The organism is Psychrobacter sp. TB55-MNA-CIBAN-0194 (assembly GCF_040309505.1).
In the GTDB taxonomy this organism is placed as follows: domain Bacteria; phylum Pseudomonadota; class Gammaproteobacteria; order Pseudomonadales; family Moraxellaceae; genus Psychrobacter; species Psychrobacter fozii.
On record NZ_JBEOOW010000001.1, the window covers coordinates 57672 to 288357 of the forward strand.

Genomic DNA, 230686 nt, shown 5'->3' on the forward strand with positions numbered 1-230686 from the left:
CTTGGTGGAGCTGTTTGCGACTACTTAGATTGAGCTGGGCTTCCTCTGAGGTCCATTGATAGCTACTAACAGCTCCTGTTTTATCTGCTACGACTAACCACGAGCCATCATTTGAGGTTGCTAGCGCTGTTAATGCAGACTCCTTACTTGATGCTGCTATAGAAGACGAATAAGGCTCAATGATGACAGTACTGCTGGCTTGACTGTCCTGATAAGGCCATATCACAATGTGTTTTGGATATAAGATAGCCAACGCATTTTGTAGTGGTGCCATTGCTACAGCACGGCCTATAGCACTGTTGTTATCTTCAGGTGCATCAAGCAAGGATGTAGCACTAGTCTTCTTAACTTTCTTTGCTTGCCAATCCGTTTGATAAAGATGACCATCGTCACCAATCATAACAATAGTGCTGTCATCTATTTTGGTGATGGCTTGCATCGCACAAGGCAGTGCAGTTGTCGATAAGCTAAATTGCTCACCTTGTTGATCAAGGATGTATAAGACCGTATTAGATGCTTGCTGCTGGCGAGTAATAAAAAGACTGCGCCCATCTTGCTTGGTTGTTTTTTGAGTTGCCGCTTGAGTGCTGTTAGCCTTACTGACTAAGCCAATGATTTGACCCCAATAGGGGAGTGTTATTGTTTTCATGGTGTTATCTCAGTTGAGGTGACGTCATATTTTTTTAAGTATCTTTTATCTATATCTGTTTGCAAAAGCCATCAAGCAGATGCCATTGGCTGCATATTTTTAGATAGCTCAGGATAGCGATGCAATAACCGTGTGACAGCAACCAAACACGCATGACGCTCCATCTTGCCTGCCGAGTGCGTAAAGGTGAACAGTGTGGGCATAATGAGCGCCGCAAAGGTGCTGTCAGCCAATGCCACATCACGAAAGGTCTCAATCAATGCCAGTTTGGCACGACTCGCAGATATAGGTTTTAGCGTGATATTGCTATCTGACTCAGTTTGCTCTGATGAGGTTTTATCTGAATAGCGTTGATGTTTTTGCTTACTGCTGTCACTAGCACTTGGCTCTTGCGAACCGCCTAGACGGCCAGGCGGTAGCTCAAAAAGACCACGGCGTAGCAACATTAATAATTGATCAACCTCTGCAGGCAAGCTTGCCAAACGTTTATCTGACTGCTCTGTTATGACTGGTTGTGCGCGGCTGTCTTTGTCACGTACAGCATCTTTATCGGTAGTGTTTGGTTGCCAGTTTGGAGACACGTGACGCGCCTTATAGTGTTTCCATAGCATGGTCACGGCGGCATAGCGTACTTCGCGGTCTGTGCTTTGGGTCAATCGATATAGAGACTGCACATCTTGGAAGTTGGCGTGACGCTGCAGCAAGGTGATGCCGATTTGGCGAGCGACTCGCGCTTTGCTTTCAATCAACGCATTCAGCATGCCAGCATTCAATTGTGCTGACTGAACGTGGTAACGTCGATTGGCAACGGATGGCTTGTCCAATAGTGCACGCTTTAGCAGTTGAGTGATATCCGTATAGGGAGATTCTGCCATCATCAGCCATAGGGCTGGCGTTGGTTGCCACGTCGCCATTTCATACTCACTCAGTAATAAGCCAAATTCTCGCAGCTGGCTATTACGGTGTTGCAATAAAGGAATGACACGTTCCGCATCAAAGAACGAAGAAGGGATAATCGCATCGGGATCGACTGGTCTGTCTGTCAGTGCCATACAGATCTGTTCATGATGATGACTGAGGTAGCTGATCGCAAGCTCACTGATGGGTGCAGTAGCGTCATCTGTTGCCATATGCCACAGGGCGTTGGCACCTGCAAAAGTATCGTCTTCAGACACCTCTCTCGATTGACCGCTTAGCATCTGCAAAAATGCGGTTTCGGAAATAATCTTTAGCGGCGCACCATCGGCGATTAAGCTTTCGGCTTTAACTTGCTTGCTACCTTTACGGCCATTACCGTATAACGGTGAACCATCATCACCGATGACCAAGTAATCTAACTTGCCGTTGACAGCACCACTGATGGCACCATTAGCCGCTTTCACAACTTTTTCGGCCTCGCCACGAGTCATGCTTTGCATCTTGCCTGTGAATAAATAGCGTTGGCCGGTTAAATCTACTTCAGTAGCAGCGTCGCTACTCGAGTCTTTATTGTCAGTGCCATTACTGGAAGCGTTGTCAGTAGAGGCGCCTTCATTACTGTCAAGATATGCGATAAAGTCGACAGGCAAGAATCCTTTGTTAATGCGTTCAATCGCAAATTCGCGGTATACCGCCTGTTCGCTATGGGCTAACTGCATTAACCAGTCAAAACCTAAATCTATCGGCGCAAACCGACGCACATCAGACAGCCAATCCCTCACGTTTTCTGCTAGATATTCATCAAAGGCCAAATGCTTTTGCCAGTTTTTAATAGGGGTGTCAGCAGATTTTAATTGTTCAATATATTCACTCACTTGCCAATCAGGCTCATAGGCAAGTGCATGCCAATAGCTCATATCAAGCGTCGCTGCTGACAGTACATCTTCATCAAACCAATCGGTAATAGTCGCTTGCGATAATGGGTGTAACAATAGTGTTTGCCATACTGCCGCATTTACTTGGCTCAAATCCAAACGTCTGAGCTGGTCCAACGCAAAGTCCATGCAGTCGCTGTCATTACAGTCATTATTATTGTAGTAACTGCCATTATGAGCAGAGAAGTCCTGTTGCTCTGGTATATCTAGCTGCTGGGCAACGCGAATAAAGTATTCAGTCCCTAGCTCTTTGGCGCTATAAAGCTCAGGCAGTTTTTTTATGGCAAATTTTACGCTGTGTGTTCTACCGCTAGTCAATCGTTCAAAAAACCACTCAGGGGTTAAATCGCGCCTTGTAAAGTGTTTGCTAAGTTGTTTGCTCGCGGTTTGATAGTGATGCTCTGTGTCTAACAGCTGACCCCAACCGTTGACACCGATATCAGAAACAGGATCACGACTCAAGATATTGTTGATGGCAAAGCTTCTAATAGGCTCATAATCTGACATTGCCAGTAGCATCAGCTCAGTGAGTGATAAGTTCTGAGCGTAGCTTTTGGCATAGCCAATCGCATACTGATAAGCGGCAGGATAGTGTGAATGGAGTAGTTGTAGCACCACTTGATGCAAGCCCAATGTTTGAAATTTAGACTTTTCAAAATGCGGTGAATTTTCTAATAACCAAACAATCATCTCGTCACGCGCTTTGCTGTGCGCTTGTCCGGCAGATAAATATTGTAGCGTCTCACCACTCACATCACGTAATTGGGTCTTAAAGTCGTGCTTTAGGCTATCGGTTGCAAACTGTCTGACAGCCTCGTTTTTGGCGATAGCCAATAGCTGGATAAGCGGTTCAGGGTCTCGTTGCCACGCTTCAGAAAACGCACGACCTTTTGCATCAAAGAGCTTGCGAGGTGAGCGACTGCTGAATCGATTGACGCCATAATCAAGGCTGTTGTGGAAGCAGATGTGATTGAGCACCCAGCTGCTCGTTTGTTCAGGGCTGCCAGCCGTCATGGTTTCGTCATAGCTGGCGAGTACAGAGACGGCAGCATCAATATAGCCAATTGGCATTTGCTGACCCAACTGCCGCAGATAACGCCATGCTCTGAGGCTCATATAGGTTTTGGTAGCTAGGCTGACCGTAGAATCAGCGGTTTGATTGAAGCGTTGTAAATCAATCTTGGCGGCAATTTGTCCAAATATCTCATAATCTTGAGAAAATTCAGCTTGCTTATAAATGCGCTTCAATCCTTTCCACACACCATAGCTGACCGGCAAAGCTGTAATGGCTTGTTTTAAGATGGTTCTAGAATACGCGCTGCTATCTTCCCAAAGTGCGGTCAATATTAAATGGATTTTGTAACGATCAGGGAGAGGGTAAACGCCTTCGTCTGCCTCAAGCTTGGCAATCATTGCCACACGCTCTACAAACTGTACTTTGGGGTTTTGCTCCCGAAACTGATGACTTAAAATTTTGTCCAAAAATCGCTCAAATGTCAGTTCGTGCTCGGGGATGGGCGACTCAGGAACATCATCAACTTGTGTTGCTAATAAACATGACTTATCAACCAAGCTTGGGTCTTGAGCGTGCCAAGCTTGCTGAATTTGTGCGAAGGACAGACTCATAGAAATTTGCCTTAATTTTTATTTTGTCAGCTTACAATGAATGTTTCGGTAAAATTTTGATTACTATGTAACCGCGTTTTACAAAAAACATCAAGGACTTTTGTCACAAAATAAATAGCTTGCGACACCTACTGTCGCAAGCAAAGAAAGTGGTCAATTATGTATTGACAGTACTAACTGTTATGAGGCACACTTAACGGGTTGTGAGATTTAGCGTTTCACCGTTTACGGTGAGGGGCGACGTTGCGTCGTCCACGAGTCAAGCCATTACATTTTACCCAAGGAAGACTGTTTCAGTCCTGCTAATACCTAGATAAAGGCCCTAGTGTCATTAGCTCGCTGGCGCAATCACGCAATCGTGATTGAGCTAATGCACTAGGGCCTTTATCTAGGTGCAGTCCAGTGAGTCTTCCATGTACCAGGTCATGAGGTAGATTACACAACAATTGAGTGCGACATCATTATGATGGCATTCAAGGCCTTTAAGGCAAAACCGGAGTAGGGCTGTTTATTCAGCGTTACTCCGGTTTTTTATTGCCTGATTATTAGTTGATAATAAAAAAGCCCTTTGCATTAGACAAAGGGCTTTTTTAGTGCAAAAGATATATAAATGGCGTGTTCTTATACTGAGCTATTTATTCCAATAATTATCAGGATACTCAGGTAGCTCAACCAATATATTGCGTAGCGCCTTTGACCACTGCCGACGAATGGTATTGAAATACTCATCATTCTCATCAATACGACGACCTTCAGGTGTCTCTAAACTGTCACTTTTATAAATGACAAAATCTATCGGCATGCCTACTGATAGGTTGGAGTGAATGGTGGAATCAAATGACAGCATTAATGCACGCGCAGCATGCTGAATATCGGTGTCGTATGTGACTGACCGATCCAGAATTGGCTTGCCATATTTACTTTCACCCAGTTGAAAAAAAGGCGTGTCTTTGGTGGCCCTAATACAATTGCCCTCGGGATAAATCATATATAACTCGGGCGGCTGGCCTTTTATTTGTCCACCCAACATAAATGAGCTGGTAAATTGACTACCGTTATCATCATTAGCCACCGTTTTGGCATGGTTCATGACATTACGCATGCATTCACCCACCATTTGTGCGGCATCAAACAGTGTGAGTACAGTATTGAGATTGCTTTCATAACGTTGGTCAATATCATGCTGCAACTTGGTAAATACCGCTTGCGATGTGGCCAGACTACCAGCAGTTTGTAGCACCATCACGCGTTCTCCCTCAATACCATACTGATACAGCTTTCTAAACGTTGAGATATGATCGACACCTGCATTGGTGCGAGTGTCACTAGCGAAAACCATACCATCTTTTAGGCGAATGGCAGCACAATAAGTCATAAAACATCCTTGGTGGTGAACATAAAAGGTATCAGGCTATGATAGACGCGTGACCAGTACCTGACTGTAAAGATTCTCATAGCCGCCGCCCATACGTACACCGCGTACAGGGGCAGTATCTAAGTAGTCTCTACCAATAGCGACGTAGACGTGAGAGCTTGGTTGAAACAGCTGATTTGATATATCAAAGGTATACCAGTAGCCATCTAACCATACTTCTGCCCACGCATGACTAGCCATGTGGTTTTCGGTATCGTCATACAGATAGCCTGATACATAGCGGGCTGGAATATGCTGATCACGTAAGCAGCCTAAAAACACATGAGTATGATCTTGGCACACGCCAGCGCTCGTCGCAAAAGACTCAGCAGCTGTCGTACCTACATGGGTCACGTCCTTTACGAATGGCATTTTCATGATGAGGGCATTGGCCATCGCCTTTAGGCTGTCATGCGTGGGTTTCTTTAGATAAGGCGCTGCAAACTCACGCATCTCTTGTGAACATTTGGTCAATGGCGTTTGTACGGTAAACAGCAGATAGGGGACATGAGCCATATCCTCTAAACGTTGGGTCTCTGTATCAATCTCCACGATACCTGACGCTTGCATTTGCAAATTATTATGCGCCTCATTACGGCTTAGCGTGAGCCAGTCATTACCAAAGCCATCCTTTTGATTGGTCGCCACTTTAGGGAGCATTACCTCCCATTCATGAATAATTTGATGCGGCATCTGCATGGGAGTCATGCGTATATACTGGACACTGCGCTGTGCAAGCTCGCCGTAGTAGTAATTGGTTTGATGGCTGATTTGAAGTTTCATGATAGCTTCCTATTTTTCTGTTTATTTCATATGTATGGTCAATCCCATATAAATCGAATACAGTGTCAGGCTCGCTTAGTTTGCTATTGTTCGTGCCTTTACGTGCCTTCCTTGCTTTCAAACCCTATCGAATTGACTGTATCATTAGCGCTTGTCATCATTTTTCGGCTAGACACCTTGACGCAAAATGATATTAAACTCTTTGCTAATCAGCTCAAAATCACTAAATTTCTTCGATCTAATCATCTGATTGGCCAGACGTGTCAGCTCACGCCAGCGCGTGTTCTCTGGTAGCTCATTGATCCAGTACTTAAATTCAAGACTGACTTCTATTGAGTCCTCTTCCAGTAGCACAGCTCGCTCAAGCTGCTCAAAATGACGCCCTAATTGCCAGAAACAAGTCACTGTCGGGTGCTCTTGTTTCATAGCGGCGTTACATGCATGTAGCTGTAAGGTCGCAGCACGATAAGTACCAGCACTTGAAAGCCGCTTAATCAAATTATATAACTCAGCAGTATCTTTACCAATGACGCCTTTTGCCTCCTGTACATTGTCATCTATCGATTGAACGATGTTCGGTATGATATTTCGTTCCAAATCAGACAGCATCTGCGCTTTCATGGTCTTAAACGATTCATCCGCATCCGCGTCAAAACCTAAATGGCCGATTAAGTGCTTCAGCTGTGATTTTTTGAGATCGTCTTTGACCAGTTTTTTCATGACATCATCATAGTAATACAGGCGCTCACTGTATCGGCCCAGCCATATTAGATAACTGGCAGTGGAGAGTAGCAGAATCATTGGTGCGTCATCTAGCATCTCATAGCCTGCTTCTAGAGGCTGTACACGATCATAATAGTTGGCGTGATCTGAGGTATTGGTCTCTGATGATAAAGGCGAGCATTTGCCAGCTTGACCATTGCAGTTTGGTTTTTTGGTCGAAGACTGCAAGTGACTGTCATCGACGACCCACGTGTCCTTGATACCGCCCCCTTGAGATGAATTGACGACTAAGGAGCCCTCAACCATGGCCACACGAGTCAAACCACCTGGCACAATATCTACCGAGCCATCGCCGTGACTTAGTATAAAGGGACGCAAATCAATGTGGCGCGGTGCAATGCCATCGCTGACAGCAGTAGGATTGGTAGATAGTGAGATAGTCGGCTGAGCAATGAAACCAGCTGGGTTTTCAAGTAGGCGCAGGCGATACTCTTCAATCTCCTTTTTGGTAGAGGTTGGACCAATGAGCATGCCGTAGCCACCTGAGCCTTGGGTCTCTTTTACGACCAGCTTGTCTAAATTATCAAGCACGTATTTGAGCTCGTCAGGCTTACGGCATTGATAGGTTTCTATATTGGGTAGGATAGGCTCTTCATTTAAATAGAATTTAATCATATCTGGTACAAAGGGATATAGGCTCTTATCATCAGCCACGCCTGTACCTGGCGCATTCACGATAACGACATTACCAGCACGATAGGCGCTCATCAGCCCTGAGACACCCAATATCGAGTCAGATTGAAAGGCTAGTGGATCGATATATGGGTCATCAATGCGTCGGTAGATAACATCGACTTGTACCTTGCCACGAATACCCTGCATGTATACCTTACTGTCCTCAACCACCAAATCATAACCATGTACTAGGGGCACATTCATCTCGTGTGCTAAAAAAGCATGTTCATAATAGGCACTATTGAAGCGACCAGGTGTCAAGATGACGATTTGTGGATCGTATTTGGACGTTGAGCTGGCAAGACAGGCTTTGAGACGATTGGGGTAATCGCTGATGCCCATAATAGGAGTGTCAGAAAACATATCAGACAAGAGCGTCTCTGATATTTTACGGCTCTCAAGCATGTATGAGACGCCAGACGGGGTACGCAAATTATCCTCTAATACACAGAACTTACCAGACTCATCACGGATCAGATCGATGCCACTGATGTGTGAGTAGATTGGTTTGTCCAGTTTAATACCCATCATCCAAGGCTCATAGCAGCCGCTGGCATAGACATAGCTGGCAGGCACAATGTCGGCCTTCATAATCGCTTGGTCATGATAGATATCGTGCAAGAATGCATTGAGGGCAGTGATGCGCTGCTTACAACCAGCCTCTATCTGTCGCCACTCACTGGCAGCGATAATTCGGGGGATAATGTCAAACGGTATCATTCGCTCGATGTTTTTGGCATCGCTATAGACGGTAAAGGTGACGCCTTTACGATAAAAGATATTTTCGGCTTGTTCGTTGAGGTAGTTGAGGGCATCCATGTTGATGTTATCAAGCCAGTTGCCAACGGCCTTTGCCACTGGGCGATACTGACCTTTGCTTATCTGTAGCTCGTCGAAGCTTTGTGCTTTATTTTGTGCTTTTTTCTCAGATTTTTCTAAAGTGTCTTTTACTGTTTTTGAAGTAGAGTTTTTGGTATTGGAGTCAGATGCTTTTATGGATTGACTCTGGGTTTGATTTTCAGAGCTTTCTTTGTTTTGGGTGTTATCGGTAGACTGACTTTGAGATGCTGTTTTATTCATAAAAACCTCACGTATTCTTGGTAAAGTTATACTTTATGATGAATACACTGTCTATGCTAAGCCGCGTAGCAATAGTATTGCGCTGAACAGGTAATCTATCTCCTTTATTAACTATACAACGTATACTGATTGATATACAACAAAAGTTAAATAATAGATTTTGAGCAAACTTGACCTATTTATTTAAACAAATTTAGCTCAGTTATTGACAATATAGGAGTGAAACAGATATGAGTCTAAACGGTAGATTTTTAGCGCTGGCAAGCATAGGACTTGCTGCAGCTATTGGCATGACAGGCTGTGATAGTGAACCAATGCAAACGGCTTTACCTACAGGCAGTACGGTGATTGCACTTGGTGACTCGCTGACCTATGGTTATGGAGCAAATACTGAAACAGCATATCCTACGGTACTGGCAGAGCTCAGCAAATGGAGGGTTATCAATGCGGGTGTCAATGGTGACACTTCTGCAGATGTACTGACTCGAGTGAATGAGATCACTGAGCAAAATCCTGATTTGGTACTATTGGGTGTGGGCGGCAATGATGTATTGCAGCGCATTGCACCTGATACGACGCGGGCTAATATCATCGCGACTATTGATACTTTGCAATCTAAAAATATTGATGTTGTCCTAATCGCTGAGCCGCATCTCAGTACCAGCGCCTTGTTTGGAAAAGCCAGTGATAATCCACTGTATTAAGCTATTGCGGAGGCTGAAGGCATACCGCTATATTCTGATGGTTGGTCGACTGTGCTATCAGATGATGCGCTGAAATCTGATAAAATACATGCCAATGCGGCAGGCTACAGACAGTTCGCCGAAGGATTACATGAGTACTTAACAGAGCAAGGCTTGGCACGTTAGAGCCATGAAAGGATAAGTAGAACAGGTATCTGGTTTAAAACCCTACTACACTACGAAAATAAAAAATAGAGCTCTTTTGAACTCTCTTTTTTATTTATTACTAATATCTTGATTCAGCTGATATTAACGATGGTGAGCATGTATCACATAACCACGATCAGACCTTCATCAGCGGCTATTTTGCCCTCGCAAATGTCTTCATAAACCTCCAGTAAGCCATTAACCCCGTCAAGCTCTTGAATTTTTAGCCATGCATTGGTTTTTGCGGTGCTGTTCATGACGTAGCGCATAGAGCGTTTATTAAATTCTTCAGGGCCCCATTCTTTCATGCATTGCTGTACATGGCTGGGCGCAAAAAACTGCTGGCTACGTTCTTGAATGATACCGTCTACATGACGTGGTTCGTCCCAATGCGTGATACCGACATTGCTGGTGTAGCGCATGTTATCGCCTAAGTGTCTATGTAGACGGCTAAGTACATCGGTATTGGCTGACATATCTACGATGACTGTCGGTTTGGTCGCATCAATCTGCTCAAGCGTGTCATAGCTCAGCACACTGTCATAAGCATCGATGGAATTAACAAAATCTATATGACGGTTTGAGGTGAGGCCGATAACGTGCGGTGCGTCCTTATCATCAGTGAGGCCATATGCTAGGCCGGTACTTGTCTTACTAGAGGCACTGATAATCACCACTTGCTCTGCACCAAACCAGTCATTGCGCTTTAATAAATCATGCAAGCAGAATGAGGTTAAGTGCAATACGAACAATAGCATGCGCTGATTGTCATTGGCACGGTCATAACCCGGCTCGTGGTTAACGCGCTGATACATATTGTAGCCAGGCGGCAGCTCGGCACGATGGGCACTACCATCGAGCAAGTTGGTTTGGGTGACTCGCTTAGGGGTAATAATTAATTCGCTGGCAGGCGGAAAATAGCCAAATAGTCGTTCACCGACGGGCAGCGCATCACTATTGGACTCAACAACATCGGCAAAGCCCCAGACTGGAATAATGCCCCATTTTTCGGGTTCATCGCCATTTGGCGGGAAAAACTGCCAATAGCGTAATTGGTCACCCATGACTGCATAAGTAATATTGTTGGCGGTAAAAGCAAAGCGATCAACTTTGACGCGTACTTCGCCATCACCGAGAGTGTGTATAGGCGTCTCTTGTAGGCGAGCTTGGGTTAGGTTTGTCTTGTTGGTCTGAAATTCTTGCATAGTCGCTTCCTTGACAGTTGTTCTTGATAGTTATTATTAAATAGTTATTATTAAATAGTTACTTTTTAGGTATTAGCGGTGGTGGCTTGACGTGCTGCCGTTATTTGCATGATTTCACCCATGAGTTTGGGCATGTTTGCAGCGGCTTTTGGTCCTGCTTCTTTTAAACGCTTAAGGATGGCAAGCTCTTCAGGTGGTGTATCTTCGCTAGCTCGTATCAATTTGGTGAATCCGTCTAAGCGATTGTTAATCATCCATTCACGTAGCGCAGGCTCTTTTGACCAACGCATCTGGTTTTTCATTTGTTTAACGAGCCCAACCAGAAAGTCTGTATCATGATTTGGGATCGGGACCACTTGGCACAACTCATTTTTGACAGTTTCATCATCATAATTGGCTTCAATATGGGCGATGAACGCCGCACTAAATACAGGTTGATAGGTACGTACGGTTTGTACCACCACAGTATTACCTTGGAATACATCATACGTCTCTGTCACTGGTACTGCACGTGCTGAGCAGTCGATGTGCATGGTATTGATGGTAGTAGCAATACTGTCATCACCAAAATAAATCTTGTCAGTATCTAAACGGGTCACACGACCTTTACGCACAATGTTTTTAACACGGCGTAACTGCTTAAGCTCTTCACTGCTAATGGTGGCACCATGGAACATTTGCGGGCGTACATTTGGATCAATACGCATCAATACGCCGCCTTTTTCTAAACGATTAAAAAGGTCTTCGATGTTTTCAGCTTCAGCAATCGCTTCTGCTTGAGTAGCCTGCGCCCCTATAGTGTTCACAAAAAAATCACGAGAAGGCTGGGTGTTCTGACGATCGATCAGCCAAGCGTCTCTTGGCATAATCCATGTAATGTGGTCTGGATCAATTTGATTCTCTAGTAGCCATAAAACTGCATCAATACCTGTTTTACCACCACCTATAATGACGTAACCATCACGAGGTTTGGTTAGACTCGGCAAGTCATTTAATGGACCAAAATTAACACCTTCAGCAATCTCGAAGTTTGGGGTATGGGTTGCTGGTACTGAAGTTTTGAAATAAGTACCATCAATGATTTTTTTATTGACCTTGACCTCATAGCGGGTATCAGACAGTAACGATGAAAACTTACCATCGCCTTGATACTCACACATCGGGAAGTATGTCACACGGCCACTTGGTAAAAACGTATGCTTCATGACTTTATCAAAGTATGCCATGACTTCTGCGCCTGATGCCAGCTCGGACAAGCCTTTGTTTAAACCAATTTTATCAATCATACCGCCGCAAAGCTCACGTGAGCTAACACCATAAAAAGACGAAGGCTGATGCAGTGTGACAAACGAATAGGCATCGTTCCAATGACCACCTGGCTTATGATGCTTATCGACGATAATAATATTAGCATCTGTCTCTGTAAGTAGCACGTCGGCAAAAGCCATACCCACCGCGCCACTACCAATGATTAGATAATCTGTTTCTAGGTGTTGAGTATTCATAGCATCCTTACTCTTAAGTTGAATTTATCCATATAAATCTTATATAACTGTTTGTACATAACAGTGTTATATACTAAAATAACACTGTTATAATTGTCAAGACCTAGTGAGAATCTAATGGATGCCAGAACCAAAATATTAAATGCTGCATCAGCGCTTTTCTTAGAAGGAGGCGGGGATGCCTTAAGCGTGCGTGGTATCTCTAAACGCGCAGGTCTATCCACTATCGGTATATATAGCCACTTTCAAGGCAAGCAGGGCATACTAGACGCGCTGTACATAGAAGGATTTAACTTAGTCCGTGAAGCCATGGATGTGATTCCAGAGGGCAAAGCATGTAAAGAGCAAGTATTAGAAGCGTGCTTGGGTTATCTCAATGTGGGCGAGCACCACGAGGCACACTATCGGCTAATTTTTGGGGAATCTGATGCAGGATATCAGCCCTCTGAAGAAGCCATTGCTGCTAGAGACAGTGCGTTTTCGAAACTGGTACGGGTGGCGGGTTCGTATCTACCAGATGGTGCTACTATTGAGGAGCGCAGACAAATAGCGCTAGATATTTGGGCCATCGTACATGGGTACGTGAGTATCAGTCACCACATGGTGTTTACCGATGATATAAATTTGGACTGGAAATCAATGGCGCTACGAGTGGTAGAAGTACAGTTGGATGCCATTGGTATAACTAAAGCTAAGCATTAGTAAAGCACTCCTAAACGAGCCGATAAATCAGCAGTATGGAGGTGAAAATCAATATCAAACAGCGATCCGTAAGTATTGATTATAGCTATGTAGATAGCGTTTCGATGAGCCACCATTCTGCTTAAAAAGTTAATTAACAAACATAAGTCTTTTATCTTGTAAACTGCATTGCTTTAGGTTATTTTTTAGTATTGATTGCAGTTCTTTAACCAAGGAGAAGCAGTTTGGATACTAACTTATCATCGCTTAAGATTTCAGTGGTTGCGGCGCTGACACTGCTTACAGGCTCGCAAGTATTTGCAGAAGCCAAGTACGGTGATTATGGTACAGAAACGGCGCTGACGCTTGCCCGTGACTATGCTGGTCGTTATACAGGTTCAGATAAAGAAGTCCAAGCTGCTGATTATATGCAGCAGCGTATGACAATCGATAGCAGTAACAACCAAGTCAATCGTCAAACTTTTGATTTTTTAGCGCCTCGTGGTTTATTCAGAGGTCAAACGTTAACGAGTAATAACGTTGTCGTGACTCAAAAAGGCAGTGCTGACAGCAACAGAACGCTATTTGTCGGTGCACATTATGATTCTGCCGTCGCCTATCCAAACTATGCAAATTTAGAGGCACTGGATGATAATGCTTCTGGGTCTGGCGTCTTAACTGAGTTGACCAGAAACCTGACAGGCATTGAGACAGAGTATGATATCCAGTTTGTGGCATTTGGTGCAGAGGAGGGCGGTCTCAATGGTTCAAAGGCGTTTGTTGATCAGCTAACGGACGCAGAAAAATCAACAGCGTTGGGCATGATTAACCTAGACAGTCTGATTACAGGCGACAAAATGTACGCCAATGCAGGGCGAAACGCTTATGACAGTGACGGCAATGAAGTGGCTGCCAATGTGAGTTTGCGTGAAAACGCACTGCGTATTGCTAAAGAGCTTGGTATTACACTAGAAGTCAATCCAGCCATTATTGCACCAGGTGAGACAGCGCCATACGAGCCTTATGGCGTTGGATGCTGTAGCGATCAGGAGTCTTTTGATAGTGTCATGGAGGTCGTCGGATTTGAGGCTACTAACTGGGGCCTTGGGCCTGATTATGATGGTTACACACAAACTGAAAACCCAGATATTCCAGGCGGCTATACGTGGCATAACCCTGCATTAGATAACGAAGAAGTGCTTACTGCGGCCTTTGGTGAAGAACGCATAGCGCAAAGAATGCGTGACTACTCTCGTATCATCAGCAGGTTGATTGTGGAGCAAACCAATGCTGATATCATTGCATCAACCAAAAGTGCGCTCAATCTTCAAAATACGATGGGCTTAGCTTTACAGGACAATGCTACCGACTCGCACTCAGCGGTGCTTGAGCGAGCCAATGCTTTGGCGTTACATACTCTCGATGATGCGGAGCCTTTTGATTCAGATTCGCGTACTCAGGTTTGGGTAGATGGCTCCCAAAGCTACGTGGATGCTAATGAGGTACAAGAGGGCACTCGCGCCAATATTGGTCTATATGGCGAATATATGGTACAGCCAAGCTGGCGTGTTGGCGCAGGTGTGCAAGCGGCCAATCAAAACAATAACACCGTCGAAAACGGTATTAAAAAAGATACGAGTTACGGTGTTCAGGCATATTCTTTATTGGGCGGAAAAGACACGGCTTGGTGGAACACCACATCCCTGAGCTTATCTAAACATGACTTAGACGTTAACAGAACTGTAAAACTGGATGGTAATGACGGCATAAACATCATCAACAATAGCGAACGCAGTGATGCGGATGCTGATGTGTTGAGCGCATACAATGAGCTTGGCTATAATTTTCTTATCAAGAAAAACGTCGCGCATGGTGCATTTTTGGGTCTGAACTACAGTGATACAGACATAGATGGTTATACCAGTGGCAATGCTGATTCTCGCACTGCGCTAAAGGTTGATAGCACTTCTAGCGAGGCATGGGATTCAGAGCTTGGTTATCAGTTGCAGTATGGTTTTGACTTGATGGGTACGCCTGCCAAACTTCAAGGAAAAATCGCTTACGTGCATGTTTTCGAAGATGGTTTAATAGATGGTTTATCGACAACGTCTTTAGCTGATGGTCAAACAAGAGAGGTTAGCATCACCCAAACAGATAAAGATGACGATTATGGACGTTTTGAGTTGAGTGTGAGTAACAAGGTTCATAAAAACGTTTATGCGTATCTGAATGGTGATACCACCTTTGCACGTGACGATAAAGACAGCTCAGTACAACTAGGCTTGCAATATCAATTTTAAATCTTGATGTGTGAATGTAAGTCTGCGCTGCTCAATAATTCATTTATGAGCAGCGTTTTTTACTCATACATGTCAATATATTACTTATAAAGGCATATTGCTGATTACCGATATAATACTCAGATTCAGTAATACCAATGTGTGCGAAATATTAAAAGAATAGGGGTGGCATGTATGTTTGGCATCATAAGAGGCTGGCGCGAGCAGCGCATACTAGATAATAGCGAGTTTAGCCATGCTGATTGGATGCAGGCTGCTAAACGTATTGTGATACTCGACAGATTAAGTGTTGACGAGATGATACATTTATTTGAGCTCGCGACATTGTTTTTGGCTGATAAATCATTTACTGGTGCGCAAGGATTCGAGATTACCAATGCTGTCAGACAGTCTATTGCGTTGCAAGCGTGCCTGCCAATATTAAACCTAAGTCTCGATTGGTATGCTGGCTGGTCATCCATCATCATTTATCCTGGCTCGTACAAGAGCGATAGCACCACGGTAGATGAGTTTGGTATCGTCCACGAAGGCACTCAGCACCGTAGCGGGGAAGCATGGCTGCGAGGACCTGTCATTCTCTCATGGAAAGATGCCAAACATTCAGGTGAGCGTGATGGACACAACGTTGTCATTCATGAGTTTGTCCATAAACTCGATATGATGAATGGCCGTGCCAATGGCTTTCCACCGATGCAGCCTGATATGGATCCTGCAAACTGGACACAGATTATGAGCCGCGATTTTGAGGACTTTCAGATACATCGTAAGTCAGGTCTAGATCGTTATGGAGCGACGAATCCTGCTGAGTTTTTTGCAGTTTTGAGTGAAGTGTTTTTTGAAACACCGCAAAAACTGATAGATGCTTATCCTGATATTTATGAGATTATGGTGAAATTCTTTCGTCAGACGCCGTTATGAGTGATATTTATAGAGGTTGTGACAGTAAACTGTATTCAAAACAGCATATTGGAATTGGGGAAGCTGAGATGAGTAACGCTATAAATGATGATATGGCAAAAGTAGAAATCTATGAAAGTGCTGATGGAAAGGCGCAAGTAGATGTACGTTTTGAGCAAGAAACCGTCTGGTTGTCACAAGCACAAATGACCGAATTATTTGGTCGTGACCAATCAGTGGTTTCTCGTCATATCGCCAATGCCATAAGAGATGAAGAAATCGATGAAAAAAGCAATATGCAAAAAATGCATATTGCAAATTCAGACCGTCCGGTGACTTTTTATGACCTAGATGTGGTTATCTCAGTCGGTTATCGCATAAAATCTCCTCAGGGTGTGCAATTTAGGCGTTGGGCAACGCAGCGCTTACGTGAATACTTGGTACAAGGCTATACGCTCAATCAACAGCGCTTCGATAAAAACTCTATTGAATTGCAACAAGCGCTAAAACTAATCAAAAAAACCGCACAAAGCCCCGAGCTTAAAACCGACGAAGGACGCGGACTGGTTGAGATTATAAGCCGCTATACGCAGACGTTTTTATGGTTGCAGCGCTATGATGAAGGTCTACTGGATAGTCCTACAGGACAAGATGGTGGTATCTTACCCAGTACGGCTGAGGCCCTGGCAGCGCTAACTGATTTGAAAACACAGCTGATAGATAGAGGTGAGGCGACTGAATTATTTGCCAAGCCTCGTGGTGATGGTTTGGATAGTGTATTGGGTAATTTACAACAAACGGTTTTTGGTGAGCCTGCGTATCTGACTATCGAGAGTAAAGCGGCACATCTACTGTACTTTATGGTAAAAAACCATCCTTTTACTGATGGTAATAAACGCAGCGGCGCTTTTTTATTCGTGGATTTTTTACACCGTAATCACCGACTGCTGAATGATAAAGGTGACATGGTCATCAATAATACTGGGCTTGCGGCATTAACCTTATTGGTCGCTGAATCTGACCCTAATCAAAAAGAGACTTTGATTAAATTGATTATGAATATGCTGTCGTTAGAGGGCTAGTAAAAAAGCTTGTCATTAAAAACTATACCAAAAACAAAGTAACATAAGTTGCAAAATATATATCAATATTTGAATATATGGTATTTATAATCAGATGGCGTAGGCTTCCATTTTAAACGCGCCTTACAAAAGTGGTCATTCAATCGTTTCTATAAACTCTAAACCGTCCATTGGTCATTAATAATCGCCACCAGATAACGCTTGCCTTGATACTCATCAAATACTAGGCGTAGAGCGCGCCAGTCCATTCCAGCGTATTTTTCTGTACCTTTATGATAGAACTCTACAACATCTGATTTTTGATATATGTTGTCTATGTTATTAATCATATTGCCATGAGACTTAAGGTCATTGCTGCTAGGCGTAACACTATTAAACTTGTTGGCTGCAACCCAAGCATCTAAATATGTTGGTAGCGGCGTGATTAATAGATCGCCAGTGCCGTCTTTTTCGCCCCAAGTGAAGCGAATTTTGGACTGTTGTAGATACTGCGCATATTGTTCACGACTAAAGACTTTGTCAGTCTCTGGACGCACATAAGCGTACATCGAAAACCGAACGCCGCGTGTTGGATGAATATCATCAATGATAGCAGCATAGTTTTGACTCGCTAATGCTTGCTGAATATGTGTGGCTTGCTGTATCAGCGTCTGTTGGTTGTTTTCCAGTGTAGCGTGGCTTTCAGATGAATGACCGCTGTTATGAATATCAGATGTTGTCGCCAAAGATTGGCAACCAGTGATAAATAATACTGGCGCTAAAATCCCAATAGTGGACAGTTTTGAAAAAGATGCTCTTGTCATAAAAATATCCTTAAATATGTGATCAAGTATGATTAGACGTTAGCATAAAAATACTGGAACAAGTTAGTAAAGAGGATTTTAATGCTGTTCAGAATATTTATTCAAAATCACCTCAAACCGTTGGTTTGTTTTCGCATAATGTATATTATGTTAAATAGACTCTATTGAGCATTAGATTGATGAATCATTCACTACAAAATATTGCATGGCGTTGTGTTGTATGGTCGTGATAAAAAATATACCGTATTACATCATCACAATCACAACCGCTCAACCAACTTGTTAACCAATCTTTTCATCAACCTACTCAGTGGCGTTAAGCCAATTCAAAAATATTTTTTGTGCTGCTGAAGTGATCGCCACTCCATATTTTTTAGCCTCATAGCGAATCTGTTTAATATCGATATTCGTGCTATTCAACTCGTGAGCATGGCCGACGAGCCATTGTTCAATATTATCTGGCCGTGCTTCTATATGAAACTGTAGCGCCAATATATTATTCCCACGTGCAAAAGCTTGATTTGGGCAGATATCCGTTGCTGCCAAAGAGCGACAGCCTTGAGGAATCTCAAACTGATCGCCATGCCAGTGCAATACAGGAATGTCTGACAGCCCTATAAGAGGATTGCCAGTTGAGTGATGAGTTTGCATAGCACCAAACCCAATCTCTTTGCGACCCATAGAGGCGACGTTAGCGCCCAGTAATCGAGCAATGAGCTGTGCGCCTAAACAAATACCCAATAAAGGCTTGTTTGCTTTTAAGCGCTTGTCAATAAATGCCAATTCTGACTTGAGGAATGGGTAAATATCCTCATCGAAAGCACCAATTGGCGCACCAAGAACCACCAATAAATCTGCAGATAGAGGGTCTATCGTATCGAAATCGACAGTAGCAGCATCGATATATTCGATGTGGAAGTTTGAGTTTATGAGTACTTCCTCAAACACGCCAAGGTCTTCAAAATGCACATGTCTAATAGCCAAGACATTTTTCATGTTCAATCCTTTGTCAAATGATTGAGTGAGTTCGAATAAGCAGACCTAATGCATCAAAATTTACGGACTGTTAAAGCATAAATAACTGACACAAAAGATCTGATTTTTCGAGTACTAGGGCATATCTCCCATCTGAACCCTAAACGGTAAATAACCTAAGAAAAACAGCCTAAATCGATTAGCATGCTTTTCAGCTTTTCTTGCTTCAAGGGCGTTAGAGGCAGCAAAGGCTTTCTAGGATGACCGACTTGGATACCTTGTGCAGACATGCCAGCCTTCACTGCAGCAGCCAAACCTGATCGGACAATAAACTCTAAAAACTCGTACTGTTGATAAAACAGTTCTCTAGCTTTTTCGTTATTGCTGTTTTTGATCGCGTCAAACAATTGCTTTGGTTGATCGCCAATCAGGCACGGAGCGATAGTACACCAGCCTACTGCGCCTGCATTGAGTGCCTCTAAAGCCATATGGTTACAGCCGTTAAAGAAAGGCACGCTCCCCTTTGATAATTTATAAATCTTATGCATGCGCTGTATGTCACCGGTGCTTTCTTTAATCCAGCGCGCATTTTCGATGCCATCTACCATTTTTAGCATAAACTGAGGAGACATATCCACACCGCAAGTCGCTGGGTTGTTGTATATCATGATAGGAAGCGGTGTGGCATCTGACACACTTTTATAGTGTAAAAACATCTCATCTTCATTCAATTTATAATAAGAGAAAGGAGACAACATGACGACGTCAGCGCCAATTTTGTGAGCATATTTAGCACGCTTCACGGCTTGTGCAGTCGTCAGTTCAGCGATACCAACCACCACGGGTACTTTGCCTGCGACATAGCTGACAGTATGACTGGCCACACTCTCCCACTCGTCTTCACTCAAATAAGCGGCTTCCCCTGCACTTCCCAAAGCCGCGATTGCATCGACTTTTGCATCAAGTAACGTGTCAATCACTGTTTCGAGTTGCTTAAAATCGACGTTATTATTTTCTGTAAACGGGGTTATCGTATAACCTATAATGCCTGTTAAATTCATTGGTTAATCCTTACATAAAGTCAGTATGGTTTTTGAGTGCTTGTCTTACATAATAGGCGAAGTTCACTTTGTTTCTTCTGTCTGTAGAAACCCAATCGTGCGCTTCTTGTGCCAACTCAGGAGATATTGGTTGAATCTGGCCACTGGCCATTGCCAGTAGTTGTAACTTAGCGGCCCGCTCAATGAGTATTGCTAGGTTGCAAGCCTCTTCTATCGTTTCGCCAGCGACCAGTTGTCCATGATGAGCAAGAAACACGGCACGATTGTTGCCCAGCGCATTCGATATGAGCTGCCCTTCTTCATTTCCCACAGGCACCCCTGGCCACTCAGCGACAAAAGAGCAATCGTTATATAGCGCGCTCGTATCCATGTGAGAGATGATTAACGGCACTTTCAACATGGACAGTGCAGCGATATAAGTAGGATGTGTATGGATAATACAGTTCACTTTTGGATGTTCTTTATATATCCATGTGTGAAAACGGTTGGCAGGATTGGCCATACCCTGTCCATCTAAAGGCTTGAGGTCTTGATCTACTTCTATCAGATTATCAGCACTGATCTCATCAAACCCTAGTCTAAAGCGCTGAGTCAAAAACGTCCCCTGAGCCTCAGAACGGCAAGTGATTTGTCCTGCCAATCCTGCATCATGACCTTTATCAAACAAAATACGGCATGTCGCTGCTAGCTTTTGACGATCGGTCAAACCAATGTCTTGGATAAGCGTTTCCATATCGTGCTGGGCTTTTTTCATGAGTGTGTCTTTAGTCATATTCATTGTCGTCATGTATATCTCCTTTAAGTGATGCGTTGACAATGAACACAGATTAGCGATAATCTGGACTAAAACAAAGAGCCAGATATTAAAAACTTACTGGTCCAGATAAAATCTACCGTATGGTTCTGACAACATATTCCAGAATAGTCCAGAAAAAGGAGCGACAACGTTTATGCTTTGGGATACTCAATTTACCTTAGAAGATGCGTCGGGTAAGACCCTGCACTTGAAGCTACTAAACTATATAACGCAAGGCATTCAAAGTGGCCGTCTGAATGCAGGGAGAAAGCTGCCGGGCTCCCGTTCTTTAGCAAAGCAATTAGGCATAAACCGTAAAACGGTCCAGCAAGTATACGAAGAACTTGAGGTGCAAGGCTGGCTTGAAAGCAAGTTGAGACAAGGGACTTTTGTCTCTCATGTGCTACCAGAGCATCACTTACTAGAGTCAGATAAAAAATTAATCAGCCCTTTAAAGACAACCAAATCATCGTCTAAACTGACGGAAACGCTATATGAAAATGCGATAGTGCTGTCTGATTATTTATCCATAAAAAATGACGGCATACCCGATGCTCGATTGATTCCTTACGAGCTGTTAGCAAGAACCTATCGCCGAGTATGTATTAGCCTTAGTCGGCACTCCAAGCTTGGCTATGGCGACCCTAGAGGAGCGATTGAACTGCGTTGTTCTGTTCAAAAGATGTTGACGAGCGAAAGGTTTATGAATTGTTCTGAACAAGAAATCTGCATTGTCAGAGGCAGTCAAATGGGGATTTATTTAGCATCAAGGATACTTAACCCGCAAGAGGGTGCTATCGTCATGGAAGAATCGTGTTACTTGCCAGCACAGGCGGCATTCGAAGCAAGCGGGTTTACAGTCTTAAAATGTCAGCTGGACGAGCAAGGTTTGGATATCACCCACTTGCGCCACATCCTGTCAAATAATGACGTGGCAGGGGTTTTTGTGACGCCCCATCATCAATATCCCACTACCGTTTGCCTACCGATGCATCGCAGACTCGCTTTGTTAGAGTTATCGAAACTCTATAATTTTGCGGTCATTGAAGATGATTATGATCATGAGTTTCACTATGACACCAACCCTATTCCGCCATTAGCAAGCCTGCACAACTCCGAAAATGTGGTTCACATTGGTTCGATGTCAAAGGTGTTTGCACCAGGGCTAAGATTGGGGTATGTCGTGGCTGATCAGCATTTTATAAAAAGAGCCGCTCAAGAGATCGTGCTTATCGACAGACAAGGCAATACGATTACAGAGCATGTTTTATCTGACTTGATGGAATCTGGAGAAGTAAAAAGGCATATTAGGAAAGTAAGGCAACAATACAAGGAAAGGAGAAATCATGCTGCTAAAGAGTTTCAAAGGATATTTGGTGATCAAATATCCTTTATCTTACCTACGGGAGGATTGGCCATATGGGTAGATATATCGAAAATTTCTAAAGGGAAAAATCTGGCAAATTTTGACAATGATGACTCGACGTTAAATGTTTTTTTTAACAAAACACAAAAAGAGCCATCACATATACGCTTTGGGTTTGGGAGTCTCAATGAATATGAAATCACCCAATCTATTGACAAGCTTTTTCAAACACTAAGCGATGTTGAACCGTAAATCTTGTGAGACACGCCCTAATCTAACGGCTGTAATCACAGGTCACTGAGTTATTTTCTTAAAAACAGCGCCGCTATAACCGCCTAACCAATCTACATAGACTTGTTTGAATGAAGGCTTTAAATCGACAAAGTTCTTATTTTTAAAATACAACGTATCGTAAGCGTAATCAGTTTCAGGTTTAAAGAAAATAACAAGCTTGTCGAGGTCATGGTCGCGGTAGGTCGCATTTTTGAAGTAAACACTATAACGCATACTGCCTTCTTCATCCTGCTCTACCTGAATATCATCAATGGCCTTACGGTACTGCTTGGGTACACTGGACAATGGTTTTAGATAGTATTGGTCTTCAAATGCGGCATTAGAATCATGACCAATAAAAGAAGATTTGAACGCATAAAAGTCTTTTTCACTCGGGCTAGCATCAAAGCCATTATTTTTTGCGCCATCTACAAAACCACAGCTGTCTTCAAAGAATCGCAGAGCTTGAAGCAACTCTTGCTTTGGTTGTTCATGATTACTGATGAGTTGTGTAGGCGCGCTATCGACCTTGGCTGACACAGCTGCACTATTGGCCTTCTGCTGAGTACATCCTGATACGATAAATCCTGCACATAATGTTAGTAATAGTATGTTTTTATTATAAGAAATCAAAATTAATCACCTTAGATAATGTTATGACAGCTGCTTGGCTGATTACGTCCATACGCCATCAGTTAACAGCATTGAGCCGCAAAAAACCAGTGGCATCATACCATCTAACAATAGATAACTGACCAAGTTTACATAAAGGCAATTAAAAATAGACTGCAAATATTCGTTGGCACCCTTGATTAATACTTTGTTGTGGAGGGAATAACGAATTACTCATGTCCAATGGCATAGGAGCAATTCGTTATTCCCTCTAAATAAAATTAAGTAACCTGAATTCTGGATAATAAATCCATCTCAAGCAGCTATTTCAGGTTAATTAACGTGATCAGGGGCATCAAGTGTTGCGCCATGCATTGAACCCGTTACAGCAGCAACATATGCCTTAGCTGTGTCATCTGCCGACAGGCCGCCTTCGGTGTCCATACCCATCATAGCCATTGTTTCCTTTACAAAAATTGGAGACACAACATTAAGTCGAAAGCTGTCAATTTCAATCGCCGCTGCTTTAACAAAGCTTTCCAATGCGCCATTAACCATACTAACGACTGTGCTACCAATCATAGGCTCTCGTGACAATACACCCGAGGTTAACGTTATTGAACCACCGTTGCTAATATAAGCACGTCCCAAGCGTACTAAGTTAACTTGCCCCATTAGCTTGTTGTTAAGTGCTAGTTGATACTCATCATCAGAAAGTTGATCAAAAGATCCAAAGTTTGCAACCCCAGCGGTTGAGATAACCGCATCAACTTGTCCGACTTGTTCAAACATTTTTTTAATTGACTCTGCGCTACCTAAATCCACAATCACATCTGCGTTTGAGTATCCTGCAGCTATAATCTCATCGTTATTTGCTAGGCGTTTAGTTACTGCTTTTCCGATAGTGCCAGAGGCACCTATTAATAAAATTTTCATATTGTTTATTCCAGTCTCTTTAAGGTTGAGTAAAGTATAACAATAGACTTATAATTGAAAAACAATCTAAAAACAAAAACACTATTCATATGAAGAGAAAAATAGATATTGTTCGTGCTATAACAACTTTTCAAGTTGTTCTCGATTTGGGCAGTTTTAGCAAGGCAGCGGACCAACTGGGTATTGTTGTTTCTGCGGTTAGCAAGCAGGTATCTGAGCTAGAAAAGCACTTTGGTTGTCAATTGCTTCATCGCACAACGCGTGCGATGAACCTCACTGCGGAAGGTGAGTATTATTTAGAGCAGTTCAATCTGATTGTTGATGCTTTGGAAAACCTTGAGGGTCGAGCAGACATCAATCAGCACATCATTGCTGGGCACCTTCGAATTAGTGCTCCCCCTAATGCTGAACAACTTGGTATCACTCATTTAATTGGGGAGTTTTTGCATCAACACCCTGCTGTAAAAATCACGCTTATATTACTAAATCGTTATATTAACTTAGTTGAGGAAGGTATTGATCTTGCTATTCGAGTACATGAATTGTCGGATTCTCGGCTTATTGCGAGAAATTTTACTGAATTAAATATGTTGTATGTCGCAAGTCCTGATTACTTAGCAAAATACGGTACACCCCAACATCCTAAAGAACTTACAAAACACAACTGTATACTTGATTCCTCAATTCGTACCCCCTGTCGCTGGCGCTACTTTGAAGGTAACAATGAGCGACATGTTAATGTTACAGGAACGATTGAAGTTAATTACGGAAATATTACGGCTGAATACTCAGCCGCAGGTCATGGTATCGCGTTTTTGCCTGATTTTTTAGTGCAGGACTATATTAATAGTGGCCAACTCGTATCTATTCTTGAACCATTTCATATGCCTGCAACACCTGTTTCATTGGTCTATCCAGCCAATCGCATGCAAAACCCCGTACTGCGTGAAATAGTGCAACATTTACTTAATAACAAACCTAAACGTATTATGTGAATAAACACATACTTTCTAGCAATAGGAACAAATACAGCAGATGCAGGAAAACCAATTAAAAACCCCGCTGCCCAAGCATGCATCCACTTATTTAAAAAATTTGCGGTGAATCCTACATTCATAGAAACCATGACAAAGGACATCACAAAACTCATCCCTAAAGAAATAATAAGGCCTATTAAAGGTCCGGCATATTTTGGATTAATGATCACTTTTTATTCTCCACTTGTATCCCAAAAAATAAAATGAAACGCCTACTCAATAGCGTAATTAACAAATCGGGTTTATGCCCTGTCAATATGTATATTCATAGCATTGGCAATAACTATAAAGTCAGCCTCTTGTACTTCAAATAATCCGCGTCGAAATGAATAACCCCAATACTTTTTATCTTTGATGAAGGTAAGCGACTCAAACGTTACTTAAGTGCATTGAGAATTTAACCATCGAAAAATGAGCTGTTCAGTCAGCTCGATAATATTTGCCTGAGCATTTAGCCGTCTTAGTATTAATTCATTCTGCAATATCACTCTCACTCGCTCGCTATTTAGCTATCTGCAGCCATGCTTCATATTTGCACAGAACAGTACTATGACCCCGATTTAAATATTCTGTGCGAGTACAGGAGCATGTGTTTTATATAAAATCCTCTCAAATGCTTACCTAATGGACTGTCTGTACCAAAATGATGTTTAATCATCTCTCAAAATAACCGGCAAAAATGGTGTGTAGGCCAACAACTACATGGCCTACCCCTTATTTTGACCATTATGCTATAATCATCCCCAAGTGAACCTTGGGGATAATTAGGTATGAATAACCATTATTTAAAAGGTTTTATAGGTTATATTTTCAAATACTAGTGTCCATACCAGTGTCCAATAGTTCTTTATGCTTATAGATAGGACGCTTTTCATAAGTTATAAATCCTAAACCTATCATTCGCCTTACTTATTATATTTATGGATACACATCATGGCTGTCGACAATGCAAATGACATCAACAAACTTGAATGCCGAGATAAAGACTATTCGGTCAGCATCTCAGGTGTGGCAGGTTTGAGTCTTCGTATTTATCCAAATGGTAAAAAGGAATACTACCTGCGATATTCTCATCCGCACATCAATGGTAAGCGACCTAGGATGATGTTGGGTAAAGTTGAAGATATAAGTCTTTATGAAGTTAAGTATAAAGCAGAGACTATACTTAATACGGTCGCAAAAGGCTCTGACCCTAAAGCCATCCATCAAAAAGAGCAAACCAATAAATATGCTCATCTAAAAAACGCACCATTTTCTGAGATTGCAAAAGCGTGGCGAGATCACAAAACATCAGGTCGCCAACAAGGCAAATCTAAAAAACCGTCATTTAGTGAGTCGACCCTTAAGTTTTGGGATTTATGCCTCGGATATATGTGTCGTGAAATTGGCGACTTGAGAATGAACGATATCACCAGCGAGATGATATTAAGCTTGTGTGAGTCGATTCAAAACAATGAAAACCAAGCGACTTTCGTTGGTGCAAGCACTCGGCTATATACTGAAAAGGTGTTTTCATTCGCTGTCGCAAGAGGACTGTGCGATAGAAATGTGGCGATTGATACACGTGGTGAGCTTGCACCTGCCAACTCAGGCAATCATTTGCCAGCTATTACCAAGCCAGATCAATTTGCGACTCTCTTAAAGGATATGTCTGATTTTAGAGGTGCAAGTAAGATTACATTAGAGGCGATGAACTTATTACCTTATGTGTTTGTACGTAGTATCGATTTACGGTCTATGCGTTGGGATGATATAGATTGGGATAATAACTTGTGGTCGTTCTCTCCTATTAAAGGCGAAGGTCGTGATGATATGGTCTCGCATTTAGTCGTACCATTGGCGACACAAGTGATTGCACGTTTGCGACACATTCAGTCAATCACGGGCCACAAAGAACATGTATTTGCCTCGATGCGCGGTTCAAGCAATGCTTATATTAGTAAAGCCACGTTGGTGCAGATATTTCATCGGCTGGGATACAAAGATGTGCAATGTGCGCATGGATTTCGGGCATCGGCTAAAACATTGCTAATGGAACAGCCAGAGTTACGTTATTCGGATATTGTCACAGAATTGCAGCTGGGTCATCGAATCAAAGACACGCATGGTGGTGCTTACAACAGACTCGATGAGATAGATATCAGAGTAGAGATGATGCAGGATTGGGCAAACTATATAGATGAGCTCCGAAATAACTCTAAAAAGTAATGATGTTGTTTCTACGACGTGTAGGTAGCCGTATTACTGACAATCAAAACATAAAAACCCCTTCACGCTAAATTTTCATAGCGTGAAGGGTTTTTATACGTTCTGTTTTTAGTAATCGACGGTATAGCTTAAACCATAGGTGGTGCCTGCTGCTGGTAAGCGGTTCAGGTCTCCGTAAGTGGTTTGATGGTAAACCGTTAAATAGTCTTTATTAAGTAGGTTATAAATACCATAACCTACTCGGCCTACTGGCATTTCTACTTGTCCCAACACATCCAATGTCATGTAACCCGTAACTGGCAATGCACTAGAATCAGGGTCTTTTTGTTGATCTTTAGAGGCTCTATCATCACCGCCAACGGCCAATGCTTGCAGACGTATGTTACTGCCTTCATCAAAGTTATACTGAGCAAATGCAGTACCTTTTAGCGGTGTTAGGCGCACAGCATCTAGCTCCAACCAATCGCCATTATAGTCATATTGACCACGGGTATATGCCACACTACCACCCACTTGCCACTGATCGCTAAGATCATGAGTAAGTGAACCTTCTACGCCATAAACACGCTCATCAGTATCCACAACCTCGACAGTATAGCTGTCTGTAAAGCGTACTACTTTATCTGATTCGTTATAAAAACCGCTCAAGCGTGCTGCTGTATCACCGTGTTTTCCCTGCCAACCAAACTCGTAGTTATTGGTTGCAATCGGTTGAACATTGTCTGAATTAACCACGAAGCCGGCACGCACATCTCGCAGCGCTCGCTGTATATCTGCGGTGTCAAGACCTTGTGAAAAATTGGCAAACAATTGATCTTTCGGTGTTATCTGATAGCTGGTACCAAGATTAAAGAGTACTTTGTCATGGTCGGTACTGCCTGCTTCTACCGTTCCTGCTTCATAATTATTTGTAGGATCGTTAGCGTAATACTCTTCCATCATTTGTTCGTAGACCGGTACAAAGGCATCAGTATCCGATGACAGCTTTTGATAACGCACGCCAGCACTGGTATGCCACTTATCGGTCAAATCCACATCTGCATTGACAAAAGCACCCAGTTTATCAATGGTGGTATCTGGTCCAGCATTATAGGTGAGACCGTTTGTTTTAGCCGTTAAGCCATTGCTAACATAAAATGCCGTAAAGTCTTGTCCATCGTAGGTTTGCTCGCTGTTTTCACGTTCAAAATCAGCGCCGTAGCTAAATAATGTCTTTTTACCAGCAAGTTCAGTTTCTGTTTGCATGGCGGCACGCAGACCCATGACATCAATTTCCGCTTCTGACTGAGTGATAAAATATGGATTACCATTTGCATAATAAACATAATCATCTTGCTCTGTTACAGCTTTAACGGAAGGGTAAAAACGACCTTTTTCGTTTCTGTAGTAACCAGTCAAGCTTAAGCTAGAACCTGAGCCTACAAAATCATCATCACTATAATTTAAATTTACCGAGCTTTTTTCGGTATAAGGCTGGTTTTCTACGTTGGCGCCATCAATGGCTACTAAAGATGGGCTGGCACCATATAACACTGCTAAACCATCACCGTAGTCTGGGCCGTAGTCAGTATCTTGCTTATCTTTATAATAAGTCACTGCGAGATCAAGACGTTGGGTGTCCGTTAGCTCTACACCTAAGCTGCCGTTCACACTTAGTGATTCGGTATCTTGTTGATCCGTTTGGTTGACATCAGGGCTAACTCGGTCGCCTTTGCTATCAAACTTACCACCTTTGGTCTCATAATCAACATCTAGGCGCCCATAAACCCGCTCGCCGCCATATCCTAAAGATTGCCCTACATTATAGCCAAATGAATCTGAATCAAAGTCACGACTGCTACTAACGCCCACTCTGGTTTGTCTAATAGGGCCATAACCCACCAGAGATTTAGTCACAAGGTTAATCAGACCACCTGATGCGCCAGCACCATAGATACTGGTGGCACCCGAAAGCACCTCTACCCGCTCAAGCTGTGACGTATCAATACTGTTGAGCTCACGTGAAAGACTGCGTGAACCGCTTAACGGTACACCATTTAGCAAAAACTGTACTGGGCGGCCATGCATGGTGGTGCCATAGTTGCTGGTCGAACCACTGCTGGTACCTAAGCTCGGAATCAGCTGTGCCAATACGTCACCAGTGGTACGGTTGCCCGTCGCCTGCATCTGAATCTCGCTTTCAGTAATCACTTGCGTGACGGCTGGCATCTCACTAATCTTCTGAGCCAGTGCAGTACCTGTTCTGGCACTAGCAGTGACTTTAATGGTATCTAAAGTCACATTAGGCGTCTCAGTTGATGCTGCACTCGACGCCAGCTCTGCTGAAGTATCTTCGGCCACAGATGCCGTATTATCATTGGTTTGTGCATATAACTGCTGGCTAATACAGAGGGTAAGAACGGATAGAGCAACTTGATGATGGCTTTTCATATTTACTTCACTTAGTTGGGTCGTCAAATAGTGGTATCAGTTATATTTAGCTAATAATACTGTGTGTACTAACTTTGTGAATAGCATTGTAAATGATAATTGTTTTTATTTCCAGATGAATTTTTACCTTGTTGTAAGTAGTAATATATGCCAATTTTAGGTGCGCTTGAGTCGTTCTATTATTAATAACTTCACTGGCTTTCAAACAACTTATCCAACTGATTATTACGGTAAGCCTCAAAAAATATCTGAAACTTCACCTCATCTTCTTTGTGCTTTTTTTGACAATCTGGTAATAACTTCTGCGCTACATCAACAGGCAATATAAACACACCATCGTTATCCATCATAGCGATATCACCTGAACGGATAATCGTTGTCTGCTCACCAAAGCGATAGACAATATCGGATGCTAGCGTGCCTTGTATGTGATCGCTTTTAAAGGTGGTCACAGCACTGACGCCTTTTGCAAATACAGGAAAGCCCAATTGTTGAATCTGTACCGAGTCCGTTGCCTGTCCAATGACAATGACGGCGGATAGCTTCTCATAGATAGCCGCGCAAGTTCGCAGTGCTCCCCAACATGCGGTGACGCCCAATACCTGAGCATCAATACATAACACATCATTAGGCGCTGCTTGAATCAGTGCCTGATTGATCACATCCGTATTGTCCGATGTTAGTTGGACTGTCAACACTCGGCCTACTATGGTAGCCGTGCAGGGATTGAGTGGTTTAATATCTGGTAAATACCCTTCCCCAGTCAGATGACCAATGGTTGAGGTACCTATCTCTTTATAACCGTCTATAAGGTCGTGAATATCAATATCATTCATTATGTTCTCATCATGGTATTTCATAATTTTAACTACTTTTCTTGACACGCGTAAACGGATTGATCGTTTTACTTTCTCCCGCTGGCATACTGCCATGAGGATCAGCGCCACGGGCAATAACGGGCAATAGCAATGTTTTATGCGGATAATGTGAACCGTTCAATAACTCATCACGGATAACCTGACGTTGATCGTCATCAAAATCGATAGTCACCAAGGATTCCTCAATACTTATCATTGCCTCGTGCCACAGAGTCTCTTCATTGATATAATAGTGCTCAACCAATGACTCGATAATCGCCCGAAGATTAACCAGTAACCCTAGCGACTGTAGATAAAATATTAGCGCTTGCGGCGTCTCGCGATATAGACGATTTTTAAAATCTGGCGGGCTTAAATATTCAGGATCTGATATTTTATGGCGTGCCAGCCATGGTACATAGATGCGTACAGAGTCATGGTCACGCAATAACAGACTGGTAAAACGATTGTCTTTTAATACGATAACAATATTTTGCCCGTGCATCTCAGGCGCAAACCCTAGGCGTAGACAGCGCAGCATAGTCCCCAAAAACACATCACAAAGATTCTTAAAGCACGCTATGACAGCGGGTTTTTTATTCTGTTGCGCGCTGTCTTGGCTACCATGCTGGATGCTGTCCTGAACAATCCCATCAAAAACATGATGACTGACACCTTGCTGATATACCAACATACCCAAGCTTGCCATTGGTAACAGTCGAATCCTATCGTCACAAAGATCTGCTGGCAGTTGACGTAGCATCGCGCCTAAATGCGTGGGTTTTTCTTGATAAAAGTAAGGATTGATAGCGCTTTTATCATGCAAATGAGAGGGTGACATATAACCCCACCATAGACGTTCATCCCATAACCGTAGCTGTGCTGATAGTACAGGGTCTAACGTTCTTGCCTGCATCAATATGGCTTGGTTTTTTTCACCATTGATCAGCTTGAGGGCTGGCAAGTAACGCTTTGAGTTTAGTGCGTACACACCTATGGGCAGCTTAATGCTATTTGGCGTATCAGCATCAATCAGCATACTGCGCATGGATGAACTGGCATAAGTGATTAGCTTGTCAAACTTGAGGGAAACAACTGTGCCATTGGCAAGATCGTCGGCATATATGTCATCAACCACATGAGTCATTTGCCAAGGGTGTACGGGCATCGCAATGTGCGTCTGCGTAATACCTTTATCGTCTAGCTCTCGCATCAATTTCTGCTGCTGCGTAGTGTCCAAAAGGTAGGCCGCTGGATTTTGCGTTGTTGTGTCTTGAACATGCTCTGCCACCATGACATGGCTTTTGGCAATGGCGACCCATACCAGCGTAATGGGCTGGTTAAACTCTGCCATATAGCGTTTATATTCTTGTGCAGTAAAGCCCAATTTACCTTTTGCCAATGGATGAAAAGGACGATCCATGAGCGAGGCCCACTGCTCCGCTGCAATCAAGGTTTGATGCCAATGCGTATGCTGACATACTGTAGTCGCGATATTTGCAGTTGCTGATTGTTTCTGAGCTATAAAAGAAGCCTCTAAGCTCTCTTTTAGCTTTAAGACACCGACATCAGACAACGTGGCACTATCCATCATTAATAAAAAGATGTCTAACAAGTGCTGTGCTGAGCTTACTGGCTCGAGCAAAGCGCTATCTACATGATGGCTATTATTAAGGATGCTATTAAGATTGCTGTTCAGACTGGCATTGACGTTATGTATGATAGGCAGACAGAATTTAGATAATCGCCATGGTGAAGCATAAGCAGGTTCGACCAGTAGTAATAACTGTCTCTCTTGGTCGATTCTTATCACCATTAACGGGTTATTTTGATCAAAGAAATCTCGATATTGCTCTGATAGCATTTCTAAAGATTGACGTACATTTTGAACTTGAGTCGTCTGATGATTTGCCAAGTACTCAGTGGTAGTTGTCACTTGAATAAAATGCTCATCCACCCACTGCTCTAATAGGAAGCACTCTACCAAATGACTAATCAGCGACCATTGAATGGCCTCGACATCTGAATCAGGATTTGCATCAAGGTGGCTGTTTTGCGCAGAATCTTGTACAGGAAATAAGGTATGCATCGTCTTACCCCTGACTTTTAAATAATGGGTTATTGATGTATTTAATCGGGAATGCTTTATCTCCGAATAATCGGCGCTTAGCCAATGACTCAATGCGCGTTTGTTCAGCGAATACATCAAACAAGTCAAACCGTACTTGATGCTCTGGATGAGAGGTTTGATAGTCGGTCACGCAGTTAGCAACTTGTTGCCAAAACGTCACTTCAGAATAGTGATAATGCGTCTGCATAAAAATCGCAATGTCTGACAACGCCACAAAAAACAAGCAAGCAACCGTCATATCACGAATACCATCGGTATCTTCGGTCTCGATAAATGAGCCTCTATTTAAGGCAGCATGGGCAGGTGGCAAGCTATAAAAGTCTGGACGCAGATGTTGTTGGGTCAAATGATTAGGTGAATAACGAACCCCGTCATGCAAGTCTTTTAATAAGACTTTTATGGGATAACCATTTTCATGTACCAAAACGATGTTTTGCGCATGGCACTCTAGTGCCACACCATAACCAAATAAGATATGTAGTAAAGGAGTGACAGTGACCTTAATTAACTGCGCAATCCATGTCTCTACACCATATTTATCAAGCCAAGGTGCTATCAGATGCGAGCCATCAGCATTGATATAACTGACACCATTGAGCGGAAATGCTGTTTGACCTTCTGATAAATACTGGTTTACGTTTTCTCGCCAAATCGCAGCCAGCCCGCCATACATATTTGGATGCTGGTAGCCACGTGTGCGTAACGCCTCATGGTCTAAACTAATGCCAACCGTCTCACCCAAAAATGCAATGGGTAATGCTTGGGCAGTTTTGTCATCTGCAATCAGTTGATTCAACCAAGTGGTGACAACAGCAGCATTCATCACGGTATGCTTTGCTAGTATTCGCGTGCTTGAGGTATTAATCAGATGCATACTTAGCTTTAAGTAAGCTTTATTATTACTGGCATCATTATCACCGTTAACATTGTCATCAGCATTACCAAGCATCGTCAATGAGCGAATAGACTGCTGAGCGCGGTACTGATGACCTGCACTACCCAAATAGATAACTTCTTGCGTGGCAAGCAATGGTTGTAATGCTTGAATCAAGGTGTTTTGCCATTGCCAAGGATGTGCAGGTATTAGGCAATAGTCATTAGCCGTCTCATTTGCGATTGCAAGTACTTCTATGAGTTTGGCATTGAGTGCAGAAAATTCATCCGCACCTACATAATCTTTCACCCATTCATTGATATCGATACCAGTAGTGGTATTGCTCACCAGTAGCTGTTTTTTGACCGCCAACCACACTACGTAGATGTTCTGATCAAATTCCGGCCCATAGTTATAGTTGTCTTGTAAATCAAAACCGATACGAGACTTAAAACAAGGATGATAAGGGTGCCCTGCCGTCAAATAGCCTTCGAGTTGCTCATAAGTGAGCGTATCAATAGGCACAGGTATATTAGAAGTCAGTATCTGAGATTGTGCTTCATTCACTAAGGTATGGCGCAGCTCTTTGATAAAGCTGTCTTTGAGTTCTGCACCCTCAATGTTGAGCAAGATATCACTGATTACATGCTCAAGAATAGCGTCTTGAGCAACACCATTAACCACTCGCTGCACATTTAGCTCATTTAAACGAATGATGTCAAAACTATAATGGATATAACCTTGCGCGGTATAACAGACATCACCATCTACTTTGATAATAAAATTCAGCAGAGTCTCACTATCAGCACTGTCATGAGCGTTGTTCGCACTTTCAGATTCAAAATCAATAATATTTTCATATAGTAATGCTTGTAGCAATTGCTTGATCACTCGTTGCTCAGCGCGTGCCATGATTTTAGAATCGACAGATGATTGCCACGGTTTAGTTGCATAAGTGACGTCAGTACTATGATTGCTATTATTGTTTTTGGTAGGGTTTGCTAGATGATTGGACATAGGTATAAGCTTCCTGTCTGAAAATTGAATCAAATAAAAGTATGAAGTTAGATGCATATAAAGCGAATGATAATTATTTACGTTAATAAGTTAAAGTAAACCCCGATACGGGGTATTTGTTTATGGGGATCGTGGTAATTTGCACGCTGAAGGGATTGTGAATAATAAAATCACCGCGATGACCACCAGTATTTCTTGGATCGCGCTTGCCATGCCGTCACTACTACCTGCTGCTAATAACTGCGCACTTCGACTGCCTATATAAAGGGTGGACAGCGTGATAAATATGGTAGAGATGATGCGGCGACTGATGTTATTAAGGGCAGCTCCCTCAGTAACAGAGTCTTTTGGTAAGCTGCTAAACCCAACGGTCGTGGTTGGTAGGTATGCTAGACCCACTCCGACACCTCGCATACTCATAATCAACATTAATAGCCAAAGCGTGGGCTGATACAAGCACCATGCCAGCATCAAGGTAGACAGCGCACTAATCGCAATTCCTACGATGCCAATCCCTCTGGCACCTTGCTTATCTACCATCTTGCCAGCGTAATGCGTGGTGATACTGGCCACGAGGGTCGCGACCATTAGGACAACGCCTGTCCATAAAGCACTCTCGCCCATCACGTCTTGTATCAATACGGGCAATAGTAAGAGACACAGCATCAAACCAACTGTTTGGCTAATACTAATGATATTACTGTGCAAATAGGTTTTATTACGGAACAAGCGCACGTTCAATAACGGATGACGCTGCCGCCGCTCATATGCCCACCAAACCATTGCGGACAGCAAGAATCCGACAGACAACAAACCCAACGTGGCTATCTTTAATAGGCCGTCACTGCTGAGCAATCCACTAGTGAAGTCTATCTTCAGCGTGCTCAGCCAAACCATCATCGCAAGCAGCCAAGTGAGTAAGCTGATAAACCCGATGGTATCGAAAGGGCTTTTTTTGTCATGTGAGCGCATATCAGGTATTAGCCGCCATACCATCGCCATGACCGCCACACTGAGTGGCAAGGTAATGGCAAACAGTGTCCACCACGCAAACTGCTCAACCAAGTAAGCACCGACCAAAGGGCCAAACGCCAACGACATCATAATAACAATGCCCCATAGCGCCATTACTCTGCCGTGCTGCTGCTGCGGATAAATCTGATACAGCATACCAATAGATAGCGGGATAATCAGACCGCCACTCAGTCCTTGTATGGCTCTGGCAATGATGACAAAGCTCATACTAGACGCCAGCATCCCAATGACTGAGCCCAGCATAAATCCAAAAATTGCCGCCAAATAAACATGCTTAAAAGGAAACTTTTTGTTTAAGTATCCACTCAGCATCAGCCCCACACTCATGGCCAAGACATAAGCATTTAGCACCCAGCCGCCCATCACGATATCGACATCAAACACCGACATAAAGACAGGAATCGCTGGATTGAGTGCGCTATTACTAAAGCTGACCACCGTACCGCCGAGCAGTAGTGTCAGCAACACCTGCTGTACCTGTTTGTCGGTAAAGCCATTACCACTACTATTCGAGGCTTCGTTTATAGGCGACTCATTGGTAGATTCCTTATTTATAAGTGCTTTGCTCATTAAGCAGTGGCACCATAAAAGCTGAGATACCCTCTAGATTCTAAAAACTCATCGCGATTGCAAAAATACAAAGCGGCGGTCTTTTCTGGCATCTCAATCAGGCGTTGTACTCTATAGGCAAAGCTATCTGCTAGCCATTGATACACCTCAACCTTGCTATCGGGCTCGCCCACGATTTTTTTGGCCTCAGTATGCTCAAATATAAACTTGCTGATCATCAAACCCGTTGGTTTTAGATAGCCTTTGCCAACCACCGCTGGATCGCCAAGCAAAATATGCCAGCCCATGTCCGTCTCTTTGGCTTTGTAATAATGAGACAACCGGTCACGAGCCGTCTCATAAATCTCTGTATAGCCAATCGGCTTATCATCACAAAGTATGAGGTAGAGACGCTGATGATCATCGGCCAGCATTTTTTCAAAATGGGTTTTTAGTTGCGGCATTGGGAGATGTAGCTGCCACTGATCGACCACATGCTCAGCATGCATCCATTTATACAGCAATGGCATATCATCTGGGTATTTGACAGGTCGCAATGCAAACGTCTTTTGATAAGCTTCAATGCTAAACGTATCGGGTAGGTTTTGGGTGATGGTCGGCATGACTTGCTCCTAGTTATTATTTTGCTATGTGGTTAGGGCGTGTCCTCAATTCAATCGATAGTTATCTAAATGGTAATAAAAATGGCTAAATCTTGCCAAACGGTGTCAAATAGCTGACTAATATCTCGATATTATCTGCGCTATTTTCCTTGTTTGACTGCAACTTATCTAATTTTTATTACCATTTTTAAAATGAGGACACGCCCTAGTGTTTTTTAATATCGTTTCTGTTCAATATAATGCTTATAAAAACTACGCGCCAAATTTTTGAAATACTTTTAAGGCGTCAGTGTCGTAAGTCTGCTCACCTGTTAACTGGTTGATGATGCATCCTGCTCGATAAGCACCCAGCCCCAAGTCTGGTGCCCCAACGCCATGAGTATGGACCTCTTGGTTTTGTACAAAAATCTTGCCATCGGTCGCGATGTCTTTTTGATGCGTTAGCACATATTTCAGTGCATAGTCTCTATCAATGACTGGCTGCTCAAACGCATCATGCGCGATGCTAGGCAGTAGCGTATTTAAACACTTAGGCAGACCGTAACGATAGCCTGTACCAGCAATCACACAATCATACTCAGCAGTAAAATCTTGATTCTGTTGACGCTGTCTACCCACCAGTTTTATGGTGTCTGTCGGCGCTGGCACTTCTAGCATTGTTGTCAGCGTTGCCTCAACCACTTCACAGTTAGACAGCAACGTCGAATACAAATCTTGATTGGTAATACTGCGCTCATAGAGGCGATGATAGATATCACGTATGGTCTCAAAGCCCATGCCTTTATAGAGCAGATCTTGCTTGGCAGTAACTTGAGGTTTGGTTGCTGAGTCTAAATCATAAAAGTAATCTGTATAAGCCGGGCTAAAATGCTCCAAACCTAATGGCGAGTACTCCATGGGGAAAAATCCTGCCGAGCGCGTCATCCAATCTAGCTGAAACTTAGGGTCGTCATTAGTACTATCATCGCCATCAAACTGCTGATCAAACAGCGTTCGATACACCTCTGCTGAGGACTGCCCAGATCCCAACACCAGTATTTTGGTCAGCTTGTTGTCTGTCTTGGTACTATTCAGATCAAGGCTACTAGCATTGAGGCTATCCAAGTCAAAATTGTCTGCAAAATTAGCGGTGTGCATGCAGCGGTTGGGTGCTTGTTTGGCAATATCTTGCAACGATGGTGGTAGCGTCGCCTGTGTTCCTGTGCCTATGACCAGATTTTTAGCACGATAGGTGTTTTGTTTGCCTTGTTCAGAGACTGTCACTACAAACCCATCATTATTGTCGTCAAACGTTACGTCTATCACTGCCGCATCAAAATTCAGACTATCCAGTTGCCCTGCTACCCATTGGCAATAATGATTGTACTCTTTACGATAAATTTTAAACTCTTCTAAAAAGTAAAACTTGAGCAATCGGTGCTGAGTATGCAAATAATTCAAAAAGGAATACGGACTGGTTGGGTCTATCAATGTCACCAAGTCTGCCATAAAAGGCACTTGCAGTGTGGTGTTTGGCAATATCATACCTTTATGCCAATTAAACTCAGCTTTTTGCTCAAAAAACTTGGCAGTTACGTTTGTCTTTGTCAGTAATGCCGCCAAACTTAAATTAAACGGCCCTACGCCAATACCAATAATATCTAACACTGTCGCCCCTTAGTGATTTGGTGGTCACGTTAATTCTGATGCTAGGGCGTGTCCTCATTTTAAAAATGGTGATAAAAATGAGATAAATCGCAGTCAAACAAGGAAAATAGCGCAGATAATATCGAGATATTAGTCAGCTATTTGACGCCATTTGACAAGATTTAGCCATTTTTAACCCATTTAGATAACTATCGATTGAATTGAGGACACGCCCTAATTCTTGTTGAACCCTAACTTCTATCGTGTGCTAATTTTACCGTTCCAATATGACGTGCTACGTCATCATAGGGTTTGGGATGTCGACATAAATAGACTGGGTTTCAACAGGTGCGGTTAGCTCATCGAGCGCATAGAGTCTGGTGAGTAGATTGCCCTTGAACGGTAATGTAGGGCTACGCAATAACAAATCAAATAACGAGCGATGTGGGTATTGTTGCTCTAAAGCCATTAAACACTCTTTAAACGTCGTGATTAATGCATCCTCACTCACAAGCTGAGTGCGAGCAATAGCAGTGATAAGACCAAATATACTGTTACCAACTAGATAGTAGGCAAATCTTGAGTCGGCAAAGTCTTCTGGAATGACGCACTCTCCTTCGCTAATAAGCTCGGGATAAGCGTCAATGAGCGGCGTGGCATACTCCGCAATATAGCCAAACCCTTGATTGTCTCTGGCCCAAAACTTAGTAGGATAGCCGTCTTTTAGCTCGATCAGACTGTTTTGCTGATGTACCTCAAAACCAATACCATGCTGATAATACATATGAACCAGCGGTATAAAACCAACTTGCAAATAAGTGTCAAACCATTGGATAGCCACCTGTTCTAAAGGTTCATCTATCCGTTTATGGATGGACTTAAACAATGTCTCTAAACGATTGGTGAGACGGGTTGGATGGTCTTGGCTTAAGCTGGCAAGATTGGTGACTTGCGTATCCTCTGTAAAAGGGTTGTCACGTAAGATACAAATGGTCTCATCAATGATTTTTCCATCCACACGTAAGGCAATCCAAGCAGGGTCATTCAATACCGCAATCGTAGGATACTCGGTTTTGAGCTGAGTACCATAGTCGCTACGCCATATTCGGCAGGCATGCATACCGCGTTTACATTCTTTGGGCAGGTTAATCCGCACTGAATTGGTAATCGCTACAGACAACGACAGTTTAAACATCCAAGGCGCATCGAAGGCCGCTAGTGTGCGTACTGATGTCGTTGGATGTAGATACCAACCGAGTTCACCCAAGTCAAACAATTGACCTTTTTCTAGCAGTTTTTGATACCACGGCTGCTGCTGCAAAAACCTTGCTTGCCAAGGATGCAATGGTAACAGCTTATAGTCTGGATGCTCATCCACAAGTTGCTGTTGATAGCCACTCATATCAGCTTGTAGCTTTGATTTGAGCGCTGTGGTAATACTGTCGCCATCTACGAATTCTTCTGTAATGCAGCTGGGGTGCACTAGCCAATAATGCAGCTGGGTTTTGCTACTGGTCTCGGGGGCATACTTCGCCCACTCGGCACCATAAAAGCCGGCACGGCCTTTGGGTGTAGGATGCATGGCATGACCGTAAATAAGGTTTTGTTCGGTCTGAATAAAGTCTTGCTGATAGTCAACGATGTCATCAATCTCATCATTGCGATGCTCTAAAATAATCTGTAGCCCTTCATAACTCTCAATCCAGCGCTTTAATACGCCATTAGCATCTAGCGTCGCTTTGTCTTTATAACGATGCACGATGTCTTCAATAATCAAAGACGCTAGGCTCATAGCAGAGGATTTTATCCATCGGCTGTTTTGCAAAGGGTCGTCCAGTTGCGTGTCTAATGTTGAGTCTGATCGTATGCTTACCTGCTTATTCAATGTAAGCGGCGTGCCCGCCAAACGATGCTGACCCAATTGGCTCACTCTGTCGACAGGTACGACCATTACCGTGTTCGAAGGCAATAGCATTAGCACTAATAGAGGCTTATTTTGTGAGGCCTGCTTCTGTATATCATCCTGCTGCTCTACGGCAATAATATCGCCGCGCCCAGTTTCAAAACAATAAGCATTGATTAGATTTTGTAGTGTAAGTCGATCAAGCGTTTTATGCTGCATCATGTTATTTCTTCCCATCAACGTTCAGGTTGTCAGAATTGAGTCGGTTAAAACCAGCAATAGCCATCTGCTCAATGATGTCTGCAATATCATTGATTTGGGTATTGGGATTTAGAATGGTGAATTTAAGGCAAAGGCGCTGCTCAAACTGGGTGGTGGCCACATTGGCAATATTATTGATCAATAACGCTTGTGCAATGTGGCGATTGAGCTGTGCGAGTTGCTCATCAGATAGCGCGGTATCTTTGGGTGTAAAGTAAAACAAAACACTGCTGATAATGGGCTCATGTACGAGTACAAAACTTTCATTTGCATCAATCAGCTGTGCCGCCTGCTTAGCAGTATCCAGACAGCTATCAATCAAGGCTGCATAGCCATCCGTTCCCAGTAAGTCCAGCGCCATCCACAGCTTTAAGGCATCGAAACGGCGTGTGGTCTGTAAAGAGTACGTGACCAAGTTTGGAATGTTTTCCTGTTCGTCATCAGCAGAGTTTAAATACTCACTATGATGGCGAATACTCTCGAAATTTTGATTGTCTCGTAAGAGAAAAGCACCACAGCTAATCGGCAAGAAGAAATGTTTGTGAAAATCTAAGGTGATAGAGTCAGCTTGATTCAGACCCTCAATTAAGTGTCGATAGCGCTGTGATAGTAGCAATGCCCCGCCCCATGCTGCATCGACATGTAGCCATATCTGTGCATCACGGCAAATTTTGCCGATAGACATTAGAGGATCAATAGCACCCAAATCCGTTGTGCCAGCAGTTGCGATGATAGCCATCACATTGTCAGCACCCAGCTGATCTATCTGACGTTGTAAGTCAGACATCAGCATGGCACCTGATGCATCGGTCGCTACTTTAAGGACAGATTTTTGACCCAAACCCAATAGCGCCGCGTTTTTTTCAATAGAAAAGTGCGCTTGGTCTGAGCACAGGATGTTGCCAACAGGCTGACCCATCAGGCCGTCCTTTTGCACATCAACACCCTTAGCCTTATAGAATTGATTGCGTGCCAGCAGTAAACCCATCAAATTACTTTGCGTACCGCCACTGGTAAAGACGCCACCAGCGTTATGACCTGTCTGTTCATCAAAGAGGGCATCAGAGATGTCACCAAACTGACAACGTTGACACAGCCAATGGATTAAGTCTTTTTCGATATAGGTCGCTGCTGGGCTTTGGTTCCACGAGTCCATACTTTGGTTCGTGGCCGCGATAATCATCTCAGCAATCTGACCAATAACCAGTGTGGGTGGATGCAAGTGCGCTAAGCAATTCGCATTGGCCGTCGACACACAACTGGGTAAAAATTTACTTTGAATATCAGTGAGTATCGTGTCGATGTCTCGCCCTTGTTCACGAATGCTAAAGGTATTGGTCGCTTGCACTTGTTGCGGTGTGCCGCCCAAATACACGTTATTGTCGTCTAGCCACTGTTTGATGACAGCGCTGGTTTTTTGCATATGCGTGACATATTGCTCACTGGTTTGCTGATTTAATAAATGCAAGATGTCCTCACTTGTTTATTCCACGATTGTATAAATCGCAAATAAGTGACTTATTATTAGAGTCGTTATCAGAGTTTTTTATAAATGTGTGAATCATGCTAAATCGCTGGCAAGACTATTGATTGTCTTCTAGCGCCATATCAAGCTTCTGCAAGACTTGCTGCAACTCATCTTTGGTTATATTAAGGGGCGGCAATAATCGCAGTACTGTGCCACCGCGCCCACCCTTTTCAATTACCAATCCATGCTTAAAACACGATTGCTGGATTTTGGCAGCCACATCGCTGTCTGCTGGATAGCTACCGTCATTTTTCTTAGGTAGGCTGGGATTGATAATCTCTATGCCAATCATGAGACCTCGTCCTCTGACTTGGCCCATTTTTGGATAGCGCTGTTGGCGTATTTTTAGCTGCGACATGAACCATGCGCCTATTTCTAAAACATAGTCAGCAACGTTGTTGTCTTTTAAGTAATTGAGAGTGGCAAGGCCAGTCGCCATGGCCAATTGATTGCCTCTAAACGTGCCAGAATGATTGCCTGCCTGCCATACATCGTATTGTTTTTTGATACCCAATACTGCAAGTGGCAGACCACCACCGATTGCTTTTGACATCACAATCATATCAGGGTCAATATCGGCATATTGATAAGCGAACCAACGTCCTGTACGGCAAAACCCCGTTTGTACTTCATCGATAATCAGCATGATTCCTAGCTCTTTTGTCACTCGGCGCACATGCTTCAGCCACTCTATTGGTGCAGGGTTGACGCCGCCTTCCCCTTGTATAACTTCTAAAATGACTGCGGCTGGTTTCACCACACCGCTCTCTACATCTTTTAAGAAATTTTCAAAGTAGCGCATATGGGCGTGGATGCTTTGCTCAAAAGGTAAGCCAAATGCGCAGCGATACATATTGGGATAAGGCAAGAACTGTACCGAGCTCATCAGACCTTCGATACCTTGTTTAGGTGCCAAGTTCCCTGTCACAGCCAGAGCACCATGTGTCATGCCATGATAGCCACCGCTAAAACTAACCACACCTGAACGACCTGTGACTTGCTTTGCCAGTTTAATAGCCGCTTCTACCGCATCAGCACCCGTCGGGCCACAAAACTGCAAGCAATACTCATCGCTATTGGTCGCAAGTAACTTGTACATGAACTCGCTAAATTTATCTTTTAACGGTGTGGTGATATCCAATGTATGCATCGGTAAATTGCTATCCAATAGCGCTTTGATGCTTTCTATGACTACGGGATGATTGTGTCCAAGTGCCAGCGTGCCAGCGCCTGATAGGCAGTCGATATACTCATTACCTTCCACATCGGTAATCCATGCGCCTTTGGCTGATTGAATCGCAAAGGGTAGCTTACGTGGATAACTACGAACCTTTGATTCAAATTTTTCTTGACGGTGTAAGTAGCATTCGTTATCAAGTGGTTTGTCTAAAAGGATCGTGTCCATAGCTTTAGCCTTGTTATTGTCAGTCGTCTTGGATAAACATTCAAAAGTAAGTGTTGACGCTTACTTCTTAAAATACTGCTTATTTTTATTGAATAAAAATGTAAATGATAATCATTATTATTAATGAGGCGTAGTATCTACCTCTGATTATTTTCTGTCAACCCCTACTTATTGGTTTTTTCGATATGCTAGGGTTTATCTTCATTTCAAAAATAGAGATAAAAATAAGATAGATGGCCGTCAAACGAGAAAAAATTAGTGCGAATATTGAATTGATAAACGAAAAAAGAGCACAGAAGATATTCTGTGCTCTTTTGTTATACCTGCCTGCTATCTAATGGCTACTAACTACTAACGGATGCAGTAGTCTAACTATTAGACCCAACCTTCTTCCAACAGATGCTCAGTATTACTGGTTTTAAAACCGTTGCATAAGTCATAAAACGTCATCGGATCTTCAACATTATCGAGCAATTCTCTTTTATGCAGCGCCACAAATAACGCTAACGCATACGCCGCACTATGGATGGACTTTTTAGGATTAAAAGTGATATCAGTGAACCCTTGATATTGAATCACTTCCTCATGTAGCTGAGGGTTTTGCTTTAGAGCATTCACGTACAGCCAGTCATAAAACGTCGTTAACGGCTCTACGCCCCACTCCATACCAAAGTAATTATAGCCAATGAGTTCGCCTGAGGTGGTGAGTCGCTCATCTTTGCGGGCTTGTCTTGGCGCTACTGTTAGCAGATCAAGATAAGGACCACCATCTTCAAAGATCATGCTGGCTTGAAAGGCATTTTCGACACTATATGGATTGCCATCATGCTCATCCGTAATCTGTAAGCTGAAGGGGCTTAGCGGAAAACTTAGCTTGTTGCCCGATTTACTAGACAGCTCTAACACTTGCTTAAATCCATACTTTTTGCGAATGACTTGTTGTAGGTCATTGATGGACTTTTTCTTTTGTCTGCTCGCAAATCCCACATGCCGCTCAAACATAACCATATCCGTTTTTACCAAATTGTCACTGTTGACTTTGGGCATGAATACGGGTCTTTGTTCTATCGTATTTGGTGCGTCTTCCATAGTGATGTGCCTTAATATCAATGGTCTTGTATAAAGTGTGCTTTCATAATTAGTCTAGCAAAAATGCTTATGACAGCTGACTCTGTCACTGCTATCAACGTTCTTTATTATTGGGGTTTTGCTTTCTAGTAATAAAATATCGCTGCTCAATCTGAAATGCGATGAACCGAGTCAACGCTCGCGGAGGCAGTTTATCTTATTCTTAGTCATTTATCCTACCCTATTTCAAGGTTATTGATAACCTTACTGAGTTTTTTGCATCAATGCTTTGCATGGTGTAAACATAAGCAGTGTATTTGACCTATATTCGTCTTACTTTATCCTAAATGCATTGAATAACGGCGATAATCTCCGCATAATATGCATTGAATAGCATTATTAATCACCGCATCTATGAGAAAGTTATGAAATATGTGACATACAACCATGAGCGATCAGATTGGACACAGTGGCACTGGTCAGATAAACAGTTGCTGCCATTGGTGAGCCGTGTGCGTATATTACAAGGCCATCTACTCGGGCAGCTATCAACACTAGGGTTTGAGTTAAACGTTGAAGCACAGTTGGATGCGGTGACGCTTGAAGTGGTTAAAACGTCTGAGATTGAAGGTGAGACGCTGAATAATGAGCAGGTACGCTCCTCTGTTGCGCGTCACTTGGGTATAGATACTAGTGACATGCCAGCGGCGACGCGTAAGATTGATGCTATCGTTGAGATGATGCTTGCCGCTACCTATGGCTATCAATCACCGCTGACCCTGACTGACCTGTTGGGATGGCATCACGCTTTGTTTCCAACAGGGTATAGCGGTCTGTACCGTATTAACACAGGAGAAATCCGTGATGACAGTAAAGGCCCTATGCAAGTGGTATCTGGCGGCTATGGGCGCGAACAGGTTCACTTTGTAGCGCCAAGTGCTGAGAGGCTGCCTATAGAGTTAGAACGTTTCTTGTTATGGTTCAATACAGCAGCAGATGCGCAAGACGACTTAGATCTGGTTATTAAAGCCGGTATCGCTCATTTATGGTTTGTCACCTTGCACCCGTTTGATGATGGCAATGGCCGCTTAACTCGTGCCATCACTGAGCGGGTGCTGGCGCAAAGTGATAATAGTCAGCAGCGCTTCTATAGTATGTCGGCTCAAATACTCCAACAGCGTAATGACTACTATAAAATACTAGAGCGCACGCAAAAAGGCGACTCGGATGTGACTGAGTGGCTAACTTGGTTTCTACAGACGCTAGAGCAAGCACTGCTATCTGCCCAGACAACAACCAATAAGATTATCAGCAAAGCAAAATTTTGGCAGACGCACCGTCAACAAGCCCTAAACACAAGACAGGTAACTATGCTCAATACCTTACTAACGAGTTTTTATGGCAAGCTGACCACCAAAAAATGGGCAACGATAACCAAGTGTTCGGCTGATACTGCATTAAGAGACATTAATGATTTGGTAGAAAAAGGCATGTTAAAAAAATCTGATGCCTCAGGACGTAGTACGAGTTATGAAGTTATGTTGTAAATTCAGAATATTAATAAACAATTTTCTAAGGACGCTTCACAATTTGAGAAACGTCCAATTAAGGATTGTTTAGAGTATTAGTGCTCGCGCCATCACTCAAGAAGGCGACAATCTTCATTCAATGGTGGCCAAGTGAATTCTTTATCATCACAGTGCAGTAAGATAGTATCGTTAGTGATTCCATTTATTGTGCCATTTAAATCCTGTAGGCGTATTTTCAAAGAAGTCAGACTACAGTGGGCATTTTGGTAGCTCTCCGCCTCTAGGCTAGCTAACGTTTGCTCTACATACTTATTGATACCATCAATCATCTCGTTGGCATCTTCTTGCCATTCAAAACTGTAATCTGCATCAAGAGAATCTAGATCATCAATTTTTTTTAGATTAATTAAGGCATCCATGAGTTTGCGTAGATTATTAAAGTCTAGGCTCGATATTGTGGTCTGCTTCTTAATGTTTTGCATAGAGAAAACCCCCATGGTTATTAGGATTTTTTAAGTGATTCCATGTTAACAGTCTGCTTTAAGTAGTCTGTTAATAGGTTTGAAGGGTGAAATAGCTGGTTCCCTTGGGGTATAGTCAAAGTTTCTTGCTATATATTTTGATGAGTTGAACCCAAAATATATGCTTTGATTTTGACATAATCAATTAGACAGTGCGGTTAATTTTGAGCTTAACTTGTGAGTTTTTCAAGACGTATAGTCTTTAATTCTATTTTTTTGCATTCAAAAACTATTTCTGTATCACCTAATAAAAATAGTGAATGTATGATATTACTATCAGGCGTTACGTCTACTTCATGTACCATTATGGTGATTGGTAATATACAACAATTGATATTAACATTCACAATATCGGAATAGATGATTTCTATTAAATCTTTGCCTTGTCTTTGCTCGATCTTCAACGAAATTCTATCATTGTCTAAATCATAATAAATCGTCTTGATTATGCCCTTATTAAGCGTCTTCTCTCTATTATCCATTCCGTTTAAATCACTTGATAAAATTGGGCTCAAATCCTCCCTACGTTTAAGGATCTTAGGAACTACTTCATGATAGTAGTACGTAAAATCCCAAGTATGCTCTCCATAAGAATTTACAAAGTGTTTGATATATTTCATTATAACTATCCTTACATCTGACCCTACCGTTAATCTCGTAGGAAGTAACTTGGAAAATTTTCATCATATAGTTTAACTCCTGTATAGCGCACCGAACCAGTGAAAGCACATGATTGGTTCGCCATAAATACACCTCACTTACAGATAGATTATTAAGAAATCGAAATTTCTTGGCAATCATTGAGAAAATCCTCTAAAAATAATTTAAAAGCACTTGCCCTAACGGAAAAATCCAAACCAAAGTCATATCCTGTAATTTTACCGTTTGTATAAACTCCAACAGGCACTCTTAGCTTGATAAACAACAAGTAGTCATTTGATTTAAAGATATCCATAGTGAAGAACATATCAATAGGATAGATAGAAAAGACTAGTTCATCCTCATCTTCAAACTGATCTAAATTATCCAGCTTTGTAAGTTGTTTTTTCAGATAAGTTATATTCTCATATGACATATATCTATTTACTTCATTAGCATTTTTAAAATCCAAGCATATCAGCTCTGTTTTTACTTCCAAGCTGCACATTATGCCAAACTCATTATAAGAAACTGGTGCAAGCTGAATGGATATGTTTTTATCATAATTGACTAAGCTACTCATTTTTATTGCTCTTGAAAATGAATTACGGTGACTACTAGTGTAGTACCTATCAGGCTACCTGCTAAATTATTTAATACAAGTAGCAGTAATGCGATTCAACATCGAAAAGCTCACTACATGTACACAACGAAGTACACAGCCAAGTATTCAAATCCTCACTAGGGTACCGACCTTGTTTCCATGAGATAAGTTATCGGCAATACCCTCCTTTGTTATCTACCACTCCTCTCATTTTAACCTTCCTCACCCTTACTTCATCATCACACCACGGTTCAAGAGTAATGTTTTGAAAGTATTATAGAAATACGCTTGACCTTACCATGATGTCAACCTATATGCTGTCACTATAGATTAAAAATAGAAATAAAAACGACAGAGGTTGTTATGAAAACAAAAAATACTAAAGCACCTATTTATCAAGAAATACTTAGCATTGAAGGCATGAGTTGCGCCTCGTGTGTCGGGCGTATCGAAAAACAATTAAAAAACATTGAGCATGTTGAAAACGCCGAGGTAAACCTTGCCACTGAACAGGCGACTGTTTACTCCTCTCAGCCTGTAGATGTTATCCAGTTAAACAAAGCGGTAGAGCGTGCAGGCTATAAAGTGACTGAAACCAAGCCTATCGAGCTATCCATAGAAGGCATGAGCTGTGCTTCTTGCGTTGGACGAGTAGAAAAATCCTTGGCAAAAGTCGCTGGCGTGCAACAAGCCACGGTAAACCTTGCGACTGAACGTGCTTGGATTAAAGGTGGTGCTCAAATACAAATGAGCGACTTAATTGAGGCCGTTAAAAAAGCGGGCTACGAGGCCAAACTGGTAGAACAAGATCAAAGTGATCGACAAGATAAAAAAGCCTCAGAGCAAAATCAGCTTAAACGAGATTTGGGACTTTCTGCGCTGTTGTCACTGCCTGTATTCATTTTAGCAATGGGCTCGCATATGATTCCCGCCTTTCATATGTGGGTGGTGAATAACCTCGGCACTCAGCAAAGTTGGCTGATACAGTTTGTTTTGACCACATTGGTACTACTCTTTCCAGGCCGACGCTTTTATCAAAAAGGCGTGCCAGCCTTATTGCGTTTTGCGCCAGATATGAATTCGCTGGTAGCTATTGGTACCATCGCAGCGTATGGCTTTTCTCTAATAGCGACCTTTATCCCGCAAGCGTTACCTGAAGGCACGGTGCACGTCTATTACGAAGCCGCTGCTATGATTGTGAGCTTGATATTATTAGGTCGTTATTTTGAAGCAAAAGCCAAAGGTCGTACTTCTGGGGCCATTCAGCATTTAGTAGGCATGCAGGCAAAGACCGCCCGTGTACACCAAGATAGTAAAGTCATTGAAGTCCCTGTAGAGGACGTCACTGCACAAATGATAGTTGAGATTCGTCCAGGCGAGCGTGTGCCTATCGATGGCGAAGTCGTTGACGGTCACAGTTATATTGATGAATCTATGATTACGGGTGAACCTGTCCCTGTGAAAAAACAAGCCGGCGATCAAGTGGTTGGAGGTACTATCAATCAAAACGGCACCGTGAATATTCGAGCCACAGCCATTGGTGAAGATTCGGTATTGGCGCAAATCATTCGTATGGTAGAACAAGCCCAAGGCTCTAAATTACCGATTCAAGCATTGGTGGATAAAGTTACCATGTGGTTTGTACCAGCGGTGATGTTTTTATCAGCATTGACCTTTATAGTTTGGTTGATTTTTGGCCCTGACCCTGCCTTAACCTTCGGCTTAATCAATGCGGTTGCCGTACTCATTGTGGCCTGCCCTTGTGCAATGGGATTGGCCACTCCCACCTCTATTATGGTCGGTACGGGTCGTGGTGCAGAATTGGGTGTGCTATTTCGTAAGGGTGAAGCGCTACAAATGCTTCAGGATGTGAGCGTGGTTGCCGTTGATAAAACAGGCACATTGACTGAAGGCAAACCTACGTTAACAGATTTCCAAGTCCAACAAGGGTTTGAGGAAGAACAAGTCCTACGTGTGGTGGCATCGGTTGAAGCAAAATCTGAACATCCAATTGCCTTAGCCATTGTTCAAGCCGCAGAGCAACAGAATATTCAACTGCTACCTATCACTGACTTTGAAGCGATGACAGGTTTGGGTATTCAAGCAAACGTGGCAGGACAAGTGATTAATATTGGCGCGGATCGTTACATGCAGCAATTGGGGCTTGATGTTGCGCTTTTTGAACAAGATGCGCTACGTTTGGGGCAAGAAGGTAAAACCCCACTTTACGTATCTATTGACCAGCAGTTGGCTGCTATCATTGCCGTTGCCGACCCTATTAAAGAGACGACTCATGCCGCCATCGCCGCACTACATCAGTTGGGCTTAAAAGTGGCCATGATTACAGGCGATAATCGCCATACCGCCCAAGCGATTGCCGCAAAATTAAGTATTGATCAGGTAGTAGCAGAAGTATTACCCGAAGGAAAAGTGGATGCAGTACGCCAGTTGCAAGAACAATATGGTCGAGTGGCATTTGTTGGTGACGGTATCAATGATGCCCCTGCATTGGCTCAATCCGATGTTGGATTGGCCATTGGTACAGGCACAGACGTGGCGATTGAGGCGGCTGAAGTGGTGCTAATGTCAGGTAGTCTGCAAGGTGTGCCTACTGCGATTGCCTTGAGTAAAGCCACCATCAGTAATATCAGACAAAATCTGGCTTGGGCGTTTGTCTATAATGTCGCCTTGATTCCGATTGCCGCTGGTGTCTTTTATCCCGCCTTTGGTATTTTACTATCACCTATTTTTGCGGCAGCCGCAATGGCCCTGTCTTCTGTTTTTGTATTGGGCAATGCATTACGCCTCAAGTACTTTAAAGTACCCGTCATTACAGAGTAAATATAGAATCGTAAAGGATATCCATATAGGGTTTAAATACACAGGTTATTTAAACCCCTTTTTAAGTTGGGGTGTGTCCTCATTTAAAAAATGGTGATTAAAATGAGATAAATTGTAGTCAAATGAGAAAAATAGCGTAGATAATATCGAGATATTGACCAGCTATTTGACGCTATTTGGCAAAATATAGCCATTTTTAGCCCAGTTAGATGACTATCGATTGAATTGAGGACACGCCCTAGGAGGATAAATATGAATATTGGTCAAGCATCAAAGCAATCAGGCATCTCTACCAAAATGATTCGCTACTATGAGCAGATTGGCTTGCTAGAAACCGTAAATCGCTCGAATTCAGGTTATCGCTTGTATTCTAAAGATGATATAGACGACTTATGCTTTTTAAGACATTCTCGTGACTTGGGGTTTTCATCCAAGCAAATGAAAGAGTTACTATATTTGCGCAAAAATGCCAATCGTCAGAGTGCAGATGTTAAGCAATTGACACAAGAGCATATCGAAACGTTAAACCAAAAAATCGCGCAATTGCAAGAGATGGTCAATTCGCTACAGAATTCTTTTGATCATTGCGCAGGCGATGATAATGCAGAGTGCGCTATCTTAGAGGATCTTGGGCAAGCTAAATAGGGCACTTCCCAACTTAGAAGGCGTTATGCTGTTTTGCATAACTAGAATAGTGGTTGGTGGTAACGCAGTCATAAGTTGTGAGTATTATCTGGCTCAAATGTGTAGTGAAGCAGAACCGAGAAAACTGTTAGCAGTTCCGCTTCAAATGCTTGTTATATCCCGTTTTTAATAGACTCTACTTGTGTGTTTAATATATTTCGCATCATTATAAGCGAGAACTTTACGCCATCTTTTTCGGAAAGAATCTCGCTTAAATATATTTTTTTATCATCATATTGTTCTGGAAAATTGATACTTATATATGTCATTTTTTTCTTCTCAGCTTCCCAGAATCTATACTTTATTTCGGTATGACCAGCGTACTTTTGGAGAAAGCGATCAATGGTTAACCCTTCTTTTTGCCAATTTACTAAGCCTTTTGTTAACCAAACCTCATTCCAACTCTCAAACAAGGGAAAGTGAGCAAAAGTATTTCTAATAAATTTAAACAATGGGCCACCAATTTCAGATTCCATTGGAGGTCTTTGTTTCTTAATTGCCTCAAGAACATACTTAAAGGGCTCATAAGCTAGTAACTCTGCATAAACTGAAAATAGGTTAATCACTTTGCTAAAACGATACCAATCATCTTTCTCCCAAAATGAGTCTTCAATTATTTCATCAGCTAGATCATAGAACCTGTTATAAGCAAGACTCAAAAAAACTTCTTCTTGTGATGTAGGTCGCAAATTCATGCAAGAAAACTCCTAGAGATATAACGCCGCGTTGAGCGGATTAAAATTGTTGGTTATAATGGTGAAGCAAAGTGGAACCGAGACAATTGTTACGAATCCAGTTTTAATGTCTTTTTATAAATTTTCTTCACATAATGTGCTTCCGATGAAATAAAAATCGAAATTGCGACATACTCGTTCCAGCTTTTCTGAATCTTTAGATATTGCGATACTAAAACTATGATTATCTTTTAACTTAAGCTTTGAACCTAAATAACCTAACGACGGATTTATATCTTCGATCTTGAACCAGAATGACCCGTAGTGCTTGGTTCTTACAGCATATAGCGTAGATCTAGGATCACCTTCATTAGCTCTTTCCAACTTTAAAGACACTCGTCTACCGTTATCCATTGCATCAAAAGAGAATGAGTATGAATACTCGCCACTTCGATCAGATTCAATGAGAAACAAACCAGGAGAGTAGTAGTTTTTAGGAAGTTCATCAGGGAATAAAAACCCACCACCTTCGCTGAAAAAACTTAGATAATATGCTCGATTGTTCATCTTTTCAGCCTCAGTACCTTGCTACTATTTAAGAAATGTTCTCCGTTTTTTGATTCCCACTTCTGCTGATCTGAATAGACTTTTGGACCACCAACAATTGGCCCCCAAACGACGTCTTTAGAAAACTTATAAGTTCGAGTTTGTCTGCTTTTTCTAATATTTGAACGATATTTAATTGCCTCTATTTCAGTTAGGTCTTGAATATCAAAATTCCAGAAGTCATTATCATCAAACTGAAATTCAACAACTGATTCACTTTTATGCATTTGTACAGCCCAAGCTTTAGCAACATGCAAAGCTGTACCTAAATAGAACCCTTGACCCAATTCTCCTCCGCCTAAAGAGACATCTACTTTTCCTTCGATTAGCTTATCCACGTGAGTTTCAGTGGTTCCATGAAATGTAGAATTTTTATCGAAATTACTCATAACTTCCCTAATGATTTATAGACATAACAACTCCCACACGGTGCTGGCCTCCGCTTTTCGTGGGTTAGTTTGGGTCAAAGCCAGAGCTATAATTAGTTTGTCAATTAACTAAATGGCAGAGGCTAACATAATATACTTTTTATCAGATTTGATACACATAAAGCATTTAATAAAGTGGTCTATATTGAAGAACTGAGCTATAGCACATAAAAAACCCTTTAAGCGATAGATGATGCTTAAAGGGTTTAGATTTTTTCTTAACTAAAACCACGTTAACGGCCTTTAACGACGGGCTAACTCAAAAATAGGCTGTCCGTATTCAACGTTCTGGCCACTTTCAACCAAGACAGCCGTGACAACACCTTCTTTATTGCTAATCACTGGCTGCAAACGGGTCAATTCATCAATGAAGCAAACGGTTTGACCTTTTTGAATATGGTCGCCTTCTTTGATCAAGTTGTCTGTTGCATCGTCTTCACTTAAGTAGACCTGCCCTACGTAAGTGGCACCTACTTGCAATACATCACTACCAGTCTGCTCGGTCTCATGAGTAGGCGTGGCCTCTATAGGATTGGCGCTCACATTATTCTGCACACCTAGATTATTAACGACCGTAATAGACTGCCCATTGTCTGCAATCGTGACTTCGTGCAGCTGACTGCTTTCAACCAGTTTGACCACACGTTCTATTTGCTCTATATCCATAATACATTCCTTATCTTAATTTTTTAACTCATGCCCAGATATTTAGCAATGGTCATGACACTTAGGATGCTCATCACGATGGCGATTAACCAACCAAATACCGCAATCCAAATAGGATGCTTATAATTGCCAACGATATTTTTTCTGTAGGCGGCAATCAAGATGATGACCATGGCGATAGGCAATACCAAACCATTTAACGTACCGACCAATACCAGTACTTGGGCCGGTTTACCGATAGTGGCAAACACCATTGTCGAGATCACGATGAAACCAATAATGAAGTAGCGTTTGTGCTTTTCAATGAATGGATGGAAGTTGGTCATAAAAGACACAGAGGTATAAGCAGCACCAATCACAGAGGTCACAGAAGCCGCCCAAATCACCATACCAAAAATAACTTTACCCGCATTTCCTAAAATGTACTGAAACGGCGACATGGCTGGGTTGGCGGGATCCAATGCAAAGCCTTGAGATACCACGCCTAATACTGCAAGGAATAAAAATACGCGAATCACAGAGGCAATTAAGATACCAGAGACCGAGCTTCTGGTCACTGATTTTAAATTCTCTTCTCCGCTGACACCTGCTTCTAATAAGCGATGCGCACCTGAGAAAGTAATATAACCACCAACCGTACCGCCGACTAGCGTCACGATAGCCACTGCATCAATTTTGTCAGGCATGATCGTTTTGCTGACGGCTTCTGCTAATGGCGGATCAGATTTAAAGACCACATAAATGACCAATACAATCAGGATAAAGCCCATTAACTGAGCGAACTTATCCATCATAGGACCCGTTTCTCGGCCTAAAAATATCGCTACGGCAATCACACCACTGATCAGGGCGCCTGTAATGGGCGACATATTGAACATGGACTGCATGCCAAGTCCGGCACCGCCAATATTCCCAATATTAAAAGCCAGACCACCCGCAATGATTAAGAACGCGAGCAAGTAACCGACACCCGGAAACACCAAGTTGGCGATTTCCTGTGCACGTTTTTTGGAGACAGCGACTACTCGCCAAACGTTAAGCTGGACGCCGATGTCCATAACAATAGATATTAAGATAACAAAGCCGAAACTTGCCATTAGGCTTTCGGTGAATGTGGCCGTTTGGGTCAAAAACCCTGGCCCTACTGCTGATGTAGCCATCAGGAAGGCCGCGCCTAAAATGGCGGTATTGTGTTTTTTTATAGTGCTCATAAACATCCTTGTGCTATATGGGATTATTTAATCAAATGATTAGGGCGTGTCCTCATTTTAAAAATGGTGGTAAAAATGAGATAAATTGCAGTCAAACAAGGAAAATAGCGCAGATAATATCGAGATATTAGTCAGCTATTTGACGCTGTTTGGCAAGATTTAGCCATTTTTAACCCATTTAGATGACCATCGATTGAATTGAGGACATGCCCTAGCGGGAGGATATTTAGTGGGCAGATATAGTGATACCTTTGAGCTCTAGTTGTTTCTTTATTTCTTGTGCAAATAAAATAGCGTGTTCACCATCACCATGTAGGCAGATACTTTGCGCCTCTACGGGTACGGTTTGACCGCAGACACTGGTGACAGTCCCTTCAGTTATCATCTGCAATACATGCTTAACCGCATCATCCGTATCGGTTATTAGCGCATTATCTTTGCTACGAGAGACCAATGAGCCATCTTTTTCATAGTTTCTATCGGCAAACACTTCTGATATTGCCTCTAAGCCATGTTTCTTAGCTGACTTGACCAAATAGCCGCCAGACAAACCCATGACCTTTAGGCTTGGATCAAATCGTTTGATTTCGCTTACTAAAATATCTGATAAATTTTCATCAATAGCGGCTTGGTTGTATAATGCGCCATGCGGTTTTACATAGTCTAATGACACACCAACTAAGTCACAGAGCGCTTTGGTTGCACCCAATTGATATACCAATAAAGCGCGGTAATCGGCTTCACTTAACGGCTGATGAATACGGCCAAAATTCTCTCTATCGTTTAGACCAGGGTGCGCACCTACGCTCACGTTGTTTGCTTTTGCCAATTGCAACGTTGCTAGCATCTCGCCATAAGACCCAGCATGAAGACCGCAGCAGACATTGGCTGAGCTGACTATCGTCATTAACTTATCATCTTGCCCGCAGCCTTCAGCCACATCAGCATTTAAATCAATTTTCATTGGCATACTCCTTTATTTGATCGATGTAATGTTGTCTTTTCTGTTGTTCATGCAGCGCCTGCTCTAACGACACAACGACGAACTGACAGGCTTTGCCAAATCTAATCTGTGCCATCAGACCTATGTCTGCGTTAATAACGGTGGCAATTTTAGGGTAGCCACCCGTCGTTTGCCCATCTGCCATTAACACAATCGGTTGTCCTTGTGGTGGCACCTGAATCATGCCAATATCAACGCCATGTGAGCTCATTTCTACTGGCTTGCTAAATTCAAGCGCTGTAGATCCTTCTAAGCGGTAACCCATACGATTGCTACTGCTTTGTAGTTTCCAAGGCTGATTTTCAAACGCTTGTTGAGACGACTCAGTGAAGCAGTCGTATTCACTGCTTTTTATCACTCGAATAACCTCGGTTGGTGCAAGTCGAGCCACCCCAATCACAGGCAGGTTTGATTCGGTTTTTACCGTTAAGCTGTCATCGGCTTTTAGGTATCTGCCTTCAAATCCGCCAAATCCTGCTTTGAGATTGGTGCTAACTGACTGCAATACTGGCTCGATATCAAAGCCACCGTGCACACATAAATAGGTATACATGCCTTGTAGCGGGCGCAAAAGTTTGAGTGTTTGCCCAGCTGTTGCATTGATACGCCAATAGCAAGGAACACGCTTGTCGTCTAGATAGGCCTCGTATAAAGCGCCTGTTAAGCAAAAGCTGACGCTTTCTTCAAACTGTATGGTTAGCTCACCGAGCGCTATTTCAATAGCGGGTTCGTTGGCTTCGTTTTTCATCAAAGCGTTGCCAGCTTGTAGCGCCCAGCTGTCCATCACGCCATTTCTACCCACGCCCATACTGCGGTAACCCAGTCGTCCCGAATCTTGAATACTGGCAAGGGCACTTGCGGTTAAAATTTTCATTGATACCACCTGTTTATTTGTCTTTTTGATTCATGCATCTTTTATTTATCGCTTATTGATGAATATCAATCGCTTTAAATGTCAAAGTATCGCCTGCGTTAAGCAACGTCGGAGAGGTCTTGGTTAAATCAAATAAAGCAGTATCCGTCTGGCCGAGTAACTGCCAGCCGCCTGGAGACTCAAAAGGGTACACCCCTGTCTGCTCGCCGCCGATACCCACTGAGCCTGCAGGGACTTGAGTTCTAGGGATGGCATGCCTTGGGAAATACAGCGACTCAGACAAGCCGCCAAGATAAGGAAATCCTGGCTGAAAACCGATAAAGTAAACGGTATAAGTGGCTTTGGTATGTAGCTCAACAACAGCTTCAACCGAGAGATTTAGGTCATTCGCCATGGCCGCTAGATCGGGGCCATACTTACCACCGTACTGCACTGGTATCTCGACATGCTTGCCTTGGATGGTTTTTGAAGGGATATCATTGAGCAGATCTGACAGCCTATCTTTAAAGGTAGTAAGCTCAGCCCATGTCAATGGCACGATGAACACACTGAGCGTATTCATACCAATCACCACTTCGATGACTTCTGGCATTTTCTGGATACTGTCTGATAAAGCCCAGCATTTTTGTTGTTTTTCTAAGGTGATCGGTTTAGGGAAAAACAACGCGAGATTGGTTTCACTGCATAGTTGCCATTGTAGTTCCATTAGCACGTACTCCATTATTTTTTATCTGCTATAGTCAAATCCCCTATAAATTGGATACGGTGCCAGGCTCGCTTAGTCTACGACTTGTAGTACTTTCACTCGCCTTCCTGGTATCCAAATTATATTGAACCGACTATATCTTGATTCTGACGCTTCTGACGCTAATGCCAGATTTGGTTTTCACTTTTGCGGGCAAGACATGATTTATATATTGTCTTGTATCCACTGTTCCAGATAATGAATACTCATTTGACCTTCACAAAATATCTCATCTTCAAACAGACGTTGATGCAGCCCAATATTGGTATCAATGCCCGTAATTTGCGCCTCCGATAAGGCCGCTCGCATTTTTTCTATCGCTTTTTCTCTTGAACGATCTTGTACACATATCTTGGCAATCAAACTGTCATAAGATGGCGGCACGGTGTAGTTCGACTCAGCATGGCTATCCACTCTGATACCAAACCCTGCTGGCATGTGGCAGTAGTCTATGCGTCCAGCATTTGGCAAAAATGTCTGCGCGTTTTCGGCATTGATACGGCACTCAAAAGCGTGTCCGGTAATGGCGATATCATTCTGTTTGTATGCTAGCGTGAGCCCTGCAGCCACTCTGATCTGTTCTTGCACAATATCGACACCCGTCACCATCTCAGTAATGCTGTGCTCAACTTGTACACGAGTATTCATCTCGATAAAGAAGAACTCGCCATTTTCGTATAAAAACTCAAACGTGCCTGCGCCTCTATACTGCATTTGCTCGCAAGCTGTGACACAGGCTTGGCCTATTTTCTGACGCTGCGCTTCGGTAATGCCGGGTGCCGGCGCTTCTTCAATGACTTTTTGATGACGGCGCTGCATAGAGCAATCACGCTCGCCTAAATAAATAGCATTGCCGTGGGTATCGGACATGACTTGTACTTCAATATGACGAGGTGCTTGTAAGTATTTTTCAAGATAGACAATAGCGCTACCAAAATTGGCTTTGGCCTCTGTTTGCGTCATAGAAATCGCAGAGAGTAAGTCAGCTTCTTTTTCGACCACGCGCATACCACGACCGCCGCCACCGCTTGCTGCTTTGATGATGACTGGATAACCAACGTCACTGGCAATTTTTATAACTTGCTCTGAATCAGCAGGCAATGCGCCATCAGAACCAGGTACACAGGGTACGCCTGCCATTGTCATTTGTTTTTTGGCTTCAACCTTGTCGCCCATGTTTCTGATATTGTCAGCCGTTGGGCCAATAAACGTGAGACCCGAGTCTTCAATCAAGGCCGCAAAGTCTGCGTTTTCAGACAAAAAGCCATAGCCTGGATGGATGGCTTGTGCGTTGGTGATTTTTGCAGCAGAAACCAGCGCTCTTTGATTGAGGTAGCTGTGTGTGGCATTGGCAGGCCCGATACAGATTTTTTCATCGGCTAGGCGTACAGGCAATGAGTCTTTGTCTGATTCAGAATGGGCAATGACGGATTTAATACCCAATTGCTTACAAGCTCGGATAATACGTAGAGCAATCTCGCCACGATTGGCAATTAAGATTTTTGTGAACATATTTATTCCCTTAAAAATATAGTGTCAAATACAGTGTTTGTGCAGCGTCTATACAATATTGAGTGGCTATTGAGTGGCTTTAACTGTCTGGCGCTATAATAAATAAAGGCTGTGCATATTCTACGACATCACCTTCATCGATCAGAATCTCTTGAATCGTACCGTCAGCTTCTGCTTTTACTTCATGCATCATTTTCATGGCTTCAATGATACATAGGGTCTGCCCTGCTACTACCTGATCGCCCACTTCAAAGAACGCCTCAGCGGTCGGCTCAGAGCGAAGATAAAAAGTGCCGAGCATAGGTGCCAATACTTGAGATGAAGAGGCAGGTGAATTGGCGACCTCAGTAGTCACCGTTTCATCCATAGAACTGTTGTCTGCACTGGTATTATTAGAAGTGTTATTGTGGGAGGTTGCTGTACGTGATTCTGAATGAGCAGTTTTTGAGTGGTGAGTATTACCAATATGATTGCTGCTTTCATTGCCATTAGCCTGACAAATGATAGAGATACGTGCATCACCATCGGTTACTTCTAATGATTGTATGTCAGCGCTTTCGGCGATTTTGATCAGCTTTTCTAGATCTGTAAAGTTAATATTCATATTGTTAGCTATTCCATTAGAGTAGAAGTGAATAATTGTTTTTTATAAAAAATTTGTGCGATGTAACTGATGTAAATAGGGCCCTACTTTTAAACCATACGCTTTTATTTACTAAGAGCTTTGTGGACAAACAAGATTGGATGCCATTACATTTTAAAATGGCGTTTTAAAATGGCGTTGTCACCCAACATTATAGAACTGCCAAGTCTTCATCTTTTGGGTCGCAGATAAACATATGTCCCGGCGCGTGCGTTATCATCAGTTCAGGTTTGCTGGTCATTGCGATGCTTTGAGGCGTCACACCACAAGCCCAAAACACAGGCACTTCACCTTCCTTTATGAGTGATGCATCACCAAAATCGGGAGAGTGAATGTCTGTGATACCGATGACACTAGGGTCTCCGATATGGATAGGCGCGCCATGTACTTGCGGAAACCGAGAGGTGGCTTGTACGGCTCTGGTGATTAATGGATAAGGTATCGGTCGCATGCTGACCACCATTTTTCCATAAAACTGTCCTGCAGGCTCAGTTTCTATATTCGTGATATACATCGGCACATTGTGATTGTCTTCGATGTGTCTGACAGGAATAGACGCATTGAGCATGGCAGACTCAAAGGAAAAACTACATCCTAAAAGAAAGCAGACCAAGTCCTCTCTCCAATAGTCTGTTAAGTCTGACACCTCAGCTACTAGCTCGCCGAACTCGTATATTCGATACTTTGGGACATCAGACTTTAAGTCTGCGCCCTTCGCCATCAGCCGTGGTTCCGAACTACCAACATCTGTTACGTCTAAAATAGGACAAGATTTGGGGTTTCTTTGTGCAAACAATAAAAAATCATAGGCCAATTTCTTGGGTACTATGACTAAGTTTGCTTGTATGTGACCTTTGCACATGCCAGAAGTCGGCTTGTTGATTTCGTTCTTACCAATTAGTGCTCTGACCTCTTGTGGCGTCATATTTGCTAAATCTAACATGATTACAACCTCTTACGTTTTGACATTTCTGGCAGATAAAAAATCATCTAATAAAGACTGTATGAAGTTGGTGCTTTGTAACAGTATTTTATATATAGATAACTATATTATCGTTATGTAACCTAGCAGAACATTTTTAAAATGACAAGACGTAAGCGTTGTAAATAAACGCATGCGATACATAAATGAGAGTAGACAAGGAAGGGTTTATTACAATTATGAGCACTTGTGCAGTGTTTATTGTAGGCATTGACCAACAACTGTTTTTTATTGGTACTTACTGGCATTTATTGACGCTACTTATTTAAAGCAATCGCTGCTGACTTTAGCCAAGTCGCCGCTTTACCCAAAGAGCGCTGCTTGTGCCAAATTAGCTCCAATGCGACTGGCCAATCATGATCGTCAAAATCCAATTTCGGTGCGACCAGATAGCCATTGTCTAAGGCACTAGCAACCACGTGCTCAGGCACAAACGCCCAACCTAGATTACGCTGTACCAATTCAACGATTACCCACTGACTCTCCACCCACCAGACATCAGAAGCGACTCGTAACCGGGCTTTTTCATCGCTGTGATTGCGTGTGGCTACCATTAGCTGTCTGTAGCGTTTTAGCTCTTCCCATGCGACTGGCTGATGTGCCAGCTCATGTTCTGGCGAGCATACCAATGTCAATGATACCCAGCCAAGCGTATGAAAATTCAAGGCTGAAGGAAGGATTTCTTGACGCCACATAATGCCCAAATCCGCTCGATCTTCTAATACCAAGCGACTGACATCCTCCATCAGTGGAAACAGTAGCTCTAGCTCTACACTGGGGAAACGACGAGAGAACTCTTCCATTAGCGTACCCAGTTTCGATTCCGGATACAGCTCATCAACCGCTAATACTAGCCTGCTCTCGACCCCTTCACCCAAACTCTGTGCAACCCCGCGAAAATGCTCACAACGCTCAAGTATCACTCGAGCTTCGACCAGTAACCGCTCTCCAACGGGCGTTAGCGTTGGATAACGGCCACTGCGTACAAACAAACTACTGTCTACGTCGACTTCTAAATTTGAGACAGCCGTGCTGATAACTGACTGCGCCTTACCCAATTGCCGCGCTGCCGCTGAGAAAGACCCTGTTTCTACGGTCGCTACAAAGGCTTTTAGTTGCTCTAATGAAAAGCTCATCTATCTGTATATCCTATAGGTTCCAACTTGGTTATCCGATTTTAACAGATACAATAGCCCGATAAATCACTAATTCAATCGGGAAGTTCGATGCGTACTACTAAAGACCGTATTCGCCATACGCTAGGTTTTGAGATAGTTGGCTTAATCATATTTGTACCGCTAGCAAGCTGGTTATTTGGCTTTGATATTCATGCGATAGGTCTGATTGCGGTGGCTGGATCCATCATTGCAACAGGTTGGAACTATTTTTATAACCTACTGTTTGATCACTCTATGGTGAAGCTGCGTGGGAATGTGCATAAGACGGTGCCAATACGATTGCTACACGCCTTTTTATTTGAAGGGGGCCTACTGTTATTATTCTTACCAATGATTGCATGGTACTTAGGCATCAGCCTATGGCAGGCCTTTATGATGGATATTACGATGGCTACTTTCTATGTGATCTATGCCTTCTTCTATAACTTAAGTTACGACAAGGTATTCCCTATTCCAGAAAACCACCTTGCCACTCAATTTAATCGTTAAACTCTATGGTTGAATCAAGCTAAGTCTATATAACGGTAGTTTTGCTCAGATTGTTTTATGTCTGTTAAATCGATGTCCACTACTGCTATTTCTTGCGTCGAACCAAGTTTTTTTATAATGCTTCCTGTAGGAGAGACGACTAGACTCTCTCCTACAAACTCACCGCCATGACCGACGCCCACACCGTTACAGGTAATCACAAAACATTGGTTCTCTATAGCATGAGCTTGATTCAATACATAGTGGGTATTTGCATAGGGAGACATATTGCCGTTTGGCATAAATATGATCTGTGTGCCTTTTTTTGCCAGTGCTCTCGAACCTTCTGGAAACTCTAACTCAAAACAAATCTGAGCACCGCAAACCACATCATTAATGCTAACCACTGACAAGTCTTTTCCGCTGGTAAATACCCCAACATCATCAAGCCAAAGCTTTGACTTTCGGTGTTTATGAATGATTTTGCCGTTTTTTATAAAAGAACATGCGTTATAGAAAAGTTGATCCTGTTTGTCAATATGCCCAACAATGATGGTTGAATCCGTATGTTTGCTGGCTATTAGTAAGTCTTCAAAATGCGATTGTGATTGGCTGCATAAAGAGTCAATATTATCTGCTGTCGGAAATCCTGTAAAAGCGAGCTCTGGAAAAATCATAAAGCCTTGACAGTCTTTGTGCTCATTGATGGATTTCAATATCAAGGCGGCATTTACCGACACTTGATAATCGGTGATATCAATCTGGTTGATGACGATTTTCATAGAATTTTATTCTCATTCGTGAGGGGTGGTTATAATGAATATTATTCTTTAATAGCAATACTCTTTAATAGCACTGGGATTCCAACCAACGGCTCAATTTAAGAATGTCAGCTTGATTTGACTTTAAATCGTTATAAAAGAAATAGAAGCTGTCGCCAGTGAGTAATTCATGCATTGGGATTCTAACGAGATTTTGCTGATGCGTTTGTTCTAGCATCATATAGTTGTCGATAAGCGTAATACCTAAGTTATAACGCGCGGCCTGTGCTGCAAGCAGTACATGGCTAAATTGATTGATTTTTACATCGCTTGGCAGCTCAAACCCACCTGCTTTGCACCACTTTAGCCAATCATTGGCCGCATTTTCGCTTTTTCCAGCGTATTTTACGGACAGTATGGGATGTTGCCATAATGCTTCAGGCAACGGTTGGTCTTTTATTTCCTCCCACAACCTTTGACCACAGACAGGGAATAGCTTTTCAGCGAATAAAAACGTGCTGACTACGTTACGCTTTGGCGGATGGACGGTTATAAAACAGTCAGAACATTGCTCATTATAATCGTCTTGGTCTGTCACCATGTTTAAGGTGAGCTCAATTTCTGGGTGTTGTGTATGGAAGTCTTCTAATCGAGGAATCAGCCAATTAACAGCCACCGAGCTATACAGTGCTAGACGAATATGGCCAGGCTGGTCATTTCGAATGGCCTGACTGGTATTGGACAGAGCCGTCAGCGATTGATTTACTTCTGTGAAATAACGCGACCCTATTTCTGTCAACGAAAGTGTCCGACCCTGCCTATAAAACAACGCTTCTCCAAGGTACTCCTCAAGCGTTCGAACCTGATGACTCACGGCGCTTTGCGTCACGTTGAGGCTTTCTGCTGCCTTTGAAAAACTATTTAGTCTTGCAACGGATTCAAAGCATTGTATCGCGCGCAATGGCGGTAGTTTCATTATTATCTCAGCTAATACTAAAGGGCTTTATATCATTATACGTCATGTAAATATATGAATATACTGCTTACTCAAGTATTAAATGAACGTCATTTGATGTCAATTTTCAACTATTTCTAGAGTAACGCTGAGGGTTATTATGCCAAAGATGAGTGTTGGGTTTGCCATGATTCTATTGGTTGTGGGAAATATGATTGCCGTCCTATCAGATGCGTTGATCAAAGAATTGCCAGATGGCGCAGCGGTCTATCAATTTGTCCTACTACGTCAGTTGACAGCTGTTTTGATGCTACTGCCCTTTTGCTTTTTGAATAAAAAAACCAAGTTGATTAGTAATATAAAATGGCATTTTGTACGGGGTCATATTTGGTTATTTGGTGCGGTATTTATGGTATTGTCTATTCAAGCGCTGCCGCTGGCAACGGTGAATGCTATTTTTTATACCGCTCCTTTGATGATGTTGCCGTTAGGGTTTTTGTTTTACAAAGACAGACTTACCGCGCCAAGCATCATTGTGGCAATATTGGGTTTTGTCGGCATTCTTGTTATCGTAAAACCAACGCAAATTAATATGGGTGCTATCTTTGCACTGATAGTGGCCTTAACCATGGCGACGAACAACCTACTAGTGCGTAAACTGCCTTCTAATCACACCGTTGCACAAACACTGTTTTTGACCAATTTAGTCGGAATACCATTTGGGCTTAGTTTGGCCATTTGGGAAAATGCCCCTTTGAGTTGGTACGCGCTATGGATAGCAGCCGGTTCAAATCTGTTTATTTTGATTTATGCGGGTATTTGCGTACTGGTCTACCGAGCGGTGGAAGCCCATAAAATATCTAGTGCAGAATATACGGGCCTGTTAGGAGCAGTATTCATCGGCATCGTGTGGTTCCATGAGATACCAGATATCAGCTTATTGATAGGTTCAGCATTGATTATCATCCCTCTCATTTGGCTCGCCACACGAGAGTCTGTCAAATATAAAAGATCGGTTCCGATAGAGTAAGTGGAGATATTGGCAATCGTTTCCTGCATAAAAAATCACATCGAGTTGATGTGTTTTGATAATCAAGAAAATCTTACTGCGCACTTTTTACCTTTCTCCTATCAGCTAAAAAACCTACGGCTTTGATATACTAAGTGCTTAAGGTAGTACGTTAAAAATGCGTGAGTCGGTAGATTAGACAACATTAAAGCGTAGATAACTCTTACGCTTCCTTATTAGTTATTTTTTACGACGCCATCGCATTTCTATATTATGTATTTCATCCAATTTTATAGAGCGAAATACATAATTTCCTTGTAATACCAAACCACCATGAAGTACACGCAAAAGTGAAGTTGAATAAGACAACCTAGTTCTATCTTTACTTTGCATATTTAATGTTATATAACCCTCCCATATACCACCATCAATGCGTAAATTAGTTATTGTTGTTGGGTTATTTAGGTCTTGCCCCTGTAAAATTGTTGCGTCACCTGAAATCATATGTGCTCTTTGAACAATAGTCATTTCAAATTTCGCTTTCTGCCCTGGAGCTGTACTTTCATATTCCCATGTCCCATTTATATCGACACCTTTATATGTAACAGCTTGATACCAAGGAATAAAAAAACTTTTAAATAAAAGACCTACCACATATAAAGCTGCAGTTGTAATTATACCGCTTACAACACCTAAGATTATTGTTGCTACTTCACTCATAAATATCCTTTTCGAATTAGATACCACTCTAGTAGTTTATGACACTCCAGAATAGCTTACATTGCATTGTCTAATGATCCTACTATCTATAGGGAGTATGTTAAGCATTATCTTTCGACCCTGACATAGCGCGCTTGAGATAATACCTTAAAAATATATGGAGCAGTGGCTTAGATGACATTGAGGCATATAGGCATATAGGCAGTTAGTAAATACATCCACATTCCTTATAAAAATATTAAATGTATTCAATACCCTAAACGAACTGACCACTACATTTCTGCTTTAACTACTTTTATTTTCTCAACCAAGAAATCGACGGCGGCTTTTACTTTTGGTACTAGATAGCGCTGCTTTTGATACAGCAAATATACAGCCATATCAGCATGCTGCGTGATTGCTAATGGATGCTCAAATTTAATCTCTTGCAATGCGCCTGACTCAAGATATGAGGATAGTGCCCACCGAGTGGACATCAAAATACCTTCACCATTACAAGCCTTTTTGGCAAGCCATGGCCCGTTATTTGAGATCGCAACTGCTGGCCCCGAGACATCATGCCACTGATCATCCACATGGCATAACCAAGGTGTTGGCCCATTTGGCGCTTTGAAATATAGGCCTTTATGTTCCTTCAACGCCATTACATGATTGGGTGTACCATGCATCTCCAAATAACTGGGAGACGCAACCGGTATAAACCCATTGTCCATTAGCCTAATGGCAATCACGCGCTCATTGGGTGCATAACCACCGCGAATCGCAATGTCTACATCGTCACGGCCCAATGCTGATAGCTCATCGCTGAGACTGACATCCAATACAATCTCTGGGTATAACTTACCAAGTTCGTCTAACAACGGCAGTAGTATTCTTTCACCAAAACCCACCATCGAGCTGATTCGTAAGCGCCCCATTGGCGTGGTCTGGTAACTGCGCACCGTTTCTTTACTTTGTTCTAGTTGGTTCAATATGTGCTGCATATCATTGTAATAAACCTGCCCTACTTCGGTCAGTTTAACGATTCGAGTCGAGCGCTTTAATAATGTCGCGCCTAGACTTTTCTCCAAATCAGACACCCGTCTAGATAGTGAGGATGGCGGTACATTGAACGCACTTGCCGCTTTAGTAAAACTGCCCGTTTCTACGACTTTGCTGAAATACCGTATCGCACGTAATTGATCCAACTGACCTCTCCATTTAAATGAATATTTGAGTATTCTCGCCTTATTATTGTCTTAATAGCAATAGTGATTCACGTTATTCCTTATATATAACCACATTAAAACCAGTAATAATGTGGTTAACTTAAACGTCGCAATGAAAACACGATTAAAAATAACCTTTACGTCAACAATGGAAGAATGACTTATGATTACTTTGCACGGCTTTGCTGCAAGCAACTATTACAACATCGTAAAACACGCTCTTTTATATAAGGGCATTCCGTTCCAAGAAGACCTTTTATACGCTGGTAGTGATGATCTACTAACCGTCAGTCCAGTGGGCAAAGTACCTGCAATCACCATGCCTGACGGTTTTAATCTGTCGGAATCTAGCGTGATTTGTGACTTCCTTGAAGAAACCTATCCTGAAAAGCCGCTATATCCTACCAATGCAACAGAACGCGCGGCTGTACGTCAGATTATGAAAATAGCAGAGCTTTACTTTGAGCTACCATGCCGCCGACTGATTCCTTATGTGTTTTCTGGTACTCAAGCACCTAACGCAATCAAAGATGAAGTACGTCAAGTATTGGGCCGCGGTATTATTGCCATGAATCGCCTATGTAAATTTTCTCCTTGGATTGCAGGCGAACAATTCACCATGGCCGACATCTATGTGCATCACGTCAACACCATTGTCAACGCTTTTGGATCTACTCAGCTTGAGTGGGATGTACTGGCAGAAGTGGAAGGTATGAAAGAATGGAACAAGGCCATGAGTAAAACCGACATTGCACAAAGCGTTCAGGCAGATAGCCAAGCGAATATGCCTGAGTTCATGCAGCATGTGACTGCCCAAATTAAAGCCGCAAACGCTGGCTAGTTCGATGCTGACCCGTTCAATTCTAAAAAGCATTTAACGATAAAACAATCGTTATTCTTACTCACAACTAAACGACCAAAAAATAGGGCCAATGCCATCACGTGATTGGCCAAAAAAATAACTATTTGCAGGAGCAAACCTTATGACTGATAAAAACATCCAACTGACCTCAACCATTAGCGAAGACAATAAACTAACCTTGGCTTTGCAAGAAATTGATATGCCACAACCGGGTGCCGACGAAGTTGTCGTTCGTATTGAAGCCGCACCGTTGAACCCATCTGATTTAGCCGTTCTATTTAGCGTCGCTGACATGTCGACTGCCGCGCAATCAGGCACAGACGAAAACCCAGTCATTACGGCTGATGTGCCAGCTAAATTCATGCCATCTGTCAAAACTCGTGTGGGTAAAAACACGCCAGTCGGTAATGAAGGCGCAGGTACCGTAGTCGCCGCAGGATCATCAGATGCGGCACAAGCATTGATGGGGAAAACCGTTGCTGTGATCGGTGGTGGTACGTACCGTCAGTATCTTCGCGCCAATGTACAGAGCTGCTTAGAGCTAAAAGAAGGCACTACAGCTAAAGAAGGCGCATCTTCTTTTGTGAACCCACTAACAGCCCTAGCCATGGTCGAAACCATGCGCGCTGAAGGCCACAAAGCCATCGTACATGCCGCAGCGGCATCTAGCTTGGGTCAAATGCTAAACCGTATCTGTATGGCAGACGGTGTTGATTTAGTGAATATCGTTCGTAAAGATACGCAAGAAAAGCTATTGCGCGATATGGGCGCAAAATATGTGGTCAACTCAAGCAGCGATACGTTTATTGCTGATTTAACAGCGGCCATTACTGAAACAGGTGCTACGATTTCGTTTGATCCAATCGGCGGCGGTCAGTTAAGCAGTGATATTTTGAACTGCATGGAAGCGGCTATCAATGTTGATGTAGAAGAATACAGCGTTTATGGCTCTAATACGTTCAAACAAGCGTACATCTATGGCGCACTAAACCGTGGCCCTATCACGTTAAATCGTAACTTTGGTTTCTCTTGGGGTGTGAATGGCTTCTTGTTATTCAATGCGCTAGGTAAACTGGGTACTAAAACCGTCGTGAAAATGCGTCAACGTGTGGCAGAAGAAATCACTACCACGTTTGCAAGTAGCTATACGCATGAAGTGTCATTGGCTGAAGTACTACATTTACAGTCCATCGCTGCTTATGGTAAACAAGCAACAGGTGAGAAGTATTTGATTACGCCTCAAGCTTAATAATGTCTAAAAAGCTGTTATAACTTAAGATATAGCAACTTCTTCATAGGCTGATTTTGAATGTATATAAAGGCAGATACTGTTATCAGTATCTGCCTTTTTTGTTGGCTTGGCTTTACATAGATTTAACTACACAATCAAAGCCCTAGTCCTAGCTCTAACGCTTACGTCCTGTAAAACACTTTAACCATACGATACTTTGCGAAAGTTTAAAATCTGTTCTCTGACTGCTTGCTCAATTTGTTGCCAGTCAGCGATGTTATGACGTGAATATTGCACATTGACATATAAAGCCATGTCTGGCTCTAAATCAAAGTTGTGAATACAAGGTGGCCTAGGCACATCTCTATTACTGCACTTTATATAGGTTGTAATTTGGCTATTGTTATCTCTTTGAATAAACACATCTTCTGCATATCTGTCTTCACGATAAGGACGGTCAGTCTTAGGATCTATACCCGGCGGCGCATAAACTTCCAACCCGTATTGATCGTTATTAAGCTGTTCATACGTATAAACAGGGTCTAGGCCACTTGCACTAATTGTTCCATCGCCGATACGGTGAATAGCGCCTACTCCATGATATTTATCGCCAGAGGAGACTCTAACTGATACCCAAGGGTCATTAGGCAAGTGCTGCTCTTTATCATAAGCATGTTTATGACTTTTATTGCTCTTATCGAATATGGTGTTGTCGGTATAACGTAGATCAAAGCCAAAACTATTTATCTCTGATTCATAGCTGCGTGTGGGCTTTTTATCCTCTCGTTTTTTGCCAAATGTAGGGTCACCGTTATACGCAACGAAAGTCACGAGATTTCTTGGCAGGTCAACGGGGAGACCACCTAAATCACCAATATAGTTTGCAGGCGCCCTACCAATACAAGATGTCATGAGAGTAGCGCTCACAGCTATAAGAACAATCTTGCTTAATTTTTTAATAAACATTGAATACCTTGAGAAATGGACATTGCTAAAAAGCATAATATTGCAATTCAAGAGACTAGCTAGAAGCATATATTATATAAGCAAAGATACAGGGGTAAATTTATTAATGTTTATTATTAAAAGGAAACCACACTACATCCGTTTTAAACAACGTATGGCTTTAATACGTTCAAACAAGCCTACATCTATGGCGCACTAAACCGTGGCCCTATCACCCTGAACCGTAACTTTGGTTTTTCTTGGGGTGTAAATGGTTTCCTACTGTTCAATGCGCTAGGCAAACTGGGTACTAAAACAGTCGTGAAAATGCGCCAACGTGTGGCAGAAGAAATCACCACCACGTTTGCAAGCAGCTATACGCATGAAGTGTCATTGGCAGAAGTGTTGCACTTACAGTCAATCGCTGCTTATGGCAAATAAGCAACAGGTGAGAAATACTTAATCACACCTCAAGCTTAATAATGTCTAAAAAGCTGTTATAACTTAAGATATAGCAACTTCTTCATAGGCTGATTTTGAATATATATAAAGGCAGATACTGATAATGGTATCTGCCTTTTTTGTGTTTGATTATCGACCTACTTTATCAGAGAATTTTAACTTGAGATATTTGTACTCCCAACCATCATTGTGGTTATATGGCTTTTTTGACATAATTAACAAATAGCGCTGCTGCAACAGTTGAAGGCAAATACAGTTTTGGTAAAAAGGGCGACAACATGTCTGTATTGACCATCGCCAATGACAACCAAGTCTCTCACGTTAAAAAGGATATGTTATGTCGTTTATCAAAATATGCACATTGGCATTAGTTACCGCCTCGTCTTTAGCGGCGTGTAGCAGTTATAATCAGACAGACTTGAGCAATAAAACGAGTGTCAGTCAAATCACAGACGGCAACTCATTTATGAATACGATAAAACCAAGCAGCGCTCAGGCGATAATTGGTCAAGTGACTGGCATTACCTCACAAGACCGAACGCAGCAAAAAGTCACCATAGTGGCTCAAGATGGTAATTCTTATATAGCATCTATTAGCAAATCTGATTTTGATCAGCAGAATACCTATCAAATGCAAAAGCTGGTCATAGGCGACTATGTAGAGGTAATGGGCGAGCAGTCACAATTAGATGACGAGCTTCAGCTTACTGTACGTGCGATGCCATACGTATTACGAAAAATCATTATCGCTGACCATCAAGTAGATTGTGTGGGCGTTGCTCCGCAGTCTTGCTGGTTGACGAAGCCTGCTGGACTCACCGCCGATAGTCAGGCGAATTGGGAGTATAGATATAGCGGCATAGAAGGCTTTGACTACGAACCTAACTATGAATATACCTTGCTTATCAAGAATACGGCCATTGACAGACCACCTGCTGATGCATCGTCAATTCAAAGCACTCTAATACAAGTACTTGAGAAAAAAAGAACCAAACCTTAATTGGTAAAACATAAATAACCAAAGCTGACAAATAACCACACAATGAAAAAATCAGTGCAAAATACCTTAAATCGAGTCGGACTTACCATTTTAGTTGCAGCCTCATTAATGTCTGGAGCAGCACAAGCAGCGGGCAATAATGAGACTTTGAAAATTGAGGTTGATAAGCAAGCCAAATTATTGATGGAAGAGCATAATATCCCCGGCATGTCCTTTGGCATTATTATCGATGGCGAGTCTTATCTCTATAATTATGGCCTAGCGGACAAACAAGCCCGCATACCTGTCTCAGAAAACACGATTTTTGAATTAGGCTCTATCAGCAAGACATTTGCCGCTACTCTAGCCAGTTATTCTGAACTGAATGGCACGCTATCATTAGAAGATACCGCTGATAAATATATCCCTTATCTAAAAAACAGCGCTATTGGTGATACCAAACTGATTAATCTAGCCACCTATTCGGCAGGTGGTCTACCACTTCAAGTACCTGATGATGTCACCGATAATCCAGCACTGTTCCGCTATTATAAGTCTTGGCAGCCTGTATTCCCTGTCAACTCAAAACGTCTATATTCCAATGCCAGCATCGGGCTGTTTGGCTACATATCCGCCCTAAGTATGGGCTCTGACTACACACAGCTAATGGAAGATGAAATCCTGCCAGCACTCAACATGCCGAATACCTTTGTCAATGTGCCTAGTGACAGAATGGATGATTATGCGTTTGGTTATAATGCTGCTGGCGATGCCATTAGAGTCAATCCCGGTATGTTAGACGCAGAAGCCTACGGGATCAAATCAACCAGTGCAGATATGACTCGATATATGGCTGCGAATATGGGATTAGTATCTCTTGATAAAGAGATTCAGCAATCATTGGAGAATAATAGAAAGGGTTACTATCAGGCGAGCGCCTTTACACAAGGGTTAGCATGGGAGATGTATCCGTTTCCTGCTTCACTGGATACCTTGCTTGAAGGTAATTCAATGGAGGTAGTACTGAACGCCCAAACCATTACCGCAGACAACCGCCCTACACCCGTTTTAAACAACGTATGGGCCAATAAGACAGGTGCTACCAATGGGTTTGGTGGGTATATCGCTTATATCCCTTCCAAAAAATCAGGCATCGTCATTTTAGCGAATAAAAACTATCCTAATGCGGATAGAGTCAAAGCAGCCTATACGATTTTGGAAAGTGCCATGACTCACTGATTTTTTCATTCATTTAATATGAGCCACAAAATGATCGGATGAGATAAAAGCTCGTTTTATGAATAGCTAGGGCGTGTTATCAATTAGCACATTTATGCATTTAGTAATAAAGCTAAAAAAATCTTACTGTATAAAAAACTGAGTAATAGTAGATAATTAAGTCTCAAGTGTTTAACGACTCTCTAAGGATATCTATGCATCACTCTATTCATGACGAGCCTCATCTTAGCAACCGCAACCATTGGTTAAGGGCAGCCGTGTTAGGTGCGAATGATGGGTTAATTTCAACTGCCAGTTTACTGGTTGGCGTGGCATCGGCAAATCCTAGTAGTCAGACAATGCTATTGACCGGACTGGCAGCATTGACAGCAGGTGCATTATCAATGGCGGCTGGCGAGTATATTTCGGTGTCTTCGCAAGCAGATACCGAAAAGGCTGATTTGACCAAAGAGCAGTATGAGCTGACACATAATGCTGATCGTGAGCTCTTTGAATTAACGAAAATTTATGAGACGCGCGGACTTGATCACACATTAGCTCATCAAGTCGCGGTGGCTTTAACGGAACATGATGCCCTTGAAGCCCATGCTCGTGACGAGATTGGTTTGACCGATCTTAGCCAAGCAAAGCCAATTCATGCATCCGTTGCTTCGGGATTATCGTTCATTGCTGGAGCGATATTACCCGTGATTGGTGTCATGGTATTACCAACGCAGACATTGGTCTGGTCACTGGCATCCATTACCTTACTTGGTCTCATTCTGTTAGGTGTGATATCTGCCCGTTTAGGCGGTGCGCCCATCATCCCTGCTATCGTTCGGATCGTTTCGTGGGGAGTGATTGCAATGCTAGCCACATCGATGATTGGACGTTTATTCGGTGTGGCAGTGTAGAGAGGCGTCTATTGAAATGGTGGGTGAAACTTAGTCGTTGGTCTCACGATACAGTGTGCTTTGTGATTCTTGTCTAAACACCTCATAACTGATAGCCGTATCAGCTTGCGACTCATTAGAGGCAGGTTCTGATGCAGCTTCTGATAATGGTGCCTCAGTTGCCTTTGCTCCATTAGGTGTACTGCCTTGACTCTCACTAGTAGCCTCACCTTGTTTCGCAGCTGCTACTGGCATCTCTATAGCGCTTGGGTCAGCCTCAGGTTTACTCTCATCCATGCTTGTTTCTGATTCAATCTCTTCAGCCGGTATATTGTTTGTCGTTACTTCTGTCTCAACTGCCTCAATATTGCTATTGAGAGTTGAGTTTTCACTATCAGGCACAGCGGTATTCGTTGAAGTGGATAGAATCCCAGTGAAAATAAGCACTGTGACGATAACGGCAATTAATAATGAGCCAAAAACGATACCAATAATAAGCGGTTTTTTGCTACTTGCCAGCTTGTTCTGTGCTGTTGCTGCTGGCTCATTAACGACTTCCTGTATCTGCGCCTCTTGAGTGGCCCAGTCATCATTATAGGTAGTCGCTTTGGCGTCAGATTGCCTCTCAGCTTCTGAATTCATGACTTTGTTATGGTCACTATTCAACTGAGTATGAGTATCATCAGATACTATCTTTAATGATTCATCGATATTGAACGTTTCTTCTTCTACAAGTGAGTTTGAATTTGAGAAATCAAAAACAGTATCTGTGTCGGTCGCGGTTATATCTAATGCTTTCTCTCGTGTCTTTATATTGCCAGTAGCACGGCTGTCATCTTCAGTGCTTTGAACACGACTGATGAAGCGATCATAGATATCGTTGTTGGTACGGGTACGCGATTTTTTGTTGGCAATTTTCGCCAACCTCTCTTCAAAATCTGTCTCGATATCCGTTTTTTTGTCGCTCATAGAATAATACCAAACCAGTTTATTCTACTGGTATTAAATGACTGCTAGAATGAGTTGTGATATTTATCACCAAATTGTAACTATAGCGTAAGCAAACAATATAGTTGCTCACCATATTATCTTCAAGCACAATTTATTTGATATTAATAATATTTGTAAAATATATCCAGCATAATATCGTCAATATGCCAATGAATATAAAGACAATATATAAAAATAGGTTTAAGGGTATGGACTTAAAACAGCTTAATGCATTTATCGCTATCGCAGATTTGCGCAGCTTTAGTGCAGCCGCAACCAAAACAGGATTGTCACAACCAAGCCTGAGTCGTCTACTTAAACAGCTCGAAACAGATATGGGCGTAGAGTTGATCGATCGCTATCATCGGCCGCTAGATTTGACTGAAGCAGGCGCGTTTTTTTACGATAAAATCAGTACCATACTGACTGAGATTGATACCGTTACCAGTATGACTCAACGACTGTCTGCACCAAGTAGTATTTTAAACATTGGCTTTGTGCCCTCTGTGCTTTATGGCTTGCTCCCTGAAATAATCGCGATGCTCAAGCAATCCAGCCCCGACATCGAAGTCAATCTAAAAGACATCAGTTCATATCAGCAGATAGAGGCACTCAAATCTGGTGAAATCGATATCGGCTTTGGTCGCTTTGCTCACAAAGACCCTTGGATTCAACAGATATTACTACGGCATGAGCGTTACGTCGTCGCGCTACCAAAAGCACACGCCTTAGCGCATATCCGTGAACAGCGCTTGATAGATTTGGCAAACAACCGCTTGATCCTATACCATCAAACGCATTTACCAATAGCTACAACCGTATCGACATCAAACGCACAGAGCGTAAAGTTGACCGCTCATACAAAAAACAACCGTACAACCAACAAGCAGTCCACACTTAATACACCTATTACCGAGCCATTACTACATTTGTTTGCACAATACGGTATTTCACCATTTATGACCACAACAGTAAGTGACTTACAGGTAGCGCTGGGTTTGGTGGCTGCTGGTGAAGGTATTACCCTCGTACCTGCCAGCCTAAAAACGGTGCGCACTGAGCAAATTAGTTATCAAAGCTTGGTGCATGAGAATGTTACCTCACCTATCTATCTACATACGCTCAAAGACTTCGTTCACCCTAGTATTCCTGACTTACTCAGTGCGATTTATCACGTTTATGAGCAGCGCGGTATTACTTATCGTCAGCAGAAATTTATGTGAGTATTGTCAACCTTGACTGTTAAGTGCTAATCTCGCTATCACGCCCAGTAAAAAACGGTCAATCGTTAACTATCTATTGGTATTGACCGTAAAAATAATCATTATTACGAGCAGTACAAGGTGTGATACAGTCACCGCTTATTTTTTTGTACACATTGCTGTAATGGTTGCTGGCAGTACATCACAGGACGTGATGGCTGGCTATTTAACTATTTCGAGGGACTCATGACCACACAACAACTCAACAATTCCGACATGGCTGGCACTGCCCAAGAAGGCTTTAGCTGGCGCATTTTTGGTCCTGGTATTTTAATGGCGACTGCTGCTATTGGTGGCTCGCATCTTATCTCCTCTACGCAGGCTGGTGCTATCTATGGCTGGCAGTTGGCTATCATGATTATCTTAGCCAATGTATTCAAGTATCCTTTCTTTCGCTTCGGCACTGACTATGTCTATGATACGGGCGAAAGCTTGATCGCAGGTTATGCCAAACGCTCAAAAGCATATTTGTGGATTTACTTTATCTTGTCTATCCTATCTGCGGTGATTAGTACAGGAGCGGTGACTCTGCTTGCTGCGGTGATACTGGGCTTTATGCTACCCGCGTCTCTTGGTCTATCAACGATGGCACTGTCATTGATCATAGTGGGAGTGTCTTGGTTCTTTCTACTTGCTGGACACTATAAACTACTGGATGGTGTGACTAAGTGGATTATGATTGCTTTGGTCTCCGCCACAGTATTGGCAGTACTGATTGCTGCTGGCAAGCCAACGGTGATGACGCCTGATTTTATTCCTACCTCTCCTTGGAATTTAGCAACGCTAGGCTTTATCGTGGCGCTCATGGGTTGGATGCCAGCGCCGCTTGAGTTTGCTGCCATTACCTCAATGTGGACATCTGCGAAGCGAAAAGCTGACAACACCACTCTCAAACAAGGTTTGCTTGATTTTAATGTGGGATTTTTGGTTTCTGCTATTTTAGCGTTGTTCTTTTTATCATTAGGTGTATTCGTTCAGTATGGTTCTGGTCAGGAAATTCAAACCGCAGGCGTCGCTTATATTGATCAGCTCATCAACATGTATACGGCGACCATCGGTGAATGGTCAAGGCTTCTGGTCGCCTTTATCGCCTTTATGTGTATGTTCGGCACGACGATTACCTGTGCTGACGGCTATGGCCGTGCAAATGCTGAGTGCTGGCGTCTACTGAAAGGTGAAAGCGAGATTAATAAAAAACAAGTCGCCTTTTGGACGACTTATGCCATCGGTGGTGGTCTAGTGATTATCACTTTCTTCACCGGACAATTGGGTGCCATGCTGAAGTTCGCCATGATATCAGCGTTTGTGTCTGCGCCTATCTTTGGTTGGTTAAATTATTCATTGGTCAAAAAGCATAAAAAACTATCAGCAGGTATGAATGTTTATTCAATTATAAGCTTACTGTTCCTAGGTGGCGTTGCCTTGTTATTCTTAGCCAATCTTGCTGGTCTCTTTGGTTAGACGCCTACTATAGTACATCTAATACTCTTTAAAGCCCTTTTAGCCTCGCTATTAGGGCTTTTTTCTTTTGTGACGTTTAGAAAATCAAATGAGCATTCGATTTGTCTTTGTAAGTAAATGTAAATATTAAAGGTCAATCAATGAAGTCGTTTTACTAAAATGAATAGTAATGCATATGAACCATTGATTTATGGATACTATTATTTTAAATATGAATATTATTAATTTTGTTTAATATATAATTTAGATTATGTAATTAATAACAGTAAAAACCCCCTTCCCAGTGACTGATAATTGGGTATAATCGATAACAATAAAGAGAATATCATCCCTCCAAGTAAGGATTACAACATGACTTTATCATCTGCTGGCGCGCGCTTCCGTAGTGCCTTAAAACAAAAAAACGATAATAACCAACCATTACAAATTGCTGGTGCTATTAACGCTTATACTGCGATGATGGCAACCCAAGTTGGTCATCAAGCGTTGTATCTCTCTGGTGCTGGCGTGGCCAATGCGTCATTTGGCTTGCCTGATCTGGGTATGACCAGTCTTGATAACGTCCTAGAAGATGCCCGCCGCATTACCGATGCCGTTGATACACCGCTACTGGTTGATATTGATACTGGCTTTGGCGGCGCCTTTAATATTGCTCAGACCATCAGAAAAATGGAAAAGGCCGGCGTGGCAGCGGTACATATCGAAGACCAAGTGGCACAAAAGCGCTGTGGTCATCGCCCTAACAAAGAAATCGTTAGTATCTCAGAAATGGTCGACCGCCTTAAAGCGGCACTAGATGCCAAAACTGATCCTGACTTTGTAGTGATGGCGCGTACAGATGCCTTGTCTGTAGAAGGTCTAGATGCCGCTGTTGAACGTGCTGTCGCGTTTCAAGAGGCTGGCGCAGATATGATTTTTGCAGAAGCGTTAACCGATATCGAGATGTATCGTAAGTTTACCGATGTACTAGACATTCCTGTGCTAGCAAATATGACTGAGTTCGGTCAGACTGATTTATATACTACTGGTCAGCTACATGGCGTTGGAGTCGATATGGTGCTGTATCCGCTATCAGCATTCCGTGCGATGAACAAAGCGGCATTGAATGTCTATCAGCATTTACTGAACGACGGTACGCAAGACAAAGTTGTCGATACCATGCAAACTCGTATGGAATTGTATGATTTCTTGAATTATCATGAATTTGAGCAAACGCTGGACAAGCTATTCGCTGATAATAAATAATCAATGATTGGCAGCTAGTTGCTAGTTAGTTTAATTAGCACCTAGCAATGCCAAAAGACACATTGCTATTGCTGTTATCTTTACGACACTCATCTTCACTTACCTTTAGGTCATTTATGTCATTTTTTACCCCCAGTTCTATCGTTAAATCTTCAATTTTTAGCTGCACGCTCGCCGCGTTGTTGCTTACGACGGGCTGTGATAAAACGCCAGAAACCGCTGACGACACAACCAGTGATGCAAGTACTGCTGAAGTCGTTGCCACAGATAAGGCTGCTGCACCCGCCACTCAAGACGACATAGTAATGACAACAATTACGCTAGACACTGTCAACAAGCTATTATTTGCACCGATTATCAATAGCGGTACACTCAGCGCAGAGCAAGTAAGCTGCCTTGAGTCGCGCGATGAAGACTTAGGTAAAGCAGAAGTTGATAGCTTCTATAAGAGTCAGTTTACCGATGCAGAGCTGCAAGAGCTGGATGACTTTTATACATCAGAGGTGGGGGAAAAGTTGATTGCTTTTGGCAATGAGCAATTGCTCGTCATGAATGGCGAAGAAATCGCAACGCCGATGGCTGAACCTACTCCAGAAGAGATGACGGAAATTCAAACATTCATGGAGTCACCGCTTGGCGTTAAGTATATGAAGATTAATAATGCAGAAGGCGAAGGCAGCGCAATGGAAGTGCTAAACGTGCCTATCGAAGCTGAATTTAAGCGTTGTAATGTCGATTTAGGTGGCCCACAGCCTGAACAACCTGCGTAACGCTCAACTGGCGCTATAGTCAGTCATTAACCGATAAAAGTATTATCGGAAACACCGTTTTTCACCCAAAAAAGCTACCCACAAAAGGAATTTAATCATGGCAGCACAGAAAGAACTTTCAGGCGCAGGTCTACGCGGTCAAGTCGCTGGCAAGACGGCACTATCTACTGTTGGTAAATCAGGCTCAGGTCTGACGTATCGCGGTTATGACGTGTCAGAACTGGCAGACAAATGCATCTTTGAAGAAGTAGCCTACTTGTTACTTTATGGCAACTTGCCAAACCAAACTGAGCTTGATGCTTATCAAACCAAACTAAAAGGCTTGCGTGGTCTGCCACAAGCACTAAAAGACGTATTAGAGCGTATCCCAGCGACCGCACATCCAATGGATGTATTGCGTACTGGTTGCTCTATGCTTGGCAACCTTGAGACAGAAATGGACTTTGCAGAAGAAAACGATCAAACCGATCGCATGCTTGCTGTTTTCCCATCGATTATCAATTACTGGTATCGCTTTACGCATGACAACGTGCGTATCGAAACCGAAACGGATGATGAGACCATTGGTGGTCACTTCTTGCATCTGCTAAAAGGTGAGAAACCAAACGAGCTACATACAAAAGTTATGAACGTGTCTCTTATCTTGTACGCAGAGCATGAGTTCAACGCTTCAACCTTTACCGCTCGCGTTTGTGCTTCTACTTTATCTGACATTCATTCTTGTATCACAGGCGCGATTGGCTCATTACGTGGTCACTTGCATGGCGGTGCTAATGAGGCAGCGATGGATATGATTGAAGGCTTTGGTTCAGCCGATGAAGCTGAGACAGAGATGATGGCCATGCTGGCACGCAAAGACAAGATCATGGGATTTGGTCATGCGATCTATAGCGAGTCAGATCCACGTAATGTTGTGATTAAAGGTTGGGCTGAAAAACTAGCCGCGGATGTCGGTGACGAAGTGCTATACCCTGTATCAGTACGCTGTGAAGAAGTCATGTGGCGCGAGAAAAAACTGTTCTGTAATGCTGATTTCTTCCATGCATCGGCCTATCACTTCATGGGCATCCCTACCAAACTGTTCACACCAATCTTTGTTTGCTCTCGCTTAACAGGCTGGGCATCTCATGTATTTGAGCAACGAGCCAATAACCGTATCATTCGCCCAAGTGCAGAATATACGGGTGAAGAGTTACGTCCAGTACCAGAGATGAGCGCGCGTTAAGATTATTACTTCACACTCACTTCAATTCGTCGAAACTGAAAACGAATTGAGGTGAGATCATATTATATCTCGTGAATTTTAGCTTATGAAAACAACAATATCATTAACTATAGCCTGTTTGTTGTCTTTAACAGCATGCACTAGCACTAAAAACCTACAAGATAGCACTGATTGCATAAATGTTAGTCAGTTTGATGAAACAACGAATAATGGTCTTTATCTTATAGACTCAACCATACATGAGCCAAATGAGGATACAGCCGTTATTGTGGGTGACCCATTAGTTAAATTTGATGATATCGAAAGAGTTGAGTTATACCCTGATGAAGGTAACCAACTAAGTATTTATTTCACTATTGATTTTGAAACGGGCATAAAGCTGAGTGGAATAGCACAGCACCATATTTCTGAATATATGGCCTTAATTGTAGATAATAGGATAGTAAACGTTAGTCAGATCCAAGCCGCTATAGGAGAAAGTTTTATTCTTGGTGGGTTTGATTCTAATCAAGAAGCCAAGCAAATATATTCGAACATTAAGTGCAATATAAAATAATAAAGATTTTTAAGACCGTATTACTAAATTAATGGAAAACTTGCTCTAATATTCCAACCAGCCAACAGCCAAAGGTGACTTATGGACAATGCACTAGTACAACCAATGAATGAACCCTTTAAAAAGCCACTGCCCGATACTGATTTGTATTACTTTGATACCCGTGAGGCTGTCGAAAACATCGAAGCTGGCGCGTATGACAAGCTATCATTCTGCTCAAAAGTATTGTGTGAGAACCTAGTACGTCGTTGCCCACCAGAAGAGTTAACCAATGCCCTAAAGCAGCATATCGAAGGCAAACAAGACCTCGATTTTCCTTGGTACCCTGCCCGCGTGGTATGTCATGACATCTTGGGTCAGACTGCGTTTGTGGATTTGGCTGGCCTACGTGATGCCATCGCGGAACAAGGCGGTGACCCCTCTAAAGTAAACCCAATCGTACCGACTCAGCTCATCGTTGACCATTCATTGGCTGTTGAGCATGCAGGCTTTGAAGTAGATGCATTTGAGAAAAACCGTGCCATTGAAGAGCGCCGTAATGATGACCGTTTTCACTTTATCAACTGGTGTCAGTACGCCTTTGACAATGTGAATGTCGTGCCACCGGGCAATGGCATCATGCATCAGATTAACCTAGAGAAAATGTCACCTGTCGTACAAGTGGTAAAAAACAAAGCGGGTGAAGAAGTCGCTTTTGCCGATACCTTGGTTGGTACGGATAGCCACACCCCAATGGTTGATGCCTTGGGGGTTATCTCCATCGGCGTAGGCGGATTGGAAGCTGAAAGCGTCATGCTGGGCAACCCATCATATATGCGCCTACCAGATTATGTAGGTGTCAAATTAACGGGCAAACTGCAAAAAGGCATTACGGGTACGGATTTGGTACTCGCGATGACTGAGTTTTTGCGTGATGCCGGTGTGGTATCTACTTATATTGAATTCTTCGGTGACGGTGCACGCCAATTAACCGTGGGCGACCGTGCGTCTATCTCCAACATGACACCAGAATATGGTGCCACCGCAGCGATGTTCTATATCGATGAGCAAACCATCGACTATCTACGCCTAACCGGTCGTTCTGAGGCTCAGATCAAATTGGTCGAACAGTATGCCAAGCAAACGGGCCTATGGGCTGACGGCATGGAAAAAGCCGAATACGCACGCGTGCTTGAGTTTGATCTATCAGCAGTCGTACGTAATATGGCAGGCCCTTCGCGTCCGCATGCGCGTGTATCGACCACTGATTTGGTTGCCAAAGGTATCGCTCACGGTGAAGGTGATAAATTACCTGAACCAAAAGATGGCATGATGCCAGATGGCGCGGTTATTATCGCCGCAATTACCAGTTGTACCAATACCTCAAACCCACGCAACATGGTAGCAGCAGGCCTCGTCGCCCGTAACGCTAATGCCAAAGGCTTGTTACGAAAACCTTGGGTAAAATCATCATTAGCACCCGGCTCAAAAACGGTCAAAATGTACCTAGAAGAAGCAGGCCTGATGCCGGAGCTACAAGAGATCGGCTTTGATGTGGTTGGCTTTGCTTGTACGACTTGTAATGGTATGAGTGGCGCACTGGACCCTGATATCGAAAAAGAAATCATCGATAACGACTTATTTACCACGGCAGTGCTATCTGGTAACCGTAATTTTGATGGTCGTATCCATCCATATGCCAAGCAAGCATTCTTGGCATCGCCGCCACTGGTTATCGCTTACGCCATCGCTGGTAACATTCGCTTTGATATCGAAAAAGACTCATTGGGTAAAGATCAGAACGGCAATGATGTCTATCTAAAAGACATTTGGTTTGATGATGATGAGGTTGACGCTATTGTAGCCAAAGCAGTTAAGCCTGAGCAATTCAATGCTGTTTATATCCCTATGTTTGATGAAGCCAAAAAAGACACAGGAAAAGCGTTAAGTCCACTGTATGACTGGCGTGAAATGACGACCTATATTCGCCGCCCACCATACTGGGAAGGAAAAATGGCGAAAAAGAATACGCTAACAGGTTTGCGTCCGTTGGCAGTGTTGGGTGATAACATCACAACCGACCATATGTCACCGTCGAATGCAATTTTGGGTGCATCAGCTGCTGGTGAATATTTAGATACCATGGGCTTGCCTGCCGAGGATTACAACTCATACGCCACCCATCGCGGTGACCATTTAACCGCACAACGTGCTACCTTTGCCAACCCTAAGCTATTGAATGAAATGGTGCGTGATGAAGATGGTGAGGTTATCCAAGGCTCACTGGCGCGTGTTGAGCCAGAAGGTCAAGTCATGCGTATGTGGGAAGCGATTGAGACCTACATGAACCGTGAGCAGCCGCTCATCATCATCGCAGGTGACGGCTATGGTCAAGGCTCAAGCCGCGATTGGGCTGCCAAAGGTGTTCGTCTCGCTGGTGTAGAAGTGGTCGTTGCCGAAGATTTTGAGCGCATTCATCGTCAAAACTTAGTGGGTATGGGTGCATTACCATTACAGTTCGAAGAAGGCGCTACTCGCCATACATTAAATATCGATGGTACGGAGACCTTTGATGTAACGGGCGAAGTCTCTGCTGGCGGGTTAATGACGTTGGTAATCCATCGTGCTGATGGTAGTACCACTGAGACGCCAATTATCTGCCGTTTAGATACTGCTGACGAAGTAAAAATGTACAACGCTGGCGGTATGCTACAACGCTTTGCTAAAGAGTTTATCGAAGGTACGCTCGATATTGTCTAAGGCTATCCTGTAGTTTTTAGTGTGATAAGTAGCAAAGTATAAAAGTCGCCGATGTTGTATAACCTGTTTATATGACATCGGCTTTTATTTGCTAATGTTAAAGCCTTAGTTCAAAAAATGGTTTGCACGCTACACACTGAGCTTTCTTACTTATATCTTAATGTTGAAAAATAGCTAAATGTTGAGTTTGCTTCACCAATAGCGTAATATGTACGATATATTGTACAAGTTATGAAGTATGTCGTGAGAGGAGTAAGCCATGAGAGTCGTTAGTTTTTCAGAAGCCAGAAAGCACCTAAAGTCCGTTCTAGATACGGTAAACGATGATGCCAACGCCACTATCGTAACCCGCCGTGACGCTGATGATGCGGTCGTTATGTCACTAGACTATTACAATAGCCTGATGGAAACCGTCTATCTATTAAAATCTCCTGCCAATGCGGCGCACTTAGCGGACTCTATTGCCCAGTATAAAGCTGGAAAAACGGTTAAGCGTGAACTAATTGACACAGCAGAAGATAATGAGCTTACGGATAGCGACATTGAGAATGCTTAAACTAAAAGACTTCAATAAATCCAAAAGGTCTAATCATGAGTGAGCAACTAGCATGGACAGATGCCGCGTGGAAGGACTACCTATACTGGCAAACCCAAGACAAAAAAACACTCAAACGTATTAATAAACTCATCACCGAATGTAAGCGTAATCCGTTTGAAGGCATTGGTAAACCTGAACCGCTAAAAGAAAACCTATCAGGATTTTGGTCAAGGCGCATCGATGATGCCAATCGGTTGGTATATGCCGTCGATGATAATTATCTTACGATTATCTCTTGTCGTTATCACTACTGAGATCATTAATTTCAACCAAATTTAAAAGGCTTAACTTTTCCAGCATCAACCTCTGTTTGAGCAATTAATAATTGACGTACGAACTCATAAGACAAGTCAGGATTGTCTTTTAAAATATGCTCAATAGTAGCTTTATCTGTACTACTTAAAATCATAATATCCAAACTTTTAAGTGTCATAACATTCTTCTATAAAAACAAACTATAGCATTTTCTATCGCTAATAAATAATTGACAAGTTCAATAGTGATTAAATCAATTAGTGTGAGCTTATGCTTCAACTTAGCTTTATGAAATATTGAATTAGCTAAAAAAATCTACTAGATATTACTAGCGTATATTTATATAGTTTAATGAATAAAAAGGCTTATTACTGTGTCAAGTGACTATGTCAATGAAGGAAACTTATCGCTCATATTAAGAATAGCTGCAAACAACTGCAATTTTCTTACTTTCAGTGCTTGGGAATCAAAAACTATTGCTGATCTTTTATATCGGAGCTTAATAGTTGATGTTTTCAAATATGACGGTGTCCGTTATTTGAATTTAGACCATATTTCTTCTCATTATCAATGGCTCTTTTATTATCATCAACTTGCGAATGCATGTCGAATTATACAAACAATGCCTGAAACCATTGATTTAAGCACTCTAGAATATTTTAGCTCTCAGGGTTGGATGAAAAACGTACAAACTGCTCAGTTAAAAAAAGATGCTAGATTTGTTTTGAAAGAACTAGCCAAGTTAGCAACGTTCCCTAAGCTAGAAGATGAATGGTTAAAATTGTTTGAAGCCATTAAGGATCAAAATATTCGTATCGAAACCCAAAATGCTATGAACCAAACAAGCATAGGACTTAATATGAAAAACAGGTCTTTATTCTACACAGATGCTGAAACTGCAAACTGGTATGATATTTTGTCTGTAACGCTGTACACCGAAAGTATTTCTCCAGATATTGTTAAATCTATTAGTAAATTAAGGATTCAAGAATCCAGTTCATTCGCTGACTATAAACCTACTTTAGTTATATCGTCGTTCGATAAATACGATTTGTGAGCGAAGACCTTATTTAAAATCAATATTTCCATTACAAAATATTTAGAAGGACTTTAAAGTGTCAAATAATAAAAATACATTCGCCCCACAAATCTCAATCCCCGCCACCTATATGCGTGGTGGTACCTCAAAAGGCACGTTCTTTAAACTCTCTGATTTACCCGAACGCTGCCAAGTCGCTGGCGAGTCACGTGATAAGTTCTTGCTACGTGTGATCGGCAGTCCAGATCCTTACGGTAAACAAATTGATGGATTGGGTAATGGTAGCTCTAGCACATCAAAGACGGTCATTTTATCGGCCTCTTCTAGCTCAGATCACGATGTGAATTATCTGTTCGGGCAAGTTAATATCGCCAAACCTATGATTGACTGGGCAGGAAACTGTGGCAACTTAACTGCAGCCGTCGGTGCCTGTGCCATTAATATGGGTCTGGTCGATGCTGACAAGATCAATAACAGTATCAATGACAATGCAGATAGCGGCATTTGTGAAGTGCGTATCTGGCAAGAGAATATTGGAAAAACCATCATTGCACATGTACCTGTTTATTTGGATGCACAAAATAAGATACAAGTTCAAGAAACAGGCGACTTTGAGTTAGACGGCGTAACTTTCCCAGCCGCCGAGGTCAAAATTGAATTTATCGATCCTGTAGATGCCACTAGCGATATGTTCCCTACTGGTAACTTGGTCGATGACTTCGATGTAACTGGCTGTGGCCTAAATGTCGATAGCGTCAAAGCCACCTTTATTAGCGCTGGTATCCCGACCATCTTTATGAAAGCTGAAGATTTGGGCTTTACGGGTACTGAGTTGCAAGGCGACGTTAATAGCGACAGCGAGACACTTGCCAAACTTGAGGTAATTCGCGCCAAAGGCGGTGTGGCGATGGGATTGTTTAAAGACGTGAGCGAGGCGCAGACCAGCCAACATATTCCCAAAGTCGCTTGGGTAGGCGCAGCACAGAGCTATACCGCCTCTAGTGGTAAATCGGTCGATGCAGGTGAGATTGATTTGGTGGTACGCGCCATGAGCATGGGGCAATTGCATCATGCCATGATGGGTACAGCTGCTGTCGCCATTGCAGCAGCGGCAACCACTCAAGGTACATTGGTAAATGAGGCCGCTGGTGGTCAGAAGTTCGATGAAGTGCGTTTTGGTCACCCATCAGGTACGTTGCTAGTCGGTGGAAAAACAGAGCAAGTCGATGGCCGCTGGCAAGCCAAAAAAGTCTCTATGAGCCGCTCTGCCCGCCGTATAATGGTTGGTGAGGTTTTTGTTCCAGCCGATGCGTTTTAAGCATCTAATCTGCATAGTTGTTATTCACCATAGCTTTTTAAGACCGTTTACTTTAACCTAATAAAATGTCGACCACTCCTAAACTTAGCAAACCCCCATTGAACAATCAGCCGCCGCTCAAGAAAACTGAGCGGCGAGCTCTGTTGTGGGATATTCTCAAAAAGCTTGCTATATTTGCAGCGCCTTACAAAGCATTAATTATACTAACGTTGGTGTTGACGGTACTCGGCTCGTTCACCGCGCAAGTCAATGCCTTTGTACTGCGTTATGCTGTCGATACATTGACCGAAATCGCAACGCTTACTGAGCCTTGGGAAGCAGGCCTGCGCATGCTTGGCATTATTAGTGCAGTGCTCTTAACCAAAGAGATACTCTCAATATTTATATCGTTTGGACAGCGATTCTTTGGCGAAAAGATTCGTATCAATCTATCACGTGATTTGTCTCAGCGCATCATCGAGCGTATTCTTACCTATCGTATGGCGTTTTATACCAGTAGCGAAAACGATAGTGGTAAATTGCAAACCCGTATTGACTATGGCGTAAACAGTCTCACAAGCTTGGTACAAAACTTTTTTATCGATATGCTACCGCTGTTTGCCAGTGCTGCCGTATCGCTGATTATTATGTTTTCGACCAACTTTTGGATCGGTCTGGTCGGTCTGATTATCATACCGATTTACTTTTTCATCAGTCAAAAGCAAGCACAACGTTTGCGTGGCTTTCGTCGGCAGATGCGAGATTTTAGAGAGGCCAAAAGCGGTCTCGTTATCTCACTGATTAACTCTATCAGTGTTGTCAAGTCCTTTGTCCGTGAGTCGATTGAGGCTGACAAACATTTCACCATTCAAAAAGACATGACTGACAATCAACTGCGTATCCGTAGTATTGGTTTTATTTATGATGCGATAAAGACTTTCATTGAGCAGATCGGTGTGGTGGTGATTATTCTACTGACCTCCTACTTTGTCTTAAAGGGCGAGATGACCATCGGTATGATTTTGTTTCATGTCATGCTGTTTCAAAATGTCGCCGCCCCTATCCGTCAGCTGCACCGTATCTATGATCAGATTAATAATGCACTGACCTATGCCGAAGGGTTCTTCGACATACTAGAAGACGATGAGCAAGTCGAAAATATCGATGGTATCAAGAGCACTGATTTAAAAGGTCATATCGAACTCAAAAACGTTGATTTCACCTACCCCAATGGCACTCAAGCTTTAAAAGATGTGAGCTTTACCATCAGGCCCAATCGCATTACGGCTTTGGTCGGCCTCTCTGGTGCTGGCAAAAGTACCATTATCAGCCTACTAGTGAAGTTTTATGAGCCGGACGCTGGCAAGATCTATTTGGATGGACATGATTTGGCAGCGTGTAACACTCATGAGCTACGCCAAAACATCGGCTTGGTGCTACAAAGTAATCATATTTTTTCTGGCACTATTAGCGAAAATATTCGCTATGGCAATATGAATGCTAGTAAAGAAGACATCGTGATTGCGGCAAAAAAAGCCTCTATACATGATCAAGTTGTCGCTTTAGCCAAAGGCTATGAGAGCACGGCAAAATCGCTGTCCGGTGGTCAACAGCAACGTATTGCGCTGGCACGTATGTTTTTAAAAGATCCGCCCATCGTGTTTTTGGATGAACCTACTGCTAGCCTAGATGCGATAGCCAGTCAACAAGTCAAAAAGAGCTTAGATCTGATTAAAAAAGACCGAACCGTGATTATGGTCTCGCACAATATCGCTCAAATAATCGATGCCGATGACTTAGTCGTGATAGAAAACGGCCAAGTGGTAGAAACGGGCACGCATGAAGAGCTATATGATAAAGGCGGCAAGTATTTTGAAATCTTTAGTGCGATGTCAGACAGCTTAAACTTGGACAAAATCAGTCAAACCTTAAATGGTTAGGAATGGTTAATACGTACTTAAATCGTTATAATGCGCATTACTTGAAATGTTCCAATATTTAACCACCATTTAATGTTGTACTTAACCTCAATAAACAATTCGCTAAAAGCTGCTTAATTATGACCTGTACCTTTTCTATTAAAACGTTCGATGAGTTAACCTCTGTTGATCTGTATCATATTTTAAAAGCCCGCTCACAAGTGTTTGTGGTCGAACAAAACTGTGCTTATCAAGATATGGATGAGCTGGATTTTGATTGTCTGCATTTGATTGCGCATCAGAACGAGGCATTGGTGGCGTATTGTCGCATTATCCCGCCTGAGTTTAATAAGTTACGGTCTAACTTATCATCATCTGATGCTACGACCAAAGTAAGCGATGCCTCTATGTCCTCTATTGGCAGAGTGCTTGTGTTAGCCGCGCATCGAGGGGACGGTTTAGCACGAGATATGATGAATCATGCCATTGCGCATTGCCGTAAAAAATACGGTAAAAAGCGCCCTATTATCATCTCTGCACAAGCTTACTTAATTAGCTTCTACGAATCTCTAGGGTTTGTACCAGAAGGTGAGCATTATCTCGAAGACAATATCGAGCATGTGAAAATGGTTCTGCACGTTGTCAAAAAAGTTAAAGTAAAAAAGGAAAGTACAGGTGCGTCCTCTACGACGAGTAAAGTACTAAGCTTTTTACTGTTGATTATGGCGGCTTTGTTTGTTTTAGGCTTGTTGTATTTGATGACCTAAATCAATATTGATGCTCTTAACTCTCAATATATAGAGCATCAATACTGTGAAACCATCTTTATAACTACCACGGTATCGACTCTCCAGCCCAATCTACAAAGCTGCCTGATTGAGTAGCGGTCATATTACTCAATACTTCTAACAAGCACTCTGCACTATAGGCTGGCGAGAATAAATGTCCGTCAGCCACATTACTCTGAAAAGGGGCTGAGAGTTGCGTATTGACCGTTCCTGGCTGCATGACAACCACGCATACATCCTTGAGTGACCTTCCCCATTCGATACTCAGATTTTTCATTCCCATATTGAGTGCTGCTTTACTCATCCGGTAGCTATACCAACCGCCTAGCTGATTGTCACTGATACTACCCACGCGCGCTGATATCGTTGCAAAAATGACGGGCGTGTCATTGCTACGTTTAGCTTTCGCCAGTAGTGGTTTGAAGTGCTTGGCAATCAGCAAGCTCGCTAAGGCATTCACTTGCATATTCTGTAAGAAAAAATCAGTCTCCATCTGACGTAGCGCTTTTTCCGGTTGCTGCGTGTCAGTATGCAATAATCCCGCACAGTTAATGACCCAATCGATATGAGTGGTTTGCTGTTTAATGATGTCAGCCGCTTGCTCGATACTGCTCTCATCGCAGACATCCATCGATATCCACTGTAAGTTGGGTGCTTCAAAATCAGGTATATTCTTATGGTGAGTAGCAAAGACAAGTGTGTCATGCATCGTGCTGGCGGTTAGCTGCTCTATCATGGCTTTACCAATGCCACCTGTACCACCGATGATTAGATAAGTTTTATTACTCATGATGATTCCTTTTTTAGATTATTTTTGACCGATTTTTTATTAGTTTATCGTTCATTTTGGCGCACTTTTATAGTCTTTACCATGATGGAAATGTTTAAAGATTCGGCATTTATGAATATAATTTACCAATTATAAGACCGCTATGGTGTCAAAAATAAAATCGTTGATATAAAGGCTATCGTTATTATATATACGCTACAATAATCAATTATGACCATTCTAAATCAACGCTTTTATACGGATGTTATCGCATTATGCTATCACCCCAAGATCAATTGACTGAGTTGGTACGCACGCTTGAGACGCAGCAGCATGTGTTTGCCACTGACCCGCTACTCATCACAGAAAAACTGCAAGGCGAAGATGGCAAACCCATCCAAAAGCTGCAGCGCCGAGCCTCACGTATCGATAGTAACGGCGCGTTGGCACAAGTTTTGGGTAAGATTGACGGCCGTATCAAAGGCATCATGGTCGTGATGAGCGTGGTGTGGTGTATTTCAGGATTTTTAGGGCTGTTTACGCTATTACAGGCCAATGTGGTTAACTTCTTTTATGTGTTGGTTTGTCTATTAGGGTTTCATACTATTATGCTCTTGGGCTGGCTCGCCATGACTTTGGTTAATCAAGGCAAGCAATCTTCTAATTGGTTTGCCAGTTTTGTCAGTCCCAGTTACCTAATACGTGGCAAGGATGATGTGACTAAGGCAGCGGTTAACTTGTACGAACGTCAATTGCAGCATAGTGGTATGCGATGGTATCTTGGTCGATTTAGCCATCAATTGTGGCTAGCAACGTTGACCGGTATGCTATTGGCGATTGTGTTTTTGTTGATTGTGCGCCAGTACAGCTTTAGTTGGGAGTCGACCTTACTGTCTGATCAGGCGCTTATTACTTTGACTCAGATATTGGGCTGGCTACCTAGTATGGTGGGATTTGGGGTGCCGGACAGTATGGCTATCGCACAGAGCAGATTGGTAACAGATGCCATGCCGCTATCTGTTGCACGGCAATGGGCGGGGTTATTGGTTGGTAGCTTGCTGATGTATGGCATCGTACCACGAGCGATTGCTTGGGCGTTTTGTGCTTTGATGTTCCGTCGTAAAAAAATGCGTTTGGATATCAAACTGCCCTACTATCAGAAGATTTTGAATTTTTGGCAACGTCATGTGGTAGACGCCGATGATTTTAATGAAGCACCTGCCCCTGTCGCGCCAAAAGCAACCGTGAGTGCTGGCAAGAAACTGGTTGCGCTACTTGAATATCCAACCGAACAAAATAATTGGTGGCAATCAGGTCTTGATAACACGCTTGAAGGCGATGTGGAAAATTTTGGCATATTAGATGATCGTGATGATATGGCACGGTTAAAGACGTATTTAGACAGTCATCCTGTACAAGTTTTACTTGGTATTCATAATAAAGCGCTGCCTGACCGTGGCACATTGCGTAAGCTTGATCAGATTGCCAGTCATGCAACAGAGGGACTGATTGTAAAACTGCTTAGTGATACTCGCCGGACTGCCAATCACGTGAATAATGAGACTTCAAACATTGCAAATGCTTCGGCATCACAACAAGTGGAAAACCAAGGCGTTCGCTATCAGCAGTGGCAGACAGCGCTTTCTGCTCGAAAAATCGGTTTGGTGGATGCTGAGAGTTAGAGAAAAGCATTTCAAAGCTCGCTGATATAATAAGGATAACTCATAATGGAAAGGAGTCCAGTATGACAGCAGCAGATAACGACCTGATGACGCTAGATCAATATGGTCAGATATTGGATGGTTATAAAGAGGCGCTGAATCAAACGATTTTGACCATTTCTCCTGAGTCATGGCACCCAATGCTAACAAGCATTTTTCCTGCGCACTGGCAAGAGTGGCTATTACCGCTGGCAGGTGGACCATTTTTCTTATTGTTCCTAGCAGAGTGGTTTTATCAATCTAAGCGCGGTAATGGTCAAAGTTTTAGTTGGAGACGTGCGATGACCAACTTTAGCTTGGGTGGCTCTTACTTGGGTTTTGAGCTGGTGGTACAAGCACTTATCGTCGTACCCATCTGTTTATGGTTATATCAATATCGATTGTTTACCATTGAGGTCACTTGGCTGACAGCTATTCCTATATTTATCGCGGTTGAGTTTAGCTATTATTGGTTCCATCGTGCCTCGCACCGGATGAATTGGTTTTGGTCTGCCCATGTATTGCATCATTCTGATGATAATATGAACCTATCCACTGCGATGCGCCAAAGTTTACTGTACTCAGTCACAGGTTGGTGGTTATTCTTTGTGCCATTAATGCTACTTGGTGTGCATCCCGTGTGGGTGTTTTTCTTTTACGCGCTTGATCTTATCTATCAGTTTTTTATCCATACCGAAACCGTTGGCAAATTTCCGAAATGGGTTGAGTATATTTTTGATACACCCTCCAATCACCGTGCTCATCATGGTACCAACGATGAATACATTGACCAAAACTACGGCGGCATGCTTATTGTCTTTGATCGCTGGTTTGGTACTTATGTAGAAGAAGATACGATCAATAATCCCGTGCAATATGGCGCAGTTGGTGAAGCCAGTCACGATAATATTATTGGTTTAATCTTTGGAGTATTTTATCGTATGTGGGAGCGTGTCTTTCGTGCCAAAGGATTTAAGCAGAAGTTAAAAGTATTGTTCAGACCACCCAGTGCCGCATAACGCTTTTGAATACTCATCATTAATATAAGATTCTATTATGAATAACGACGACAATTATGATAATAATAAAAACAGTGACAAACCAGTTGGGCTTTTTGCGGATAAAGGGTATGCAGTAGCGCCTGATGCTGTTACTGCTGATGCCACGATGACTAAGAAAACGGTAGCCAGTGGAGAACCGCTCAAATTGGCGGTCGTCGGTCATACCAACACGGGTAAAACCTCTATTTTGCGTACCTTGTTACGTGACGTTTATTTTGGTGAGGTCAAAAACGAGGCTGCCACCACACGGCATGTCGAGCAGGCGCAACTGACAGATAGCCAGACTGGCGAAGTCTTAGTGGCACTATATGACACCCCTGGTCTAGAAGATGCCTCAGGATTGATGGATTGGTTAGAAGATAATACAGCCAGTCGGCGTGATGGTATTGAGCGCTTACAGCAGTTTTTGGCGTCGGATATTGCTCAAGGTGTAGACCATTCAAACAACTATGACTATAGCCAAGAAGCCAAAGTGATTCGGCAACTGCTGGCAAGCGATATGGCCATCTACGTCGTTGATGCGCGTGAGCCAGTGTTAGGTAAGTATAAAGATGAGCTGGCTATTTTGTCTTGGGCCGCTATTCCTGTGATGCCTGTCTTTAATTTCACAGACAGTCAAGATGCCAATATTGATGAATGGCAGACGATGCTGGCAAGACGAAACTTGCATATATCCACGCGCTTTGATTCGGTTGCTTTTGAGTTCGAAGATGAAATGCACTTATGGCAAAATCTTGCCACCATGCTTACCCACTCTGAGATGCTTGAGCAGCTGATGCAGCGTCGAACGGAAAATTGGGCACAATTGAGTGATGAAGCAAATATTATCATTGCTGACTTTCTAATCAATGTCGCCGCTTTCGTACGTGAGATTAATGACAGCGACGATCCTATGCCAGTGTTGGCACAAATGCAGGAAGCTGTTCGCCAAAGCGAGCGTGCTATGCAGCATAATTTGCTTAATTTATATAAGTTTTATGACAATGCAGTTGCTGCCACACCACTTGAACTACAGGCATATCAGCAAGATCCATTTGACCCTGAGCTGTTGAAGAGCTACGGCATACGCACGACTTCTGGAGCAGCAGCTGGTGCACTATTAGGCTTAGGTGTTGATGCAGCAGCACTAGGCACCACATTGGGTTTAGGTGCAGCGATTGGTGGTATTGCAGGAGGGTTATTGTCTAATACTAGTAGTATTGCTGATAGGATTACTGGGGTAAAACGCTTATACATTGATCCTGCTACGTTGACACTATTAGCCACTCGCTCGATAGATTTACTCACGGCACTACGTCATCGTGGACATGCTGCCACAGATGCGACCCAGCTGATATATAAAGGCGAAAAAAATAACATTGAATCAGAACAAAATGAAGACGACAACTTAGTGACGCCATGGCCAACGCACAAATTACCAAGTGAGTTAAAAAAAGCACGTGGCAAGCCGCAATGGTCATCACTTAGTAGCGGTAAGTCTGAACAAGCTCAGTTGTTACGGGCAGATATGGCGTGGTCGCTTTCAGCTCAATTGCAGTCGTATAATCACGACTAGCCAAACTGATCATAATTAAAAACATAGAAAATAAAGTAACTGCCAGCGTTATTCTCGAATATTTATAGTACTGGTCGCAATAAAGCACTCAGCGCAGCAGTACCACGTACATCCGTTTGCTGTAGGTAAATCGGATATAGTGGGTACTTGGTAAAGCTTTGTTCTATATCTTGCATGAGTTGCTGCTGCCTATCTGCTCGACGCTGCCAAAAATCATCAGACTGAGTTGGTGCTATCAGCTGATTGATGACTATCGCTGCTGGCGTAAGTTTGCTGTCTTCTAACTGTTTGATCGCACGTCTGGTCTCAGCCAATGGCAATACGTCGGCGGTCATGACCAACACAATTGCTGTTTGTGCACGGTCATGAAGTAATACTCCTGCCTGACGAAACAGCTGTTTGCGTTTTTCTAATACGGATACGGCTTGCTCCCAGCGGTCAGATTTTTTTGCTGCAAATGGATTTGCCACATCGTTTTTATCATTTTTTTGATTATGACTGTCCAAGTGGTTTGCCACCGAGCGCAATTTAGACTGTCGGCGCTGCTGTGCCAGTAGCCCATCCGTCCATGCACCCATCATCTCTGGTAATACCAGTAACCGTAGAGTATGCCCTGTTGGTGCCGTATCAAAAATAATGTGATCATAATCTGCATCTGCGGCGTTGACCAAATGCTGACACATAGACTCAAGCATCGCTGCTTCCTGCGCGCCTGGTGCCGATTTTGATAGCTGTAAATGTTCTCGAATCTTGGGCATCATATCTGGATTGGCATAGGCTCTAATCGTACGCTCAACTTGTGCAAAGTGTTCGTCAACGATAGTGTCAGGATTCAGCTCAATAGCATCCAGATAAGGTGATATCACTGTTTTTTCGTTCTTCAGTCGAATATTTAATACATCGCCCAAACTATGTGCTGGATCGGTTGAGACAATTAAGGTTTTTTGCTGCTGGCTTGCATAATAGCTGGCAAGTGCAGCGGCAGTCGTGGTCTTTCCCACACCGCCTTTTCCACCGATAAATATAATCGGTTGTGTTGCCAGCTGCTCTACCAATGCCTGTAAGGAATGTAATGCCATACTTATCTCTCTTTTTTAATCAATATAGCTACCATTAGCAGCAACCAACGTGGTCAAAGGGACATCTATCCATACCCATTCTAGTGTGCCACTCGTGGAAGTTTTCCAAAAATAAAGGCTGTAGCTCTAGCGTATAAAAGCTGGCAGGATTATCAATGCCTAGGCTCTCAGCGAACATGAGTAGCATAAAAAAATCTTCTTCATCACGTGCAGCACGTGCCATCGTCTGACGGTATGGCGCATGATAAAACTCATTTAGCCCAGCGGTAAACCGTTGCCACCATGGTTTAATATCTGGCATGTCGTTCGATATGGTATCGCTTGGCTTGGCATTATCTGACATATTGGTATCGTCCATAACTTTTTCATCTCCTACGTCTTGTTATCTATCATGCCTATTTGATACAAAAAACGCCAGCAATGGCTGCTAGCGTTTTTTGTTTCTTTACAATATATGTACTGGCCTATTAATTAAATACTCGATGGCACTTAAATAATTGACACTTATTAGGTATCAGATATTAGGCATCATCTTCGATTTTGCCTTTACCTCTGTGTAGCGACCATTCTTTGCGCAATACAGATAGACTTTCAAACGTGACTAGAATAGTCGCTATCAAAATGATGATGTCCATAATGATAAGCAGCCAATTTCCGTCCGTGAAAAAAGTTTTAAGCTGAATCAATAGTGCCAATACGGTCATAACCAATAGGAACGACAACGGCGCTAAGGTAAACCAAACAGGCTTGCCTTTGCGTAACAAGATAACCGTTACGATCATTAAGGTCAAAGCAGCCATTAACTGATTGGTTGTACCAAATAGTGGCCAGATAACCATACCACCAGCACCATCAATACCACCAGCACCAAATGCTAATAATAGACAAGTTCCGACTGCTAGTAACGTTGCAACGACACTTTTATTAAGTATGGGTAATTTGTAAATCTCACCAAACTCTTGGAAGATATAACGCTGCAAGCGCACACCAGTATCCATCGTAGTGCCCGCAAACAATGCAGCCATTACTGTAAGCATCGTCTGCGATAGCACCATATCAATACCAACACCAGCATTCAAGATGGTTGCACCACCATCAATAAAGGCACCAATAGAACCGTCGCCGAATTTTTGGTAAACCGCTTCCCAATCGCCAAGCGTCGCAAAACCTGCTGTTGCAGCCAAAACGGCACCCAGTGCGAGCATACCTTCGCCCAATGCACCAAAGTAACCAACGAAACGAACGTCTCCTTCTTTATCAATCTGCTTAGAAGTTGTACCTGTCGCGACCAAACCATGGAACCCTGAAATAGCACCACAAGCAATCGTGACAAACAACAACGGCATCAGTGAAGGTGTGTCCATTGGTAATGATGTATTAATAGCTGGCGCAACAATATCAGGCGTCGCGATAAAAATCGCAGCGTATAATAAAATCAAACCGACGAATAACTGTAAACCATTAATATAATCACGTGGTTGTAATAGCATCCATACAGGCAATAGCGAAGCAACCGCTGCATAGGCAAACAAGATAAGAATCCATACTGCATTATCAGGTAACCCGAAAATAGTCTCAGGCAGTACAATAGGGAACATAGGGCCAAGATAGATAAGTCCGTATAACGCACTTACTCCGATAATTGATACCCAAACCAAATTCATATTGTAGCGATAAATACACTGGCCAATGATAAAGGCAACGACTAGCGCGCCCCAAACTGGCAAGACAGCAGATGGGGTCTTTATCATCATGTTAGCGATAGCAACGCCAAATACGGCATTGACCATCAGCAATAACAAGAAGATGACGATCATCATCAGACTGCGCACACGGGTACCCATAACGGTACCAGCGATAGAACCAATTGACTGGCCTCTATTACGCATACTTGCCCAAATAGCTGACATATCATGTACGCCTGCCATAAAGATCGTGCCGAACACAATCCAAATGATGGCAGGTAACCAACCCCAAATAACAGCGATAGCAGGACCGATAATCGGTGCTGCCCCTGCGACTGAGGTAAAATGATGTCCCCACAATACATATTTATTGGTAGGGACATAATCTATACCATCTTTCATGGTATGAGCTGGCGTGGGACGACTGTCGTCCAGCGCTAAAATTTTTGTGGCGATAAACTTTGAATAAAACACGTAACCGCAGAGCATGGCGGCGACGCCAAATAGTAGTACAATAGCACTATTCATCTTATCTCTCCCTAGACAAGTGGCAGATAGCCTTATGAGTTCAAGCTTTTTAAATCAAAATATTTAAAATATGATAAATTAGTGTGCCGCGAGCAGCCCACCCCGTTGTAGCAGAATAATAGCGATATTTTAATATGATTACTAGCTAAAAAACCCAGGCTATACAATTATAAAAGGTCACAAAATGAGATGTATTGTGATAACTTTTGAATAAATACTCAGTACAGGTTTAGATGAGTATCCTGTAAAAATAGTACTTATTTAATGATAGAGATAAAGATAACATCAGGCAACCATCAAAACAGCGAACAAAGGAAGCATCATGGCGCACTATTTTGGATTCGTACCCTCAGATAAATTAAAAGTATTGGTGAAGGAAGCCGAACAAGTCGTTGCTTCAAATGAGACCGTAGACTACTACCCTTATCGTGATGCACTCACCCATCAAACAGCACGTGATTTGATCGACAATCTATTGGTCGGACTGGTCGAGATTACACCAAATCCTGAACGCAAAGCCTCTATGCAGAAGATAGTGGTTACCGTTGAAAAAACGGCAGACACACTGCTTAATATCTTACTCGGTAAAGAGAATAACGAAGAAGTACTCCCTAGCTTTCATTTTTTGAGAGACAGAGCAACTTTTATTGATAATGATGGGATAACACGAGTAGGTTTTAAGTTATCTGAAGCAGATGGCCAAATTATTAATAAAGGTTTTTCTGCCATCACCCCTGATCATGTAGATGTAAAAGCGTTTAAAACAGCACTTGAAACGATGAATGATCAAACATTGACGCATTTTATTAGTAATTATGCTGAAACTTTAAAGTTGGGTATGATTAAACGCAAATCAGTGCCAGTCGCTAAGGCTGCCATTGATAAAGGTATGAGTATGGCACTGAATAAGCTACTGCCTGACCTACCTGATAGCTCATTAAATCGTTTAGCGAACTACTATCGCCCTTTTATCGTAGAAAAATCAGAATAAGACCCCGTATTAGATTAAATTTGCCCCAAAAGTCATATGCTATTGGGAAATTTCACTAAAATTTGCTAAAATAAGCGGCACTTTTTACCGAAGGCGCATCCGATGACCCAAATCAGTAACCAAGAAATCGAAAAAACATTACGCAACTCAGAGTGCCTTATCAGCAGTATCGAAGTTGCTGCTGCTTACGAACGTCTTGCTGCTCAACTTAACCTGCATTATGCTGGTCTAAACCCAATCGTCATGGTCGTTATGAATGGCGGACTTATTCCAGCAGGTCAATTATTGACTCACCTGACCTTCTACCATCGCATGCATTATATCCATGCGACACGTTATCGCGATAACGAAGGTACTAATGAGTTAGATTGGAAATACAAACCTGATGTTAGCATCGAGGGTGAGCACGTATTACTGATTGATGATATTTTTGACGAAGGTATTACCTTAAAAACAGTCGTCGAAGAATTAAGCAAAGAAAAACCTTTGTCACTTGAATCTTGCGTTTTGCTCAACAAAGAGCACGATCGTAAAGTTGAAGGGTTTGACGTTGATTTTGTTGGTATCAACGTTGCTGACCGTTACGTGTATGGCTGTGGTATGGATTTCCATGGTTACTTGCGTCACTTGCCAGGCATTTATGCTATCAAAGAAGAGAAAGTTTAACTCTTAGTCTTAATTGCTTAAAAACATTTAAGTCCTAAAAAAGCATCCGAATTGGATGCTTTTTTTATTGCTTAGATTTTATAACTCATATAGTCAAAGCACTCTAAAATGGGTGCAAGGCAGCCGACTGTAGATAGTACAAGTAGTACATCTAAGGATGAGGAACGCCGTAGCGGTTTAGTCGTTCACCGACTATACAATATACAATGCCCGTATTTTTTCTGTTGGTAGTACGCCTGTATCCGTAACCGTGAAGAAATAATCGAGTTGCCAAGTCTGAGTCTTTACAGCAGTATTATTGGTTGGCTTATCCCAGCTAGGATAGACCCTTATGCCCATCTTACCTTTTGTAGAATGAGACTGAAGAATATTATGTCTCAGTAAGATATACTTCGGAAAAACAAACTGCCCAAATGTATGATTGTCTTTAAATGTCGTGATTACTAACAAGTCTGGTGACTGATCATATTGGAAAGGTTGATTAATGCCTTTGGCGTCCTTTTCCCAAAAAGTAACGAACTGTCCTACTTTATTCGGTGTTTGCTTAGCCACTCTACCTCTAGCTGTTTTAATAGCCGATCGAGATGATAAGGTAAATAATCCTGCTGCGTATTCAGCGTTTTGTGCCTCCTGTTTAATTGAGGATACAATTAATTGGTGAGGCTCATAAATGATTTTATTGATATGATCTAGCACACTATCAAAGGTATGCAACTTTAATCCCCCTTTTTATATTTTGTACTTTCATGTCCTGTAATACTTATCTATTAAAGCTTAGAAAACTGTAATGCCAAACCTGTATGGCGCTCAGTTGGTGTTTTGACAGCACGTTCGAAAGCCTGCTTGGTACTATAAATGGTCACTTGTTGTTTAGCACGGGTCACTGCTGTATAGATAAGCTCTTTACTCAGTAATCTTGCATGACTATTATCAAAAGTAATCGCTACATGATCAAACTCAGATCCTTGTGATTTATGAATGGTCATCGCATATGCGGTGGCGATTACCTCTTCATTTAGTAAATTAACCGCAATTCCTTGTGTTTTATTCTCAAAAAACACTTCTAGTCGGCTTCTATCATCGCTGGTCTGCAAGCAAAAACCAATATCACCATTAAATAGCCCAAGCTCATAGTTATTTTGTAAAACCATAACAGGTCGACCATGGAACCATGTGTTTTGACCCAATGGTAGTTTTAGCTCAGCCAGATGCCACTGAGTGAGATAATTATTAATATAATGATCGCCCCACTCGCCATTATGACCAGCACTTAAGACTCTAAATTTATTAAATGTCTCCATTAATAGAGATACAGTATTTTTTACTGATTCTGGCATAGATTTTTCTATTGGACTTCCTAGTAAATTTTGAATTTTATTTACGTATGGATGGTAATTTTGGGATATTTTTGAAATAATTTCTTCTTTGCTTAGGCTATTTTTTATCTGATTATCTAATATAAATTCCGCTTGCAACGTGTTTACATACTGAAATTTCAGTGCGTCATCCTGTCTTAATAATTGCCAAATTGCTTGCGTATCTACCTCTACTTTATTAATTTGAGTGGCCAGCTTGCCGATACCTGAATCAGCGCTAAATCGGCGGCTTTCTGTTAGCTCTGCATGAATGGCTTGTAGTAGTGGAATACGACATAGATCAGCCAGTACAGCCCCTGCATCTACCGCTGCTAATTGGTTCGCATCGCCTAATAGTATCAACCTTGCACCTGGTTTTACCGCACTCACAAGATAATTGGCCAACTCAACCCCGAGCATCGATGCTTCATCAACGATAATAATATCTTCACCTAATGGATTATCAGCATTGTAGCGAGGTCTACCTGTTCGGCCGATACCTAGCAGACGATGAATGGTTTTGGCTTCTTGCAACTGTAGTTCTACATTCGCTGCGTCTAGAGCCGCCTGCAGAGACTCTTGCATTCGCTGGGCAGCTTTACCAGTTGGTGCGGCCAATGCCAAACTGGCACTGTCCGTACTGAATCGAATATGCTCAGCCCCATCCCTCCCACTCTCTGTCGCTTGCTGCAGCGCAATGACCAATTGAGCAACAGTGTAGGTTTTACCTGTGCCTGGACCACCAGTAATAATACTAAACGCATTATTATTAGCGACATTGATTGCCTTCACTTGGTTCTCATGAAGGTTTTCAGGTATTGCTATCTGTAAAGGACTTACTTGCTGATTTAAGATATTGTTGATATTTTTTGCTAAATTAAACTCTGCTTGCCAAGCACGGTGTAACCAAAAGGTGAGCGATATTTTTGTCTCGATTTTTTGTATTTGGTATATGATAGGTTTATTTTTACTTAGGCTATTTTTATTATTACTATCAGTATTCGCATCAACATTAGCAAATAAAGTATTCTCATGAATTGACTGAACAAAAGCAACTGAGTCACTATTTTTCAAACGCTGATATAACGTAGCAATCGCATCAAACCGTTTGACTAGCATCTCTTTTTCATGGTTGCTGAGTGCTAGCTGCGCCCATAACTGAGCTCGCTGACCAAACAAAGTATTTAGCAATACAAATAGCGATGTCTCCGTTGTAGCGTCGTCGTTTGGTTGGGTGTCTATCTGAGTATCAATCAGCGCAAGGATGGGTGTTGCCAGTATCTCTAGTAAGTTCTGCTGCCACGCATATAGTGCGACCAATTCACCATTAATTTGACCTTGTAGCGGCGTGTCATGCTCAGCTACCTCAATGGTCAATACGGTATGACCCTCTTCCAAATGAGCTGCTAAAATAACGAATAGAGCAGTGAATAAGTCATTATTTCCCGACTTATTGATTCTTTTGCTCTCATCATTCGTCTTTGCATCTACCGCGTCATATGCTACATGTGTTTGCTGACGGCGCAGCAAAATATAATCACTGAGATTACTTGCCCAGCTCTCTTGTAAGCTAATGGCTGACTTGCTCTTGTTGTTATTATTACTCATCGTGTCCTGGTCTCTTTTTAATCTGATTAAATGTTATAACAATGTTTGCCCATTTGAGTGTTATATAAAGTTTATTAATCCGGCAGGCCAAATAGTGCGTCTAAACCTTTGATAAAGTCGATAGGAATATCCCAAGTAACCAATCCATAGCAGTTATGATTCTCTAAATTGTTACTGCTAGGCTTATTATTATCTTGAGATATAGTGTCAGCGATTTTAGCATTCGGATCATATACGCCGCGTAAAAACACATACTCTACAGCGCCTAAGTACTTATCTTCGTTACCCGTATAATCACTGATTCTCATGGCTAGGAACCGATGTAATGCTACTTGATAGATTGCTGCTTGTAGCCAATACCCTGCTTTGGACATTGCTTTCTTGAGCGTATCTTCATTGTAATCGCTTAGGCTATTTCCTAAAAAGTTACTCTTATAGTCAACCACATAATACTTGCCAGCATGCTCATATACTAGGTCAATCTCACCGCGTAGATAGCGATACAAATGCGCTTTATTTTGTGGCACTAGAGTGACATGTTTATCTGTCTCATCAGGTAAATACTGTTGAAAAAGCTTACTGATATCCTGTGCTTTAAACCTTTCTGACAGCCCCATGTTGAACTCTAACTCAGCAAATCGCTTACCTTTATTAAGAGATATCAAAGGTTGGTTGGAAGATAGTAGCGGTGCATGTAGCACCTCTTCAATCCAATTGATTAATGCCTCATGCTTCGTTGTATCTATTGACTCAAGATCAAATACATCACCATCTCCTCGCTTCCTTCCTTGTGATCTGCGGCTCTGTTGTTCAGCACTGCTATATATCAGCGGTAACTGATAGCTACTAATGGCTCTATCAATAACCTGAGACCACTGGGTTTTATTGGTGAAATCTATTTGTTCAAATATCTCATGCAAAAACGTACCAGCATTGGCGCCTTTTACAAAGGTAAAACGGATATCATCTTCTGACTTGAGACTGAGTTCACCGTCTTGTTCGAGAGACTCTTTACTATTCAGTGAAGAGAGGTCTGAAACAGAAGACTCTGTCATATCAATGTCTATCGCATCATCAATACGCTCATCCATTATCGCCATTGCTTGTGTAGATTCATCTAGCTGACGTGCCAAAGCGGTAAAGCTGGTCTTAGCCCAACCATAAAAATAATTGGTTTTCATCACCTCTGCAAAGGGCGCGTACTCAATAGCCTCTGTCACAGGCTTATAAGCACTTGATTTGGTTGCGGCTAGCTGAACGTTATCATTTACGCCTGCTGAATTAGCATCATTGCTTGCGTAGTTATTGTCATAGAACTCATTAACTTTATGCCCTCTGAGCATGCCTATGGTACCTTTGAGTCTATCAGGTAATTCAAACTTTGCTTCTGACGATTCAAACCAATAGAACACTGGCTTTAGCTCAAACCCTGTCTTGTTACTCGGATCTCGTAGCACAACATAAAGCTGCTCGCTGGCCCGAGTAAATGCCACATAGCCAAGCCGTCTTATCTCATCAAAACCTTCTTGTGTTTCGATATCAGTATAGTAACCCTCAACCGTGGCAGAGCCTTGCAACGGTGAGAAGCGGCGCTGATTACCCGTTGATTGATTATCAGTCGACTGCTGTACTTCTATCGACTGCCGCACTAGCACTGAAGGCGCTTGTTGCGCATTATATAGATATAGCCCATAGTCTTCCTTATTCCCAGACTTCCTACTGGCGTCACCCATTCCCAATACATAGACAATAGGGAACTCAAGCCCTTTTGACTTATGAATGGTCATTAGCTGTACGCCAGACTCTGTCGGTAGCGGATATTGCTTAGCCCAGTCACTGTTGGGCGCTGCATCTATATGCTGCCTGAACCACGCCAGTAGCTCATGCTCACCCATACCTAGACCATACTGCGCCAAGATATCCATCACATGACGCAAGTCCATGATATGACGGTCACCTTCTGGATGAGCAGCTAGGGCTTGCCAAACGCCTTTCGGCTGTACAGGGCTTTTATCTAATAAATAATGTAGCACCGATAAGATGCCAAAGTGCTGCCAACGCTGTGCACCTTCTTTTAGATAGGTAATAAAGTCTTGATAGCTTTTTTTAGTATCAGTAGCTTCATTGGCTGAGAGATTTTTCAAATTAGAACTGTTTGCATGGGCGCTTGGCGTACGGCTACCCTCGGTAATGCCTGACTCATGATCCGTCATCATGGCTTTGATGTTTTTGATACTCAGTCCATATAGGTGACTGGTCAACACCCGATTAATCATGTCATGACGATACGGATATAGCATAGCACTCAACAATGCTGCCACATCTTCTGCCATGATAGTCTCAAAGATGCTGACATCACTGGTCGTCAAGGTCGGCACATTAAGTTTTACCAGCTCATCTTCAACGCGTTTCAGATCTTTTTTGGCACGTGCCAGCACCCCAATATCACTCGGCTGAATCGGCTTACCTTTAAGTGTCTGACCACTATTAAGCAAAGTGGCTATATGGCGAGCTGTTATTTCATGTTCATCGTAATCAAACTCTTTGTCCTTGTCATAAGGCAGGTGCAATAAGCTCACTGGCTGAGCAGAAAGCACCTCTGTCACCAGCACATCATCCAGACTATTTGACGCATTAAACCAAGACAGCTCATATTCTGGTTTTGCCGCTTTGATATGTTGGTAGTGAATACCAGTACCCAATTGCGACAGCTTATTCTCAGCAGTTGTTGCATCAGCCATACCAAACCAGCAGTTCAATGCGTTAATCACACCGGCATTTGAACGGCGATTGATATCAAGCGTCCAAAGAGCACTTTTATCAAACTGGGATTTCATGTAGTTATAGTTGGCCACATCGCCACCACGAAACCCATAAATAGCCTGTTTGGGATCACCAACCAATAGCAGAAATTCATGATTGGCTTTCTTAGTGGTTGATTGCTTGTCACTGTCCGACTGTTTACGCTTATTCTTTGGCAAGTAGATGCTTTCAATCATAATGGCTTGCTCGCCATTGATATCTTGCGACTCGTCAATCAATGCCACAGGATAATGATGACGAATATAACGCGCCAGCTTATCTCCTTGACGACCAGTTAATGCTTGGTTTAAGCGTACCATCTGCAAACTAAAGGTCGTCTCGCCGCGCTCTTCCAAAATGACTGGTAGCCTATTGCGCACAGCCAGCACAATATGACGGTTAAGATTGGCTAATACCAACAAAATATGCTGATTTAAACTATCAAGCATGTCTAAGATAGCCATTAACTTACTAATGGTCTCTAACTCAAAAAGCGTCTGGTGCTCTTTTTCTTTATTCTTATTAAAGTTCTTGATTTTGCCATCTTCATCTGGATATCTGGCATCTTGCAATGATGTCAAAATCTTATTCTCGCTCTCATTTAAATAGCTATTAAATGTCAGCTGATACTCCGATATTTTTTGATGCACTTCAATAATGGCATCAAACTGTTTGGTTAAATTAGAACCACCACGAAACCCTTGAGACTTTCTATAGTCAGGATTTAAGTAAGGCTGGATATCTGCTAAATCTAACTGAGAAAACTCATTGATTAGCTTTTCGTATGCATCAAAATCAAAGCCTTTCTCAATCCTTATCTCATCAATCGGCGCAGAGATAAAATTAAGCGAGCGAGTAACATATTTCTTATGATCGCCAACCGCAGTCAGCTTGCCTTGCTGATCCATTAGCGCATAGAGTTTGGGCTGCTCATAGTATAAGCGGCTCTGAAACTGACGCAGCTCATCATGGATAATACTGTCAGTCACCTGCTCAATACTGCTGTCTTCAATAATCCCCATACCCTGCTGGTGACCCGTCTCGCTGCTGTACTCCGTCAACCATTTTTGCGCCAAGCTATCGAGCGTGCCTACGAACAGTTTATCTAAGGTGGTTAGTACCAATGCTGTACGCCTGATAGCTTCCGCCATGGGGTAACTGTACACGTGATCCAGCAAATAACCGACAAGATGCAAGTTAATAGGATCTTGCATAATGCCATCTAAACGCACATATTTGGCCTGATTAACCAACCAATCTTCGCGGTCTTTTTTTGCTTGTTTACGTTGCTCAGCCGCCGCTTGCTTATCAGCAGCAAGGTCTTGATTTAACTCGTCAATATCTGTTTCAACGTTTGCGTCTACGTCTGAATCACTGCCTGCTTTTGCGTCTTTATTACCCTCAGGCATAACTTGCAGTATGTTGGGATAGAGATTCTCTTTATTGCTAGTATCAGCACTTAGGCTATTGACCCATTGTAATAACTGATAAAAATCTACCAAACGATCGTGGATACGCTGACGCATTTCGGCAGCGGCAGCTCGAGTAAAGGTCGTGGCTATGATTTGCTCTGGCGCACGTCGCGCTTCGATCAGTAGGCGCAGTACAATACCGGTCAACGTCCAAGTTTTGCCAGTACCCGCTGAGGCTTCAATTAGGTGCTTGCCCGTTAGGTCAACATCGACTGCTGGTATGACATCATTTTTACGTTTAGGTATAGCAGACAAACAAGGCAGCTCATCTGAGTATTCATCGAATAAATTCGGTTGTGTAGATAAGTCAATGGTATTAGCTGGGTCGGTAAAGTCTGTCATATGGGCGCATACTTTTAATTATTATTAATTAGAACAAGATAGCAAAAATTAATTAGGGGCTGCTCTAAATAATTGGCTAACCATCTAAGTTAGTTAACGCATTAAACATCGGCTCATACAGTGGTTGGGCTAATGTAGTCAACGCTGCCGATAGCGCTTTGAATGAATCTTGGTCACGTAGTACATATTGCCAAATAGCATGCTGCGAACAAGTATCATATACCGTGTCTGAGTTGTAGTTAGGTCTTAACCAGTCCGAGAAGTCGGCACGTTTTGGCCAATAGCTAACCCCCTTTTCGACTTTTGCGCACTTATCAAGGTAATTAAGTGCATATTCTGGCAGTAATGTAATAGGCACTTGACCCGTTAACTTGCCAAAAAACGCCCATTTTATCAACTCAATCACAGCGTCTTCATAGACAATTGGGCTTAGTTTAAATGCGATTACATCTTTATAGTTACCAACTTGTGAGCTGGCCTTATTGAAGCGCCAAATACTTACGCCATCATTTAATGCCACTTGCTCGGCAGTAGTACGTCTGGCTACTTGCCAATACAAATGTGATAACCAAAACTTGAGCAAATGCCTAGGGCTAGCAGAATTAGGCAGTATATTTAACCATTGCTTAGGCGATTGCTGAGCATAAGGCACACCCGCCTGAATATGAGAGTGACTGTTATACGCATCTGTCGGCACTGATATTGGTGCTAATGTTGGTACTGATCCCTTTATCTTAATGACTTTTGGTAACAGCTTAAACAGTGTTTCTATACCCTCTATATTCGTCTGATTACTTGACTCGTTGTCAGTGCTACTCAGCATATTTTTCAGCTCTATCTGAACAGGATGCTCAGCAGTCGGCGTCAATAGGTGTAAGACTGTAGCGCCATCTGCTCCACCTTCATTAAGCATGCTGCTCTCATCAAAGCCATTAGAAATTAACTGCTCTTTGAACTCTAGACATTGCTGTTGCAGTTTCTTTTGTTGATTGGGTAACGTGGTTTGGCGAGCGACACCAGCGGGCATAATTTTTTGATACATTAGGATTGGAGTGGTGGTCTCAGCCGCTGCATTACTATCGTTTTTCTTATTCTCATCAGTAACCAACTGCTTAATCAAATGATCTTTGATTTCATAGGTGGTTAAACTGTTTAGAAATAGCGGCTCTTGCTGCGACAGCGCTTCTTCACCTTGTACCACATGTACCTTTTGAGACCGTAAGAACGCTTTGGCAGGATGGCGCACTTGGTAAGCCAACACTCCTTCAATATCAATCTCTCCGATGTTAAATACGCTATCAGATAACACTTGGATGAGCGCCTCTGTCATGTTATTGACATCGTTAGCATCAACAGCTGTATCTAGCGCCAATAGTTCGACCAATGCAGACAAGGTTTGATTGTCTACTTTACCTAGTTGTCCCAAGCCTTGACCCAGCACCTTAGCGATTGACTCATACTGTGCTTTTGTAGGTAAGCCGACCAGTTGCATAGGCTCACTAGATACTCGCCCCTTCAATGTATCAAACACCGCTTGCCAAAGCGGCGCAGGCGGAAACTGTTTTTTCTGAGCCAGTTTGGTTTTGCGCATGGCTGTATTTAATAAAGTATCCAGCTCATCAATCATATCAACAGGGCTAGCATCCTGAGCATTGATATTAATATTGGCATTAACGTTGGCATTAGCATCAATATCAGAAGACGCTTGCTCAAAAACATCAGCGCCTTCCATTTCTGTCTCAAACAGACTCTCATGAAAAGGCAATGCAGGATGCTCAGTCACTAGCCACTGCTTAATCAGTTTAGGCAAATAGCGCTTGAGACTCTCGGTGGTGGGATCAATATTCTCAGGTAATGTCTCCAGCGAGTTCACCTGCCATTGCACCTCGCCTTGCAAGAACTGTAATAGCTCACTCACTGGGTTGGCTGGCAGATGCTCATGGGTGTCCGTCAAGCTTTGACCGTTGTAGAACATCCAGCAAGCACTGCGCGCGCATAGCAGTGCATCTAAAAATGCACCATTGTCATCATCTTCACTAACTCTGTCACCGCGGCGGGCATTGGTCGCTTTCATCAAATCATAGCGGTTATCACGGTCACGCCCAGGAAACTCAGAGAGATCCATATTGAGCATAACCACCAGCTCAAACGGCACGTTTCTTAGTGCGCCGAATCGACCAAAGGTAATTACCCCCGTCGGCTCCGCACTGACCTGCTGACTCTCTAGCTCCGCTTCGATGCTGTCTAGCATAAAGCTCAGCTTGAGCGGCAACTGTTCCACACCTGCCAGCCTCTGCTCTACTTCTCTGTTGTCGATATCACCACTAGCGTACTGCCTATAGTGACGATTGGCTCGCAGACTTGATTTAAAACCATTCATCGCATTGTAAATGGCGCGCATGGTACGCGTTTGGTCCACATCGCCAAAGTAGCGATGGATAACTTGTGTCTCAATCTGATCGAGCCAGTCTTCCGCTTTCATTTTCTGTGTATGGTCATCACGTCGTGCGACCAAGCCAGTGTAAATACGGCAAAGCGCTTCAATAATCAGCGCATCATTTAGGCTCACTTGTGGTAGCGGCAAGGTCATTTCTGGTAATGCAGTGCTTGGCCATTCATCCTCATCTAAAGGATACAAGCAATCACTCAACTCAGCCTCTGGCATGACCAGACCTAAGGTCAATCTATCTAATGCTTGCGCAAAGCTAAAGCGATAGTCGTAATCATTACTGTCCAACGTTTGCTTAAGATGCAGCTCGTCAAAACCGCGAATAAAGCCCGCCTCTACCAATAAATCACAGCCACGGCTCATTTGCTCATGAGTCAGCCCAAAGCTTTCAAATAAAGGAGGCAACATGAGCCAGTCCAAGACTTCAGCTGCTTCAAAACGGGCACTATGACTACCCAATAGTTTATAAAAACCAATAATGGCTTCCCATAACTGGCGTATATCTGCATCAACAACACCCGTCACTTTGGCAGGCAAGGTCAAACCATCCTGGCCTTTACCGTTGACGAAGATAGAGCCAATCAGTGCATGATGACGTTCAACATCGGGTAGCAGCACAACAATGTCAGAGATATGGCGTTTCTTTTCACCCAGTTTGATAGGTTCATTCAACCAACGACCAATCATGATACGCAACACTTCAAGCTGACGTTGCAAACTATGACACGAATGAATGCTTAGGCTATTATCTTGCGAAGATATTGCCCAAAAACGGTCTTTCTCAAAGCGCTTATTCTCTAACGCTTCATCTTCATACCAGGCCGTTTCTTGCTTCTCTTCATCAAAGCTCGACTCCAGTTGCTTGCTCACTGCTTGCGAGACTGTAGCAGCCGTTGCTTGCTGGGTCGATTGCTCATCAAGCATTAACACATCGTTCTGTAAACGCTTTAACAAACTTGGACTATTTTGAGCGCTAGTAGCATCATCAATATACTCAGCAGCAACACCATGATTAGAACCAATGCTCAGCGTATCGTCGAAATTATCTTGCCATTCAACCAGTGCATCGTCGTATTGCTCATTACCCGACAAGTTGGCAAGCATGGCAAAAGCATCACGCGACTGCTTCCCCAGACGCGACAGCAAGCTGTGGCCGTAATCACGCAAAAACACACTCTCAGGATTAATAATCTGCTGACGCTGTAACCAAGACTTATCGACGATATCTGCCCAAAACAGCTTTGATGGATTGTAATGCAATAGCGTGATATTCATGTATTGTGACAAGCGCTGTAGAAAATCAAGCTCGGTCTGTGGTAATTGCTGAATGGTGAAAATACGCAGTATGGTTGGCAACTGAGCACGTTCGTTCGACTTATTACCTTTTAAGGCTGACCAAAATGCGCGCTCAAGTGCCACACGGTGTAGATGAACATCAGCGAATAAATGCGACCATAAAAAACGTTGGCCAACTTCCAACTCAACATAATGCTCGACCAACCACTCAGGCGTGCCACGCGCATATTTATCAAAGCGCAGTGACAATGCATCTTTATCTGCTATCAACTCATCCACATTCAGCGGCTCGTTGTGCGACCATAATGCCAACCAATCTTCACGATGGGTCAAATAGCGGTTAAACACCCTCGCCAAATCGCTTGCCAACTGCCAAATACGGGCATCTTGTTGCGCTTTATCCTGTCGCACATTGTCTTTTAGCACATTGTCTTGTTGAGCGTCTGCCTGCGGTTCATCAATCAAAGACGCCAGTAATGGATGAACCGGATGTTTTTCATCTGTAACAATCGACTCTTGATAGTAAGTTAAGTACCCAAACAGTCGCCATTGCATCACTGTTGGTGACAACACCGCCACTTCCGGCACGTTTAGAGTTGTCGCTTCAGGGTTTTGCGCCAGTAAGTACGTATTATGGCGAGTCAATACATCTTGCATCAGCGTCCATTGATACTGACCCCAGAACTTAGTACGCACCAACGTACTAATACCAGCACGGCTGGCAATCGTCTTGTCCAACCAATCGCCCAATACCATTGACGGTACAATGACAATAAAAGGCTCAAATACAGGCTGATCCTTGGACTGGTATTCTATAAGCAGTTGATCTACAAGGTTTTCGGTGCGGTGCGATTGAATAATGGTAAACATAGACACTAATCTGATTGGAAGTATGGAAGCGCAAAACGAACGAATCTTGCTTGAAGGTCTTGAGGTATCTATCGTTTTAGCAAAAATTTAGCTAAAATAAACTTGTTATAATAGGGTCTGTTGAACAACACTGGTGAATCTATATTTCGTAGTCGTGGTCAACATTTGCTTCTGCTAACATTGCAGTTTCATATAGCATGAAAATAACGACAACTATCAATGATTATTGAGTCATAGAAATGATGGAAATACGCTGATGATCAGTGTGCCATTGATAGCTATAGTTTACTAGTATATATGCTAGCAGTACAATTGTTCACGACATTTAGTGTCGTTTTCCGTCCAATTGTGCAGATCAAAAAAGACTATCGTCGTTTTTGTTAAAATAGCTGTTATAGTTTATGTACCCTCAACCTTTTTTATCAGCGGGATAACGAAATATTATGCCCTTGCGTCCTATTGATGCCATTTTTGTTCACCCTAAGCGACGTTTGTACGTCGTTTACTATCGCGGTGAACTGTGGCAATTGCCACGTATGAAAATCGATGACAGATCATGGCAAAACAGACAACCTTATACTGATGATAGCAAATCGCTCTATCTCAGTATCCATCAAGCCATTAGCGATCCTATACTGGCACAAAAGCTTCGCACATTAAACTTGCCAGTCGCTGTGCGCGGGAGCACGTTACCACGCTTTGAAGCATGGTGGGAAGCACATGGATTTAAATGGCTGACAGAAAAACTTACCTCAGGTGAGTCGCCTTTGGCTGCGCACCAAACAACACCCGCGAGAACAACTGACAATCAACCTGCTTTGCCTTCAAACTCCCCTCCTGTGCCATCAAATACAGAAAGTCAGCTAAGTAGTGACAATAACGAGCAAAAAACAACGCTACCTTTAGAAACAGATGTTTTCGCAGACATGCTCGCAGATTTAGCAGATGAGGTGTTGCACCAAAAGATCTAAAATATATTATAAATCCATCACAATTTTTTATTTAATCCCGTAAAATAATTAAAAAAAGAGCAGTCATACATGAAAGACTACAAACTGCTGCTAGCTGGGCTGATTTTACTACTACTCGTCATCTTCATTGCAATATTTGCTTGGTTGTATACCAGTAACCGTAAAAATACAGATCCTTTGCCAATCATGGCAAACAAAAATGAATCGACAGCTACCACTACTCAAGATGATGCAAAGTCACTGAATGATAGTGCTGTATACTTGCAAGCGGAAAAAAGTCTACAGATACCTCTAGACGATATCATTGCTAGATTCGAGTCTCGATATTCCCACATACAGGTCGTGGCAAACTACGTCTCTGCAAGTGACATCCTAACTTTAGTAGATAATGATACTAGCAAGCCGTCAAAATTTGTATTTGATGTCGATATGATTATCGCTAATGATAGATTATCGACAGAAAGACTCGCACCGTTACAAGCAGAGCTTAAAGCTGCTCAAGATAAAATCAAGCAAAGTAACATCCTTACCAACAATGCAGATGAGACCAGTAAAGAAAATCTATTTAGTCATGAAGATGAGGAAGATACTGATGGTAATATCAATATAGAAGCACGTACTCTGAATTCTTTTAGTTATGCGTTAAAAGATGAGCAAACGCTTGAAGGGGTTATTTTGACAGATAACACGGCTGCTATTACGTTCCGCAACTTTTTACTTTCAAGCACAGGACAAGATATCTTAAAAGAATACGATTATTATAATATTGAAGGCTATAAAAACAGCGTCAATGATCTATTTAATCCAACATCACGTACACAACAGGTATCAGAAACTGGATCAACCAATGTCGCTGATGCCCTTAGCAATGGCGAGTAATAATAAATTGTCTTTATTTATCTTTTGTTAATTGCTTTTGTGACTGCTTTTTCTTACAATGTCACTACATAATGCGCCTATAGCTCAACAGGATAGAGCAGTTGCCTCCTAAGCGATCGATCCGAGTTCGAGTCTTGGTGGGCGCACCAATCATTGTATTTAGACATAACCTCGCATTACCCCAATCCGCTACAGCCCCCGATTTTACTTACACTACGTCTTCCTGCATCACTTGTCATTACCTAGCAGCACCACTACACTGTTGTTAAATATGTTGTTAAATATTCAACAAGAGCGTTATTTGTTGTTAAATTCTCTTAGGTTTTGTTGTTAAAACCTCTCCACGCCTTTAAGGCCAAGTCATGACAAAGAGAAAAGACTACCAGTTGACGGATGCTGCCGTAAAATCTATTGCCAAACAATCACCACCTAATAAGATTACACGCCACGGCGATGGCAATAATTTATATCTAATACAACATCCAAATGGCTCCCTATTTTGGCAAATGGCTTATCGCTATCAATCTAATAAAGATCTCAAACCTAAGCAAAAAACCTATCAGATAGGTATCTACAAACCAGCCAAGCTAGATATAGACTCCTCCTTCAAACCAGAAGTATCGTTAAAGCAAGCACGATTAGCACGTGATAAAGCTAAATCATCACTTGACGACGGTATTGATCCTACCGACCAAAAAAACCATCATAAAAACAACTTTGAGCAGAAAGATTTATTTAAGATTATTGCTAACAGTTATATCAATGAAAAGTCAGAGACCACGCCCAAGAATATTCAAAAGCTGCATACCTATTTAGACAAGCATGTCTCACAACATATAGGTGACTATCCTATAAATGCTATTACTGCTCAGGATGTTATTAAAACTGGATTAGCGATTCAAACGTATTTTGAAAAGCAAGGTAAGTGGACGACTGACACAACACACAAGTGCGTGGCGTTTATCAGTTCGGTTTTTGAGTATGCTATCAACACGCTAGGTTATGATCTTATTAATATTGCTCATGGACGCAGTAGAGCGCTAAGACCTCATAAGGTTGAGCGCATGAAAGCAGTGGAGCAACACCAATTCCCTGAGCTACTACGTAATATTGATCAATACAGTGTAGATAATCCAAATGCTCATGAACAGACCGTCGCTGGCATGCAATTAATGACGCTATGCTTTGTTAGAACAAAAGAGTTGAGGTTTTTTGAATGGTCAGAGATTGATTACCATAAAAGCGTTTGGCGAGTGCCAGCGCACAAGATGAAGATGCGTCAGGATCACATTATTCCTCTATCACCACAAGCTATGGCTATCATCGAGCGTATGCGTCCCTTAACTGAGCGGACAGGCTATGTTTTCTACAACTTTGAGCGCAGCAATCCATATAGCGAAGTATGGTTTAATCAAGCATTAAAGCGCATGGGCTACACAGGTGACCCCTACCCTAAAATGACGGGTCACGGATTTAGACAGCTTGCTAGCACGGGACTGTATGAGCTGCAGTTTTCAGAAAACATTATTGAAGTCCAGTTAGCCCACCTTGAACAGTCGAGCGTCAAAAAGCGTTATGATTTATCAGCACATTTAGCCGAACGGCAAATGATGATGAATAAATGGGCGAACCATCTTGATGATTTACGCGCTGGCAAAGCGGTCAGGTTTGACTTACTGACCCCTGATGAACTTGCTAAAGAAATAGATAGCCGCAATGAGCAAGCCACTGATATAGCACTGCATGATAAAGAAACGTTAATAAAAAGCTTGCAAGCTCAAGGTATATCGCCTGACTTACTGGCTCAGCTCGCCAACCAGATGAGCTAATATCGCATCGTCAGTATCACCCTGACATATAAAAATTGATAGCGTTATGCGCTGTCATTACAAATGCAAGGCTAGGATTAATATCCGAACTTCAGCTCCTTTCACACGCCTTAAGCTGGCATGCTTTGCATCTATTCCAATTTAAGGTTGTAACGGGTAGGAATTTGAGTATTTTAATTGATGAATTAAGAGATGGAGACGAAAGCTATATCCCAGTTTCAGAAACCTTGCAGCTGTTATCGAAAGCTACTAACAATAGCTCCCTTGCCGATGTTAAAACCTATTTACTCGCTAAATATATTTGTAATTTTATGCCAATATATTATCGTGATGATTACTTTAGATTCAATCTTGACCAAGCAGAAAAGGCTTACGTCCATAGTCATGATGAATATAGTAGTACCTACCGTGCTTTAAATAATGAGTTAAAAGGTGATGAATATTTCTCCATTGAATTATTAAACGAATTTGAACCTATACAGAAGTATGATATTTTTGCCTATAAACGAGGCTATCATTGTATTGCTCAGCGAGCATATGACAGTTTTAATAAAGGTGACTATGTAACAGGGTTAAATAAACATATAGAAGCTCTTTTACTTAAAAAAAGTCTTATTAGTAAAGTATCCATAGAAAAAATTGAACAAGAAAAATTAATGCCAATAGAATTGAACGATACTCAAAATAATCACTATCTCGCCCTTAAGACAGAAAACAACAGACTTAATGACAGGTTAAATAAAGCTGTAGCTATTTTTAAAGATTTAAATGAAAAGGTTGATCAACTTACAGATCAACTCGAAGATCTCATTGCTGAGAAGAAGAAAATTGAAGATACGAGAGATCACTCAGAGATTGAACTGGAAAAAGTTAATACTAAACTATCGGATATGATAGCTAATAAAACTGAACCTCAAGCTTTTAACTGGCAAGCAATGACTTCTTTCACTTACCCTCCTGAACTTCATTTAGCCATAATAATATGGGAAAAAAATTATATTTTAAACGAGATAAACAATCCTCACATGAAAGATCATTCTCAGCGATTTAGTATTATTACTAAAAATTTAGGGCTCGATGAAACCATCCTTAGTGCAGCACTAATTGATAGATTGAGCAAAATCACTAATCCCCAAATTAATAAGCAAAAAAACGATATCGATAATTTAAAGAGCATTAAAGGTTTAAATATAAAGGACTTAGACGATAGTAACCCTAAGGGTAACCCTTAACGGTAACCCATTGTGTAAGGGGTTACCCTTTGCAGTAACCCCCCTATCCTCCATTAATATCTATCTCATAGCAACCAGCCATTACCGGCAATCACTCTAACCGCTATGAGGTGAATATTATGAAACTCAACGATCAATATCTAAGAATGGCAGACCTTGCTAACCAATCGGAACGCATCGCCAAGACCTATACGACTCAATCAGGACAACAGCGAACTGTGACTGCTAAAAACGCGACACGCGGTATCGTCGGTTTCTCTGCTAAACATATCTACCATCTCATCAGTCAAAATCAATTCCCAGCGCCCATAAAAATTGGACGTGCGAGCTTATGGCGTTTGTCTGATATTAATCACTGGGTAAACTCTCACAACGAACAGCCAGACTCAGACAGTCAATCCAATACTCTAATGGGAGCTTAGTCATGATGACGTCAAAACCCGTTGATATTTTAGAACCACGCCTAGTAGCAGTTGACAGTCATCAGTTAGATTACATCGATGAACTCATTCAAAACTATTCCAACGACTGCGAAAGTTTAGCTTATGCACTTAATACAATTGAAGCAGACGACCCAGCGTCAAAGGGTGTGATAGTAGCGGTGAGATCCGCCTTACTCGCTATCAGTACACATGCCAGCGAATTGAGCTCAGGCATCATGCGAGATATTGTCTCATTGCCTGAAGTCAAGGTATCAAGCCATGAATAGTAATGACAATAGAACCCAGCTAGAAGCTCTTAGCGGCTTACCTGATAACGCCTTGTCTATCAGCCAAACTAGCCAGCGCAAAATAATTGATATGACCACTGATAATGATAGAGAAGTCGTTGTCTTATCAGCACATGATCTATCAGATATTGCCTGTGATATCGAAGGAGTCGTCACTATATTGAATGATATTGGGCATCTGCTAGCACTTGTTCACCATGCCAAGATGCAGCCACATATCATTGTAACTATGTCACATTTAAGAAATGATTCTGTCAATACATGGATGAATCTATTAAATGCAAGATTAGAGAAAGTCAATCAAACCTTAGCACTGACTCGTTACAGCAAAGAGGTAGCACAGTGAAAATCTATCTACCAAAGCAAAGCCGTAAGTATGCCAAGCGTGAGAGCTACTACAAAAAGTACAGAGCCTCGCGCAAACCTAAACAGTCACATGCAAGAGGTAATAGATGAATACCTCACCACAAACGATAGACAATAAAAAAGCCCATGCTGACAACATGGGCGCTGATACTCTCTTACAAGGTTGCAAGCCAGCTACAGAGAAACAACTGGCAAACTGTCCATTCTTGACCAAGCTTTACAGCATGGTAGAACCTGAACGACTGCTATTTTCTACAGACGACACTACTATATATCATGGTGATGATATTGGCAAAACCGAAGCGACCGCTAGCACGATAGCTATAGCAATAACCGACAGACAAAAGCAACCCGTAGGCGCTGTGTTCTACACACCAAACAGCAAAGCTACGCCTATTGTGATTGATCCTACAGGGTATGGCGCTATCGTTATTGGTGACACGAACAAAGCTAATGAGGTGCTTGCATTTGATAATTTAGATAACGGTATTGATACTTATGCGTGCCTGATGGCTAGTGACAAGACTATTATTATCAGCCCTCAAAAGACAAAGCAATGCTTTAAAAAGATGGTACAGCATTGGAGCAGCGGATCACAGGTCACCATACCGATGACCACAGATAACAAAGGGATGATAAATTTACTGGCAGGCGTGAATGCTAGGGCATTAGTTACTGTGGCTGATATGGTCACGATGCTACATGCTAATAATAGCTATGAGGCGATACTGGCAGCTGATGACACCCAGCTAATCAATTTAAAAGATACCACTTACTATCCTGAATGGCGCGACGACAAAGCACCGCAACTGAATACGCCTATGGTCTGTGATGATGGGCGTTTTGAGCTATACCATGATGGGCTGTTTTTCGTAAAGTACGATGACAGCGATCCTAGCAATATTTTATATAAGCAAAAAATGTTTGTTTGTTCACCCATTGAGATTATCGCTAAGACACGAGACATAAGCAGCGGTACATGGGGGCGGTTATTACAGTGGCGTGATGATGATAACGAGCTGCATAAATGGGCAATGCCGTTATCTTTATTGCAAGGTGATGCCCGTGAATACCGCAAAGAATTAGCCAGTCAAGGCTTGAACATTACTACCAACCCCAAACAGCGCAGCTACTTAGACGCTTACTTACAAGATTATCCAATCTACAAACGCGCGCGGTGTGTCGATAGACTAGGCTGGGACGGTGAGCAATATATCTTACCTAATGGCGCTATCGGTGGTGATGGTAAAGAACTTATTGTCTATCAGTCTGCAAATAGTATTAACAGCACCCTAGCCCAGCAAGGAGAGCTAGCCCAGTGGCGTGATGAGTTATGCAAACCACTAGCAGAACAAAGCCGTTTTGTTTTCTCCATTGCTTGCGCGTTCGCTGGTCAATTACTGGAGTTATTAGAAGATGACGGGGGCGGCTTTCATCTCTTAGGTTCATCAAGCATGGGCAAGTCATTGTCGCTTAAATTGGCTGCTAGTGTATGGGGCAACCCTGACAGGTATGTTAAGACATGGCGCAGCACTGATAACGCACTGGAGGGCACAGCCAGCGAGCATAACGACAGTTTTCTGCCACTCGATGAAATCAGCGAATGTGACCCAAAAATAGTAGGCAAAACCGTTTACATGCTGGCTAATGGTCAAGGTAAAGGACGTAGTACCACCACGGGGCACAATCGCATAGCCAAAACATGGCGCATTATCTTTTTGTCTAATGGTGAGGAGTCGCTACAAAACTTCATGGCGCAAGCAGGGCAAAAAACCAATGCAGGTATTGAGGTTCGAGTGGCGCATATCGATGCTGATGCTGGTAAAGGCTTAAAGACGTTTGATAGTTTGGTACTGGCAAAAACAGGCGCAGCGCAAGCCGATAGGATCAACGAGCTATCACACGCTTATCATGGTGTGGCTGGCATAGCATGGCTTGAACATATCACCACTGACAAGGCAGCGACCACAGCCACCGCCAAGCAGTTGGTAGATGACTTTATGAGCCAATACACGGACCTTGCTCCACAAGCGCATAGAGTGGCTAAACGGTTCGCTATTGTGGCTACCGCTGGCGAGATGGCAACTCAGGCAGACATCACAGGCTGGCAAGTAGGACAAGCAACCACAGCCATTATGACGTGCTTAGATAATTGGCTTGATAACTATGGGCGTGATGGTGAGCATGAGCAGCGCCAAATCATCAAACATATTCAGTCGTTTATTGAACAGCATGGATCAAGTCGTTTTCAGGCTTGTTTCCAGACCACCGGCACCCGCCCCAACTTTGATGAAAGAACACCCAACCGTGTGGGCTATCGCAACGAGGACACAGGGGACTATTATTTTTCTAAAGAAACTTTCAACAGCGTATGTGCGCCATTTAGTAAAAGAAAAGTATTGCAGGTGTTAGATGAAGCGGGCTTGTTACTTTCAAATCAGGGTGACCGTAAAATTTATAAAACCCCTAATACTCTATTTAGTGGCAAGGTTCGCCCGTCTGTTTACGCGGTTACTGCTAACATACTTTGTTGTGAACCTTAAAAACCGATGGGACAAGCGGGACAGACGGGACAGCCATTATACAGTAAGGGGTAGAGCTGTCCCGAAAGCAAAAACGGAAACGGGACGGCTGAAAGCTAATAACTATGGGGGCTGTCCCGCTTGTCCCGTCTGTCCCATACAAAAAACTAGGTTACAGCAAAAATAATCAAAGGTAGGCGTTTATCGTCTGCCTTTTTTACTGTTTGTACTCCAATGATATTAGTGAAAAATATTGGAAGCAAAAATAGCATAAACATAAAAAAGTGGAAGCAAAAAGACCCTAAAATAAACTGCTTCCAACATAAAAAAACCACGCTTAGACCAATCATATAGGGCAGTTTGGCTTGGAAGCAAAAAATCTTGTGGAAGCAAAAAAAATCATCGAAATGGAAGCAGTTTCATTTGATAATTATGTCGACATTACGCCAACTAGCCAGCATGTCCGTACTATTAATTTTGCTGTGAAGTGACATTATTCGCTACAAAATATTGGAACCAAAACAGCCAAATTGTGGAAATTTGGAACCAAAACACGCCTATTTTCTCTTTGGTTCCAACATAAAAAACCACTCTTAGCCCAGTCATGGAAAGTTATTCAGCTCGGAACCAGAAATAATTTTGGAACCAAAAAAAAGCTGGAAAAATGGAACCACTTTGGTACGATTATAGCGAGAGGCCGCTTCTTAAAACCAATCTGAGATATTACATCGCTGCCTCATCACCCAGCTTCGTATCAAGCATCAATCGAATGAACTGCTTAAACTGATTCGGGTTAGACAGTAGATGCATGGTCATGTCTTCAAACGTCCCTTTGGCATCAAACATAGCGTCCTCGGCAGCGTTTGGATAACCGCCCAGCATGATCTGATCAACACTATTATTGGTGAACTGCTTAACCACGATCTCGTTCTCAGTGACCTTATCCCAAATGGTATTCATAAAGTTCACTTTGTCCTTATCGGTAAAGTCCTCACCAGCAAAAACCTCGTTTAATCTATCAATAATCTGTGATAGCAGCGCTTCTTGTTTGTCTTTAGGCGTGGCTGTACCCGCGCCACTGCCGCCATCTAGTTGATACTCAGACTTACCCTCTTGCAGCTTTAAGTCTTGCTGGTGCAGCATTGAGACACGGTAATGGCTCATGACGATGTTACTTAGATCAACCTCATCTTCATTGTCCACGCTTTCACGTAATAGTGGCTGTAGGTTACGCGCGTATAGACTCAGTTTCTCTAGCTCTTTGTCGTCATAATCCACGATTTGCGACATAAACTCATATTGACGGGTAAAAGTGCCTAAATCCTTTTTAAATATTTCTAGCGCGTCTTGGTCGGCCTTAAAACCTTTGTAGTCATTCTCCGCATTGGTCATCAGCACTACATCACCCGTGGCTTTAGTACGCTCCAGCATCACTTTGGCATGCTGTGCTTGCTCACGTGCTTGGCTGTAGCGCTTCTGCCAACGCTCAACCGCTGGCTTGCAGATATTACTAATGGCGGCGTTAGACTTGTTCTTACTGTAGAAGGCCTCAACGAATTGCTCGACCTCATGCCATAAGAAGATACCGCTGGCACGCAGTTTCTCATAAAGGTCAAACACCTGATCAGGGTCAGACACATCCGCTAAGGTTGCAGTCTCATAATATGGTTGGAAGGCTTCCAGAATATAGTCAGGATCATTAAAGAAGTCGAGCACAAACGTACCGCTCTCTGCTTTGCCCTTATAGGTACGGTTAAGCCGTGAAAGGGTCTGTACGCAGTCCACGCCTGTTAGCTTCTTATCAATATACATGGCGCACAGTTTGGGCTGGTCAAAGCCTGTCTGGAACTTATTAGCCACCAGCATCACTTGATAGTCATCACTGTCAAAGGCTTTACGTAGATCACGGCCTTTTAATCCAATATTCATATTATGCTCGGTGAACTTCTCGCCAAGTAATGCGCCACTATCAGGATCATTGTCGTTAAAGCTGACTTCACCTGAGAACGCGACCATGGCATTGATACGATGATAACCATGTTCAGCGATATAGTTATCAAAGGCCAACTTATAGCGTACTGCTTCTTTACGTGAGCCTGTCACTACCATGGCTTTGGCTTGCCCGCCCAATAAGCCTTTAATGTTGTCGTTAAAGTGCTCAATGATGATCTTAACCTTCTGCGCGATATTGTGCTCATGCAAACGCACCCAGTTATTAAGCTTAATTTTGGCGCGGCGAGCATCGACCTCATCATCAGCGGCGGCAAGCTTCTGTTTTAGCTGATAAACCACTTTATAGTTGGTGTAGTTCTTGAGCACATCTAAGATGAAGCCTTCTTCAATCGCTTGGCGCATGGAATAGACATGATAAGCGGCTGGCAGGTTATCTTTTGAGGCTAGCAAATCAGGATTAGGCAGACGTCCAAACAGCTCGATGGTTTTCGGTTTAGGCGTGGCGGTAAAGGCATAGTAGCTGAGGTTGGGACTGCTACGGCGGGCGGCAAGCGTGGCATCCATTATGACATCAAGGCTATCTTCGCTAGATAGCGGTGCATCATTCTCGGCAGCATTATCAAAAGTACTGTCTTGCTTACTCTCTATATCACCTGAGACCAATACTTCTTTGAGCTGGCGGGCGGTAGAGCCTGTTTGTGAGGAATGGGCTTCATCGGCGATGATGGCATAACGGCGTGACTTGAGCACACTTGAGTCTTCAATCGCTTTGAGTACAAATGGGAAGGTTTGAATAGTGACGATAATGATCGGCTGCGAATTGACCAATGCGGCCGCAAGCTGCTCAGACTTTGAGCCATCACCTTCTTTTCTATTGATCTTGCCCACCACGCCATCAGCATGTTCAAACTGATAGATGGTGTCCTGCAACTGGTCATCAAGCACGGTACGGTCGGTAATGACAATAACAGAGTGAAATTGCTTATCGCCGTCACTGTTGTACAAGGTCGATAGTTGATGGGCAGTCCATGCGATAGAGTTAGACTTGCCTGAGCCTGCACTGTGTTGGATCAGGTACTTTTGACCCGCGCCCTCATCAATGGCCGCATTGACCAACTTAGTCACCACATCCCACTGATGATAACGCGGAAACATCATAGTCTCTTTTTTAGATTTACGGCCAATCGCGTCCTCTTCCTCGTCTATCTGCAAGTGCATAAAGTGGCCGAGGATGGCGAGTAAGTTCTCTGGTGTGAGTACTTCATTCCACAGATAGTCGGTGGCATATTGGCTGACATCCTTAGGCGTATCATTACCCGCGCCGCCGTCACTGGTGCCTTTGTTAAACGGTAAGAAATAAGTACTGTCACCTGCCAGCCTCGTGGTCATATAGACTTCATACTGACTGACAGCGAAGTGAACCAATGCGCCACGCTTAAATGTCAGCAGTGGCTCAGGTTTCTTGGTATCAGGGTCTTTTGGCAGGCGTGTCTTCTTATACTGAGTAATAGCATTTTGCACCGCTTGTTTAAACTCAGACTTTAGCTCCATCGTCGTGACGGGCAAGCCATTGACGAACAGTACCACATCGATACGGTTACGCTTAGCGACTTTACCGTCAGTTTCGCCTTTTGGACTGCCTTTTAAGCTGGTATGAGGGCTATAGACTACTTCAGGAACCACACGGCAGATATTGGCCTCATAGCGTGCCATCGTCTCAGGGTTGAGACTGTGCTCAGGCTTAAACTGACATAGGTCAAAGCGTGCGTTACGAATCTTTAGGCCATGACGTAATACACCCAATGTGCCATAAGTGCGTGAAGCTCTATCAGTTGAGTGTTCATCAGCCTTGTTTAGCTGCTTCACCAATGCGGTGATAAAGTGGCGCTCAGAATCAATAGGAAAGGTACGGCAAAACTTTTCCCACTCCTTTGGCTGGGTCATCTGCACAAAGTCCAGTACGTCTTGCTCATAGAGCGCGGTCTCAGCCTGATAGCCACTGGCATGACCTACTTGCCAGCCATGCACTTGCATTTGAGTGACGATATCGGCTTGGAAGACAGATTCGTAGGTGACATTTTGCGCATTAATAGCAGTATTGGTCTGGGTCATGGTTTGACTCTTATTATTAAGTTATGAGTGTGGCTTATGAGATCAGCCACACTTTATTGATTTCAACGATCTGATGCTCTCTACCTTCGATAACTTCTGTTCTTATAATTTTGCTAGGGTCAGTCTCTTGCAGTATTTCTATGTCGTATTCATCGGTCATATCATAAGCGCCAATATGCCGACTAAGCTGCCAGATATGGCCATCTAAGTACTTAGCGGTGTTTGCATTGTAGTGAATAGAGCTTTGAATACCCTTTTGGGGCTGTTCATCTACTGGCTCAAAGGTATTTATATAAAAGTCTTTATAATCTTCTATCGCACAAACCACTTGTGAGCGACTGATGTATTCTTCATATAGCCAGATTTGCAGATAGTAATAGGTTTGCATACTCTCTAAAGTGTATTGCCATAATTGGTAGATTTTTTGCAGATTTTTAATCAGTAGGTATTCACAGTCGCCTGTTGGTTCAGGATAAATACTACCGCCTAAAGGCAAGCTCGACCATGGTTGTACCCGAAATTTAACGTAGTCTCTTTTTTCTTGATTCAGCAGCTCAGTATCAAGGCTCTTACGATTATCACCCCATTGCTCAATAGCACGCTTACGGCGGTTGATGCCTCTTATTTTGCGATATCTTATTTTCTGCGTTTTCATGTTTAGCTCTATATTTTTTTCAAGCTTAAACCAACCGCTACGGCTCTTCACATACCATAGTTAAACTCTTACCAAAGATGGTTTTATTCAGCCGATTATAATTGGCAAAGACTTTTTCAGAGTCAGCATAATAGATCTGATCATTCACGCAATTACTAAAGCCATAGGTCAGTAAGTTTATTTTGGCATAGTTCTCAGGGTCGCTGGCTTTTTGGCTCTGATAACGCTCTGTAGTCAAATTGCGTGAATATTTACCGCCATCATTACTAAAGAGTGTTTGCTCCTGAATTTGCTCTTCGACGAACTCTTGCCATTTATTCTGCACAGCGGTTTCGTCTTTAAAAAAGGGCGCAAGATACTGCTTACACATCGGCGGACTCAACCTCATCGCTTGTATGGGATCTAGATAAGCCAAAATAGTTAATTTATCATGGACATATTCGGCTTCAATAGACTTTAAAAGTTCACGCTTGTAGGTTTGCGCTTGTGGCACGACTTCTAATTGCTCAACCTTACGCTTTCGCGACTCATATTTTTTATTTAAATTGGTTGTGTCTGTCGTTGATACTCTGTTTAAGTCGCTAGGGTAAATAGGAGAAGAAAAGCTATTTAGCTGTACGCTAGTTAGATTGTTTAACATGAAATGAGAGTTCTCGATTTGCTTGGCGCTATACTTTTTATTATCGAACTCGCCTTGCATATCGCATAAATCATCTTGCCATTTGTAGACTTCGGCTTGAGCAACACTAGTTACTGCTGACAATAAGATACTTACTGCTAGTACTGAGTAACACTTCATTATTGAAGTCCTTTTCTAGTTTTAATCTTCATTAAGCACAAAAACCCTCAACTTACTCATTACTGACTACCAACTTGCCAGCCTTGCATTTGAGTGACGATATCGGCTTGGAAGACAGATTCGTAGGTGACGTTGTGCGCGTTAATAGCAGTGCTAGTCTGGGTCATGGCATGGGTCTTATTATTAAGTTAGGGTCGACGTAGTAATACAGGTTATTCATTAATAACCACGTTCATTTAATCGTCTATATTGATCACAGCCATATTGATAACCTTTATCACACGTTTTCCCGTACCATTCCTTTGCTGTAGATCGGTTTCGCTTAAGACCACCCAAACCTTCTTCATAAAACATGGCAAGCGCCGCTTGACCTCTGGCATCGCCCTGTTTGGCAGCTTTTTGAAACATTTTTCTTGATAATATCAGATCTTGACGCACCCCTTGACCGTCATAATATATCGCTCCCACCTCAATTTGATACTCTACATTGCCTTGGTTTGCCCATTTTTTCATATCAGCCAAACTATCCTTAGCATCAGAGTACTTATTCTCATCAGATACGCGGCTACTTGAGGCAAGTTGATATTCTTTTTGCTTGGCACGAGCACTTAGATTATCTATCTCGTTGGATATCTCATCATTACCATATACATGAGCACCACTATTGGTAGCATATATATTGCGACTAGAACCATAACTTGCAGACGTAGAAATATTGCTAGTCGTGTGGGTCAAAGTGTTATTTGGTTGAAAGGTAGTTTCGACAGCTCCATTCACTTGGGCTGTACCCATTCCTAATAGTATCAATAGTAATCTTTTCATAACTTTCATACCTATGCCAGTCAACTTTAATAAAGTACTCTTATAGCTCGTAATTTTAGTCGTGCATTACGAAGCTTTATTGTCAGCCGCCCGCCAGCCCCGCACATCAATCTTGCCCGTAACCGCAGCAGATATTAAAGCAGTGCGGCGTTCTTGCATAAGTTGGATGGCATCCTGCGCTATTGCGATAGTTTCATCATATTTGTTACATAGATATTTTATATTATTGACAATATCTTCAATTTCTTTAGAAGGTGGAATAGGAACTGCTAAATCTTTTACTATATCTGTATTTAAATTCGGTTGTCCTGACCCTTGTTTTATTCTCTCTCTCAAATTTATCGTTAGCGTGGATAAATAGAAATATACATATTCGCTATCTAATCTTAAATCTTCAAACCCTACTACACCATCGTTTGCATTAGCATCTATAGAAAGGATTTTAGGTACACCTAATGTCGCGCCACTATTTGATAACACTAATGTTCCAGTCTTAAATATACGACATTGGTCACTACCTTTTTTTGTTAGGCAAGTAGCGGTTTCCTGCAAATATATTTTATTATCTTTGGTGATTTCTGCCACAGTTACCCATGGAGAATAACTGCCATTAAAAAGTAAAGGATCACCTGCGGGTCTAGGTGAGCCACCTCTAACAACTCTTGAGACATAGCCTAACTTACTTACCTCCCAATGCTCAGGCACTCCTCCCAACCATTCAACGCCCGACTCTTTCATCGGCGCGTCAGGGTTTAACCCCTTAGTCACCGCATGACTGATCACCGCTTGGCGCTTCTCTTTTAGCAGTTGGATAAGGGTTTGCTGTTTTTCGATTAGGGTATCGATTTGGGCGGTTTCATGGTCGAGGAAATTGGCTATAGTTTCTCTTTCATCTAAAGATGGCAACCAAATCTCAACCCCTTTCAAAATAGACTGGGTAATACTAAAAACTTTGACACCTTTTACCATGTGTCTAATTTGAGTTCTTATTTCCTTAGAATCCATTAAATAAGCATAAAAACGACTACATTTACGGTCAAAAGGGCGAGCAATAACGGTGTGATAACCAGCAAAAACTAAATCATCAGTAATTAACTGAGTAAAATTTCCTGAACCTTCTATGTCCTCAGAAGTATCAGCAAACACTAAATCACCTTTAGTAAGCAAGGCATAAGGAGATGACTGTAAATACTCTTTATCAACGCACTTTAAATAATTCTTTTTTGGATCAACTTCAAAACCGTATTTCGAATGCACCTCTCCATAATTTACACAAGGGATGCCGTTATCAATAAGGTTAGCTTTCGTTATAGTTAGACCTCGACCAAACGAAAACATATATCTAAGCTTACTAAGCTCCCAGCCTTTAGGTATTTCCTCTAACCACTCAACCCCAGAATCTTTATACTCTGCATACTGCTGATACTTCGTTACCAATTCAGCCATTACGAATGCACCTCACCCAATAACTGCATAATCTCGCTACTGACCGCATCCAAGTCCGCATCAATCTCGGCTAATGCTCTTGGCGGCTCATACACATAGAAATGACGGTTAAATGGTATCTCATAGCCGACCACGCCAATCTCTTCATCAATAGCGTCCGTCTTATCGGCATTAATCCACGCATCAGGTACATGCGGCTGTACTTCACGCGCGAAGTAGCTTTCAATCAACTCAGTGGTGGTCACCTCAGGATTCAGCGGCACGTTTTCATAATCACGTAGGTCGCTGTCTGTTTGGAACTCTACTATTTTGGTCTTGCTGGCAGGATCAGTATAACTAAATGCACCATAAATCGGATTGGCAACCTTGACCGCTTTTTTGATGACTGGCTCAGCATTGGGGTTCTTCCAAGTGATAGCATCAATCAGCTGTTTTTTCTCTTTCGCGTCCAAATCTACTTCAGCGTCTTTTAACGCTTGCTTGAACAATTTATCAAACTCATTGAAGTCATCAAACTGGTTTTCACCGATAGCCGACTGCAAGGATTTGGCTTTATTCATCAGCGCAAGTTGCGTTTGCCATATCTTGACATCAAGCACGTCTTTGACTTGGGCTTCTTTAAGCTCGCTAAAGTCCGCCTTTATCATCGCACGCGCATCAACCGTCACCGCTGATAAATCACCATAGCTATTGTTATCGCTGTCACTGTCATTATCAGTAGCCCAGTCACTAGCAAACTTCTCATATAACGCTGGCATGACCATATCAAACGGCTTAGCTGCATAGCGTAGGCTTTCAATGGCATCATCATTCAGCTGTGCCGATAAGCGCAATGGACGCTCAATGGTTAAGCGGCGATAGCCAAACTCATGAGTTTTAAATATTTTACTGGCAAAGGTCTTAGCTGGCTCGCTTTTAGGGTTGGCGGACTGACGACCACGGTTAGATTTCACCTCTTCTGGCTTGTCGAGTACGCGAGCATCAACCACTTCAAAGTCACCAAAACTGCGGGTAATGGTTTTGATATCGTCTTCGCTCATCTCATTACGCTTAGAGCCCAGTGATTTACGCATCTTGCTATATAGATTACTACCATCGATCAGCTGGACTTGCCCGCGGCGCTCAGCAGCTTTCTTATTGCTTAATATCCAGATATAAGTAGCAATACCCGTGTTATAGAACATATCGTTTGGCAAGGCGATGATAGCCTCAAGCAAATCGGCCTCAAGGATATAACGGCGAATCTCACTCTCACCACTGCCTGCGCCGCCCGTAAATAGCGGTGACCCATTTAAGATAATACCGATACGGCTGCCCTGATTGTTATTTTGGGTACTGTTTGTGCTGTTTTGACCGCTACTGTTAGCTGTCGCTTGCTCATCACCCCGCTCATTACTAACGATCGGACGCATTTTGCTAATGAGATGCATCAGGAACAATAGCGAGCCATCAGAGACGCGCGGCAAGCCCGCCCCAAAGCGACCATCAAAGCCTTTTTGTGTATGTTCGTCATTGATCTCACCTGATATCTTTTTCCAGTCTACCCCAAACGGTGGATTCGATAGCATGTAGTCAAACTTCTCCGCGACCAGCTGATCACTAGACAACGTATTACCCAGCTTAATGTTATTCACCTCTTGCCCTTTAATCAGCATATCGGCTTTACAGATAGCATAAGACTCAGGGTTGAGCTCTTGCCCATAGGTACGCATGACCGCGTCAGGGTTTAGCTCTAGCACGTATTCCATACCAGAGGATAGGAAACCGCCTGTCCCTGCCGTAGGGTCATAAATGGTGCGAATGATACCGTCTTTGGTCAGCGCATCATCATCTTCCATAAACACCAGTGAGGTGGTCAAGCGCACGATATCGCGCGGGGTAAAATGCTCCCCTGCGGTTTCATTCGAGCTCTCAGCAAAGCGGCGAATCAGCTCTTCAAACACAAAGCCCATTTCATGGTTAGAGATAGCGTCAGGGCTAAGATCAGTATTGGCGAACTTCTGCACCACTTTGTACAATAAGTTGGCATCAGCCAATTGACCGACAAACTCTTCAAACTTGAAATGCTCAAATATCTCACGCGCGTCTTTAGAGAAGGATTGCACGTAGGTGTTTAAGTTGTCTTTGATATCGCTCTGACCCATCTTGCTCAAATCCATGGGCGAGGTATTATAAAATGCATGCTTGCTGGCACGAATGATGAACTTCTCTTGTGCTTCCTCTGGCAGACCTTTTTCAGCGATACGCTCACTCTCAGCCACCACAGCAGCTTTGGTGTCTGCTAATACGCATTCTAGGCGGCGCAGTAGTGTGAATGGCAGGATAATGCGGCCGTATTGAGATTGCTTGAAGTCACCACGTAATAGGTCAGCGACAGACCAGATGAAAGCCGCTGTTTGAGAGAAGTTTTTGGTCATGGGAGTATCTTTTGGTTGTTGGGCAAGGTTGAGTGCTTGGAGTTATAGTACAGGCTTAAAATTAGACTACACGTGCTGCGATGGAATACATCGACTTATGACGGCTTATAAAGCTTATTGTATGATAGTAGAGTATATAAAGGCTAGTATGCAAACTTAATGTTGGTTATATTTGATGAGGTTATTTGTAGTGACGCATCGGTCAATAATACATATGGAAAATTGGATATTAGCGTGGATACATGTTAGTCACAAACTTCTAAAACAACCCTGTCATGCTTTAGCAACAAATATTGACGATAGTCGTAGTTATTGTAACTGAAAGAGTCAGTTCGCCTCAGGTAATTATCTTAAGCCAGTGGGTTCTAGATTGCTAAAAAAACGAGATTTCTGCTATCTAGCTCGGCAAGCACATCGTATTCAACTGATTACGCTGTAATTCATCACCGAAACCCTAAAAGATCTAAACCTTTGGAGATTTACCATGCAATTTAAAAAATCCTTAATGACCGCTACATTAGTTACTATTGGCGGATTCGCTGCTATGTCTAGTGCGAATGCTGCTGGTACAGAGTCAGGTAGTTTTAACGTCAATATGACTGTGGTGTCTGCTTGCACCTTATCAGCTGCTCCTCTCACTCAAGATATTACTTTCGGTGAAGTTGCTGCGGGCGGCACAGCGGCTGCTAACCAAACCAACGCTACCACCCTCTCCGTGATGTGCTCTACAGGTGCGCCTTATGTGGTTAAATTAACCCCATCGAACGATAATGCTAGTGGTGCTGGTATTATGACAGGACCAGCGCCAACAGATCTTATTACTTACCAGTTACACTCTGATTCAGCTGGCTTGAATGCTTGGGGTAATACCGGAGTATTAAATGGCGAAGCCGGTAATAGTGTTAGTAGCGTCGGAGAAGGCATGGAAGTTCCTCTCGAACATCCTGTATATGCCTCAGTGACCGGTAGCACCGACGTTACCGTAGGTAACTATACTGATCTGGTTAGCGTTTCTGTCGTTTACTAGCCAGCTATGTTAAATCTCTGGTTACACCGTGTTGCAAAATATAGTGTGATCTCAAGCTTGCTGCTGTGTAGCAATTGGGTGATGGCGAGTGGGCTTCAAGTCTCTCCCATCTCCTTAAGCTTACAAGCTAGAGAAAACGCCAGTGGTCTGACCCTAAGTAATACCGGTGACAATGTGGTGCATGCGCAAGTGCGTGTGTACCACTGGTCGCAGGATGAAACAGGCGATCAGCTCACACTATCACGAGGATTATTGGCCAGTCCGCCAATGATTAAGCTTGACCCAAGCGAAAAGCAATTAATTCGAATTATACGTGCCACAGCACCGCCGCAAGGCAGTGGCGCTGTAGAAGACAGCTATAGAGTTTTGGTTAATGAGTTGCCGATTAAATCCCCTGACCAAAAGAGTGGCTTGCAGTTTGCGTTGAGCTATTCCCTACCCGTATTTGTACAGCCCGTTGGTGTTATAAAAACCAGCCCGAAGCTGCAATGGAGCACGTATGTGCAACCAGATGGCAAGCAGGTAAAGTTACGTGTCCACAATAGCGGCAATGGTCATGCCCAACTGGCAAGCCTAAGCTTTGTAGATGCTGCTGGTACTAGCATTGATGTCCATAAAGGTTTGCTGGGTTATGTTTTACCAGGCGCTACCATGTACTGGACACTGAAAACACCGCCCTCGGCACTAACGACAGGTGGAAAATTCAAGGCAATGATCAATGGAACTGAGACGATACAAGACGTTACGCTGGACAACTCCGATCGCTAAAATAGCCTTATTGCAAACTTTAATGATACCTATCAGTCATGCCATCGAACCAAACGATATCACTGCTACCTCTACAGAGCTTACCAACGACAGTCTCGCACAGCTTGATTTAAACCGTAACAATCGTGACGAAAACGACCATCCAGACAAGCTTGATCTCTATTTAGAGGTTAAGCTTAACGGCGCAGACAAGGGTTTAGCGTCCTTCGAATATTATAATGATCAATTATGGGCAAGTAAAAACGTATTGCAGCAACTTGGCTTTATAGTACCGCCTGACACCCTCGAACCAATACCGCTAAACACCTTATCTGACATCAAGATTGATTATGATGCACGCCAGCAAACGGTCAATCTCATTGCACCGCTAAACATGCTCAACCTTGCTACGACCGTCGTTAATACCCGTAATAGTAAACGCCCACAACCGACCGCCTCGCCTGGTTTTCTGTTAAATTACAACCTCTATGGCACGCAAACAGAGGACAACGCGACCAGCCTAAGTGCTTATACAGAACTGCGTGCGTTTAATGACCTCGGTGTATTAAGCTCTACTGCCTTGACAACTGGCAATCGCTTTGCTGGTAGCAATACTAATAGTAATGATTGGGACAGCCGTACGGTGCGTTTGGATAGCAGTTGGAGCAAGTCTTTCCCTGATAAGCTGCTCACCGTCAGCGCTGGCGACATACTCACAGGTACACTATCCTGGACAAGGTCCACACGCTTAGGCGGACTGCAATTTGGCAGTAACTTTGACCTGCAGCCCTATATTGCCACCACGCCTCTGCCGTCATTTTTTGGCTCGGCCACGCTACCCTCAGCGGTAGAGCTCTATGTTAATGGTCTCAAGCAATACAGCGGCGACATACCTGCTGGTCCATTTGAGCTTAATACAGCTCCCAGTTTTAGCGGCGCGGGCAATGCCCAGCTCGTCTTGACTGATGCGTTAGGACAAAACACCACGCTTAATTTCTCACTTTATGATGCCCATCGTTTACTACAGCCAGGGCTGTCCGATTGGTCAGTAGAGCTCGGTACCGTACGCCAAAATTATGGCCTCAAATCTTTTGATTATGGTAATGATATCGCCGGCTTTGGCACTTGGCGTTATGGAGTCAGTGATCGCTTTACCGCAGAGACCCATGCTGAAGTGACTGAGGGGCTTAGTAATGCTGGTGTCGGTGGCACTTGGTTATTAGGTAGCAAAGGCGGTGTCTTATTTGCCTCACTAGCGGGTAGCGACAGCCAAGGTGAAGGTGGATTGCAATACAGTGCAGACTACTCTTGGAATAATAGTCGCTTCCATATCGGTCTCAATGCCACTGGTACTCATGGTGACTACCGTGACGTCGCCACACGTTACGGAAATGCTCCCAACAGCCGAAGTGAACAACTCTCAACAGGTTATAGCACCCAATCTCTAGGCAGTTTTGGTCTTAGTTATAATCAGGTCGCTTTTACGCAGCAAGAGACCTCACAATTTGCCAGCGCCTCTTGGCGAAAGTCTTTTGGGCGACGACTGAGTCTGAACGCCAATTACAATCATGATATCCATAATTCTGCCAATAACAGCGTCTCTTTTGGGGCCTCGCTATCCTTAGACCATAATATCTCGCTGAATAGTAGTGTGCAGAGCACTAACGAGCGTCATTCCTTGGTAACAGATGTGTCGCAATCAACACCAAATGCGGGCGGCATAGGCTGGCGTGCGCAAGCAAGGCACAGTACGAGTAACAACAGCAGCACCGATGGCTTAGCCGAATTGAATTATCTTGGTCCATACGGTCGATTACAAGCTGGTATCAGTAGCAACAACGATAATTATTCTACTTATGCTAGCGGTACAGGCGCGCTGGTCATGATGGGTGGAGGCTTATTTGCTGCCCGCCAAATCAATAATGGTTTTGCCGTGGTCTCCACTGATGGTATCGCCGATGTACCAGTGCTGCTGCAAAACAGTCCCATAGGTACAACGAATAAGCAGGGGCTATTATTGGTAACACCATTGAACGCTTATCAAGACAATAAAATTGCTATTAACCCTATGGACTTGCCCGCTGACCTGCACATTGACAAAGTGGATATTGAAGCAACGCCGACTGACCGTGCTGGAGTATTAGTAAGATTTGGCATCACACCTGTGCGCTCTGCCTCTGTCCTCCTTACCGACAACGTTAACCAGCCATTACCGCTTGGCAGTCAAGTACGGTTACTTACGAACAAAGATGCATCTTCAGCAGTTATTGGATTTGATGGCGAAGTCTATTTGGATACCTTAGATGAGCACAATGTACTAAAAGTAATCATGCCCTCTAGTGATAGTTGTACGGTCAGCTTTGATTATCATAAACAGGGCGATGATATTCCACTCATCGGTCCTCTCATCTGTCAAAAGGTAAAAGAATAATGAAGTTTTTAAGATGGAAATATAGTATATTTTTGATAGTAGGTGCATGGTGGTTACCATCAGGGAATGCTTATGCTGTACCCAATGTTACGTGTGAAGCAGGTATGAATACAGCAGTGGGAAGTACCGGTAAAGTGAACATTAGCGATTCTATCACCCCCGCCAACGCCGATGATGCAAGAATTAGTGCTACATTAAACTATAGATGCACCAATAGCGGCTCCGCAGGATATGTATCGGTTTGCCTTGCAGTAGACGGTGGCAATAATAACAGCACTTACCCTCCGCGTTACATGAAGAATGGGTCTGTCGATTCAAACTTGGCTTTTACCATGACATTACCAGGAAATATTGATTGGGGTACCCGAAATTCTAGTGGTTCTGAATTCAACTCAGGCTCACTTGCTATTGCCGAAAACTCATTTATCTCAGGCAGCGTAGCTATTAACGTCTCTTTGCTCTCAAACTATAACAATGCCCTCGCAACATCCGGAACTTACACCAACGATTTCAATGGCAGTCATACCGCATTAACGTTTAGGGCTAACGACACCTCATCTGACCTTGATTGCTCAACGGGTAACTCAGGAGTAGAGATGTTCCCATTTACCGTTCAAGCAACCGTAATTTCAAGCTGTTTAGTTACCTCTACTGCTGATATCAATTTAGGTTCTCATTCTGCAAATAGAAACAATATCATGGGCGATAATTCTAGCGCGATTGGCGTGACCTGCACCAATGGTGCACCCTATAGTATTGGCTTGATGCCATCCAACAATAATGTCAATGGTGCTGGTATGATGAGTGGTACTGGCAACAATACTGATAAAATACCTTATCAATTGCGTTCAATTAATGAAGTTATATGGGGAAATACTGCCACCTCGAATAACGTCGGGAATGGCGTAATAGGTACTGGCGATGGAACCTCTCAACTAAAGACTGTATACGTTACTGTTCTCAGTGCCGACTTTCGGCCTGATAAATACTCTGACATTGTAAGCATTCAAGTCAATTATTAATAGCTTCTGCTTTACTAATAGTTCTAACATTATAAAAGCTGCTCTACTTCTCGTGCTCAATATATACGTCAATATTAAAAATATATAGGTACAAACAATATTTCTTGTAAGCAATATTTGCTTATTTTTATAGTAGAGCCGCTATTCTAACGACATAGAATTGTTGTTAAATATGTTGTTAAAATTAATTATAAAATTGCTGTATAGGTTGGTATTAAAGACTCTTAGACTTATAGCCTACTCTTGGTGGGCGCACCAATAAATATTATCAGAAGTAATAAAAAAACCTCATAGCCTATACGCTGTGGGGTTTTTTTATTACTTAATATGTCAAAATTATAACTTACGATACCTTTGCATAAAAGCATTTCAAAGGTATTCTAGCAGGTATCTGAACATACTTTTAAACAGGATACTGAACCGTTAATTTCAACGCTCATTCTTTAGGGTATTGATGCTCCGACAATGCCGGAACGGTTCAGTATAAGAGTTATAGCTTTCTCAGGCCCTTATTATTCTTAGGTAAGCTTATCAATATCGGGGTTTTGAAATAATCATTGTCTACTAACTTCAGTCCTAAAAACTCAAGATAAAATCATCGAAATATAACCACCAATCAAGGCTAAAACGGTCGTAAGCGCATAACTGACAGGGTAAGGTATAGCAGCAACTGAACTTTTTGACTCTTCCATAATGGCGTTTAGTCCAGGTGTACTATTTCTAGCTCCAGTTGCGGCACCATCAGCAATAATTGAGTTAAGTTTAAAGAATTTCACCCCTATCCAAAAGGCAACGAGCGGTGGTATTAACGCACCTGCTATTCCAATTACTGCTAACCATAATAGAGTGTCACCATGTAAGGCTGTAATGACTTTAGGGCCAACATTAGCAGCTAAAACTGCCACAAAAACGTTTAAACCAAAATCTTGCAAGAAACTTCTTGCGCCTTCATGTATCGGACCACCAAACTCAGGGTTACGACTGCGAAAATAACTAACGGCAATCCCAGCAAGAATACAACCTGCTGAAGTTCCTAAGGCAAATGGGATACCTGAAATTTTCACCGTTATAATACCGACTAAATATCCGATAACCATCGCAACGGCGAGATAAATTATTTCAGACTTCATGGTTGGTAATATTACTCGTCCTCCCAAGCGTTTCCCTGCCATTTTTAAGGCCACATCCGGACCTGCCAATCTAATCACATCGCCGAAAGAAATCTGTGTTTTAGGACCTAAAGGGATTTCATTACCTGCTCTAAATAAAGCTTGAGCCGTGACGCCTCCTATTCCAGACTCGCTGAGGTCATCAATATTTTGACCTGAAATATCATGAGAGCCAATGTGAATATCTGCAACTTCTATAGGAACATTGCGGGCCAATTGATCATCCGCTTCAGGTCCGATGAGCTCATTGTCTACAAAAATCAAATCGTGAATATTGGCTCTAACCGTAACGATATCGTTCAGTTGAACGATAGGATCATCTGACAACTCTACAATCGCGCCATTTCTAACCAAACGTAAGATAGGCGCTTGCGGATATTCTTTGACTAACGCTGAGATACTTTTGCCAAGAATGTTTTTGTGAGTCACATAAAAGGCGCGTAAATCATACGCTGAAAAACCCAGCGTTAACGCCTGAGGTGCTCCAGGTAAAGGGTCTGTCGCGCCGCCATTATAATCAGCTTCAGCGGCTTTAGCCTCTTCAACAGAGTTGTAACCAAAAATCTTAGGTAAATAGCGAATGAGTAAAATGATACCAACAGTGGATAAGACATAACTAACGGCATAGGCCGCGGCCATATTAGCACCAATTTCTTCCGCGGTTATTCCTGACGGTGGTATATAGGCACCACTTGATAAAGCGCCTTGCCCCACTCCTAGTATGGCCGTTATGGTATAGCTACCAGAGATAAGTCCTGTTGCGTATCCAGGTGCTAAGCCTGCAAACTTTGCCCCAAAAAAGCAAATAATCCAGTTTAGTGACCAGACAATGACGCCGATACTAATGAATGCCAAACCACCTTTTTTTAATCCAGCAAAAAACTGAGGTCCAACTTTAAGCCCTAAAGCATACATAAAAAGAAGGAGCATAAAGGTTGAAAGAACCCCTGGTATGGCATAAGTAATATCATAAGCAGATTGTGCAATCATCGAAAGCACAACCCCTACCAGCAAAGTACCTGCTGTTGACCCTAAAGAGATATTCTTGATGCTACGATTACCAATATAAGTACCTAAAGCTAATGATAACAAGATAAATACTATGGGCTGATTATCCAGCAGTTGAAAAAATCCATGTAAGCCTGAAGCAGTAACAGGCTCTATCTTATCGAATATCTGACCGACTACAGTAGGATTACTCATAATGCTCTTCTATGTGTGATGAAAGGTACGAGTAGAGCTAGAATGTGAAACTGGATGCGCTTTATAGCATTCAACAGCGGCTTTAATATCACGTAATAACAACGCGGCCATATCTCGACTGATACCATGACGAATTAGAATACGTTGAATGACGGTGTCCTGACGATCGTTTGGTAGTGGATAAGAGGCTATTTGCCAACCATGTTGGCGAACTTTGTCAGATAAATCATAGAGATTGAAACCCCAGTCTCCTTCTTTTAGGGTATAACTAAGAGCAGGTAAACCACCTCGTCCATCATAAAACATCTCAAACGGACCTAACTTTGAGATTTCATCTGCCAACCATTGAGCGGTATCCACACAAGCTTGTTGAACACCTTTATAACCCTCAAATCCTAATCGTAAAAAATTATAGTATTGCGCGACAATTTGACCACCTGGTCGAGAAAAGTTAAGCGCAAAGGTTGCCATGTTTCCACCTAGATAATCTACATAGAATATCAAATCTTCTGGCAAGTCTTCTTCTGACCGCCAAACTACCCAGCCGACACCTAGTGGTGCCAGACCGTATTTATGACCACTCGCATTGATAGACTTCACTCTATCGATACGAAAATCCCACTCAAGTTCAGGTTGAATGAAGGGCGCTATAAATCCACCCGAAGCGGCATCTACATGAATAGGTATGTCCCATCCTTTTTCGCTTTGAATATCATCTAGCTCTTTTGCCATCGCAGCGACGTCTTCATACACACAAGTGTAAGTCACCCCTAAGGTAGGAATGACACCAATGGTATTTTCATCAACATAGTCTTTTATTTTTTCGGGATTGGTACTAACCTCATTACCTTCAAGTGGAATTTGACGAAGCTCAACATCAAAATACCGCGCAAATTTATGCCAACAAATCTGTACTGGCCCAACGACCAAATTGGGCTTTGAGGCATCTAATCCTGCTGCTTCGCGTTTTTGACGCCAACGCCACTTCATGGCTAATCCGCCAAGCATGCAAGCCTCTGATGAGCCAGTAGTTGAGCAACCAAGAGTCGTATGAGCTTGTGGGCTATTCCATAGATCCGCTAAGATATGAACACAACGCGCTTCCATTTCAGCAGTCTGTGGATATTCATCCTTATCAATCATATTTTTATCGACACATAAGTCCATGATGTCATGAACCTCATCTTCCATCCATGTCGTACAAAATGTAGCCAGATTCTGCTTGGCATTGCCATCGAGAAGTAGCTCGTCTTTTATAAACTGAGCAACAACTTCTGGCTGGGTACTGTTTTGAGGCAATTGAAATTTATTGAGTAGCGTATTACTCATTGGGTCTTCATAAACGTCTTCGCTAATAGGATCTATCTGATTTCGGTTGTGTAAAGGCATAATCTAACGTTCCTTTATATGATTGAAAAATCATTGTGTGTGTCGACCTATAAATATTAGATACCTTTGCAAGTTTAGAATATGTTGCCTTATTGTTAAGTTAAATTTATATGAAAGTTATGTTATTGTTAAACAAAGTAATATTTATCTTAAATAAATATTTAAATTAACTAACTAAATTATGGGCTATATTTGTAGGCATTAACTTGGAAAATCATAGTTACGCAACCAGACGATAATAACTAAACTGCATTTTTAGTGATATCGCTGATGGCTTCGAATCTTGTTTGGTAGTCTTGGTGATAGTTCTACAGTTTTTTCAACATAGATCACTCATAAGCTATCTGAATTTACGATGCCTCCACAGTGACATCCTCTCCCCATCCTCCTCCTAGTGATTTATAAAGGTTCAGTAGCATTTGTGCTCGAGCAAGCTGCGAGTAAATCAAGTTTTCTTGTATTTGTTCCGAGTCGAGCTGCGCTGTCAGAGCTTCATCTAACGTTTGATAACCATAACGAAACAGTTTTTCGGCATCGCTGGCACGCTTGGCAGACTGCTGATAGGCCGTATCTAGCAATTTTTGTTGCTGCGCGAGCGCCTGATGTGCTTGATAAGTATTATCTACCTCACCAAGCGCGAGCAGTAGCCTTCGATCATACTGTAGCAGCGCCGTTTGCAATCGAGCGTCTGCGCTGTCAATATTGGCCTTAATCCGACCGTTTGTAAAAATGGGAACCTGTATACCCACACTCAATATACTGCCCCAACCTTTCAAATCTGGCACATCACTGTCAACGTCAATACGCCCGCCTTGACCTAAAAAACGAATGGAAAAACGTGGCAGCAGATCAGCTTTGGCACTTGCCAGTTTGGCAGAATAGGCATTGACTTGTGCGCCATAGGCACGCAGATCTGGACGACGTTCTAGCAACCCTTGGGGCGTTTGGCCACTGGGCGCACTCGGTTGATGATTGAGAATATCTACAGTCGTAGAAGGCAGCTCAAAACCTTGCGGTACTTGCCCGATAAGTACGGCTATGCTACGTACGTGCATTGCATACTCTGCATTGATTGTGCTTTTCTTCGCACGCATGGCATTGAGTTTACTTTGGACATTATTAACTTCATACATGGTGACTTGACCCGCTTGAAAACGCCCTTTTATATATCGCTCAAAGCGCGTCAATATCTCTACATTGCGGGCAGTAATGACTTCACGCTGCTGAGCGGCACGGGCCTGAAAATAGTGATCAGCAATTTGATCTGCCAGTAGCATTTGCGCGCCATATACTTTTTCTTGTACACCCAACGCCGCATAACGGGCGGCATCAGCATCACTTTGTTTTCTGCCAAATATATCAGGCTCCCACGCAGCAGAGAATCCCGCATTAGCATGACTGCTGTCTATATCTTGGTGAGTCTCCAGCAGCGCTGTACTAGCGCCCAAAAGATGACTGAGGTTGTCATTTGCAGACAGATGAGCCGAACCATTTATAATGCCCGCTGAAGCATTGACGCCAGCTTGTGGCCCAAGATCAGCAGTGGCAAGACGACTGATTGCCACTGCTTCTGCAAAACGACTTTCAGCGATGCGGATATCGGGGCTGTCTTGTAAGCCTTGCTCTATCAGGCGACTTAATAGCGGATCTTGCCATTGTCGCCACCAGTGGCTAATTTCTGGACTGCCCTTCGCCGCTTTGTTTTCGTCAAATGTTGTCGGAATAGAAATGTCACTTTGGCGTACAACCTGTGTGCTTTGGCAGGCGCTTAAGATCAAGACCAATGCTCCCAAACTCACAATTTTGGATAATGGAAACATGCGTTTCTTCTCCTTATATTCTCTATCATTATTTTTAATTCAGTGCCATGGTCGAATATCAAACACGCCCTAGGACGTTTGCTAGGACCTATCCTAAGATGTCGTTACATGTATGACTGGCTTTTATTGAGCCAAATTGGGCCAGTATGTTTTGCACATTATCCTAGCTTTTCAAGCATCGCTTTAAATCGTACTAAAGCAAAAATAAGAAACACGACGCCGATACCTGTCATGACTAATAGCTCAGGCCAAACAATGTCCAAGCCAGCATTACGGAATAAAACATTTTGAGTAAAGCTGACAAACTGAGTCGTGGGCCAATACTCGCTTATCATTTGTGCCGCTTCGGGCATATTGCTGCGCGGCGCTATAGAGCCAGATAAGAGTAACGATACGACTAAGACGGGCAACATCAATAAGGCAAACTGCGGCATACTCGGCGCCATGGTTGATAGCATAATGCCGAGAGAAGATATGGAGAACAGATACACGACCACACCACTACCGAATAAAAGCAGCGACCCGTTAATGGGAATGCCGAGCAGATACTGGACCACAAAAACCATCGATAACATGGAGGCACATAAAATCACCAAGCTATTGGCAAGTATTTTTGAAATCACGATTTCTGTTGTATTGACTGGCATCACCAAGAGATGCTCGATGGTGCCACGTTCGCGTTCACGGATAACAGCGGCACCGGACAACCCTATTGCCAAGAGCGCAATCATATTGCAGACTTCCATAACTGGTGTGTACCAGTAGCTGTCTCCGTTTGGGTTAAATATCATGTTCAGTACTGGCTTGACCAATAACGGTGGATCGGCTTGTTTTAAAAAATTACTCACTTCCTGATTAAATATTTGGAGAATATAGGCTTGCCCAATACCTGCTTGAGTCATGGTGGTCGCATCAATTAACAGCTGAACTTGCGGTTTTCGTCCAGCCAGCACATCTCGTTCAAACCCAGGGGGAAATTCCAGCACAAAAATAAGCTTGCTCTTGTCCATCAACTCATCGACATCTTCGCGTTTCACATCGACAGGAGGCAGAAAGTAAGGTTGTTGTAGAGCATCTCGAATTTGTCTGGTCAGGGCTGTACGGTCTAAATCTATAATACCGACAGGCGCATTGCGTACATCCGTATTGATGCCTTCTGCCACAGTATAAATAGTGACAGAGAACACGAAGCCAATCATGAGAAACAGTATCTTGTCTCCAAACAGACTGCGCAATTCTTTGATGGTCAACGTCCAGATATTTTTAAAAGTCTGCACTTATACCTCCTGCTTTTTCAGGAAAATAGAAGCAAATGTGATAAATGCCAAGGCAAAAGCGGTCAAAACCATGTACTCCGTCAAAAAACTGGACCAACTCAGTCCTTTAGTAAACCCGCCAATACTGATACGCTGATACCAAGATGCGGGGAACCCGACCCCAATGGCATAAGCAATGCCGTCCATACTAGAGAGCGGATACAACAACCCAGAGTAGTTAATGGTGGGTATCAGAGTGACGATGGCGGTGACAAACAAGGCGGCAACCTGTGTGCGAACCAAACTAGACACAAGCAGCCCCAGTCCTGTAGACACATAGACCAACAGCAATGCGCCAAAAGACATCGCCAAAAAAGAGCCTTTTATAGGCACTTTGAACCAAAATATGGCCATGAGTACAAGTATGAGATAATTGATCAGTCCCAGAACGACATAAGGTAGCTGTTTTCCCAGTAGGTATTGAGGCACACTGGCTGGTGATGTGTAGAGATTTGATATCGAGCCAACTTCGCGCTCACGCACCACTCCCAGCGTGGTCATCATTGCTGGAATCAACATGAGTATCATCATTAGCACACTGGGAATGACCGCGTTCACACTTTTGAAGTCTTGGTTATACATAAAGCGTGGAACCACTTCAGCAGCAGGGTCTAAGTCGATAGGCAAGCCAGTATCTTGAAGAAGGTCTTTGATATATATCCTCATAATCCTTCCTACATAGCCCTCAATATTGGCCGCATTGAATGGCACTGTCCCATCAATATAAAAGCTCGCTTCTGGTTGTCTATTGGCCAATAAATCACGTCCATAATCCACTGGAATATCAATAACCAATTTCGTCTCAGAGCTTCTAAGCGCGTATTCAGCGGCCTTTATAGAGTCTACGGGTGACGTAGATGTAAAATATTCTGAGCCCGAAAAGTACTCCGTCAACTGTCGACTTTGTGCAGAGTGATCTTGATCGAGTATCGTATACGGTAAATCGTGCACATCAAAAGAGATACTCCAACCGGTCATGACCATCAAAATAATGGGGCCAACGATAGCAAAGAACAGCCTGATTTTATCGCGTAATAGCTCTTTAAATTCGCGCGTGGCAAATGTCCACACAGTGGTAAACCAATACTTAAGCGTGTCGGTTTTGTCGGTTTGACTATCAGGTTCAGACGCTATGATCGCTGATTCTGCTGGTGTATTTTCAGTCGTGTCGTTTTGGCTGGTGGGTTCAGTGTCATTTTTTTCATCTTCGAGCAGATACTCTACAAAGGCTTCTTCGAGGTCCTCTGCTTGTTTATTATGTGTCAGCTCTGTCGGTGTACCAACGACCAGCACGCGACCACGGTGCATAAAAGAGATGCGATCGCATCGACTGGCCTCATTCATAAAATGAGTAGAAATAAATATCGTGATTTTATCTTCTCGTGAAAGCGTCAATAGCTGTCGCCAAAACATATCACGAGCACCAGGATCGACACCTGAGGTTGGCTCATCCAAAATCAATACTTCGGGATGATGCAGACAAGCCGCTGCCAGCTGTAATCGTTGGCGGATACCCAGTGACAACGAGGCTGGCGCTGTATCCGCCACGGTACTGAGGTCAAATTTATCTAACGCATCCTTTACAGCCTGCTGTCCACGCTCTCCTTCTATTTGATAAAGGGTTGCATGCAGCTCTAAGTTTTGACGTACGCTCAATTCTTCATAAAGCGAGAAAGACTGCGACATATAGCCGACACGCATTTTTGTCGCTATGTCATTTGCATCGATAGACTGACCCAGCAGTTTGGCTGAGCCCTCTGTTTTATCAATCAATCCAGTCAGCATTTTCATCGTGGTCGATTTACCACAACCGTTAGACCCCAAAAAACCAAAAATTTCACCTTTCTCAATACGAAAGCTGACATTATCAACTGCTGTAAAGTCTCCAAAACGCTTGGTTAGGTTTTTTGCCTCAATAGCGGGCGGTGCATCAGGATCAGGGACAAATGGCGTGATAATCAACGCGCCTGCATTCGTTTGCTTCTCTGGTGGCAATAGCTTAATGTAGGCTTCTTCAAGTGACGTGACATTCAGCTCTGTCATAACGGTTTGCGTCCGCTGATTGGCTAAGAGCTTGCCATCATCCATCGCTAGCAGGTATTCAAAATTTTTGGCTTCATCAATATAGGCTGTCGACACGATGACCGTCATCTCTTGACGTTCAGCTTGTAGCGAGGCCACTAATGACCAGAATTGACGGCGTGATAAGGGGTCTACCCCTGTGGTTGGCTCATCCAGAATCAGTAAGTCAGGATTGTGCACCAATGCACAGCATAAGCTCAGTTTTTGCTTCATTCCGCCCGAAAGCTTGCCAGCCGCACGATCAGGAAACGGTGCTAGCCCAGTTGCCTCAAGTAAACGGGCTATTCGTACATGGCGCTCATGCGCATTCAATCCAAACAGTCGCGCATGAAATTCCACGTTCTCATATACCGACAAGGTTGGATAAAGATTATGTCCTAAGCCTTGTGGCATAAAGGCGATATGTTTTGACAACGCCTCACGTGCAGATTTTTCTGCCATATCCTTACCGAATACTTGCACAGAGCCATTTTGAATAACCTTGACCCCTGCAATAAGAGACAACAACGTTGATTTTCCAACACCATCAGGACCAATTAGCCCAACAGTGCTTCCTTGTAAAATATTTAGGGAAATATTATCAAGAGCAACCGTCTTGCCATATGTATGCGAAACAGTGTTAATTTCAACGGCGGCATGTTGGCTATCCATACGTTATCTCACAGTTTGTATCGTTAATTTATTCATAAAGATCACTCTTCGGTTGTAAAACCATCTGAATAATTTATGACCTCATTTTCCGCTGTCATACTCGAACGTGAGAAACTAGGATTGGCCTTTTTTGGGAAGGTTTATAGCAAGATTACTCGGCCATACTACGTCGGTATTACTACGTACATAACCATTACCTGTCATGCCGCCTTTAAGTAGGCCTTTGTATTCTTTGGCTATTGCCACAGGTAACTTGATACGCACTTTAAACATGAGCTTTTCGCGCTCGTTCTGTGTTTCCACTGACTTGGGCGTAAACTGTGCTTGTGACGCAATAAATGATACTTTTGCTGGCCACACACTATCCAGACCATCCAGCACGACTCTCGCGTCATTACCGACTTGTAAGCCACTCATCTGCCCATTAGGTAAAAAAAGAGTCATAGACACATCCTCTGTATCTAGCAGGCTGACCATTTTGCTGCCTGCTGCAATCACACTGCCAACCTCGGCAATTCGGTATTCCACACGGCCAGCTTTAGGACTGCGTATCAACATATCGTCATTCATCGAAGCGGCAGATTTTTCTTGAGCTTTGGCCTGATTGACGCCAGCATTTGCTTCCGCTACTTGAGCATCGATTTGTTGAACAGCTGCCTGCGCTTCTGCGTACGCTGCTCTCGCCGCCTGCACAACCGCAACCGCGCCATTGTAAGCCGCTTGGCGTTTGGTCACTTCTGAATCTGACACCAAATCTTCGCGGCGCATCTTGCGAGCATTATCCAACTCCATTTTGGCTATTTTTTGCTGTTCAATCTGCGCATCGATTTGGGCGTTAGCACGCGCCATTGCCTGCTTTCCTTGCTTACGACCCGCCCGTGCCTGCGACACCATTTCATGTGCACGCTGCTCGGTTGCCTGTGCCGCCACTAACTGACTTTCGCTTTGTGAGGAAGACAGCTTCACAAGCAGCTGGTCGACTTCGACATCCTCTCCTTCCGCCACCAGCATTTGCTCGACTCTGCCTGGATAAAGGCTAGCAATATCAAACCGCTCAAGCTCCAATCTACCGTTTGAGCTGACTATTCCTAGCGGCAGGGCTTGTGCAAGCTGCTGCTGTTGCCAGTAATACCAACCAGCAGCGGCGGCCACGACAAGCAATAGAATCAAAACCCATGCTTTTTTCATAACGGTTCCTATATATTATTTATATGCGGAAATAAAACAGAAAATAACCAACCCATACGTTTTTTAACCGTATTCGGGCATATCCTCAATTTAAAAATTTTAATGATTTTTTAGTATAGGGCGTATTGAATGTAGGAAATCAGCTCAAGCACACCTCGTGTCAATCACCATGACGGGCAATATTAGCGCTTTGTGAGCACAAGACACTTTTTACGCTAATGCAGGATGCTGAGTGATGTATATAAGGTGTTCGGCAATACAGTTGATTCATCGGATATTGGGCCGATTAGGACACGACCTAGTCAGAAATACCAATAAATCCATAATTTTATTGTGGTTATGGTACTCGATACCACCTCAATAAACCATCAGAAACTGAATCTATTCTCAATCATCATACGTTCCACAAAATCTAACCTTATGAGCTTTAGCCTATCTGAGTTATAGCTTTTACAAAAAATACTGCCGTGAAAAATACCTTTGCCGTCAAATATCACGGCTGTTTGGTTGATATAGACACATAGAAATTACAAGCAAAAATCATTCATCTAGCAAATATATAATAATCCATGCTAATATTATGGGGTTTTCATATATTAAACAATGTTTTTAAGTATTCTTCAAGGCCATATCTATTTTGTTGCTTTCATATATTTCTCAATCAGAGAGTAAAAGGTCGTCACCATGTCTGAAACAACGCATAATCCATCCGAGAAAAATCTAAACTTTACTGCACTCATTGCCCTTGTCGTAGGCTCTATGATAGGCGGCGGTATATTCTCATTACCACAAAACATCGCTGAAACCGCAAGCCCTGGTGCGTCCTTGATTGGTTGGATCATCACTGGCATCGGTATGCTGATGCTTGCCTTCGTGTTCCAAAATTTAGCACATCGCAAGCCTGAACTTGACAGTGGGGTTTATGCCTACGCGCAGGCAGGCTTTGGTAATTATATGGGCTTCAACTCTGCATGGGGCTACTGGCTCTCTGCTTGGTTGGGCAACGTCAGTTACTATGTGCTGATATTTAGTACGCTGGGTTATTTTTTTAATGTGTTTGGAGATGGTAATACCCTAACTGCATTGGTGGGTGCCTCTGTATTATTGTGGGCATACAACTTCATGATTACCAAAGGTATCCAGACGGCTACCTCAGTCAATACGTTGATTACGATCGCCAAAGTGATACCGCTGTTCACCTTTATTGTCATTATTTTTACGGTCTTTAATATGGATCTGTTTAATAGCGACTTTTGGGGCAGAGAGACAGATCTAGGGTCAGTCCCTGATCAAGTTAAAAACATGATGATGGTGACGGTATGGGTATTTATTGGTATTGAAGGGGCCAGTGTCTATTCTGCACGCGCCAAAAAACGCTCCGATATTGGTAAAGCCACCGTATTGGGGTTCATTTTTACGTTAGTGCTATTAATGCTGGTTAACTTTTTAGCGATAGGTGTTAGATCCCTCCCTGAGCTGGCAGCGATGAAAAACCCGTCGATGGCTTATTTGCTGGAGTATGCCGTTGGCCCGTGGGGCGCGACCTTTATCTCAGTAGGTTTGGTCGTCTCGCTACTCGGTGGTTTATTAGCTTGGACGCTATTTTGTGCCGAAGTTTTATTCGTTGCCGCCAAAGACGAAACCATGCCGAGGTTCTTTTATAAGACAAATGCCGTTGATGTACCGGTAAATGCACTATTGGTGTCTTCTGCAGCGACACAGTTATTCTTAGTCATCACCTACTTTAGTAAAAGCACCTATAACAATATTTTTTATCTGTCCACTTCCATGATTTTGATTCCCTATTTCTTTTCTGCTGCCTATGGATTTTTGGTGGCCTATCGCAAAGAGGGCTACAAACCATCCGAAAGCGCCACAAAAGATATTATTATTGGGGTAACCGCGCTGTTTTATAGTATTTGGCTGTTGTATGCCGCTGGTATTCAGTACTTTTTACTATCCGCTTTGTTGTATCTTCCTGGTGTGGTTCTCTATATAAAAGCACGCAGAGAGCACAAGCATCAGCTGTTCAATACAGCCGAAAAAGTGGTGCTTGCAGTCATTACTGTCAGTGCCATCTATGCAGCCTATGGCCTGTACAGCGGTACGTTAAGCTTGTAGTAACCCTATTTAAATAAAATGCCTTATCGTTGTAATCACCAGAAAAATCCGTTCGTCGTAATCGTCACATCAGTTGCTTTTTTAGATTGTTCGTCCTCTAAACAGTGGTGAGATACTTGCACCCAAACCGCATAAGGATATAAAAATGTCTGACAAATCTTTAGGTGTTCATTCAGAAGTCGGTAAATTACACAAAGTTATGGTGTGCTCTCCAGGTCTTGCCCATCAAAGACTGACACCGCAAAACTGTGATGATTTATTGTTTGATGATGTCATGTGGGTGAGCAAAGCCAAAAGCGATCATTATGATATGGTCACAAAGATGCGAGATCGCGATATTGAAGTGGTTGAGATGCATCAACTGCTCGCACAAACCCTTGATAATAACGATGCCATGCAGTGGATTATGGATCATAAAATCACTGATAACCATGTCGGTACTTTATTGGCTGGCGAAGTGAGAGATTGGTTGACCAAACTTGAGCACAAGAAACTGTCCTCATTTTTAATTGGGGGCGTCACCACTGAAGAGTTACCGAATGATATTGGGGCGTCACTCAAAAAATTATCCGCACTGTCAGGTACGACTGAGTTTATATTGCCACCACTGCCCAATACTCAGTTTCCTCGCGACTCTTCAAATTGGATATATGGCGGTGTGACGCTTAACCCGATGTACTGGCCCGCTCGCCAGCAAGAAACGCTTCTTATTTCTGCTATTTATAAATTTCACCCAGACTTTAAAGGCGCTGATTTCAAAATTTGGATGGATGATACTGAAGAAGATCTCAGTGGCTGTAGTTTAGAAGGTGGTGATGTCATGCCTATCGGCAACAAAACCGTGCTGATTGGTATGGGTGAGCGAACGTCACAACAAGCGATTACCAGACTGGCCAAAACTTTGTTCATCGATGGTTCGGTTGACCATGTCATCGTAGCAGCCTTACCTAATCAACGTTCTGCAATGCATTTGGACACCGTATTTACGTTTTGCGACATTGATTTGGTCAACGTGTTTCCAGCAGTGACAGATCATATTACGACCTTTCATATTCGTCCTGACGAAAGCAAGCCACACGGTATAGATGTGCGCGAAGATGACAGACACTTTTTGAAAGTGGTAGAAGAAGCCGCAAGGGTCGATAAATTAAGAGTGGTCGAAACAGGCGGCAATAGCTACGAAGTTGAGCGTGAGCAATGGGATGATGGTAACAATGTTCTTGCCCTTGAGCCAGGGGTTGTTATCTCTTATGACCGCAACACTTATACCAACACGTTACTGCGCAAACAAGGCATTGAAGTGATTACGATTCCAAGCTCCGAGCTGGGCCGTGGACGTGGTGGTGGTCACTGCATGACTTGCCCTATCATTCGCGATCCAACGGATTAGAGCATGTTGAATCCTACCTGCTCATAGCGGTGCCAAATACAGTGATAGTCCATCCAAAATAAACACATACTAAAAATTAAGGAACCATCATGAGTTTCAATCTTCACAACCGTGATCTACTGAGTCTTATGCATCATAGTGAACGCGAGCTTACGTATCTTTTGGATATGGCTCGTGACTTAAAAAGAGCAAAATACTCAGGTACAGAACAAAAACACCTTTTGGGCAAAAACATTGCTCTGATCTTTGAGAAAACCTCAACCCGCACTCGTTGTGCTTTTGAAGTAGCGGCATATGACCAAGGTGCCAATGTGACGTTTATTGGCCCAAACTCATCACAGATCGGCTACAAAGAGAGCATGAAAGACACCGCTCGTGTGTTGAGCCGTATGTATGATGCCATCGAGTATCGCGGGTTCGGTCAAGAGATTGTCAATGAGTTAGCAGAATATGCGGATATTCCTGTCTTTAATGGCCTAACGAATGAGTTTCATCCCACACAAATGCTAGCAGATGTAATGACCATGCGTGAGCATACTGACAAATCAATCCATCAGATTAAATATGCTTATTTTGGTGACGCACGTAATAACATGGGCCGCTCATTATATTTAATGGGCGCTAAGATGGGTATGGACGTACGCCTTTGTGCCCCTAAAGATTTGTGGCCTGAAGCAGACTTTCTAGCCACTTGTGCAGACTTTGCCAAAGAATCAGGTGCGCGTCTTACCATCACCGAAGATGTAAAAACGGCGGCAAAAGACGTTGATTTCGTTCATACCGACGTATGGGTATCGATGGGTGAGCCTATTGAGAGCTGGGCGGAGCGAATCGATGGGCTAATGGCTTATCAAGTCAATATGGATCTGATAAAAGCCACTGGCAATCCAAGAGTGAAGTTTATGCATTGTTTGCCCGCTTTTCATAACTCAGATACCGAGGTTGGTAAAAAAATAACTGAAGAATACCCACAGCTCGCCGACGGTATCGAAGTGACCGAAGAGGTATTTGAATCACCTTACAACATCGCATTTGAGCAAGCCGAAAACCGTATGCATACGATTAAAGCCGTTCTGGTCTCGGCGCTTGGTAATATCTAATTTATAACATTAGCAACGCGTGCTACTGGGGCGTGCCCTCAATTCAATCGATAGTCATCTAAATAGGTTAAAAGTGGCTAAATCTTGCCAAACGGCGTCAAATAGCTGACTAATATCTCGATATTATCTGCGCTATTTTTCTTGTTTGACTGCCATTTATCTCATTTTTATCACTATTTTTGAAATGAAGACACACCCTGATATGACGTTAACTGAAGATAATGCGTAGGGAAATATCATGAGGTTACTAATTGCCTTAGGTGGTAATGCTTTATTAAAACGTGGAGAGCCGCTGTCTGCTCACAACCAACGCCAAAATATCAAGACGGCCGTTGAACAAATCAGTAAGGTCACGGAGGGTAACGAATTAGTCATTGCTCACGGTAATGGCCCTCAAGTTGGTTTGCTTGCGTTGCAAGGCGCGGCTTACACTGAAGTCGATACTTATCCATTAGACGTTTTGGGCGCAGAAACGGAAGGTATGATTGGCTACATCATCGAGCAAGAGCTTGGGAATGTCCTGCCGAGAGACTCATCCATTGCCACCCTACTCACTCAAGTAGAAGTCGACCGTAAAGACCCTGCTTTTAACAACCCAACCAAGCCTATTGGCCCTGTATACTCAAAAGAGGAAGCGGAAAAGCTAAGCCAGCAAAAAGGCTGGGTTGTTAAAGCCGATGGGAAATACTTTAGGCGAGTGGTTGCAAGCCCTAAGCCTAAAAAAATATTTGAGCTAAAACCCATACAGTGGCTCCTTGAAAAAGGCGCGATCGTGATCTGTGCAGGTGGTGGTGGTATCCCAACGGCATTTGATGAAGATGGCTGTTTGCAAGGGGTCGAGGCAGTAATCGATAAAGATTTGTGCGCATCGTTACTTGCCCGTAGCCTTGAATGTGAGTTATTGGTGATTGCCACGGATGTGGCGTATGTTTATACAGACTTTGGGACTGACAAACAACGAGGTATCTTGCAGGCGCATCCAGATGCATTAAGTGAGCTTGATCTTCCTGCGGGCTCTATGGGACCAAAAGTTGCAGCGGCTTGCGAGTTTGCGCGTGCGACTGGAAACACCGCTATTATCGGCTCACTGACCAATATTGGTCAGACACTTGAAGGAGGTGGCGGTACTCGTGTCTCAACGGAGTATGAAGGTCTCACGTATGCCGCTGTATCTCCGAAAAACACAGCATAACTCCTCGATTTAATCTGTAGTTTTAAGATATAAAATATTTTTTGAGTCGTTCCTGAAATAATCGGCTTAGCAGTTTGCTCAGATTTGATGGTATCTGCTAATTTTTTCTTCTCAATATCAAGGTTTTTAATTTCGATATCTATTACCGTTGCTAGGACTGAAGGTCATTTTTTAAATCTAAGCTAGGCCTTAACACTATAAATCTCTCACACCTTTCAACAAACTACCAACGGTTGAGGTACAAACCTATAACGGCTGCGACCATAATACCTTTGTTATTGATGTATGATTAAATCACTTTCATCAGGTTGGTTTATCTAACTTCAGTACGACAGTCTTCGGCACAGTCGCGTTATTTCAATAAAGCCGTTTCATTAAGATTTTGACTAAGCGCGAAGAATGAACAGTGTGATGAGACCAAGATTTTTATAAATAAAAGCCCGTACACAGTTTGTGATGCTTTTGATAGCCATGTTGCCGTTAATCGCTGAGACCATATACTTCCTGAAGAATTCCTTCACATTACTATTATAACGTTGGGGTCGGTTGTTGGCTTGTCTTAGCTGACAAAAACTGTCTCCCCTTTCCGTAGAACGATTTCACGATCATTGATATTCATTTTTAGGAGAATGCTATGAGCACTCAAATAACAGAAAACCATACCTACATTGACGGGCATAAGATTGCATTTTTGGAACAGGGTTCAGGTAGTCCAATAATCCTGCTGCACGGGATTCCAACAAATAGCCTCATGTGGCGAAATATTATTCCACAACTTGCAAAAACACATCGGGTCATCGCTCCCGACCTTCTCAATTATGGGAAATCTGCAAAACCGAAAAGCGCAGATGTGTCCATTAATGCGCAAAGCAACATGATTGTAAAACTCATGGATGTCCTAGGTGCGCGGCAAGCAGATATTGTTGGACATGATATTGGTGGAGGTGTTGCTCAGTTGATAGCTGTCAATTATCCAGAGAAAGTTCGAAAGCTTGTTTTGATAGATAGCATATGCTTCGATTCGTGGCCTATCCCAGATTTTGAGCCGCTACAGGAACCTGGTGCTGAGTCGGAGATGAGTTTAGAGGACTTCTTGAGCATGATGCGGGGCTTTCTGCCAAAAGGTGTATATGATAAGAGCGTCATGACCGATGAGCTTATTGAAATGTATCTTGAACCTTGGTCAACTGAAGATGGCAAGCATGCCTTCTTTCGCAATCTCAGACGGTTGAATAAGGAATATACTCAGGCTATTACCGACGAACTTAGTAACCTTCCGCATCAGACATTCATCATGTGGGGTGATAAAGATCCTTTCCAAAAACCGGAATATGCACCAAAGCTAGCAGAAGCGATTCCAAACGCAGAGCTTGTCTGGATTAAAGATGTTGCTCATTGGTTGATTGATGAGAAGCCTGATGAAATTGGTGAGCATATCAACCAGTTCCTAAGCTAAAGTACGAGTGGCCTGATGACCCATGCCGTCAAATCTGTATAATTAAATTTGGAAGATTTTAGTCACATAACCTGACGATAATAATCAGACAACATCTGTCTTGGCGATTGATGGTCTAAAGCCTTTTGAGCTCTCAGGTATATTGATTGCGTTTATTGGTCATACTATTTTCCTACTTTGAGGTAATATAAACCTCTTAGCAGCCGTCCTAATTTATTAGGCCACTACAGGATGAGCATGGCATGGAAAAGTGGACTCTGGCGCGTAGCGTACCATGCTCGTTGCGCTGGCTTTTTCACCGCCTATTCTGTATAGAATTACTCGCTCGACCCCAACTTGAGATGTTGTTTGTCAACTATATTTAATTGATAGCAGAGAGGCTTGCTGTAAAAAATCTGATGAGTTGACTCGCATTTATCCAACCTAAATGAAGTAAGAGCAATAACAGTATGTTATTGCTCTATAAATTTTCGCTCATTAAGCGCTTTTTAATTGTGCGTGAGTATCATTAAAAAACATTCTGTTCCATTGCTATTAGTTGCGTCCTGCCATTACGCCACCATCAACATCCCACACAGCACCCGTTACCCAAGCCGCTTTGTCACTTAATAAAAATGCAATAGTGTTTGCCACATCTTGTGACGTACCTATACGGCCAATTGGGTGAAGACTATTAAAGCCTTGCAGAGCATCGTTTACTTCTGCTTTCGGGATAAACCCTTCATAAATTGGCGTTTGTACAACTGCTGGCGATACTGCATTAACACGAATATTATGGGCCGCTAATTCCATTGCTAAATGCTGAGTTAGCGCATGTAAGCCCGCCTTTGCCATTGAATACGCTGAAGATGGTGTAGCAGCAATGGCTTGCTTGCCCCACATAGACCCTATATTTACAATGGCGCCAGAGCGTTTTTCTGATATTAAATTAGCGGCTACCTTTTGAGTAATAAAAAATAATGCGCGGTTAATTTGCATGTACTTATCGTAATCAGTTGCTTCGTGCTCTAAAAATGGTTTAGGGGCAAAAACACCAGCGGCATTAACCAGTAAATCTACGTCTGCGTGATCTTGCGAAATAGTGTTAATTAAGTTTTGTACGCTTTCATCGCTCGTTAAATCGGCTGTTAAAACCTCTACAATACCTAAAGCTGATAGTTGCTCTTTTGCCGCTTGTGCTTTTTCTTTACGGTGGCCGACGATAACGGCTTGTCCGCCTTGCTCTAAGATCAAACGAGCCGTTTCAAATCCCATTCCGCTAGTGCCACCAATAACGAGTAATTTTTTACCTGAAAATTGCTTAGTCATCATTATTTCTCCAAGCGCCCATTCGCGCTGCATTAGTTGTATCAATAAAACAAAATATCAAATTGCCTTTCAAGCAATTGACGAGTTGTTTGGCTTAGGAGGTATTTTTAACTTATTTACTTTGTTTAACAAACGAGATAATCTGAGCCGTCAATAAAGAAAAAGTTTACTGTATGAAATCACCTATACATCTCAATGCATTAAAAGCTTTTGAAGCCAGCGCACGACATCAGAGTTTTTCAGCGGCTGCTGATGAGCTAAACGTAACCCCCGCAGCGGTTGGGCAACTGGTAAAGACATTAGAAGAGTGGCTCGATACGCCGCTGTTTCACAGAATGAGCTCTGGTAAAACACGGCTTATAACTACCGAAACTGCGCAAAGTGCCCTGCCATTAATACAGGAAGGATTTGATAAATTAGCCCAAGGGCTAGATATTTTAAAAGACAATGCCATAAGCGGCGTATTAACGGTTGCAGTAAGCCCTGCCTTTGCCGCTAAGTGGTTATTGCCTAGGCTTCATCACTTTCAAGCTATTTGTACGCAAACCAATGTAAATTTAAATACAAATTTAAAACCGGTTGATTTTGCTTCTCAGCGTATAGATATAGGCATACGCTTCGGCGTAGGTAATTGGCAAGGCCTAGGCGCAGAAAAACTAATGGTTGAATAAGTATACCCAGTATGCTCACCTACACTTCTAGAAGATCCAACCCGCTTCACCACGACTGATAAACTATTGAACGAAACCCTGATACACGATCAATCAATGGATGCCCATACCAGTTTTCCGTCATGGTCGTCATGGTTAAAAAAGGCCGGTGTTACAGGCCCTCTGATTACTAAAAGCATTCAAATAAATAACTCTGCTGCCGTACTGCAATCAGCAATTGACGGCCACGGCGTAGCATTAGCGCGCAGTGTAATGGCTAAAGATGACCTAGCCGCTGGGCGGTTAGTGAGGTTGTTTCCTGATATTTATTTTGAATCGCCTTTGGCGTATTATGTTATTTACCGCCCCGAATGCGCGGCGCTGCCAAGAATACAAGCATTTAAAAACTGGCTTTTCAAAGAGGTAGAGAATCAAGCTTTTAAAAGTGAGTAGTGTTTTTATAAAAATACGCTCCAATAAAGAAGATATTTATCAGAGTAAAAGATGACCTCTGTGGTTAAACACGTTGACTCCCCGTAAGCTTTCACTCCAAATTAGCGACTTTAATTAATAAGGTAGCGTTTAACTTTGCATCTCTATAACAATTGACCACCACGAGGTTTTTTAAATGGAGTGAAGGTTCGTTCATGTAACTTTGCGATGTCTTCATCCTGAAAACACAAAAAAAAGCCTTTCAAGCTTTATACTTCATAGCTTGAAAGGCTTTTTCGATCGCATATTTTTATCTAGGTAAGCGTTTTAATATTAGAATTTGCTTACAGTTTAGAGCCGCTCTTACTCTATGTTTAACATCGATTTCGCCACAGCTTCGGCCACTTTAATGCCATCAATCCCTGCTGATAATATACCACCTGCGTAACCAGCACCCTCGCCAGCCGGGAATAGTCCTTTAGTGTTAATGCTTTGAAATTCTTTATTGCGTTTAATACTGATTGGTGACGACGTTCTGGTTTCCACGCCAGTTAGTAGACCATCGTCAGATGAAAATCCTTTGATTTTTTTATTAAACGCTGGAATCGCTTCACGTATGGCATCCACGGCAAAGCCTGGCAGTGCTTTGCTTAAGTCGGTTAAGGTAATCCCTGGTGTATAAGAGGGTTTTACATCGCCTAATTCTGAGTCTGGTTTTCCTTTTAAGAAATCACCAATGGTTTGCGCTGGTGCACTGTAGTCTTTGCCGCCTAATTCAAACGCTAAGGTTTCTAGTTGTCTTTGTAAGTCGATACCGGCAAGAGGATGGTTTGGGTAATCTCGCTCTGGGTCGATACCTACAACAATAGCACTGTTGGCGTTACGCTCGTTTCTTGAATATTGGCTCATGCCGTTAGTGACAACACGGCCTTCTTCTGATGCTGCGGCAACCACGGTCCCGCCTGGACACATACAAAAGCTATAGACGGAACGACCATTTTTACAATGATGCACCAGTTTGTAATCCGCAGCGCCAAGTATCTCATTTCCAGCATTGTCACCAAAGCGTGCTTGGTCTATGGTTGACTGTTTATGTTCAATCCTAAAGCCAATTGAGAAAGGCTTTGCTTCAACATACACACCTTTATCATGGATCATTTGGAAGGTGTCACGGGCGCTATGACCAACAGCAAGAACAACATGGCTAGTTTTTAAGGTTTCACCACTATTAAGTGTCACGCCAGTTACTTTTGAGTCAGTGATATGCAAGTCATCTACGCGAGTAGCAAAACGGACTTCCCCACCAAGCGCTATGATCTCGGCACGCATTTTTTCTACCATGGTGACTAACTTATAAGTACCTATGTGCGGTTTACTAACAAATAAAATCTCATCTGGTGCGCCAGCTTTTACAAACTCTGTCATTACTTTACGGCCGTAATGATTGGGATCTTTCACTTGGCTATATAATTTACCGTCAGAAAAAGTACCCGCTCCGCCTTCACCGAATTGTACGTTTGATTCTGTGTTTAATTTACGCTGACGCCAAAAGCCAAAGGTATCTTTGGTGCGTTGTCTGACTTCATTACCGCGTTCAATGATAATAGGTTTAAAACCCATTTGAGCCAGGGTAAGTGCTGCTAATAAACCACAAGGTCCAAAACCAATAACAACAGGACGCTCAGTTAAATCCTCTGGCGCTTGGCCAATATATTTGTAGCTGGTATCTGGTGTTGCCTTAACATGGTTGTCTGACTCAAATTGAACCAATAAATCATGTGTTAAATCTGAATCGGTCAGTGTGATGTCTAGCGTATAAATTAATTGGATATTTCTTTTATTACGAGCATCATAACCACGTTTAAACATCACAAATGACGCCATTTGCTCAGCAGAAATTTTAAGTTTTGTCGTTATAGCAGTCGTTAGATCTTCAGGTGCATGATTTAATGGCAATTTAATTTCAGTTAAACGTATCATTGGTTACTCATAAACTAGTGTAGAAAACAGTCTCGCATTTTACTGGTACTGATACAAATAAGCGAATAAATATTTTACTTACGCAGGCTAAATTTGCGGATTTGGTTTGTAGCTTGAAAATGACCTCTGCCATCAAATCTGTATATTTAAACTTGGGAGACTTTAGTCACGCAACCTGACGGTAAAAGTCAGACCACACCTATCTAGGCGATTTATTGACCAAGCTCTTTTGAATTCTCGTTTCACTGCGAGCATAGCTCTTGCCTTGCGTCGCTGCAAAGCAGTACTTTGCTAGTCACTCCTCATTATAATCAAGCTCAATATACTTAATAATATCGTTGGTCACTGTAAACTTTGTTTTATACTCCTGATGGTATACAAGCTCACTCTTCAATATACCCTAGAAACTCTCTATTAGCGCATTGTCAAATGAGCGAGGAAGAGTAAGTGTCTGGGAGACACTTACCCGAGTGCAAGTCGGAGGGCTGTGCCCGTAGTGGTTGCCTTTACCACTCATTGAGCCTTTAAACTTATAAGACTTTATCGACCACCTATTTTTATTTAGGTAAGAACTCTATTACTAGGTTTTGAACTACGAATTGTTAGGCACCTGAATATGATGGAGCCAAAAACAGCTATCCCTTCACGTGTCATCACTTCAGTCTATTAATTCTGAAATAAGACAGTTCAGTGGTTGAATAACTTGTTTCTTATAAAATCTGACAAGCCTCATCAAAATCTAATCTTGGCAGACGGCTATACAATTGGTCTTCTTGGCCATACCCTATATTAATGAGTAGATTTGAGGTCCATTTGCTATCTTTAAGAAAGGTGTTATCCACTAATTCATTATTAAATCCAGACATAGGGCCCGTGTCTAAACCCAAGGCTCTACAAGCCAAGATTAGATACGCCGCTTGCATAGAACTGTTTCTAAACGCCGTTTCTTTTATGAGTTCAGGGCTAGAGTTAAACCATGATCTGGCATCCGTATGTGGAAATAATTTGGGAAGTTGCTCATAAAATTCATTATCATAAGCGACAATCACTGTGATAGGTGCTGTCATTGTTTTTTCGATATTACCTGATGACAGTGCTGGCTCTAAGCGCGCTTTAGCGTCATCAGATTTAAGAAATATAAACCGCGCCGGTGAACAGTTGGCCGAGGTAGGTGCCATTTTAACTAAATGATAGATCTCTTCAAGTAGTGCATCTGGCACGTCTTTTTGTTGCCAAGCGTTAAAGGATCTGGCCTTACTAAACAGTTGGTCAAGACCTTCTGAAGATAACGATAGGGAGTCAGTCATAGTACGTCCTAATTGATATTAATTTTTGGATAAGAATTGAAGGATTTTGCTATTGGTTGAGCAGGTTTCTGTGATTGTACTGGCATGTCCGCCCGTCACCATCAACTCAAACTGGGCATTTTGCATATTATTGGCCAAAGCCAGACCGCGTTGCCATGGCACCAAAACATCATCAAGATTGCTTAAAACTAGTGTTTTGTTTTTGATATGCTTGGCATTTATCAGGGGTTGATAAGCCTGCAAGGCTTTTAGTCTCGTTGAGACGTTCTCGACTGGCGCAAAGTGAGCGATGGCTTTATTTTCTTTTTGCGTGAGTGCCTCTATGTTGTCTGAGATCCATATCGGCGGGTACAAGAATATCGCTTGGGCACGTACAAAGGCTTCTATACCTGTATTTTCTATCAAGCTTTGACGCATGCTAAAACATTTGATAGTGTGAGGATCTAGGCTTTCCCACCCGTTTAAGATAACCAGTTTATCTAACAACTCTGGCGCTTTATAAGCGACTTCCATACCGATAAATCCGCCAAGTGCGTGACCGACGAAATGACAGTTAGACAGCCCTTCTTGTTTCAAAATTTCGATTAATTGTTCTGCTAAATCTTGCATAGAGTAGTCATCGGGTAAGAGATCGCTATCAGGCGATACTCCCTCTTGTTCATAGCAAATCACATTGTAATGCTCGGTAAAACACCCAATTTGAGGTAACCAAAAATCAGCATGCCCGCCTAAACCTGAACTAAATACGATCGTTTCTGTCGTGTCGTTCTTACAAGGGTATTTTTTAACTAACATAGGGTTCCATCCAATTTTAGTAAATTTCAAATTGCGGTAAAAGTATCTAATAGCTTATAAAATCAAGTTAAATTAAATTTACTAAATCAATTCAACGGTACGCTCATCGATTTCATCATATTCATACGTTACAGTTTCTTCAAAATGTTCAACTTTACCTTTACGTTCAACGGTCTCTTGAGATTTAATATATTTAATTAACGCGTCTATGGTGCCGACCTTTAGATTATGAATATCGGCGAATTTCATCAGATCATTTCTACGAGCCATTTCACCATCTTGGTTGATGATTTCTACAATAACCGCAGCAGGTTCTAAACCAGCCAGTCTCGTTAGGTCACAACCTGCCTCAGTATGCCCAGCGCGTTCTAGAACACCACCTTCTTTAGCCACTAATGGAAAAATATGGCCTGGGGTTACGACGTCATCAAAGGTAACGTCTTGAGACACGGCAGTTCTAATGGTCTGAGCTCTGTCTGCCGTTGATATACCTGTACTTACGCCTTTTGCTGCATCAATGGAAACGGTGAAATTTGTACTGTAAGGTGCTTGGTTGTCTTTGCACATCAGAGGTAGTTTTAATTTTTTGCAACGCTCGGAGGTCAAGGTCAAACAAACCAAACCTCTGGCATGTGTAATCATAAAGTTAATATCATCAGGTTTGGCCAAACTGGCTGCCATAATCAGGTCACCTTCATTTTCCCGATCCTCATCATCCATGATTATGACCATATTGCCTGCTTTAATATCTTCAATAATTTCTGGTATTGTATTGATATTCATAAAATCCACCATTTGCATTTATATTTGCTTTTGTATGTTGTTATGTAGAGCCTATTGTCAATTCATCACACGCTCTACATAACGTCCTACGTTTGATACGGCCGTATAGCTACTTCATAGAAATAGTAGTATTTACGCCTTCACTAGCATCTTCATCAAACCAACGTGATATCACCGTTTTAGTCTGTGTATAAAACTGCACCGCTTGCTTGCCATAAGGACCTAAGTCACCGAGCTTACTGGCTCTAGACCCTGTAAACGAAAACATAGGTAGCGGTACTGGAATTGGTAAATTAATACCGACTTGTCCAACATCGATATCTTGTTGGAACTTATGCGCATGGGCGCCAGACTGGGTAAAAATGGCAGTGCCATTACCATTTGGATTGGTATTGATAATCTCAATGGCTTCCTCAAGCGTGTCGGCATACATAATGCATAGGACAGGACCAAAGATCTCTTCGGTATAGCAGCTCATATCAGTGGTTACATTATCTAAGATGGTTGGACCAACAAAGTTACCCTCTTCATAACCTGCTACCTGACAACCGCGACCATCTAGTCTTAGATGCGCCCCTTCGTCTATGCCAGCTTGAATTAAGCGCTCGACACGGGCTTTGGCTTGCTTAGATATTAGAGGACCCAAATCTTTATCATCCTTGCCAGCGGCAACGACTAGCTGTGCTGATTTTTCTACAATTTCATCAACCCACTGTTTAGATTCCCCAACCAATACCACGACAGACAGTGCCATGCATCGCTGACCTGCTGCACCAAATGCTGCGCCTGCTAACTGATTCAGACTTTGTTCTTTATTGGCATCAGGCATGATAACGGCATGGTTTTTCGCACCCATCATACATTGCACACGTTTGCCAGCCTGACCTGCACGGTCATACACATGCTTGCCAACTGCTGTTGAACCAACGAAAGATATCGCTTTTATGTCAGGGTGATCGCACAGCGCATCCACCGTATCTTTACCACCATGAACGACACTTAATACTCCTTTTGGTATACCTGCTTCAAGTGCCAACTCGACCAATCTCATGGTAACGATTGGATTTTGTTCAGAGGGTTTTAAGATGAATGTGTTGCCTGTGGCGATGGCCATTGGAAACATCCATAGGGGTATCATGGCAGGAAAGTTAAAGGGGGTGATACCTGCACAAACGCCTATTGGCTGTTGAACGGTATACATATCAACACTACTAGCGACGTTTTCAATGTAGCCCCCTTGTTGCAAGTTACCGATACCTGATGCGTGTTCTACGACCTCAAGACCTCTAAACACATCGCCTCTAGCATCTGCCAGTGTCTTACCTTGTTCTTCAGTCAGTAGCGCCGCCAGTTCATCCATATGCTCACGTATCAGTTGTTGATACTTTAGAAACACACGCGCTCTTTTGCTAATTGGTGTGATACGCCAGCTCTTAAAAGCCTCAGCGGCCATTTTGATGGCTTGATCAATTTCCTCAGGTGTTGATTGTGGTACCTTGGCGATAACCTCTTGAGTGGCTGGATTGGTGATATCAATCCATTCTGTGGTAGTCGATTCAGTAAATTCGCCGTTTATCAATTGTTGTACGTTGCGTAGTTCTGCAGTCATGACACGATTCCTTAAGGTAATATCAAATAGGTGTTTAAATTTATGTGTTGAGCTTCAAAAGCGGCTCTGATGTAACGACTTCTTTATCAGTAGTCACGCTCATCTCTTTTTGTTTGTTTTTAAAATTAAAAACGAGGTTCATAAGAATGGCTAAAAAAGTAGCGGTACCGATACCACCTAAATCAAAGCCAGCAATGTTTAGGGAATAGTTGCCAGTGCCTAGGATAACTGGAACGGCGGCTACCAACATATTGCCATTCTTACTAAAATCAATTTTTGCATTCATCCAAATACGTGCGCCGGCGATCGTAATCAAACCGAAGACAACGATTGAAGCACCTGTCAAAATGGGCACAGGAATAGTGCTGACCAAGGTGCCAAATTTAGGGGATAGACCCAATAGAATGGCAAACACACCTGCTATCACAAAGACGACTGTAGAGTAAATTTTGGTCGCTGCCATGACGCCGATGTTTTCTGCATAAGTCGTCATACCAGTGCCGCCTACCGAAGCCGAAAGCGTGGTACAAAGGCCGTCAGCGAAGAATGCTCTACCCATATAAGGCGAGATGCTTTTGCCAGTCATAGCTTCTACTGCTTTGAAATGTCCAAGGTTTTCAGCGATTAAGATGATAAAGACGGGTGCAATGACTAATATGGCACTGGTCTCAAAGACAGGAGAGTAAAGGGTTGGTATACCGAACCACGCGGCATTCGCAATTGGAGCAAAATCAATAGGCTTGCCCATACCCATCACATTCGTTAATAGGAAATAAATAAAATAGGCAGCGACCAGTCCTATTAACAGTAGCAAGCGTCTGACCATACCTTTGGTGAATACGGCGACTGAACAGATACATAACACGGTGACTAACGCCATCCAAGAATCAAAGCTACTGCCGATGACGCTTTGTATGGTGACAGGCGCTAAGTTCAACCCGATAATCATCACAATCGACCCAGTGACCACAGGTGGCATCAAATTCTCAATCCATCCTGCACCTGTCTTCATCACCAGCAGACCCATCAGTGCGTATAAAACTCCGCAGACCAGTGTGCCCCCAAGCGCAATGCCAATATTTGGATTGATACCAGTGCCGCTATAGCCTGTTACTGCTGCTACCGCCCCGATAAATGCAAAGCTAGAGCCTAAATAACTTGGTACGTGACCGCCAGTAATTAGAAAGAAAAGTATCGTACCTATACCAGTAATCAGCATGGTTAAGCTAGGATCGAATCCCATTAATAATGGGGCTAAGATTGTCGCACCGAACATTGCGAATGAGTGCTGTGCGCCTAACACCACGCTCTTACCCATGGGTAGATACTCATTGATACCTACCGGCGTCGTTTCTAGGTTTCCAGTATATGGACGCCATTTAACAAACCATTTATCCATTTTCAATATCCTTAAAAAGTAGAGGGATGTTACTTAGTTCGTGCACTTACTTAATTGATGGTAGTCTCGATTAAAATAGATGAGACTGTCACAATTAGGCTTGTGTTTGATATCCAATACTTCACAAATAAGAATATCGTGAGTTCCCACCGAGCTAATGAGCTTAATCTTGCAATCAAAAGAAATACTGGCGTCTTCTAATACAGGCGATCCTGTCGACAGCGTAGACCAACTGCCTTGATCGAACCTTTCTTCCAGAGATTTTTTACCCCCGAACACACCGCTTAGATCTTTATGTTCAAGGGCAAGTGTGTTGACGCATAGCACCATGTTTTCTTTAAAATAATGATAGACAGAAGCGCTTCTGTTTAAACACACCAATAGAGTTGGCGGTGAGTCAGTGACACTACACACAGCGGAGGCGGTAAATCCTGCCCGCCCTGCTGGACCTTCAGTGGTAATAATGTTGACGGCGGCAGCCAAATTACTCATCGCATCTCTAAAAGATTGCTGCATGTCAGTTAAGTTTGCTGCCGTAGAGGTGAATGATTCTTTAGATTTATGTTTCATTAATGAGGATTGCGTTACTTGGCTTTCTTTAATTACTGTATTCATCTGTCATTTCCTTTTAAAAAATATTCCGCCACATGTGTAGTTAACTAAAGCGCCCTACTACAGTTCAATGCTAGGGGGTTCCATGTCAGGTAACTTTAAATTCACTAACTGCAGTCATTTTTAAACAGGTCTTTATCCAATGTGAGCTATGGACGCGATTTCTACTAGGGCGTCTGGTTTTACCAACCCGCATTGAATACAAAATCTTGCTGGCTTTTCATTGGGGAAGAATTCTGCATAGACTTGATTGACCGCGTCATAATCTGCCCAATCTTTTACAAAGATTGAATTAAATGTCACGTCATCCATATCGCCGCCGGCGGTTTGAATCACGTTTTTGATCGTCGTTAACACATGGCGAGTTTGAGCAGCGGCATCACCCACATGTACGACATCGTTGTTTTCATCGAAAGGTAAAGTGCCTGAGACATAAACGATATTGTCGGCCTTAGTCGCTGGTACATAAGGGGCTAGTGGCTTGCTGGTACCTTCAGGGATAATCACTTGTTTAGACATATCTACATTCCTATTGCGGTTAGGTTAAGTATGAAGCGCTTGGTTTAGGTTTCTACAGAACTGGCTAAGTAAAACATTAGCTATCTGTAAAGCACTGCTGCATGCTGGCAACATCAGACACCCAACCAAAAAAGGTTTTTACGTTATATAGTGTGGCCTCATGAGCCTCTACTGGTCCTGCCTGATAACAAGCGTCATCTAATAACACGCCAAAATACTCAAGAAAAAATCCATCTCGAAGCGTAGATTCAACACAGACGTTGGTTGCGATACCAGTGAGTAATAAGTTACGTATGCCTCGTGACCGCAATACGCTGTCAAAGTTAGTATTCGCAAAGCCGCTATAACGAGGTTTATCTATAACGATGTCTTGAGGCGCAGGGCTCAGCTCGTCGACCAACTCGTAATCCCAGCCCCCTTTCGCCAACAGCGTTCCCTCAATTTCAGGATTCTTACGCATGGTTTTTAAGGCATTTGACTTGTGGTAATTAGGCGACCCACTACCACCAGCTTCGACATACTTGTTGTCCCAGCCATTTCTGAAATAGATAACTTGTATGCCAGCTTGGTGCGCAATATCCACGGCTTGCTTAATTTTATCGATGACAGGTTTGGTCGCTGTGACATCGAACCCAGCCAAATCCAGATAACCACCTTGGCTGGCATAAGCGTTTTGCATATCTACTACGATCAATGCCGTCTGGGAGGGATCTAGCTTGATAGGTTCAGGCAACGACTCTAAAACGGGAGAAGATTCCTTGGTAAAGTCTGCACAAATTGTATTAACCGAATTCATATCCGCTCCTTTTATTAAGCTTCGCTGACAGCTTGACTGGCAACTGGGGTATCGACATTGATACGGCTCTTCATAAGGGGCTGAATCTTACTGCCAAAATCTTCAACACCTTGCACGAAGTCATCAAAAGTAAGTAAGACACCATCAGTACCTTGTATCTCACCAACTTCGTCTAACATGCTGGCGACATTTTCAAAGGAACCGACCAGCGTACCCATATTGATATTGACTGGTGAAACACTTGAGGCCATATGGCGAATATTGGTATCTTTGCCTGATGTTTTGTCTTTACCGCCTTGTGACTGCAACCAATCAATGGCTTCGAAATCCGCACCATCATTGTATGATTGCCATTTTGCTTGGGCTTTTTCATCGGTCTCATCTGCAATGACCATAAAGAGAACATAGGTCGGAACATTACGGCCCGTCTTATCCGTGTGTACCTTTAAGCGATCATTGATACCGGCATAAGCGGTAGGTGTGTTTAGACCTTTACCAAAGACAAAGTTGTAATCAGCATGTTTTGCAGAAAACGCTAACCCTGTATCTGATTGACCCGCACAGATAATCTTCATATCCGCTTTTGGAATGGGCTTCACTTGACAGTCATCCATCTGGAAGAACTCACCCTTCAAATCAGATTGGCCTGTCGCCCACAGGTCTCTCAAAATTTGGACATATTCAGATAGGTAGTCATAGCGCTTACCAAAGTAATCGTCGCCTGGCCACATCCCCATTTGTCCGTATTCTGCTTCTTGCCAGCCAGTCACGACATTCAATCCAAAACGCCCGTTTGAGATGCTATCAAGCGTCGATGCCATTCTTGCTACGATTGCAGGTGGCATGACCAAAGTCGCCGATGTGGCATAGATTTTTATCTTGGACGTGACCGCAGCCAATCCTGCCATCAAAGTGAAGCTTTCAAGGTTATAATCCCAAAACTCCGTCTCCCCGCCAAAGCCGCGTAGCTTAATCATCGAAAGTGCAAAATCAAAACCATAGTGCTCAGCACGTTGCACAATTTGCTTATTAAGCTCAAATGTTGGCTTGTACTGCGGCGCGTTTTTTGAAATTAACCAGCCATTGTTGCCAATCGGACAAAAAATACCTATTTCCATAATTTCACCTATACGTTTGAGGAAGAAAGAGCTGTAAAAGAAATAAAGATTATTTCATGTTTTTTACGTAGCATAATTTATGCCAAATTAATTAATTGTTATTTATCAAATACTTATCGTTTTTATACGCAAAAATTTTTAGACCATATGGTTTAAAAACATGCATGAAAATAGTGCGGATGTTATAAAATAGTGCAGAATGTTGTAAAATAGTGCAGAAAGTTTTTAATAGTGCATATTGATAAAAATGATGTTGAATGAGTAAAAAATAGGGGTTTTTTGATACTAAATCGTTATAGTCAAATACCTTATAGACTTGATACAGCTACGTGATTAAATGCTGCCGACATGTCTGTTTTGACCAATCAGTGGTATATACACTCGGTTGATTTAACCTTTTTCTAAATTGACTTAATTATCATGTAAAATTAGGTTTACATGACTTTATGATCAGGAACCATACATTGAGAGAATACGTGCTAAAAGAAGAGATAGAAACGAGTTCAAAGATATTGAAGAAGAAAGAACACATCATCAATGCTGCATTGATTGTGTTCTCTCAAGAAGGATTAAATGGGGCGCGAATGGAAAAGATCGCTGAAGAAGCTCATATATCTAAATCGAATATATTTTACTACTTCGACAGTAAAGAGGTTCTGTATGTTGCCGTTTTAGAAAGGGTGCTTAGCAAGTGGCTATCACCTTTGAACGAGATGAATGTCAACCAAGATCCAAGAAAGGCCCTTATAAACTACATTGAAGAGAAATATAAAGTTTCAAAGAAATCGCCTGCAGCATCAAGACTGTATGCATTAGAGATTATGCAAGGCGCCCCTCACTTGATGGCCGTATTAAAAGGACCTTTGAAGTCCTTGGTTCGAGAAAAAGTGGCAGTGATTGATGAATGGATTGCAGATAACAAGATTAAGTCAGTTTCTGCCATTCATTTAATTTTTCATATTTGGGCAGTAACGCAGCACTATTCTGATTTTTCTACGCAAACGGAAGCAGTTTGTAATCATAGTTTAAAAAATAAGAAATTCGCTAATAATGCGTTAGACACTAGTATTCAACTTCTAGTAGATAGCTTGATTGTATAATTTGATATTAGTTGAGTATGACTACCACCTAAAAGAATCAAGCTCACAATAGAACTCTTTATAAGGTATGGATAAGGAGTTTTAGCATGAGAAAACGTATGAACAAAACTCGAATATAGTAAATTTACTTTAAATTCGGTACAGTGCTGCTGGCAAATATTTTTTGTAGCCTCTATCATGATCATGTTTATGAACAGCACGCTATAAATATTCATACCCGTAGCACTTAGACATCATAGCTACTAATGAGCAATATCCTCACCACCCTATCAACCTACACCGATTACCATGCGGACGCTGTGCCACAATAAATATCAAAAAGCGCCTAAGCATAAGTGGTTTAGGGAACAGGTTGTAGCATCTACTGATATTTTTAGAACGTACTAGATAGGACGATAATAGTTTGACATCAGTAGTCATTAAAAACACCATCATGATATTAAAGTAGCGTTAAATCATCGTACAATAATCAGGTGTAAAGCTAGTAACATTAACATCAAGCTATTGAATTATTTAATAATATAACAAGTCAAGAGATGTGAAATTATCTGATGCTTGCCTAGCAATATTTTTGGGATACCTTTCATGTGTTTATAAAAATGAAGGTTGAATAATAAAGCAAAATAATTCAATAATAGATCTATAAGTTCTAGATATTTATCTATCAACTTATATCCACTAATTTTAGGAAATTACTACAATGACGTATAAAAATGTAACAGTCGCTGGAAGCGGCATCCTAGGCTATCAAATTGCTTTTCAAGCCGCATTCCATGGTTTTAATGTTAGTGTCTATGACATCAATGACGAGGTATTAGAAAAAGCAAAGTCAAAGTTTCAATTGATGTGTAAAGCTTTTCGAAAGGATTTGAGAGCAACTCAAGAGCAGTTGGACAAGGCTTTTGATAATCTCAGCTACACCTCAGACTTAGCAGAAGCGGTCAAAGACGCTGACCTAATGATTGAGGCTATTCCCGAAATTACTGACATTAAAATCGAATTTTATGAAAAGCTTGCCAAACTAGCGCCAGAGAAGACCATATTTGCGACCAATACCTCAACCCTACTCCCTAGCCAGTTTGCGGAATCAACGGGACGACCTGCTCAATTTTTAGCCCTCCATTTTGCCAATAAGATTTGGATGCATAATGTCGCTGAAATTATGGGACATCCTGGTACGGATCCTAACGTATTTGATGACGTGGTTGCTTTTGCTACTGCCATTGGTATGGTTGCAATGCCGCTGTATAAAGAACAACCCGGCTACATAATGAACAGTTTATTGACGCCCTTTATAGACGCAGGCCTGCAACTATTAGCTAAAGAGGTTGCAGACCCTCATACGATTGATAAGACATGGATGATAGTGACTGGTGCGCCTGTAGGACCATTTGGCATCTTGGATACCATCGGTATAAACACGGCCTACAACATCACTAAGCTAGCCGCTGAAACGACTCAAAACCCTGCAAGATTAAAGGCCGCTAAATATCTAAAAGAGCAGATGATTGATAAAAATAAAATGGGTGCTGCGACTGGCGAAGGGTTTTATACTTACCCTAATCCTGCCTTTATGCAGCCTGATTTTTTAAAATGATATATAGCTCTTTATTCATCAGAGTTTGTTATAGTCAATCCTCTATAAAAGAATAACAGCGTTACTTATAAAACTAAAAAGACCTTCAAGCGCTTGAAGGTCTTTTTTAATGTGTAGAAGAATAACCTTACTGTCAAACCTGTATAACCAAGCTTTGGAGTTCGTTAGAGGTTCGTTAGGAATCAGCTTGGTAAACACAAGTATTGCGGTAAATGCGCTATGCAAAGAACGATTATTTCTCTCTTCTTAGCATATCAATCAGCTTACCTGCTAGTGGGAAAGAAACTAGCTGTGTCAGCGGAACGAGTATGATAGCTTCAATTAATACCACCACTGGTAGGCTTAAGCCTTGAGTCACAGGCTTCAATAACGTCAATACAATTAGGAGCGTTGGATAAAGTCCGACATACCCTACCAATATGCGTATCAATCTGTCTTTAGAATTCTGATTCATTGCCTACTACCTATTGATAAAAGAAAAATCTTTACGCGACAAAAACGATAATTGTCGCTTGATGATTGACTGTTTGGGAATATCTTACAAGTCCCAAATTTATAAACAAAAATAAGGCCATTAGTATTAATGGCCTTATCTTGTTCACTGTTTATGTGCTTTGCTATTCTTGATAGTAAGGATAATCACTGTAGCCAACATCAGTACCACCATACATAGTGGCAGGGTCTGCTTCATTCAATGGCCAGTTATTGGCAATACGCTCTGGTAAATCTGGATTGGCAATAAAAGGGCGACCAAACGCGAATAAATCACCGTAGCCTTTTTCTAAAATGTTCACGGCTTTTTGTACCGTGTACTTGCCAGCATAAATAATACGGCCTGAAAACTCTTCTCTGACCGCTTGATAAAAAGTGTCTGGTAAATCAGGCGCATTGTCCCAATCTGCTTCTGCAATAGACAAGTAAGCAATGCCAGCTTGCTCAAGCACTTTGACCGCTTCAATATACGTATGATGGGGATCTGACTCTACCAAGCCTAAATACACACGTGTCTCAGTGGTACTGGCAAATAATGGCGCAAAACGCACGCCCAAACGATCAGCACCGACCACATCACTGACAGCAGCGACGATCTCTTTTAAGAAGCGCAGACGATTGGTCAATGACCCACCATATTGATCATCACGGTGATTGGTATGCTCAGAGATAAACTGATTGACCAAATAGCCATTGGCACAATGCAGCTCTACCCCATCAAACCCTGCTTCTAGCGCATTGCGTGCAGCTGCCGCATACATATTTACCAGCTCACCAACTTCATCGGTACTGAGTGCGCGTGGCTCACTTGGATCGGCCAAAGCACCTTCGCCTGGACCTGTTTCAATAAATACTTTTACATTATCAGCAACAATCGCTGACGGACCTACAGGCTGAGCACCATTAGGCTGCAAGCTGGTGTGCGACACACGGCCCACGTGCCAAAGCTGAGCAAAAATAATACCGCCTTTGTCATGTACTGCTTGCGTGACTTTTTTCCAACCTTCAACTTGGGCTGGTGAATGGATACCCGGTGTCCAAGCATAACCTTGGCCTCTGGGCTCAATTTGCGTACCTTCAGTCACCATAAAGCCTGCTGTAGCACGCTGTGCATAATAGCTGGCCATTAAGTCATTAGGGATATTGTCAGGTTGCGTGCTACGAGAGCGTGTCAACGGTGGCATTACGATACGGTTTTTGAGTGTATAAGGCCCAAGTTCTACAGAGGAAAATAGTGTATTTGTATTTAGAGTGGTTTGTGTCATAAGTGTCTCTTTTAAAGCAGCTGATGGCTTATTATTAAAGGTATTTGGCCTGTTTTGATGATTAATAACCAATCTAATGATTACTTAAGCAATGTTAGTCAGCATAGCGTTTTGAGGGTACAATTAGAAACAACCACTTATTGTTTAAGATACAACTATTAATGGTATGAATTATGAATGGAATGAATCGGCTCGATATTAAGCAACTTAGAGTATTACAGGCGCTGCTTGATCTAAAAAACCTCTCGCAAGTCGCACGTAAAATGGGGCTGACCCAACAAGCCATCAGTGAGCAGCTGCGTAAGTTACGTGAGGTGTTTGATGATCGCCTGTTTATTCGTCAAGGCAATAGCATGGTGGCAACGCCAAAGGCGCTATCGATGGAGCAATCCCTTGACGATATCCTAAAACAGTTGGAGGATTTGTTAGAGCCAGAAGTCTTTATGCCGCACACATACAAAGGCGTATTTACGATTAGTGCGACTGACTATGCGACGCAGGCGTTATTACCGCAATTGTTTAATATTACGCGACGCGACGCACCTGATCTGAAGCTGATCGTCCGTGATTTTGCCTCGGACAATATCAATCAGCTGATAGCAGCAGGAGAGCTTGATTTACTGATTACCTTTCCCGAATTCATCCCAGATAACTTATCGTATGTCACTCTGTTTGAAGAGCAACATTTATGCGTGACGGGTTGTGAAAATAAACTTCCAACAGAACCATTAACACTGGCACAAGTGGCTGCGCATCCTCAGCTAGTGGTATCACCCTCGCGTGCTAATTTACGCGGCTCTCATGATCAATGGTTTACAGAAAAAGGTCTAAAACGAAATATTGTGATGTCAGTTCCTAGCTTTTCAGCCGTACCAGATATTTTGCACACGACCGATATGATTGCATTTTATCCTTCACGGTTATTGCCGAACAGTAAGGTCAAAGAGCTTGAGGTTGAAGCATTGCCACCTACTTTTAAAGTCATCGCGGCATGGCATCCACGTACCAGTGATAGTGGTATACATCGTTGGTTGATTGAGCAGTTGAGAAATCTATAGTAAGTGATGTTAGTTATAGCCAGTTTTGACCTGTGCTCTTTTAACTTTTGTTAATTTATACTCATTGTGATCATGTAGAGCTGTAACCTGTGAAATTTTCTTCAACCATATTTTTGCTACCTCTGACTGAGTGGATCTTTTTTCTACATTAGATGTATAACTCATGACAACAACCTTCTCTAAAACTAAAAAAGCCTTTTAAGCCGTATAAATCATAGCTTAAAAGACTTTTTCAGTCTGAGATTTTTAAAACTTACGAGATAATGGTCATTTCGTTTATGACAAACTCATCGATCATCCCGTCTGTTACTGTTACATAGTTTTGGAAATGCGGACTTTCTACATGCTTCTGCAACAGCTCATTGTTTTCCCAAATCTCATAAAAGATAAAGCCATTACTATTCGTATTGTCTTGATGCAGGTCATATTGGATACAACCTTGATCAGTTTGTGAAGCTGCTGTTAGCTTGAGAAGCTCTAATTTTACTTGTTCGACGTGCTCAGGCTTGGCTTTGACAGTGGCAACGATAGTGAGCGGTTTGTTCGCTTGTGTGTTCATAAACTTTTCCTATTTTTAAGTATTATAATTATTTCAAATAAATTTAAGCAATTTCAACATATTCGCTCAAAGTATTAAATTATACCTGTAAGTTTAAGCGATCATTTGACGCTTTATACAGATAAACCTTTTAGTAAATTTCTGTCATTTTCCTGCTGGCTCTCTAATATATTTCGCGTAATACGTAAGTGCTCGGTTGTTATAGTATCAAGAAAGTGAATGTTGATATGTTATATAATTTATAAGATAAATCACATAACGTTATCTCAAGATTGAGAGCGTCAATGATATAGGAGCATGCTCAAAACAACTCTAATTTTACTTATACTTTTCCTACATGATGCTGCAAACATCAGTGTTTGGATACGATCCTAAAATTGGAAGTTCATTAAAAAGATATATCAAAATCGATAATTTCTTCAATAAATTTTGATTCAATAGCTGATAAGTTTCGATGCTTGTGCCAAAAAATATACACAGGTATATCAGCAATCCCATCCTGCGGGGGCAAGCGTCTAAGTTTCGATGCTAGATGAGTAGCCGCAACAAACTTATCTGGCAAAGCACCTATGCCATATCCAGTATAAATCAGGCGAACTAGCTCATCTAAATTATTTGTATAAGCACTAACGTGACCAGTAAAGTCATGGGCTTCTTTAAATAAAGCTATTGGTGAAAGAACATCACCAATAGCTTCACTATTAAATGCAATAAAATTTTCTTCTAATATATTACTAATACTCAATTCTTTTACGGAGAACAAAGGATGGTGATATCCACAATATAGGTAATAACGTTGGTTGAAGAGTATCTTTTGATTAAGAGTATCCGATGTATGCTTGGATAAACAAATACCAATAGCAGGATTTTTTTGCTTTAAATCATTTAAAATATCCATACTTGATTTGACCGTCAAATCTAACGTAATATTCGGATATTTTTTTTTGAAATATACTAGAAAATCATTGTATTTGGGATTATGAAGTCGACTAACGACTAATAGTTTAATATTACCTTCTAGAAGATGTAGATTACTACCTTTCATCGCTTCAATAGAAGTAATCTCTGTGAATATCGTTTGAGCAACTTGAAGACAATAGTGACCAATTGGTGTGAGCTCTAGTGGCTTGGTATTACGAACAACAAGCTGGTTTTCGAGTTGCTCTTCAAGTTTTTTGAGATTTTGGCTAACTGCAGATTGGCTAATGTTTAGACGATCAGCCGCTGCACTAATACTCCCCTCTTCACATATAGCAATTAATACGTGGAGTAATGTCCAATTTAAATTATCTGCTAATTTCCGTTGTATCATGGTAATTTCAGCACTTATATTCTGAATATATCGATAACCAATCAATATAAAAGGTCTGCCAAGGCTTAGTCTTCGCGATACGTATTCGGCCTCTGAGTTCTCGGCTCACCTTTCATTATTGTCCTTAGTCTATAATACAATATAGCTAAAGATTGTGGGGTAATATAAAAGCTCATTTATTGTATGATTTGTCATGCCCCCCCCCCTTTTATCATTGGTATTGGCAAATGATGCCAAACTGTTGATTATCCATATAAACAATTAAAAGCAACTCAGCTTCATTTATCATAAATCCCCTATTGTCAGTAACCGTAATAGATAACAGCTCAACGGTAAGGGTCATTCTTACGGACACTCAAAATTACTAAGCTTTCAACCTGCAAACTGATTTGTAATAGACCTTAGATAGGTTTCTAAGACGATTTTTTAGTAAAGAAAGGCCTAACACATAATGTTAAGCCTTTTTTTGACAAAATTGAACAGCATTACTAGCCTGCCTTTATAGATTTAACAACCTGCAATGAACATGGTTCTGAAATAGCTGCCCGATAAATAAATATATCAAGGGTTTAACTCAGCAGGATCAGTAATCACGTGCATTACCACAGTTTTTCGATCTTTACTGACGATTTGCATAGCCTCTGCCACTTGCTCTTCGACTCGCTCATCATTATTCACCGTAATACCATAAGCGCCAAAAGACTGCGCCATCAAAGCAAAATCAGGGTTTTGAAGCTGTGTACCTGACACGCGATCAGGATAATGAGCCTCTTGATGTTGACGAATAGTACCAAATTGACCATTATCCATAACAATAATCAAAATAGGAGCCTTATAACGTACCGAAGTAGATAATTCTGCCTCGTTCATCATAAACTCACCATCACCAGTAACAACAACTGACAAACGCTCAGGGGACTCTAAAGCAGCAGCGATACCCGCTGGCACACTATAGCCCATTGCCCCGTTCCTACTACTCAACTGACTTGGAAACACCTTCGTTGGTAGAAACTTCTGCGCCCACAAACAATGGTTGCCTGCACCGAAGCTATATACGGCATCTTCTGGAATAATTTTGACCAGCTCTTTCATAACCAAAGTCATACTGGCATACTTTGCATGACTATTAGAAGAAAGAGTGATTTCTGGGAAAGCGCTATCTTGACGCTGTTGTTTATGACAGTGGCTGAACCATGAAAGACGTGACTTAGCATCAAGTTCGTGGAATTTATATTCAGCAATTGCCTTTATAAAACTAATAGGACTTGCAGCAATATGAGAAGTGGTAGCGCCGCTATGACCGCGTAAGCTGGTATCTAAGTTGACAACATAATTGATTTGATCGAATGATTGACGCAAGGTGTAACCATCACTAGCTACATCGCCAAGCACAGTACCTATCGTTAACAACACATCCGCCGAATCTAGTAAGTCTGCACATCCATCTGCTCTACCATATCCTAAGTAACCTGCATGAGCGGGCGAATCAAATGGGATTCTGTCAGAGGCTCGCCAATCATGTATGATAGGAATATGATTATCTTCCGCAAACTTAGTCAATTTTTGACATGTTTGAGCGTCCCAATTTTGACCACCAACAAATATTAGAGGTTTTTTAGCCATTGATAGTGCATCAATTATTGATTGCAGCTCTAATTGTGTAACTGCGCCTTGAGCGACAGGAATCACAGGGTGATTCTGATTTTCAAATGGCTGCTGAATAATATCTTCAGGCAATCCAACTACAACAGGTCCTGGTCGACCTTCTAAAGCCGCATGAAATGCTTTGGCAACGATTTCTGATGCCCTAGAGACTTCATCAAGAATGAAGACTCGTTTACATTGACTACCGAACCACTGTATCGGATCAAACTCTTGGAATGACTCACGCTGCCTATCAGCAATCGGTATAAGTCCGACAAATAATATCAGCGGCACACCATCTTGCCAAGCCGTATGAATGCCAGTATAAGCTTGCGCAGCGCCTGGACCACGGGTCACCATGGCAATACCAGGTTTACCCGTAAATTTACCATATGCATCAGCCATATAAGTACACGCAGCTTCGTGACGACAAACAATAGTTTGAATATCAGAGTTATAAAGTCCATCAAGTACTGCTAAATAGCTCTCACCCGGTACTATAAACGCTCGATCTACTCCGTGTTGCTTAAGGCTATCTACAATGGCTTGACCGCCATGTTTTAAATCACTCATTTTTTACCCCTAAATTATTTTAAAAATATTAGCCATAACGCTATTATGAAAATTATGAATTGTCTGATCATCCTATGATATCTCTTGTTAGGATAATCATAGGACAGTCACTTTAAATACGAATTATCGCTTTTGAGTATTAAAATCCACTTGAGCAAATAATGTGTCAGTTGTTAAATATTACTACTGTTATCTCTGGTCATTAATGAGACAAAAATTACTAAAAATATTGAAAGTGGCAAGCCAATAAATACTGGATGTATACCAAAAGGATGACCAAGAACTTGCCAAACTATTGCAATCACTAACCCAACCCACATTGCCACCGTACCACCTAAACGTGTCGCTTTCTTCCAAAACAACCCTGCAGTAATAGGTGCCAATAAGCTTGATACCAACATAGCGGAGCCCATTATCCACAGTACGATGAGGTCTGGAATAAAGATAGCTAATGTCAAGGCGATGCCTGCTACGCCAAGAACCGAGTAACGACTGTACTTTAAGAGGCGTTGATCGAGATCTTCTGAAGGGTTTAGTCTTGGTTTGATGATGTCATTAATAATCGATGACGCACCTGCCATGAAAAATGAATCTGCTGTAGAGATGACGGTAGCTAGAAGTGCAAGCACCATTACAACTATCATAGGGAAGCTAAACACATCGCCAATAATAGCAAAATAGGTTAAAGAGGCATTTTCTAGCGGTAGATTAAGACCAAAACGCCCCATAATGCCGATCAGAATAACAAAAAATCCTGTTAAAAATGCGAGAACAATAGCGATCCAGAACCCAGTTTGTGCTGTTTTAGCACTATCAGCTGCCCAAAATCTCTGCCATAAATCCTGTCGCACAAATTGATAACCGCCTATGGTTAATATATAAACCATAACTTCAGACGCTGGAATATTGAAAAAACTTAAAAAATCACTTTCGCCAGACAGTGCAACTTGTGTCTGCACCCCCTCAAGACCACCAGCTGCGATGAGAACAGTACAAAATAGTATAAAGATACCTACGGTCTGTATAGTGCCATGAAATGCATCTTGCCAAATAACGGACTTCATACCACCAAAATAAGTCTTTAACGTGACCAATACGCCGCTGACTATAACACCTGTAGTAATACTGGTACCCAAAGTCAGATTAAGGATTGTCGCAATTGCTACAAACTGCATACCAGTAATAGCGCTATACGCTACCAACAGACTCACCACTGTCGGAATTCTTGCCCCTTCTCCAAACCTTAATACTGTGAAATCTGCAATGGTCACCATATTATATTTTTCACCTAATGCTCGAACACGCTTTAGATAAAATGCCAGTATAAAAATCCCAGCTAGAAATATGCCAAAGTTTAGCCATTGTGGCCCCATGCCACGTATGAAACCTTGCTGCATATAACCTAACAAGATTGCACCACCGACAGCAGTACCTGTAAAGGTTAAGATAAGTGGGAATAATTTCACTGATCTACCAGCGACGTTATAATCGTCGTAAGTTTTAATACTTTTTTTATTAATGTAAAAGGAAATGCCAAATAAAAACATGAAGTAAATAATAACCAAAGACCCTAATATCAGTCTTTCTCCTGAATCGTACATAATGTTCATCCTCGGAATATTTAAATCGTAATAAAATAGCTTTCAACAAAAAACCTAGTAATAACGGAGTATAATAAAACTCCTATAAGCCGGATAAAAAGGACTGAAAATTGTTATTAAGTTTTTTAATAAAATAGCCACTAGCTTGACTAATTTAGTTTTTACCATCGTCGATGATAGCTGTCTCTAAAACAGCATGTAACAACACATTAGTGCCTGCGACCGCCCATTCAGAGGAAATCTCTTCATTTTCATTATGCGATATACCATCTACGCAAGGGCACATAATCATCGCAGAAGGCGCTACATCTGCTATCCAAAAGGCATCATGTCCAGCACCAGAGCAAATATCAGTATTCGAGTAACCTAACTTACTGGTTGAATCACGAATTATCTTCACTAGTTTAGGGTCAAAGGCTACAGGATCTTTGTGTCCTACTATCTCTATTGAACAGCCCACCTCAAACTCTGATGATATTTGGTGCACTCTAGCTTTTATCTGATCACATAACTCATCGAATTTATCTTGCGAAGCTGCCCTGATATCTATGGTAAATACCACTTTACTCGGAAGGACATTGCGAGAGTTTGGAGAAACGTCAATCTTACCCACTGAAACTGCGGTATTAGGTTGATTGTCCATGACCAAATCATGGGAAACATGAATTATTTTAGCCATTGCTAAAGAAGCGTTTGACCTCATTGTCATGGGTGTCGAGCCAGTATGTGCAGCCTTACCTGTCAATGTCACTTCAAGAGCAGCCAGACCTTGACCATGCGTCACAACCCCTATCAACTTATCTTCTGCCTCTAAGATGGGACCTTGTTCAATATGATATTCATAATAAGCATGTATCTTCGGCTCCCCTACTGGCATATCACCCAGCCAACCTGTACGTGTTAACTCATCTTTTATACTAATGCCATCTGGATCTGTGCAACTGTATGCGTATTCGAGATCGTATTTGCCAGCGTAGACACCTGATGCAATCATGGACGGTGCAAAGCGTGAACCTTCTTCATTTGTCCAGTTTGCGACGACGATTGGATGTTTAGTTTTGATATTATGCTCATTAAGTGAACGCACAACTTCTAATCCAGCTAAAACGCCTAAAATACCATCATATCTACCGCCCGTAGGTTGCGTATCGAGATGAGAACCTATCATGATGGGTAGTGCGTTTGGATCAGTACCCTCTCTAAAGGCAAACATAGAACCAAGTTCATCAATTTTTACAACCATATTTTCAGTTTCACACCAATTTTTGAAAAGGGTGCGACCTTCATTATCTTCATCTGTTAGTGCCTGTCTATTGCTGCCACCAACAATACCTGGACCAACCTTCGCCATATCCATCAAAGATGCCCATAAACGACTCTCGTTGGCAGTAATCTCAGTATTTTCAATCATTTTAGTCCGACCTTTAATTAGGTTCTAATTTCGCTAGATAGCTTAATGAATAATCAATCATTAACTACAGCTATTCACTTATTATTGATGATTTTTTCTGCAGTAAATCCAGAGATGAAAGCTTGTAAGTTTTCATTAAGCTTTTCTATGCAATATCCTCCTTCAACCAATACAATTACTGGCTTTTCTAATGCTTTGAGTTTTTGTGCCAAAGTTTTAAAGCCTTGAGTACTGACTTCGCACTTCGCTTGTGGATCTTCCTTATAAACATCAAAACCTAAGACATGGACAACAACATCTGGATTAAATAGTTTTACAGTTTCGATTGATTGATCCACATGATTAAAGAACCCTACTTCATCGGTACCATGAGGCATCGGGAAATTGAGATTATAGCCGTAACCTTCTCCTTCACCTCTTTCATGCTCATGACCAGCGACTACAGGATAAAAATTGATAGGGCTACCGTGTACAGAGGTATATAGCACATCTTTACGATCGTAAAATATTTCCTGAATACCTTGCCCATGATGCATATCAGTATCTATGATGGCGATTTTTTGAAATTTTTGACGAAGATGCTCAGCGATGATTGCAGCATTATTTAGATAACAAAAACCACCTGCTGCGTTCTTACGAGCATGATGGCCTGCAGGTCTAGTTAGGCATATTTGAATATCATTTTGATTAAGGTTTTGACTGTCTTCATCATTTAATAAGGCGTCGGCAGCGTTGAGTGCCGTTTGTGCTGACCAATAAATAGACGTCCATGAGTGCTTGCCAATTGGTGCACTACCATCGGCTTGATATTTAGCGGCTTTGGCCAAAATACCAAGACCTTCATTGTTGTTTGGCATATAGATAGTAGTTTGAACTTCCTCGCCCATTTCTTCATCGACCGCCATCCACTCACTGTAGGCGTTCTTCAAAAAATCCACGTAACCCAAATCATGCACTGCTAAAATCGGCGCGATGCCTATATCTTTAGCGGTCGTTACTTTCAAGTCTAACGCCTCTGGCGCTTTTAAAAGCTCAGTCAAACGTTCAGGCTTTTCCTGAGGCTCGCGCATTTTCCCTCGAGAAAAATAGCTCTGTGGATGATGAAGCATTTGATTTTCATGACTATAAAACTTCATTTTGAACACTCCTTTGTTTCTAAAACACTTAAAAAAATATTAAAAATTCTAATACACTTATTGAAGTGTATTTGGCGATATCTTATTAAAAATAGCTATATTCAATAAATTTTACTTATTTTCTCTAATATATGTTGCTGAAAAGTCACAGTCAAACGTTATAAATTAATACCTTATATAAGTACAGCTTATAACCAAAAATACAATATTTGTAAATTTGACACGCAGAAAGTAATTTAATTAGAAACTGCAATGAACAACGCAACTAGGGATTGAATAGAGCAGCTTCATAGAAATGCGGTAAAAAACGATGACGCAACAGAAGTTTGGACATTATTGAGCACGATGTCTGAGCTCAAGACTTTCCTGAAAAGCGCAAAAATCTACGCTCAGAAGGAGCTGAACACGGTGCAGCTCCTAATCGTTTAACGTGGCAGGAAAAATGTGATGTTGAGGAGAAAGGTGGATGATTGGTTAGAGAAATACACTAAGATTATAGGGGTGGAAGATTTTGCTGCTCAAAAAGTAGCAGACATAGTTTAGTTCAAATAATTTTAATACAAGGAAGTTGAGTGCAAGCTATACATGAGTATGGTTAGCGAGGATGACAATGTAGCGGATTTATGTGGGCTTGACTATAAAGTTGGTAAGTGTTGGGGAATGGGCTTAGATACTGCTAAAGATTCAGGCCCTTGGGAAGGTGAGTTAAGAAGCCTGTGGAAACCGACACAGTAAGAAGTATTATGGTTCCATGGTGGAAACTTGCACCAGTCTCGACATTACTCTCAATATTTGTCACTACAAATTGAAGCACGGATGGAAGGCTTAGACACACCTGTGTATGGACTACAAGAAGTGCATCACTTAGAATAAGTTGAACGTTGCTAGAGTCAGCTCAACTTATAACAACAGTAAGTATAACGCCCATACTGTTTGGTTTCAGTATGGGCATTTTTTCAGATCAGCCATCTTTACGGTTGTCTTTGCGCAGGCAGATCACTTCTTTATTAATAATCTCATATGTATTAGAACCGCTAAGACTGGTATAGTTAGCGATTATTTATGCAGCAAGCAAGCTAATCAATTATCGCTGTTAGTCATTAATATCGTAGCTTGTTAATTGATAGCAATTCTCTTAGCTATTATTATCACTATCAAAGATTTTACGCCTTTACCACTCACATCTAGCACCAAACTATAAACGGACACTATGACCACATATATACTCGACACCGAAACCACAGGTCTTGTTGAACCTCACATGACTGAAGCCGCCTACTCTATTATTAATATAAATAATGGTAAAGTAGAGGTAATACAGGAACCAAGATCTAAGCGCTTTAACCCTCTAAAAGAAATCAGTTTAGGGTCTATGGCCGTATCCCATATATGTGAAGAAGATGTCGTGAATGAGCCACCTCATACCGACTTTAGATTGCCCAGTAGTGTTGAATATTTAATAGGTCATAATATTGATTATGATATGGGCGTTCTAAAAAATGCAGGCGTGACCCATACCCCTAAATTAATCTGTACCAACGCAATGTCCAATCATCTCCTTCCCACTCTTGAGAGTCATAAACTGGTATCACTGCTCTATCATTTCCATAGAGATGTAGCGCGCGCTCAAGCAAAGCATGCACACGCTGCTATTTATGATATTTACTTCACTCAACTAGTGCTTGGTAGCCTAATCGACTTAGCGAATAGCCAAGGTCATATCATCAATGACGTAGAGAGCCTATATACCTTTAGTCAAATGGCACGCATACCCACGCATTTAAGTTTTGGTAAGTTTAAGGGTGAAGCCATTGCAGATTTAGTTACCCATTCGGATGGTGCTGGGTATCTAAAATGGCTGCTCAAACAGGATACGGTCGATACATATTTGGCTGAAGCTTGTAAGCAGGCATTAGCGTCAGTATAAAGACCTAGAAGTAGTTATTTACCCAATATAAAAAGCTGAGCTATAGTCAATCCTCTATAAAAAAGAGAAGTAATACCCGCTTTTTTACGAATATTTTTATTAGGAAAGCTCATGCTTCTTCGTTTTATTGCACGTCATAGCACATTAATTATGCCAGTTTGTGCAATTGCGGGCTTTGTTTTTCCGAACTTATCCAATGCGGTATTGGTATATTTACCCCAAATGTTGTTTTTCTTGATGTTTTTTACTTTACTGGGCATCGACCAATATGCGCTGTTAAAGCGTATAGCGACAAGCTATGTATGGGTTTTTGCCTTGTTGCAAAGCGGAGGCATGAGTTTGGTTTTGATATTGATTGCTTATGCGCTCGGCGTGCGTGGCGATTGGCTGTTGGCGATTGCAGGTCTTGGTGCTACTGCCCCGTTATTTGGTAGTGGTGCATTGGTCAATGCGGTGGGGTTTGATGCACAACTGGCAACGGCAAAAACCATCGCTGCTACACTCATTATGCCATGTATATTATTAGGCGTATTGTGGTTATTAGGCGATAAAAATGCGAATGTAGACATTGGTACTTATGTCAATCGCTTGTTGGTTTATATTGTTATGCCAATGGTGCTAGCTGTGGGGGTGCGCCGGTTCGTTTCACCTGCTATTTTGTCACGTTATTATCCCAAAATTGGGCAGTTTAATATTTTACTGCTGATGTTGTTTCCACTAGGGCTGATGGCAGGATTTCGTACCACCTTTGATCATAATCCGTGGCAAGCGTTGTCATTACTGGCACTAAGCTCTGTATTGGCATTGGTGTTTTATTTTACCGCTTATATAATATATCGGCGTTTTGGCTATGAAAATGCCATTATCGCTGCGTTGGTGTGTGGTGGACGCAATGTATTACTTGCTTACACTATAACGGCACCTTTTATGGGTGCGGTGTTTTTACCGTTACTGGGTGCTTTTCAATTACCAGCATTTTGTTTGCCTTTGCTGGGAAAATATATGGCAAAACGCCATCAAACATAAAACTTGTTATGAGAACATGTTCCGTTTGGCATACATGGTAGCGAAGCATCGGCTATATAATTAGCATTCTTTCGTCTATCATCCTAAATTGTACGAAATTAATTGACCACAGACTTTGATCATAGGAAAGAAAATGTCGTTCTTTTATCCTAAAGATGTAGATTTTATGGAGATGTTTGGATGCGAGAGTCATATAGATAGTAATGGCTTGCTAGAATCCACATTCACTGATACACAAAATCAAAAAATGGTTTTTTCTATCAGTGATATGCAGAACTCAATATCTGCTTATGTATATCAAGATGAAGCATTAATATTTAAGATATATGAAGAAGGAGCGATGAGGGTCAAGATATATGAAAATCAGATCATTATAGAATATTTGAATTATCAGGATTTATACGCTAAAAGACTGACTATTATTGATGTGTATCCAATATTCAAAATTGACCACTCTACTCTGATAGACAAGGATATGAGCCAACTAAACTAAATGCCTTAAAGGTATTTTCGTATTAAGATATACCTACACCGAACCAATCAGTCCTTCACTGGTTCGGTTCCCTAGTGAGGACTTGAATCTTTGGCTGTAATCTATATACACTAATAGATTAGGATATTAAAATATTAAGAATGTACTTCTGAGTGTACAAAACGTTAGATTCTCAAACTTAAGATTAGCTATTACCAATAATCCTGCTCAGCTTTAGCAAGCTATTCATTAAAACTCTTACATATCATAAGTGAAGATAAATCCATCTGATAACATCTATACTGAATAAGGTTTAAAGCCTTTTTGTTTAATCATTGCTCTGTATAGTTTGGATTGTGAATGAGGTCTCCAACTATCTTACCATCAGCATCTACTTTCCATGCTCCAATAATGGCAGATGGAGGCACTTCACCATCAGCAGAATAATCTGGATGAATAAGATAAACACGACCATTTGGAAATTTCAAAGCTTCTTCTATTTCACCTTGGCTCGGTTGAATTAATTTTTTGATAAGTTTCTTCATATTTCCCTCAATAATGGTTCAAAGTAAGGTTGGTGCGCTATACAGGCATCAAACTATCGGCTATGAATAAGCTATAGCAGATTCAAAGAATTATTGTCTATATAGCTTCATGATTTCTAGGAAAGTATGTATTGATCTTATCATTATCAAGCACTCTATCTTTAGTGAAATCTAATACATCTGAAACCGCTATGCCGTGCCATAATTCTTTTGGGAAGTCATTGATAGAGGCAAAAACTGTTGGTACGAGATAGCGAAAATAATCTCCCATTTTAGTCTGACCCTCATATCCTATAGGATAATCCTCTCCCTGTTGGCTACCTTCAATCGCGTGATAAACAAAGTAGCCTTTCTTTGCAGGAATATTTTCCTCTCTCGAGTCCAGATTATAGTCTGAACGTTCAAACACCCATTCTTCTATTTCTCTTCTAGTCTCTTTATGACGAAATATTATATTGGAGTACAAGTCTAAGATTGTTTTTCCTTTCTTATTAATTGGATACTTATTAAATAACTCAGACTCTTCCCACATATATTCATTTAAATTATCTAACAATAATTCAACATCAACAATTTTCAATATTGACTGTGGTAAATCACCAAAAGAATTGTTCATCATCATAGCGATATGCCCATTCTTATCTGCTGCGAACCAAGTATAGACTGTACCAAATATCGGCTTCCAGTTTTCATTAAGATCACTCATTATTTCCTACCTGCAATTTGATTAATCTAGATAACTACCCTTTAAGAATGCACTGAATATTTATTTTTGGCTATACCCCAAGGGAACCAGTTATTTTACCCTTCAAACCTATTAACAGACCACTCAAAACAGACCGATATAATCAAACCACTTAAAATAGACTACGGATACTCCCTCTAACCGCCCAATCAAGTATGCTCTGACAGCATTAAACAGCGTAACAATCAATCTCCTGCCTATACAAATCCATATCGTTATTGGACAACATCACTGATATTAACAACTATTATCCATACTATTCGTTATGACAGGAGTTGTCGGCAAGCGCATTTAATATGCCGCATGACTTCGCTGGCGCCCTACTGACGCATTTCTGCCGCAGGACGTTTAGATGCTGCTTTAACTGTTTTAATTCCTCTATACGTACTTCCACCGCATGAATATGTTCATCTAACAAGGTATCGACATCGCCGCAGTCTCTGTTAGGTTCCTCCCAATACTGCAGTAAGGTTCGTACTTCATCCAACGTCATATCAAGTGTACGACAGTGCAGTATAAACTGTAGACGTTCAATATGGCTTTCACGATATAAGCGATAATTCCCTTCACTACGGGAAGGCTCTGGTAATAGTTTTTCTTTTTCGTAATAGCGAATGGTCTCCACGGTGGCACCAGTGCACTTAGCGAGCTCTCCAATTTTTATTAGCATAGTTATTCCAAAGTTATCTCACAGTTCTCTTTAAGTTATTTCAAAGTCATCTCAAAATTGAAAACATTAAAGTAACTATAAGGTTTAGCACTGAGAAAATCAAGTTTGTACAGTTACCTAAAAACGGCCTTGACTCTGAAGCCGCTAGAGGGTTCACAATAGCGTTATCAAAAGAACGCTTATAGTAGGACGAATTATTATGCAATATCGTATTGAAGGTATGGACTGTGCCAGTTGCGTCAGAAAGATTGAAACTGCATTAGCACGTATGCCCGGTGTCTCTGACATACAACTTAATTTTGCGACTGAAAAGTTAGAGCTAACGTTGGCCTCTGATTCAGAAACTCAGTTAAGTGATGTCGAAAAAACAATCAAGCGCCTTGGTTTTGGTATATCTGCCACTACTGATCCAGCAATCGCAGCAGACGACATTGGTGACAATCCATTAGATACGCAGCAACAGCATTGGTGGCAAACCCGAAAAGGCAAGCAAGTGGTTGGTCTCGGTATCCTGATGAGCATCGCCTACGCGTTAGCATTAATTTTTCCTGATTATGGAATGTGGGCATTCGCTATTGCCGTCATTGTGGGCGTTTCTCCCTTTGCCCGAAAATCTATGACCTTGGCAATGACAGGCACCCCGTCTTCTATTGAAATGCTGATGTCTATCGCAGCAATTGGTGCACTTATCATTGGTGAAGCTGAAGAAGCTGCGGCAGTTGTCTTCTTGTTTTCAGTCGGTGAATTACTAGAGAGCGTGGCGGCTGATCGTGCCCGTGCTGGTATCAGAGCATTGGCATCATTGGTTCCAAAGACTGCGATTTTACTTGATGCACAAGGCGGACAGCGGGACGTTCCTGCAGTGTCATTGCAGGTCAATGATTTGGTCTTGGTACGACCTGGTGATAAGGTGTCTGCTGATGGTGTCATTGTTCAAGGTAACTCTAGTCTTGATGATTCGCCCATCACTGGCGAATCCATACCCGTTGCTAAAGCCATGGGCGACGCAGTATTCGCAGGATCCATCAATATGGAAGGAGCGCTGCAAGTCCGCGTAGAAAAGACCGCTGCTGACAACACTATTGCGCGTATTATTATTCTGGTAGAGCAAGCGCAAGCCTCTAAAGCCCCTACTGCCCGCTTTATTGAAAAATTCAGTCGTTACTACACCCCAGCGGTGATGGCTATTGCCGCACTGGTTATTATCATACCGCCGCTAGCGATGGGAGGAGAATGGGCGACTTGGCTATATCGGGGTTTTGCACTGTTGCTAATTGCCTGTCCTTGCGCACTCGTCCTATCTACTCCGGCTGCCATCGCGTCAGGGTTGGCTGTCGGTACCCGTCGCGGCTTACTCATCAAAGGCGGTAGTGCTTTAGAAACCATTGGTCGCGTGAATGTCGTGGCTTTTGATAAGACGGGTACGTTGACTGAAGGCAATCCTCGCGTTACCGATGTTATTGCCTTTACACAGAAGCGCATAATACAACAAAGTATAGGATCTGAAGGTCAGAATGAGATATTGGCGCTGTTTGCTAGTGTCGAATCCGCCTCTAGTCATCCACTGGCAAAAGCGATCATTGATCATGCCAAAGCTGCTAATATCTCTATACCGATAGCTTCTAAAGCTTATGCTACTGCTGGCAAAGCAGTACATGCGACGGTAGTTGATCGGCCTCTAGCCATCGGATCACCGGTTTATGCTGCCACTGAAACATCGATATCACTAGAACAAAATGCACAAATTGAAGCACTACAAAACGAGGGTAAGACGGTCTCCGTTCTGTTCGATGAGCAGAGCCGTGAAGTGCTTGGGTTGGTTGCGCTACGAGACGAATTGCGAGAGGATGCTCATGCAGGAGTGGCACAGCTCAAAGCGATGGGTGTGCGCTCTGTGATGCTTACAGGGGACAACCGTCTGACCGCTCAGGCACTTGCTAGTCATTTAGAGATAGAATGGGAAGCTGAGCTGTTTCCTGAAGACAAACTACGCTTGTTGAATCAGATGAAAGGTAATAGCAAAGTAGCGATGATTGGTGATGGTATTAACGATGCGCCAGCACTAGCAACCGCAGATGTGGGCATCGCAATGGGCGGCGGTACAGATGTCGCCATCGAGACAGCCGATATCGCATTATTAAAAAGTCGCGTCACGGACGTCGCTCATCTCATTGCCCTGTCACGTGCCACCATGTCCAACATTCATCAAAATGTGATGTTTGCGCTTGGTCTAAAATCCATATTTCTAATCACTACTGTACTGGGTATCACTGGGCTATGGATCGCTGTATTGGCTGATACTGGTGCAACCGTATTGGTCACGTTGAATGCGTTACGCTTACTGCGCTTTAAAGGGGCTAGATGATTGGTAACTTGCTCTAAAAATAACTAGATAGCCCAAAGAATATATCGGGTATAGTCAGGCGTAGCTATATCCGATATATGTAGTCAGCGAACTGCTAAACCGCTACAGCGTTACCCTCCTTAGATGTACTACTTATACAATCTGCGGTCGGCTGCCTTGTACCCGTTTTAGAGTTCTTTGACTATAGTCACTCATCTATAAAAAAATGACAGCGTTAACCTGTCTTGAAGCATCACATATACGCCTACACTCGGCTGCCTTGTATCTACACAATATCAATTATCCAAGACACAGCACCATATTTATCATTAACCAAGGTTAGTTCCCAGGCATAGAGATATAATTTGGTAATTGCTGTAGACGATTCATCCATGCCTGAATATTGCGATAGCTGTCTATATCAATATCTCCTTCGTGTGCCGTTGAAATGTATGGATAAACTGCGCAGTCAGCAATAGTAGGACGGCTGGCGGCTAGCCATTGGTGACTGCCAAGATGATTGTCTACTAAGGTTAAAATGTTATGTGAACGCTCTGAATCTTGCGCCCAATCACTTTCCAAACCGAACTTCTTAATCAAACGTGCTACGTTGGGACCATATTTTATCTCATTAGAAGCAACAGACAACCACTGCATCACATCAGCTTGCAGATGTGCTTCACTCGGCCACCATGCTTCACCACCATACTTATTGGCTAGGTATACTAAAATGGCTTGTGAGTCTCTTAATATGACGGATCCATCTTCTAAAATTGGGATTTCTCCCCAAGGATTTAATTTAAGTATTGCTTCTGTTTTATGTTCGCCATTCATGAAGTCAACAGGCACAATCGTTAAAGGCGTATCGATGAACGAGGCAAATAGCCTTACTTTATAGCAGTTTCCTGATAACGCTAAATCATACAGTTTCATAATTTTTTTCCTCAGACAGTAGTTGATTAAATTCCAGTACATTTCCATCTGGATTACGGATGAATAACGTAATCCTTCTTGGACCTAGTTTTTTAGGGCCTTCTGTTATTTCTATCCCTTCTTTAAATAGCCAGTTCTGTAATGCAGCTATGTCGTGAATGATAAAAGCTGGATGAGTCATGCCTGGCCTTTTAATCGGTTCATCCAGTAGGACATTTTTTTGATCTTTTGTTTTTGCGCCATTAAAAATAAGATTGATCCGTACACCAGCCGAAGTGACCATTTCATTCGCTTCACCCTCAGGTATGCGATAGGTTTCTTTAAATCCAAGACGCTCATAAAACGTAACCGCTTCTTGTCTATTACTGACTCTAATGCCAACATGATCGTAGGCAATCGCAACCTGTGAATTTGCCTGAGATAAGATGCTCATAAGATAGTCCTTCTATTGATTTCGACATGATCAGTATGACACTTTGTCATTTCAAAGGTAATACTGTAAATTTGATAATCATATTTTCAATAAATGAGATAATCATGGATAGATTACAAGCAATGTCTATGTTAATTAAAGTCGTAGAACTTGGCAGCTTTTCTGCGGCAAGCAAAAATTTGAAGGTACCACTGCCAACCCTAAGTAGAAAGATATCTGAACTTGAAAATCAGTTGGGTATTCGTTTATTGCATAGAACCACCAGAAAACTGTCTTTAACTGATTCTGGATACGATTATATAAAAGCTTGTAAGAGAATACTGGAGCAGGTTGAAGAGGCCGAAAGTAAAGCGAAAGGAGAGTATTCAGAACCAAGAGGTGATTTGGTTATAACTGCGCCCGTTATGTTTGGCAGGCTATACGTATTACCCATTGTTATTGAATTTTTGTCCTTATATTCAGATATAAATGTGCAGCTCTTGTTGTCCGATAGAAATATCAATCTATTCGAAGATGATGTAGATATGGCAATTAGAATAGGCAAGTTGCCAGATAGTACAATGGTCGCGACCCAAGCGGGTCGTATGCGAACAGTGACTTGTGCAAGTCAATTATTTTTATCTAATCATTACAAGATTGAATCCCCTTATGATTTAACGCACCTCTCCTGCATATCATTAAGTACAGTAATGACCACCCCTTATTGGGGCTACAACCTTCCTGATTCTGGACTCCCCGCTCATGTAGATATTTTACCAAGACTCACAGTCAATGATAGTGACTCTGCGGTTAATGCTGCTATAAAGGGTGTGGGCATCACTCAACAACTGCATTATCAAGTGAAAGAGGCGATAGATAAAGGTGATCTTAATATTATACTAGCTGAGTTTGAACCTGATGAAACCCCTATACATTTGCTGCACAAGACTCGAAAATATTTGCCACAAAAGATGAAAAGCTTTTTGGAATTTACATCTCCAAAACTAAAGGAGAGACTTCGCGAACTGTCTTGTTAGCGCATTATTACGTCTCAGTAAGTTTATCGATTTACACTAAGGCATGTTATTGATTAATTGATAGACCACTTAAAACGTAAAACATTCTGCGACAATGGCTATGTTGACTAAAAATCTATGCCAACACTCCCTCTACCCGCTCAATCAGATATTCTTTAACCGCATTAAATAGCGGATCTATCAAGCGCCGCTCTGGACAAATCAAATATAGCGGATAGTTTGCCACTTGCCAGCCGTCCAACGCCACTTCAACCAATCGCCCTGCTTTTAAATCTGCAGCTATATCTAACTGTGACTTCAGGGCAATACCCTGGCCTGCCACGGCCCAGCGCCGTACCACATCGCCATCTTTACTTCGCCGATTGCCAGCCACTGCCACACGTTTGGTCTTGCCCTCTTTTTCAAAAGTCCACTCACTCAAGTACTTCTCATCGTGTCCCAAACACAAGCAATTATGCTGAGTTAAGTCTTCAGGGATTTTTGGCGAGCCAATATCATTGTCAACTTTGTCCAAATATGCCTTTGAGGCACATAGTATCGGACGATTGTTCAACACAATCGGTAATGCCACAAGCGATGAATCCTTGGGCGCACCATAACGCAACGCCAGATCAATCTGCTGCCCATATAAATCCACATAGCTGTCTGACATATGTAGCTGCACCGTCACTTTTGGATGGATTTGCATAAAATCATCCAACCATGGCAACACCAAATTTCGCCCCAAATCTGACGATGCAGACAACCGAATCGTGCCTGTCAGCTCGGCATCATTATCATGCAATCCTGCATAAGCGTTATCTAAAATAGCCACCGCATCTCGGCAATGCTTTAAATATTGCTCACCTTTACTGGTCAAACGCAGTCTACGGGTTGAGCGAACAAACAATACCGTTTCGATTTCGGCCTCTAACCGTTTTATTGCTGCACTCACCACCGCTGGCGACAGATCTAAGTGGCGCGCACAGGCAGACAAGCTACCTAAACGAGCAGTTTCAATAAAAATACGTAAATCCTGCAAATTTTTCATTGTGTCGCCTTGGTTAGCTTAGCTGTAATTGAATTAGCGATAACAACGAGTTGCTGACACTAATACATTTATCATTATATAAAAATTATTGAAACTGTTTCGCTAAACCTGCTAATTATCAAAATAATTAATTATAGTAATATGTGTACATAAGATCTACCCCTACATTTGGAGACTCATTATGCACACTATCGAACAGCCTGACACTGCTCTCAACACCGCACTCAACACTGAGCAAAGCGATCACGTAAGCCCACTACAGCAAGCGCGCAACTTAAAACTGCCTTCAAAATCAGACATGCTAAGACGTGCGCCTTCAGTAGAGCATTTCTGGCATCAAAATAGTCAGTTATTTGAGCAGGCATGGACAGAATGGGAAACCATTCAGACGGAATTGCCCGTACTTGATGACTCATTATTTGACCCAACACTACGTGACGCTGTGACACAAGCGTGGAAGACACCTGAGACAGAAATGGCGGTAAAAGATTTGTGGCAAGAGATTTTACCTGGTGTCTACCAAGGGCAGTTTTTTGACCCGACACAACTGTCTCAGCTTCGTCGTTATTTACAAGCCGTGGCAGATGCCAATATTCCAATACGTCCGCCTTATGGTATTGCGTTAAATCGCAATGGAGCGATGCTGGATGCACGATCGACAGGTTATATCGCCGCGCCCCATTTTCAGGCGTTTTATCATGAGATCATGAATCGCTATGTGCGGCCCATCGCTCGCTTACTGTTTGCAGATGTTTATGGCTACGACACTCAAACCTTTGGGTTTTCGATTCAATATCAGCCCACAGGTGACACATCACTGCAACTCCATACTGATGCATCGGCAGTGACGATAAATATCAACTTAAATTTGATAGATGAGCCCTTTACAGGGTCAGAAGTCGACTTTGTCGATCGTCATTTAGGTCAGAGTAAACAAGCCATCTTTGAGCCTGGCATGGCGATTATTCATCGAGGCAATGTGCCGCACGCAGCCCATCCTATTACCAGTGGCACACGCACAAACATGGTGCTGTGGCTATATGGCGATAATATGCAAGTACCGCGTGGTGTCGGGCTACATAGTGATATTGATGCCAATCAACGATGGACAGTGCCACACAGTCAACCCGATCGTTTTGCACCATTCTAGAGTTCGTCTATCAGTCGATTGCTAGTTGATGAGTAGTAGCAGCTGATTAATCTAACTGATCCGCTGTCTGTAGATAACACATTATTCAGCAGATACTGAAACGCATATGACTTTCAAAAATATATTGAAAGTGTTTTCGTTGGTCGCTACTGGTTACAGGTAATCAGATTGATTATTATAAACCATGATAGAAAACATCGAATAAATAACACGGCTTTAAAAATAAACCATTTGAAAATAAATAAGGATAAAAAATGCAAAAGACTATTTTAATCACAGGCAGTACCGATGGTATTGGTAAATTGGCCGCTATCAAACTTGCACAACTGGGTCACAATATCTATCTGCATGGTAGAGATACCAATAAGCTTGCCGATGTGATTGCAGAAGTTAAAATCGCTGCAACCCAAGCCAATCAACAAGTAGACGTTGATGGCTTCGTGGCTGATTTTTCGTCGTTAACCGATGTTCAGCATATGGCTGATGCAGTAACAAGCAAGTTTACAGCTGCCGGAATAGATTTAGATGTACTGATTAATAATGCGGGTGTGTTCAAAGTAGCAAACGCTCAGACTGAGACAGGGTTCGACGTGCGCTTTGTGGTGAATTACTTTGCCCCTTACTTATTAACCCAAGCGTTACTACCGTTAATGAGTGCATCAGCGGTCAAAGAATCTAACGACAAACTTAGCGATAGCATGCCTGCCCGTATTATCAATTTAAGCTCGGCGGCGCAGCAAGTCGTATCGCCACAAGCCATGATTGGGCACACAAAACTGAACGATCAAGATGCCTATGCGCAAAGCAAACTGGCACTGACCATGTGGAGTATGGCACTGGCTGAACAGGTAGAAGCCGATAACATCAACGTGATCGCCGTCAACCCCGGCTCATTACTCAACACCCGCATGGCAAATGATGCTTACGGACAGCACTGGTCTCCAGCAGATAAAGGCGCTGACATCTTAGTGGCACTGGCCATTGCCGATGAATTTGCATCTGAGACAGGTCGATATTTCGATAATGATATCAAAGACGGTGAGCATGGTGATGAGAGAGGCGAATTTGGCATACCTCATAGCGATGCCCTGAATAAAACAGCCATTGCCAAGCTCATGCAACACACCCAACAGATATTAACGCCCACACTATAATTTTTATTCCATACCCACAAACAAACATTTAGGACTACGACTATGAAAGCAATCGGATATCAAGACAACTTACCCATCAATAACGAGATGGCGTTACAAGACATTACTATAGACACACCAGTGGCATCAGGCCGTGACGTTTTGGTCGAAGTAAAAGCCATCTCAGTCAACCCTGTGGATTATAAAATCCGTGAATCAAGACCAGCACCAAAGGATGAGTTTGCCGTTATTGGCTGGGATGCTGCGGGTGTGGTCACTGCCGTTGGCGAAGATGTTAGCTTGTTTTTAATAGGCGACCGCGTCTATTACGCAGGCGATTTGACCCGCTCAGGCAGCAATGCCGAGTACCAATTGGTTGATGAACGTATTGTAGGACGTATGCCAGAATCACTGTCATTTTCTGAAGCCGCTGCCCTGCCCTTGACGACGATAACAGCATGGGAGATGTTGTTTGATCGCTTGCAAGTGCCCGTTGCCCCTAGCGAAAATTCTGATGATACAAAAACGACTGAAAGCCGCCCAACTATTTTAGTGGTTGGCGCAGCCGGTGGCGTGGGTTCAATCATGACTCAGTTGCTAAAAACCAGAACACAGGCCGTCATTATTGGTACTGCATCACGAGATGAGAGCGTCAAGTGGTTAAAAACGCTAGGCGCAGATTATGTGATTAATCATCACAATCCATTGTCAGATGAGCTGAAAAAAACAGGCATTACTGAAGTCGATTATGTGGTGAGCCTTAACAACACCGAAGAGCATTACGCTGAAATCATCAAATGCCTAAAACCTCAAGGCAAATTGGGACTCATTGATGACCCTAAAGCCTTAGATGCCAACGCATTGAAACTAAAAAGCTTGAGCCTACATTGGGAATTTATGTTTGCCCGCTCAATGTTTACTACACCAGACATGATCGAGCAGCATCGCTTGTTAAACCAAGTGGCCACCATGATTGATGCCGGTCAACTAAAAACCACCATTGCTCATGAGCTTGGTGCTATTACTGCTAATAACTTACGCCATGCCCACCAAATGCTAGAGAACAGAGAAGCTCACGGTAAAATCGTACTTGAAGGCTGGTCTGACAACGTTTAGAACAATAATATACTCATATCAAAAGCTGGCTAACAAACTGAAGCCAGCTGTACCTAAGGACTATTATGAAAACCATTAACGCAGCACTAAACTGGCGTTACAGCACTAAAGTATTTGATGCGAACAAAAAAATATCTGCTGAGGATTTTGAGCAAATAAAAGACATGTTACAAATGAGTCCATCAAGCACCAATATTCAGCCATGGAGCTTTGTGATTGCAGATGATGACGCAGGCAAAGCACGTATTGCCAAAAGCACTCAAGGTGCCTTTCACTTTAATACACCTAAAGTGCTAGATGCCTCACACGTGGTGGTTTTTTGTACTCGTATTCATGCGGATGATGAGTATCTGCAAGCTGTGTTAGACAAAGAAGATCAAGATGGTCGTTATGCGCAGCCAGAATTCAAAGCACAGATGCATCAAGGTCGCCAATTGTTTTTAGACATGCATCGATTCGATACCAAAGATGAGCCACATTGGCTTGCCAAACAGGTATATCTCAACATGGGCGGAGTACTATTGGGCAGCGCACTTTTGGGTATTGATACCGTACCCATGGAAGGTGTTGACTTACAGGCACTTGATATAGAGTTCGACTTACGTAGCAAAGGATACTCTGCCGTGGCAGTGGTATCGTTTGGGTACCGCAGTGATGAAGATTTTAATGCCAAGATACCTAAGTCACGCTTGAGTGAAGAAGCTATTTTCATTAAAGCTTAGTCATTGGCAAAAGTAAGCGTAAACATTATAAGTTAATACATTTTTCATCGTATTGGCTGTCTTTAGTCTGAGACTTATCAAACGGTCAATAAGCGCAATTTCGTGTTATCTCAAACCTAAAAATGCCATTAATATCGTTGTGATATTAATGGCATTGCACTGATAAAAAACGTTGGATTTTTCTCTTACTTAAATCAAACTAACGCAAATCATCCACCACAGCAAGCATTGCCACTAACGATGCTTCACCTAATTTAGCAGAGCGCTCTGGTGACCAGCCCATCTCTTCATCAGGCAGATTGTCATTGTCTTTGAATGGCATCTCTAACGTATTAGCAAGGCAATCAAAATGCTCAGCAACCCAATTGGTTGCAACCGTCATATTGGCAGTACTCGGTGCATCAATCTCATAGCCAACTTCAGACTGAAAGTCGGCACTAGCCAACTTTAATACGTCTGAAAATCTATCACGTAAATGTGCGAGACGGTCACTATAACTGGGTGTCCCTTGAGAGCCAGCAAGGAACACATACGGCAGTGCTTCATCACCATGCACATCATAAAAAAGGTCAACGCCAGTTTCTTTCATCTTATTAATCACATGAAATACTTCAGGGCTTTTCTCTAAGCTTGGGCTTTCCCATTCACGGTTTAAATTGGTCCCTACCGCGTTAGTACGCAGGTGTCCGCGCACGCTACCATCGGGGTTCATATTAGGAACGATGTAGAAGTTTGCTTTGTCTAGTAACTGTTTGCCTGTCGCATTATCACTGTCTAACAAGCTATACAATAAACCCTCGACCAACCATTCAGCCATCGTTTCACCTGGGTGCTGACGAGCGGTAATCCATATATTGCGCTTATTCACATCACTATTACTGTCACCATCACCAATTTTAACTAGCGTCAAGTCGCGCTTATCAAGCGTTTCGCCTAAGTGCTCTAACGTTACCAATGGGTGCGTTTGTACTGCCGCCAATAAATCTTGATGACGCTCATAGCTATAGGGCGCAAAATAAGCAATTTGAATGGTTTCGCATTCTAGCTCTGCCACGATGGTTAATTTTCCCTCTTTATAAGAGGTTGGCAGACGAAACCAATGCTGACGATCGTACGAAGCAACCGCTTGGTAATCCTCCCACCCTTCCAGATATGACGCCTCCCCTGTATTCAGAATATTGAGGACATACTGCTCGCCTATCTGACCGGACAGACGAAAGTTAAACCACTGAAAAAACTCTTCGCCAACGTCTGGACGAATCGCTAATTTAATGTCTTTTTTATCGTCTAAATTAATAATATCAATATTACCTGCATCGAAATTAGCCGTGATATGCATAGTCTTTCCTTAATAAATTATTATAGTTGTGCCCTAAAAAGCATGTAGTCAATCCTCTATAAATTGGATACGGTGTCAGTCTCGCTTAGTCTACTAATTGTAGTACTTTCACTCGGCTTCCTCGTATCCAAATTATATTGAACCGACTATATAAAGATGTAATAGAGTGCGCCAGCCTGTTTCGCTCTAGCAATGCCATCAAATAGTTTACTTCCAATCGCTTAGTTCTACCAGTTAGATAACGTATTCGTCGCTATTTCTAACCCAAATACTAAACAACCATTTTCAGACTGACCTTATCACCCAATGACTGCATGACTGCTTCTAATTTGATTTAACGCTGTCACTCTATCTCTTTTTGGTCATGGCAAATTCTTTTTCAAGTTATAAATTTACCAAGCCCACTACGCTTTTAGCATCGCTCAGAATCTGCAAGATGACAATATTGTCATTTTGCAGTCATGCTCCTGTCAGAAACTTTTATTTATACTTTAGACAGATTCAATAACTTCAACTATCAATACTATTATCAAACCAAAAAAAGGATTAATTATGTGGTTATCTAAATCAATCGTAGCATCCGCTATTGCCTTAGTCGTTTCAACCTCTGCTATGGCACATGATCCAAAAATGCATGCTGAAAAAGATCAGATGAATTGTGAAAAAATGGAAAAGCACATGCAGATGATGGAAAAAATGGATCATAGCAAGATGGATATGAACGATCCATCAATGAAAGCAATGATGGCCAATATGGAAAAAATGAAAGCGATGTATAAAAAACACTGTGTTACCAATAACAGCGCTTCTTAAGAAATAACTTTGTTCAACACTCATCATGACTTAGTCGATTTTATTCATTAGATAGTGGTGAGTGACAAAATAGTTTTTTTGGATGAACGTATGAAATTTTTATTGGGCGTAGTATTCACTATTGTAGCCATTGTAATTGGTATTTTTGTTGTTATCACAAGTGGTATCGTCAACGTTGGTGCTGATCAGAAACACAGTCCAATCGTCTACAACTTATTAGAAACCGCTCGCAATCGCTCAATTCAATGGGCAAGTAAAGATATCCTGGTTCCAGATTTAGAAAAGGTAGAAATGATAAGCTCAGGTGGCGCAGACTATAAAGATATGTGTGCAGGCTGTCATCTATCACCCGGTATCACAAGTACAGACTTGAGTAACAACCTCTATCCGAAACCGCCAAACTTTACCAATGTAGATATCGTTGAGCGCTACCAAAGTGAGGCTGGTGCAAGACAAGGATTTTGGGCCATCAAACACGGTATTATGGCTTCTGGAATGCCCGCTTGGGGCGCCTCTCATGATGATGACAGAATGTGGGCGATGGTGGCTTTTATCAGAGAATTACCCAAACTGAATACGGATCAATATACGATGTTGACCACTAGATTCGATGACGAGATATTAGATATGTCACTCACTGACGCGACTATGGCACACTGAGCAACATAGATTAAAACCTCTGTTGCTTTGACCATACACAGAGTCAAATCTGTTAGATATAAGAACTCTAAATACAAGACTTCTAAGTGCAAGGTCTCTAAGTACAGAGTCTCTAAGTAAAAAGCTGCTAAATAAAAAATGTCTATGCCTTATAAAGTGACGCAGCTTAACAAGGCTGGCTCAACAGCTATTTATGCAATCATTGAATCGCCGCAGTATCAGATATATTTTGATTGACGGCTAAGATAGCTCATTCTGTTCTATTAATGAGCCAACAGTTATATGAACTCAACTCCCATTTCACGGATTAAGTTAGGTGAATTATTATGAACAAAAATATGCTTAACCGCAGGCGTTTCTTAACAGGGTCTTCTACTTTGTTAGGGGCATCCATGCTATCTACGCTGCCGTCTATTGCCAATAGTGCGCTCGGTAAAGGGCAACAAAATGTAACCGTCAACAGTGATAAATCTGACCATATCGTACCCATCTTAACTGGCAACGAGTTTGACCTTTATGTCAGCAAAAAGCCCGTTATCGTCAATGGCAAGTCGAGTATGGCAACACTGATTAATGACTCATTGCCAGCACCAACGCTAAAGATGCGTGAAGGCGATACAGTCATCATCCGTGTTCATAATAAAATGGATGAATCAACCTCTATCCATTGGCATGGTTTGCTCGTTCCATTTGAGATGGATGGTGTGCCAGGTATCAGCTTCGATGGTATTCCTGCGAACAGCACCTTTACCTATACATTCAAACTTAAACAATCAGGCACCTATTGGTATCACTCACACAGTGGGTTCCAAGAACAAACCGGTATGCTGGGTGCCATTGTGATTGAGCCAAAAGGCCGTGAGCGTCATCCAGTCGCTGAAGACCACGTTATTGTGCTCAGTGATTGGACACACCGCGATCCGCATAATCTCTTGAAACTCTTAAAGCAGCGTGCTGACTTTGATAACTACCACTTGCCAGACTTCAAAAAGCTATTGTCTGATATTGCCGCAACAGATCTAGAAGCCGCTCATGATAAGCGCAAAATGTGGAATAAGATGCGCATGATGCCAACGGATTTCACCGATTTGTCTGGTGAAAAAACTTTTACGTATCTGATGAATGGTAAGACCACAGCAGCCAATTGGACACAGCTAGTGAAAGCGGGACAGCCCGTCAAACTACGCTTTATCAACGCCTCAGCACAGACGATATTTGATGTGCGTATACCGGGTCTCAAAATGACTGTGGTGGCAACAGATGGTATTGACGTCGCACCTGTCGATATTGATGATTTCCGTATTGGCGTAGCTGAGACCTATGATGTCATCGTCACGCCTACTCAAGACGCGCATACCATATTTGCCCAAAACATTGATCGTTCAGGCTATGTCTCGACCACGCTTGCAACCAAAAAAGGTGCTCGTGCCGCAATACCTGCTATGGATAAGATCGAATGGCTAACCATGGCCGATATGATGGGTGCGATGGGTGCTGATGGTTATAAAGCAAAGCACGCCAAAACAGAGTATGACTTCAAATCTGATATGCGTGTCGACAGTCCACGTATGAACCTCGATGACCCCGGTATTAACCTGCGTAATATCAATCGTGACGTGCTGAATTATAGTCAGCTACGCTCTGTCGATGAGGCAATATTTGCAGAGCAGCGCAAACCTACTAGAGAGATCGAGCTACATTTAACAGGTAACATGGAGCGCTATATTTGGGCGTTAGATGGTGTCATGTTTAAGGATGCAACCCCTGTCAATATTAAGCCTAACGAGCGCGTACGTATTACCTTAGTCAATGACACTATGATGAATCACCCTATGCACTTACATGGTATGTGGAGTGATTTGCGCACGCCATCTGGAGACTTTCAGGTACGTAAACATACGATTGTGGTGCAACCTGCGCAAAAGATTAGCTTTGATGTGACGGGTGAATTTGGGCGATGGGCGTGGCATTGCCATCTGCTTTATCACATGGAAGCTGGTATGTTCCGAGAAGTTGCCGTTGTTTAACAAACCTTCAAATATGAGGCTTATTATGAAAATATCTAAGAAAAATCTGCCATTTATTGGTTTGTCATCGCTAGTCTTGCTCACATCCTCTTTTGCAACAGCTGCTGAGATGTCTGATATGGATCATAGCGGCATGGATATATCAGGTGATATGTCTGGTATGGATCATAGTGGCATGGATATGTCAGGTGATATGTCTGATATGGATCACAGTGGTATGGACATGTCGGGCGATATGTCTGATATGGATCACAGCAGCATGGATATGTCTGGTATGGATCATAGTGGCATGGATATGTCAGGTGATATGTCTGATATGGATCATAGCAGCATGGATATGTCGGGCGATATGTCTGGTATGGATCATAGTGGCATGGATATGTCAGGTGATATGTCTGATATGGATCACAGTGGCATGGATATGTCAGGTGATATGTCTGATATGGATCATAGCAGCATGGATATGTCAGGTGATATGTCTGGTATGGATCATAGCAGCATGGATATGTCAGGTATGGATCATAGCAGCATGGATATGTCAGGTGATATGTCTGGTATGGATCACAGTGGCATGGATATGTCTGGTATGCAAGGGGGGCAGCCACCAGCCGATGCTCGCAGTCCAGACTATTCAAATGGGGTTCCCTACGGACAGTATGGTAAGCCAATGATGATGGGCAGCATGCCATTATGGGGAGTGTCAGTAGACGACTTGGGCTATCAGTTTGATGAAGACCAAATCAACTTTGAGGCGACGGGTTGGTACGGTACTGATAGCAATCGTATAAGACTACGCACGGAAGGTAGTGCTCAGACTAAAGATGATAAAGAAATAGATAGCTTGAGCTCGCTTGCTTATTGGAAACCACTGAGCATTTTTTGGAATGGTGAAGCTGGTGTCGCTTACGATACTGAAAACGATAACGCTGCAGTGATGGCAGGTATTGTCGGCACCGCGCCTTATTTCATCGAAACCGATGCGAGAGCCTACTTATATACCGATGGTCAACTTCGTCTTGATTTAGGTGCAGAATACGAATGGCGTTTGGATCAGCACTGGGTGGTCATACCGGAGGTGGGGTTGACTGCCTTTAGTAAAGACGACCATGATAATGGTATTACCAAGGGCTTTAATGAGATGGAAGCTGAGATTAGGCTGACTTACGAGATGTTCAGTCGCCAGCTAGCTCCTTATGTGGGTGTTAGTTATGAGACAGTGCTTGGCAAGGCTCGTGGTCAACGGCGTCAAGAAGATGAATCGATTGATAGCAGTAGTTTGACTGCGGGGGTCAAATTCTGGTTTTAGCTTTCTGCTCGTTTTGACCCAGTATGAGATGATTAGCTGTAGACACTTTTAGTATTTTTTACTAGGCGTGCTTCAACTTACACAACACTCTCAAGACTGGGTGCTAAACCTTCACTATCTATGACTTCATTCACATCTATAAATGACGTTTTATCCAGATTGCCAAGATTGTAGCCTGCAAACTCATGATATAAAGCGACCACATCACCCATGATTAAAAGTGCAGGTGTTGGCAGTTTTGCTTCAGCTTGCCGATCAGCGATATCACTTAATGTACCGATAAGTACCTGCTGCGTTGGCATACTGGCATGGCTAATAATGGCAAAAGGCGTCTCACTGTCGCGCCCACTTGCTATCAACCCTTGTGTCATCTCATGCAAACGGTGCAAACCCATGTAAAACACAACTGTCTGGCTGCTGTCCATTAGCTCACTATAATCATTATTAGGCGCGCCATTTTTTTTGCAAGCAGTGACAAACTTGACCGACTGAGCATGGTCACGGTGCGTTAGTGGAATCCCTGCACGGCTAGCAGCAGCACTTGCGGCAGTGATACCTGGAATAGACTCAAAATGAATGCCATGACGCACCACTTCCTGTAGCTCCTCACCACCACGTCCAAAAATAAAGGGGTCGCCACCTTTTAAACGAACCACTATCTTGCCTGCCAGCGCGTGTTTGACCAGTAGCTCATTAATGCTTTCTTGTGGCAATGCATGGTTGGCGCGGCGCTTACCAACGAATATTTTTTCAGCCGTAGTCGCGCACATATCCAAAATATCTTCAGACACCAGACTGTCATACAACACCACCTCTGCACGCTGCATCACTCGCCACGCTTTTAAGGTTAAGAGTTCAGGGTCACCAGATCCTGCGCCAATCAGATGCACAGTGCCTCTTTTGGTGCAAGTTTGCACGTTTTCTGCGCAGTGTTGACCCATTAGCTGATAGGTCTCATGCGTTGAGGTAGCGGCAGATATATTGGTCATGATGGTGACTCCTGATAACAGCGTGAATACAGCAAAATGGGCAACCAAAAGCAAAGTTGTGAATAAACCCCTACTCTAAAATAGCTTATTGTTCATAACACAACACTCAACCAGTAATTGCATATAAAAGGTTGCAAGCGACGTGCCACACGACTATCTAAGCTTGCGCCAAGGGGGCACATTCTGCGATTAATGCATTGATTTGCCCCACGCAAGAGCCACAATTGGTACCTGCTCGGCACTGCTTACCCACTGCCGTCGCACTAGTACAACCATGCTGTGTGATAGCGTTGAGAATGGTGTTTTTTCCAACTGACATACATGAGCACACTAAAGGTCCTGGATCGACATAACCGCTGGCAGGACGCCCCGCTAGCAACCATTTATATCGTTGATTGACAGGTATTTGACTGGTATCCATAAAGCAGCTATCGAGCCAGCGTACACTCGGTAATTGTTTTTGCGTTGGGGCAACATAAACAGCCATAATCAGTTGTGTACTGGGCTTTTCATCATCAGATACTTGACGATTTATAGCAGGGTTATTTGAGTCTATCTCAGGTGCAGATTGCGTCACAATAAAACGCAATTGATTCTGTACATTATCGACCGTAAACGCCGTATGCATGACATGCTCTTGAGAGTTTGGCTGTGATAATGATTGCATAGATGCTATAAACTGCTGCCAAAACTCGGGGCACGCTAAGGTACTGCTAGCCTCCACCATCGGGCTAGCGAGATTGATCAAGACGCTGTTACTTTGATGACTCAAACTCCAAGTGAGTGCAGGTAGTGCCTCTGACAAAATATTATTTGAATGTATCTCACATTTTGTTTCAGACAATTCTTTCTCTGACACTTTGGCAGAAAAATTGGCCAAAATAGTACGTAATTGCACTATAACGGCGTCTTGCCACTCAGGATGCACCAAAATCTTGCCAAATGATTGCATAGGAACGGGCGTGACACTAATCGCCGAATTTTTGAGCTCTGGCTGCCCTGAATGCGGATCGACGACAGTCGGAATAATGGGACCTACACGAGCGAAGCTAGCAAAAGCATTGCTCCAATGCATGGGCATAAATGCATCACCAACGCGCAACGTATTGCTAATGGCAACTTGCGCCATCACGGTACTCGCTGGCTTATTACTATCTTTAGCCGTGCTCATCGCGATATCACTGACTATGCCATCACTGGTCACGCCGTTCTCATAGCTTTCATACTTTCCGTAGTTTTCATACCTACGATGCAGTTGCACAAAGTCATTGTCTTGAACACCTAGCTGCCGTGCATCATTAGGATGTATGGTCAGAGTCGGTACTGGCTGATGTTGATTTAACTGCGGTGCAAGGCCAGTACGAGTCATGGTATGCCATTGATCACGCAGCCTGCCCGTAATCAGGCGTAAATGAATCGCTTGGCTTTCAGATTGATTATCATGCTCAAGCTCTTGTTTAGAGGGCGATTGATTCTCACCAATCGGTTGAGGGGGATTCCTTCTTTGACGTCGATGCACATTGGCTATGCTCGCTTCATTAGAGGGCGTAATAGCGATTAACTGTGCCTTAGTAATAGTAGCAGCGGAATTAATGATCTCGTTTTCTAAAGGTTTTATCTTATCAATCATAGAGATACGCGTGCCACCCCATTGAAATGGTAACAGCTCTTCGTATGCTTGCTGACTGAGTGCGATTGGCTGATGTGCTTGATTGCGGTTCTGATTAATATGCTGGCTAATATGTTGTTGAGCAGGTTTATCGGCTGGCACCTCATCTGTCATTAAAGCAGACAAGTCTTTGCTAAGATTCAGGTAGCGAGGATAGGTCTTATTAGAATTGGATGGGCTTTGGTTGTGCGTATTGCCATAAGCGGTCAATGCCACATGCTCATTAAATATCTCACTTGGGTGTTGGTAATCAAATTCCGTTAACCCCATGCGTGTGGCAACTTGAGACAGTATCCACCAATCTGGTTTGGCAAGCCCTGCTGCAGGCATTAATGTCCGCTGTCGAGAGATGCGCCGTTCAGAGTTGGTGACCGTTCCAGATTTTTCGCCCCACCCTTGAGCAGGCAATACAATATCGGCACACTTCACCGTATCACTGTCTACCGAGCAATCAGAGACAATCACCAAATCACATGCAGCAAGCGCTTGGCGAAAATTATCAGCATCTGGCAAACTGACTACAGGGTTAGTGGCCATAATCCAAATGGCCTTGATACGACCATCCAATATGGCAGCGGCAGCATCGCAGGCTTTCACACCCACGTTTGGGGAGATAGTCTGAGGCGACTGCCAAAAATCTGCCACAAGCTGCCGGTGATCGGCATTTTCTAGTTCTAAATGCGCCGCCAACAAATTAGCAAGGGCGCCTACTTCTCGTCCACCCATTGCATTAGGCTGTCCAGTGAGTGAAAACGGACTGGCCCCTACTTTGCCCACACGCCCTGTGAACAAATGAGTGTTGATAATGGCGTTGACCTTATCGGTTCCGCTTTGCGATTGGTTGACGCCCATACTAAAGGCAGTGACTGTTTTATCAGTGGCGGCAACGCATTCATAGAACTGGAGGATACTTTCCGCAGACACTTGACAAGCACTGGCGACTTTATCAATGCTCCATGCTTTGGCCGCATTCACCGCATCATCAACGCCCAAGCTTTGGCTAACATATTCATCATTCTGGCAACCCTGCTGATCTAGGTAATGCAACAACCCATTATATAAATGTGTATCCGTGCCCGCAGCAATTGGTAAATGCAAATCGGCAAACTCGCAAGAGTCCGTACGGCGCGGATCTATCACAATCAGTTTTTTATTAGGATTGGCTTTTTTGGCGGCTAAAAATCGACCAAACAAAATAGGATGGCACCATGCCATATTGGAGCCTACCAGCACTAATAAATCACAAGCCTCTAAATCCTCGTAATTACCCGGCACAAGGTCTGCGCCAAACGCGCGTTTGTGCCCAGCTACTGCGGATGACATGCACAGCCGAGAGTTGGAGTCGATGTTATTATTACCGATAAACCCTTTTATAAATTTATTGGCGACGTAATAGTCTTCAGTCAGTAATTGACCTGAGACATAAAACATAATGCTGTCTCGCCCGTATTTGGCGATGGTGTCATTTAAACGACTGGCTACGTCATCTAAAACGGTGTCCCAGTCTATCTGCTCTATCAGTGGCTTGTCAGATAGGTTTCTAGCATTAAAATTATTATCCAATTGCATAGGCTGATGCTGTTGCATGACTGCTTGCTTGTTTTGATAATATGGCTCGGTCAAGCGGCGTGCGGTGCCCAATGTTTGTGCCAGCGCACTCCCTTTTGAGCACAATTTACCAAAGTTAGCCGGATGTTCAGGATCTCCTTTGACGCTCAGCACCTCTGTTGCATTCACGCTCGCTAACACACCGCATCCCACACCGCAATAAGGGCACGTCGTGCGGATAGTAGTGATCGAGCTATTAATCAAATTACCATTAGATAACGACGGTGCTTTTTCTGTATTTTTGGCGGCGCTTATGTCACGTGTTTCAATGACGTGGCCTGTCGTTTTTTGTACGCTATTAGGTAGGTTGTTCGATTTATTAGCTGACACTACTTTGCTAGCAGCAGATTGATTGGCGGTAGCATCATTCATAATGCATCCTCTAACAGTTCGGCCACTTTATGATGATTGACGTTCTTGTCTGTATCATTAAATTCTACATCTACTTCCGTAGTTAGCGAATTGTTAAGCGTAATTTCGTCCAAATGACAATATGCTTCGCCAAATATGAGTGTGTCTTTGATGGGCGTAATATCAACATTATCTATAATCAACTGACTGTAAAAGCTACCGTCGCTGGTGTCCCCATAAAGTACAGCGCCAATGAGTTTGTTTTCTTTGAGGTACAGACAATGATAATGGTTTAAGTCAGGCTGACGATATACGAGGGTCTCAACAGTATCAGCGGCTTCGTCATCAAAAGCGATTTGTCCTGCAGAAAATGCCGACATACCAGATACTTTCAATTTTAATGACAGCGGTTTACTTACAAAAGGAACCCAGTGATCTGGCACGGTGGCTTTGCCATCTATCACATTTATATCGTTTTCTATCAAGTCATCTTTTAAAACCGTGACCAACGTATCCACTTGCTGATTGACCGGCGCCACCATTCCAAATAGCTCGCCCTCTCGCTCTATACACTCACCAATGGCATAAACATTGGGACAACTGGTGTGCATAAAATTATCGACCACAATACCGCGATTAACCTCAAGCCCGCTTTGTTTGGCAAGCGCTGTATTGGGTATCACACCCACTGCCATCACGATAAAATCGGCCGCTAGCGTATGCCCGTCCTTTAAAGACAATCCGCATACTTCTCCTGCATCATTCATCTCAATGGCCTCAGTATGGGCAGAAACTGCGAGATCAACCCCTCGGCGACTGAGCTCAGCTTGCAAAAGCTCGGCCGCTGGCAGGTCTAGTTGGCGATTGAGTACATAACCGTCCATATGAATGACCGTCATGCTCGCGCCCTGTGCCGCTAACGCGCAGGCAGCTTCCAATCCCAGTACGCCACCGCCAATCACCAACCCCGTTTTTCCTTGACGGGCATAGTCCATCAGAGCGGTCACATCGGCAAGGTCTCGAAACACATGCACGCCCTTAGCTGTGTGATTGGGGAATGGAATGACTCGGGCAGTTGATCCTGTGGCCATTACTAACTTGGTATAGTTGAGTGTTTGCCCATCATCTAGCTCAATACACTGGCACTTGGTATCTATTGTCTCTACCGCAACCCCAGCCAGTACGGTGATACCCAGCTGCTCATACTCTGAGTTGTCATATAAATAAGTATCTTCAAACGCTGTGTCGCCAGCCAATACTGGTGACAACATAATTCGGTTATAGCCCACGTGCGGCTCTTTACTGATTAACGTAATTGGCAAACGGGATTTATCATCATTCGATTGTGTGCGAGCAAGCTCAATGGCAAAGCGACTGCCTGCCATGCCCGCCCCGATAATAACGATGCCAGCGTTTTGTTGATGTTCTGATGCTAAGGTGTGAGTGTTGGTATGAGTATCTACCCTAGTGGAGGCTTGCGACATAGATAGCGACATAAACAGAAAATTCCTTAGCCGCGCGGAGCAGCATTGAATGCAAAACAGCGTGTCATGAAAAGTACGCCAACAACAATAAAATGATGACAAACTCTATGAAGCAAATGCCATGCCATACCAGTAGAGGTTTACGCTTAATGAGGGGTTCTGGGTCACGGCTATGTGCCTTATTATCGGGGTTAAAATCCTGTAAAAACTCACCAATGGCTTGATAGCGCGCGTTGGTGTTGACATGCAGCGCACGCATGAGTGCCTGTTGGCTGGCGTCAGGTACGTTCTGCTGCCGTAGCGGCTGCGCGGGCATTAGTAATGTTTGATTTGGCATCATTAGTGTTTGGGTATTAAATGGCAATTGCCCCGTCAGCAATTCATAGCCAATCACTGCAATCGAGAACAAGTCAGAATGCACGCCTTTTGGTGCATCGGTGTAATATTCTGGTGCAGCATAGTGCAAATCACCATTTGGTGGTCGAGTGCTGTCTTTTAAGATATAGGAACTGGCGGAACCAAAATCAATCAGTTTAACGGCGCCAGATTTGGTTAAAAGGATGTTTTCGGGTTTGATGTCTTGATGCAACAGATAGTTGCGATGCATGACTCGAACCGCCATGCCAATTTTGGTGAGTAAATCAAAGGTTTGCCACACATCACAAGGCGCATGACGATCCATAAAGTCCCGTAAACTCTCACCAGCGATATATTCAGTCAAATGATATAAGTATGTGGTACTCGCTGGCACCGGATAGTATCGCAGCAGCCCCGACTCACTGAGGCCAGAACCCACGTTATGACCAATATTGTTGGATGCAGGACTGATAGGCAATCGATTGGGGTCAGCTTGATTGTAAGCCGACTCGCCCGCGCGGCGATGTTTTGATAGGCTCAAACCAATTTTACGTTCTTTTAAAAAATCACGCAGATAATGGCCATCGGCCACAGAGTCTAAACTGGGCGATTTTAAGACAAAGTCGCGGTTGTATTCATCTTGTACCCAGTACACATGACTGCGAGCTGTGCGGGCAATGATACCAATCACAGTAAAGCCGTCAATATGATCGCCTATCTGTAAGTCGGTTGGCAACTGGTAGCGATTCACATCATGTATGACCGTATCCAGATTATCAAAGTCAATGCCATTCAAATGACCAATACCCTTAACGCCATTGATAGAAGTAAAATGGGCTGACCGTGTGTTCATACTCAGCATAACCATGCTTAGATTGTCATGACTGCCTGCACTAAAGGCTTGCTCGCACACGGCTTGACTGGTATTGAAACCTAGCGGTAATTTGTGTGTGGTTGCCATCAACTGAAATATATCAGTCGCACTGCTGCACAGCTCAAATTGCAACTCTGTGGGCTCTATATGCTCATAAACCCCATCTGTCATGATAGCCAAACACTCGTTTTGATGAAGGGTAAATACCGATTGTTGTAGCTCTAACTGGCTATCTGCGCCGATAGCTGCAGCAAGCGCTCCTTTGTCTTGGCCACGATGAACGCGGTGATCTTTGCTCAATACTGTCAGACAATCTACCCCAACGCGGTATATTCGAGAGTCGCCTGTATGAAACAGGTGAATACGGTCACCGATACAGAGCAAGCCTGATAACGTAGATAACAACGGCGGCACCCGTTGATACGCTTGAGGAAAATATAGGATATCGTTGGCTTTGTTGACTGCTGTTTTGATGAGACTAGCGACTTGATCGTCGTCAAAACTAATGGATGACGTCTCATCTTGTGAGTGTGCCAGTGCGGTCAACCCCAATGTTATTTTGTGAGCAATAGTATTGACCACTAGTCGACTTGCCTGTTTTGGAAACTGGCAAGCACTGACCCCATCTGCCATGAGCACCAATAACGGGGCTGATGAGGGTGGGTAGGATCTTGCGTGAGATATTGAGCGATTGGCACTAGATGATTCTTCACCTGAACATCGATAGGGCAAGCAGGTGGTAATAAGTACACTGTCTTGATTTTCCGTCTTGCGACCTGCCATAGTGAAAAAATCAAGCCACCATAATGCAGTGCTATCATCAATATCCTTACTGTCACCAGTTTCATCAATAGCAACAAACTGACATGACCCTGTTGATGACGAATTATTGATATTAGCTACCGTCTCATCCGCATTTTGACTATTGTTTCTATTGGCGTGTGCTATCGTCATCTGTCTTCACCCCGTACTATCTATGACTCACTTGTATTTCGGCAAATGTACCATCTGGCATTTCTTCAATAATGATGCCTTCTGGCTCTTTTAAGAAAAACAAAGCAAAGAATCCAGCCACTGCTGTCGCGGCAATCACAAAGAAAAACACCTGATAAGACACCAGACTCAGCACCGTTAAATACACCACTGATCCAACATTACCATACGCACCTGTCATCCCTGCAAACTGCCCTGTCATGCTGCGTTTGATCAGAGGAATTACTGCAAACACTGCACCTTCACCAGCCTGTACAAAGAATGAGCAAAACATCGTAATTAATAGTGCCAATGCCAATGGCCACGTTGAGTCAAGGAAGCCCATCAATAGATACCCGATGGCCAAACCAGCTGTCAAAATCAATAAAGTTATTTTGCGACCAAACTTATCACTGAGCCAACCGCCGCCTGGACGTGACATAAGGTTCATAAAGGCATAGCTCGATGCCAATACCCCTGCCATCACAATCGATAAACTAAAAGTTTCTTGATAAAACAAAGGTAGCATCGACACGACGGCAAGCTCTGAGCCGAACGTAGCAAAATACAAAATATTTAAGATACCTACTTGCTTAAAATCATAACGATGCGCCACTGGTACAGGCGTCGTGAAAACCTCTTTATTAAAGCGGTAGCTACTGATGAACTCGTAAACATACAGTATCGCAAGGCCAATATAGACCATAGTGACACTAGACTGGCTCAGCAAGCTCACACCATCAGGTGATAGTTTCCATGCCAATAATGCCAATGCCAAATACATAGGCAGTTTAAAAACCATCATTAACCAAAAATCACCTGATGACGTCACCATCATGGCACCTGATTTTTTGGGTTTAAAATAAGTAGCCCCTTTGGGTGTATTACGCGCCATCTTATAAAAAATAATGCTATAAAGCGCCATCACTACCCCTGATGTGGCTGTTGCATAGCGCCAACCTTCATCACCACCGAAAACTGCTGCAGCCCCAATCGCTATAGTTGGTAATAATAGTGCCGCTGCTGCCGAACCAAAATTACCCCACCCTCCATAAATACCTTCAGCCGTTCCCAATTCATTGGTTGGAAACCAATCACTCATCAAACGAATACCCACCACAAAACCTGCACCCACAAAACCCAGCAAAAACCGAGACAGCGCCAAGGTATTGTAATCCTGAGCGAACGCAAAGGTAAAACAAGGAATAGCACCAATGGCTAGAATGGCGGTATAAACAATGCGAGGGCCAAAACGGTCTGTCAGCATCCCGATAATCACACGGGCAGGAATGGTCAATGCTACGTTTAAAATGAGTAACGTTTTGATTTGATCTTTACTCAGATTGAGTGTTTCTCCAATCGCTGATAGAAATGGTGCATGGTTGAACCATACAAAAAAGGTAAGGAAAAATGCCATCCAACCTAAATGAAGGATTTTATTTTTACCCGTAAATGACAAAACATTAAGCTTGTCTTTACTAGGCGCAACGGGGGCTGATGATGACATAGGCAACTTCCTCAAATGATTAACTTCAGGGTTCTGACAACATACTAAATGTACTAAGTGTTCAAAAAATGCAGTATTCAAAAATGATAAGTAGCAATGTTTCAGGCGGTGCAATGGTTATGCCAGTTATTTGTATACGCTGCCAAATCTGTATAAAGGTCAGCACTCGTTAATTATCCAAGCGCCTTTACTGGCGGGTCTATAACCATCACCACACATGACACTTATGCTAATAAAGCATTAACACAGCAGGTTTAAAACACTCAATCAGCCTCCCTTATAAACAGCAATAACATCCAACGTGGGGCAATGCAGTGTCTATTTTGGTGCATTAACTTTTGATATCGCAGTCGGCAACAACGGCATCTATCCTGATTTTTGGCAAATAGTAGCGCTAATCATGCTGACATAAAAACCTTAGTACATAAGCGACTGGTCCCGATACGGCATACCTTTATGCCTAATAGCAACGCGCAAAAACCCAGCTAATCAAAGTGCCATGGCATGATTATTGAATGCTCTGTAATAGTAGGTATTAAATGCTGTTTATCAGCTGTTGTTGAGGGACAGAGCCGTTTATAGCGTGATAAAAAAATAAACGATGACCGTGCCCAACCAGCCCCATTACTAAGGACAGACGCATGAGTAGCACTGCATTGAGCACAGAAAGTAAAGGCAATTTGGTGGTGATTGGCAACGGTATGGTCGGTCATCACTTTATTGAACGAGCAATTGAGCAAGGGTTACACCAGCAATTTGACATTCATGTATTTGCTGAAGAAGACCGCCCTGCTTATGACCGTGTTTATTTGTCGAGCTACTTTGAACATAAAGATGCCAGTAAGCTGAACCTAGTAGATTTAACAGCCTATGAATTATCAAAAGTTAATTTGCATTTGAATCAGTGTATTGTAGATATCGATTCAGCCAGTCAGCGTATTACTACTGAGGCAGGCGAGATTATTGAGTACTCTGAGTTGGTGCTAGCGACGGGCTCATATCCTTTTGTGCCGCCCATCCCAGGCCGCGAGCATCCGCATTGCCACGTATACCGAACCATTGCGGATTTAGATGAGATTTTAGCGATTGCTGAGCTGCCCACTGTCAAAAAAGGCGTGGTGGTTGGTGGTGGCTTACTGGGGCTTGAGGCCGCAAAAGCGCTCGTTACGCTAGGGCTTGATACCTATGTGGTCGAGTTTGCGCCTCAATTGATGGGTGTTCAACTTGATGCCGCTGGCGGTGAGATTTTAAAGCGAAAAATAGAAGCACTGGGTGTCAAAGTGCTGACGGGGAAAAACACCAAAGAGATTCTGTCTAATACTGCGCCGAACTCTGATGACACCAGCGGTGATGGTCAGCATTTAACCATGCAGTTTACAGATGGTACCTCTCTAACGACCGATATGATTGTGTTTAGCGCCGGTATCAGACCGCAAGATGGACTTATTAAAAACAACCCCGAATGCGGTATCGAAATGGGCGGACGTGGTGGTATTTTGATCAATGAGCAATGTCGCACCAATGCCGATCATGTTTATGCCGTGGGCGAATGCGCAGTATGGGACAATAAAGTATTTGGTCTGGTGGCTCCCGGTTATAACATGGCCAGTATCTGTGCAGCGCAAATTGCTGGTGATAGCGAGCAGATATTTACGGGTGCCGACATGAGCACCAAGTTAAAACTGATGGGTGTGGATGTGGGCAGTATTGGCGATGCACATGGCACGAGTGACGGCAGTTTAAGCTATCTGTATCAAAACCCTGCTGAGGGCATCTATAAAAAACTGGTCACCACACCTGATAACAAACGCTTGCTTGGTGCTGTATTGGTAGGCGACACCGAAGACTATAACAACCTATTGCAATTATATTTAAATGACATTGATCTACCCGCACATCCAGAAAGTCTGATATTACCCAATGTTGAAAAACCCGTGATGGGCATCGACAATCTACCAGACACCGCCACGATCTGCTCTTGTTATAACGTGACCAAAGGCGCTATCTGCTCAGCCGTCGAAAACGGCGCATACTCCGTCAGCGATGTAAAAACCATGACCAGTGCCGGTAGTGGCTGTGGCGGCTGCGCGCCTATGGTCAAAGATACGGTCAGCTATCAACTCACCGCCATGGGCTTTGAAGTAAACAATGACTTGTGTGAGCACTTTGCGTACTCTCGTCAAGATTTATATAGCCTGATTCGTGTGCACGGTATCAAAACCTTTGATGAGTTACTGACTGAACATGGTAGCGGCCATGGTTGTGAGATCTGTAAACCAACGGTCGCCTCTATTTTGGCATCATGCTGGAATGACTACGTACTCAAAACCGAACTGACACCACTACAGGACAGTAACGATTACTACTTAGGTAACATCCAAAAAGACGGCACTTATTCCGTCGTACCGCGTGTACCGGGCGGTGAAATTACTGCAGACAAGCTCATCGTACTGGGTCAAGTAGCGAAACAGTTTAATTTGTACACCAAAATCACTGGTGGGATGCGGGTCGATCTGTTTGGCGCACGCATGGAGCAATTGCCTGATATTTGGACGCAACTGGTGCAAGCAGGCTTTGAGACTGGCCATGCCTATGGTAAATCTTTACGTACCGTGAAATCTTGTATTGGCAATAACTGGTGCCGTTACGGAGTCGATGACAGCATTGGCCTCGCCTTGAGATTAGAGGATCGTTATAAAGGCGTGCGCTCACCGCACAAAATCAAGATGGGTGTGTCGGGCTGTATGCGCGAATGTGCTGAGGCGCAAAGTAAAGACTTTGGCATGATTGCGACTGAAAACGGCTGGAATTTATTTGTCTGTGGTAATGGCGGTATTACCCCGCGTCATGGCGAGCTGTTCGCCACCGATCTAGATACCGAAACCATGGTCAAATACATCGACAGAATCATTATGTTCTATATAAAAACAGCGGACAAGCTACAGCGCACGTCAAAGTGGCGTGAAAGCTTAGATGGCGGGCTTGATTATCTGAAAGCCGTCATTATTGAAGACAGTTTGGGCATAGCAGATGAGCTCGAAGCACAAATGCAATTGTTAGTCGACAATTACGTGTGTGAGTGGGCAGCAACGATTAACGACACCGAAAAACTCAAACGTTTCCGTCATTTTGTAAACAGTGAGCAAGGCGATGAAAATGTCGTTTTCGTGACCGATCGTGAACAGATTCGTCCAGCGACTGACGCTGAAAAGGCAACCATTAACTTAGTTGAACTGGCTTAGCCAATGATGAGTGCCTTGTTTGTTATCACAACAAGCAAGGTGCTGTTTTTTGACTCATGTTTTTCGAATTATATTTCTGGACTCATGTTTTTGTGACTTGCAGCTTGTCACTCACGATTTATCACTCATACAGAGCAATATTATCATCACTAAGGATACCGCCTCATGAACCAACAGACTATTTGTACACTTGACGATATCATTCCTGAAACCGGTGTCTGCGCCCTCATAGATGGCAAACAAATTGCTATTTTTCGTACCAAACAGAACGATTTATTTGCTCTTGATAACTACGATCCATTCAGTCAAGCCAACGTATTGTCTCGGGGGTTGATTGGTGGCACCACGATTACAGATGATACAGGAATAGCAAAAGAAGTCCTTTATGTGGCCTCGCCCATCTATAAGCAACGCTTCAACCTAGCTACTGGTCAGTGTTTAGATGATGACAGTATCGTGCTCAATACTTATAAATTCGAACTTGATGGGAACAATGTCGTGGCAAACTACGAATAATAAGCGACGTTATCTCTTATTTTGATAGGTTGTTAATAACTGCTCTATTAACCTAAAACATCCTTTGATTCTGAGATTAAAAGGAGGTTTTTATTTTTGACAACCACGCTGAAATACCACGCATTAAACGTTTCAACATATTCAACCAAACTGAAAAGCTGACAACTGCGTTTTTAGCACTTGCTGGGAGTAAATCTTATGCCCTTTATCACGTCCTGCTGCACCCACCGCTATCATAAGCGGTAACAAATGCTCCTCAACCCCTAATGGATGTGAGTCAAGCGCGTGAGGCGCTTTTGACCAATTCGCAAGGGCCACAAGTCGCTCATCCGAATTTGCTGTTTCCACAGTGTTGGTCAGCCATTCATCGAAACGCTCTGACGGCGCGGTAAAGCTTGCATCGCCATAGCCGCGCATATTATGAAAACTCATGCCACTACCAATAATCAACACCCCTTCTTTACGCAATGATGTTAGTGCTTGACCAGCAGCCAGATGCGCCTTCGGGTCTAAATTGTTACGTAGTGATAGCTGTCCCACTGGAATATCGGCCTCAGGGTACATCAGCTTTAAGGGAATGAAAGTCCCGTGATCAAAGCCTCTCGTGGTGTTCTTTTCATTAGTAATACCTGCATCGGTAAGCAATTGACTAATGCGATCAGCCAATACTGGCGCGCCAAGTGCAGGGTAAGTCAGTTGATAGGTATGCTCAGGAAAACCATAATAGTCATAAATGAGCTCAGGTTGCTCGCCAGCCGTAATACTAAATTCAGACGTCTGCCAATGCGCGCTAATCATCAAAATTGCTTTGGGACGCTCAGGCAGTCGATTAGAAATACTTTTTAAAAATGTAGCCATGTTATTCCACGTATCAGCTGGTTGCCAATCCATGAAAAAGCATGGCCCCGCACCATGAGGGATAAAGAATACTGGCTGTGTGACCGAAATCGACTCTTTGCCCATTCGCTTTTACTCCCTTGTACTTCATTTCAATGCTCAATAATCTAATGATAAATACCAATGTTTAAGCTGAGAAATGGCTCTAGATGACGCAAGTTTTAAACTGCTGAAAGCTATTAAATCTGCTCGACTTTTCCTGATAGCATTTTGTCGATACTGAAACTTCCGCCCCCTTGTATCATTAACGCGAGCGAAGCCACCATCAATGTCAACGCATATTCATAGCCACCGTTGTCAGCGAACAAGCCATTGCTGATATGGACAGAAAAAATAGCCACCAACATGGTAAAGGCTGCGGCTAAAGCGGCTGGTCTGGTTAGCAAACCCAATACCAGAGCAAGACCACCAAAGAATTCAGCACCACCTGCCAATATCGCCATCAAATAACCAGGTTCCATACTCATACTGCTTAACCATTGAGCCGTACCTGCTAGCCCATTACCACCGAACCAGCCAAATAATTTTTGAGCGCCATGGGCTGCCAAAATTAATCCGACTGGCACACGAAGAACTAAGGCCGCTGCTCCAGCTTTTGATGTCAACATTTTGTTTAATAGTGATGTTGTCATTAATGCTTACTCCAGAATATGTGATTAGGATAAATAGTGTCGGAAATGATATGAGCACACTTTACTATCAACGATATAAAAGAGTAAGCAGAGTTATATTGAATAATTATCAACATACTGTTTATAATATATTTGATATTAGGATAAATACAGGAAAAAACATGGATAGAATCGATGCGATGCGCGTCTTTGTGGCAGTCGTGACGGAGGGCAGTTTTAGCAAAGCCGCCATCACGATGCAGCTCTCGCCGCAACTGGTGAGCAAGTATGTGGCAAAGCTAGAGGAGGAACTACATACTCGCCTGCTTAATCGCACTACCCGTAAAGTGAGTATAACTGAGGCTGGTAGCCAATATTTTACGCATGCGCAGCAGGTTTTATTGAGCATTGATGAAATGGCGGCGCAATTAGGCGGCCTACAGCAGCACCCCAAGGGAGTCTTGCGAATCAGTGCGCCTGTCTCGTTTGCCTTAAAGCATATGGCAAGACTAATCACTGATTTTCAAGAAAAATATCCTTCCGTCACCGTTGACCTTCAGCTAAGTGACCGGAAAGTTGATATCGTTGAAGAAGGCTTTGATATTGCACTGCGTATCGGACAGCTCGACAGCTCATCGCTCATCGCCAAGCAAATCGCACCTATTCGCGTGGTTTTATGCGCATCGCCTCAGTATTTAAAAATCCACGGCGTGCCTAAGAAACTTGAAGATTTGGAATCGCATCGCTATTTGCATTACAGCTATATGAATGTAGAGACCAAAGGACAAATTTATAAGTACCTAAAAGCAAAACAATTCAAGGAGCATAGTATATTCCGCAGTAACAACGGTGACGTACTCGTTGAGGCGGCTATTGCAGGTGGAGGATTAATATTACAACCGACTTTTATTGCTAGTGATGCACTACATACTGGTAAGTTGGTCGTAGTGTTGCCTGAGTATGAGCCCGACCCTTTGGGCTTATATGCCGTCTATGCTCATAGAAAGCTGCTGCCCCATAAGGTCAGATGTTTTATTGACTTTATGACAGACTATTATGGCGCTCCGCCATACTGGGATGAGCACATCACGCAAGCACCAAATAGCTAATTGCTTATTAATATCTAGCCAACCTTCTATAAAAGAGTGATAGCGTTAATCTCGCTTGAAATATCACATATACCTCTGCACTCGGTTGCCTTAATTCTCTTTTAAACTGAACCAACTATACATAGAGATGTTTTATAGAATAATTAAGATTATGGCTTTATATGCTATACCCCGCCCGCGCCTTTACTTGATGCTTCACTATTTTCAACCAATATAGCCGCTGCTGTTTTTTTGAGTATTGCCCACTGTTCGTCATCGACATAGACACCTTCTTTCCATGCGCGCTGGTGGGTTTCAAATAGCGCATCTGTCGATATTTTACGATCAAAATTTTGGGTGTCGTGTTCGATATCGAAGTTTTGCGTTGCAATCTCGATAATCATATCGTTGGTATTGTAATTGGCTTGTGCTTTGTCAGAAAAGTAAAGGTCAGGATAGACAAACCCTTGATTCAATGTAAATAACGTATGCTTGGGCACAGAGCCATTATCCCATTTGGCCAAACAGGCATAGCCTTTGGCCGCCAGCCCTACCAGCTCACTATAAGCCAACCAGCGGTTATGGCAGTTTTGTAAATAAATATGAAAATGCGTTAGATCACCCATTTTTTCAAGAGCATAATCAATGATAGTCGGCAAGTGACAAGCCAAACTGTTACCATGCAAATCTAAACGAATAGCACCTTCTTCTTGATAGATAATATCGATTGGCGTATCACGTTCAATTAAGATATACGGACTGGCATTATTAAAATGTCTGATACCATCCAAGCCCGCCATCTGTAGCTCAGCGACCATAGTGGCAATCACATCAGCCTCGCCTACCTCTCTGTGCAGCCCAGTAAAGGCTTTGTATACCATCGCGACGATTTCATTATGCGATACGATCATGAGTCAAACCTCCCTGCTCTGTCGACAAATCGGGTAGTAATGGAAACAGCCATTCATCACTATGCACTTCTGCAAATAAAGGAGCACCTTGAAACAAGGTAATTCGCACCCAACGATCGGATCTAGGATCAAATTTCGTCGCACCAAACATCGATAATTTACACCGTAGTAGATGCATGGGTAATGCGGTTTTATGCAAGACATTCATTTGAATATCACCCAATGGTTTATGCCCCATCGTCCAAACGCGACGTGCAACTGCCCGATATTTGGGCTGATTTAAGATAAACTCGGATATCAGTTGTTGGGCTTTGGCTTGTTTGAGGGCAAAATACAATCTGTTTACTTGCCGTGCAATGTCTAATGCCAGCTCACGATCCGCGCCAGGCTCTTGCCCGCGTACACCCATGCGCGGCTCTTCTTTATCCACTGAACGATACCAAAACCAATAGCTGTTTTCAGGCTGGCTAAAATCAATATCAATCGCCCACTGATAATACAGCTCTAATACATCAATTAAATCTTGAATCACCTTTCCTTTCGGTAACAATAAAGCTTCATCAGCATTTACCTTTTTTTGAGAGGCATCGACACGCTCAGGATACAACTCCATTAAGCAGGATATGATGACTTCTTGACTCTCAAAACTCAGGTAATCGTGGGCTTGCAAAAACTCTGCCCATGTCGCGTAATTATTAATACTTATCATCAAATTGTTTTGTAGTACTGTTAACTCTGTGACGACCGCTTCATTGAGTTTTATTTGCTGCTCATTGATAGTAACGATTTCGCTAAAATGCTGAATGGCACGTTTGATTAAACTCGCAAAATACGCGGTTTCTTTGGGTTCCACCTGACAGACCAATGTCGCTTGCAATGCCTCTTCACGCGTCGCAAGCCATTGGTCAACGACACAAGGATGGTTGATTAAGTACGGTGCCATACCCAGACCCGTAGCATTACCAATCCCAAGATAACGCTTAATCTCTGGATGCAGCTTGACTGCATTGCTGCCACCTTTTTGCTTTGCCAAATAATCAACCCAATCTAAGCTAAACTCGCGCAGCAGGTAGACGGCACACATCTGTGCCCGAAACGATTGATCAAAGTCTTCACTATGCTCCAACGGCTTAAAATCATAAATACCAAACTTACCGTTGCCATAGACAGCCGTGGTACGCAAAATATAACCGACTTGCGATAGCACATCTACATCTGGTTGCCTACCAACAGCGAGCGAGCTGACAATATGATCAAAGACTCGCACGCTCTTATTTGCTCGTGCCAGCACCATCACCATATTAGAGTTGCGACCTGCTTCTTGTAGCGGCACGTTGGCTTGGAGATTATCCAATAATTCTTTACTTATCTCGCCAAACACAAGCCCAAAGGTCACATCCCATTTTTGGGCAATCACCCTATCGTTACGCTCTTCATCAGCCAGCTCATTACAGAAAACCACCAGATGATACAAGTGCTCTGGAGTATTGAGGCGATAGATAACTTTGCCGTAACCTTGTTCATCCAAATCCCATAAGTGCGTACTGAGTGTCCATTTTTCTTTGTCAATTTTACGTAGTAATGTGCGCACAAAGCTAATACGGGTCTGGTGCATTGCGCCCAATCTTTCTGCATTCATAATCACATCACGAGTACGAAAACCCGTACTAAGCGAAGGTGGTTTGACGTTACTGTTTTCGTTATTTGCATAAACCATATTCATAATTTCACTACCTTACCTAATATACCGAGCCAGCAGCTTCGTTAATAATCTCAATAATGATATCTATTGGTAAATATAAAATTAGCGGTGTAGGTGATGGCTGTCTCATATTTACCGTTTAGTGATTCAGTGCTTCAGTGCTTCAGTGCTTCAGTGCTTCAGTGCTTCAATCAATTTTTTCAGCCAATTTTTCCTGAGCACGTTTTTCTTCACTAATTTTATGTCTGGTTTCTACCTTATTGGGACGATACAAGTCTTGCTCTCGTGCCATTTTCTGAGCAATCTGTGGCCCATTCCATAATGAAGGCAACAATACAAAAGAGACTGGCACGGCGGTAATCACGATAAAGGACTGCAACGCTGTCACGCCGCCCGAACCTAGAGAGATTAAAACAATCGCCGTTACACCCATCATAATGCCCCAAAAGGTGCGAATCATGGCGTTCGGCTCACGCTCGCCACTGATGACCACACTGATGGTATAAGTCATCGAGTCGCCAGTGGTCACGATAAATACCGTCGTCAAAATCAAGAACAATATCGAGGTAATCAAAGGAAATGGTAGTTGCTGCGTGACGGCTAATAATGCACCGGGTAGATTGAAGCCTTCAAATGCACTACTGACACTACCAGGGTTGGCAATCTCGAATGCTAAACCAGAACCACCAACGACGGTGAACCAAAAGCACGTCACGAGCGGTGCAATAATACAAACGGTGGTAATTAATTGGCGAATCGTACGACCACGTGAGATGCGAGCGATAAAGATGGCCATCATCGGGCCATAGCCTAAAAACCAACCCCAAAAGAACACTGTCCAACCGCCAAGCCAACCTTCATCACCGCGAAACGTCGCCATTGGGATAAAGTTATCGACCATCGTACCGACACCTTGGATATAACCATTCACGATAAAGTTGGTCGGCCCAAATATCAGAATAAAGAGCATCAGGGCAACCGCCAATATGACATTAAAGCGGCTGAGCAACTGCATGCCTCGAGCAAGCCCACTGATCGCTGATAAGGTATAAAGCGCAATAGCAAATACAATAATGATGAGCTGAGTGGTAAACGTATCAGGGATACCAAACAAGGTGTTGAGTGCATAGCTGGTTTGTAGACCCAGAAAACCGATAGGACCAATCGTACCAGCGGCGACGGCGACGATACAGCAAGCATCGATAATCGCGCCCGTTTGACCAATGAGTACGCGCTCACCAAACATAGGATAAAGAAGCGTACGAGGCTTCAGCGGCAAGCCTTTGTCATAATGCAGATGCATGACCACAATCGCTGTCAAACTACCGACAATCGACCACGCCAAAAATCCCCAGTGCATAAAAGACTGTGATAAGGCATTAAAAGCCCGTTGTTGTAAGTCTGGTGACTCACCATATAACGGAGGTGCTGAAACGAAATGAGCAATGGGTTCTGCCGCAGCCCAAAAAACCCCGCCGCCAGCCAGCAACGTACAAAACAGAATAGCCATCCATTTGAAATTGTCCATTTCAGGCTTTGGTAAATTACCCAAGATGACACGGCCAGTCCGACCTGCGCCAACCGCTAACGCGATAACAAAAGTGGCAAGAAGCAAAATTTGCCAGAAAGGACCGAAAACATTAGCCGACCATTGAAAACCAACATCAACGATCGTGGCTAACTGCGCTTCTGCAAAAATTGCCATGAGCACAAAGATCGTAATAAAGCCGCCACTGTACCAAAATGCAGGGTTTTTAAGCCCTAGCGTGTCAGCATCTGTAGAAATTAATGTGCTAGTGACCTTTTCCGCCTCTGTATCTGTATTGGCAGCGCTTGAGCGTCCTTGCTCATCTTGATTAAATCCCTTTAAATCGGCCATGATGTGGCTCCATATGCTAACGTTTCGTTATTTAAATCAGGTGCATAGCAATGATGATATATCTAAACAACCTCGCTATACTGTCTACTTCAAAAGGTTTTATGCTATAAAACGTCTGTCTTCTTATAGCGATTTCGAGTAACCGTTGATTGAAACACTATTTTCAGACTGAGTGGTTAAGACAAAGGCTTTAAGCCTTGTTCTAAAAAATCGAACCAGTTTTGACCGATGACTTTTCCAGCATCACTTTCATTAAAACCGTGCTTTAGCAGACCGTTATAGATATTTTCCATACCATCTTTGCCAGCGAACCATGGCAAAGTATCTGGCCAACCTGAATTATTGGCATTGCCTTCACCATAGTCCATGGCTTTTGACCAGCGTCCATTACGCATCCACTCAAGCACGGCTTGCGGCTGATTGAGACATAAGTCACTGCCAATCGCTAAATGCTCGACGCCATATTTATCAGCGCAATTGGCAATCATGGTACAAAAGTCATCAAGCGTACATGCGCTACCATTTGGCAAATGGAACGGGTATAAACTAAACCCTAACAACCCGCCTGCTTGGGTCAAGGCACTGATGACCGTGTCTGATTTATTACGCAAGGCCTCATGAGCCGTGGTCGGATTGGCATGGCTGATACATATCGGACGCGATGACACTTCTATCGCCTCAAGCGTTGAACGCTCAGCGCTGTGTGACATATCGATAATCATACCGACACGATTCATCTCAGCGATGGCTTGCTGACCAAATCGGGTGATGCCACTGTCGTTCTGCTCATAACAACCTGTCGCTAGTAAGCTCTGGTTGTTGTAAGTCAGCTGCATAATCAATAAGCCTAAACGACGCATCACGCTAATTAAGCCAATTTCATCATCAATTGGTGAGCAGTTTTGTGCGCCAAAGAAGATGCCAACTTTACCCTGCTCTTTTGCCGTTTTAATATCAGCCACTGAGTACACAGGCAAGATAAGATCTGAGTTTTGCTCAAAGCGTGCATGCCATTCAGCAAAGCGGGTCGTGGTTTGGCGAGCGTCTTCGTGATAGACCAAGGTGGCATGTACCGCATTAATACCACTGGCTTGTAGCATCTTGAAGTAGTCGCGATCCCAATGGCTATACTGTAATCCGTCAATGACGATATGGTCTTGGTACATATCAATTCCCTTTAATGCTTTTATAAGTGACCGCTATCATTTTCTATTAAGTGCGTGTTTACAACCTGTCGCGTTGATAGCAGCTAACATGCTTGTCAAGAAGGTCTCTAATACGCTTTTTGATAAGCAGTCTTGACGATGGTATAGAACTCTTTGGCATATTGACCTTGCTCACGCGGGCCAAAGCTTGACTGTTTACGGCCACCAAATGGTACGTGATAATCCGTACCTGCAGTCGCTAGATTGACCATGACACAGCCTGCTTGTACTTGCTCTTTGAACATCGCACTGCTGCGCAAGCTCTGAGTAATGATGCCGCCCGTCAGACCAAAGCGCGTGTCATTGGTCATCGCAATCGCTTCTTCTAGGTTTTTGACACGCAAGACACACGCCAGCGGTGCAAACACTTCTTCTTGGTTGATATCCCAGCTGTTGTCCGTCTCAGTAAACAACGTCGGCGACATATAGTAGCCGTCATGCGGCATCTCTAAACGCTCACCGCCAAACGCTAAATTGGCACCAGACTGCTTGGCTTTTTCGATCCAGTCCATGTTTGATGCCAGCTGCTTGTCATCGACGACAGGCCCCATAAAAATACCGTTATCAAGCGCATGACCTACCTTTAAGGTTTTCATTTTGGCAATCACACCGTCTACAAACGCATCGTGAATACTGTCCATCACGATGAGGCGTGAAGAAGCGGTACATTTCTGCCCTGAACCACCGAACGCACCAGCCACTGCCGCATCGATAGCGACTTGCAAATCGGCATCGTCAGCGATAACCAAGGCGTTTTTGCTGCCCATTTCAAGCTGACAACGGATAAAGTTTGGTGCAGTCGCAGCAGCAACTTTGCGACCTGTTGGTACAGAGCCCGTAAAGCTAACCGCGTCGATGTCTGTAGAATTAATGAGCGCATCACCGACTGACGAGCCGCCACCCAACAGTAAGTTAAATGTGCCTTCTGGCATGCCTTGACGATGAATTATTTCAGCCAACGCGACCGCACTGGCAGGTGTTAAATTCGCAGGCTTCCAAATGACACTGTTACCAAAAGCCAAAGCTGGCGCGATTTTCCACACAGCAGTGGCGGTTGGGAAGTTCCAAGGTGAGATAATAGCAACCACACCGACTGCTTCGCGAGTCACTTCGACTTTAACTCCAGGGCGCACTGAATCAGCCGTATCACCCATTTGACGCAATACTTCCGCCGCATAGTAATGGAAGAACTGGCCTGCGCGATAAATTTCACCGCGACCTTCCGCAAACGGCTTACCTTCTTCAAGAGACAACAGCGTACCTAGCTCATCACAGCGAGCAATCATTTCATCGCCAATCGCTTGTAGGATAGACTGCTTTTTTTCTAAAGGAGTCGCTTCCCACTTTGGTTGAGCTTGACGCGCCGCCGCAATGGCATCTTTGACTTGATCCCTACTCGCTTGTGCGAACTCACCGACAGTTTCAGTGACATCAGATGGGTTAATATTGGCAACGGTATTTACGCCTGCCTGCCATTCACCATTGATGTAAAGTGATTTGGTTGGGTCTTGCTGCAATATCTGTTGGGCGGTGTGAGCTGACATAAGAGCTTCCTTGATAAAGTATTAAATATTTGATTTATTGACCAGAGTACATTCAAAATTTAAGGCACAGCGGCATATACGACCAACTCAACCAGCATCTCTTCACGAGCCAATCCTGCTATCACCAGCGCTGCCCGATTTGGATAAGGTGCTTCAAAGTATTCGGCGTAAACTTGATTAACCGTTTTTAAATAGTCGCGATCAGTCACATAGATCATGACTTGTAGTACCGAATCCATGCCAACATTGGCACATTCTAATGTGTGCTTGAGATTGTCTAACGTTTGACGGGTTTGCGCTTCAATACCACCTGCAACCACATCACCATTCTCATCGATAGGAATCTGCGCAGTGTACAATGTACCATTACTGGTGATCGCCCACTCCAAGGGTGCTTTAGACGCATAAAGTGAGGTTTTGATAGCTTGTTTGGTTGAATGAGTCATCATGTTGTCAGATCCTTTGATAAGTGGTTTCAGCAGTAAGCGATCTGAAATTTATTTAATCATTGCCAACTGCTATATAACTTATCCTACTTAATTAGCAACGATAAATCTAACTAATTAAATTTGAATTTTGATAAATTTAATCTATCATTTAAGATAAGTTATGGAAAAATAGTCTTGGATGATCTGAATATGAAGCTACAGCAATTACGACATTTTTTATTTGTGGTAGAAGAAGGCGGATTTCGGGCGGCGGCTGATCGCGCTAACCGTTCGCAAGCCGCTTTATCAGCCTCGATAAAGGAATTGGAAAAGACTTTAGGACAACGCTTATTTGAAGTGGGAAACAAAGCGATATTGACGCCCTTTGGTGAGACCTGCTTACCAAAAATGGAGCAGTTTCTTACCGTTTATCAAGCGCTAGAAGACGACCTTAAAGCCTCTGCAGCTGGCGACAAAGGTAAAATTAGAATTGCAAGCGTGCCATCACTAGTGACTAAATTATTACCTAGCGTGTTGGTCGAATACTCAAAGAAATATCCTGATATTGAGATTGTATTGATAGATGACAATTCTGTCGGTGTGGCCAATCGGTTATTGGCCGGTGAGATAGATTTGGCATTGGGCAATTGCACCAGTATTGATCAAACGAATATAGATTTCACTTTACTTATATCAGATCCCATTGGCGTGGTCTGTCTGAAAAACAACGAGCTGAACAACGAGTTAAATCAATCGCAAGGGCTAACATGGCAGCAGCTCATGACCCAGCCGTTTATCTATAATGGCACTTGCAGATTGCTCGAAAACACACCGGCCGAGGCGCTCAATCGCAGAGCAAGATATACAGTAGAAAACATCACATCGCTATTTTCTTTATTGCGTAATGATCTTGGTATCACTACTCTACCCAAGCTTGCCTTCCCTGCTAATGAGCCCGAATTGGTTTGGATAGATTTAGTTGACCCTTCTTTAAACCGACAGATCGGTATCTTCAAACTTGCTGATAAATCTATCTCTCCCCCAGCTCAAGCATTTTATGATCTCTGTATCGCATATGTCCAAGAGAACTATTGGCTGTAAAGTGATGAGGTTTACTCTAAATAAGAGAGCCTAAAATTAAGGTGTTTTGTATTAGATACGACCGAAAGCCTGATGCCAATCACTACAACGAGCCTCATCTCTCGCATCATAAATACTCATAGCAGATTCTAGGTCTAAATCGAAGGCATCCTCATTATCTTCTGCTAATGCTGTTAGTCGCATGGAATACCAAGCAGTGACACCGCCTGGAGGGTTGGTATCGAATCTTGGAAACTTTGAGTCACCACCTTCAATATTTAACCAGTCATTGGCTAGATTTGGATTTAATGCCATACCACGACCTATACTGACCATATCGACCGCGCCACTCGCAATAGCATCAACAGCTTGCTGACGCGTTTTAAAACCGCCTGTCGCCATAATAGGAATAGTGGTTATCTGCTTTGCACGTTGTGCAAAACTAACGAAGTAAGGCCCACTACCAGAGCTGCTGTCTGAGCTTGCAGGAGCACCTGGAAAATAAGTACCACCGCTGATATCAATCAGATCGATAGAAGTCTGATCAATGATACCAATCATCTCCATAGCATCCTCTTCTGTTAGGCCGCCTTCTAATTGATCGGTTGAGTTTATCTTAATACCAATGGGGAATGCATCGCCCACCGCCTCTCTAACGGCTTCTATTACCTCATATACGACACGGAATCTTCCTTCTATAGATCCACCGTATCCATCGGTGCGTCGATTGAACAATGGAGATAAAAACTGACTTAGAAGAAACCCATGTCCTGCATGTATTTGAACACCACCAAAGCCTGCATCTTTAGCAATCATGGCTGCGTTTGCATACATAGCTGGTAACGACTCGATATCTTCTATGCTCATCCCCTCGCATTGTAACTCTGCAAGATCTAAGGCAGAAGGGCCTTTGGGTTTACTAACAGGCAAATATGACAATGCACCAGCGTGTCCAAGCTGTGGCCAAAGATGTGCACCATTGATAGATCCACGACGTGCCAAATCCTGTAATGCCTCGATATCTGAATTTGGGTTTAATACTAAATTGCCAGGCTTCTCAGGATAATGAGGAGTACCTTGTACTTCGCCAATCAATGACAATGCGACGCCGCCTTGCGCCCAGCGCTCATAAAGACGTGATTGAGCATCCGTTGCATTACCACACCCATCACCGAGAGAATCTGACATTGCGGCCTTCGCCATTCGGTTTTTGAGCACTACCCCGCAAGGCAGTTCAAGTGGCTTACCTAATATTTCTGCTAGGTTGGTTGGATTAATTTTGGTCGTTGTTTGTTTCATTGGGACGCTCCATCGCCATATCGAAATATCTCGATATTGTATTTTAAAAACCTATCTTAGACTGTGAAAACAGTGTATTAAAGCTTTAGCAGTTCTTTCTCAACCTCGCTGAGAAAAGCTTTAATATTAGCCTCATCGCGTTGATAAAATGTCCATTGTCCATGGCGTTCAGCAATGACCAATCCTGCTTTTTTTAATACACCCATGTAATTCGAAATGGTTGATTGTGACAATCCTGCTTTTTCTTGGATATATGCCACACACACACCGTCTAAATCAGCGTGCTCTGGTAATGAGGCTGGAAAGTTCGACCTGTCTTTTAGCCATTCAAGGATTTGACGGCGCATAGGATTATTAAGGGCGGATAGTACGTTTTCTATATTCATATAACATGATATCTAGATATGCTATCAAGAGTCAATTACTTCTTTAGCACAACTTTGATTAATAATTTAATCAATCATAGCGTCCTATTGAAAAACCAGCTACCTTAACGTCTTCTTAACAAGCCCCTTGTTATGGTGAGGAACATGTTCCCTATAACGCTGTTGAGAAGCCAGATTATGTCAATACCTCAATTAATGAGCGCCAATGATACTAAGACTTATAATAAAAATAGCGATATAAGCACAATAAGCAAAGTGTCTACTCGCGAGATTAATCTCCATTATTTGATTATAATCGTTGCGCTCTATTTGGTCGCCACAGCGAATATTGGGTTTTTTGAGCAAGTGCTGAATATTTATCCTTTTCGCACTCATATTGCCTTTATAACATCCCTCACAGGTCTGTTATTCGGACTCATGTGGCTACTGTTTCAGTTGCTATGCTATCGACCAATTGCAAAGACCGTTCTGATTTCGATGGTATTGATAGCTGCTGTATGCGGCTACTTTACGGATGCTTACGGGACGATATTTGACACCAACATGCTGATCAATAGTATGGAGACGGACCAAGCCGAAGCAACTGGCCTGATGGCACCAAGCTTTTTTGTTCGTCTTATTTTATTGGGCATCATACCCGCTTTTATGATTGCCAAAACCCCTATAAAACGCAGTCCTTTACGTCGTGCTGTCTTACAACGCATTATGACTTTGATACTGTCGCTTGCGTTTATAGGCGCATGCCTTTTGCCCTTGGGCGATCAATATGCCACCTTTTTTCGTCAACACAAAATAATCCGTAGTTACGCCAACCCCATCACCCCTGTCTATTCTGTTATCAAACTGGGCACTGATTACATTGATGAACTACGTCGGCCTGACACGTTGATACTGCATGCGACCGATGCCAAGCGTCTAGCACCTGTTACTGGATCCGGTACTAATGCTGCAAAACCTAAGCTAATGGTATTTGTCGTCGGTGAAACCGCCCGTGCCGATCATATTAGTCTCAATGGTTATCAGCGCGATACCATGCCATTACTTGCTAGCCAGCCAGACATTTATAGTTTCAAAAAAGCCACCTCTTGCGGGACATCTACCGCTTACTCAGTACCTTGTATGTTTAGTTATGCTAATAGAGAAAACTATGATTCTAAGAATGCAAACTATAATGAAAACGTACTGGACACGCTACATAAACAAGGTGTCAACGTCATTTGGCGAGACAACAACTCTAGCTCTAAAGGTGTGGCCAATCGCGTCACGTTTGAAGACTATAAAACGGCTGAGACTAACCCTAATTGCGATGTTGAATGCCGGGATATTGGTATGCTCGATGGTTTTGACAAACTTGTTAAGTCAAGCGA

At 42.7% G+C, this 230686-nt stretch carries 181 protein-coding genes, 1 tRNA gene and 5 pseudogenes (2 of these 187 only partly in view); 77 read left to right on the plus strand and 110 right to left on the minus strand.

Annotated features, from left to right (window positions below; translation table 11 throughout):
• The 5 genes and pseudogenes from AAEY75_RS00175 to AAEY75_RS00195 all read right to left on the minus strand — a co-directional run.
• Window positions 1-649 carry the 5' end (the start) of a HEAT repeat domain-containing protein gene (locus AAEY75_RS00175; protein ID WP_352257601.1) on the minus strand. 7004 nt of this gene lie to the left of the window's left edge, so 649 of the gene's 7653 nt are visible here — the first part of the coding sequence; it begins with the start codon at window positions 647-649; the stop codon falls past the left edge of the window.
• Window positions 650-720: 71 nt separating this feature from the next.
• Window positions 721-4128, minus strand: a complete 3408-nt coding sequence (locus tag AAEY75_RS00180; protein ID WP_352257603.1) for a BRCT domain-containing protein — start codon at window positions 4126-4128, stop codon at window positions 721-723.
• Between the two features lie 631 nt (window positions 4129-4759).
• Window positions 4760-5503, minus strand: a complete 744-nt coding sequence (locus tag AAEY75_RS00185; RefSeq protein WP_110923480.1) for a proteasome-type protease — start codon at window positions 5501-5503, stop codon at window positions 4760-4762.
• A 36-nt stretch (window positions 5504-5539) separates the two neighbouring features.
• Window positions 5540-6325 (minus strand): transglutaminase family protein, encoded by a 786-nt coding sequence (locus AAEY75_RS00190; RefSeq protein WP_110923479.1) that lies wholly within the window; start codon window positions 6323-6325, stop codon window positions 5540-5542.
• Between the two features lie 951 nt (window positions 6326-7276).
• Window positions 7277-8863: pseudogene (locus AAEY75_RS00195) on the minus strand (circularly permuted type 2 ATP-grasp protein); the annotation flags it as partial.
• A 230-nt stretch (window positions 8864-9093) separates the two neighbouring features.
• Between AAEY75_RS00195 and AAEY75_RS00200 the strand changes: the two are divergent.
• A complete protein-coding gene (locus AAEY75_RS00200; RefSeq protein WP_352257606.1) occupies window positions 9094-9567 on the plus strand; it encodes a GDSL-type esterase/lipase family protein in 474 nt (157 codons plus the stop codon).
• A 308-nt stretch (window positions 9568-9875) separates the two neighbouring features.
• Here the strand turns inward: AAEY75_RS00200 and AAEY75_RS00205 are convergent, their stop codons facing one another.
• A complete protein-coding gene (locus AAEY75_RS00205) occupies window positions 9876-10958 on the minus strand; it encodes a DUF2855 family protein (protein ID WP_197217274.1) in 1083 nt (360 codons plus the stop codon).
• Between the two features lie 65 nt (window positions 10959-11023).
• A complete protein-coding gene (locus AAEY75_RS00210; RefSeq protein WP_197217273.1) occupies window positions 11024-12463 on the minus strand; it encodes an NAD(P)-binding protein in 1440 nt (479 codons plus the stop codon).
• 117 nt (window positions 12464-12580) lie between these two features.
• On the opposite strand from AAEY75_RS00210, the gene AAEY75_RS00215 reads away from it, so the two are divergent.
• From AAEY75_RS00215 to AAEY75_RS00230, 4 genes are all read left to right on the plus strand, one after another.
• Window positions 12581-13165 carry a TetR/AcrR family transcriptional regulator gene (locus AAEY75_RS00215; protein ID WP_197217272.1) on the plus strand — a complete coding sequence of 195 codons (585 nt, stop codon included), beginning with the start codon at window positions 12581-12583 and terminating at the stop codon, window positions 13163-13165.
• Window positions 13166-13389: 224 nt separating this feature from the next.
• Window positions 13390-15444 (plus strand): autotransporter domain-containing protein, encoded by a 2055-nt coding sequence (locus AAEY75_RS00220; RefSeq protein WP_352257609.1) that lies wholly within the window; start codon window positions 13390-13392, stop codon window positions 15442-15444.
• 174 nt (window positions 15445-15618) lie between these two features.
• Window positions 15619-16362 carry a M90 family metallopeptidase gene (locus AAEY75_RS00225; protein ID WP_352257611.1) on the plus strand — a complete coding sequence of 248 codons (744 nt, stop codon included), beginning with the start codon at window positions 15619-15621 and terminating at the stop codon, window positions 16360-16362.
• A 68-nt stretch (window positions 16363-16430) separates the two neighbouring features.
• Complete coding sequence (locus tag AAEY75_RS00230) at window positions 16431-17423, plus strand: virulence RhuM family protein/type II toxin-antitoxin system death-on-curing family toxin (protein WP_197101132.1); 993 nt, start codon at window positions 16431-16433, stop codon at window positions 17421-17423.
• A 158-nt stretch (window positions 17424-17581) separates the two neighbouring features.
• Here AAEY75_RS00230 and AAEY75_RS00235 read toward each other — a convergent pair whose 3' ends face one another.
• The 4 genes from AAEY75_RS00235 to AAEY75_RS00250 form a co-directional block, all read right to left on the minus strand.
• Window positions 17582-18226 (minus strand): hypothetical protein, encoded by a 645-nt coding sequence (locus tag AAEY75_RS00235; protein ID WP_352257613.1) that lies wholly within the window; start codon window positions 18224-18226, stop codon window positions 17582-17584.
• 303 nt (window positions 18227-18529) lie between these two features.
• On the minus strand, window positions 18530-19222 hold the full coding sequence (locus tag AAEY75_RS00240; RefSeq protein WP_352257615.1) for a glutamine amidotransferase: 693 nt from the start codon (window positions 19220-19222) through the stop codon (window positions 18530-18532).
• A gap of 155 nt (window positions 19223-19377) precedes the next feature.
• The gene (locus tag AAEY75_RS00245; RefSeq protein ID WP_352257617.1) at window positions 19378-20262 is read right to left on the minus strand and encodes a dihydrodipicolinate synthase family protein; all 885 of its coding nucleotides are present in this window, start codon (window positions 20260-20262) and stop codon (window positions 19378-19380) included.
• A gap of 10 nt (window positions 20263-20272) precedes the next feature.
• Window positions 20273-21049, minus strand: a complete 777-nt coding sequence (locus AAEY75_RS00250; protein ID WP_352257619.1) for an aldolase — start codon at window positions 21047-21049, stop codon at window positions 20273-20275.
• Between the two features lie 163 nt (window positions 21050-21212).
• Here AAEY75_RS00250 and pdxR point away from each other — a divergent pair, with 163 nt between their 5' ends.
• A complete protein-coding gene (gene pdxR, locus AAEY75_RS00255; protein ID WP_352257621.1) occupies window positions 21213-22676 on the plus strand; it encodes a MocR-like pyridoxine biosynthesis transcription factor PdxR in 1464 nt (487 codons plus the stop codon).
• Between the two features lie 42 nt (window positions 22677-22718).
• Here pdxR and AAEY75_RS00260 read toward each other — a convergent pair whose 3' ends face one another.
• The gene (locus AAEY75_RS00260; RefSeq protein ID WP_352257623.1) at window positions 22719-23330 is read right to left on the minus strand and encodes a hypothetical protein; all 612 of its coding nucleotides are present in this window, start codon (window positions 23328-23330) and stop codon (window positions 22719-22721) included.
• 312 nt (window positions 23331-23642) lie between these two features.
• Window positions 23643-24245 carry a short chain dehydrogenase gene (locus AAEY75_RS00265; protein WP_352257625.1) on the minus strand — a complete coding sequence of 201 codons (603 nt, stop codon included), beginning with the start codon at window positions 24243-24245 and terminating at the stop codon, window positions 23643-23645.
• An 89-nt stretch (window positions 24246-24334) separates the two neighbouring features.
• Between AAEY75_RS00265 and AAEY75_RS00270 the strand changes: the two genes are divergently transcribed.
• Window positions 24335-25240 (plus strand): LysR family transcriptional regulator, encoded by a 906-nt coding sequence (locus tag AAEY75_RS00270; protein WP_352257627.1) that lies wholly within the window; start codon window positions 24335-24337, stop codon window positions 25238-25240.
• On the opposite strand, the gene AAEY75_RS00275 is transcribed toward AAEY75_RS00270, so the two are convergent.
• On the minus strand, window positions 25156-25452 hold the full coding sequence (locus AAEY75_RS00275) for a DUF2798 domain-containing protein (protein WP_352257629.1): 297 nt from the start codon (window positions 25450-25452) through the stop codon (window positions 25156-25158). The genes AAEY75_RS00270 and AAEY75_RS00275 overlap by 85 nt on opposite strands.
• A gap of 763 nt (window positions 25453-26215) precedes the next feature.
• Between AAEY75_RS00275 and AAEY75_RS00280 the strand changes: the two genes are divergently transcribed.
• Entirely contained in the window at window positions 26216-27490 is a 1275-nt protein-coding gene (locus tag AAEY75_RS00280) for a tyrosine-type recombinase/integrase (RefSeq protein ID WP_352257631.1), read from the plus strand.
• Between the two features lie 108 nt (window positions 27491-27598).
• Here the strand turns inward: AAEY75_RS00280 and AAEY75_RS00285 are convergent, their stop codons facing one another.
• From AAEY75_RS00285 to AAEY75_RS00335, 11 genes are all read right to left on the minus strand, one after another.
• Window positions 27599-29920, minus strand: coding sequence for a TonB-dependent receptor (locus tag AAEY75_RS00285; protein ID WP_201589629.1), 2322 nt, complete (start codon window positions 29918-29920; stop codon window positions 27599-27601).
• A 191-nt stretch (window positions 29921-30111) separates the two neighbouring features.
• Window positions 30112-30756: an RraA family protein gene (locus AAEY75_RS00290; RefSeq protein ID WP_352257633.1), complete on the minus strand. Its 645-nt coding sequence runs from the start codon at window positions 30754-30756 to the stop codon at window positions 30112-30114.
• Window positions 30757-30784: 28 nt separating this feature from the next.
• A complete protein-coding gene (locus tag AAEY75_RS00295; protein WP_352257635.1) occupies window positions 30785-32866 on the minus strand; it encodes an IucA/IucC family protein in 2082 nt (693 codons plus the stop codon).
• A gap of 4 nt (window positions 32867-32870) precedes the next feature.
• Window positions 32871-34799: an IucA/IucC family protein gene (locus AAEY75_RS00300; protein WP_352257637.1), complete on the minus strand. Its 1929-nt coding sequence runs from the start codon at window positions 34797-34799 to the stop codon at window positions 32871-32873.
• 120 nt (window positions 34800-34919) lie between these two features.
• The gene (locus tag AAEY75_RS00305) at window positions 34920-36404 is read right to left on the minus strand and encodes an MFS transporter (protein WP_352257639.1); all 1485 of its coding nucleotides are present in this window, start codon (window positions 36402-36404) and stop codon (window positions 34920-34922) included.
• Window positions 36404-37006 carry a GNAT family N-acetyltransferase gene (locus AAEY75_RS00310; RefSeq protein WP_352257641.1) on the minus strand — a complete coding sequence of 201 codons (603 nt, stop codon included), beginning with the start codon at window positions 37004-37006 and terminating at the stop codon, window positions 36404-36406. The genes AAEY75_RS00305 and AAEY75_RS00310 overlap by 1 nt, the downstream gene beginning before the upstream one ends.
• 252 nt (window positions 37007-37258) lie before the next feature.
• Window positions 37259-38653 (minus strand): lysine N(6)-hydroxylase/L-ornithine N(5)-oxygenase family protein, encoded by a 1395-nt coding sequence (locus AAEY75_RS00315; RefSeq protein WP_352257643.1) that lies wholly within the window; start codon window positions 38651-38653, stop codon window positions 37259-37261.
• A gap of 274 nt (window positions 38654-38927) precedes the next feature.
• The gene (locus AAEY75_RS00320; protein ID WP_352257645.1) at window positions 38928-40757 is read right to left on the minus strand and encodes an IucA/IucC family protein; all 1830 of its coding nucleotides are present in this window, start codon (window positions 40755-40757) and stop codon (window positions 38928-38930) included.
• A 1-nt stretch (window position 40758) separates the two neighbouring features.
• The gene (locus AAEY75_RS00325) at window positions 40759-42264 is read right to left on the minus strand and encodes a pyridoxal phosphate-dependent decarboxylase family protein (RefSeq protein ID WP_352257647.1); all 1506 of its coding nucleotides are present in this window, start codon (window positions 42262-42264) and stop codon (window positions 40759-40761) included.
• A 115-nt stretch (window positions 42265-42379) separates the two neighbouring features.
• Window positions 42380-43729: a diaminobutyrate--2-oxoglutarate transaminase family protein gene (locus AAEY75_RS00330; protein ID WP_352257649.1), complete on the minus strand. Its 1350-nt coding sequence runs from the start codon at window positions 43727-43729 to the stop codon at window positions 42380-42382.
• A gap of 375 nt (window positions 43730-44104) precedes the next feature.
• The gene (locus tag AAEY75_RS00335; RefSeq protein WP_352257651.1) at window positions 44105-44818 is read right to left on the minus strand and encodes a DarT1-associated NADAR antitoxin family protein; all 714 of its coding nucleotides are present in this window, start codon (window positions 44816-44818) and stop codon (window positions 44105-44107) included.
• Window positions 44819-45222: 404 nt separating this feature from the next.
• Between AAEY75_RS00335 and AAEY75_RS00340 the strand changes: the two genes are divergently transcribed.
• Window positions 45223-46344 (plus strand): Fic family protein, encoded by a 1122-nt coding sequence (locus AAEY75_RS00340; protein ID WP_352257653.1) that lies wholly within the window; start codon window positions 45223-45225, stop codon window positions 46342-46344.
• Window positions 46345-46436: 92 nt separating this feature from the next.
• Here AAEY75_RS00340 and AAEY75_RS00345 read toward each other — a convergent pair whose 3' ends face one another.
• From AAEY75_RS00345 to AAEY75_RS00355, 3 genes are all read right to left on the minus strand, one after another.
• Window positions 46437-46808, minus strand: coding sequence for a hypothetical protein (locus tag AAEY75_RS00345; protein WP_352257655.1), 372 nt, complete (start codon window positions 46806-46808; stop codon window positions 46437-46439).
• A gap of 209 nt (window positions 46809-47017) precedes the next feature.
• The gene (locus AAEY75_RS00350) at window positions 47018-47467 is read right to left on the minus strand and encodes a hypothetical protein (RefSeq protein ID WP_352257657.1); all 450 of its coding nucleotides are present in this window, start codon (window positions 47465-47467) and stop codon (window positions 47018-47020) included.
• Window positions 47468-47619: 152 nt separating this feature from the next.
• Entirely contained in the window at window positions 47620-48069 is a 450-nt protein-coding gene (locus tag AAEY75_RS00355) for a hypothetical protein (protein ID WP_352257659.1), read from the minus strand.
• 384 nt (window positions 48070-48453) lie between these two features.
• Here AAEY75_RS00355 and AAEY75_RS00360 point away from each other — a divergent pair, with 384 nt between their 5' ends.
• Together AAEY75_RS00360 and cueR are read left to right on the plus strand one after the other, a co-directional pair.
• Window positions 48454-50931: a heavy metal translocating P-type ATPase gene (locus AAEY75_RS00360; protein WP_352257661.1), complete on the plus strand. Its 2478-nt coding sequence runs from the start codon at window positions 48454-48456 to the stop codon at window positions 50929-50931.
• A gap of 252 nt (window positions 50932-51183) precedes the next feature.
• Window positions 51184-51576: a Cu(I)-responsive transcriptional regulator gene (gene cueR, locus AAEY75_RS00365; protein ID WP_191115276.1), complete on the plus strand. Its 393-nt coding sequence runs from the start codon at window positions 51184-51186 to the stop codon at window positions 51574-51576.
• A gap of 152 nt (window positions 51577-51728) precedes the next feature.
• Here the strand turns inward: cueR and AAEY75_RS00370 are convergent, their stop codons facing one another.
• From AAEY75_RS00370 to AAEY75_RS00425, 12 genes are all read right to left on the minus strand, one after another.
• Complete coding sequence (locus AAEY75_RS00370; RefSeq protein WP_352257663.1) at window positions 51729-52310, minus strand: hypothetical protein; 582 nt, start codon at window positions 52308-52310, stop codon at window positions 51729-51731.
• A 114-nt stretch (window positions 52311-52424) separates the two neighbouring features.
• Window positions 52425-52856 carry a hypothetical protein gene (locus AAEY75_RS00375; RefSeq protein ID WP_352257665.1) on the minus strand — a complete coding sequence of 144 codons (432 nt, stop codon included), beginning with the start codon at window positions 52854-52856 and terminating at the stop codon, window positions 52425-52427.
• Window positions 52853-53284 carry a hypothetical protein gene (locus AAEY75_RS00380; RefSeq protein WP_352257667.1) on the minus strand — a complete coding sequence of 144 codons (432 nt, stop codon included), beginning with the start codon at window positions 53282-53284 and terminating at the stop codon, window positions 52853-52855. The genes AAEY75_RS00375 and AAEY75_RS00380 overlap by 4 nt, the downstream gene beginning before the upstream one ends.
• 282 nt (window positions 53285-53566) lie before the next feature.
• Window positions 53567-53989 (minus strand): acetyl-CoA carboxylase biotin carboxyl carrier protein, encoded by a 423-nt coding sequence (locus AAEY75_RS00385; RefSeq protein WP_352257669.1) that lies wholly within the window; start codon window positions 53987-53989, stop codon window positions 53567-53569.
• A 23-nt stretch (window positions 53990-54012) separates the two neighbouring features.
• Window positions 54013-55200 (minus strand): NRAMP family divalent metal transporter, encoded by a 1188-nt coding sequence (locus AAEY75_RS00390; protein WP_110923445.1) that lies wholly within the window; start codon window positions 55198-55200, stop codon window positions 54013-54015.
• A gap of 226 nt (window positions 55201-55426) precedes the next feature.
• Entirely contained in the window at window positions 55427-56164 is a 738-nt protein-coding gene (gene pxpA, locus AAEY75_RS00395) for a 5-oxoprolinase subunit PxpA (RefSeq protein ID WP_352257671.1), read from the minus strand.
• The gene (locus AAEY75_RS00400) at window positions 56154-57077 is read right to left on the minus strand and encodes a 5-oxoprolinase subunit C family protein (RefSeq protein ID WP_352257673.1); all 924 of its coding nucleotides are present in this window, start codon (window positions 57075-57077) and stop codon (window positions 56154-56156) included. The genes pxpA and AAEY75_RS00400 overlap by 11 nt, the downstream gene beginning before the upstream one ends.
• A 52-nt stretch (window positions 57078-57129) precedes the next feature.
• A complete protein-coding gene (gene pxpB / locus AAEY75_RS00405; protein ID WP_352257675.1) occupies window positions 57130-57783 on the minus strand; it encodes a 5-oxoprolinase subunit PxpB in 654 nt (217 codons plus the stop codon).
• Between the two features lie 204 nt (window positions 57784-57987).
• A complete protein-coding gene (gene accC / locus AAEY75_RS00410) occupies window positions 57988-59334 on the minus strand; it encodes an acetyl-CoA carboxylase biotin carboxylase subunit (protein WP_352257677.1) in 1347 nt (448 codons plus the stop codon).
• Between the two features lie 79 nt (window positions 59335-59413).
• A complete protein-coding gene (gene accB / locus AAEY75_RS00415; RefSeq protein WP_352257679.1) occupies window positions 59414-59938 on the minus strand; it encodes an acetyl-CoA carboxylase biotin carboxyl carrier protein in 525 nt (174 codons plus the stop codon).
• Between the two features lie 190 nt (window positions 59939-60128).
• Complete coding sequence (locus tag AAEY75_RS00420; protein ID WP_194365333.1) at window positions 60129-60920, minus strand: putative hydro-lyase; 792 nt, start codon at window positions 60918-60920, stop codon at window positions 60129-60131.
• A gap of 296 nt (window positions 60921-61216) precedes the next feature.
• Window positions 61217-62095 carry a LysR family transcriptional regulator gene (locus AAEY75_RS00425; RefSeq protein WP_197217222.1) on the minus strand — a complete coding sequence of 293 codons (879 nt, stop codon included), beginning with the start codon at window positions 62093-62095 and terminating at the stop codon, window positions 61217-61219.
• Between the two features lie 90 nt (window positions 62096-62185).
• Here AAEY75_RS00425 and AAEY75_RS00430 point away from each other — a divergent pair, with 90 nt between their 5' ends.
• Window positions 62186-62626, plus strand: a complete 441-nt coding sequence (locus AAEY75_RS00430) for a PACE efflux transporter (protein WP_352257682.1) — start codon at window positions 62186-62188, stop codon at window positions 62624-62626.
• 14 nt (window positions 62627-62640) lie between these two features.
• On the opposite strand, the gene AAEY75_RS00435 is transcribed toward AAEY75_RS00430, so the two are convergent.
• Window positions 62641-63387 carry a carbon-nitrogen hydrolase family protein gene (locus AAEY75_RS00435; protein WP_197217218.1) on the minus strand — a complete coding sequence of 249 codons (747 nt, stop codon included), beginning with the start codon at window positions 63385-63387 and terminating at the stop codon, window positions 62641-62643.
• A 64-nt stretch (window positions 63388-63451) separates the two neighbouring features.
• A complete protein-coding gene (locus AAEY75_RS00440; RefSeq protein WP_352257684.1) occupies window positions 63452-64342 on the minus strand; it encodes a LysR family transcriptional regulator in 891 nt (296 codons plus the stop codon).
• 139 nt (window positions 64343-64481) lie between these two features.
• Between AAEY75_RS00440 and AAEY75_RS00445 the strand changes: the two genes are divergently transcribed.
• A complete protein-coding gene (locus AAEY75_RS00445; RefSeq protein WP_197217214.1) occupies window positions 64482-65351 on the plus strand; it encodes a DMT family transporter in 870 nt (289 codons plus the stop codon).
• Window positions 65352-65570: 219 nt separating this feature from the next.
• Here the strand turns inward: AAEY75_RS00445 and AAEY75_RS00450 are convergent, their stop codons facing one another.
• Window positions 65571-66050, minus strand: a complete 480-nt coding sequence (locus tag AAEY75_RS00450; protein WP_197217212.1) for a hypothetical protein — start codon at window positions 66048-66050, stop codon at window positions 65571-65573.
• Between the two features lie 272 nt (window positions 66051-66322).
• A complete protein-coding gene (locus AAEY75_RS00455) occupies window positions 66323-67237 on the minus strand; it encodes a LysR family transcriptional regulator (RefSeq protein ID WP_197217210.1) in 915 nt (304 codons plus the stop codon).
• Window positions 67238-67421: 184 nt separating this feature from the next.
• On the opposite strand from AAEY75_RS00455, the gene AAEY75_RS00460 reads away from it, so the two are divergent.
• Window positions 67422-68099: a glutathione S-transferase family protein gene (locus AAEY75_RS00460; RefSeq protein ID WP_197217208.1), complete on the plus strand. Its 678-nt coding sequence runs from the start codon at window positions 67422-67424 to the stop codon at window positions 68097-68099.
• A gap of 142 nt (window positions 68100-68241) precedes the next feature.
• Complete coding sequence (locus AAEY75_RS00465; RefSeq protein ID WP_197101063.1) at window positions 68242-69369, plus strand: zinc-binding dehydrogenase; 1128 nt, start codon at window positions 68242-68244, stop codon at window positions 69367-69369.
• A 183-nt stretch (window positions 69370-69552) separates the two neighbouring features.
• On the opposite strand, the gene AAEY75_RS00470 is transcribed toward AAEY75_RS00465, so the two are convergent.
• Window positions 69553-70263 (minus strand): hypothetical protein, encoded by a 711-nt coding sequence (locus AAEY75_RS00470; protein WP_227681341.1) that lies wholly within the window; start codon window positions 70261-70263, stop codon window positions 69553-69555.
• Between the two features lie 832 nt (window positions 70264-71095).
• Here AAEY75_RS00470 and AAEY75_RS00475 point away from each other — a divergent pair.
• From AAEY75_RS00475 to AAEY75_RS00485, 3 genes are all read left to right on the plus strand, one after another.
• Window positions 71096-71758, plus strand: a complete 663-nt coding sequence (locus AAEY75_RS00475) for a DUF4377 domain-containing protein (protein WP_352257688.1) — start codon at window positions 71096-71098, stop codon at window positions 71756-71758.
• A 54-nt stretch (window positions 71759-71812) separates the two neighbouring features.
• Window positions 71813-72976 (plus strand): class C beta-lactamase, encoded by a 1164-nt coding sequence (gene ampC, locus AAEY75_RS00480; protein ID WP_352257690.1) that lies wholly within the window; start codon window positions 71813-71815, stop codon window positions 72974-72976.
• Between the two features lie 194 nt (window positions 72977-73170).
• Window positions 73171-73869, plus strand: coding sequence for a VIT1/CCC1 transporter family protein (locus AAEY75_RS00485; protein ID WP_352257692.1), 699 nt, complete (start codon window positions 73171-73173; stop codon window positions 73867-73869).
• A gap of 30 nt (window positions 73870-73899) precedes the next feature.
• Here AAEY75_RS00485 and AAEY75_RS00490 read toward each other — a convergent pair whose 3' ends face one another.
• Window positions 73900-74817 carry a hypothetical protein gene (locus AAEY75_RS00490; protein ID WP_352257694.1) on the minus strand — a complete coding sequence of 306 codons (918 nt, stop codon included), beginning with the start codon at window positions 74815-74817 and terminating at the stop codon, window positions 73900-73902.
• A 230-nt stretch (window positions 74818-75047) separates the two neighbouring features.
• Here AAEY75_RS00490 and AAEY75_RS00495 point away from each other — a divergent pair, with 230 nt between their 5' ends.
• From AAEY75_RS00495 to AAEY75_RS00535, 9 genes are all read left to right on the plus strand, one after another.
• Complete coding sequence (locus tag AAEY75_RS00495) at window positions 75048-76061, plus strand: LysR family transcriptional regulator (RefSeq protein ID WP_110923427.1); 1014 nt, start codon at window positions 75048-75050, stop codon at window positions 76059-76061.
• A 225-nt stretch (window positions 76062-76286) separates the two neighbouring features.
• Window positions 76287-77561, plus strand: a complete 1275-nt coding sequence (locus tag AAEY75_RS00500; RefSeq protein WP_352257696.1) for an NRAMP family divalent metal transporter — start codon at window positions 76287-76289, stop codon at window positions 77559-77561.
• Window positions 77562-77912: 351 nt separating this feature from the next.
• Complete coding sequence (prpB, locus tag AAEY75_RS00505) at window positions 77913-78806, plus strand: methylisocitrate lyase (RefSeq protein WP_197217202.1); 894 nt, start codon at window positions 77913-77915, stop codon at window positions 78804-78806.
• A 116-nt stretch (window positions 78807-78922) separates the two neighbouring features.
• Window positions 78923-79576: a DUF2059 domain-containing protein gene (locus AAEY75_RS00510; RefSeq protein ID WP_352257698.1), complete on the plus strand. Its 654-nt coding sequence runs from the start codon at window positions 78923-78925 to the stop codon at window positions 79574-79576.
• Between the two features lie 97 nt (window positions 79577-79673).
• Complete coding sequence (gene prpC, locus AAEY75_RS00515; protein WP_352257700.1) at window positions 79674-80801, plus strand: bifunctional 2-methylcitrate synthase/citrate synthase; 1128 nt, start codon at window positions 79674-79676, stop codon at window positions 80799-80801.
• 85 nt (window positions 80802-80886) lie between these two features.
• A complete protein-coding gene (locus tag AAEY75_RS00520) occupies window positions 80887-81357 on the plus strand; it encodes a SecDF P1 head subdomain-containing protein (RefSeq protein WP_197217199.1) in 471 nt (156 codons plus the stop codon).
• A gap of 105 nt (window positions 81358-81462) precedes the next feature.
• Window positions 81463-84096 (plus strand): Fe/S-dependent 2-methylisocitrate dehydratase AcnD, encoded by a 2634-nt coding sequence (gene acnD / locus AAEY75_RS00525; protein WP_197217331.1) that lies wholly within the window; start codon window positions 81463-81465, stop codon window positions 84094-84096.
• A gap of 259 nt (window positions 84097-84355) precedes the next feature.
• Complete coding sequence (locus AAEY75_RS00530; RefSeq protein ID WP_197217198.1) at window positions 84356-84652, plus strand: type II toxin-antitoxin system Phd/YefM family antitoxin; 297 nt, start codon at window positions 84356-84358, stop codon at window positions 84650-84652.
• Between the two features lie 35 nt (window positions 84653-84687).
• Complete coding sequence (locus AAEY75_RS00535) at window positions 84688-84948, plus strand: Txe/YoeB family addiction module toxin (protein ID WP_037025847.1); 261 nt, start codon at window positions 84688-84690, stop codon at window positions 84946-84948.
• An 11-nt stretch (window positions 84949-84959) separates the two neighbouring features.
• Here AAEY75_RS00535 and AAEY75_RS00540 read toward each other — a convergent pair whose 3' ends face one another.
• The gene (locus AAEY75_RS00540; RefSeq protein ID WP_197217339.1) at window positions 84960-85127 is read right to left on the minus strand and encodes a hypothetical protein; all 168 of its coding nucleotides are present in this window, start codon (window positions 85125-85127) and stop codon (window positions 84960-84962) included.
• A gap of 195 nt (window positions 85128-85322) precedes the next feature.
• Between AAEY75_RS00540 and AAEY75_RS00545 the strand changes: the two genes are divergently transcribed.
• The 4 genes from AAEY75_RS00545 to AAEY75_RS00560 all read left to right on the plus strand — a co-directional run bounded on the left by AAEY75_RS00545 (window position 85323) and on the right by AAEY75_RS00560 (window position 89971).
• A complete protein-coding gene (locus AAEY75_RS00545) occupies window positions 85323-86006 on the plus strand; it encodes a hypothetical protein (protein WP_197217196.1) in 684 nt (227 codons plus the stop codon).
• A gap of 58 nt (window positions 86007-86064) precedes the next feature.
• Complete coding sequence (gene prpF, locus AAEY75_RS00550; protein ID WP_352257703.1) at window positions 86065-87306, plus strand: 2-methylaconitate cis-trans isomerase PrpF; 1242 nt, start codon at window positions 86065-86067, stop codon at window positions 87304-87306.
• Window positions 87307-87371: 65 nt separating this feature from the next.
• Window positions 87372-89225 (plus strand): ABC transporter ATP-binding protein, encoded by a 1854-nt coding sequence (locus AAEY75_RS00555; RefSeq protein ID WP_352257705.1) that lies wholly within the window; start codon window positions 87372-87374, stop codon window positions 89223-89225.
• A 119-nt stretch (window positions 89226-89344) separates the two neighbouring features.
• Window positions 89345-89971 (plus strand): GNAT family N-acetyltransferase, encoded by a 627-nt coding sequence (locus AAEY75_RS00560; RefSeq protein WP_352257707.1) that lies wholly within the window; start codon window positions 89345-89347, stop codon window positions 89969-89971.
• A gap of 64 nt (window positions 89972-90035) precedes the next feature.
• On the opposite strand, the gene AAEY75_RS00565 is transcribed toward AAEY75_RS00560, so the two are convergent.
• A complete protein-coding gene (locus AAEY75_RS00565) occupies window positions 90036-90782 on the minus strand; it encodes an SDR family oxidoreductase (protein WP_352257709.1) in 747 nt (248 codons plus the stop codon).
• A gap of 254 nt (window positions 90783-91036) precedes the next feature.
• Here AAEY75_RS00565 and AAEY75_RS00570 point away from each other — a divergent pair, with 254 nt between their 5' ends.
• From AAEY75_RS00570 to AAEY75_RS00580, 3 genes are all read left to right on the plus strand, one after another.
• Window positions 91037-92443, plus strand: coding sequence for a DUF2868 domain-containing protein (locus AAEY75_RS00570; protein WP_352257711.1), 1407 nt, complete (start codon window positions 91037-91039; stop codon window positions 92441-92443).
• Between the two features lie 62 nt (window positions 92444-92505).
• The gene (locus tag AAEY75_RS00575; protein ID WP_352257713.1) at window positions 92506-93480 is read left to right on the plus strand and encodes a sterol desaturase family protein; all 975 of its coding nucleotides are present in this window, start codon (window positions 92506-92508) and stop codon (window positions 93478-93480) included.
• A 37-nt stretch (window positions 93481-93517) separates the two neighbouring features.
• Window positions 93518-95077: a GTPase/DUF3482 domain-containing protein gene (locus AAEY75_RS00580; protein ID WP_352257715.1), complete on the plus strand. Its 1560-nt coding sequence runs from the start codon at window positions 93518-93520 to the stop codon at window positions 95075-95077.
• A 62-nt stretch (window positions 95078-95139) separates the two neighbouring features.
• Here AAEY75_RS00580 and AAEY75_RS00585 read toward each other — a convergent pair whose 3' ends face one another.
• The 3 genes from AAEY75_RS00585 to AAEY75_RS00595 all read right to left on the minus strand — a co-directional run bounded on the left by AAEY75_RS00585 (window position 95140) and on the right by AAEY75_RS00595 (window position 98369).
• On the minus strand, window positions 95140-96156 hold the full coding sequence (locus tag AAEY75_RS00585; protein WP_197217182.1) for an ArsA family ATPase: 1017 nt from the start codon (window positions 96154-96156) through the stop codon (window positions 95140-95142).
• A gap of 34 nt (window positions 96157-96190) precedes the next feature.
• Window positions 96191-96457 carry a cory-CC-star protein gene (locus tag AAEY75_RS00590; protein WP_110923532.1) on the minus strand — a complete coding sequence of 89 codons (267 nt, stop codon included), beginning with the start codon at window positions 96455-96457 and terminating at the stop codon, window positions 96191-96193.
• Between the two features lie 220 nt (window positions 96458-96677).
• A complete protein-coding gene (locus AAEY75_RS00595) occupies window positions 96678-98369 on the minus strand; it encodes a carbon starvation CstA family protein (protein WP_352257717.1) in 1692 nt (563 codons plus the stop codon).
• A 322-nt stretch (window positions 98370-98691) separates the two neighbouring features.
• Between AAEY75_RS00595 and AAEY75_RS00600 the strand changes: the two genes are divergently transcribed.
• Together AAEY75_RS00600 and AAEY75_RS00605 are read left to right on the plus strand one after the other, a co-directional pair.
• On the plus strand, window positions 98692-99360 hold the full coding sequence (locus AAEY75_RS00600) for a hypothetical protein (RefSeq protein WP_352257719.1): 669 nt from the start codon (window positions 98692-98694) through the stop codon (window positions 99358-99360).
• Window positions 99361-99462: 102 nt separating this feature from the next.
• Window positions 99463-100026, plus strand: coding sequence for a hypoxanthine-guanine phosphoribosyltransferase (locus AAEY75_RS00605; protein ID WP_110923410.1), 564 nt, complete (start codon window positions 99463-99465; stop codon window positions 100024-100026).
• Between the two features lie 192 nt (window positions 100027-100218).
• On the opposite strand, the gene AAEY75_RS00610 is transcribed toward AAEY75_RS00605, so the two are convergent.
• The 4 genes from AAEY75_RS00610 to AAEY75_RS00625 all read right to left on the minus strand — a co-directional run bounded on the left by AAEY75_RS00610 (window position 100219) and on the right by AAEY75_RS00625 (window position 112220).
• Complete coding sequence (locus AAEY75_RS00610) at window positions 100219-100740, minus strand: MepB family protein (RefSeq protein WP_197217179.1); 522 nt, start codon at window positions 100738-100740, stop codon at window positions 100219-100221.
• Between the two features lie 53 nt (window positions 100741-100793).
• A complete protein-coding gene (recD, locus tag AAEY75_RS00615) occupies window positions 100794-102989 on the minus strand; it encodes an exodeoxyribonuclease V subunit alpha (protein WP_352257721.1) in 2196 nt (731 codons plus the stop codon).
• Window positions 102990-103063: 74 nt separating this feature from the next.
• Window positions 103064-107605: a UvrD-helicase domain-containing protein gene (locus AAEY75_RS00620; protein WP_352257723.1), complete on the minus strand. Its 4542-nt coding sequence runs from the start codon at window positions 107603-107605 to the stop codon at window positions 103064-103066.
• 76 nt (window positions 107606-107681) lie between these two features.
• A complete protein-coding gene (locus AAEY75_RS00625) occupies window positions 107682-112220 on the minus strand; it encodes an exodeoxyribonuclease V subunit gamma (protein WP_352257725.1) in 4539 nt (1512 codons plus the stop codon).
• Window positions 112221-112663: 443 nt separating this feature from the next.
• Here AAEY75_RS00625 and AAEY75_RS00630 point away from each other — a divergent pair, with 443 nt between their 5' ends.
• The 9 genes from AAEY75_RS00630 to AAEY75_RS00670 all read left to right on the plus strand — a co-directional run bounded on the left by AAEY75_RS00630 (window position 112664) and on the right by AAEY75_RS00670 (window position 120770).
• The gene (locus tag AAEY75_RS00630; RefSeq protein ID WP_197217172.1) at window positions 112664-113191 is read left to right on the plus strand and encodes a hypothetical protein; all 528 of its coding nucleotides are present in this window, start codon (window positions 112664-112666) and stop codon (window positions 113189-113191) included.
• A gap of 69 nt (window positions 113192-113260) precedes the next feature.
• Window positions 113261-114070, plus strand: coding sequence for a hypothetical protein (locus AAEY75_RS00635; RefSeq protein ID WP_197217171.1), 810 nt, complete (start codon window positions 113261-113263; stop codon window positions 114068-114070).
• A gap of 73 nt (window positions 114071-114143) precedes the next feature.
• Window positions 114144-114219, plus strand: a tRNA-Arg gene (locus tag AAEY75_RS00640).
• A 213-nt stretch (window positions 114220-114432) separates the two neighbouring features.
• The gene (locus AAEY75_RS00645) at window positions 114433-115899 is read left to right on the plus strand and encodes a tyrosine-type recombinase/integrase (RefSeq protein WP_352257728.1); all 1467 of its coding nucleotides are present in this window, start codon (window positions 114433-114435) and stop codon (window positions 115897-115899) included.
• A gap of 164 nt (window positions 115900-116063) precedes the next feature.
• The gene (locus AAEY75_RS00650; protein ID WP_352257730.1) at window positions 116064-117131 is read left to right on the plus strand and encodes a hypothetical protein; all 1068 of its coding nucleotides are present in this window, start codon (window positions 116064-116066) and stop codon (window positions 117129-117131) included.
• A 119-nt stretch (window positions 117132-117250) separates the two neighbouring features.
• Window positions 117251-117553: a helix-turn-helix transcriptional regulator gene (locus AAEY75_RS00655; protein WP_352257732.1), complete on the plus strand. Its 303-nt coding sequence runs from the start codon at window positions 117251-117253 to the stop codon at window positions 117551-117553.
• 2 nt (window positions 117554-117555) lie between these two features.
• Window positions 117556-117840, plus strand: a complete 285-nt coding sequence (locus tag AAEY75_RS00660; RefSeq protein WP_352257734.1) for a hypothetical protein — start codon at window positions 117556-117558, stop codon at window positions 117838-117840.
• Window positions 117833-118207 carry a hypothetical protein gene (locus AAEY75_RS00665; RefSeq protein WP_352257736.1) on the plus strand — a complete coding sequence of 125 codons (375 nt, stop codon included), beginning with the start codon at window positions 117833-117835 and terminating at the stop codon, window positions 118205-118207. The genes AAEY75_RS00660 and AAEY75_RS00665 overlap by 8 nt, the downstream gene beginning before the upstream one ends.
• A gap of 106 nt (window positions 118208-118313) precedes the next feature.
• Window positions 118314-120770 carry a DUF927 domain-containing protein gene (locus AAEY75_RS00670; RefSeq protein WP_352257738.1) on the plus strand — a complete coding sequence of 819 codons (2457 nt, stop codon included), beginning with the start codon at window positions 118314-118316 and terminating at the stop codon, window positions 120768-120770.
• Window positions 120771-121472: 702 nt separating this feature from the next.
• Here the strand turns inward: AAEY75_RS00670 and AAEY75_RS00675 are convergent.
• The 6 genes from AAEY75_RS00675 to AAEY75_RS00700 all read right to left on the minus strand — a co-directional run bounded on the left by AAEY75_RS00675 (window position 121473) and on the right by AAEY75_RS00700 (window position 130953).
• Window positions 121473-124814 (minus strand): type I restriction endonuclease subunit R, encoded by a 3342-nt coding sequence (locus AAEY75_RS00675; protein WP_352257740.1) that lies wholly within the window; start codon window positions 124812-124814, stop codon window positions 121473-121475.
• 34 nt (window positions 124815-124848) lie between these two features.
• The gene (locus tag AAEY75_RS00680) at window positions 124849-125469 is read right to left on the minus strand and encodes a hypothetical protein (RefSeq protein ID WP_352257742.1); all 621 of its coding nucleotides are present in this window, start codon (window positions 125467-125469) and stop codon (window positions 124849-124851) included.
• A 37-nt stretch (window positions 125470-125506) separates the two neighbouring features.
• Entirely contained in the window at window positions 125507-126268 is a 762-nt protein-coding gene (locus AAEY75_RS00685) for a hypothetical protein (RefSeq protein WP_352257744.1), read from the minus strand.
• Between the two features lie 219 nt (window positions 126269-126487).
• Window positions 126488-127090, minus strand: coding sequence for a tetratricopeptide repeat protein (locus AAEY75_RS00690; RefSeq protein ID WP_352257746.1), 603 nt, complete (start codon window positions 127088-127090; stop codon window positions 126488-126490).
• A 66-nt stretch (window positions 127091-127156) separates the two neighbouring features.
• On the minus strand, window positions 127157-128536 hold the full coding sequence (locus AAEY75_RS00695; RefSeq protein WP_352257748.1) for a restriction endonuclease subunit S: 1380 nt from the start codon (window positions 128534-128536) through the stop codon (window positions 127157-127159).
• Entirely contained in the window at window positions 128536-130953 is a 2418-nt protein-coding gene (locus AAEY75_RS00700) for a type I restriction-modification system subunit M (RefSeq protein WP_352257750.1), read from the minus strand. The genes AAEY75_RS00695 and AAEY75_RS00700 overlap by 1 nt, the downstream gene beginning before the upstream one ends.
• A 484-nt stretch (window positions 130954-131437) precedes the next feature.
• On the opposite strand from AAEY75_RS00700, the gene AAEY75_RS00705 reads away from it, so the two are divergent.
• The 4 genes from AAEY75_RS00705 (at window position 131438) to AAEY75_RS00720 (ending at window position 136180) form a co-directional block, all read left to right on the plus strand.
• Window positions 131438-131980: a Csu type fimbrial protein gene (locus AAEY75_RS00705; protein WP_352257752.1), complete on the plus strand. Its 543-nt coding sequence runs from the start codon at window positions 131438-131440 to the stop codon at window positions 131978-131980.
• A gap of 81 nt (window positions 131981-132061) precedes the next feature.
• Window positions 132062-132748 (plus strand): fimbrial biogenesis chaperone, encoded by a 687-nt coding sequence (locus AAEY75_RS00710; protein ID WP_352257754.1) that lies wholly within the window; start codon window positions 132062-132064, stop codon window positions 132746-132748.
• The gene (locus AAEY75_RS00715; RefSeq protein ID WP_352257756.1) at window positions 132699-135158 is read left to right on the plus strand and encodes a fimbria/pilus outer membrane usher protein; all 2460 of its coding nucleotides are present in this window, start codon (window positions 132699-132701) and stop codon (window positions 135156-135158) included. The genes AAEY75_RS00710 and AAEY75_RS00715 overlap by 50 nt, the downstream gene beginning before the upstream one ends.
• Window positions 135158-136180, plus strand: a complete 1023-nt coding sequence (locus AAEY75_RS00720) for a Csu type fimbrial protein (RefSeq protein WP_352257758.1) — start codon at window positions 135158-135160, stop codon at window positions 136178-136180. The genes AAEY75_RS00715 and AAEY75_RS00720 overlap by 1 nt, the downstream gene beginning before the upstream one ends.
• Window positions 136181-136764: 584 nt before the next feature.
• Here the strand turns inward: AAEY75_RS00720 and AAEY75_RS00725 are convergent.
• The 6 genes from AAEY75_RS00725 to AAEY75_RS00750 form a co-directional block, all read right to left on the minus strand.
• Entirely contained in the window at window positions 136765-138552 is a 1788-nt protein-coding gene (locus tag AAEY75_RS00725) for an aspartate:alanine exchanger family transporter (protein ID WP_352257760.1), read from the minus strand.
• A 9-nt stretch (window positions 138553-138561) separates the two neighbouring features.
• A complete protein-coding gene (gad, locus tag AAEY75_RS00730; protein WP_197217143.1) occupies window positions 138562-139941 on the minus strand; it encodes a glutamate decarboxylase in 1380 nt (459 codons plus the stop codon).
• A gap of 350 nt (window positions 139942-140291) precedes the next feature.
• Window positions 140292-141761, minus strand: a complete 1470-nt coding sequence (locus tag AAEY75_RS00735; protein ID WP_352257762.1) for an efflux transporter outer membrane subunit — start codon at window positions 141759-141761, stop codon at window positions 140292-140294.
• Window positions 141762-141919: 158 nt separating this feature from the next.
• The gene (locus tag AAEY75_RS00740; RefSeq protein WP_290161490.1) at window positions 141920-143038 is read right to left on the minus strand and encodes an ABC transporter permease; all 1119 of its coding nucleotides are present in this window, start codon (window positions 143036-143038) and stop codon (window positions 141920-141922) included.
• Window positions 143039-145810 (minus strand): ribosome-associated ATPase/putative transporter RbbA, encoded by a 2772-nt coding sequence (gene rbbA / locus AAEY75_RS00745; protein WP_352257765.1) that lies wholly within the window; start codon window positions 145808-145810, stop codon window positions 143039-143041.
• A 114-nt stretch (window positions 145811-145924) separates the two neighbouring features.
• Window positions 145925-146998: an HlyD family secretion protein gene (locus AAEY75_RS00750; protein WP_352257767.1), complete on the minus strand. Its 1074-nt coding sequence runs from the start codon at window positions 146996-146998 to the stop codon at window positions 145925-145927.
• Window positions 146999-147682: 684 nt separating this feature from the next.
• Here AAEY75_RS00750 and arcD point away from each other — a divergent pair.
• The 5 genes from arcD to AAEY75_RS00775 all read left to right on the plus strand — a co-directional run bounded on the left by arcD (window position 147683) and on the right by AAEY75_RS00775 (window position 154257).
• A complete protein-coding gene (arcD, locus tag AAEY75_RS00755; RefSeq protein ID WP_352257769.1) occupies window positions 147683-149119 on the plus strand; it encodes an arginine-ornithine antiporter in 1437 nt (478 codons plus the stop codon).
• Window positions 149120-149264: 145 nt separating this feature from the next.
• Window positions 149265-150509: an arginine deiminase gene (arcA, locus tag AAEY75_RS00760; RefSeq protein WP_352257771.1), complete on the plus strand. Its 1245-nt coding sequence runs from the start codon at window positions 149265-149267 to the stop codon at window positions 150507-150509.
• An 89-nt stretch (window positions 150510-150598) separates the two neighbouring features.
• Entirely contained in the window at window positions 150599-151609 is a 1011-nt protein-coding gene (locus tag AAEY75_RS00765) for an ornithine carbamoyltransferase (RefSeq protein ID WP_352257773.1), read from the plus strand.
• Between the two features lie 238 nt (window positions 151610-151847).
• Window positions 151848-152801: a carbamate kinase gene (gene arcC / locus AAEY75_RS00770; protein WP_352257775.1), complete on the plus strand. Its 954-nt coding sequence runs from the start codon at window positions 151848-151850 to the stop codon at window positions 152799-152801.
• Between the two features lie 634 nt (window positions 152802-153435).
• Entirely contained in the window at window positions 153436-154257 is an 822-nt protein-coding gene (locus AAEY75_RS00775; protein WP_194196456.1) for an alpha/beta fold hydrolase, read from the plus strand.
• Window positions 154258-154482: 225 nt separating this feature from the next.
• Here the strand turns inward: AAEY75_RS00775 and AAEY75_RS00780 are convergent.
• Both AAEY75_RS00780 and AAEY75_RS00785 read right to left on the minus strand, forming a co-directional pair.
• A pseudogene (locus tag AAEY75_RS00780) lies at window positions 154483-154587 on the minus strand (cupin domain-containing protein); the annotation flags it as partial.
• Between the two features lie 204 nt (window positions 154588-154791).
• A complete protein-coding gene (locus tag AAEY75_RS00785; RefSeq protein WP_502944349.1) occupies window positions 154792-155568 on the minus strand; it encodes an SDR family NAD(P)-dependent oxidoreductase in 777 nt (258 codons plus the stop codon).
• Between the two features lie 170 nt (window positions 155569-155738).
• Between AAEY75_RS00785 and AAEY75_RS00790 the strand changes: the two are divergent.
• Window positions 155739-156668: pseudogene (locus tag AAEY75_RS00790) on the plus strand (LysR substrate-binding domain-containing protein).
• A 342-nt stretch (window positions 156669-157010) separates the two neighbouring features.
• On the opposite strand, the gene AAEY75_RS00795 reads toward AAEY75_RS00790, so the two are convergent.
• From AAEY75_RS00795 to rutA, 11 genes and pseudogenes are all read right to left on the minus strand, one after another.
• A complete protein-coding gene (locus AAEY75_RS00795) occupies window positions 157011-158627 on the minus strand; it encodes an NAD(P)/FAD-dependent oxidoreductase (RefSeq protein WP_352257778.1) in 1617 nt (538 codons plus the stop codon).
• Between the two features lie 199 nt (window positions 158628-158826).
• A pseudogene (locus AAEY75_RS00800) lies at window positions 158827-159171 on the minus strand (IS3 family transposase); the annotation flags it as partial.
• A gap of 166 nt (window positions 159172-159337) precedes the next feature.
• Window positions 159338-159934 (minus strand): malonic semialdehyde reductase, encoded by a 597-nt coding sequence (locus AAEY75_RS00805; RefSeq protein ID WP_352257780.1) that lies wholly within the window; start codon window positions 159932-159934, stop codon window positions 159338-159340.
• An 18-nt stretch (window positions 159935-159952) separates the two neighbouring features.
• Window positions 159953-160729 (minus strand): pyrimidine utilization protein D, encoded by a 777-nt coding sequence (gene rutD, locus AAEY75_RS00810; protein WP_352257782.1) that lies wholly within the window; start codon window positions 160727-160729, stop codon window positions 159953-159955.
• Window positions 160730-160834: 105 nt separating this feature from the next.
• Window positions 160835-161512: pseudogene (gene ribB / locus AAEY75_RS00815) on the minus strand (3,4-dihydroxy-2-butanone-4-phosphate synthase); the annotation flags it as partial.
• Window positions 161513-161621: 109 nt separating this feature from the next.
• Window positions 161622-163121: a CoA-acylating methylmalonate-semialdehyde dehydrogenase gene (locus tag AAEY75_RS00820; RefSeq protein WP_352257784.1), complete on the minus strand. Its 1500-nt coding sequence runs from the start codon at window positions 163119-163121 to the stop codon at window positions 161622-161624.
• Window positions 163122-163161: 40 nt separating this feature from the next.
• Window positions 163162-164520 (minus strand): solute carrier family 23 protein, encoded by a 1359-nt coding sequence (locus AAEY75_RS00825; protein WP_352257786.1) that lies wholly within the window; start codon window positions 164518-164520, stop codon window positions 163162-163164.
• A gap of 33 nt (window positions 164521-164553) precedes the next feature.
• Complete coding sequence (gene rutF / locus AAEY75_RS00830) at window positions 164554-165135, minus strand: NADH-dependent FMN reductase RutF (RefSeq protein WP_194196448.1); 582 nt, start codon at window positions 165133-165135, stop codon at window positions 164554-164556.
• A 132-nt stretch (window positions 165136-165267) separates the two neighbouring features.
• On the minus strand, window positions 165268-165651 hold the full coding sequence (gene rutC / locus AAEY75_RS00835; RefSeq protein WP_110923384.1) for a pyrimidine utilization protein C: 384 nt from the start codon (window positions 165649-165651) through the stop codon (window positions 165268-165270).
• A 76-nt stretch (window positions 165652-165727) separates the two neighbouring features.
• Window positions 165728-166447, minus strand: coding sequence for a pyrimidine utilization protein B (gene rutB, locus AAEY75_RS00840; protein ID WP_194363798.1), 720 nt, complete (start codon window positions 166445-166447; stop codon window positions 165728-165730).
• A gap of 14 nt (window positions 166448-166461) precedes the next feature.
• On the minus strand, window positions 166462-167565 hold the full coding sequence (rutA, locus tag AAEY75_RS00845; protein WP_110923382.1) for a pyrimidine utilization protein A: 1104 nt from the start codon (window positions 167563-167565) through the stop codon (window positions 166462-166464).
• Window positions 167566-168041: 476 nt separating this feature from the next.
• Here rutA and AAEY75_RS00850 point away from each other — a divergent pair, with 476 nt between their 5' ends.
• The gene (locus tag AAEY75_RS00850) at window positions 168042-168665 is read left to right on the plus strand and encodes a TetR family transcriptional regulator C-terminal domain-containing protein (RefSeq protein ID WP_320158566.1); all 624 of its coding nucleotides are present in this window, start codon (window positions 168042-168044) and stop codon (window positions 168663-168665) included.
• 700 nt (window positions 168666-169365) lie between these two features.
• Window positions 169366-170262: a 3-hydroxyacyl-CoA dehydrogenase gene (locus AAEY75_RS00855; RefSeq protein WP_352257790.1), complete on the plus strand. Its 897-nt coding sequence runs from the start codon at window positions 169366-169368 to the stop codon at window positions 170260-170262.
• Window positions 170263-170494: 232 nt separating this feature from the next.
• Here the strand turns inward: AAEY75_RS00855 and AAEY75_RS00860 are convergent, their stop codons facing one another.
• Window positions 170495-170716 carry a putative antibiotic biosynthesis monooxygenase gene (locus AAEY75_RS00860; RefSeq protein WP_110923376.1) on the minus strand — a complete coding sequence of 74 codons (222 nt, stop codon included), beginning with the start codon at window positions 170714-170716 and terminating at the stop codon, window positions 170495-170497.
• A gap of 163 nt (window positions 170717-170879) precedes the next feature.
• Complete coding sequence (locus AAEY75_RS00865) at window positions 170880-172019, minus strand: alkene reductase (RefSeq protein WP_352257792.1); 1140 nt, start codon at window positions 172017-172019, stop codon at window positions 170880-170882.
• Between the two features lie 173 nt (window positions 172020-172192).
• Here AAEY75_RS00865 and AAEY75_RS00870 point away from each other — a divergent pair, with 173 nt between their 5' ends.
• Window positions 172193-173077 carry a LysR family transcriptional regulator gene (locus AAEY75_RS00870; RefSeq protein WP_194196441.1) on the plus strand — a complete coding sequence of 295 codons (885 nt, stop codon included), beginning with the start codon at window positions 172193-172195 and terminating at the stop codon, window positions 173075-173077.
• Between the two features lie 253 nt (window positions 173078-173330).
• On the opposite strand, the gene AAEY75_RS00875 is transcribed toward AAEY75_RS00870, so the two are convergent.
• The 6 genes from AAEY75_RS00875 to AAEY75_RS00900 all read right to left on the minus strand — a co-directional run bounded on the left by AAEY75_RS00875 (window position 173331) and on the right by AAEY75_RS00900 (window position 181313).
• On the minus strand, window positions 173331-173636 hold the full coding sequence (locus AAEY75_RS00875; RefSeq protein ID WP_352257794.1) for a putative quinol monooxygenase: 306 nt from the start codon (window positions 173634-173636) through the stop codon (window positions 173331-173333).
• A 388-nt stretch (window positions 173637-174024) separates the two neighbouring features.
• Entirely contained in the window at window positions 174025-174948 is a 924-nt protein-coding gene (locus AAEY75_RS00880) for a LysR family transcriptional regulator (RefSeq protein ID WP_352257796.1), read from the minus strand.
• Window positions 174949-175509: 561 nt separating this feature from the next.
• Window positions 175510-177165: a thiamine pyrophosphate-binding protein gene (locus tag AAEY75_RS00885; RefSeq protein WP_352257798.1), complete on the minus strand. Its 1656-nt coding sequence runs from the start codon at window positions 177163-177165 to the stop codon at window positions 175510-175512.
• A gap of 173 nt (window positions 177166-177338) precedes the next feature.
• Window positions 177339-178766, minus strand: coding sequence for a sodium:solute symporter family protein (locus tag AAEY75_RS00890; protein ID WP_352257800.1), 1428 nt, complete (start codon window positions 178764-178766; stop codon window positions 177339-177341).
• Between the two features lie 154 nt (window positions 178767-178920).
• A complete protein-coding gene (locus tag AAEY75_RS00895; protein ID WP_352257802.1) occupies window positions 178921-180177 on the minus strand; it encodes a Zn-dependent hydrolase in 1257 nt (418 codons plus the stop codon).
• A 74-nt stretch (window positions 180178-180251) separates the two neighbouring features.
• Window positions 180252-181313, minus strand: a complete 1062-nt coding sequence (locus AAEY75_RS00900) for a histone deacetylase family protein (RefSeq protein WP_352257804.1) — start codon at window positions 181311-181313, stop codon at window positions 180252-180254.
• A gap of 585 nt (window positions 181314-181898) precedes the next feature.
• On the opposite strand from AAEY75_RS00900, the gene AAEY75_RS00905 reads away from it, so the two are divergent.
• The 4 genes from AAEY75_RS00905 to AAEY75_RS00920 all read left to right on the plus strand — a co-directional run bounded on the left by AAEY75_RS00905 (window position 181899) and on the right by AAEY75_RS00920 (window position 184759).
• Window positions 181899-182048 (plus strand): hypothetical protein, encoded by a 150-nt coding sequence (locus tag AAEY75_RS00905; protein WP_352257806.1) that lies wholly within the window; start codon window positions 181899-181901, stop codon window positions 182046-182048.
• Window positions 182049-182523: 475 nt separating this feature from the next.
• A complete protein-coding gene (locus AAEY75_RS00910; RefSeq protein ID WP_352257808.1) occupies window positions 182524-183240 on the plus strand; it encodes a 3'-5' exonuclease in 717 nt (238 codons plus the stop codon).
• Between the two features lie 111 nt (window positions 183241-183351).
• Complete coding sequence (locus tag AAEY75_RS00915; protein ID WP_352257810.1) at window positions 183352-184266, plus strand: lantibiotic ABC transporter permease; 915 nt, start codon at window positions 183352-183354, stop codon at window positions 184264-184266.
• A 133-nt stretch (window positions 184267-184399) separates the two neighbouring features.
• Window positions 184400-184759, plus strand: coding sequence for a hypothetical protein (locus AAEY75_RS00920; RefSeq protein ID WP_352257812.1), 360 nt, complete (start codon window positions 184400-184402; stop codon window positions 184757-184759).
• Window positions 184760-185070: 311 nt separating this feature from the next.
• Here the strand turns inward: AAEY75_RS00920 and AAEY75_RS00925 are convergent, their stop codons facing one another.
• The 3 genes from AAEY75_RS00925 to cadR all read right to left on the minus strand — a co-directional run bounded on the left by AAEY75_RS00925 (window position 185071) and on the right by cadR (window position 186698).
• A complete protein-coding gene (locus AAEY75_RS00925) occupies window positions 185071-185283 on the minus strand; it encodes a hypothetical protein (protein WP_352257814.1) in 213 nt (70 codons plus the stop codon).
• Between the two features lie 97 nt (window positions 185284-185380).
• Window positions 185381-185989 carry a hypothetical protein gene (locus AAEY75_RS00930; RefSeq protein ID WP_352257816.1) on the minus strand — a complete coding sequence of 203 codons (609 nt, stop codon included), beginning with the start codon at window positions 185987-185989 and terminating at the stop codon, window positions 185381-185383.
• A gap of 295 nt (window positions 185990-186284) precedes the next feature.
• Entirely contained in the window at window positions 186285-186698 is a 414-nt protein-coding gene (cadR, locus tag AAEY75_RS00935) for a Cd(II)/Pb(II)-responsive transcriptional regulator (RefSeq protein WP_227686352.1), read from the minus strand.
• Window positions 186699-186897: 199 nt separating this feature from the next.
• Between cadR and AAEY75_RS00940 the strand changes: the two genes are divergently transcribed.
• Entirely contained in the window at window positions 186898-189063 is a 2166-nt protein-coding gene (locus AAEY75_RS00940; protein WP_352257818.1) for a heavy metal translocating P-type ATPase, read from the plus strand.
• A gap of 318 nt (window positions 189064-189381) precedes the next feature.
• On the opposite strand, the gene AAEY75_RS00945 is transcribed toward AAEY75_RS00940, so the two are convergent.
• Both AAEY75_RS00945 and AAEY75_RS00950 read right to left on the minus strand, forming a co-directional pair.
• Window positions 189382-189975: a glutathione S-transferase family protein gene (locus AAEY75_RS00945; RefSeq protein WP_352257820.1), complete on the minus strand. Its 594-nt coding sequence runs from the start codon at window positions 189973-189975 to the stop codon at window positions 189382-189384.
• Window positions 189962-190408: a VOC family protein gene (locus AAEY75_RS00950; RefSeq protein ID WP_352257822.1), complete on the minus strand. Its 447-nt coding sequence runs from the start codon at window positions 190406-190408 to the stop codon at window positions 189962-189964. The genes AAEY75_RS00945 and AAEY75_RS00950 overlap by 14 nt, the downstream gene beginning before the upstream one ends.
• Window positions 190409-190512: 104 nt before the next feature.
• Between AAEY75_RS00950 and AAEY75_RS00955 the strand changes: the two genes are divergently transcribed.
• Window positions 190513-191424, plus strand: a complete 912-nt coding sequence (locus AAEY75_RS00955) for a LysR family transcriptional regulator (RefSeq protein ID WP_352257824.1) — start codon at window positions 190513-190515, stop codon at window positions 191422-191424.
• A gap of 115 nt (window positions 191425-191539) precedes the next feature.
• Here the strand turns inward: AAEY75_RS00955 and AAEY75_RS00960 are convergent, their stop codons facing one another.
• The gene (locus AAEY75_RS00960; RefSeq protein WP_197217077.1) at window positions 191540-192454 is read right to left on the minus strand and encodes a LysR family transcriptional regulator; all 915 of its coding nucleotides are present in this window, start codon (window positions 192452-192454) and stop codon (window positions 191540-191542) included.
• A 181-nt stretch (window positions 192455-192635) separates the two neighbouring features.
• Here AAEY75_RS00960 and AAEY75_RS00965 point away from each other — a divergent pair, with 181 nt between their 5' ends.
• The 4 genes from AAEY75_RS00965 (at window position 192636) to nfsB (ending at window position 196575) form a co-directional block, all read left to right on the plus strand.
• Window positions 192636-193604 carry a 2OG-Fe(II) oxygenase family protein gene (locus tag AAEY75_RS00965; RefSeq protein ID WP_352257826.1) on the plus strand — a complete coding sequence of 323 codons (969 nt, stop codon included), beginning with the start codon at window positions 192636-192638 and terminating at the stop codon, window positions 193602-193604.
• Between the two features lie 254 nt (window positions 193605-193858).
• Window positions 193859-194758 carry an SDR family NAD(P)-dependent oxidoreductase gene (locus tag AAEY75_RS00970; protein WP_352257828.1) on the plus strand — a complete coding sequence of 300 codons (900 nt, stop codon included), beginning with the start codon at window positions 193859-193861 and terminating at the stop codon, window positions 194756-194758.
• Window positions 194759-194800: 42 nt separating this feature from the next.
• Complete coding sequence (locus tag AAEY75_RS00975) at window positions 194801-195853, plus strand: zinc-binding alcohol dehydrogenase family protein (RefSeq protein WP_352257830.1); 1053 nt, start codon at window positions 194801-194803, stop codon at window positions 195851-195853.
• A gap of 65 nt (window positions 195854-195918) precedes the next feature.
• Entirely contained in the window at window positions 195919-196575 is a 657-nt protein-coding gene (nfsB, locus tag AAEY75_RS00980; protein ID WP_352257832.1) for an oxygen-insensitive NAD(P)H nitroreductase, read from the plus strand.
• A 199-nt stretch (window positions 196576-196774) separates the two neighbouring features.
• On the opposite strand, the gene AAEY75_RS00985 is transcribed toward nfsB, so the two are convergent.
• Window positions 196775-197914 (minus strand): M14 family metallopeptidase, encoded by a 1140-nt coding sequence (locus AAEY75_RS00985; protein WP_352257834.1) that lies wholly within the window; start codon window positions 197912-197914, stop codon window positions 196775-196777.
• Window positions 197915-198466: 552 nt separating this feature from the next.
• On the opposite strand from AAEY75_RS00985, the gene AAEY75_RS00990 reads away from it, so the two are divergent.
• The 4 genes from AAEY75_RS00990 (at window position 198467) to AAEY75_RS01005 (ending at window position 202720) form a co-directional block, all read left to right on the plus strand.
• Complete coding sequence (locus tag AAEY75_RS00990; protein WP_197217066.1) at window positions 198467-198727, plus strand: hypothetical protein; 261 nt, start codon at window positions 198467-198469, stop codon at window positions 198725-198727.
• Between the two features lie 90 nt (window positions 198728-198817).
• Window positions 198818-199387: a c-type cytochrome gene (locus tag AAEY75_RS00995; RefSeq protein ID WP_197217064.1), complete on the plus strand. Its 570-nt coding sequence runs from the start codon at window positions 198818-198820 to the stop codon at window positions 199385-199387.
• A 326-nt stretch (window positions 199388-199713) separates the two neighbouring features.
• The gene (locus AAEY75_RS01000; protein ID WP_320158633.1) at window positions 199714-201414 is read left to right on the plus strand and encodes a copper resistance system multicopper oxidase; all 1701 of its coding nucleotides are present in this window, start codon (window positions 199714-199716) and stop codon (window positions 201412-201414) included.
• A 25-nt stretch (window positions 201415-201439) separates the two neighbouring features.
• Window positions 201440-202720, plus strand: a complete 1281-nt coding sequence (locus AAEY75_RS01005) for a copper resistance protein B (RefSeq protein ID WP_352257837.1) — start codon at window positions 201440-201442, stop codon at window positions 202718-202720.
• Between the two features lie 77 nt (window positions 202721-202797).
• On the opposite strand, the gene cobA is transcribed toward AAEY75_RS01005, so the two are convergent.
• From cobA to AAEY75_RS01030, 5 genes are all read right to left on the minus strand, one after another.
• Window positions 202798-203709: a uroporphyrinogen-III C-methyltransferase gene (gene cobA / locus AAEY75_RS01010; RefSeq protein ID WP_197217060.1), complete on the minus strand. Its 912-nt coding sequence runs from the start codon at window positions 203707-203709 to the stop codon at window positions 202798-202800.
• Between the two features lie 157 nt (window positions 203710-203866).
• Window positions 203867-207358 (minus strand): molybdopterin-dependent oxidoreductase, encoded by a 3492-nt coding sequence (locus AAEY75_RS01015; protein WP_352257839.1) that lies wholly within the window; start codon window positions 207356-207358, stop codon window positions 203867-203869.
• A complete protein-coding gene (locus AAEY75_RS01020) occupies window positions 207355-208833 on the minus strand; it encodes an NAD(P)/FAD-dependent oxidoreductase (RefSeq protein ID WP_352257841.1) in 1479 nt (492 codons plus the stop codon). Before AAEY75_RS01020 ends, AAEY75_RS01015 begins: the two co-directional genes overlap by 4 nt.
• Window positions 208834-208885: 52 nt before the next feature.
• Window positions 208886-211006 carry a bifunctional protein-serine/threonine kinase/phosphatase gene (locus AAEY75_RS01025; protein ID WP_352257843.1) on the minus strand — a complete coding sequence of 707 codons (2121 nt, stop codon included), beginning with the start codon at window positions 211004-211006 and terminating at the stop codon, window positions 208886-208888.
• Window positions 211007-211022: 16 nt separating this feature from the next.
• Window positions 211023-212531, minus strand: a complete 1509-nt coding sequence (locus tag AAEY75_RS01030) for a NarK family nitrate/nitrite MFS transporter (protein ID WP_194196420.1) — start codon at window positions 212529-212531, stop codon at window positions 211023-211025.
• A gap of 641 nt (window positions 212532-213172) precedes the next feature.
• On the opposite strand from AAEY75_RS01030, the gene nirB reads away from it, so the two are divergent.
• Together nirB and nirD are read left to right on the plus strand one after the other, a co-directional pair.
• Window positions 213173-215773, plus strand: coding sequence for a nitrite reductase large subunit NirB (gene nirB / locus AAEY75_RS01035; protein WP_352257847.1), 2601 nt, complete (start codon window positions 213173-213175; stop codon window positions 215771-215773).
• A gap of 165 nt (window positions 215774-215938) precedes the next feature.
• A complete protein-coding gene (nirD, locus tag AAEY75_RS01040) occupies window positions 215939-216289 on the plus strand; it encodes a nitrite reductase small subunit NirD (protein WP_352257849.1) in 351 nt (116 codons plus the stop codon).
• A gap of 141 nt (window positions 216290-216430) precedes the next feature.
• Here the strand turns inward: nirD and AAEY75_RS01045 are convergent, their stop codons facing one another.
• Window positions 216431-217252, minus strand: coding sequence for a DODA-type extradiol aromatic ring-opening family dioxygenase (locus AAEY75_RS01045; RefSeq protein WP_352257851.1), 822 nt, complete (start codon window positions 217250-217252; stop codon window positions 216431-216433).
• A gap of 113 nt (window positions 217253-217365) precedes the next feature.
• A complete protein-coding gene (locus AAEY75_RS01050; protein ID WP_352257853.1) occupies window positions 217366-217818 on the minus strand; it encodes a DoxX family protein in 453 nt (150 codons plus the stop codon).
• A gap of 161 nt (window positions 217819-217979) precedes the next feature.
• On the opposite strand from AAEY75_RS01050, the gene AAEY75_RS01055 reads away from it, so the two are divergent.
• Window positions 217980-218906 carry a LysR family transcriptional regulator gene (locus tag AAEY75_RS01055; RefSeq protein WP_352257855.1) on the plus strand — a complete coding sequence of 309 codons (927 nt, stop codon included), beginning with the start codon at window positions 217980-217982 and terminating at the stop codon, window positions 218904-218906.
• Between the two features lie 164 nt (window positions 218907-219070).
• Here AAEY75_RS01055 and AAEY75_RS01060 read toward each other — a convergent pair whose 3' ends face one another.
• From AAEY75_RS01060 to AAEY75_RS01085, 6 genes are all read right to left on the minus strand, one after another.
• Complete coding sequence (locus AAEY75_RS01060) at window positions 219071-219796, minus strand: DUF3726 domain-containing protein (RefSeq protein WP_352257857.1); 726 nt, start codon at window positions 219794-219796, stop codon at window positions 219071-219073.
• Window positions 219780-221519: a hypothetical protein gene (locus AAEY75_RS01065; RefSeq protein ID WP_352257859.1), complete on the minus strand. Its 1740-nt coding sequence runs from the start codon at window positions 221517-221519 to the stop codon at window positions 219780-219782. Before AAEY75_RS01065 ends, AAEY75_RS01060 begins: the two co-directional genes overlap by 17 nt.
• Before the next feature lie 166 nt (window positions 221520-221685).
• On the minus strand, window positions 221686-223377 hold the full coding sequence (locus AAEY75_RS01070) for a BCCT family transporter (protein ID WP_352257861.1): 1692 nt from the start codon (window positions 223375-223377) through the stop codon (window positions 221686-221688).
• Between the two features lie 176 nt (window positions 223378-223553).
• Entirely contained in the window at window positions 223554-224543 is a 990-nt protein-coding gene (locus AAEY75_RS01075; protein WP_352257863.1) for a membrane dipeptidase, read from the minus strand.
• Window positions 224544-224650: 107 nt separating this feature from the next.
• Entirely contained in the window at window positions 224651-226126 is a 1476-nt protein-coding gene (locus AAEY75_RS01080) for an aldehyde dehydrogenase family protein (RefSeq protein WP_352257865.1), read from the minus strand.
• Between the two features lie 59 nt (window positions 226127-226185).
• Window positions 226186-226575, minus strand: a complete 390-nt coding sequence (locus tag AAEY75_RS01085; protein ID WP_352257867.1) for a RidA family protein — start codon at window positions 226573-226575, stop codon at window positions 226186-226188.
• Between the two features lie 174 nt (window positions 226576-226749).
• Between AAEY75_RS01085 and AAEY75_RS01090 the strand changes: the two genes are divergently transcribed.
• Window positions 226750-227655, plus strand: a complete 906-nt coding sequence (locus tag AAEY75_RS01090) for a LysR family transcriptional regulator (protein WP_352257869.1) — start codon at window positions 226750-226752, stop codon at window positions 227653-227655.
• A 51-nt stretch (window positions 227656-227706) separates the two neighbouring features.
• Here the strand turns inward: AAEY75_RS01090 and AAEY75_RS01095 are convergent, their stop codons facing one another.
• Both AAEY75_RS01095 and AAEY75_RS01100 read right to left on the minus strand, forming a co-directional pair.
• On the minus strand, window positions 227707-228933 hold the full coding sequence (locus tag AAEY75_RS01095) for an NADH:flavin oxidoreductase/NADH oxidase family protein (protein ID WP_352257871.1): 1227 nt from the start codon (window positions 228931-228933) through the stop codon (window positions 227707-227709).
• A gap of 77 nt (window positions 228934-229010) precedes the next feature.
• Window positions 229011-229319: an ArsR/SmtB family transcription factor gene (locus tag AAEY75_RS01100; RefSeq protein WP_352257873.1), complete on the minus strand. Its 309-nt coding sequence runs from the start codon at window positions 229317-229319 to the stop codon at window positions 229011-229013.
• Between the two features lie 177 nt (window positions 229320-229496).
• Between AAEY75_RS01100 and AAEY75_RS01105 the strand changes: the two genes are divergently transcribed.
• A protein-coding gene (locus AAEY75_RS01105) for a phosphoethanolamine transferase (RefSeq protein ID WP_352257875.1) crosses the window boundary here: on the plus strand, window positions 229497-230686 show its 5' portion. 508 nt of this gene lie beyond the right edge of the window; only the first 1190 of its 1698 coding nucleotides appear in the window; the start codon lies at window positions 229497-229499; its stop codon lies off the right edge, out of view.

Excerpts from the sequence above, each read along its gene's own strand:
- AAEY75_RS00355 (WP_352257659.1), bottom strand. The coding sequence starts at position 48,069 with ATGAGTAGCTTAGTCAATTATGATAAAAACATATCCATTCAGCTTGCA.
- AAEY75_RS00915 (WP_352257810.1), top strand. The coding sequence starts at position 183,352 with ATGCTTCTTCGTTTTATTGCACGTCATAGCACATTAATTATGCCAGTT.
- AAEY75_RS00885 (WP_352257798.1), bottom strand. The coding sequence starts at position 177,165 with ATGAGTGATTTAAAACATGGCGGTCAAGCCATTGTAGATAGCCTTAAG.
- AAEY75_RS00890 (WP_352257800.1), bottom strand. The coding sequence starts at position 178,766 with ATGTACGATTCAGGAGAAAGACTGATATTAGGGTCTTTGGTTATTATT.
- AAEY75_RS00900 (WP_352257804.1), bottom strand. The coding sequence starts at position 181,313 with ATGAAGTTTTATAGTCATGAAAATCAAATGCTTCATCATCCACAGAGC.
- AAEY75_RS00675 (WP_352257740.1), bottom strand. The coding sequence starts at position 124,814 with ATGACCCAGACCAATACTGCTATTAATGCGCAAAATGTCACCTACGAA.
- AAEY75_RS00465 (WP_197101063.1), top strand. The coding sequence starts at position 68,242 with ATGACTGATAAAAACATCCAACTGACCTCAACCATTAGCGAAGACAAT.
- cueR (WP_191115276.1), top strand. The coding sequence starts at position 51,184 with ATGAATATTGGTCAAGCATCAAAGCAATCAGGCATCTCTACCAAAATG.
- AAEY75_RS00720 (WP_352257758.1), top strand. The coding sequence starts at position 135,158 with ATGAAGTTTTTAAGATGGAAATATAGTATATTTTTGATAGTAGGTGCA.
- arcC (WP_352257775.1), top strand. The coding sequence starts at position 151,848 with ATGAGGTTACTAATTGCCTTAGGTGGTAATGCTTTATTAAAACGTGGA.
- AAEY75_RS00725 (WP_352257760.1), bottom strand. The coding sequence starts at position 138,552 with ATGAGTAATCCTACTGTAGTCGGTCAGATATTCGATAAGATAGAGCCT.
- AAEY75_RS00530 (WP_197217198.1), top strand. The coding sequence starts at position 84,356 with ATGAGAGTCGTTAGTTTTTCAGAAGCCAGAAAGCACCTAAAGTCCGTT.
- AAEY75_RS00390 (WP_110923445.1), bottom strand. The coding sequence starts at position 55,200 with ATGAGCACTATAAAAAAACACAATACCGCCATTTTAGGCGCGGCCTTC.
- AAEY75_RS00320 (WP_352257645.1), bottom strand. The coding sequence starts at position 40,757 with ATGATGCAGCATAAAACGCTTGATCGACTTACACTACAAAATCTAATC.
- AAEY75_RS00585 (WP_197217182.1), bottom strand. The coding sequence starts at position 96,156 with ATGGCATTACATTCCTTACAGGCATTGGTAGAGCAGCTGGCAACACAA.
- AAEY75_RS00930 (WP_352257816.1), bottom strand. The coding sequence starts at position 185,989 with ATGAGTGATCTTAATGAAAACTGGAAGCCGATATTTGGTACAGTCTAT.
- AAEY75_RS00940 (WP_352257818.1), top strand. The coding sequence starts at position 186,898 with ATGCAATATCGTATTGAAGGTATGGACTGTGCCAGTTGCGTCAGAAAG.
- AAEY75_RS00305 (WP_352257639.1), bottom strand. The coding sequence starts at position 36,404 with ATGAGCAAAGCACTTATAAATAAGGAATCTACCAATGAGTCGCCTATA.
- AAEY75_RS00400 (WP_352257673.1), bottom strand. The coding sequence starts at position 57,077 with ATGAAAATTTTAACCGCAAGTGCCCTTGCCAGTATTCAAGATTCGGGA.
- AAEY75_RS00955 (WP_352257824.1), top strand. The coding sequence starts at position 190,513 with ATGGATAGATTACAAGCAATGTCTATGTTAATTAAAGTCGTAGAACTT.
- AAEY75_RS01020 (WP_352257841.1), bottom strand. The coding sequence starts at position 208,833 with ATGTCGCTATCTATGTCGCAAGCCTCCACTAGGGTAGATACTCATACC.
- AAEY75_RS00665 (WP_352257736.1), top strand. The coding sequence starts at position 117,833 with ATGAATAGTAATGACAATAGAACCCAGCTAGAAGCTCTTAGCGGCTTA.
- AAEY75_RS00460 (WP_197217208.1), top strand. The coding sequence starts at position 67,422 with ATGATTACTTTGCACGGCTTTGCTGCAAGCAACTATTACAACATCGTA.
- accB (WP_352257679.1), bottom strand. The coding sequence starts at position 59,938 with ATGAATATTAACTTTACAGATCTAGAAAAGCTGATCAAAATCGCCGAA.
- AAEY75_RS00795 (WP_352257778.1), bottom strand. The coding sequence starts at position 158,627 with ATGATACGTTTAACTGAAATTAAATTGCCATTAAATCATGCACCTGAA.
- AAEY75_RS00820 (WP_352257784.1), bottom strand. The coding sequence starts at position 163,121 with ATGACTGCAGAACTACGCAACGTACAACAATTGATAAACGGCGAATTT.
- AAEY75_RS00575 (WP_352257713.1), top strand. The coding sequence starts at position 92,506 with ATGACAGCAGCAGATAACGACCTGATGACGCTAGATCAATATGGTCAG.
- AAEY75_RS00380 (WP_352257667.1), bottom strand. The coding sequence starts at position 53,284 with ATGAGTAATTTCGATAAAAATTCTACATTTCATGGAACCACTGAAACT.
- cadR (WP_227686352.1), bottom strand. The coding sequence starts at position 186,698 with ATGCTAATAAAAATTGGAGAGCTCGCTAAGTGCACTGGTGCCACCGTG.
- AAEY75_RS00945 (WP_352257820.1), bottom strand. The coding sequence starts at position 189,975 with ATGAAACTGTATGATTTAGCGTTATCAGGAAACTGCTATAAAGTAAGG.
- AAEY75_RS00655 (WP_352257732.1), top strand. The coding sequence starts at position 117,251 with ATGAAACTCAACGATCAATATCTAAGAATGGCAGACCTTGCTAACCAA.
- AAEY75_RS00590 (WP_110923532.1), bottom strand. The coding sequence starts at position 96,457 with ATGCCAGATATTAAACCATGGTGGCAACGGTTTACCGCTGGGCTAAAT.
- AAEY75_RS01100 (WP_352257873.1), bottom strand. The coding sequence starts at position 229,319 with ATGAATATAGAAAACGTACTATCCGCCCTTAATAATCCTATGCGCCGT.
- AAEY75_RS00630 (WP_197217172.1), top strand. The coding sequence starts at position 112,664 with ATGCCCTTGCGTCCTATTGATGCCATTTTTGTTCACCCTAAGCGACGT.
- AAEY75_RS00925 (WP_352257814.1), bottom strand. The coding sequence starts at position 185,283 with ATGAAGAAACTTATCAAAAAATTAATTCAACCGAGCCAAGGTGAAATA.
- nirD (WP_352257849.1), top strand. The coding sequence starts at position 215,939 with ATGAACCAACAGACTATTTGTACACTTGACGATATCATTCCTGAAACC.
- acnD (WP_197217331.1), top strand. The coding sequence starts at position 81,463 with ATGAATGAACCCTTTAAAAAGCCACTGCCCGATACTGATTTGTATTAC.
- AAEY75_RS00865 (WP_352257792.1), bottom strand. The coding sequence starts at position 172,019 with ATGACACAAACCACTCTAAATACAAATACACTATTTTCCTCTGTAGAA.
- AAEY75_RS00735 (WP_352257762.1), bottom strand. The coding sequence starts at position 141,761 with ATGTTTCCATTATCCAAAATTGTGAGTTTGGGAGCATTGGTCTTGATC.
- gad (WP_197217143.1), bottom strand. The coding sequence starts at position 139,941 with ATGCCTTTACACAACCGAAATCAGATAGATCCTATTAGCGAAGACGTT.
- AAEY75_RS00200 (WP_352257606.1), top strand. The coding sequence starts at position 9,094 with ATGAGTCTAAACGGTAGATTTTTAGCGCTGGCAAGCATAGGACTTGCT.
- rutD (WP_352257782.1), bottom strand. The coding sequence starts at position 160,729 with ATGTTAGTTAAAAAATACCCTTGTAAGAACGACACGACAGAAACGATC.
- AAEY75_RS00285 (WP_201589629.1), bottom strand. The coding sequence starts at position 29,920 with ATGAAAAGCCATCATCAAGTTGCTCTATCCGTTCTTACCCTCTGTATT.
- AAEY75_RS00595 (WP_352257717.1), bottom strand. The coding sequence starts at position 98,369 with ATGAATAGTGCTATTGTACTACTATTTGGCGTCGCCGCCATGCTCTGC.
- rbbA (WP_352257765.1), bottom strand. The coding sequence starts at position 145,810 with ATGGATAGCCAACATGCCGCCGTTGAAATTAACACTGTTTCGCATACA.
- AAEY75_RS00225 (WP_352257611.1), top strand. The coding sequence starts at position 15,619 with ATGTTTGGCATCATAAGAGGCTGGCGCGAGCAGCGCATACTAGATAAT.
- AAEY75_RS00440 (WP_352257684.1), bottom strand. The coding sequence starts at position 64,342 with ATGAAACTACCGCCATTGCGCGCGATACAATGCTTTGAATCCGTTGCA.
- pxpB (WP_352257675.1), bottom strand. The coding sequence starts at position 57,783 with ATGGAACTACAATGGCAACTATGCAGTGAAACCAATCTCGCGTTGTTT.
- AAEY75_RS00775 (WP_194196456.1), top strand. The coding sequence starts at position 153,436 with ATGAGCACTCAAATAACAGAAAACCATACCTACATTGACGGGCATAAG.
- AAEY75_RS00375 (WP_352257665.1), bottom strand. The coding sequence starts at position 52,856 with ATGAACAATCGAGCATATTATCTAAGTTTTTTCAGCGAAGGTGGTGGG.
- AAEY75_RS00710 (WP_352257754.1), top strand. The coding sequence starts at position 132,062 with ATGGCGAGTGGGCTTCAAGTCTCTCCCATCTCCTTAAGCTTACAAGCT.
- AAEY75_RS00560 (WP_352257707.1), top strand. The coding sequence starts at position 89,345 with ATGACCTGTACCTTTTCTATTAAAACGTTCGATGAGTTAACCTCTGTT.
- AAEY75_RS00580 (WP_352257715.1), top strand. The coding sequence starts at position 93,518 with ATGAATAACGACGACAATTATGATAATAATAAAAACAGTGACAAACCA.
- AAEY75_RS00445 (WP_197217214.1), top strand. The coding sequence starts at position 64,482 with ATGCCAAAGATGAGTGTTGGGTTTGCCATGATTCTATTGGTTGTGGGA.
- AAEY75_RS01070 (WP_352257861.1), bottom strand. The coding sequence starts at position 223,377 with ATGGCCGATTTAAAGGGATTTAATCAAGATGAGCAAGGACGCTCAAGC.
- AAEY75_RS00470 (WP_227681341.1), bottom strand. The coding sequence starts at position 70,263 with ATGACATCTTGTATTGGTAGGGCGCCTGCAAACTATATTGGTGATTTA.
- AAEY75_RS00300 (WP_352257637.1), bottom strand. The coding sequence starts at position 34,799 with ATGTCCAATCATCTAGCAAACCCTACCAAAAACAATAATAGCAATCAT.
- AAEY75_RS00500 (WP_352257696.1), top strand. The coding sequence starts at position 76,287 with ATGACCACACAACAACTCAACAATTCCGACATGGCTGGCACTGCCCAA.
- pxpA (WP_352257671.1), bottom strand. The coding sequence starts at position 56,164 with ATGAAAATTGATTTAAATGCTGATGTGGCTGAAGGCTGCGGGCAAGAT.
- AAEY75_RS00960 (WP_197217077.1), bottom strand. The coding sequence starts at position 192,454 with ATGAAAAATTTGCAGGATTTACGTATTTTTATTGAAACTGCTCGTTTA.
- AAEY75_RS00295 (WP_352257635.1), bottom strand. The coding sequence starts at position 32,866 with ATGCATACCTTATTTCCTGTACAAGATTCTGCGCAAAACAGCCACCTT.
- AAEY75_RS00660 (WP_352257734.1), top strand. The coding sequence starts at position 117,556 with ATGATGACGTCAAAACCCGTTGATATTTTAGAACCACGCCTAGTAGCA.
- AAEY75_RS00995 (WP_197217064.1), top strand. The coding sequence starts at position 198,818 with ATGAAATTTTTATTGGGCGTAGTATTCACTATTGTAGCCATTGTAATT.
- AAEY75_RS00805 (WP_352257780.1), bottom strand. The coding sequence starts at position 159,934 with ATGACTGACTCCCTATCGTTATCTTCAGAAGGTCTTGACCAACTGTTT.
- AAEY75_RS00870 (WP_194196441.1), top strand. The coding sequence starts at position 172,193 with ATGAATGGAATGAATCGGCTCGATATTAAGCAACTTAGAGTATTACAG.
- AAEY75_RS00920 (WP_352257812.1), top strand. The coding sequence starts at position 184,400 with ATGTCGTTCTTTTATCCTAAAGATGTAGATTTTATGGAGATGTTTGGA.
- AAEY75_RS00240 (WP_352257615.1), bottom strand. The coding sequence starts at position 19,222 with ATGAAAAATGTCTTGGCTATTAGACATGTGCATTTTGAAGACCTTGGC.
- AAEY75_RS00475 (WP_352257688.1), top strand. The coding sequence starts at position 71,096 with ATGTCGTTTATCAAAATATGCACATTGGCATTAGTTACCGCCTCGTCT.
- accC (WP_352257677.1), bottom strand. The coding sequence starts at position 59,334 with ATGTTCACAAAAATCTTAATTGCCAATCGTGGCGAGATTGCTCTACGT.
- AAEY75_RS00450 (WP_197217212.1), bottom strand. The coding sequence starts at position 66,050 with ATGAGTGAAGTAGCAACAATAATCTTAGGTGTTGTAAGCGGTATAATT.
- AAEY75_RS00485 (WP_352257692.1), top strand. The coding sequence starts at position 73,171 with ATGCATCACTCTATTCATGACGAGCCTCATCTTAGCAACCGCAACCAT.
- AAEY75_RS00855 (WP_352257790.1), top strand. The coding sequence starts at position 169,366 with ATGACGTATAAAAATGTAACAGTCGCTGGAAGCGGCATCCTAGGCTAT.
- AAEY75_RS00905 (WP_352257806.1), top strand. The coding sequence starts at position 181,899 with ATGAGTATGGTTAGCGAGGATGACAATGTAGCGGATTTATGTGGGCTT.
- AAEY75_RS00605 (WP_110923410.1), top strand. The coding sequence starts at position 99,463 with ATGACCCAAATCAGTAACCAAGAAATCGAAAAAACATTACGCAACTCA.
- arcA (WP_352257771.1), top strand. The coding sequence starts at position 149,265 with ATGTCTGACAAATCTTTAGGTGTTCATTCAGAAGTCGGTAAATTACAC.
- AAEY75_RS00235 (WP_352257613.1), bottom strand. The coding sequence starts at position 18,226 with ATGACAAGAGCATCTTTTTCAAAACTGTCCACTATTGGGATTTTAGCG.
- AAEY75_RS01005 (WP_352257837.1), top strand. The coding sequence starts at position 201,440 with ATGAAAATATCTAAGAAAAATCTGCCATTTATTGGTTTGTCATCGCTA.
- AAEY75_RS01095 (WP_352257871.1), bottom strand. The coding sequence starts at position 228,933 with ATGAAACAAACAACGACCAAAATTAATCCAACCAACCTAGCAGAAATA.
- rutF (WP_194196448.1), bottom strand. The coding sequence starts at position 165,135 with ATGAATACAGTAATTAAAGAAAGCCAAGTAACGCAATCCTCATTAATG.
- rutB (WP_194363798.1), bottom strand. The coding sequence starts at position 166,447 with ATGAATTCGGTTAATACAATTTGTGCAGACTTTACCAAGGAATCTTCT.
- nirB (WP_352257847.1), top strand. The coding sequence starts at position 213,173 with ATGAGTAGCACTGCATTGAGCACAGAAAGTAAAGGCAATTTGGTGGTG.
- AAEY75_RS01015 (WP_352257839.1), bottom strand. The coding sequence starts at position 207,358 with ATGAATGATGCTACCGCCAATCAATCTGCTGCTAGCAAAGTAGTGTCA.
- AAEY75_RS00420 (WP_194365333.1), bottom strand. The coding sequence starts at position 60,920 with ATGTTAGATTTAGCAAATATGACGCCACAAGAGGTCAGAGCACTAATT.
- AAEY75_RS00230 (WP_197101132.1), top strand. The coding sequence starts at position 16,431 with ATGAGTAACGCTATAAATGATGATATGGCAAAAGTAGAAATCTATGAA.
- AAEY75_RS00215 (WP_197217272.1), top strand. The coding sequence starts at position 12,581 with ATGGATGCCAGAACCAAAATATTAAATGCTGCATCAGCGCTTTTCTTA.
- AAEY75_RS00345 (WP_352257655.1), bottom strand. The coding sequence starts at position 46,808 with ATGCAAAACATTAAGAAGCAGACCACAATATCGAGCCTAGACTTTAAT.
- AAEY75_RS00620 (WP_352257723.1), bottom strand. The coding sequence starts at position 107,605 with ATGACAGACTTTACCGACCCAGCTAATACCATTGACTTATCTACACAA.
- AAEY75_RS00565 (WP_352257709.1), bottom strand. The coding sequence starts at position 90,782 with ATGAGTAATAAAACTTATCTAATCATCGGTGGTACAGGTGGCATTGGT.
- AAEY75_RS00210 (WP_197217273.1), bottom strand. The coding sequence starts at position 12,463 with ATGAATACTCAACACCTAGAAACAGATTATCTAATCATTGGTAGTGGC.
- AAEY75_RS00765 (WP_352257773.1), top strand. The coding sequence starts at position 150,599 with ATGAGTTTCAATCTTCACAACCGTGATCTACTGAGTCTTATGCATCAT.
- AAEY75_RS00435 (WP_197217218.1), bottom strand. The coding sequence starts at position 63,387 with ATGAAAATCGTCATCAACCAGATTGATATCACCGATTATCAAGTGTCG.
- AAEY75_RS00645 (WP_352257728.1), top strand. The coding sequence starts at position 114,433 with ATGACAAAGAGAAAAGACTACCAGTTGACGGATGCTGCCGTAAAATCT.
- AAEY75_RS00600 (WP_352257719.1), top strand. The coding sequence starts at position 98,692 with ATGGCGCACTATTTTGGATTCGTACCCTCAGATAAATTAAAAGTATTG.
- AAEY75_RS01085 (WP_352257867.1), bottom strand. The coding sequence starts at position 226,575 with ATGATGACTCATTCAACCAAACAAGCTATCAAAACCTCACTTTATGCG.
- AAEY75_RS01050 (WP_352257853.1), bottom strand. The coding sequence starts at position 217,818 with ATGACAACATCACTATTAAACAAAATGTTGACATCAAAAGCTGGAGCA.
- AAEY75_RS01045 (WP_352257851.1), bottom strand. The coding sequence starts at position 217,252 with ATGGGCAAAGAGTCGATTTCGGTCACACAGCCAGTATTCTTTATCCCT.
- AAEY75_RS00715 (WP_352257756.1), top strand. The coding sequence starts at position 132,699 with ATGGAACTGAGACGATACAAGACGTTACGCTGGACAACTCCGATCGCT.
- cobA (WP_197217060.1), bottom strand. The coding sequence starts at position 203,709 with ATGACCAATATATCTGCCGCTACCTCAACGCATGAGACCTATCAGCTA.
- AAEY75_RS00670 (WP_352257738.1), top strand. The coding sequence starts at position 118,314 with ATGAATACCTCACCACAAACGATAGACAATAAAAAAGCCCATGCTGAC.
- AAEY75_RS00970 (WP_352257828.1), top strand. The coding sequence starts at position 193,859 with ATGCAAAAGACTATTTTAATCACAGGCAGTACCGATGGTATTGGTAAA.
- AAEY75_RS01055 (WP_352257855.1), top strand. The coding sequence starts at position 217,980 with ATGGATAGAATCGATGCGATGCGCGTCTTTGTGGCAGTCGTGACGGAG.
- AAEY75_RS00340 (WP_352257653.1), top strand. The coding sequence starts at position 45,223 with ATGAAATATGTGACATACAACCATGAGCGATCAGATTGGACACAGTGG.
- AAEY75_RS00965 (WP_352257826.1), top strand. The coding sequence starts at position 192,636 with ATGCACACTATCGAACAGCCTGACACTGCTCTCAACACCGCACTCAAC.
- AAEY75_RS01075 (WP_352257863.1), bottom strand. The coding sequence starts at position 224,543 with ATGTACCAAGACCATATCGTCATTGACGGATTACAGTATAGCCATTGG.
- AAEY75_RS01025 (WP_352257843.1), bottom strand. The coding sequence starts at position 211,006 with ATGACGATAGCACACGCCAATAGAAACAATAGTCAAAATGCGGATGAG.
- AAEY75_RS00360 (WP_352257661.1), top strand. The coding sequence starts at position 48,454 with ATGAAAACAAAAAATACTAAAGCACCTATTTATCAAGAAATACTTAGC.
- AAEY75_RS00350 (WP_352257657.1), bottom strand. The coding sequence starts at position 47,467 with ATGAAATATATCAAACACTTTGTAAATTCTTATGGAGAGCATACTTGG.
- AAEY75_RS00985 (WP_352257834.1), bottom strand. The coding sequence starts at position 197,914 with ATGCATATCACGGCTAATTTCGATGCAGGTAATATTGATATTATTAAT.
- AAEY75_RS00895 (WP_352257802.1), bottom strand. The coding sequence starts at position 180,177 with ATGATTGAAAATACTGAGATTACTGCCAACGAGAGTCGTTTATGGGCA.
- AAEY75_RS00425 (WP_197217222.1), bottom strand. The coding sequence starts at position 62,095 with ATGAGCTTTTCATTAGAGCAACTAAAAGCCTTTGTAGCGACCGTAGAA.
- AAEY75_RS00880 (WP_352257796.1), bottom strand. The coding sequence starts at position 174,948 with ATGATACAACGGAAATTAGCAGATAATTTAAATTGGACATTACTCCAC.
- AAEY75_RS00270 (WP_352257627.1), top strand. The coding sequence starts at position 24,335 with ATGAAGAGAAAAATAGATATTGTTCGTGCTATAACAACTTTTCAAGTT.
- AAEY75_RS00825 (WP_352257786.1), bottom strand. The coding sequence starts at position 164,520 with ATGGATAAATGGTTTGTTAAATGGCGTCCATATACTGGAAACCTAGAA.
- AAEY75_RS01030 (WP_194196420.1), bottom strand. The coding sequence starts at position 212,531 with ATGTCATCATCAGCCCCCGTTGCGCCTAGTAAAGACAAGCTTAATGTT.
- AAEY75_RS00280 (WP_352257631.1), top strand. The coding sequence starts at position 26,216 with ATGGCTGTCGACAATGCAAATGACATCAACAAACTTGAATGCCGAGAT.
- AAEY75_RS01000 (WP_320158633.1), top strand. The coding sequence starts at position 199,714 with ATGAACAAAAATATGCTTAACCGCAGGCGTTTCTTAACAGGGTCTTCT.
- AAEY75_RS00990 (WP_197217066.1), top strand. The coding sequence starts at position 198,467 with ATGTGGTTATCTAAATCAATCGTAGCATCCGCTATTGCCTTAGTCGTT.
- AAEY75_RS00185 (WP_110923480.1), bottom strand. The coding sequence starts at position 5,503 with ATGACTTATTGTGCTGCCATTCGCCTAAAAGATGGTATGGTTTTCGCT.
- AAEY75_RS00700 (WP_352257750.1), bottom strand. The coding sequence starts at position 130,953 with ATGACCAAAAACTTCTCTCAAACAGCGGCTTTCATCTGGTCTGTCGCT.
- AAEY75_RS00190 (WP_110923479.1), bottom strand. The coding sequence starts at position 6,325 with ATGAAACTTCAAATCAGCCATCAAACCAATTACTACTACGGCGAGCTT.
- AAEY75_RS00535 (WP_037025847.1), top strand. The coding sequence starts at position 84,688 with ATGAGTGAGCAACTAGCATGGACAGATGCCGCGTGGAAGGACTACCTA.
- AAEY75_RS00540 (WP_197217339.1), bottom strand. The coding sequence starts at position 85,127 with ATGACACTTAAAAGTTTGGATATTATGATTTTAAGTAGTACAGATAAA.
- AAEY75_RS00860 (WP_110923376.1), bottom strand. The coding sequence starts at position 170,716 with ATGAATCAGAATTCTAAAGACAGATTGATACGCATATTGGTAGGGTAT.
- nfsB (WP_352257832.1), top strand. The coding sequence starts at position 195,919 with ATGAAAACCATTAACGCAGCACTAAACTGGCGTTACAGCACTAAAGTA.
- AAEY75_RS00290 (WP_352257633.1), bottom strand. The coding sequence starts at position 30,756 with ATGAATGATATTGATATTCACGACCTTATAGACGGTTATAAAGAGATA.
- AAEY75_RS00245 (WP_352257617.1), bottom strand. The coding sequence starts at position 20,262 with ATGAATTTAACAGGCATTATAGGTTATACGATAACCCCGTTTACAGAA.
- AAEY75_RS00330 (WP_352257649.1), bottom strand. The coding sequence starts at position 43,729 with ATGGACACGATCCTTTTAGACAAACCACTTGATAACGAATGCTACTTA.
- AAEY75_RS00570 (WP_352257711.1), top strand. The coding sequence starts at position 91,037 with ATGCTATCACCCCAAGATCAATTGACTGAGTTGGTACGCACGCTTGAG.
- AAEY75_RS00785 (WP_502944349.1), bottom strand. The coding sequence starts at position 155,568 with ATGATGACTAAGCAATTTTCAGGTAAAAAATTACTCGTTATTGGTGGC.
- AAEY75_RS01065 (WP_352257859.1), bottom strand. The coding sequence starts at position 221,519 with ATGAATATGGTTTATGCAAATAACGAAAACAGTAACGTCAAACCACCT.
- AAEY75_RS01080 (WP_352257865.1), bottom strand. The coding sequence starts at position 226,126 with ATGTCAGCTCACACCGCCCAACAGATATTGCAGCAAGACCCAACCAAA.
- AAEY75_RS00635 (WP_197217171.1), top strand. The coding sequence starts at position 113,261 with ATGAAAGACTACAAACTGCTGCTAGCTGGGCTGATTTTACTACTACTC.
- recD (WP_352257721.1), bottom strand. The coding sequence starts at position 102,989 with ATGAGTAATAATAACAACAAGAGCAAGTCAGCCATTAGCTTACAAGAG.
- AAEY75_RS00520 (WP_197217199.1), top strand. The coding sequence starts at position 80,887 with ATGAAAACAACAATATCATTAACTATAGCCTGTTTGTTGTCTTTAACA.
- AAEY75_RS00180 (WP_352257603.1), bottom strand. The coding sequence starts at position 4,128 with ATGAGTCTGTCCTTCGCACAAATTCAGCAAGCTTGGCACGCTCAAGAC.
- rutC (WP_110923384.1), bottom strand. The coding sequence starts at position 165,651 with ATGTCTAAACAAGTGATTATCCCTGAAGGTACCAGCAAGCCACTAGCC.
- AAEY75_RS00205 (WP_197217274.1), bottom strand. The coding sequence starts at position 10,958 with ATGCAAGAATTTCAGACCAACAAGACAAACCTAACCCAAGCTCGCCTA.
- AAEY75_RS00310 (WP_352257641.1), bottom strand. The coding sequence starts at position 37,006 with ATGCCGACCATCACCCAAAACCTACCCGATACGTTTAGCATTGAAGCT.
- AAEY75_RS00250 (WP_352257619.1), bottom strand. The coding sequence starts at position 21,049 with ATGACGACAATGAATATGACTAAAGACACACTCATGAAAAAAGCCCAG.
- AAEY75_RS00430 (WP_352257682.1), top strand. The coding sequence starts at position 62,186 with ATGCGTACTACTAAAGACCGTATTCGCCATACGCTAGGTTTTGAGATA.
- AAEY75_RS00370 (WP_352257663.1), bottom strand. The coding sequence starts at position 52,310 with ATGAATTTGCGACCTACATCACAAGAAGAAGTTTTTTTGAGTCTTGCT.
- rutA (WP_110923382.1), bottom strand. The coding sequence starts at position 167,565 with ATGGAAATAGGTATTTTTTGTCCGATTGGCAACAATGGCTGGTTAATT.
- AAEY75_RS00680 (WP_352257742.1), bottom strand. The coding sequence starts at position 125,469 with ATGAAAACGCAGAAAATAAGATATCGCAAAATAAGAGGCATCAACCGC.
- AAEY75_RS00705 (WP_352257752.1), top strand. The coding sequence starts at position 131,438 with ATGCAATTTAAAAAATCCTTAATGACCGCTACATTAGTTACTATTGGC.
- pdxR (WP_352257621.1), top strand. The coding sequence starts at position 21,213 with ATGCTTTGGGATACTCAATTTACCTTAGAAGATGCGTCGGGTAAGACC.
- AAEY75_RS00385 (WP_352257669.1), bottom strand. The coding sequence starts at position 53,989 with ATGGATATAGAGCAAATAGAACGTGTGGTCAAACTGGTTGAAAGCAGT.
- AAEY75_RS00875 (WP_352257794.1), bottom strand. The coding sequence starts at position 173,636 with ATGAACACACAAGCGAACAAACCGCTCACTATCGTTGCCACTGTCAAA.
- AAEY75_RS00975 (WP_352257830.1), top strand. The coding sequence starts at position 194,801 with ATGAAAGCAATCGGATATCAAGACAACTTACCCATCAATAACGAGATG.
- AAEY75_RS00685 (WP_352257744.1), bottom strand. The coding sequence starts at position 126,268 with ATGAAGTGTTACTCAGTACTAGCAGTAAGTATCTTATTGTCAGCAGTA.
- AAEY75_RS00695 (WP_352257748.1), bottom strand. The coding sequence starts at position 128,536 with ATGGCTGAATTGGTAACGAAGTATCAGCAGTATGCAGAGTATAAAGAT.
- AAEY75_RS00335 (WP_352257651.1), bottom strand. The coding sequence starts at position 44,818 with ATGGAAGACGCACCAAATACGATAGAACAAAGACCCGTATTCATGCCC.
- AAEY75_RS00555 (WP_352257705.1), top strand. The coding sequence starts at position 87,372 with ATGTCGACCACTCCTAAACTTAGCAAACCCCCATTGAACAATCAGCCG.
- AAEY75_RS00490 (WP_352257694.1), bottom strand. The coding sequence starts at position 74,817 with ATGAGCGACAAAAAAACGGATATCGAGACAGATTTTGAAGAGAGGTTG.
- prpB (WP_197217202.1), top strand. The coding sequence starts at position 77,913 with ATGACTTTATCATCTGCTGGCGCGCGCTTCCGTAGTGCCTTAAAACAA.
- AAEY75_RS00495 (WP_110923427.1), top strand. The coding sequence starts at position 75,048 with ATGGACTTAAAACAGCTTAATGCATTTATCGCTATCGCAGATTTGCGC.
- AAEY75_RS00910 (WP_352257808.1), top strand. The coding sequence starts at position 182,524 with ATGACCACATATATACTCGACACCGAAACCACAGGTCTTGTTGAACCT.
- AAEY75_RS01060 (WP_352257857.1), bottom strand. The coding sequence starts at position 219,796 with ATGATCGTATCGCATAATGAAATCGTCGCGATGGTATACAAAGCCTTT.
- AAEY75_RS00265 (WP_352257625.1), bottom strand. The coding sequence starts at position 24,245 with ATGAAAATTTTATTAATAGGTGCCTCTGGCACTATCGGAAAAGCAGTA.
- AAEY75_RS00750 (WP_352257767.1), bottom strand. The coding sequence starts at position 146,998 with ATGAAAAAAGCATGGGTTTTGATTCTATTGCTTGTCGTGGCCGCCGCT.
- AAEY75_RS00510 (WP_352257698.1), top strand. The coding sequence starts at position 78,923 with ATGTCATTTTTTACCCCCAGTTCTATCGTTAAATCTTCAATTTTTAGC.
- arcD (WP_352257769.1), top strand. The coding sequence starts at position 147,683 with ATGTCTGAAACAACGCATAATCCATCCGAGAAAAATCTAAACTTTACT.
- prpC (WP_352257700.1), top strand. The coding sequence starts at position 79,674 with ATGGCAGCACAGAAAGAACTTTCAGGCGCAGGTCTACGCGGTCAAGTC.
- AAEY75_RS00625 (WP_352257725.1), bottom strand. The coding sequence starts at position 112,220 with ATGTTTACCATTATTCAATCGCACCGCACCGAAAACCTTGTAGATCAA.
- AAEY75_RS00690 (WP_352257746.1), bottom strand. The coding sequence starts at position 127,090 with ATGAAAAGATTACTATTGATACTATTAGGAATGGGTACAGCCCAAGTG.
- AAEY75_RS00950 (WP_352257822.1), bottom strand. The coding sequence starts at position 190,408 with ATGAGCATCTTATCTCAGGCAAATTCACAGGTTGCGATTGCCTACGAT.